This window comes from Mesorhizobium sp. B2-3-6 (assembly GCF_006442305.1).
In the GTDB taxonomy this organism is placed as follows: domain Bacteria; phylum Pseudomonadota; class Alphaproteobacteria; order Rhizobiales; family Rhizobiaceae; genus Mesorhizobium.
Map to the genome: position 1 here is coordinate 1 of NZ_VFVW01000009.1, position 227,109 is coordinate 227,109.

Annotated in this window: 216 protein-coding genes, 3 tRNA genes and 2 pseudogenes (1 of these 221 only partly in view); 111 read left to right on the forward strand and 110 right to left on the reverse strand. The window is 64.2% G+C overall.

The features are described from left to right. Positions 1-19 precede the first annotated feature (19 nt). The 5 genes from FJ953_RS23955 to FJ953_RS23980 all read right to left on the reverse strand — a co-directional run bounded on the left by FJ953_RS23955 (position 20) and on the right by FJ953_RS23980 (position 6,945). Positions 20-1,993, reverse strand: coding sequence for a DEAD/DEAH box helicase (locus FJ953_RS23955; RefSeq protein ID WP_140625184.1), 1,974 nt, complete (start codon positions 1,991-1,993; stop codon positions 20-22). Beyond that, a complete protein-coding gene (locus FJ953_RS23960) occupies positions 1,990-3,804 on the reverse strand; it encodes a site-specific DNA-methyltransferase (RefSeq protein WP_140625185.1) in 1,815 nt (604 codons plus the stop codon). Before FJ953_RS23960 ends, FJ953_RS23955 begins: the two co-directional genes overlap by 4 nt. A gap of 245 nt (positions 3,805-4,049) precedes the next feature. After that, positions 4,050-4,126: transfer RNA gene (locus tag FJ953_RS23965), tRNA-Arg, on the reverse strand. A gap of 257 nt (positions 4,127-4,383) precedes the next feature. Then, the gene (locus FJ953_RS23970) at positions 4,384-5,298 is read right to left on the reverse strand and encodes a DUF1003 domain-containing protein (RefSeq protein WP_140625186.1); all 915 of its coding nucleotides are present in this window, start codon (positions 5,296-5,298) and stop codon (positions 4,384-4,386) included. Positions 5,299-6,051: 753 nt separating this feature from the next. After that, on the reverse strand, positions 6,052-6,945 hold the full coding sequence (locus FJ953_RS23980) for a D-alanyl-D-alanine carboxypeptidase family protein (protein WP_140625187.1): 894 nt from the start codon (positions 6,943-6,945) through the stop codon (positions 6,052-6,054). 208 nt (positions 6,946-7,153) lie between these two features. Here FJ953_RS23980 and FJ953_RS23985 point away from each other — a divergent pair, with 208 nt between their 5' ends. The 3 genes from FJ953_RS23985 to FJ953_RS23995 all read left to right on the forward strand — a co-directional run bounded on the left by FJ953_RS23985 (position 7,154) and on the right by FJ953_RS23995 (position 9,411). Further along, positions 7,154-8,257 carry a hypothetical protein gene (locus FJ953_RS23985; protein ID WP_140625188.1) on the forward strand — a complete coding sequence of 368 codons (1,104 nt, stop codon included), beginning with the start codon at positions 7,154-7,156 and terminating at the stop codon, positions 8,255-8,257. Between the two features lie 131 nt (positions 8,258-8,388). Further along, entirely contained in the window at positions 8,389-9,000 is a 612-nt protein-coding gene (locus FJ953_RS23990; RefSeq protein WP_140491298.1) for a nucleoside triphosphate hydrolase, read from the forward strand. Positions 9,001-9,093: 93 nt separating this feature from the next. Next, positions 9,094-9,411 carry a hypothetical protein gene (locus tag FJ953_RS23995; RefSeq protein WP_140625189.1) on the forward strand — a complete coding sequence of 106 codons (318 nt, stop codon included), beginning with the start codon at positions 9,094-9,096 and terminating at the stop codon, positions 9,409-9,411. A 56-nt stretch (positions 9,412-9,467) separates the two neighbouring features. Here the strand turns inward: FJ953_RS23995 and FJ953_RS24000 are convergent, their stop codons facing one another. The 3 genes from FJ953_RS24000 to FJ953_RS24010 all read right to left on the reverse strand — a co-directional run bounded on the left by FJ953_RS24000 (position 9,468) and on the right by FJ953_RS24010 (position 11,832). Beyond that, positions 9,468-10,172, reverse strand: coding sequence for a glutathione binding-like protein (locus FJ953_RS24000; protein ID WP_140625190.1), 705 nt, complete (start codon positions 10,170-10,172; stop codon positions 9,468-9,470). 192 nt (positions 10,173-10,364) lie between these two features. After that, positions 10,365-11,573 (reverse strand): beta-ketoacyl-[acyl-carrier-protein] synthase family protein, encoded by a 1,209-nt coding sequence (locus FJ953_RS24005; protein WP_140625191.1) that lies wholly within the window; start codon positions 11,571-11,573, stop codon positions 10,365-10,367. A 4-nt stretch (positions 11,574-11,577) separates the two neighbouring features. Continuing rightward, on the reverse strand, positions 11,578-11,832 hold the full coding sequence (locus FJ953_RS24010; protein ID WP_140491308.1) for an acyl carrier protein: 255 nt from the start codon (positions 11,830-11,832) through the stop codon (positions 11,578-11,580). Between the two features lie 202 nt (positions 11,833-12,034). On the opposite strand from FJ953_RS24010, the gene FJ953_RS24015 reads away from it, so the two are divergent. The 5 genes from FJ953_RS24015 to FJ953_RS24035 are packed head-to-tail and all read left to right on the forward strand — an operon-like array spanning position 12,035 to position 14,430. Then, entirely contained in the window at positions 12,035-12,877 is an 843-nt protein-coding gene (locus tag FJ953_RS24015) for an urease accessory protein UreD (protein ID WP_140625192.1), read from the forward strand. A 28-nt stretch (positions 12,878-12,905) separates the two neighbouring features. Then, positions 12,906-13,208, forward strand: coding sequence for an urease subunit gamma (locus FJ953_RS24020; protein WP_140491311.1), 303 nt, complete (start codon positions 12,906-12,908; stop codon positions 13,206-13,208). A 10-nt stretch (positions 13,209-13,218) separates the two neighbouring features. Beyond that, complete coding sequence (locus FJ953_RS24025) at positions 13,219-13,473, forward strand: DUF1272 domain-containing protein (RefSeq protein ID WP_140554594.1); 255 nt, start codon at positions 13,219-13,221, stop codon at positions 13,471-13,473. A 51-nt stretch (positions 13,474-13,524) separates the two neighbouring features. Next, positions 13,525-14,118 (forward strand): HupE/UreJ family protein, encoded by a 594-nt coding sequence (locus FJ953_RS24030; RefSeq protein ID WP_140554595.1) that lies wholly within the window; start codon positions 13,525-13,527, stop codon positions 14,116-14,118. 6 nt (positions 14,119-14,124) lie between these two features. Further along, entirely contained in the window at positions 14,125-14,430 is a 306-nt protein-coding gene (locus FJ953_RS24035) for an urease subunit beta (protein ID WP_140554596.1), read from the forward strand. Between the two features lie 80 nt (positions 14,431-14,510). Here the strand turns inward: FJ953_RS24035 and FJ953_RS24040 are convergent, their stop codons facing one another. After that, positions 14,511-14,999 carry a hypothetical protein gene (locus FJ953_RS24040; RefSeq protein ID WP_140491319.1) on the reverse strand — a complete coding sequence of 163 codons (489 nt, stop codon included), beginning with the start codon at positions 14,997-14,999 and terminating at the stop codon, positions 14,511-14,513. 132 nt (positions 15,000-15,131) lie between these two features. Next, a complete protein-coding gene (locus FJ953_RS24045; protein ID WP_140514392.1) occupies positions 15,132-15,509 on the reverse strand; it encodes a hypothetical protein in 378 nt (125 codons plus the stop codon). Between the two features lie 164 nt (positions 15,510-15,673). Between FJ953_RS24045 and ureC the strand changes: the two genes are divergently transcribed. The 9 genes from ureC to FJ953_RS24090 all read left to right on the forward strand — a co-directional run bounded on the left by ureC (position 15,674) and on the right by FJ953_RS24090 (position 22,461). After that, the gene (ureC, locus tag FJ953_RS24050) at positions 15,674-17,389 is read left to right on the forward strand and encodes an urease subunit alpha (RefSeq protein ID WP_140554949.1); all 1,716 of its coding nucleotides are present in this window, start codon (positions 15,674-15,676) and stop codon (positions 17,387-17,389) included. Positions 17,390-17,515: 126 nt separating this feature from the next. Beyond that, positions 17,516-18,004, forward strand: coding sequence for a DUF29 domain-containing protein (locus tag FJ953_RS24055; RefSeq protein WP_140491324.1), 489 nt, complete (start codon positions 17,516-17,518; stop codon positions 18,002-18,004). Positions 18,005-18,054: 50 nt separating this feature from the next. Continuing rightward, positions 18,055-18,648, forward strand: coding sequence for a hypothetical protein (locus FJ953_RS24060; protein ID WP_140554597.1), 594 nt, complete (start codon positions 18,055-18,057; stop codon positions 18,646-18,648). Positions 18,649-18,693: 45 nt separating this feature from the next. Beyond that, the gene (locus tag FJ953_RS24065; protein WP_140514385.1) at positions 18,694-19,299 is read left to right on the forward strand and encodes a glutathione S-transferase family protein; all 606 of its coding nucleotides are present in this window, start codon (positions 18,694-18,696) and stop codon (positions 19,297-19,299) included. Next, the gene (ureE, locus tag FJ953_RS24070; protein ID WP_140625193.1) at positions 19,296-19,877 is read left to right on the forward strand and encodes an urease accessory protein UreE; all 582 of its coding nucleotides are present in this window, start codon (positions 19,296-19,298) and stop codon (positions 19,875-19,877) included. Before FJ953_RS24065 ends, ureE begins: the two co-directional genes overlap by 4 nt. Beyond that, positions 19,870-20,541, forward strand: coding sequence for an urease accessory protein UreF (locus tag FJ953_RS24075; protein WP_140625323.1), 672 nt, complete (start codon positions 19,870-19,872; stop codon positions 20,539-20,541). Before ureE ends, FJ953_RS24075 begins: the two co-directional genes overlap by 8 nt. Beyond that, positions 20,538-20,978, forward strand: a complete 441-nt coding sequence (locus FJ953_RS24080) for a DUF3995 domain-containing protein (protein WP_140491332.1) — start codon at positions 20,538-20,540, stop codon at positions 20,976-20,978. The genes FJ953_RS24075 and FJ953_RS24080 overlap by 4 nt, the downstream gene beginning before the upstream one ends. Next, on the forward strand, positions 20,975-21,616 hold the full coding sequence (gene ureG, locus FJ953_RS24085) for an urease accessory protein UreG (RefSeq protein ID WP_140491334.1): 642 nt from the start codon (positions 20,975-20,977) through the stop codon (positions 21,614-21,616). The genes FJ953_RS24080 and ureG overlap by 4 nt, the downstream gene beginning before the upstream one ends. Before the next feature lie 77 nt (positions 21,617-21,693). Continuing rightward, positions 21,694-22,461: a class II aldolase and adducin N-terminal domain-containing protein gene (locus FJ953_RS24090; RefSeq protein WP_140524180.1), complete on the forward strand. Its 768-nt coding sequence runs from the start codon at positions 21,694-21,696 to the stop codon at positions 22,459-22,461. 3 nt (positions 22,462-22,464) lie between these two features. Here the strand turns inward: FJ953_RS24090 and FJ953_RS24095 are convergent, their stop codons facing one another. Then, positions 22,465-23,097: an HAD family phosphatase gene (locus FJ953_RS24095; RefSeq protein WP_140524182.1), complete on the reverse strand. Its 633-nt coding sequence runs from the start codon at positions 23,095-23,097 to the stop codon at positions 22,465-22,467. A 254-nt stretch (positions 23,098-23,351) separates the two neighbouring features. Here FJ953_RS24095 and FJ953_RS24100 point away from each other — a divergent pair, with 254 nt between their 5' ends. Then, on the forward strand, positions 23,352-24,311 hold the full coding sequence (locus FJ953_RS24100) for a sugar-binding transcriptional regulator (RefSeq protein ID WP_140491340.1): 960 nt from the start codon (positions 23,352-23,354) through the stop codon (positions 24,309-24,311). Positions 24,312-24,358: 47 nt separating this feature from the next. Here the strand turns inward: FJ953_RS24100 and FJ953_RS24105 are convergent, their stop codons facing one another. Then, positions 24,359-24,544, reverse strand: a complete 186-nt coding sequence (locus FJ953_RS24105) for a hypothetical protein (RefSeq protein ID WP_140514372.1) — start codon at positions 24,542-24,544, stop codon at positions 24,359-24,361. A gap of 110 nt (positions 24,545-24,654) precedes the next feature. On the opposite strand from FJ953_RS24105, the gene gcvA reads away from it, so the two are divergent. From gcvA to FJ953_RS24150, 9 genes are all read left to right on the forward strand, one after another. After that, positions 24,655-25,560, forward strand: a complete 906-nt coding sequence (gene gcvA / locus FJ953_RS24110) for a transcriptional regulator GcvA (protein WP_140524183.1) — start codon at positions 24,655-24,657, stop codon at positions 25,558-25,560. Positions 25,561-25,772: 212 nt separating this feature from the next. Next, positions 25,773-27,083, forward strand: coding sequence for a sugar ABC transporter substrate-binding protein (locus FJ953_RS24115; RefSeq protein ID WP_140491344.1), 1,311 nt, complete (start codon positions 25,773-25,775; stop codon positions 27,081-27,083). A gap of 125 nt (positions 27,084-27,208) precedes the next feature. After that, a complete protein-coding gene (locus FJ953_RS24120) occupies positions 27,209-28,081 on the forward strand; it encodes a sugar ABC transporter permease (RefSeq protein WP_140491346.1) in 873 nt (290 codons plus the stop codon). Between the two features lie 11 nt (positions 28,082-28,092). Continuing rightward, positions 28,093-28,917 carry a carbohydrate ABC transporter permease gene (locus FJ953_RS24125; protein ID WP_140491348.1) on the forward strand — a complete coding sequence of 275 codons (825 nt, stop codon included), beginning with the start codon at positions 28,093-28,095 and terminating at the stop codon, positions 28,915-28,917. A 60-nt stretch (positions 28,918-28,977) separates the two neighbouring features. After that, positions 28,978-29,982, forward strand: coding sequence for an ABC transporter ATP-binding protein (locus tag FJ953_RS24130; RefSeq protein WP_140625194.1), 1,005 nt, complete (start codon positions 28,978-28,980; stop codon positions 29,980-29,982). Further along, positions 29,979-30,749 (forward strand): L-iditol 2-dehydrogenase, encoded by a 771-nt coding sequence (locus FJ953_RS24135; RefSeq protein WP_140625195.1) that lies wholly within the window; start codon positions 29,979-29,981, stop codon positions 30,747-30,749. The genes FJ953_RS24130 and FJ953_RS24135 overlap by 4 nt, the downstream gene beginning before the upstream one ends. Before the next feature lie 160 nt (positions 30,750-30,909). Then, positions 30,910-32,388 carry a mannitol dehydrogenase family protein gene (locus FJ953_RS24140; RefSeq protein ID WP_140625196.1) on the forward strand — a complete coding sequence of 493 codons (1,479 nt, stop codon included), beginning with the start codon at positions 30,910-30,912 and terminating at the stop codon, positions 32,386-32,388. A 9-nt stretch (positions 32,389-32,397) separates the two neighbouring features. After that, positions 32,398-33,081: an HAD family hydrolase gene (locus FJ953_RS24145; RefSeq protein WP_140491356.1), complete on the forward strand. Its 684-nt coding sequence runs from the start codon at positions 32,398-32,400 to the stop codon at positions 33,079-33,081. Beyond that, positions 33,078-34,664 carry an FGGY-family carbohydrate kinase gene (locus FJ953_RS24150; protein ID WP_140554608.1) on the forward strand — a complete coding sequence of 529 codons (1,587 nt, stop codon included), beginning with the start codon at positions 33,078-33,080 and terminating at the stop codon, positions 34,662-34,664. The genes FJ953_RS24145 and FJ953_RS24150 overlap by 4 nt, the downstream gene beginning before the upstream one ends. Positions 34,665-34,672: 8 nt before the next feature. On the opposite strand, the gene ugpC is transcribed toward FJ953_RS24150, so the two are convergent. From ugpC to FJ953_RS24180, 6 genes are all read right to left on the reverse strand, one after another. After that, positions 34,673-35,761: a sn-glycerol-3-phosphate ABC transporter ATP-binding protein UgpC gene (gene ugpC / locus FJ953_RS24155; protein ID WP_140625197.1), complete on the reverse strand. Its 1,089-nt coding sequence runs from the start codon at positions 35,759-35,761 to the stop codon at positions 34,673-34,675. Positions 35,762-35,763: 2 nt separating this feature from the next. Then, the gene (locus tag FJ953_RS24160; RefSeq protein ID WP_140514358.1) at positions 35,764-36,810 is read right to left on the reverse strand and encodes an NAD(P)-dependent alcohol dehydrogenase; all 1,047 of its coding nucleotides are present in this window, start codon (positions 36,808-36,810) and stop codon (positions 35,764-35,766) included. A gap of 15 nt (positions 36,811-36,825) precedes the next feature. After that, entirely contained in the window at positions 36,826-37,638 is an 813-nt protein-coding gene (locus tag FJ953_RS24165; protein ID WP_140491365.1) for a carbohydrate ABC transporter permease, read from the reverse strand. 11 nt (positions 37,639-37,649) lie between these two features. After that, positions 37,650-38,516 carry a sugar ABC transporter permease gene (locus tag FJ953_RS24170; RefSeq protein WP_140625198.1) on the reverse strand — a complete coding sequence of 289 codons (867 nt, stop codon included), beginning with the start codon at positions 38,514-38,516 and terminating at the stop codon, positions 37,650-37,652. A gap of 155 nt (positions 38,517-38,671) precedes the next feature. Then, positions 38,672-39,943 (reverse strand): extracellular solute-binding protein, encoded by a 1,272-nt coding sequence (locus FJ953_RS24175; RefSeq protein ID WP_140625199.1) that lies wholly within the window; start codon positions 39,941-39,943, stop codon positions 38,672-38,674. 241 nt (positions 39,944-40,184) lie between these two features. After that, complete coding sequence (locus FJ953_RS24180) at positions 40,185-41,102, reverse strand: AraC family transcriptional regulator (RefSeq protein ID WP_140514353.1); 918 nt, start codon at positions 41,100-41,102, stop codon at positions 40,185-40,187. 284 nt (positions 41,103-41,386) lie between these two features. Here FJ953_RS24180 and FJ953_RS24185 point away from each other — a divergent pair, with 284 nt between their 5' ends. Next, a complete protein-coding gene (locus FJ953_RS24185; protein ID WP_140524197.1) occupies positions 41,387-42,790 on the forward strand; it encodes an MATE family efflux transporter in 1,404 nt (467 codons plus the stop codon). Positions 42,791-42,838: 48 nt separating this feature from the next. Here the strand turns inward: FJ953_RS24185 and speB are convergent, their stop codons facing one another. Beyond that, on the reverse strand, positions 42,839-43,894 hold the full coding sequence (gene speB, locus FJ953_RS24190) for an agmatinase (protein WP_140491375.1): 1,056 nt from the start codon (positions 43,892-43,894) through the stop codon (positions 42,839-42,841). A gap of 194 nt (positions 43,895-44,088) precedes the next feature. On the opposite strand from speB, the gene pncB reads away from it, so the two are divergent. The 7 genes from pncB (at position 44,089) to FJ953_RS24230 (ending at position 51,958) form a co-directional block, all read left to right on the forward strand. Next, positions 44,089-45,393, forward strand: a complete 1,305-nt coding sequence (gene pncB, locus FJ953_RS24195; RefSeq protein ID WP_140625200.1) for a nicotinate phosphoribosyltransferase — start codon at positions 44,089-44,091, stop codon at positions 45,391-45,393. Between the two features lie 200 nt (positions 45,394-45,593). Beyond that, positions 45,594-47,033 (forward strand): hypothetical protein, encoded by a 1,440-nt coding sequence (locus FJ953_RS24205; protein WP_140625201.1) that lies wholly within the window; start codon positions 45,594-45,596, stop codon positions 47,031-47,033. 156 nt (positions 47,034-47,189) lie between these two features. Further along, positions 47,190-48,494 (forward strand): ABC transporter substrate-binding protein, encoded by a 1,305-nt coding sequence (locus tag FJ953_RS24210; protein WP_140554618.1) that lies wholly within the window; start codon positions 47,190-47,192, stop codon positions 48,492-48,494. Positions 48,495-48,676: 182 nt separating this feature from the next. Continuing rightward, a complete protein-coding gene (locus FJ953_RS24215) occupies positions 48,677-49,558 on the forward strand; it encodes a branched-chain amino acid ABC transporter permease (protein ID WP_140491384.1) in 882 nt (293 codons plus the stop codon). Continuing rightward, a complete protein-coding gene (locus FJ953_RS24220) occupies positions 49,555-50,517 on the forward strand; it encodes a branched-chain amino acid ABC transporter permease (RefSeq protein ID WP_140491386.1) in 963 nt (320 codons plus the stop codon). Before FJ953_RS24215 ends, FJ953_RS24220 begins: the two co-directional genes overlap by 4 nt. Next, positions 50,514-51,239 (forward strand): ABC transporter ATP-binding protein, encoded by a 726-nt coding sequence (locus tag FJ953_RS24225; protein WP_140625202.1) that lies wholly within the window; start codon positions 50,514-50,516, stop codon positions 51,237-51,239. The genes FJ953_RS24220 and FJ953_RS24225 overlap by 4 nt, the downstream gene beginning before the upstream one ends. Then, complete coding sequence (locus FJ953_RS24230; protein ID WP_140514341.1) at positions 51,236-51,958, forward strand: ABC transporter ATP-binding protein; 723 nt, start codon at positions 51,236-51,238, stop codon at positions 51,956-51,958. Before FJ953_RS24225 ends, FJ953_RS24230 begins: the two co-directional genes overlap by 4 nt. Before the next feature lie 54 nt (positions 51,959-52,012). Here the strand turns inward: FJ953_RS24230 and FJ953_RS24235 are convergent, their stop codons facing one another. After that, complete coding sequence (locus FJ953_RS24235) at positions 52,013-53,395, reverse strand: sodium:proton antiporter (protein WP_140625324.1); 1,383 nt, start codon at positions 53,393-53,395, stop codon at positions 52,013-52,015. Between the two features lie 73 nt (positions 53,396-53,468). Beyond that, complete coding sequence (gene pncA / locus FJ953_RS24240) at positions 53,469-54,083, reverse strand: bifunctional nicotinamidase/pyrazinamidase (protein ID WP_140625203.1); 615 nt, start codon at positions 54,081-54,083, stop codon at positions 53,469-53,471. Between the two features lie 331 nt (positions 54,084-54,414). On the opposite strand from pncA, the gene FJ953_RS24245 reads away from it, so the two are divergent. The 6 genes from FJ953_RS24245 to FJ953_RS24270 are packed head-to-tail and all read left to right on the forward strand — an operon-like array spanning position 54,415 to position 61,557. Continuing rightward, positions 54,415-55,278, forward strand: coding sequence for a xanthine dehydrogenase family protein subunit M (locus tag FJ953_RS24245; protein ID WP_140625204.1), 864 nt, complete (start codon positions 54,415-54,417; stop codon positions 55,276-55,278). Continuing rightward, a complete protein-coding gene (locus tag FJ953_RS24250; RefSeq protein WP_140625205.1) occupies positions 55,275-58,100 on the forward strand; it encodes a molybdopterin-dependent oxidoreductase in 2,826 nt (941 codons plus the stop codon). Before FJ953_RS24245 ends, FJ953_RS24250 begins: the two co-directional genes overlap by 4 nt. Next, positions 58,097-59,638 carry a 6-hydroxynicotinate reductase gene (locus FJ953_RS24255; protein WP_140582844.1) on the forward strand — a complete coding sequence of 514 codons (1,542 nt, stop codon included), beginning with the start codon at positions 58,097-58,099 and terminating at the stop codon, positions 59,636-59,638. Before FJ953_RS24250 ends, FJ953_RS24255 begins: the two co-directional genes overlap by 4 nt. Positions 59,639-59,640: 2 nt before the next feature. Then, on the forward strand, positions 59,641-60,522 hold the full coding sequence (locus FJ953_RS24260; RefSeq protein WP_140583053.1) for a UPF0280 family protein: 882 nt from the start codon (positions 59,641-59,643) through the stop codon (positions 60,520-60,522). Then, positions 60,515-61,099: an amino acid synthesis family protein gene (locus FJ953_RS24265; protein ID WP_140582841.1), complete on the forward strand. Its 585-nt coding sequence runs from the start codon at positions 60,515-60,517 to the stop codon at positions 61,097-61,099. The genes FJ953_RS24260 and FJ953_RS24265 overlap by 8 nt, the downstream gene beginning before the upstream one ends. Beyond that, positions 61,096-61,557, forward strand: coding sequence for a MarR family transcriptional regulator (locus tag FJ953_RS24270; protein WP_140493433.1), 462 nt, complete (start codon positions 61,096-61,098; stop codon positions 61,555-61,557). Before FJ953_RS24265 ends, FJ953_RS24270 begins: the two co-directional genes overlap by 4 nt. Positions 61,558-61,795: 238 nt before the next feature. Here the strand turns inward: FJ953_RS24270 and FJ953_RS24275 are convergent, their stop codons facing one another. Genes FJ953_RS24275 through FJ953_RS24285 form a run of 3 tightly spaced genes read right to left on the reverse strand, consistent with a single transcriptional unit; the run spans position 61,796 to position 65,651 of the window. Further along, complete coding sequence (locus tag FJ953_RS24275; protein ID WP_140491405.1) at positions 61,796-62,764, reverse strand: substrate-binding domain-containing protein; 969 nt, start codon at positions 62,762-62,764, stop codon at positions 61,796-61,798. Beyond that, positions 62,761-64,071: an ABC transporter permease gene (locus FJ953_RS24280; RefSeq protein ID WP_140582839.1), complete on the reverse strand. Its 1,311-nt coding sequence runs from the start codon at positions 64,069-64,071 to the stop codon at positions 62,761-62,763. Before FJ953_RS24280 ends, FJ953_RS24275 begins: the two co-directional genes overlap by 4 nt. Then, the gene (locus FJ953_RS24285; protein WP_140583050.1) at positions 64,068-65,651 is read right to left on the reverse strand and encodes a sugar ABC transporter ATP-binding protein; all 1,584 of its coding nucleotides are present in this window, start codon (positions 65,649-65,651) and stop codon (positions 64,068-64,070) included. Before FJ953_RS24285 ends, FJ953_RS24280 begins: the two co-directional genes overlap by 4 nt. Positions 65,652-65,871: 220 nt before the next feature. Here FJ953_RS24285 and FJ953_RS24290 point away from each other — a divergent pair, with 220 nt between their 5' ends. Further along, positions 65,872-66,891, forward strand: coding sequence for a LacI family DNA-binding transcriptional regulator (locus FJ953_RS24290; protein ID WP_140491411.1), 1,020 nt, complete (start codon positions 65,872-65,874; stop codon positions 66,889-66,891). A 48-nt stretch (positions 66,892-66,939) separates the two neighbouring features. On the opposite strand, the gene FJ953_RS24295 is transcribed toward FJ953_RS24290, so the two are convergent. From FJ953_RS24295 to FJ953_RS24310, 4 genes are all read right to left on the reverse strand, one after another. Then, on the reverse strand, positions 66,940-67,941 hold the full coding sequence (locus tag FJ953_RS24295) for an LLM class flavin-dependent oxidoreductase (RefSeq protein ID WP_140582836.1): 1,002 nt from the start codon (positions 67,939-67,941) through the stop codon (positions 66,940-66,942). A 23-nt stretch (positions 67,942-67,964) separates the two neighbouring features. Then, a complete protein-coding gene (locus FJ953_RS24300; RefSeq protein ID WP_140582833.1) occupies positions 67,965-68,213 on the reverse strand; it encodes a hypothetical protein in 249 nt (82 codons plus the stop codon). Between the two features lie 73 nt (positions 68,214-68,286). Next, positions 68,287-69,453 (reverse strand): AI-2E family transporter, encoded by a 1,167-nt coding sequence (locus FJ953_RS24305; protein WP_140625206.1) that lies wholly within the window; start codon positions 69,451-69,453, stop codon positions 68,287-68,289. A gap of 151 nt (positions 69,454-69,604) precedes the next feature. Further along, complete coding sequence (locus FJ953_RS24310; protein WP_140491419.1) at positions 69,605-70,663, reverse strand: LLM class flavin-dependent oxidoreductase; 1,059 nt, start codon at positions 70,661-70,663, stop codon at positions 69,605-69,607. A 220-nt stretch (positions 70,664-70,883) separates the two neighbouring features. Between FJ953_RS24310 and FJ953_RS24315 the strand changes: the two genes are divergently transcribed. After that, positions 70,884-71,312, forward strand: coding sequence for a DUF6481 family protein (locus FJ953_RS24315; RefSeq protein WP_140625207.1), 429 nt, complete (start codon positions 70,884-70,886; stop codon positions 71,310-71,312). 182 nt (positions 71,313-71,494) lie between these two features. On the opposite strand, the gene sugE is transcribed toward FJ953_RS24315, so the two are convergent. Continuing rightward, on the reverse strand, positions 71,495-71,809 hold the full coding sequence (gene sugE, locus FJ953_RS24320) for a quaternary ammonium compound efflux SMR transporter SugE (RefSeq protein WP_140524218.1): 315 nt from the start codon (positions 71,807-71,809) through the stop codon (positions 71,495-71,497). Between the two features lie 233 nt (positions 71,810-72,042). Further along, complete coding sequence (locus tag FJ953_RS31140; RefSeq protein WP_140491427.1) at positions 72,043-72,168, reverse strand: hypothetical protein; 126 nt, start codon at positions 72,166-72,168, stop codon at positions 72,043-72,045. 273 nt (positions 72,169-72,441) lie between these two features. On the opposite strand from FJ953_RS31140, the gene FJ953_RS24330 reads away from it, so the two are divergent. Both FJ953_RS24330 and FJ953_RS24335 read left to right on the forward strand, forming a co-directional pair. Beyond that, positions 72,442-73,395 (forward strand): cation diffusion facilitator family transporter, encoded by a 954-nt coding sequence (locus FJ953_RS24330; protein ID WP_140524219.1) that lies wholly within the window; start codon positions 72,442-72,444, stop codon positions 73,393-73,395. A 123-nt stretch (positions 73,396-73,518) separates the two neighbouring features. Further along, positions 73,519-73,923, forward strand: a complete 405-nt coding sequence (locus FJ953_RS24335; protein WP_140491431.1) for a GFA family protein — start codon at positions 73,519-73,521, stop codon at positions 73,921-73,923. 19 nt (positions 73,924-73,942) lie between these two features. On the opposite strand, the gene FJ953_RS24340 is transcribed toward FJ953_RS24335, so the two are convergent. Next, positions 73,943-75,229, reverse strand: a complete 1,287-nt coding sequence (locus FJ953_RS24340) for a DNA recombination protein RmuC (RefSeq protein WP_140491433.1) — start codon at positions 75,227-75,229, stop codon at positions 73,943-73,945. A gap of 103 nt (positions 75,230-75,332) precedes the next feature. On the opposite strand from FJ953_RS24340, the gene def reads away from it, so the two are divergent. The 4 genes from def to truA are packed head-to-tail and all read left to right on the forward strand — an operon-like array spanning position 75,333 to position 78,081. Beyond that, a complete protein-coding gene (def, locus tag FJ953_RS24345; RefSeq protein WP_056573548.1) occupies positions 75,333-75,863 on the forward strand; it encodes a peptide deformylase in 531 nt (176 codons plus the stop codon). A gap of 6 nt (positions 75,864-75,869) precedes the next feature. Continuing rightward, a complete protein-coding gene (fmt, locus tag FJ953_RS24350) occupies positions 75,870-76,805 on the forward strand; it encodes a methionyl-tRNA formyltransferase (RefSeq protein WP_140625208.1) in 936 nt (311 codons plus the stop codon). Next, the gene (locus FJ953_RS24355; RefSeq protein WP_140625209.1) at positions 76,802-77,308 is read left to right on the forward strand and encodes an N-acetyltransferase; all 507 of its coding nucleotides are present in this window, start codon (positions 76,802-76,804) and stop codon (positions 77,306-77,308) included. The genes fmt and FJ953_RS24355 overlap by 4 nt, the downstream gene beginning before the upstream one ends. A 23-nt stretch (positions 77,309-77,331) precedes the next feature. After that, complete coding sequence (gene truA, locus FJ953_RS24360) at positions 77,332-78,081, forward strand: tRNA pseudouridine(38-40) synthase TruA (protein WP_140625210.1); 750 nt, start codon at positions 77,332-77,334, stop codon at positions 78,079-78,081. Here the strand turns inward: truA and FJ953_RS24365 are convergent. After that, positions 78,069-78,698, reverse strand: coding sequence for a transporter (locus FJ953_RS24365; protein WP_140514320.1), 630 nt, complete (start codon positions 78,696-78,698; stop codon positions 78,069-78,071). The genes truA and FJ953_RS24365 overlap by 13 nt on opposite strands. Before the next feature lie 5 nt (positions 78,699-78,703). Beyond that, a complete protein-coding gene (gene dapE, locus FJ953_RS24370) occupies positions 78,704-79,897 on the reverse strand; it encodes a succinyl-diaminopimelate desuccinylase (RefSeq protein WP_140625211.1) in 1,194 nt (397 codons plus the stop codon). Between the two features lie 129 nt (positions 79,898-80,026). On the opposite strand from dapE, the gene FJ953_RS24375 reads away from it, so the two are divergent. Further along, positions 80,027-81,064 carry a 2-dehydropantoate 2-reductase gene (locus FJ953_RS24375; protein WP_140625212.1) on the forward strand — a complete coding sequence of 346 codons (1,038 nt, stop codon included), beginning with the start codon at positions 80,027-80,029 and terminating at the stop codon, positions 81,062-81,064. Positions 81,065-81,137: 73 nt separating this feature from the next. Here FJ953_RS24375 and FJ953_RS24380 read toward each other — a convergent pair whose 3' ends face one another. From FJ953_RS24380 to dapD, 3 genes are all read right to left on the reverse strand, one after another. Continuing rightward, the gene (locus tag FJ953_RS24380; RefSeq protein WP_246674885.1) at positions 81,138-81,515 is read right to left on the reverse strand and encodes a DUF805 domain-containing protein; all 378 of its coding nucleotides are present in this window, start codon (positions 81,513-81,515) and stop codon (positions 81,138-81,140) included. Then, positions 81,508-81,822 (reverse strand): DUF805 domain-containing protein, encoded by a 315-nt coding sequence (locus FJ953_RS24385; protein ID WP_140625214.1) that lies wholly within the window; start codon positions 81,820-81,822, stop codon positions 81,508-81,510. The genes FJ953_RS24380 and FJ953_RS24385 overlap by 8 nt, the downstream gene beginning before the upstream one ends. Positions 81,823-81,894: 72 nt before the next feature. After that, a complete protein-coding gene (gene dapD, locus FJ953_RS24390) occupies positions 81,895-82,749 on the reverse strand; it encodes a 2,3,4,5-tetrahydropyridine-2,6-dicarboxylate N-succinyltransferase (protein ID WP_140491451.1) in 855 nt (284 codons plus the stop codon). Between the two features lie 146 nt (positions 82,750-82,895). On the opposite strand from dapD, the gene FJ953_RS24395 reads away from it, so the two are divergent. Further along, positions 82,896-83,741, forward strand: a complete 846-nt coding sequence (locus tag FJ953_RS24395) for an LOG family protein (protein ID WP_140563657.1) — start codon at positions 82,896-82,898, stop codon at positions 83,739-83,741. Positions 83,742-83,825: 84 nt separating this feature from the next. Here the strand turns inward: FJ953_RS24395 and FJ953_RS24400 are convergent, their stop codons facing one another. After that, on the reverse strand, positions 83,826-84,536 hold the full coding sequence (locus FJ953_RS24400; protein WP_140491455.1) for a pyrimidine 5'-nucleotidase: 711 nt from the start codon (positions 84,534-84,536) through the stop codon (positions 83,826-83,828). A gap of 160 nt (positions 84,537-84,696) precedes the next feature. Here FJ953_RS24400 and FJ953_RS24405 point away from each other — a divergent pair, with 160 nt between their 5' ends. The 3 genes from FJ953_RS24405 to FJ953_RS24410 all read left to right on the forward strand — a co-directional run bounded on the left by FJ953_RS24405 (position 84,697) and on the right by FJ953_RS24410 (position 87,254). Beyond that, positions 84,697-85,458 carry a GGDEF domain-containing protein gene (locus FJ953_RS24405; RefSeq protein WP_140491457.1) on the forward strand — a complete coding sequence of 254 codons (762 nt, stop codon included), beginning with the start codon at positions 84,697-84,699 and terminating at the stop codon, positions 85,456-85,458. Between the two features lie 189 nt (positions 85,459-85,647). Then, on the forward strand, positions 85,648-85,818 hold the full coding sequence (locus FJ953_RS30610) for a hypothetical protein (protein ID WP_181165184.1): 171 nt from the start codon (positions 85,648-85,650) through the stop codon (positions 85,816-85,818). Then, on the forward strand, positions 85,815-87,254 hold the full coding sequence (locus FJ953_RS24410; RefSeq protein WP_140625215.1) for a GMC family oxidoreductase: 1,440 nt from the start codon (positions 85,815-85,817) through the stop codon (positions 87,252-87,254). The genes FJ953_RS30610 and FJ953_RS24410 overlap by 4 nt, the downstream gene beginning before the upstream one ends. Positions 87,255-87,466: 212 nt before the next feature. Here FJ953_RS24410 and FJ953_RS24415 read toward each other — a convergent pair whose 3' ends face one another. The 3 genes from FJ953_RS24415 to FJ953_RS24425 all read right to left on the reverse strand — a co-directional run bounded on the left by FJ953_RS24415 (position 87,467) and on the right by FJ953_RS24425 (position 90,688). Beyond that, positions 87,467-88,441, reverse strand: a complete 975-nt coding sequence (locus FJ953_RS24415; protein WP_140625216.1) for an amino acid ABC transporter permease — start codon at positions 88,439-88,441, stop codon at positions 87,467-87,469. Further along, on the reverse strand, positions 88,438-89,742 hold the full coding sequence (locus FJ953_RS24420) for an FAD-binding oxidoreductase (RefSeq protein ID WP_140625217.1): 1,305 nt from the start codon (positions 89,740-89,742) through the stop codon (positions 88,438-88,440). Before FJ953_RS24420 ends, FJ953_RS24415 begins: the two co-directional genes overlap by 4 nt. 181 nt (positions 89,743-89,923) lie before the next feature. Continuing rightward, positions 89,924-90,688: a transporter substrate-binding domain-containing protein gene (locus FJ953_RS24425; RefSeq protein ID WP_224519058.1), complete on the reverse strand. Its 765-nt coding sequence runs from the start codon at positions 90,686-90,688 to the stop codon at positions 89,924-89,926. Positions 90,689-91,173: 485 nt separating this feature from the next. Between FJ953_RS24425 and FJ953_RS24430 the strand changes: the two genes are divergently transcribed. Beyond that, the gene (locus FJ953_RS24430; protein ID WP_246674887.1) at positions 91,174-91,623 is read left to right on the forward strand and encodes an Lrp/AsnC family transcriptional regulator; all 450 of its coding nucleotides are present in this window, start codon (positions 91,174-91,176) and stop codon (positions 91,621-91,623) included. 41 nt (positions 91,624-91,664) lie between these two features. Here FJ953_RS24430 and phhA read toward each other — a convergent pair whose 3' ends face one another. Beyond that, positions 91,665-92,501: a phenylalanine 4-monooxygenase gene (gene phhA / locus FJ953_RS24435; RefSeq protein WP_140514307.1), complete on the reverse strand. Its 837-nt coding sequence runs from the start codon at positions 92,499-92,501 to the stop codon at positions 91,665-91,667. A gap of 137 nt (positions 92,502-92,638) precedes the next feature. On the opposite strand from phhA, the gene FJ953_RS24440 reads away from it, so the two are divergent. Next, a complete protein-coding gene (locus tag FJ953_RS24440) occupies positions 92,639-93,115 on the forward strand; it encodes an Lrp/AsnC family transcriptional regulator (protein WP_140491470.1) in 477 nt (158 codons plus the stop codon). A 319-nt stretch (positions 93,116-93,434) separates the two neighbouring features. Continuing rightward, on the forward strand, positions 93,435-93,893 hold the full coding sequence (locus FJ953_RS24445) for a RidA family protein (protein WP_140524234.1): 459 nt from the start codon (positions 93,435-93,437) through the stop codon (positions 93,891-93,893). Between the two features lie 25 nt (positions 93,894-93,918). Here the strand turns inward: FJ953_RS24445 and argB are convergent, their stop codons facing one another. Together argB and FJ953_RS24455 are read right to left on the reverse strand one after the other, a co-directional pair. Further along, positions 93,919-94,812: an acetylglutamate kinase gene (gene argB / locus FJ953_RS24450; RefSeq protein WP_140491474.1), complete on the reverse strand. Its 894-nt coding sequence runs from the start codon at positions 94,810-94,812 to the stop codon at positions 93,919-93,921. Positions 94,813-94,978: 166 nt separating this feature from the next. After that, complete coding sequence (locus tag FJ953_RS24455; protein WP_140625219.1) at positions 94,979-96,472, reverse strand: amidase; 1,494 nt, start codon at positions 96,470-96,472, stop codon at positions 94,979-94,981. Positions 96,473-96,618: 146 nt separating this feature from the next. On the opposite strand from FJ953_RS24455, the gene FJ953_RS24460 reads away from it, so the two are divergent. The 4 genes from FJ953_RS24460 to msrB all read left to right on the forward strand — a co-directional run bounded on the left by FJ953_RS24460 (position 96,619) and on the right by msrB (position 99,335). After that, positions 96,619-97,158, forward strand: a complete 540-nt coding sequence (locus FJ953_RS24460) for a sigma-70 family RNA polymerase sigma factor (protein WP_140491478.1) — start codon at positions 96,619-96,621, stop codon at positions 97,156-97,158. Further along, entirely contained in the window at positions 97,155-97,853 is a 699-nt protein-coding gene (locus FJ953_RS24465; RefSeq protein ID WP_140625220.1) for an anti-sigma factor, read from the forward strand. Before FJ953_RS24460 ends, FJ953_RS24465 begins: the two co-directional genes overlap by 4 nt. A gap of 222 nt (positions 97,854-98,075) precedes the next feature. After that, the gene (locus FJ953_RS24470) at positions 98,076-98,633 is read left to right on the forward strand and encodes a fasciclin domain-containing protein (RefSeq protein WP_140625221.1); all 558 of its coding nucleotides are present in this window, start codon (positions 98,076-98,078) and stop codon (positions 98,631-98,633) included. Positions 98,634-98,831: 198 nt separating this feature from the next. Beyond that, complete coding sequence (gene msrB / locus FJ953_RS24475) at positions 98,832-99,335, forward strand: peptide-methionine (R)-S-oxide reductase MsrB (protein ID WP_140491485.1); 504 nt, start codon at positions 98,832-98,834, stop codon at positions 99,333-99,335. Between the two features lie 167 nt (positions 99,336-99,502). Here msrB and FJ953_RS24480 read toward each other — a convergent pair whose 3' ends face one another. Continuing rightward, positions 99,503-101,095, reverse strand: a complete 1,593-nt coding sequence (locus FJ953_RS24480) for a DHA2 family efflux MFS transporter permease subunit (protein WP_140491487.1) — start codon at positions 101,093-101,095, stop codon at positions 99,503-99,505. A gap of 22 nt (positions 101,096-101,117) precedes the next feature. Next, on the reverse strand, positions 101,118-102,302 hold the full coding sequence (locus tag FJ953_RS24485; protein WP_140625222.1) for an HlyD family secretion protein: 1,185 nt from the start codon (positions 102,300-102,302) through the stop codon (positions 101,118-101,120). A 127-nt stretch (positions 102,303-102,429) separates the two neighbouring features. Between FJ953_RS24485 and FJ953_RS24490 the strand changes: the two genes are divergently transcribed. After that, positions 102,430-103,164 carry a TetR/AcrR family transcriptional regulator gene (locus FJ953_RS24490; protein ID WP_140514299.1) on the forward strand — a complete coding sequence of 245 codons (735 nt, stop codon included), beginning with the start codon at positions 102,430-102,432 and terminating at the stop codon, positions 103,162-103,164. Between the two features lie 17 nt (positions 103,165-103,181). On the opposite strand, the gene yihA is transcribed toward FJ953_RS24490, so the two are convergent. The 5 genes from yihA to rpmH all read right to left on the reverse strand — a co-directional run bounded on the left by yihA (position 103,182) and on the right by rpmH (position 107,062). Beyond that, positions 103,182-103,841, reverse strand: coding sequence for a ribosome biogenesis GTP-binding protein YihA/YsxC (yihA, locus tag FJ953_RS24495; protein ID WP_140491494.1), 660 nt, complete (start codon positions 103,839-103,841; stop codon positions 103,182-103,184). Next, positions 103,838-104,476: a CatB-related O-acetyltransferase gene (locus tag FJ953_RS24500; protein WP_140625223.1), complete on the reverse strand. Its 639-nt coding sequence runs from the start codon at positions 104,474-104,476 to the stop codon at positions 103,838-103,840. The genes yihA and FJ953_RS24500 overlap by 4 nt, the downstream gene beginning before the upstream one ends. Positions 104,477-104,724: 248 nt before the next feature. Next, positions 104,725-106,545: a membrane protein insertase YidC gene (gene yidC / locus FJ953_RS24505; RefSeq protein ID WP_140625224.1), complete on the reverse strand. Its 1,821-nt coding sequence runs from the start codon at positions 106,543-106,545 to the stop codon at positions 104,725-104,727. A gap of 14 nt (positions 106,546-106,559) precedes the next feature. Next, complete coding sequence (rnpA, locus tag FJ953_RS24510) at positions 106,560-106,913, reverse strand: ribonuclease P protein component (RefSeq protein WP_140491500.1); 354 nt, start codon at positions 106,911-106,913, stop codon at positions 106,560-106,562. 14 nt (positions 106,914-106,927) lie between these two features. Further along, the gene (gene rpmH / locus FJ953_RS24515; protein WP_008833937.1) at positions 106,928-107,062 is read right to left on the reverse strand and encodes a 50S ribosomal protein L34; all 135 of its coding nucleotides are present in this window, start codon (positions 107,060-107,062) and stop codon (positions 106,928-106,930) included. Between the two features lie 312 nt (positions 107,063-107,374). Between rpmH and FJ953_RS24525 the strand changes: the two genes are divergently transcribed. Both FJ953_RS24525 and FJ953_RS24530 read left to right on the forward strand, forming a co-directional pair. Beyond that, positions 107,375-108,862, forward strand: coding sequence for a HAMP domain-containing sensor histidine kinase (locus FJ953_RS24525; protein WP_140551653.1), 1,488 nt, complete (start codon positions 107,375-107,377; stop codon positions 108,860-108,862). Between the two features lie 225 nt (positions 108,863-109,087). Continuing rightward, positions 109,088-109,164 (forward strand) — tRNA-Arg (locus FJ953_RS24530). Between the two features lie 271 nt (positions 109,165-109,435). Here the strand turns inward: FJ953_RS24530 and FJ953_RS24535 are convergent. Both FJ953_RS24535 and FJ953_RS24540 read right to left on the reverse strand, forming a co-directional pair. Next, positions 109,436-111,019: an MDR family MFS transporter gene (locus tag FJ953_RS24535; RefSeq protein WP_140524439.1), complete on the reverse strand. Its 1,584-nt coding sequence runs from the start codon at positions 111,017-111,019 to the stop codon at positions 109,436-109,438. Positions 111,020-111,150: 131 nt separating this feature from the next. Next, the gene (locus FJ953_RS24540) at positions 111,151-112,305 is read right to left on the reverse strand and encodes an HlyD family secretion protein (protein WP_140625226.1); all 1,155 of its coding nucleotides are present in this window, start codon (positions 112,303-112,305) and stop codon (positions 111,151-111,153) included. A 121-nt stretch (positions 112,306-112,426) separates the two neighbouring features. On the opposite strand from FJ953_RS24540, the gene FJ953_RS24545 reads away from it, so the two are divergent. From FJ953_RS24545 to FJ953_RS24565, 4 genes are all read left to right on the forward strand, one after another. After that, positions 112,427-113,338 (forward strand): LysR family transcriptional regulator, encoded by a 912-nt coding sequence (locus FJ953_RS24545; protein ID WP_140625227.1) that lies wholly within the window; start codon positions 112,427-112,429, stop codon positions 113,336-113,338. Positions 113,339-113,628: 290 nt separating this feature from the next. After that, positions 113,629-113,868: a hypothetical protein gene (locus FJ953_RS24555; RefSeq protein WP_140582786.1), complete on the forward strand. Its 240-nt coding sequence runs from the start codon at positions 113,629-113,631 to the stop codon at positions 113,866-113,868. 94 nt (positions 113,869-113,962) lie between these two features. After that, positions 113,963-114,235, forward strand: coding sequence for a DUF1127 domain-containing protein (locus tag FJ953_RS24560; RefSeq protein ID WP_224680501.1), 273 nt, complete (start codon positions 113,963-113,965; stop codon positions 114,233-114,235). A gap of 73 nt (positions 114,236-114,308) precedes the next feature. Next, positions 114,309-114,602 (forward strand): muconolactone Delta-isomerase family protein, encoded by a 294-nt coding sequence (locus FJ953_RS24565; RefSeq protein ID WP_140625228.1) that lies wholly within the window; start codon positions 114,309-114,311, stop codon positions 114,600-114,602. A 65-nt stretch (positions 114,603-114,667) separates the two neighbouring features. On the opposite strand, the gene FJ953_RS24570 is transcribed toward FJ953_RS24565, so the two are convergent. From FJ953_RS24570 to FJ953_RS24610, 9 genes and pseudogenes are all read right to left on the reverse strand, one after another. Beyond that, positions 114,668-115,321, reverse strand: coding sequence for a hypothetical protein (locus FJ953_RS24570; protein ID WP_140625229.1), 654 nt, complete (start codon positions 115,319-115,321; stop codon positions 114,668-114,670). Positions 115,322-115,458: 137 nt separating this feature from the next. After that, the gene (locus FJ953_RS24575) at positions 115,459-115,833 is read right to left on the reverse strand and encodes an avidin/streptavidin family protein (protein WP_140625230.1); all 375 of its coding nucleotides are present in this window, start codon (positions 115,831-115,833) and stop codon (positions 115,459-115,461) included. A gap of 153 nt (positions 115,834-115,986) precedes the next feature. Next, a pseudogene (locus tag FJ953_RS24580) lies at positions 115,987-116,220 on the reverse strand (multicopper oxidase domain-containing protein); the annotation flags it as partial. A 48-nt stretch (positions 116,221-116,268) separates the two neighbouring features. Next, the gene (locus FJ953_RS24585; protein ID WP_140625231.1) at positions 116,269-116,859 is read right to left on the reverse strand and encodes a DUF308 domain-containing protein; all 591 of its coding nucleotides are present in this window, start codon (positions 116,857-116,859) and stop codon (positions 116,269-116,271) included. Between the two features lie 313 nt (positions 116,860-117,172). Beyond that, the gene (locus FJ953_RS24590) at positions 117,173-117,796 is read right to left on the reverse strand and encodes a hypothetical protein (protein ID WP_140625232.1); all 624 of its coding nucleotides are present in this window, start codon (positions 117,794-117,796) and stop codon (positions 117,173-117,175) included. 96 nt (positions 117,797-117,892) lie between these two features. Then, positions 117,893-118,474, reverse strand: a complete 582-nt coding sequence (locus FJ953_RS24595; protein ID WP_140524250.1) for a TetR/AcrR family transcriptional regulator — start codon at positions 118,472-118,474, stop codon at positions 117,893-117,895. Between the two features lie 143 nt (positions 118,475-118,617). Then, a complete protein-coding gene (gene arsB / locus FJ953_RS24600; protein WP_181175045.1) occupies positions 118,618-119,682 on the reverse strand; it encodes an ACR3 family arsenite efflux transporter in 1,065 nt (354 codons plus the stop codon). A 65-nt stretch (positions 119,683-119,747) separates the two neighbouring features. Then, positions 119,748-119,825 (reverse strand): annotated as a pseudogene (locus FJ953_RS31020) (arsenate reductase ArsC); the annotation flags it as partial. A 14-nt stretch (positions 119,826-119,839) separates the two neighbouring features. Continuing rightward, positions 119,840-120,172 (reverse strand): metalloregulator ArsR/SmtB family transcription factor, encoded by a 333-nt coding sequence (locus tag FJ953_RS24610; protein ID WP_140524254.1) that lies wholly within the window; start codon positions 120,170-120,172, stop codon positions 119,840-119,842. Positions 120,173-120,459: 287 nt separating this feature from the next. Between FJ953_RS24610 and FJ953_RS24615 the strand changes: the two genes are divergently transcribed. Beyond that, positions 120,460-121,437: an alpha/beta hydrolase gene (locus FJ953_RS24615; protein ID WP_140625234.1), complete on the forward strand. Its 978-nt coding sequence runs from the start codon at positions 120,460-120,462 to the stop codon at positions 121,435-121,437. Positions 121,438-121,464: 27 nt separating this feature from the next. Next, positions 121,465-121,896: a nuclear transport factor 2 family protein gene (locus tag FJ953_RS24620; protein WP_140491522.1), complete on the forward strand. Its 432-nt coding sequence runs from the start codon at positions 121,465-121,467 to the stop codon at positions 121,894-121,896. Positions 121,897-121,957: 61 nt separating this feature from the next. Here FJ953_RS24620 and FJ953_RS24625 read toward each other — a convergent pair whose 3' ends face one another. Continuing rightward, positions 121,958-122,851, reverse strand: a complete 894-nt coding sequence (locus FJ953_RS24625) for a LysR family transcriptional regulator (protein WP_140554653.1) — start codon at positions 122,849-122,851, stop codon at positions 121,958-121,960. Between the two features lie 167 nt (positions 122,852-123,018). Between FJ953_RS24625 and FJ953_RS24630 the strand changes: the two genes are divergently transcribed. The 5 genes from FJ953_RS24630 (at position 123,019) to FJ953_RS24650 (ending at position 127,025) form a co-directional block, all read left to right on the forward strand. Further along, complete coding sequence (locus FJ953_RS24630) at positions 123,019-124,209, forward strand: MFS transporter (protein ID WP_140625235.1); 1,191 nt, start codon at positions 123,019-123,021, stop codon at positions 124,207-124,209. Between the two features lie 113 nt (positions 124,210-124,322). Further along, positions 124,323-124,673, forward strand: a complete 351-nt coding sequence (locus tag FJ953_RS24635) for a cyclophilin-like fold protein (protein WP_318013799.1) — start codon at positions 124,323-124,325, stop codon at positions 124,671-124,673. 16 nt (positions 124,674-124,689) lie between these two features. Further along, entirely contained in the window at positions 124,690-125,706 is a 1,017-nt protein-coding gene (locus FJ953_RS24640) for a zinc-dependent alcohol dehydrogenase family protein (RefSeq protein WP_140514270.1), read from the forward strand. A 56-nt stretch (positions 125,707-125,762) separates the two neighbouring features. Further along, positions 125,763-126,221: a cupin domain-containing protein gene (locus FJ953_RS24645; RefSeq protein WP_140514268.1), complete on the forward strand. Its 459-nt coding sequence runs from the start codon at positions 125,763-125,765 to the stop codon at positions 126,219-126,221. 63 nt (positions 126,222-126,284) lie between these two features. Continuing rightward, positions 126,285-127,025, forward strand: a complete 741-nt coding sequence (locus tag FJ953_RS24650; protein WP_348640072.1) for a carboxymuconolactone decarboxylase family protein — start codon at positions 126,285-126,287, stop codon at positions 127,023-127,025. A gap of 158 nt (positions 127,026-127,183) precedes the next feature. On the opposite strand, the gene FJ953_RS24655 is transcribed toward FJ953_RS24650, so the two are convergent. Further along, the gene (locus tag FJ953_RS24655; protein WP_246670963.1) at positions 127,184-127,741 is read right to left on the reverse strand and encodes a TMEM175 family protein; all 558 of its coding nucleotides are present in this window, start codon (positions 127,739-127,741) and stop codon (positions 127,184-127,186) included. 141 nt (positions 127,742-127,882) lie between these two features. Next, positions 127,883-128,584, reverse strand: coding sequence for a GntR family transcriptional regulator (locus FJ953_RS24660; protein ID WP_181168309.1), 702 nt, complete (start codon positions 128,582-128,584; stop codon positions 127,883-127,885). Between the two features lie 263 nt (positions 128,585-128,847). On the opposite strand from FJ953_RS24660, the gene FJ953_RS24665 reads away from it, so the two are divergent. The 5 genes from FJ953_RS24665 (at position 128,848) to ggt (ending at position 134,353) form a co-directional block, all read left to right on the forward strand. Continuing rightward, entirely contained in the window at positions 128,848-129,843 is a 996-nt protein-coding gene (locus tag FJ953_RS24665; RefSeq protein WP_181175044.1) for an ABC transporter substrate-binding protein, read from the forward strand. A gap of 69 nt (positions 129,844-129,912) precedes the next feature. Next, positions 129,913-130,995 (forward strand): ABC transporter ATP-binding protein, encoded by a 1,083-nt coding sequence (locus FJ953_RS24670; RefSeq protein ID WP_140625236.1) that lies wholly within the window; start codon positions 129,913-129,915, stop codon positions 130,993-130,995. After that, a complete protein-coding gene (locus FJ953_RS24675) occupies positions 130,995-131,921 on the forward strand; it encodes an ABC transporter permease (protein ID WP_140625237.1) in 927 nt (308 codons plus the stop codon). Before FJ953_RS24670 ends, FJ953_RS24675 begins: the two co-directional genes overlap by 1 nt. After that, positions 131,918-132,718 (forward strand): ABC transporter permease, encoded by an 801-nt coding sequence (locus FJ953_RS24680; RefSeq protein WP_140491547.1) that lies wholly within the window; start codon positions 131,918-131,920, stop codon positions 132,716-132,718. Before FJ953_RS24675 ends, FJ953_RS24680 begins: the two co-directional genes overlap by 4 nt. A gap of 48 nt (positions 132,719-132,766) precedes the next feature. Further along, positions 132,767-134,353: a gamma-glutamyltransferase gene (gene ggt, locus FJ953_RS24685; protein ID WP_140625238.1), complete on the forward strand. Its 1,587-nt coding sequence runs from the start codon at positions 132,767-132,769 to the stop codon at positions 134,351-134,353. An 85-nt stretch (positions 134,354-134,438) separates the two neighbouring features. On the opposite strand, the gene FJ953_RS24690 is transcribed toward ggt, so the two are convergent. The 7 genes from FJ953_RS24690 to FJ953_RS24720 all read right to left on the reverse strand — a co-directional run bounded on the left by FJ953_RS24690 (position 134,439) and on the right by FJ953_RS24720 (position 142,501). Continuing rightward, positions 134,439-136,214 carry an ABC transporter ATP-binding protein gene (locus FJ953_RS24690; RefSeq protein ID WP_140491551.1) on the reverse strand — a complete coding sequence of 592 codons (1,776 nt, stop codon included), beginning with the start codon at positions 136,212-136,214 and terminating at the stop codon, positions 134,439-134,441. Positions 136,215-136,377: 163 nt separating this feature from the next. Beyond that, the gene (locus FJ953_RS24695; protein WP_140625239.1) at positions 136,378-137,322 is read right to left on the reverse strand and encodes an acetamidase/formamidase family protein; all 945 of its coding nucleotides are present in this window, start codon (positions 137,320-137,322) and stop codon (positions 136,378-136,380) included. Then, on the reverse strand, positions 137,312-138,955 hold the full coding sequence (locus tag FJ953_RS24700; RefSeq protein ID WP_140625240.1) for an ABC transporter substrate-binding protein: 1,644 nt from the start codon (positions 138,953-138,955) through the stop codon (positions 137,312-137,314). Before FJ953_RS24700 ends, FJ953_RS24695 begins: the two co-directional genes overlap by 11 nt. Positions 138,956-138,989: 34 nt before the next feature. Next, positions 138,990-139,910, reverse strand: coding sequence for an ABC transporter permease (locus tag FJ953_RS24705; RefSeq protein ID WP_140625241.1), 921 nt, complete (start codon positions 139,908-139,910; stop codon positions 138,990-138,992). Beyond that, the gene (locus tag FJ953_RS24710) at positions 139,907-140,773 is read right to left on the reverse strand and encodes an ABC transporter permease (RefSeq protein ID WP_210239460.1); all 867 of its coding nucleotides are present in this window, start codon (positions 140,771-140,773) and stop codon (positions 139,907-139,909) included. The genes FJ953_RS24705 and FJ953_RS24710 overlap by 4 nt, the downstream gene beginning before the upstream one ends. A 19-nt stretch (positions 140,774-140,792) precedes the next feature. Continuing rightward, positions 140,793-141,410 (reverse strand): ANTAR domain-containing protein, encoded by a 618-nt coding sequence (locus FJ953_RS24715; protein ID WP_140491561.1) that lies wholly within the window; start codon positions 141,408-141,410, stop codon positions 140,793-140,795. Beyond that, complete coding sequence (locus tag FJ953_RS24720; RefSeq protein WP_140491563.1) at positions 141,407-142,501, reverse strand: transporter substrate-binding protein; 1,095 nt, start codon at positions 142,499-142,501, stop codon at positions 141,407-141,409. The genes FJ953_RS24715 and FJ953_RS24720 overlap by 4 nt, the downstream gene beginning before the upstream one ends. A gap of 748 nt (positions 142,502-143,249) precedes the next feature. On the opposite strand from FJ953_RS24720, the gene FJ953_RS24725 reads away from it, so the two are divergent. The 3 genes from FJ953_RS24725 (at position 143,250) to FJ953_RS24735 (ending at position 145,903) form a co-directional block, all read left to right on the forward strand. Then, positions 143,250-144,104 carry a MetQ/NlpA family lipoprotein gene (locus FJ953_RS24725; RefSeq protein ID WP_140491565.1) on the forward strand — a complete coding sequence of 285 codons (855 nt, stop codon included), beginning with the start codon at positions 143,250-143,252 and terminating at the stop codon, positions 144,102-144,104. A 73-nt stretch (positions 144,105-144,177) separates the two neighbouring features. Next, the gene (locus tag FJ953_RS24730) at positions 144,178-145,266 is read left to right on the forward strand and encodes a methionine ABC transporter ATP-binding protein (protein ID WP_140625242.1); all 1,089 of its coding nucleotides are present in this window, start codon (positions 144,178-144,180) and stop codon (positions 145,264-145,266) included. Then, complete coding sequence (locus FJ953_RS24735; protein WP_140625243.1) at positions 145,247-145,903, forward strand: methionine ABC transporter permease; 657 nt, start codon at positions 145,247-145,249, stop codon at positions 145,901-145,903. The genes FJ953_RS24730 and FJ953_RS24735 overlap by 20 nt, the downstream gene beginning before the upstream one ends. A gap of 71 nt (positions 145,904-145,974) precedes the next feature. On the opposite strand, the gene FJ953_RS24740 is transcribed toward FJ953_RS24735, so the two are convergent. The 4 genes from FJ953_RS24740 to FJ953_RS24755 form a co-directional block, all read right to left on the reverse strand. Continuing rightward, positions 145,975-146,487, reverse strand: coding sequence for a Fic family protein (locus FJ953_RS24740; RefSeq protein ID WP_246674889.1), 513 nt, complete (start codon positions 146,485-146,487; stop codon positions 145,975-145,977). A gap of 4 nt (positions 146,488-146,491) precedes the next feature. Then, the gene (locus tag FJ953_RS24745) at positions 146,492-146,698 is read right to left on the reverse strand and encodes a hypothetical protein (RefSeq protein ID WP_140625244.1); all 207 of its coding nucleotides are present in this window, start codon (positions 146,696-146,698) and stop codon (positions 146,492-146,494) included. 105 nt (positions 146,699-146,803) lie between these two features. Further along, positions 146,804-148,489, reverse strand: coding sequence for a hydantoinase B/oxoprolinase family protein (locus FJ953_RS24750; protein WP_140625245.1), 1,686 nt, complete (start codon positions 148,487-148,489; stop codon positions 146,804-146,806). Between the two features lies 1 nt (position 148,490). Beyond that, complete coding sequence (locus tag FJ953_RS24755) at positions 148,491-150,575, reverse strand: hydantoinase/oxoprolinase family protein (protein WP_140625246.1); 2,085 nt, start codon at positions 150,573-150,575, stop codon at positions 148,491-148,493. 222 nt (positions 150,576-150,797) lie between these two features. Here FJ953_RS24755 and FJ953_RS24760 point away from each other — a divergent pair, with 222 nt between their 5' ends. The 5 genes from FJ953_RS24760 to FJ953_RS24780 all read left to right on the forward strand — a co-directional run bounded on the left by FJ953_RS24760 (position 150,798) and on the right by FJ953_RS24780 (position 157,395). Then, positions 150,798-151,625, forward strand: coding sequence for a ferredoxin--NADP reductase (locus tag FJ953_RS24760; RefSeq protein WP_140625247.1), 828 nt, complete (start codon positions 150,798-150,800; stop codon positions 151,623-151,625). 206 nt (positions 151,626-151,831) lie between these two features. Next, positions 151,832-152,872 carry a deoxyribose-phosphate aldolase gene (gene deoC / locus FJ953_RS24765; RefSeq protein WP_140625248.1) on the forward strand — a complete coding sequence of 347 codons (1,041 nt, stop codon included), beginning with the start codon at positions 151,832-151,834 and terminating at the stop codon, positions 152,870-152,872. A 223-nt stretch (positions 152,873-153,095) separates the two neighbouring features. Beyond that, entirely contained in the window at positions 153,096-155,468 is a 2,373-nt protein-coding gene (locus FJ953_RS24770; protein WP_140625249.1) for an aldehyde dehydrogenase family protein, read from the forward strand. 180 nt (positions 155,469-155,648) lie between these two features. Beyond that, the gene (locus tag FJ953_RS24775; protein WP_140625250.1) at positions 155,649-156,380 is read left to right on the forward strand and encodes an SDR family oxidoreductase; all 732 of its coding nucleotides are present in this window, start codon (positions 155,649-155,651) and stop codon (positions 156,378-156,380) included. Between the two features lie 169 nt (positions 156,381-156,549). Continuing rightward, positions 156,550-157,395 (forward strand): fumarylacetoacetate hydrolase family protein, encoded by an 846-nt coding sequence (locus FJ953_RS24780; RefSeq protein WP_140514225.1) that lies wholly within the window; start codon positions 156,550-156,552, stop codon positions 157,393-157,395. A 187-nt stretch (positions 157,396-157,582) separates the two neighbouring features. On the opposite strand, the gene FJ953_RS24785 is transcribed toward FJ953_RS24780, so the two are convergent. The 6 genes from FJ953_RS24785 to FJ953_RS24820 all read right to left on the reverse strand — a co-directional run bounded on the left by FJ953_RS24785 (position 157,583) and on the right by FJ953_RS24820 (position 164,438). Beyond that, the gene (locus FJ953_RS24785; RefSeq protein ID WP_140625251.1) at positions 157,583-158,581 is read right to left on the reverse strand and encodes an ABC transporter ATP-binding protein; all 999 of its coding nucleotides are present in this window, start codon (positions 158,579-158,581) and stop codon (positions 157,583-157,585) included. 226 nt (positions 158,582-158,807) lie between these two features. Continuing rightward, on the reverse strand, positions 158,808-159,869 hold the full coding sequence (locus FJ953_RS24795) for a Gfo/Idh/MocA family oxidoreductase (protein WP_140625253.1): 1,062 nt from the start codon (positions 159,867-159,869) through the stop codon (positions 158,808-158,810). Next, positions 159,866-160,705, reverse strand: a complete 840-nt coding sequence (locus FJ953_RS24800) for a carbohydrate ABC transporter permease (protein WP_140491597.1) — start codon at positions 160,703-160,705, stop codon at positions 159,866-159,868. The genes FJ953_RS24795 and FJ953_RS24800 overlap by 4 nt, the downstream gene beginning before the upstream one ends. 226 nt (positions 160,706-160,931) lie before the next feature. Further along, a complete protein-coding gene (locus tag FJ953_RS24810) occupies positions 160,932-161,861 on the reverse strand; it encodes a sugar ABC transporter permease (protein ID WP_140524307.1) in 930 nt (309 codons plus the stop codon). A gap of 249 nt (positions 161,862-162,110) precedes the next feature. After that, positions 162,111-163,370: an ABC transporter substrate-binding protein gene (locus FJ953_RS24815; protein WP_140491603.1), complete on the reverse strand. Its 1,260-nt coding sequence runs from the start codon at positions 163,368-163,370 to the stop codon at positions 162,111-162,113. Between the two features lie 117 nt (positions 163,371-163,487). Next, a complete protein-coding gene (locus FJ953_RS24820) occupies positions 163,488-164,438 on the reverse strand; it encodes an N-acetylmuramic acid 6-phosphate etherase (protein WP_140625255.1) in 951 nt (316 codons plus the stop codon). Between the two features lie 200 nt (positions 164,439-164,638). Between FJ953_RS24820 and FJ953_RS24825 the strand changes: the two genes are divergently transcribed. The 5 genes from FJ953_RS24825 to FJ953_RS24845 are packed head-to-tail and all read left to right on the forward strand — an operon-like array spanning position 164,639 to position 169,642. Continuing rightward, positions 164,639-165,517, forward strand: coding sequence for an N-acetylglucosamine kinase (locus FJ953_RS24825; protein ID WP_140625256.1), 879 nt, complete (start codon positions 164,639-164,641; stop codon positions 165,515-165,517). Then, positions 165,514-166,296 (forward strand): GntR family transcriptional regulator, encoded by a 783-nt coding sequence (locus FJ953_RS24830; RefSeq protein WP_140491609.1) that lies wholly within the window; start codon positions 165,514-165,516, stop codon positions 166,294-166,296. The genes FJ953_RS24825 and FJ953_RS24830 overlap by 4 nt, the downstream gene beginning before the upstream one ends. Next, positions 166,293-167,345 (forward strand): SIS domain-containing protein, encoded by a 1,053-nt coding sequence (locus FJ953_RS24835; RefSeq protein ID WP_140491611.1) that lies wholly within the window; start codon positions 166,293-166,295, stop codon positions 167,343-167,345. The genes FJ953_RS24830 and FJ953_RS24835 overlap by 4 nt, the downstream gene beginning before the upstream one ends. Beyond that, positions 167,342-168,520 carry an N-acetylglucosamine-6-phosphate deacetylase gene (nagA, locus tag FJ953_RS24840; RefSeq protein ID WP_140625257.1) on the forward strand — a complete coding sequence of 393 codons (1,179 nt, stop codon included), beginning with the start codon at positions 167,342-167,344 and terminating at the stop codon, positions 168,518-168,520. Before FJ953_RS24835 ends, nagA begins: the two co-directional genes overlap by 4 nt. Before the next feature lie 9 nt (positions 168,521-168,529). After that, entirely contained in the window at positions 168,530-169,642 is a 1,113-nt protein-coding gene (locus FJ953_RS24845; protein ID WP_140625258.1) for an NAD(P)/FAD-dependent oxidoreductase, read from the forward strand. Positions 169,643-169,721: 79 nt separating this feature from the next. Here the strand turns inward: FJ953_RS24845 and FJ953_RS24850 are convergent, their stop codons facing one another. The 5 genes from FJ953_RS24850 to FJ953_RS24870 all read right to left on the reverse strand — a co-directional run bounded on the left by FJ953_RS24850 (position 169,722) and on the right by FJ953_RS24870 (position 179,535). Further along, entirely contained in the window at positions 169,722-171,251 is a 1,530-nt protein-coding gene (locus tag FJ953_RS24850; protein ID WP_140625259.1) for a malonyl-CoA synthase, read from the reverse strand. Between the two features lie 240 nt (positions 171,252-171,491). After that, on the reverse strand, positions 171,492-172,238 hold the full coding sequence (locus FJ953_RS24855; RefSeq protein WP_140514205.1) for a GntR family transcriptional regulator: 747 nt from the start codon (positions 172,236-172,238) through the stop codon (positions 171,492-171,494). A 416-nt stretch (positions 172,239-172,654) separates the two neighbouring features. Beyond that, positions 172,655-173,332: a ribulose-phosphate 3-epimerase gene (rpe, locus tag FJ953_RS24860; RefSeq protein ID WP_140524315.1), complete on the reverse strand. Its 678-nt coding sequence runs from the start codon at positions 173,330-173,332 to the stop codon at positions 172,655-172,657. Positions 173,333-173,534: 202 nt separating this feature from the next. Further along, the gene (locus FJ953_RS24865; protein WP_140625260.1) at positions 173,535-177,296 is read right to left on the reverse strand and encodes a hypothetical protein; all 3,762 of its coding nucleotides are present in this window, start codon (positions 177,294-177,296) and stop codon (positions 173,535-173,537) included. Between the two features lie 10 nt (positions 177,297-177,306). Continuing rightward, positions 177,307-179,535 (reverse strand): hypothetical protein, encoded by a 2,229-nt coding sequence (locus FJ953_RS24870; protein ID WP_140625261.1) that lies wholly within the window; start codon positions 179,533-179,535, stop codon positions 177,307-177,309. A gap of 342 nt (positions 179,536-179,877) precedes the next feature. Between FJ953_RS24870 and dnaK the strand changes: the two genes are divergently transcribed. From dnaK to FJ953_RS24915, 9 genes are all read left to right on the forward strand, one after another. Further along, a complete protein-coding gene (gene dnaK / locus FJ953_RS24875; RefSeq protein ID WP_140514198.1) occupies positions 179,878-181,794 on the forward strand; it encodes a molecular chaperone DnaK in 1,917 nt (638 codons plus the stop codon). A 213-nt stretch (positions 181,795-182,007) separates the two neighbouring features. Next, on the forward strand, positions 182,008-183,138 hold the full coding sequence (gene dnaJ, locus FJ953_RS24880; RefSeq protein WP_140491627.1) for a molecular chaperone DnaJ: 1,131 nt from the start codon (positions 182,008-182,010) through the stop codon (positions 183,136-183,138). Between the two features lie 210 nt (positions 183,139-183,348). Beyond that, a complete protein-coding gene (gene pmtA / locus FJ953_RS24885) occupies positions 183,349-183,954 on the forward strand; it encodes a phospholipid N-methyltransferase PmtA (RefSeq protein WP_140625262.1) in 606 nt (201 codons plus the stop codon). Positions 183,955-184,176: 222 nt separating this feature from the next. Continuing rightward, entirely contained in the window at positions 184,177-184,773 is a 597-nt protein-coding gene (locus FJ953_RS24890; RefSeq protein ID WP_140625263.1) for an NADPH-dependent FMN reductase, read from the forward strand. Next, positions 184,770-185,483, forward strand: coding sequence for an orotidine-5'-phosphate decarboxylase (gene pyrF / locus FJ953_RS24895; RefSeq protein ID WP_181168315.1), 714 nt, complete (start codon positions 184,770-184,772; stop codon positions 185,481-185,483). The genes FJ953_RS24890 and pyrF overlap by 4 nt, the downstream gene beginning before the upstream one ends. Before the next feature lie 29 nt (positions 185,484-185,512). Further along, positions 185,513-185,800, forward strand: a complete 288-nt coding sequence (locus FJ953_RS24900; RefSeq protein ID WP_140582722.1) for a DUF1330 domain-containing protein — start codon at positions 185,513-185,515, stop codon at positions 185,798-185,800. Between the two features lie 276 nt (positions 185,801-186,076). After that, the gene (locus tag FJ953_RS24905; protein WP_140491640.1) at positions 186,077-186,397 is read left to right on the forward strand and encodes a helix-turn-helix domain-containing protein; all 321 of its coding nucleotides are present in this window, start codon (positions 186,077-186,079) and stop codon (positions 186,395-186,397) included. Further along, positions 186,394-186,858, forward strand: a complete 465-nt coding sequence (locus tag FJ953_RS24910) for an SRPBCC family protein (protein WP_140582720.1) — start codon at positions 186,394-186,396, stop codon at positions 186,856-186,858. Before FJ953_RS24905 ends, FJ953_RS24910 begins: the two co-directional genes overlap by 4 nt. Before the next feature lie 29 nt (positions 186,859-186,887). Next, positions 186,888-187,304: a GFA family protein gene (locus tag FJ953_RS24915; protein ID WP_140563752.1), complete on the forward strand. Its 417-nt coding sequence runs from the start codon at positions 186,888-186,890 to the stop codon at positions 187,302-187,304. A 26-nt stretch (positions 187,305-187,330) separates the two neighbouring features. Here FJ953_RS24915 and FJ953_RS24920 read toward each other — a convergent pair whose 3' ends face one another. From FJ953_RS24920 to FJ953_RS24950, 7 genes are all read right to left on the reverse strand, one after another. Continuing rightward, on the reverse strand, positions 187,331-188,383 hold the full coding sequence (locus tag FJ953_RS24920) for a D-alanine:D-lactate ligase-like protein (RefSeq protein ID WP_140625264.1): 1,053 nt from the start codon (positions 188,381-188,383) through the stop codon (positions 187,331-187,333). Between the two features lie 189 nt (positions 188,384-188,572). After that, positions 188,573-189,454: an SMP-30/gluconolactonase/LRE family protein gene (locus FJ953_RS24925; protein WP_140625265.1), complete on the reverse strand. Its 882-nt coding sequence runs from the start codon at positions 189,452-189,454 to the stop codon at positions 188,573-188,575. Then, on the reverse strand, positions 189,451-190,095 hold the full coding sequence (locus FJ953_RS24930; protein ID WP_140625266.1) for a 2-dehydro-3-deoxy-6-phosphogalactonate aldolase: 645 nt from the start codon (positions 190,093-190,095) through the stop codon (positions 189,451-189,453). Before FJ953_RS24930 ends, FJ953_RS24925 begins: the two co-directional genes overlap by 4 nt. Beyond that, the gene (locus tag FJ953_RS24935; RefSeq protein WP_140491651.1) at positions 190,095-191,066 is read right to left on the reverse strand and encodes a 2-dehydro-3-deoxygalactonokinase; all 972 of its coding nucleotides are present in this window, start codon (positions 191,064-191,066) and stop codon (positions 190,095-190,097) included. The genes FJ953_RS24930 and FJ953_RS24935 overlap by 1 nt, the downstream gene beginning before the upstream one ends. Further along, complete coding sequence (locus tag FJ953_RS24940; protein WP_140491653.1) at positions 191,063-191,830, reverse strand: SDR family oxidoreductase; 768 nt, start codon at positions 191,828-191,830, stop codon at positions 191,063-191,065. Before FJ953_RS24940 ends, FJ953_RS24935 begins: the two co-directional genes overlap by 4 nt. A gap of 157 nt (positions 191,831-191,987) precedes the next feature. Next, positions 191,988-193,337 (reverse strand): EAL domain-containing protein, encoded by a 1,350-nt coding sequence (locus FJ953_RS24945; RefSeq protein WP_140491655.1) that lies wholly within the window; start codon positions 193,335-193,337, stop codon positions 191,988-191,990. 153 nt (positions 193,338-193,490) lie between these two features. Then, the gene (locus FJ953_RS24950; RefSeq protein WP_140625267.1) at positions 193,491-195,287 is read right to left on the reverse strand and encodes a GtrA family protein; all 1,797 of its coding nucleotides are present in this window, start codon (positions 195,285-195,287) and stop codon (positions 193,491-193,493) included. A 164-nt stretch (positions 195,288-195,451) separates the two neighbouring features. Between FJ953_RS24950 and FJ953_RS24955 the strand changes: the two genes are divergently transcribed. The 4 genes from FJ953_RS24955 to FJ953_RS24970 all read left to right on the forward strand — a co-directional run bounded on the left by FJ953_RS24955 (position 195,452) and on the right by FJ953_RS24970 (position 199,574). Then, complete coding sequence (locus FJ953_RS24955) at positions 195,452-196,462, forward strand: glycosyltransferase (RefSeq protein WP_140625268.1); 1,011 nt, start codon at positions 195,452-195,454, stop codon at positions 196,460-196,462. Between the two features lie 4 nt (positions 196,463-196,466). Next, positions 196,467-196,841: a GtrA family protein gene (locus FJ953_RS24960; protein WP_140514183.1), complete on the forward strand. Its 375-nt coding sequence runs from the start codon at positions 196,467-196,469 to the stop codon at positions 196,839-196,841. A gap of 73 nt (positions 196,842-196,914) precedes the next feature. After that, complete coding sequence (gshB, locus tag FJ953_RS24965; RefSeq protein ID WP_140514181.1) at positions 196,915-197,856, forward strand: glutathione synthase; 942 nt, start codon at positions 196,915-196,917, stop codon at positions 197,854-197,856. A gap of 185 nt (positions 197,857-198,041) precedes the next feature. Beyond that, on the forward strand, positions 198,042-199,574 hold the full coding sequence (locus tag FJ953_RS24970; RefSeq protein WP_140625269.1) for a YifB family Mg chelatase-like AAA ATPase: 1,533 nt from the start codon (positions 198,042-198,044) through the stop codon (positions 199,572-199,574). Positions 199,575-199,629: 55 nt separating this feature from the next. Here the strand turns inward: FJ953_RS24970 and FJ953_RS24975 are convergent, their stop codons facing one another. The 7 genes from FJ953_RS24975 to FJ953_RS25005 all read right to left on the reverse strand — a co-directional run bounded on the left by FJ953_RS24975 (position 199,630) and on the right by FJ953_RS25005 (position 208,527). Next, positions 199,630-201,801 carry a malate synthase G gene (locus tag FJ953_RS24975; protein WP_140625270.1) on the reverse strand — a complete coding sequence of 724 codons (2,172 nt, stop codon included), beginning with the start codon at positions 201,799-201,801 and terminating at the stop codon, positions 199,630-199,632. Between the two features lie 327 nt (positions 201,802-202,128). Continuing rightward, entirely contained in the window at positions 202,129-204,168 is a 2,040-nt protein-coding gene (locus FJ953_RS24980) for a hydantoinase/oxoprolinase family protein (protein WP_140625271.1), read from the reverse strand. Between the two features lie 147 nt (positions 204,169-204,315). After that, a complete protein-coding gene (locus FJ953_RS24985) occupies positions 204,316-204,942 on the reverse strand; it encodes a CDGSH iron-sulfur domain-containing protein (RefSeq protein WP_140625272.1) in 627 nt (208 codons plus the stop codon). Between the two features lie 107 nt (positions 204,943-205,049). Further along, positions 205,050-205,421 (reverse strand): hypothetical protein, encoded by a 372-nt coding sequence (locus tag FJ953_RS24990; RefSeq protein WP_140491675.1) that lies wholly within the window; start codon positions 205,419-205,421, stop codon positions 205,050-205,052. Positions 205,422-205,536: 115 nt separating this feature from the next. Beyond that, positions 205,537-205,893: a hypothetical protein gene (locus tag FJ953_RS24995; protein ID WP_140524348.1), complete on the reverse strand. Its 357-nt coding sequence runs from the start codon at positions 205,891-205,893 to the stop codon at positions 205,537-205,539. Between the two features lie 48 nt (positions 205,894-205,941). After that, a complete protein-coding gene (locus tag FJ953_RS25000) occupies positions 205,942-207,426 on the reverse strand; it encodes an aspartate aminotransferase family protein (protein WP_140563772.1) in 1,485 nt (494 codons plus the stop codon). Positions 207,427-207,438: 12 nt separating this feature from the next. Then, positions 207,439-208,527, reverse strand: a complete 1,089-nt coding sequence (locus FJ953_RS25005; RefSeq protein ID WP_140563774.1) for a pyridoxal-phosphate dependent enzyme — start codon at positions 208,525-208,527, stop codon at positions 207,439-207,441. A 231-nt stretch (positions 208,528-208,758) separates the two neighbouring features. Here FJ953_RS25005 and FJ953_RS25010 point away from each other — a divergent pair, with 231 nt between their 5' ends. Together FJ953_RS25010 and FJ953_RS25015 are read left to right on the forward strand one after the other, a co-directional pair. Then, the gene (locus tag FJ953_RS25010; RefSeq protein WP_140625326.1) at positions 208,759-210,855 is read left to right on the forward strand and encodes a transcriptional regulator; all 2,097 of its coding nucleotides are present in this window, start codon (positions 208,759-208,761) and stop codon (positions 210,853-210,855) included. 97 nt (positions 210,856-210,952) lie between these two features. Then, on the forward strand, positions 210,953-211,129 hold the full coding sequence (locus FJ953_RS25015; RefSeq protein WP_181167591.1) for a hypothetical protein: 177 nt from the start codon (positions 210,953-210,955) through the stop codon (positions 211,127-211,129). 182 nt (positions 211,130-211,311) lie between these two features. Here FJ953_RS25015 and FJ953_RS25020 read toward each other — a convergent pair. The 10 genes from FJ953_RS25020 to FJ953_RS25070 form a co-directional block, all read right to left on the reverse strand. Continuing rightward, positions 211,312-211,396: transfer RNA gene (locus FJ953_RS25020), tRNA-Leu, on the reverse strand. Positions 211,397-211,680: 284 nt separating this feature from the next. After that, complete coding sequence (locus tag FJ953_RS25030; RefSeq protein WP_140514169.1) at positions 211,681-212,301, reverse strand: 2,3-bisphosphoglycerate-dependent phosphoglycerate mutase; 621 nt, start codon at positions 212,299-212,301, stop codon at positions 211,681-211,683. Positions 212,302-212,394: 93 nt separating this feature from the next. Further along, complete coding sequence (gene dapB, locus FJ953_RS25035; protein ID WP_140514168.1) at positions 212,395-213,237, reverse strand: 4-hydroxy-tetrahydrodipicolinate reductase; 843 nt, start codon at positions 213,235-213,237, stop codon at positions 212,395-212,397. Continuing rightward, entirely contained in the window at positions 213,234-215,156 is a 1,923-nt protein-coding gene (locus FJ953_RS25040; protein ID WP_140625273.1) for an ABC transporter ATP-binding protein, read from the reverse strand. Before FJ953_RS25040 ends, dapB begins: the two co-directional genes overlap by 4 nt. 108 nt (positions 215,157-215,264) lie before the next feature. Continuing rightward, positions 215,265-216,290: a glucokinase gene (locus FJ953_RS25045; RefSeq protein WP_140625274.1), complete on the reverse strand. Its 1,026-nt coding sequence runs from the start codon at positions 216,288-216,290 to the stop codon at positions 215,265-215,267. A 133-nt stretch (positions 216,291-216,423) separates the two neighbouring features. Continuing rightward, positions 216,424-217,014, reverse strand: coding sequence for a cation diffusion facilitator family transporter (locus FJ953_RS25050; RefSeq protein WP_140625275.1), 591 nt, complete (start codon positions 217,012-217,014; stop codon positions 216,424-216,426). Between the two features lie 68 nt (positions 217,015-217,082). Then, positions 217,083-218,168, reverse strand: a complete 1,086-nt coding sequence (gene mepA / locus FJ953_RS25055) for a penicillin-insensitive murein endopeptidase (protein WP_140625276.1) — start codon at positions 218,166-218,168, stop codon at positions 217,083-217,085. Positions 218,169-218,322: 154 nt separating this feature from the next. Continuing rightward, entirely contained in the window at positions 218,323-219,225 is a 903-nt protein-coding gene (locus FJ953_RS25060; protein ID WP_140625277.1) for an SDR family oxidoreductase, read from the reverse strand. After that, positions 219,222-220,376, reverse strand: coding sequence for a tRNA epoxyqueuosine(34) reductase QueG (queG, locus tag FJ953_RS25065; RefSeq protein WP_140625278.1), 1,155 nt, complete (start codon positions 220,374-220,376; stop codon positions 219,222-219,224). The genes FJ953_RS25060 and queG overlap by 4 nt, the downstream gene beginning before the upstream one ends. Beyond that, positions 220,357-221,049, reverse strand: a complete 693-nt coding sequence (locus FJ953_RS25070) for a glutathione S-transferase family protein (protein WP_140491712.1) — start codon at positions 221,047-221,049, stop codon at positions 220,357-220,359. Before FJ953_RS25070 ends, queG begins: the two co-directional genes overlap by 20 nt. 317 nt (positions 221,050-221,366) lie before the next feature. On the opposite strand from FJ953_RS25070, the gene FJ953_RS25075 reads away from it, so the two are divergent. From FJ953_RS25075 to FJ953_RS25090, 3 genes are all read left to right on the forward strand, one after another. Then, positions 221,367-222,173 (forward strand): undecaprenyl-diphosphate phosphatase, encoded by an 807-nt coding sequence (locus FJ953_RS25075; RefSeq protein WP_140524368.1) that lies wholly within the window; start codon positions 221,367-221,369, stop codon positions 222,171-222,173. Between the two features lie 244 nt (positions 222,174-222,417). After that, positions 222,418-224,058, forward strand: a complete 1,641-nt coding sequence (locus FJ953_RS25080; RefSeq protein ID WP_140625279.1) for an ABC transporter substrate-binding protein — start codon at positions 222,418-222,420, stop codon at positions 224,056-224,058. Positions 224,059-225,028: 970 nt separating this feature from the next. Next, positions 225,029-227,109 carry the 5' portion of an SIR2 family protein gene (locus FJ953_RS25090; RefSeq protein WP_140625281.1) on the forward strand. Its footprint extends 1,000 nt past the window's final position, so 2,081 of the gene's 3,081 nt are visible here — the first part of the coding sequence; the start codon lies at positions 225,029-225,031; its stop codon lies off the right edge, out of view.

Below are 227,109 nucleotides of genomic sequence, written 5' to 3' on the forward strand. Positions count from 1 at the left end.
ATCCAGCCAGCATCTTGAATCACAAACATCCGGTTTTGGGAATCCTACGATTCTCCCAAAATAGGAAATGCTCTAGTGCGCGCAGGATTGAGCGCTTTAGGTCACGCGGGTCAATTTGATCATTAAACTGAAACGCCGCCTGGGCCAGATCATCGACGCGAGCGGCGGAGATTGGCACGTTCAGTCGTTCCGAAAGTTCGCTGCGATTCTGGAACAGCTCGCGCAGTCGCAATTCGCCAGCTTTTCCGCGTGGCAGCAGGTAGTCGGCTACGGGGATACGTTTTACGAATTCACGGCCAACCATCTCAGCGAAGTCGGCGCCAGCGGCCTGGATGGCCGGCAGTTCTTCTCGTTTCATCGTTTCGGGCAGACCCAAGTCAGTGCGCAGTCGATACAGAGTCGCACGGCTTCGGGCCGGGCTACCTGCATCTGTTATTTGTGGCCGCTGAATCGGGAGATCACCGAACAAGTCACCGGTCGCGCCCGCGTCGACGGCTTTGAGCAGCCTATCTTGAAATTCAGGCGTTTCATCGCGAGCAGAGGGAAACAGCACACCTTGCTCCACCAGTTGTCCGATGCGCTGGGCTCGCTCCTCGATTGAGACAGGTCCTTCCCCTCGTATCGCCTGAATATCCTGTAACAATGGTGCGCCGCTGCCAAACTGCACGACATTCAGGTGATCGGTTATTGTGTCAATGGATTCTCGCACTGCCCTCAATTCGGCCACTGCCGCATCAAGACCGCCTTGCAATTCCGGGTCGGTCAGTACCACAAAGCCGTTGTCAAGCAGGGGAATTGTTTTGTGCAAATGTCGCACTGCAGGATGCACACGCATAATGCGCCCGACTATCTGGAGGCCGAATTGAACGCCGCGGTTTGGCCGCACAGAAACCAACGTCCAGGCGCGCGGCGCGTCAAAACCGGTCGCGATAGCCACCTTGAAAATCAACACCTCTACATCGGGATCATGGGCGAAGGCATGGAAGTCAGGATCCGACTTACCTGATGTGTGCGACTTGATAGCGGCGGCAGGAACGCCAAGCTGTACGAGCTTTTCGCGCGCCCGTCCCACGGGGTCCGCCTCGCCCGCCTTCTGGTCTTCGACCTGAACCAGCATCAGAGGCGTAACAGCAATGCCGCGATCGGCGAGTTCATTTCTGATCTTCTTGTGGCGCGCCCAGCAGGCCGCGAACGCAGCCTGCTCAGGGTCGACCAACTTGCTGTCTTCTTCACCAAATGTCACAATTCCCAACACAAGGCCGATTTTGTTCAGTCCCGCATCGACCACTGCCTGACGATCGACAACCACACGGCTTTCGACACGTATTCCGGCCTCTCTCTCGAAGGACTCTAGTTTTTCGTCACTCGGCGTCGCGGTGGCGAGAATCGTCGCGTCGGGTTTCAGCACATTTAGATAGAATTCGGCGGCGGCTTGGGCGGAGGTGCCGAAATTCACATGCGCCTCGTCAATGACCACGCCAATGGAAAAGCCCTTGTCGCGCAGTTCGCCAATTAAATCATCAATCGAGCCGGAAGCCTCGGCCCGTCGGCGCACTTTTCGTGCGTCGGCATTATTGGCTGCGACGGTCGCCCAGGTCTGCACAAAAACATCGCCGTCGCGGGTGCTTGCCGCTGTCCTGTCTTTCGCAACCTCACGCAAGCGCAGCGATGGACATTGCGCTGACAATGCGTCTTTGGTTTGCTCGACCAAGCCGACAAACGGGGTGAACCAAAACCAGGCGAATTTGCCGAGCACCGCGCCGCGCAAGCTTTCCAGGGTCCGACCAAGGATCAACGTCTTGCCGGCGGCAGTAGGCGCCTGCAGCAAGACGACGCCAAGCTCACGTGCGATCATCTCTCGCTGGACCGGATTTTCGACCTGCAACCCGGCGATGCGTCTGACCGTGTCGCGAAGCGCGTCGCGCGCCTTCGACTGGTAGCCCGCGAGCGTATGTAGCGCATCGCCAGCTTTTCTTGCAGGCTCAGCGTTCATTGCTGGAATCTCTGTTTTAGAACATCGCGCACTGCGCGCAGCTCAATCGTGTCGGGAAGGCCCCATTCGCGAATTGCGCCGGGCGTCCAAGCATAAACAAATACGGGCCGCCCCGCAGGCTGCATCTCAAGGAATACGCGTAAAGCCTGATCCGGCCTGTCGGCAAAAACCAACGTCGATTCGTCGCCTTCATGCACGTTGAACGGCGCGTCCACGTCAAACACGGTCAGCGGCAGGTCGTGCATGGCCTCCACCGCCGACCACACTTCCTGCGGTTCGACGTCGTAGTCAATGTCTTCGAAATCAACTTCGCGCATGCGCAAGTAGGCAAAGCCGGCTGAAAGCTCGGTATATTTGCCCTCCTCCAGTCGGTTCAAGCGACGGATACGCTCGGAGGTCACATCGCGGGCGAGGTTCTTGTCGGGTTCTTCCTCAGTCTTTTCGGTGGAGGAAACCAGGATGAAGCGCCGGTCGCCGCCATCCTCTGCATTCAGCTCCATCACAGCTTGGCCGGTGGTGGCCGAACCTGCAAAGAAATCTAGGACCAAATCGGCAGGGCCGGTTGACTGGCGTATCAACTCACGGATCAGCGATACGGGTTTCGTATATTCAAAGGTTTTCCGGCCGAATATGTCCTTAACAGTCTTCGCGCCCTCGCTATTAGTACCCACAATCAAATTAGTCAGTTCGTCAACCGCCGTTGCTTTTTCCTTCTGAGGCACAATCCAAGAAGAAATTGGCTGAGACGCTCGTTTTAGTTCGTTTTTATATCTCTTAAATGAAGGAACACCGAACCCAACCTTTCTCCCAATCCAGAATTCAAGATCAGGTAACCCAAGACGTAGCAGTGGAGATCGACCGCTCATCGGCACATCGCCAATCTCTATAGCTCTGTTAAGTTCCTCTATCGAATCCCACTGCTCGACCCGTTGATCATGCGGAAAGTATATTTGGTCTAGAGCAATCCATTCCTCCATGTATTTTGTTTTTACTCTTGATTTTGCAGTTGCCCGTTCACGAGAGGTAAAGGCCCATACGCGATTTGGATTGCAGGGATACCATATATCGGTATTCGGGTCCCTGATCGGATAGTAAGCTAGACCAGCCCTAGGGTTATCATACGACACGGTAAGATCACTCAAACGATAGAAATCATTCTTCTTTTCGTCGAAATACTTGTACATTGCATAGGTCTTCTCGGTTCCACCAAATTTGAAAGCCGAGTTCGCGTAAACTAAAATAGGTTCGTGGTTTGACGTGAAGAAATGCTCGCCGCCCTCATTCCCACCAATTCGGGTTCGCCAAGTAAAGCTCCCTACCCGCATCCCGGGCAACGCTTCGTCCATCAGCATTTCGAGCTTGGCGCGGTTATCGTCATTAATTGACACAAGCAGCACGCCATCTTCGGTGAGCAGGTCACGCGCCAAGGTAAGCCGGCGATAGAGGAATTCGAGCCAAGTTGAGTGCCGGTAGCGATCATTGGGGTCCACATAGTGGTCGTTATAGACCCAGTCTTTGTTCCCGGTATTGTATGGTGGGTCTATGTAGATGCACTTCACGCGGCCGGCATAGGCCATGCGAAGCCAGCGCAAGGCATCGTAATTGTCACCCTCGATGATCAGGTTTTCCCAGGGAGCTGGGCGTTCGCTCAGTTCTTTGTCCAAGGTCGCGACGACAAAGTTCTCATCGACGGCCAGATCGGCTTCGATGTCGTCGCGCTCCCAAACCAGACCGAACCGGCGCTCGCGATCACGTTTTTGCAGAATCCGAACCAGCTGCTCGCGAGTTAGGTCGTCATATTTTCCAGCCATTCGAATCGTCTTGTTGCTCTCTGCTCGGGTCCTGCCCGATCATCTCCCGCGTTACAATAAGACAATTCTCACTCTGACGCCGACCGCTTTGCAGCAATCAGCTCGGGTGAACATTGACCATGTTAGCGTCTCCCTAGAAGAACCTATCTGCCGTATTTGCTTTTGCAATGCGCAAAAAACGCAATTCACGGGTTAGAAACTTAATCCTTCAGTGGGATTAGCTCTTCAGTCGCGGACATTGACCTTGGCGCACCCGACAGGATTCGAACCTGTGACCTCTGCCTTCGGAGGGCAGCGCTCTATCCAGCTGAGCTACGGGTGCTTCCCGGCGGGCCGGAAAACGAACCGGGTGAACCGGCAAGTCACGGCTTCTTAGCGGAAGCGGGCGCGGGCTTCAACGGGCAATTGGAGATTGGCGCGGCGTCGCCTGGTGGGGTGGATTGGTCCTTTCACGGGTGCGGGCCTGTTGGATGTGGCGCTCCCCCTCTCCGTCTCGGCTTCGCCGAGCCACCTTGCCGGGGCGAGCCCAGGGTCTCGCCCGTCCTTCGAGCCCCCAGTTTGTGGGGCGAGGAACCTCCCTCATCCTCCCGCCTCGCCCCGCACCGCCCGCCTCCTCCGCACCGCCCGCTTGGCCTTCTTCGCGCCCGTCAGCTCATGCATGGCGTCGAGCTGCATCTGCTGCATTTCGGCCAGGCGGGTCCATTGGCGCGAGATGAGGTAGTCGAGTTTTTCGTGCAGATGGCGCACTTCGAGCTCGGCCTTGAGGTTGACGCGGTAGTCGTTGAAGGAGCGCAGGCGGTCTTTCACCTCCTGGCGCTTCTGGCTCATCATGATGATGGGCGCCTGGATGGCGGCGATGCAGGAGAGCAGCAGGTTGAGCAGGATGAAGGGGTAGGGATCGAAGGCGCGGTTCAAGCCCTCGAACAGGTTGATGGCGATCCACACCAGGAGCACGCCGGCGAACGAGATCAGGAACCACCAGCTGCCGCCGAAGGCCGCCATGTTGTCGGAGACGCGGTCGGCAAAGGAGCGGTGCTCCTCGAACTCCTCTTCCGAGTTTTCCGAAATCGTGTCCTGCCTGGCGATCGATTCCACCACCTGGCGGTCGAGCTCGGAGAATTCGCCGTGCTCCTGCTGGAGCAGCTCCTCCATGTAGCGCATGCGGTAGCGGCCGAGCTCCTCGCGGCTGATGCGGGCGCCATGCGGCAGGTCCGGATGGTCGGAGCGGATGCGGTCGGCCAGGCTCGGGCGCAGATCGTCGATGCGCACCAGGTCGCGCTTGCGGAATTTGCGGCCCGAGATCGCCGACGGTCTTTTCTTGGGCTTGGCCCGCGAAGCGCCGGGCAAGGCCGGCTCTGAGTCCGGCACCTCCGGCGTGTCGAAATGCTCGTCCGAAACCCCGTGCAGGTCCTCCCCCGTGGTCGGCGCCTCGAAATATTCGCCGCCGCTGTCATTGTCCGCCTGCTGCTCGGACGCCTTGGGAACGGTGCTCATGATGCGGGCTCCTGCTGTGGTGGAAGACGATAGACCGATGCGGCGATGCTTAGCCAGCATCGCGGCGATTTGGCATGCCTATGCCACGCCTTGCGGACGATTGCGTGACAGGAAGGGACAGCGGGCCGCCTTTCGGGGCTGGTAGAGAGACATTCGAGGTTGGCGGCGGCTCAATGAAATCGTTATCAACCCCTGGGGAAACCTAACGGGGGCGAAGCTCCGTCGCGGAGCCTGGATCCATTCCGTGGCATTGGCGGCGGTGGAGCAGAATTGCGAACCGTTGCGGCGCCTGCCGAGTCGCGGCATGGATCCTCGCGCCGCGTCGCTACGCTCCTTGCTCCGCCCGTGGATGACGAAGTGATTGGCCGGCGCCTGGGCGACGGCACAAAAAACCCGCCTTGCGGCGGGTGGCTGGCGCAAATCAGCACCATAGCGAGAATAGTAGCATAGTTGCCTTCACCCTGTCAAGAAAAAATTCCTATCGGGCCAGTCGACGCCATCGCCCGCTTTCGAGCGACTGCGCCGCCCCTCACTGTCCTGCCGGACATCTCTCCCCGTAGAACGGGGAGAGAGGGGCTGTTATCGCCGGTTTCGCCAATCACCAACGCTGCAAAAAGGGTGCCGAGGTTGCGGTCAGCCTCTTCTCCCCGTCACTATACGGGGAGAAGTGCCTGGCAGGGCGATGAGGGGCGGCACCGACTTCGATAGTTGAGCAAGCTGGTCCGAAGCGAGGCAGCCCCGCAGCTCGCCCGCTCACTGCTGTTCGGCGTACATCACCCTGGTCGGGGCGTCGGCAACCGCCGGCGATAGGTTGCGCTGGATCAGCGCCTCGACATGGTCGTTGCGCTGGCGGGCGCTGTCGGCGCCCATCACCACCACGATCAGCTGGCGGCCGTCGGCTTCGTAGGAGGTGACGATGTTGAAGCCGGAAGCCCTGATATAGCCGGTCTTGATGCCGTTCACGCCGCGCACGCGGCCGAGCATGTCGTTGTGGCCGCGCACCAGCCGGCCGCGGAACATGAAGTCGCTTTCGGAAAAATAGTGGAAATGCTGGGGGAAGCGCTGGTGCAGCGCCATGCCGAGCACCGCCATGTCGCGCGCGCTGGTGACCTGGCCGTCGTCGGGCAGGCCCGAGGCGTTGCGGAAAATGGTGCTGGTCATGCCAAGCTGGCGCGCCTTCGACGTCATCATGGCGGCGAACTCGTCCTCCGAGCCGCCGAGATATTCGCCCACCGCCACCGCCACGTCATTGGCCGACTTGACGACGATGGCGCGGATGGCGGAATCGACGTCGATCGTTTCCCCGCGCCGGAAGCGCATCTTGGTCGGCGGCTGCGAGGCGGCGTGGTCGGAGACCGGGATCTGCGTTTCCTTGGAGACGCGGCCGCTCTCCATCGCCTCGAACAGGAGGTAGAGCGTCATCATCTTGGTCAGCGAGGCCGGATAGCGCTGGGCCCTCGAATTGACCTCGAACAGCTGCTTTCCGCTTCTGATATCGACGACGATGGCCGCGTATTTCTGCGGCGGCGCCGGCACGGCGAGCACAGAGTCCGGCGGTGTCGTGGTCGAGCAGCCCGCAACCATCAGCAACAGGCCAAGGGCGACGAAAAGTCTCTGGACGAGCGGAAGGCGACGCTGGTTGGACAAGGGCAAGTCTGTTCGGGTCAGGCTGTTGCTGAGATGCGGCGAAGCTAACGTAACCCGCCAGCTGCGTCCATTTGGTTAATGGCGGTAGCCCCAGCTTTGTCTGCTTTCGCAAGCTTGCGTTCCAAGGTGATGCAAAATGCCGGTCGCGGCGCTTGCGCAACCGGTGGCGAACGGTTCTTGTTGCGCTTTCGGATTCGATGAGAGCGCTATGGATACGGTCAACCTCAATGCACGCGGCATTTCGGTTTCGCTGGACACCACGGTCGGCCATATCGCCGACATGGTGGTCGAGGATGGCGGGCGCCAATTGCGGCCGCTGCACCGCGCACCCTGGGTCGGCGCGCCACGCGAGACGCTGCCGGCCGACTTGCCCGAAGGCACGGTGCGGCTGTCCGGCGATTTCCTGTGCGCGCCGTTTTCGCGCAGCGACGTCGAGGAAGCGCCGCTGCATGGCTGGCCGGCCAACAGCGCCTGGGACGTCACCGAAAGCAGCGCCGTGGACGGCGGCTGGCGAGCCGTTTTCCGGCTGCGCCGCAAGGTCATGGGCGCGACCGTCGACAAGATCCTGACGCTGCGCGACGGCCATGCCTTCCTCTATCAGGAACATGTGTTTTCCGGCGGCCGCGGCGCGATCTCCGTCGCCCATCATCCGATGACGGCGATGACGGATGGCGGCCGGCTGGCCTTTTCGCCAAAACGCTTCGCGGCCTCGCCCGCCGATCCGCTGGAGCCCGATCCCGCGCGCGGCCGCTTCCTGCTCGCCTATCCCGGGCGCAGCAGCGATCTCGGCCATTTTCCCGCCGCCGGCGGCGGCACGCTCGACCTGACGGATTACCGCATGGACGACCGGCGCGAGGATTTTGTCACGCTGGTCGAGGCCGATCATGGCGGGCCGGGCTGGACGGCCCTGGCGCGCCGGGCCGAGGACGATCTGGTTCTGGTGCTGAAGAACCCGGCGGAGTTGCCGGTCACCATGCTGTGGTTCAGCAATGGCGGCCGCGACTACGCGCCGTGGAGCGGCCGGCATCTCGGCGTGCTCGGCATCGAGGACGGGCGCACAGCCGTCGGCCATGCCGCCTCGATCGGCGACAACTGGCTGACACGCGAAGGCGTGGCGACGGCGTTTACGGTCGGCGAAGGCGCCAGCGTCTCCTTCCGCCATGTCATCGGCGCCCTGCCGCTGGCGGGCGGCGAGCCGCCGCAAGAGGTCACCACGGCGGAGGGCCGCATGCGGCTCTTGGGCCGAGGCTCGGCGCGGGAGGTGCCGTTCGACAGCGATTTCCTGCGCATCGGGCAGGCCGCGGCTGGTTGAGCGGATTGGCTTCGAACGTCGGCGTTTCGACACTTGACCACCGCACCTTACCCAAAATGCCGGTTTGAAATTTCCGCCGAGTGCCGCCAGAATAACGGTCGCGCCAACCATCAGGGGCAAGCGAGGCCGCCATGTCCGAAATCGCCCATCTCGCCGCCACCATCTTCAAGCGCGCCGGCAAGGCAAAGCGCTTCATCGTCGCCATTGCCGGACCGCCGGGGGCCGGCAAGTCGACATTGTCGGCCAGCCTGCACGATCTCTTGCCGGAAGGCGCCGTGGAGGTCGTGCCGATGGACGGCTTCCACTATGACGACGTCGTTCTCAACCAGCGCGGGCTGCGCGCGCGAAAGGGCGCGCCGGATACGTTCGACTTCGGCGGCTTCGAGACGCTTCTGAAGCGCATCCGGGCGGGAGAGCCCGACATCGCCATCCCGGTGTTCGACCGCGGCATGGAACTGTCGCGCGCCGCGGCGGCGATCATCGGCGCGGAGACCAAATTCATCCTGGTCGAGGGCAATTACCTGCTGCTCGACGAGGAGCCGTGGTCGCGGCTGGCGCCGCTGTTCGATTTCTCGATCTTCGTCGAGGTGCCGCGCAACGAGCTCGAGCGCCGGCTGATGGAGCGCTGGCACGAACATGGCCGCTCCGAGGAGGATGCGCGCGCCTGGATCGCCTCCAACGACATGCCCAACATCGAACGCGTGCTGGCGCGGCGCCGGGCGGCCGACCTGGTGATTGGTTAACCTGCTAATTGTCGGTATTTTTCGACGGGAACCTTAAGGGGTTTCGTACCGTTATGGCCGGGAACCGATTGTCCTGCGTAAGGGGATTTTGCAATGGCAACCAAGGCAAGAAAACCCGCGACCGCCAAGACCAGGATGACGAAGACGACGCAGGCGAAAGCCGGCGCTGGTCCGGCGATCGCCGAACGTTCGAAGGACGCAAAGCCCAGCTTCGGCAAGGCCGCGCCTCGGAAGGTCGCGGCCGCGGCCGCAAAGCCGGCCAGCGCGCGCAAGCCGGCGCCAGAGAAATCCGGCGCCGTCCGCACCGTGGCAAGCGTCGCGGCCGGCGCGGTGGTGGCGACGGCACGCGGCGCCGCTTCGCTGGCGGCTTCCGTGATGGGCAAGGGCGGCCCGAAAGCCAAGGCGAAATAGCCCAGCCGGGCCGGCCAAGGCTACGATATCCCGCGCCCCAGGGCGGCCGGGCCGCTTCAGCCCTTTGCCGGGAGTGTCAGCCCCTTCTGCACCGCCGGCCGAGCCAGGCCGCGCTCCAGCCATGCCGCCACATGCGCGAAATCATCGAAGCCGACGAGGTCGCGCGCTTCATAGAAGCCGATCAGATTGCGCACCCAGCCGATGAGCGAGATGTCGGCGATGGTGTAGTCATTGTCCATGATCCATCGGCGGCCCTTCAGCCTGCCGTCGAGAACGCCGAGCAGGCGGCGCGATTCATCGCGGTAGCGCTCCAGCGGCCGCTTGTCGGCGATCTCGCGGCCGGCGAATTTGTGGAAAAAGCCGACCTGGCCGAAGATCGGGCCGACGGCCGCCATCTGGAAGAACACCCACTGGATCGTCTCGTAGCGCCGCGCCGCGTCCGCCGGGACGAGCAGGCCGGTCTTGTCGGCGAGGTAGAGCAGGATGGCGCCGGACTCGAACAGGCCGATCGGCTTGCCGTCGGGACCGTTCGGATCGATGATCGCCGGTATCTTGCCGTTGGGATTGAGCGACAGGAATTCCGGCGTCCAGCTTTCGTTTTTGCCGATGTCCACATAGTGCGGCTCGTAGGCCAGGCCGATCTCTTCCAGGGCGATCGATATCTTCACCCCATTCGGGGTCGTCGCCGAATAGAGCTGGATCCGGTCCGGGTGCCTGGCCGGCCAGCGGGCGGTGATTGGATAGGCGGACAGGTCGGCCATCGAGAACTCCTGGGCGGGGATTTCGCACCGAGCGGCGCGGTCTGGGTGAGGTCGGCAAAGAATTAGGCGCAGGCCCAGGGATGATCAATGCGGCGTCAGGCGTTTGGCCGTGCACGCACAGTCAACAAATCGAATGATGCCGGCATCGGGAGCCGGCAGATTGACCTGCCGGGCAGAACATGATCGCCGGGATCAGATCGCCTTGAAGGCCAGCACCGCATTGGTGCCGCCAAAGGCGAAGCCGTTGCTGATGGCGGCGCGCACCTTGCGCTCGCGCGCGACGTTCGGCGTCACGTCGAGATCGCAATCGGGGTCGGCCTCGCGGAAATTCGCCGTGGGCGGCACCACGCCCTCTCGGATCGCCATCACGCAGGCGATCATCTCCAGCCCGCCCGAGGCGCCAAGGCAATGGGCATGCATCGACTTGGTCGAGGAGACGGAAAGCGAGCGCGCGTGCTCGCCGAAGACGCGCTTGATCGCGGCGGTCTCGATCTGGTCGTTGGCCTTGGTGCCGGTGCCGTGCGCATTGAGGTAATCGATGTCCTCGGGATTCAACCCGGCGTCCGCCAGGCAGAAGCGCATCGCCGCTTCCGGCCCTTCTATGGTCGGCGCAACGATGTCGGAGGCATCGGCCGAGAGGCCGGCGCCGACGATTTCGGCGAGGATGTTTGCGCCGCGCGCCACCGCGTGATCGTAGCTTTCCAGAACCGCCATGCCGGCGCCTTCGCCGAGCACCAGACCCTGACGATCGGCCGAAAACGGCCGGCAGGTATCGGGCGACAGCACGCGCAGCGCCTCCCACCCCTTCAGCACGCCCCAGACCAGCGGTGCCTCGGTGCCGCCGGCGACCATGACGTCGGCGCGGCCGAGCCTGATCTGGTCAACCGCCGATGCGATGGCGTGGTTGGCCGACGAGCAGGCCGAAGTGACGCCGAAGACCGGTCCACGCAGGCCAAGATGCATGCTGACCTGACCGGCGGCGGCGCCCGGCATGACCTTCGGCACCGTGAAGATGCCGGCGCGATTCTTGCCCTCGATCAGGATGGCGCGGTAGTTCTCCTCGACCGTCTCGAAGCCGCAGACGCCGATGCCGATAACGGCACCCATGCGGTAGGTATTGTCCGCATGGGGGGCCAAGCCGGACTGCTGCAAGGCTTCGCGGGCGGCAATCACCGCCAACAGGCTGAAACGGTCCATCGAGACCAGCTGCTTGCGCTCGATGCCATGGTCGGGCAGCCCCTTGATCTCGCAGCCGATCTTGACCTTCAAATCGTGCAGGAACGGGTTGTCGATGGGGCCGATCGCCGAGCGGCCGGCGCGCATCTCGGTCCAGATCGCCGGCACGTCGGTGCCAAGCCCGCACAAACCGCCGATGCCGGTAATGACGACGCGCTTGTGCATCCGGTCAGGCTTTTTTCGCGATCAGCGCGCGAACGGCCTCGACCATGTCGCCAACATTCTTCAGGTTGCTCCAGGCATCGACCGTGTTCATCTCGATCTCGATGCCATACTGCTCCTCGAGATCGAAGATGATCTCGGTCAGTTCCAGCGAATGGATGCCGAGCGCCGTCAATTCGGTGCTGGTGGTGATCTCCTCGCCGCCCGGCTCGGCATGAGCCTTGATCTTTTCGATGATTTCGGTCGCCAGTTGGTCAGCCATTCGGTTTCTTCCCCACTTTGTCGTTTCCCGACGCCAACTGAACAGCGCCTTTTTGTCCTCGATATCAGGCCGCGACCGTCGCCTTGGACCCCCGCCAGGCGTCGCATGAGCGTACCAAGGTGGCTCCCTCTATAGAAACGGAAACGCCATCAAGCAACAAGCTATATATCGACAAAACCGCCGCGGTGCTTAACCTGACGGCGTGGATACGATCGAACATACCGGATTTTCGGCCCCGCCGGCGCAGCGGGCGGCCGGACTGGCGCAGCTCGTCTGCGCCAGTCAAGACGGCCGCACACGGCTGCGCCGCCTCTATCAGGACGGTTCCGCCAAGATAAGGATGCCGGCCGTTTCCGGCGGCCCGCTGGAAGCCGTGCTGATCAACACCGCGGGCGGGCTGACCGGAGGCGACCGCCTCGCCTGGGAGATCGACGTCGGCGCGCATGCCAGCGCCACGATAACGACGCAGGCCTGCGAGAAAATCTATCGCGCCGCTTCCGACCGGGCCGAAGTCAGCGTCCGGCTAACGGTCGGCGAAAACGGCCGCGTCGCCTGGCTGCCGCAGGAGACCATCGTTTTCGACCGATCGGCCTTTGCCCGCACGCTCGACCTTGATCTTGCCGCCGGCGCCGAGGCGCTGGTGCTGGAAGCCACCGTCTTCGGCCGGACGGCGATGGGCGAACGCGCGGTCCAGGGCGGCTTTCACGACCGCTGGCGCGTCCGCCGGGGCGGGGCTCTCATCCATGCCGAGGATTTCCGCATCGGACCCGACATCGCCGCGACCCTGGCGCGCCCACCGATTGCCGGCGGCGCCGTCGCCATGGCGACGGTGCTATTGATCTCGCCGCGGGCGGAAGCGCTTCTCGATCCGGTTCGGGAGATCATCGGCGGCCAGGGCGGCGCCAGCACCTGGAGCGTGCAGGAATCTGGCAAGCTTCTTGCGAGGCTGTATGCCGGCGACGGCTACCGGCTGCGCCAGCATCTGGTTCCGCTCGTCGGCTTGCTCAACGGAAAGGCGGGACTGCCCAAAATATGGTCACTGTGATCGTGTCCGCATCATTTCAGGGAAACGCATGAACCTGACGCCAAGGGAAAAGGACAAGCTGCTGATAGCCATGGCGGCGGTCGTGGCGCGCAAGCGTCTGGAGCGCGGGGTCAGGCTCAATCATCCGGAGGCGATCGCGCTGATCACCGACTTCGTCGTCGAAGGCGCCCGCGACGGCCGTCCCGTCGCCGAGCTGATGGAAGCCGGCGCCCACGTCGTCAGCCGCGCCCAGGTGATGGAAGGCATCGCCGAGATGATCCATGACGTGCAGGTGGAGGCGACATTCCCCGACGGCACCAAGCTGGTGACCGTGCATGAGCCGATACGGTGAGGAGACAGATATGCTTGAGCTGCGCCCGAACTGCGAATGCTGCGACAAGGACCTGCCGCCGGAAGCGGCGGATGCGTTGATCTGCACCTTCGAATGCACCTTTTGCGCCGATTGCGTCGAAGACGTGCTCGGCGGCGTCTGCCCCAATTGCGGCGGCAATTTTTCGGCACGGCCGATCCGTCCGGCGGCAATGCTGAAGAAATATCCCGCTTCGACCAAGCGCGTCCTCAAAGCCGAGGCCTGTGGCCCGCGCGAGGCCGCGTGAACGCCAGACGACCCTGATAGGAAAGACGATCCTGATAGGAAAGACGCACCGATGATCTCAGCACAGATGAAACGCACAGCCCTCTCGGCGATTCTGCTCATGGCAGCCGCAATGCCCGCCTACGCCCATGTCGGGGCCGGCACGACCTCCTCCTTCGCGGCCGGCTTCATGCATCCGCTCTCCGGCCTCGACCACATGACGGTGATGGTCGCGGTCGGCCTGTGGGCGGCACAGAAAGGCGGCAAGGCCATGTGGGCATGGCCGGCGGCCTTTGTGGGCGTCATGCTGGCCGGTGGCGCGCTCGGCATGCTGCATGTGCCGCTGCCCTTCGTCGAGCCGGGCATATTGGCGTCGGTGGTGGCGCTCGGATTATTCGTGGCGCTGGCCGTCGATCTTCCTGTCACGGCCGGCGTCGCCATCATCGGCGCGTACGCGCTGTTTCATGGCCACGCCCATGGCACCGAAGTGCCGGAAAATGCCGCAGGGCTTGAATATATGGCCGGCTTTGCCGTCGCCACGACGCTGCTGCACGCCGTCGGCATCGCCGCCGGGCTTGGCCTCGGCAGGCGATTTCGCGTGCTCGTGCGGGCCGCGGGTGCCGCCTGCACGGCGATAGGGCTCGGCCTCGTCTTCGGCGCCGTGTGACGAACGATGATCCCAGGTGAAATCATTCCCGCCGACGGCGACATCGACCTGAACAAAGGCCTGCCGGCGGTTACGCTCAAAGTGGCCAACAGCGGCGACCGGCCGATCCAGGTCGGCAGCCACTATCATTTCTTCGAGACCAATGAGGGCTTGAAATTCGACCGCGAACAGGCGCGCGGCATGCGCCTCGACATCGCCGCCGGCACCGCCATGCGCTTCGAGCCCGGACAGGAGCGCGACGTTACGCTGGTGCCGCTGGGCGGCAAGCGCGAGGTCTATGGCTTTCAGCAGAAGGTGATGGGCAGGCTGTGAGGCCGAGGGCGTCTCATGCGCGGCGTGCAAAGAGGGCAAAGGGCTTTCGGGCGAGCACGAAAGCGAGTTGTGCCCTCGGCTCAATCGGACGGCTTGGCCGCCGCATAGATGACGATTTTTCCGGGGTCGTCGAATTCCACGGCGAGAACGTCCTGCGCAAGCACGCGTCGCGAGTCGATGGCATTGAACAGCAGCGCGTTGGCCTCGATCTCCTTGCGCAGCTCCGCAATGTCGTCCTGATGCTGCTTGACCTTGGTTTCGATCGCCGGCGGCGGACCGCCTTCGGTGCGCGCGGCATCGGTCAGGAACACGATATCGACCTTGTCGAGCTTGGATGTCTTGCGCACCGTGCCGATGTTTTCACGCGTCCGATCAATCGCCCTGGCAACTTTGCCGGCTTCGGCATCGCTCCTGGTTTCTTCCTGCTTGACGTCCGAGCCGATGATCCGGTTGACGGTCTCAGGGCTTTCGAGCCCTTGTGCGTGAAGGGAGGCTCCGGGGCTGCCCACCGCCAGGAATGCCATGGAGGCGAAGGCATAGAGCCGTCTCTTGCCGGGATTGATCGCCATCGCTCGCTCCTGGACGGGTTCATTTCGCGGCGCCGTTCAGCGCCGATGAAACGAAACGGCTCCTGCCCGGCCAAGGTTCCCTTCCAGATAGCGCGGGCGGACCGGACGACGGCCCGCCGCGCAGGCGCGCCGTCAGCTCGCCTTCTTGGTGATCAGGGTCAGGGCGCCGTTGGGCTCCATGCTGGCCGCGACCACCTGCGCCGAGGTCATTCCCTTGGCCTCGAGGGCGGATTTGACCTTGGGCGTGGCATCGATCGAGCTGCGCAGCTTCTGCAGGCCGGCATCGCCGCGCTGGGCGATCACCTGGTTGACCTGCGTCTGGGTGTCCTTCGGCAGTTCGGTGATGTCGACGATGTTGACGCTCTGGATCGTCGGCGCGGCCTGCTGCCCGCCGGGGGCGGGCGCGGCCGGCGCTGCCGGAGCGGGCTGCTGCGCGGGCTGCTGCTGGGCACTGGCGGCACCCGCCAGCATCAGGGTGGCGGCAGCGGCGAGAACTATCGTTTTGCGCATGGATTTTCCTTCCATCGATTTGGCAAACGGTCGTTTTGGGGTGACCCTCCAACCTCAACCGCCAAATGGGATCAGAAGGTGTCGACCAGCGGGTCATTGCGTGACCATTGGATGGCAGCAATGTGCAGCCCGGTTTCACCAGCACCGCAATTCGGGAGCAATCACTGATGGCCAGAATAACCCGCGCCGCCTATGCGCAGATGTACGGGCCGACGGTCGGCGACAGGGTGAGGCTTGCCGATACCGAACTCTTCGTCGAGGTCGAGAGGGATTTCACCATTCATGGCGAGGAGGTGAAATTCGGCGGCGGCAAGGTCATCCGCGACGGCATGGGCCAGAGCCAGGTTTCCCGCGCTGAAGGAGCGGTCGACACCGTCATCACCAATGCGCTGGTGATCGACGCCAGCGCCGGCATCTTCAAGGCCGATATCGGCCTCAGGGACGGCCGCATCGCGGCAATCGGCAAGGCCGGCAACCCGGACACACAGGATGGCGTCACCATCATCATCGGCCCCGGCACCGAGATCATCGCCGGCGAAGGCAAGATCCTTACCGCAGGCGGCTTCGACGCGCATATCCATTTCATCTGTCCGCAGCAGATCGAGGAAGCGCTGATGTCGGGCATCACCACGATGCTCGGCGGCGGCACCGGCCCGGCGCACGGCACGCTCGCCACCACCTGCACGCCCGGGCCATGGCACATGGCGCGCATGATCCAGTCCTTCGACGCCTTCCCGATGAATATCGGCCTGTCGGGCAAGGGCAACGCTTCCCTGCCCGCGGCACTGGAGGAGATGGTGCTGGGCGGCGCCTGCTCGCTGAAGCTCCACGAGGACTGGGGCACGACGCCGGCCGCGATCGACTGCTGCCTGTCGGTGGCCGACGACCATGACGTGCAGGTGATGATCCACACCGACACGCTCAACGAGAGCGGCTTCGTCGAGAACACGGTGGCGGCGATCAAGGGCCGCACCATCCACGCCTTCCACACCGAAGGCGCGGGCGGCGGGCATGCGCCCGACATCATCAAGGTCTGCGGCCTGCCCAACGTCATCCCGTCCTCGACCAACCCGACGAGGCCCTACACGGTCAACACGCTGGCCGAGCATCTCGACATGCTGATGGTCTGCCACCATCTGTCGCCGTCGATCCCGGAAGACATCGCCTTCGCCGAAAGCCGCATCCGCAAGGAGACCATCGCGGCGGAAGACATTCTGCACGACATCGGTGCCTTCTCGATCATCTCCTCGGACTCACAAGCGATGGGCCGCGTCGGCGAGGTGGCGATCCGGACCTGGCAGACCGCCGACAAGATGAAGCGCCAGCGCGGTTCGCTGCCGCAGGAGACCGGCAACAACGACAATTTCCGCGTCCGCCGCTATATCGCCAAATACACGATCAACCCGGCCATCGCGCACGGGCTGTCGAAGGAGATTGGTTCGATCGCTGTCGGCAAGCGCGCCGACTTGGTGCTGTGGAACCCGGCCTTCTTCGGCGTCAAGCCTGATATGGTACTGATCGGCGGCATGATCGCGGCCGCTCCCATGGGCGACCCCAACGCCTCGATCCCGACGCCGCAGCCGATGCACTATCGGCCGATGTTCGGCGCCTATGGCAAGGCGCGCACCAACTCGTCGGTAACCTTCGTCTCGAAGGCGGCACTAGAGTCCGGTCTGCACGGCCGGCTCGGCGTCGACAAGCAGTTCGCCGCGGTCGAAAACACGCGTGGCGGCATCGGCAAGCACTCCATGGTGCTCAACGACGCCACGCCGCATATCGAAGTCGATCCCGAGACTTACGAGGTTCGTGCCGACGGCGAACTCTTGACCTGCGAACCAGCGACGGTGCTGCCGATGGCGCAGCGATATTTTCTGTTTTGATAAGATCGCCGCGAGCCATTGCCCTCGTTAAATGCGGCGGTGAGTGGGTTGTGCCGACTGCCCGAATGGGCCCACTCGTTCTCCGCAGGCTTGGAAATTGTGCACTTTGGGAGCAATATCTCCTCAATGAACAAGATATTTCGCAAACAGCAATTGACGCCCTACGAGGCCGACTATGCTCAGTGGTGCGCCGAGCAGGGCGCGTTGCTGCGCGAAGGTCGTCTTTCCGACCTCGATCGTGAGAATGTTGCCGAGGAGATCGAGAGCTTGGGGCGGAGCGACAAAAGGGAAATTGCGAGCAGGCTTGGCACTTTGGTCCTTCACTTGCTAAAATGGGAGTTTCAGTCTGAGCAGCGCAAAACGGGCTGGTTGCTGACAATTCGGGAGCAACGGCTTCGGATTGAGGGCCTGCTTGATGAAAGTCCGAGCCTCAAAAAATATCCTGCGCAGGTGCTCGATCGAGAGTTCAAGATAGCAAGATTAAAGGCCTTGGACGAAACAGGCCTGAGAGATCGGGATTTCCCTGTCCATTGCCCCTATGGGATCAAGGAAATCTTGGACGATGATTATTTCCCAGGATCACCGTGGTCTTCAGACAACCTTATGCGCGAATAGACTGATAGTGGTGTGTTGACGGACGTTCCATCACCTGGCGAGCATTCGGCATGGCCACCGAAATAGCTTCGCCCCACGACATCTTCCCGCATATCCGCATCGTCCTGGGCATGGTGATCGGGCTCGGCGTCGCGCGCCTGTTGTCGGGGGTGGCGCGCATCGTCCAGCATCCCGGCCAGTACCGGCTCTATACGGTGCATCTGGCCTGGGTCGCTTCGGTGCTGTTGATGCTGGTGCATTTCTGGTGGTGGGAGTTCGGCCTCTACGCCATCGAAACATGGACCTTCGGCAAGTACCTGTTCATCATCTTCTACGCCATCACCCTGTTCCTGCTCTGCGCGCTGCTGTTTCCGGATTCGATGCTCGACTACACCAGCTATGAGGATTTCTTCTATTCGCGCCGCGCCTGGTTCTTCGGCCTGCTGGCCGCGACCTACGTGCTCGACGTGATCGACACGCTGCTGAAGGGGCCGGAGCATTTCGCCCGCTTCGGCAACGAATATCTGTTCCGCACGCCGGTCTTCGTCGCGCTGTGCATCGCCGCGATCCTGGTGCGCGACCGCCGGTTTCACATCGCCTTCGTCGCGGCGGCGCTGATTTACCAGGTATCGTTCATCCTGCGGCTGTTCGACACGATCGTATGACGGCCGCGGATGCTCTAGGCTGACCGGGAAAGGCAGGGTTCAATCATGTACAAGGCCGTCGGATCGCGTGGATCCCGGGTTAGCCGTGTTCTGTGGATGCTCGAAGAACTCGGGCAGGCCTATGAATTCGTCGAAATTCCCCTGCGCTCGCCCGAAGCCTATGCGCTCAATCCCTCGGGCAAGGTGCCGATCTTGATCGACGGCGAGCTGACGCTGACGGATTCGGCGGCGATCTGCGTCTATCTCGCCGATAAGCACGCGGATAAGGGCATGGGCGCCAGTCCCGGCCTCGCAGGCCGCGCCGAAATGGATTCCTGGATGCATTTCGCCCAGTCCGAGCTGGAAGCGCCGTTGTGGAACAAATTGCGCCACCGTTTCCTGCTGCCCAGGGAAGTCCGGGTCGATGTCGGCCCCGCGGCCGCCTACGATTTCGCCTCGGAGGTCAAGGCGCTGGACCGCCGGCTTGGCGACAAGCCTTTCGCGCTCGGCGACCGGTTCTCGGCTGTCGACGTGCTGCTCGGCGACATGGGCGGCTGGGCCCGAGCCGGCCGCTTTCCAATAGAATCCGACCGCGTCAACGCCTATTTCGACCGCGTGCTTTCACGCCCTGCCCGTGCCCGGGCGCAAGCCAATGGCGGAGCCATGAAATGAAGCTCAACCTCAACACCGACTTCACGAAGTTCCCGCGCGCCATCTCGGTGCTGACCTCCGGCAATGCCGGCACCACGGCGCCATCCGGCCGCGCGGTTCTTGCCCATGACGAGCGGCATCTGCGCCGCCGGGCGATCGAATTGTCCGATGGCAGCAAGGTACTGGTCGACCTGCCGGAGCCCGTCACCCTCAACGACGGCGACAGGCTGGTGCTGGAAGACGGCCGCCACGTCGAGATCATCGCGGCGCCGGAGGAGGTCTATGATATCCGCGCCCGCGACGCCGTGCATCTGGCCGAGCTTGCCTGGCATATCGGCAACCGCCATCTCGCGGCGGCGATAGAGGCGGAGCGCATCCTCATCCTGCGCGATCATGTCATCAAGGCGATGCTGGAGGGGCTCGGGGCCACGGTGAGCGAGGTTTCCGAACCGTTCAAACCGGTGCGGGGCGCCTATTCCGGCGGCCATGACCACGGCCATGCGCACGCCCACAGCCACGCCGAAGCGCATTCGCACAGCCATTCGCATTCGCACGACCATCACGATCATCACGATGATCATCATGATCACCATGACTGACCAGCCATCCGGGGTCGCCCTGCTGCGATTGATGGCGTGGCTGTCGCCGGTCTTTCCGGTCGGCGGCTTTTCCTACAGCCATGGCCTCGAGCGCGCCGCGCATGATGGGCTGGTGACCGATGCGGCGAGCCTCGCCGCTTGGCTTGAAACGCTGGTCGAGATGGGCTCCGCCTGGAACGATGCCGTGCTGTTCGCGGAGAGCTGGCGCAACGCCCGCGACGGCGGCGATCCGGCCGAAGTCGCCACACTGGCGGAGGCGTTGGCCGGGTCGCGTGAGCGCCATGCCGAGACCATGCTGCAAGGTGCGGCTTTCCTCAAAGCGGCCGCCGCCTGGCCCACTCCCGTGCTGGAGCGCTTGCCCGCCGATTGTGCGTACTGCGTCGCCGTCGGCGCTGTTGCCGGCGGCAATGGTATCGCGCTTCAGGACGCGCTGTCCGCCTTCCTGCAGGCCTTCTTCTCCCATCTCGTCCAGGCCGCGATCCGGCTGGGCGTCATCGGACAAAGCGGCGCGACCAGTTTGCTCGCCGGCTTCGAGCAGCTGGCCCTTGCGACCGCCGCCCGCGCATCCCGCTCGACATTGGACGATCTCGGCGGTTGCGCCTTTGTCTCTGATATCGTGGCGATGCAGCACGAAACCCAGTATTCGCGATTGTTCCGCTCATGATCGTCCTTGCCTTCGTCCTCTCATTCGTCCTGCTGGTGATCACCGCGTTGCACGTTTATTGGGGCATTGGCGGGATATGGCCGGGCAAGGATGCGGCGTCCTGCGCGCATGCGGTCGTCGGCTTTCGCGGCGTCGACGAGATGCCGGCGCCGTTCGCCTGCTTTGCCGTCGCCGCCTGCCTGGCGCTGGCAACGCTCTGGCCGATGGCTCTGGAGGGTGTGTTTGCCTCGCCCTTTCCTGGGCAAGGCCTCGCCGCCACCGCGCTGCTGATCGGGCTGGTGTTTCTCGGACGCGGCATTGCCGGCTTCACGCCCCGGTGGCGCCGGCTGGCACCGGAACAGCCTTTCGCGCGGCTCGATAGGAGCCTTTATTCGCCGCTGTGCCTGCTGATCGGGCTCGGCTTCGCAGTTCTCGCCATCACGGAGTTCCCGACATGACGCAGCCCAACGGTCCCCTTCGCATCGGCATTGGCGGCCCCGTCGGTTCGGGCAAGACGACGCTCACCGAGAAACTGTGCAAGGCGCTGCGTGAGGAATTCTCCATCGCCGTCGTCACCAACGACATCTACACAAGGGAAGACGCCATGATGCTGGCGCGGCTGCAGGCGCTGCCGGAAGAGCGCATCGTCGGCGTCGAGACCGGCGGCTGCCCGCACACCGCCATCCGCGAGGACGCCTCGATCAATCTGCAGGCGATCGCGGAGCTCAACCGCAAATTCCCCGATCTCGACATCATCTTCATCGAATCCGGCGGCGACAACCTTGCCGCCACCTTCTCGCCGGATCTCGCCGATCTCACGCTCTATGTCATCTCCGTCTGCCAGGGCGAGGAGATCCCGCGGAAAGGCGGCCCGGCGATCACCCGTTCCGATTTCCTGATCATCAACAAGAGCGACCTGGCGCCCTATGTGAACGTCAATCTCGACGTGATGGAGAGCGACGCCACCCGCATGCGCGGCAAGCGGCCGTTCGGCTTCACCGACCTGTCGCGCGGCAAGGGGTTGCGGGAGGTGATCGATTTCATCGTCGAGCATGGCGGCTTGAGGCTCGGGACCGCCGCAAGCACGGCGGCGTGAGCCGGCTGCACCAACCGAAACCGGTTGCGGGCACAAGCAGGGCACGGCATTGTTCCTAAAACCCGGAGGATTTTTCGATGAGCATCGCCCGCCTGCAAAAGGAACCGCTGACCAACCTGCCCTTCTACGAGGAGCGCGTCGATCTTGCCTGCGCCTTCCGCTGGACGGCGCGGCTCAACATGCACGAGGCGGTGGCCAACCATTTCTCGCTGGCGGTCAACGAGGACGGCACAAAATTCCTGATGAACCCCAATCAGGTGCACTTCTCGCGCATCAAGGCGAGCGACCTTTTGATGATCGACGCCAACGATCCCGAGACGCTGTCCGGCCCGAATGCGCCCGACCCGACGGCGTGGGGCCTGCACGGCGCCATCCACCGCAACGTCCGCCATGCGCGCTGCGTCATGCATGTGCATTCCATCCACGCCACCGTGCTGGCCTCGCTCGCCGATTCTAGGCTGCCGCCGATCGACCAGAATTCGGCGATGTTCTTCAACCGCCACGTCGTCGACGCCCATTATGGCGGTCTGGCCTTCGAGGAAGAGGGCGAGCGCTGCTCGCAGCTCCTGACCGACCCCAAGGTCAAGGTAATGGTGATGGGCAATCACGGCGTGCTGGTCATCGGCGACACGGTGGCCGACGCCTTCAATCGCATGTTCTATTTCGAACGCGCCGCCGAGACCTACATCAAGGCGCTGTGGACAGGGCGGCCGCTACGCACGCTTTCCGACGCCATCGCCGAGAAGGCGGCAAGCGAAATGGACGACTATCCCGGCCAGGCCGAGCGGCATCTCAGCGAGCTGAAGGCGATCCTCGACGAGCAGGAGCCGGTCTACCGGAACTGAGGTTTAAAGCCCCAGTTCAGCCCGCAATTCCTCGGCGCTGTTGATGACCACCGCACCGGGCGGGCCGTCCATCGGTTTTTCCGGCCAGAAGATCGTCTTCATGCCTGCCGCCAGCCCCGCCATGGCGCCCGGCCAGCTGTCGTCGACCGCCACCGCGTGCGCGGGATCGACATCGGCCAGATAGGCGGCGCGCAGGAACGGCTCGGCTTGCGGCTTGCCTTCGCGCACGTCGTTGCGGCTGATGGTCTTCATGCCTGGATAGATCAGGCCGACCATGTGCAGATTGGCGTCGACGATCATGCGGTCGGAATTCGAGACCACGGCTTGCTGCACGCCAAGCGCGCGCAATTCGTTGAATATCTCGATCGCACCGGGGCGCGGCTTCAATGTCGCGACAAGCGGCAGATAATGCTCGTATTTATGGACGATCCACTCGTCGAAGGGCAGATCCAGGCCGAACTCGTCGCGCATCATCAGGTAGACCGGCCAGGCAGCGACCCCGAGAACGCGCTCATGCAGGTCGGGCGGAGGCTGAAGGCCGACATTGCGCATCGCCGCCACCAGGGCTGCTTCGTGCAGCGGTTCGCTGTCGACCAGCGTGCCGTCCATGTCCCAAAAAACCGCTTTCGGTGTCATGCAACGCTCCTTTTGGCGTTCCCTTAAAGGGTTTACCCCGCGAGATAAACCATCCGGACGGCAGAACGTGCCACCTGTCGGAACGGAAATCCCCCTTTTGCCTGCCGTGGAATCCCCAGGCCGACGATGATCCGGCCGATCCCTCGCCCGCAGAAGCAAGCAATTGCCCTGGCGATTGACAATTGCGCAGCGCGCTGTTCCCTGCGAAAGTAGGCGCGACCGCTTCCATGACCGGCGGTTTCGGGAGGCAGGACGTGAACAACCGGCAGGAGGGCGGCAGCAACAGGTTGGACGATGCCGCGCGCGCGGGCTGGCTCTATTACGTTGCCGGCAACACGCAGGACCAGATCGCCGCCACGCTCGGCATCTCCAGACAGACGGCGCAGCGGCTGGTGTCGCTGGCAGTGTCGGAAGGCCTGATCAAGGTGCGCGTCGACCATCCGATCGCCAACTGCCTCGACCTCGCCGCCCGCCTGAAATCGCGCTTCGCGCTCGACCTGGTGGAGGTGGTGCCGAGCGACCCGACCTCATCATCGACGACGATCGGCATCGCCGAGGCGGCGGCAGCGGAAATTGAGAGGCGACTGAGATCGCCGGCCCCGATCGTGCTGGCGATCGGCACCGGCCGTACGCTGAAGGCGGCGATCGAGCAACTGCCGCCGATGGAGTGCCCGCAGCACAAGGTGGTGTCCCTGACCGGCAATATCTCGCCGGACGGTTCGGCCGCTTTCTACAACGTCATCTTCACCATGGCCGACAGGGTCAAGGCGCGGTCGTTCCCGATGCCGTTGCCGGTCATCGCCTCCTCGCCGCAGGAGCGCGAGATGCTGCTCAGCCAGCCGATGATCCAGCCGACGCTGGCGCTGGCCGCGGAGGCCGACGTCACCTTCGTCGGCATCGGCGACCTCGGCCCGAAGGCGCCGCTCTATGAGGACGGCTTCATTTCCGACGCCGAGCTGAAGGCGCTACAGAAGGCCGGCGGCGTCGCCGAAATTGTCGGCTGGGTGTTCGATCGCGACGGCCGCATGATCGAGGGCATCACCAACGACCGGGTGTCGTCGGCGGCCCTGCCGTCACGCGAGAAGTCGCTGGTCATCGCGCTCGCCATGGGTGAACGCAAGCTGCCGGGCATCCTGGCGGCCGTGAACCGCCGGCTGGTCAACGGCCTTATCACCGACGAACGAACCGCCGCCGCCCTGCTGGCGAGCGGATGAGCCAAAAGCCTCGAGGCAACATCGATTTGCGATAAAATCCGGGCGGGCTATCCATGCCGTCCGAAGGGGTCGTTGCCGTCGAGGAAGCCAAGGTCCCGCCGCAAGTGCGGTGACAGGTCCCTGATGTCGAGATGCGCCTTTTTCCTGGTCGCGAACCAGCCGAATCCGTCCGCAAGCCATGAAATCCAGCGATGATCCGGAGCGGGAGTGCATTTTTGCTGCGCCATGGTCATGATCGTCAACCTTCGCTATCTTCAACCCGAGTGACGGGCTGAGGATGAATGTCGGTCTTGCCGGCCGCCTTTGCCAATCGAACGTCGATAAGGACCCATAAGGAGGCTTTATGCCGGATCTCAGCTCGCGACAGGTTGCGCAGCTTCCGCCGCTGCAGGCGATCCGGGTGTTCGAAGCGGTGGCGCGGCATCTGTCCTTCACCAAAGCGGCCGAGGAACTGGCGATGACGCAGGCAGCGGTCAGCTATCAGATCAAGGTGCTGGAGGAGCGGGTCGGCGCGCCGCTTTTCCTGCGCCGGCCGCGACAGATCGAGCTCACCGAAGCCGGACAGCGCCTGGCGCCGGCGGTCAGCGAGGCCTTCGCCATACTCGGCCAGGCCTATGCGGCGGCGCGCGGCGGGGCGGACGGTCTGCTGTGCGTCACCACGGTGCTGACCTTTGCCTCCAACTGGCTGGCGCATCATCTGGGTTCGTTCCAGATCGCGCATCCCGCCCTTGCCGTGCGGCTCGACACATCCAGCCGCCTGACCGATTTCGCCCGCGAGGATGTCGACCTTGCCATCCGCTCGGGCGGCGGCAAATGGCCGGGACTGGAGGCCTACAAGCTGCTCGACGCCGATTTCACGCCGATGCTGAGCCCCAAGCTCGCCGCGAGCATCGGCGGCGTCAAGGAACCGGCCGATCTGCTCAAGCTGCCTATCCTCGATCCCGGCGACATCTGGTGGACGCAATGGTTCGAGGCCGCGGGCGTGCAAAGCCATGACCTTGCCAAGCGCCCCGGCAGCAGCATGGGCGCGCAGGCCTATGAGGCCAATGCGGCCATCGCAGGCCATGGCGTGGCGGTCCTGACCAGGGCGCTGTTCAAGGCGGAACTCGCCGACGGCCGCCTGATCCAGCCCTTCGACCTGGTCGGCGACGACGGCCACGCCTACTGGCTGGTCTATCCGGAGGCGCGCCGCAACGTGCCGAAGATCCGCGCTTTCCGCGACTGGATCCTGGCCGAGATCGCCTGCTGACCGGCTAACTCCAGGATCAAAACCGCGCTCCATCCAGATCACCGTTGTCGCCCGCTCCGCACCTGCGGGACGGCCATTTGCAACGCGCCAGGTCGGCGCTCCTCCATCGAGTGTGCGCTGCACCATCGAATCTGGCTTGACATAATTCATTCTTAGTGAGTAATTGCTCACAGCCAAGGCAAATGCTCATCTTGGTCCATGGGAGGAATTTGATGAAACTTCGTACGCTCATCCTGGGCTTGTGCTCGGCCAGCGCGCTCGCGTTCGCGGCACATGCCGAATCCATCACCATCGCCACCGTCAACAATGGCGATATGGTCCGCATGCAGAAGCTGACCGACGACTTCACCAAGGCGAACCCCGACATCCAGCTCAACTGGGTGACGCTGGAAGAGAACGTGCTGCGCGAGCGCGTGACCACCGACATCGCCACCAAGGGCGGCCAGTATGACGTGATGACCATCGGCACCTACGAGGTCCCGATCTGGGCCAAGCAGAGCTGGCTGTTGCCGCTCGACAAGCTCGGCGACGACTACGACGCCAAGGACATCATCCCGGCGATCGCCGGCGGCCTCTCGGTCGACGGCAAGCTCTATGCCGCGCCCTTCTACGGCGAAAGCTCCTTCGTCATGTACCGCAAGGACCTGATGGAGAAGGCAGGGCTGAAGATGCCCGACGCGCCGACCTGGGACTTCATCAAGCAGGCCGCCGACAAGATGACCGACCGCGCCAATGGCGTGAACGGCGTTTGCCTGCGCGGCAAGGCCGGCTGGGGCGAGAACATGGCCTTCCTGACCGCCATGTCGAACTCCTTCGGCGCGCGCTGGTTCGACGAGAACTGGAAGCCGCAGTTCGACCAGCCCGAATGGAAGAACACCTTGCAGTTCTATGTCGACCTGATGAAGGCCGACGGCCCCGAGGGAGCGTCCTCCAACGGCTTCAACGAGAATTTGGCGCTGTTCCAGCAGGGCAAGTGCGGCATGTGGATCGACGCCACCGTCGCCGCCTCCTTCGTCTCCGATCCCAAGGCCTCGCAGGTCGCCGACAAGGTCGGTTACGCATTGGCGCCTGACAATGGGCTCGGCAAGCGCGGCAACTGGCTGTGGGCGTGGTCGCTGGCCATTCCCGCCGGCACGCAGAAGGCCGATGCCGCCGAGAAGTTCGTGTCATGGGCAACCAGCAAGCACTATGCAGAACTGGTCGCCTCGAAGGAAGGCTGGGCCAACGTTCCGCCGGGAACGCGCTCCTCGCTCTATGCCAATCCAGAGTACCAGAAGGCGGCTCCGTTCGCCAAGATGACGCTGGACTCCATCAATGCCGCCGACCCGACGCATCCGACCGTCAAGCCGGTGCCCTATGTCGGCGTGCAGTTCGTCGCCATCCCCGAATTCCAGGGCCTCGGCACGACCGTCGGCCAGCTGTTCTCGGCAGCCCTTGCCGGCCAGTCGAGCGTCGACGACGCGCTGAAGCAGGCCCAGGACGCCGCAACCGCGGCGATGACCGAGGGCGGCTACATCCAGTAAGGCTCCTCCCGGTGCCTAAGGCCGGTCGCCGACCATGGCCGGCAACGGCCGCCCGAAACCCAGTTCGGGCGGCCACTTCCCGACAGCTCGAGAAAATTCCGTCCGATCCTTGAAGGGTGACCGTCATGGCTACTCAGCAGACCCGTTCGCTTGCCCGTTTCATGATGGCGCCATCCGTCGTCCTGCTGCTCGTCTGGATGGTCGTTCCGCTGGCGCTCACGCTCTGGTTCTCCTTCCAGCAGTACAATCCGCTCAATCCGATCCGCGACGGCTTCGTCGGCTTCTCCAATTACGCGCTGTTCTATTCCAACCCGGCCTTCCTGCAATCGATCCTGAACACGCTGCTGATCGTCGTCAGCGTGCTTGTGATCACCGTGGTCGGCGGCATCCTGCTGGCGCTTTTGATCGACCAGCCGATGTGGGGCCAGGGTATCGTGCGCATCCTCGTCATCTCGCCGTTCTTCGTCATGCCGCCGGTGGCGGCCCTGGTCTGGAAGAACATGATCATGCATCCGCAATACGGCGTCTTCGCCGACATAGCGCGGTTCTTCGGCCTCCAGCCCATAGACTGGTTCGGACAATATCCGCTGACCGCCATCATCATCATCGTCGCCTGGCAGTGGCTGCCTTTCGCGACGCTCATTCTTTTGACTTCGCTTCAGTCGCTGGACGGCGAGCAGAAGGAGGCCGCCGAGATGGACGGCGCCGGCTTCATCAGCCGCTTCATCTACCTGACGCTGCCGCACATGTCGCGGGCGATCACCGTCGTCATCCTGATCCAGACGATCTTCCTGCTTTCGGTCTATGCCGAGATCCTCGTCACCACCAATGGCGGTCCGGGATACGCCTCCACCAACCTGCCCTTCCTGGTCTACCAGAAGGCACTGCTCGAATTCAAAATCGGCCAGGCCTCGGCCGGCGGCATCATCGCGGTCATTCTCGCCAACATCGTCGCCTTCTTCGCCATGCGCGCCGTCGGCAAGAACCTTGACAGGTAAGGGAGGAAAAGATGGCACGCGCAGTCACAACCCGGCACAAGACGATCGCGACGGCGGCCGCCTGGATCGTCGCCCTGCTGATCTTCTTCCCGATCCTCTACACGATCATCACTTCGTTCAAGTCGGAACAGGAGGCGATCCAGGGCTTCAACCTGATCCCGTCCGGGACCTTCGAGAGCTATTCCGAGGTCCAGGCGCAGAACGGCTATTTCAAGTTCTTCCTGAACTCGGTGCTGCTCTCGGTCGGCTCGACCATCCTGGCCCTGCTGGTCGCCATTCCGGCGGCCTGGTCGATGGCGTTCTCGCCGACCAAGCGGACCAAGGACATTTTGATGTGGATGCTGTCCACCAAGATGATGCCGGCCGTGGCCGTGCTGTTTCCGATCTACCTGATCTTCCGCGACACCGGCCTGCTCGACAGCCGCATCGGCCTGATGGTGATGCTGATGCTGATCAACCTGCCGATCGTGGTGTGGATGCTCTACACCTATTTCCGCGAAATCCCCGGCGAGATCCTGGAAGCGGCGCGCATGGACGGCGCCTCGCTGTGGAACGAGATCATCTATGTGCTCACACCCATGGCGGTGCCGGGCATCGCCTCGACCATGCTGCTCAACATCATCCTGGCCTGGAACGAAGCGTTCTGGACGATCCGGCTGACCACGACGGAAGCGGCACCCTTGACCGCCTTCATCAGCTCCTTCTCCAGCCCGCAAGGCCTGTTCTGGGCGAAGCTCTCGGCCGCCTCGACGCTGGCGATCGCGCCGATCCTGATCATGGGCTGGTTCAGCCAGAAGCAACTGGTGCGCGGCCTGACCTTCGGTGCGGTGAAGTAGGGGCGCCGTGAAGTAGCAGCGTGCGCCAGGCGGCGGACGGAAATCCACCGGGAGGAAAGCATGGGAAATATCACGCTCAAGAACGTCTCGAAATCCTTCGGCTCGACTTCGATCATTCCGAACATCGATCTCGTCATCGAGGACGGCGAGTTCGTCGTCTTCGTCGGCCCGTCGGGCTGCGGCAAGTCCACGCTGCTGCGCCTGATCGCCGGCCTGGAGGACACCAGCGGCGGCACCATCAACATTGACGGCCGCGACGTCACCGGCGAGGCGCCGGCCAAGCGCAAGCTCGCCATGGTGTTCCAGTCCTATGCGCTCTACCCGCACATGACGGTGGCCAAGAACATCGCCTTTCCGCTGAAGATGGCGGGCGAGGACCAGGCGACCATCGACAAGAAGGTGAAGGACGCCGCGCGCGTGCTCAACCTCACCAATTATCTCGAGCGCCGCCCCGGCCAGCTTTCCGGCGGCCAGCGCCAGCGTGTCGCCATCGGCCGCGCCATCGTGCGCCAGCCTTCGGCCTTCCTGTTCGATGAACCCTTGTCCAACCTCGACGCGGCACTGCGCGGCACGATGCGGCTGGAGATCAGCGAACTGCACCACCAGCTCAAGACGACGATGATCTACGTCACCCACGACCAGGTCGAGGCGATGACCATGGCCGACAAGATCGTCGTGCTGAATGCCGGAAATGTCGAGCAGGTCGGCTCGCCGATGGAGCTCTACAAGACGCCGAAGAACCTGTTCGTCGCCGGCTTCATCGGCTCGCCGAAAATGAACCTGATCGAAGGCGCCCCGGCGGCGAAGTACGGCGCCAAGACCATCGGCATCCGGCCCGAGCACATGGCGATCTCGACCACGGCGGGCGATTGGAAGGCAACAGTCGGCGTCGCCGAACACCTGGGATCCGACACCTTCCTGCATGTCCAGGCCGACGGTGTCGGCCCGCTGACGGTGCGCGCCGACGGCGAACTCAGCGTCCACCATGGCGACAGCATTTATCTCACGCCCGACAAGGCCAAGCTGCATCGCTTCGGCCCCGACGGCAAGGCATTGGCGCCGTGAGGCTGAAAGGCAAATCGGCGCTGATCACCGGGTCGGCGCGCGGCATCGGCAAGGCCTTCGCCGAAGCCTATGCCCGTGAGGGCGCCATCGTGGCGATTGCCGACATCGATCTCGAGGCGGCGCAAGAGACAGCCGCCGGGATCGGCGGCAAGGCCTATGCGGTGAAGCTCGACGTCACGGACCAGGCCTCCATCGATGCCGCGGTGCAGGCGGTGGAAACCAGGACCGGTGGCCTGGACATACTGATCAACAACGCCGCGATCTTCGACCTTGCGCCGATCGTCGATATCTCGCGGGCGAGCTATGAAAAACTGTTCTCGGTCAATGTCGCCGGCACGCTGTTCATGCTGCAGGCGGCCGCGCGCTCGATGATCGCGCAGGGAAAGGGCGGCAGGATCATCAACATGGCGAGCCAGGCCGGGCGGCGCGGCGAAGCGCTGGTCGCGGTCTACTGCGCCAGCAAGGCGGCGGTCATTTCACTGACCCAGTCGGCCGGGCTCGACCTGATCAAGCACGGCATCAACGTCAACGGCATCGCGCCTGGCGTCGTCGACAGCGACATGTGGGACCAGGTCGACGCGCTGTTCGCCAAATACGAAAACCGGCCCAAGGGCGAAAAGAAAAGACTGGTCGGCGAAGGCGTGCCTTACGGCCGCATGGGCAGACCGGAGGACCTCGCCGGCATGGCCGTGTTCCTGGCCAGCGACGAAGCCGAATATATCGTCGCCCAGACCTACAATGTCGATGGCGGCCAGTGGATGAGTTGAGGCGGGGGCGGCCTCTTCTCCCCGTGCCTCCGCGGGGAGAAGAGGCCAACATCAAGGTGGCGGCCGCATCGCCTCGGAAGGCATGTGCCGCTTCCTACCCTCTCCCGGTGAAGGGGAGAGAAGGGTAACGAAGGCCGCAACCCGGCCAAAGGGTAAACAGATGACCGTGAAACTCTCTTCCGCCAATCTCGCCAACCTGCCCGCCAGGGTCGCAGGTCCGAAATACGACCGCGCAGCGCTGAAGGCCGGCATCGTGCATTTCGGCGTCGGCAACTTCCATCGCTCGCACCAGGCCGTCTATCTCGACGAGCTGTTCAATTCGGGCGTCGGCCACGACTGGGCGCTGGTCGGCGCCGGCGTGTTCGAGGGCGAGAAGATCGGCCGCGGCAAACTGGAAGAGCAGGACTGGCTGACGACGGTGGTCGAGCAGGACGAGGGTCATATGAGCGCCCGCGTCACCGGCGCCATGATCGACTTCCTGACGCCGGGCGATGCCGCCGCCATCATCGAACGGCTGGCCGATCCGGCGATCAAGATCGTGTCGCTGACCATCACCGAAGGCGGCTATTTCATCGATCCTGCCTCCGGCGTGTTCAACCCGACGCATCCCGATATCGTCGCCGATGCGCAGCCGGGCGCGACGCCGAAGACCGTGTTCGGCATCATCCTCGCCGGCCTGGTGCGGCGGCGCGGCGATGGCATCGCACCGTTCACGGTGATGTCCTGCGACAACATTCCCCACAACGGCCATGTCACGTCGGATGGCGTCATCGGGTTGGCCCGCCTGATCGACGAGGATCTGGCGGCCTGGGTCGGCGGCAATGTCGCTTTCCCGAACGCGATGGTCGACCGCATCACGCCGGCCACGTCGGACCGCGAACGCGCGATCCTGGCCAAGGATTTCGGCGTCGAGGACAATTGGCCTGTCTTTTGCGAACCCTTCCGGCAATGGGTGCTGGAAGACCATTTCACCGACGGCCGGCCGCCGCTTGAAAAGGTCGGCGTGCAGTTCGTCAAAGACGTCGCGCCCTACGAGCTGATGAAGATCCGCATCCTCAATGGCGGCCATGCCACCATCGCCTATCCGGCCGGGCTGATGGACATCCATTTCGTGCATGAGGCGATGCAGGAGCCGCTGGTGCGCGGCTTTCTCGACAAGCTCGAGCATGACGAAATCATTCCGACCGTACCGCCGGTGCCAGACACGGTCCTGGAGGATTATTACCAGCTCATCGAAAAGCGCTTTTCCAACCCCAAGATCGGCGACACGGTGCGCCGGCTCTGTCTCGACGGTTCCAATCGCCAGCCGAAATTCATCATCCCGACCATCGCCGACCGCTTGAAGGCGGGAAAGAGCGTCGCCGGCCTGGCACTTGAATCGGCGCTGTGGTGCCGCTACTGCTTCGGCACGACGGACAGCGGCGCGGTCATCGAGCCCAACGATCCGAACTGGGACCGCTTGCAGGCGACGGCAAAGGCGGCAAAGGACGCGCCCGCCGCCTGGCTTGCGATGGAAGACATCTATGGCGATGTCGGGCGCGCCACCGCGTTCGTCGAGGCTTTCGCGCATGCATTGAACCTGCTGTGGACGGATGGCACGCGCGCCACGCTGACGCGCTACCTCGCCGGCAAGCTCTGAAACGGGATCATGGCGCCGGAACTGGTCATCTTCGACTGCGACGGCGTGCTGGTGGACAGCGAGGCGCTGTCGGTCTCGGCGCTGCTCGGCATGATTGCGCTTGCCGGCGGCAGCATTGGCGAAGACACGGCCTACGAGCATTTCCTCGGCAAGAGCATGAAGAGCGTGCGCGAGATCCTCGCCCGCGACTTCGGCCTTCCCATCACCGATCAGCACCTGACCACGATGCGCGTCGAATTAATGCGCAAATTCCGCGAGGAGCTGAAGCCGATCGCCGGCGTCAAGGAAGTGCTGCCGAGGCTTGGCTTGCCGTTCTGCGTCGCCTCCTCGGGCACGCTCGACCGCATCCGCTACGCGCTCGACGTCACCGGATTGCTCGGATTGATGGAGCCGCATCTGTTCAGTGCCGGCATGGTGGCCAGGGGCAAGCCGGCGCCCGACCTGTTCCTTCATGCCGCCGCCTCGATGCGGGCGCATCCGCGCAAATGCCTGGTGATCGAGGACAGCCCCGCCGGCGTCGCGGCGGCGCGGGCGGCTGATATGCGCGTGTTCGCCTTCACCGGCGGCGCGCATGCCGGCAACCCTGCCCTGAAAGCGCGGCTTGCGTCGAGTGAGCCGGACTTTATATTCGCTGACATGCTGCAATTGCCCGATCTGATTGCAGGCCTGGGAGCGAGAGACAGAGCATCTTGACGAAACAGTTCGTTTGCGCGGTCGATGTCGGCACCGGGAGCGCCCGCGCGGGCATTCTCGACACCAGTGGCACCTTGCTCGGCCGCGCCGAGCACCCGATCGCCATGCACCAGCCGAAAGCCGATCACGCCGAGCATGATTCGCGCGATATCTGGTCAGCCGTGTGCGCCGCGGTGCGTGCGGCCCGCGAAAAATCCGGTGTTGCCGCCGAGGACATTGCCGGCATTTCCTTCGATGCCACCTGCTCGCTGGTCGTGCGCGACAGGCAAGGCGGCCAGCTCAGCGTTTCGGTGACCGGAGAGGAGCGCTGGGACACCATCGTCTGGCTCGATCACCGCGCCATCGCCGAGGCCGACGAATGCACGGCGAGCGGCCATGAGGTGCTCAACTATATCGGCGGCGTCATGTCGCCGGAAATGGCGACGCCGAAGCTGATGTGGCTGAAGCGAAACCTGCCGAAGACCTGGAATGAAGCCGGCTATCTATTCGACCTTACCGACTTCCTGACCTGGCAGGCGACGGGGTCGCTGGCCCGCTCGCAGTGCACGCTGACCGCCAAATGGACCTATCTGGCGCACCGGGAACCCGCATGGCAGCGCGATTTCTTCGAACTCGTCGGCCTCGGCGACCTCTTCGAGCACGGCAATCTGCCCGAAAGAGCCAGTCCGGTCGGCGCTTACATCGGCTCTTTGAGCGCGCAAGCAGCGGCGGAGCTCGGCCTGACGGAGACATGCCGGGTCGGCGCCGGGGTGATCGATGCCTATGCCGGTGCGCTTGGCGTGCTCGGCGGGTTTGCCGGCGACGAGCGGAATATCGGCCGTCATTTGGCGCTGATCGCCGGCACATCCTCCTGCGTCATGGCGATGTCACCCGATCCGCAGCCCTTCGCCGGGGTCTGGGGGCCATACTACGGCGCCGCGCTGCCAAAGCTGTGGCTGTCGGAAGGCGGCCAGTCGGCCACCGGCGCCCTGCTCGACCACATCATCCGCTGGCACGGCGCGGGCGGCGAGCCGAACGCGGCCATGCATGCGAGGATTGCAAGCCGCGTCGCCGAGCTGCGCGCGGCGGAGGGCGATGCACTTGCCGGCCGGCTGCATGTGCTGCCCGACTTTCACGGCAACCGCTCGCCGCTCGCCGATCCACATGCGGTCGGCGTGGTCAGCGGCCTTACGCTGGATTCCTCCTTCGACAGCCTGTGCCGGCTTTACTGGCGCACCGCCGTCGGCATCGCGCTCGGCGTGCGCCATGTGCTGGAAGCGCTGAACGAGAATGGCTATCTGATCGACACGCTGCATGTCACCGGCGGCCACACCAAAAACCCGCTCTTGATGGAACTCTATGCCGACGCCACCGGCTGCACGGTGGTCGAGCCGCTGGCGGACGAAGCGGTGTTGCTTGGCACCGGCATGGTGGCGGCGACGGCCGCCGGGCTTTTCCCCGACCTCAATGCGGCCTGTCTGGCCATGCAGCAGGGCGGCAGGACGCGCGCCGCCAACCCGGCCGCCGGCGCCCGCTTCGATCGCGACTACCGGATTTTCCTGGAGATGCACCGGCAACGCCAGGCGCTCGACGCGATCCAGTAGAACGCGCCTTACCGTGTCAACAAGGATAGGCCGGACTTGGCATCGAACAGATGCATATCCGATTCGTCAAACGTATAGCGGACATCGCTGCGGATAGTTGGGCAGACGCGGCTGGGAACGAGTGCGCTGATCTCCTTGCCGCCAAGAGCGAATGTCACCAGTGCATCGTTGCCATGAAACTCGATGAGATCGGCCGTTCCCGCCAGGAAATTTCCGGCGCTGTCGGGGTTCGCGGGCTTGAGATCCGGGGGCCTGATGCCAAGCACCGCCTGCTCGCCATGTTGGAGCTTGAAGCGCGAGCCGTTGACGGTGAAGACAGTTCCGCCATTGGTCAGCGTCCAGCCATTTCCTTTCCGGGCCATCGTCACGTCGATGAAATTCATGTTCGGCGTGCCGATGAAGCCGGCAACGAACAGATTGCCCGGCCGCTCGTAGATCTCCGCCGGCGAGCCGACCTGCTCGATGACGCCGTCCTTGAGCAGCACGATGCGGTCGGCGAGCGTCATCGCTTCGAGCTGGTCATGGGTGACATAGACGGTGGTGGTCTTCAGCGACTGGTGCAGCCGCGCGATCTCGACGCGCATGTGGTTGCGCAGCTTGGCGTCGAGATTGGACAGCGGCTCGTCGAACAGGAAGACTTTCGGCGTCTTGATCATGGCGCGCGCGATCGCCACGCGCTGCTGCTGGCCGCCGGAAAGCTCGGCCGGCTTGCGGCCGAGATAGGGTTCCAGCCCGAGCGTCCTTGACACCGCTTCGACCCGCTTCTGGATCTCGGCCGCCGGCACTTTCTGGCGCCGCAGCCCGAAGGCGATGTTGTCGAAGATCGTCATGTGGGGGTAGAGTGCGTAGTTCTGGAACACCATGGCGATGCCGCGGTCGCCCGGATCGAGATCGTTGACCACCTTGCCGCCGATCGAGACCTCGCCGCCGCTGATGTCCTCCAGCCCCGCCAACATGCGCAGCAAGGTCGACTTGCCACAGCCGGACGGGCCAAGGAACACGACGAACTCGTGCTCCTCGATCGAGAGATTGAGGTCGCGGATGACCGTCGTGGTGCCATAGGCCTTGTCGACATGAGAACAGGTGATCGCGGACATGGTCAGCCCTTTTCGCCGCTGAGCAGGATCTGCAGCTTGACGTCCTGCGGATGCGCTGCCGCCGCCCGCTCGAAAGCCTCGATGCTGTCGGAGAAGGGATAGGTGCCGGTGATCAGCGGCTTGAGATCGACCTTGCCGGAAGCGATGAGCTGCAAGGCGCGGTCGAAGATGTTGGCATAGCGGAACACGGTTTCGATGCGGACTTCCTTCGATATGGCCGCCGGCACGTTGAGCGCTACCGGCTCCACCGGCAGCCCGACGAGCACCACCGCGCCGCCGGGGCGCACGACGTCGAACAAATCAGCGAAGGCCTTGGGGCTGCCGCTGGCCTCGAAGACGATGTCCGCACCCCAGCCGTCGGTGGCCGCGCGCACCGCATCGACCAGCGGCTGCTCGCCGATGTTGACCGGAACGACGCCGGGATAGCGCCCGGCAATTTCGAGCTTGGGTGCGGAGAAGTCGGAAATCAGCACTTTCGAGCAACCACCGGCCAGGGCGGCCAGCGCGATCATGATGCCGATCGGGCCACAGCCGACGACAGCCGCCACGTCACCCGGAACGATGCGCGCGCGCGCCGCCGCCTGCATGCCGATGGCGAAAGGTTCGACCATCGCGCCTTCGGCGAAGGAGACGTTGTCGGGCAGCCTGTAGGTGAACGCCGCCGGATGCACGGCTTGCGGCGCCAGAATGCCGTGCACCGGCGGCGTCGCCCAGAAGGTGACGTCCGGGTCGACATTGTAGATGCCGAGTTTTGTCGCCCGCGACGACAGGTTCGGTACGCCCGGTTCCATGCAGACGCGATCGCCGACCTTCAGCGTCCGGACATTGGCGCCGATCTCGACGATCGTTCCGGACGCTTCGTGGCCGAGCACCATCGGCGCGCGCACGACATAGCTGCCGATGGCGCCATGGGTGTAGTAGTGCACGTCGCTGCCGCAGACGCCGACCGTATGGATGGCGATCCTGACGTCGTCCGGGCCTACGTCGAGCGGCAACGCGATCTCGCGCAGGGCCAGCTCGCCCTTTTTCTCAAGCACCAGTGCCCGCATCGTGTCGTCCTCGCTTCAAGTCTTTTTTTGCCGGAAAACGGAATTCAGGAATCCGCTGAGCACGCCGAGAAACAAAAGCGGCGGCAGCGACAGAAGCACGACCGAGGCGTTCAGGATTCCCCATGGCACGTTCATGCCTTGCTGGGAGAGTTCCGAGGCGACGATCGGCAAGGTCTTGGCGTTGGAGCTCGACAGCATCAGCGCTATCAGGAACTCGTTCCAGACCAGCACGAAACTGAAAGCCACCGCGCCGATCAGCGAGCGCGCCGCGACCGGCAGCGCGATCCTCCAGAACACCGAATAGGCGCCGTAGCCATCGACGAAGGCGGCTTCCTCGACCTCCTTCGGCACGGCCTGGAAGGCGGGAATGGCGAGCCACATGATCACCGAGATGGTGAGCAGGCAATAGGTGACGATCAGCGCGGCGAGCGTGTCGTAAAGCCCGAGCTGCAGCCAGATCACCATCAGCGGAATGGCGACCGCCACCGGCGGCAGGAAGCGAAGCGACAAAACGAAGAACTGGATGTCGCCGGCCCAGCGGTTCGGGTAGCGCGCTACCGCGTAGGCCGCCGGCAGGCCGAGCACCACGCCGATCAGCACCGCGCAACCGCAGGCGACGACCGAATTGTAGAGGCCGGTCATGACGCTGTCGCGGCCGACGATATAGCTGATGTTGGCCAGCGTCGGCGTGAACACCAGGCGCGGGACGCGGGTGATGATGTCGACATTGTTCTTCAACGAATTGAGCGCCGTCCACAGCAACGGAAACACGGCCATGAAGCCGGCAAACGCCAGCACGGTCTTGCCGATCAGGCGGCCGGGTCTCATGCGATATGGTCTCATGCCTGCACCCGCCTCCACAGCATGGTGAAGGTGATGACGATGGCGATCATCATCAGCACCGCCATCGCCGAGGCGTAGGAGACCTTGCCGGACTCGATGAAACCTTGCGAGAAGGCGTACATGTCGAGCGTTTCGGTCGCCACGCCCGGACCGCCGCGGGTCATCACATAGATCAGGTCGAAGGAGCGCAGCGACTCGATCATCTTGACGAACATCAGGCTGATCAGCGGCGCCTTGAGCATCGGCAAGGTCACATAGGCGTGGATCTGCCAGCGTTTGGCATGGTCGAGCCGGGCCGCCTCGATCGGCTGCGGCGGCAGCGTTTCCAGGAGCTTCAGCACGATGACGGCGAAGAACAGGCCCCATTGCCAGACGTCGACCGAAGCGACGGCGAACAGCGCCGTCGACGGCTTGGACAGCGGATCGAAGATCAGCCCACCGGTCAGCAGCCGGTAGGGGTAAGTGGCGATGCCGTAGAGCGGATGGTAGGCGAACTTCCAGACGAAGGCCGCCGAGACGCGCGGCAGCAGGACCGGGATGATGAACAGCAGGCAATAGACGTTGCGCAGGCGCGGCGACGCGACCTCGAACATCAGGACGCCCAGTCCGATGGCGACCGTCATTGTCGCGATGACCGTGACGAATTCCCATTTCACCGACACCCAGACGGCATTGAGAAAGCGGCGGTCGACGAACAGGTCGGCGAAGTTCGAGAGCCAGACATAGGAATAGGCTGTCGAGCTGAGTTCACGGTTCTGCAGGGCGATGACGACCGCGTAGAGCGTCGGCACCATCGACAGCACCAGAAGGATGGCGAGTGTCGGCACGACGAAGGTGACCGGCAGGGATGAGCGTCGCGGCATCTGTCTAACCTCTGCTGCGTCTCGAATGATTGAGCATGACTGACCTTTCGCGCGAAGGCTGGCTCAAACCGCAATGATGAAACCAAGACCTGCGGCGCACAGGTTCCGGCGCTCCACCGAATGCCGTGGACCGCGCGCCGCAGGGGGAGGATGGCTTATTTCTTCACCAGCTCGTTGGCATAGGCCTCGAGTTCGTTGAGGCCGCCCTTGATGTCGGTGCGGGTACCGGTGACCAATTCCTCGAGGATGATACCCCAGCGGTCGCCGAGATCGGGCCAACGCGGGTCCTGCCAGAAATTGACCGCCGTGACCTTGCCGGTTTCGGCCAGTGCCTGGCCGAGATCGGCGCCGTAAATATCGGCGAATTCCTTGCTGGCCAGAATGCTGGTGCGGTTCAGCTCGCCGAACTGGTGGGCGTCGAGCCGGCGCTTCTCGTTTTCCTTCGATGTTGCCCAGGCGATGAACAGGCCGGCGCATTTCTTCGAGGCGTCGTCGGCATTGGCCTTCGCTGCGATGGCGAGGCCATGGCCGTAACCGCCGCCGGGCAGTGGCGACGGGGGCGGCAGGAAACCTATGTTGCCGACGACCTGCGAGGTCTTCGGGTCGACCGCCATGCCCGACAGCGGCGTCGATTCGACCAGGATCGCGACCTGGCCCGACAGGAAGGCGCCGGTCGATTCATCCCAGCTGCCGGTCTGCGTGCCGGGCGCCGAATCCTTGAACAGTTTCAGGTAGGTCTCGGTCGCCTTGACCGCGGCATCCGAATTGAAGGCCGGCTTGTCACCGTCGAACCACTGGCCGCCATAGGCCTTGAAGAAGGGCATCCAGCGCCAGACATTGGCGCCCGAACCGCGCGCGCCGCGCAGCGCGATGCCATACATGCCCTTGTCCGGATTGGTCAGCTTCGGCACGTCGGCGATCAGCTCGTCGAGCGTCTTCGGCGGCTGGATGCCGGCGGCCTCCAGCACGTCCTTGCGGTAGACCATCAGGTCGCCGCCGCCGGTCAGCGGCGCGAACCAGACCTTGCCATCATAGGTGGCGACCTTCTGGCGGCCCGGATCGAAATCGGCATAGTCGTAGTCGGCCGGATAATAATCGCTCAGCGGCACGATCCATTTCGAGGACGCGAACAGCGCGACATTGGCTTCGTCGACATAGTAGACGTTGTAGTTGCCGACCGTGGACGCATCGGCGCGCGATTTTGCGCGGCGGTCGTTCTCGTTGAGGTAATCGATCTGGAAGCCGGCGCCGGCAAGCTTCTCGAACTCGGCCTTGGAGTCCTCCAGAAGCGTCAGGCCGTCACGTGGTTGCGCCAGCACCTTGACCGGCGCCGAGCAGACCGGCGCCTGCGCTAAAGCGATGGTTGAAACGGTAGCGGAAAGCATGAAAGCTGCACCAAGGCTGGCAGCGAGCCGAATTGGTTTCATTATTTTCTCCTCCAGGAACACGTCGCAGGAAGCGGACGTCCTCGGGTTGCGCGATCCTCACCATCGCCCGAGCGACTTGCCACCCATCGCCAAAATGCGGAGTTGCAGCGGCTCGCGCTAGAAGCCCCGTTGCAGAAGACCTGTACTTTTATGCATTGTGCGGCGCAAAAACCGGCATCCGGTTGCGGCCAATCTCACATGAGTATCGATCGGACTCTGGGACAGTGATTTCAGGGCGTGCTTACGCGCGCATCGCCAACCGCTGCCGCGACAGCTTGCGATAGGATGACGGCGTCATCTTGTGCTTGCGCATGAAGGCGCGGTTGAAATTGGAGATGTTCATGTAGCCGACCTGGAAACAGATGTCGGTGATCGGAATATCGGTATCGGCCAGCAGCTTGCAGGCCTGCCACAGCCTCAGCTTGGCAAGGTGGTCACTGAAGGAATTGCCGGTGTTCTTCTGGAAGAAGCGCGAGAATGTGCTCTCGGTCATTCCCGCGAGCGCCGCCACATCAGGCAGCTTCAGATCCTCGGCGAAATGCTGGAACAGATAGGTCAGCGTGCGCTGGATGATGTCGAGCGAGGTGGCATCCAGAACAGGGGAGAAATCCGGCGAAGACAACAGCTCGTATTCGTCGGTCCTGGCGAGGAGATCGACGAGGTTCAGGAACAGGCAGAACCTGGTTAGCCCGCTGACCTCCCCCATCCGTTCCATTGTCTCGGCGCCTTCCAGTGCCGTGCGGCCATGAAAAACCATGCCGCGCAGCGACCGCTCCAGGAACGGCTCCAGTTCGCGCAGTTCGGGCAACAGGCCAGCCGAGCCGCGCAGCCTCTCGGCATCGAACTGGAGGACGATGTCGCGGCCTTCGATCAGCTCGCCCGGCTGCACCGCCGTCACCCAATCATGCGGCAGCCCGCCGCCGACGATGGTCAGGTAACCCGGCCCGAACTCGCCGATGTGGTCGCCGACCAGCACCACACCGGAGGATTTTCGCAAGAGGTGGATTTCGTACTCCGGATGGAAATTCCAGACATTGCGCTCCCAGGGATAGTCGTCCAGCCGCCACAGGAAACTGTCGCTCGCCTCGGTGACGATATGTTCGAAGGCCGGCGCCGTGCGAAGCGTCGCAACCGGATTCCTTTTGCGCCTGAACTGCATCCTGCCTCCTGCAAATTTGGGTTCCGTGGCACCTCGCTCGTCCTTGCAATGCGTAGCAGCCTTGGGGCCATGTGTGAAATGGGCCATCGGAGAGCGTCGGTCACGAGGCTTCAGCGTCATCGGCGATCCGACTGGATCAATCCGTTCCCGCCCCTCCTCCCTTGCCTTCATGTCGCGTTTCGTACAAAAGCTGACGTAAACGCCGCGAAACCGAAGGTCTCGCCGTTTGCAATGCGGCTTCCGGCTTTTTTGCCGATGCGCCGCAACCTTGAAAGAGCGGAATAATGTCTGCGATCGAAGCCGGCGCTCGCGCGCCGGAAAATCTTTGGCGTCAGGAAATCAGGGCGACTTTGGCGCTCGCCTGGCCCATGGTGCTGACCAATCTCGGCCAGACCGCCATGACGGCCACCGACGTCATGATGATGGGCAGGCTGGGGGCGGACACGCTGGCCAGCGGCGCGCTTGGCGCCAATCTCTATTTCATGCCGCTGATCTTCGGCCTGGGCCTGATGCTGGCGACCTCGCCGATGATGGCGACCGAGCTCGGCCGCCGCCGTCATTCGGTGCGCGACCTGCGCCGCACCGTGCGCCAGGGGCTGTGGCTGGCGATCCTCATCTGCATTCCGATCTGGATCTTTCTCTGGCACGGCGAGAACGTGCTGCTCGCCATGGGCCAGGAGCCCGCTCTGGCGCATAGCGCCGGCATCTACCTGCGCTGGCTGGAATGGGCGGTGCTGCCCTTCTACGGCTATATTGTGCTGCGTTCCTTCATATCGGCGCTGGAGCGGCCGGGCTGGGCATTGATAATCGTCTTTGTCGCCGTCGCCTGCAACGCGCTCTTCAACTGGGTGTTCATGTTCGGCAATCTCGGTGTTCCGGCCATGGGCATATCAGGCTCGGGCCTTGCCACCTCGCTGTCCTCAACGCTGATGTTCGTCGGCATGGCCGCCGTGGTGATGTGGGAGAAGAAATTCAGGCGCTATCATCTGTTCGGCCGCTTCTGGCGGTCCGACTGGCCGCGCTTCAAGGGCCTGCTGCGGCTCGGCCTGCCGATCGCGGGCATCCTCGCTTTCGAGGTGACGATCTTCAACGCTGCGGCGCTGCTGATGGGCCTGATCGACGCGGATTCGCTTGCCGCGCACGCCATCGCCATCCAGATCGCGTCGATCTCCTTCATGGTGCCGCTCGGCCTCAACCAAGCGGTGACGGTGCGCGTCGGGCTTGCGCATGGCGCCGGCAATCCGGAAGGCGTCTCGCGCGCCGGCTGGACCGCCTTCGTCATCGGCGTCTCGTTCATGGCCCTGATGGGCCTGATAATGATCCTGTGGCCGCATCTCCTGATCAGCGCCTTCATCGACCTGGCCAATCCGGCCAATGCCAGGGTGATCACGCTTGCCGTATCGTTCCTGGTCTTCGCGGCCCTGTTCCAGGTCTTCGATGGCGCGCAAGCGGTTGCCGCCGGCATGCTGCGCGGCCTGCACGACACCAAGGTGCCGATGATCTATGCCGCGATCGGCTATTGGGGCGTCGGCCTGCCGCTGGGCGTGCTGCTCGCCTTCCCTTTCGGCTTCCATGGCGTCGGCATCTGGATCGGGCTGTCCAGCGGACTGGCGGTGGTGGCGGCGTTGCTTCTGGCGCGCTGGCTACGGCGGGATCGCCTCGCGCCGCCGCTGGTGTTCGAACACTGATGCAGAGGGCCGCCGGGTTGTCCGGTGGCCTTTCCGTCATTGTCGGCGTCAGCTGTTTTTGAGCGCCGGGCTGAACACCATCAGGCTCAGTATTTCGAACAGCACCTGGGCGCCGGCATGCGCGGTGTTGGTGGTCGCATCATATTGCGGCGCCACCTCGACCACGTCGCCGCCGACGATGTTGAGGCCTTTGAGGCCGCGCAGCAGTTCGAGCACTTCCCGAGTCGTCAGGCCGCCGACTTCCGGCGTGCCGGTGCCCGGCGCGAAGGCCGGATCGACGCTGTCGATGTCGAAGGAGACATAGGTCGGTCCGTCGCCGACTATTCTGCGCGCCTTCTCGATAATGGCGGGGATACCGAGGCCGGTCACCTCCTCGGCATGGATCACGGTCATGCCGGATTCGTAGGTGAACTCCCACAGATATTCGGCCGAGCCACGGATGCCGATCTGGATGGTGCGCGTCGGGTCGAGCACGCCATCGAGCACCGCGTTGCGGAACGGGCCACCATGGTGAAACTTGGTCATGTCGAACAAGCCGCTTGTATCGCAATGGGCGTCGATGTGGATGAGGCCGACCGGGGCCTTCTTGCCGACGGCCTTCAGGATCGGATGGCTGATCGAATGGTCGCCGCCGACCGACAATGGAATGACGCCGGCATCGACGATCTGGTTGGTGCGGCGCTCGATGTCCTCATGGCAGGTCTCGAGCCGGTAGCGACTCTGGAACGGCACGTCGCCGATGTCGGCGACCCTGAGCTCATGCGTGGGAGCGCATTCCAGCACGTGATTGTAGGGGCCGATGCGCTCGATGGCGCGCAGCGCCCGCGGCCCGAAGCGGGAGCCCGGCCGGTTGGTGACGCCGAGATCCATCGGCACGCCTGTTATCGCCACCTGCAAATCGCCGAAATCCGGGTTGTCGGCCGATATTTCGCGATAGGGCGCGGCGAGGAAGGTGGGGATACCGGAATAGGGCGCCAGCCGCGTGCCCGACTTGGAAAATATCTTGTCGGCGACCTTGCGGAACTTCGGGTCGAACATCTCGCCGCCATGGCTCTCGCCATATTTGCGGCGCAACGCGTCGAGCTTGCCGCTGTCATAACCCATGTCGGTTTTCTCCTGTCTGTCTCTCCGGAGTGTCCGGTAGCGCTTTGGAAAAATCAATTGCGTTCGGACGGGTTGGCTGCCGCAGGTCTTTCTTTTTGTCGGGCCAGCCTGAAACCGGGCAGCGCTTTTGCCAATTCGATGCTATGAGGCCTGTCGCGATCATGGGCGGCAGGCAGCGAAGGCGGTAACGAGACATGGCCAGGACCGATATTGCGCGGCGCGTCTACAACCATACCTGGAAGCTCGACCCGATCGTGCGCAGCCTGCTGGACACGGATTTCTACAAGCTTCTGATGCTGCAGATGATCTGGGGCATGTACCCCAAGGTCGACGCCACCTTTTCGCTGATCAACCGCACCACTTCGGTGCGGCTGGCCGAGGAGATTGACGAGGGCGAGTTGCGCGAACAGCTTGACCACGCCCGCACCTTGCGCTTCTCCAAGAAGGAGATGATCTGGCTGGGGGGCAACAATTTCTATGGCCGCAAGCAGATCTTCGAGCCGGAATTCCTGGCCTGGCTGGAGAATTTCCGGTTGCCCGACTACGAGCTTTCCAGGCGCGGCGGGCAGTATGAGCTCTCCTTCAGCGGCCCGTGGATGTACACCACGCTGTGGGAGATTCCCGCGCTCGCCATCATCAACGAATTGCGCTCGCGCGCCGCCTTGCGGTCGTTCGGGCCTTTCACGCTCGACGTGCTCTACGCCCGCGCAAAAGCCAAGATGTGGGCCAAGACCGAACGGCTGAAGGCGCTGCCCGGCATCCGTATTTCCGACTTCGGCACGCGCCGGCGCCATTCCTTCCTGTGGCAGCGCTGGTGCGTGGAAGCGCTGAAGGAAGGCATCGGCGAAGCTTTCACCGGCACCTCCAACGTGCTTCTGGCCATGGACAACGACCTCGAGGCGCTGGGCACCAACGCGCATGAACTGCCGATGGTGTTCGGAGCGCTGGCCAATTCGGAAAAGGAATTGAAACAGGCGCCCTACAAGGTGCTGCAGGATTGGCAGCGCTACTATGGCGGCAATTTGCTGATCGTGCTGCCCGACGCCTTCGGCACGGCTTCCTTCCTGCGCGACGCGCCGGATTGGGTGGCCGACTGGACCGGCTTTCGCCCCGACAGCGCGCCGCCGATCGAGGGCGGCGAGAAGATCCTGTCCTGGTGGCGCGAGAAGGGCAAGGACCCCAGGCAGAAGCTGCTGATCTTCTCCGACGGGCTCGAGGTCGAGACCATCGAGGAGACCTACCGCCACTTCAAGGGCAAGGTGCGCATGTCCTTCGGCTGGGGCACGAACCTGACCAATGATTTCGAGGGCTGCGCGCCTACGGCAACCGACAGCCTCGACGCCATATCGCTGGTCTGCAAGGTGACCGAGGCCAACGGCCGGCCGGCCGTGAAGCTCTCGGATAATCCAGCCAAGGCGACGGGTGACCTCAAGGAGATCGAGCGGTATCTGCGCATCTTCGGTGAAAAGGACCGGGTGGAGCAGTTGGTCAAGGTGTGAGGGCACGACCGGTGCTTCCGGCATCGCCATACGAGACGGCAAAGTCGGATAGGCTGAGTTCCTTGGCGCCCCCCTCTGTCCTGCCGGACATCTCCCCCTCAAGGGGGGAGATCATGCTGTCATCTTCGTCTTCGCGAACCTCCGGCGTTGCAAGGGAAGCGCCGACAGAGAAACCGCCAATCTCCCCCCTTGAGGGGGAGATGTCCGGCAGGACAGAGGGGGGCGCCGTAGAGTGCCGTCGTCGGTCATTAGCATTTTTGCCTATCGCTCTATTGCTCCTCTCACCCACCCCAGCCTTCGCCCACGCCTCGGACCGCGGCCACGTCCTGCTCCTGCCGACCGGCTATTACCTGATCGGCGGCGCTTTCGCCGTGGCCGCAAGCTTCCTCGTGCTGGCGCTGCTGCCGGCGCATCGGCTCGATCGTTTCTGGCGGCGGCGCCTGCCACTGTTCACACTGGGTGATGATGCCCGCACCGCTGCGAGCCTGATATCCTTTGCCGGCTTTGCATGTCTCATTGCCGCGGGTTTTCTCGGCAGCCGCGATCCGCTCTCCAACCCGCTGCCCTTGGTGATCTGGACACTGCTGTGGGCCGGCTTCACGCTGCTGCAAGGTTTCCTTGGCGATCTCTGGTCCTGGCTCAATCCCTGGTACGGGCCGGTGCGTCTCCTGTTGCGTCTGACCGGCAGAGGCGATGAAGCGGCCAGGCGCCTTCCGCCATGGCTCGGCTGCTGGCTGGCTGTCGTCCTGTTCTTCGCTTTTGCCTGGTTCGAACTCATCGATCCAGCGCCCGACGATCCGACACGGCTGGCCCGGGCCGCCGGCCTCTACTGGTTGTTCACCTTGCTGGCGATGCTGTCGTTCGGTTATGGGGCGTGGGCCCGCAGCGGCGAGTTCCTTACCGTCTTCTTCTCAATGGTGGCACGCTTCGCGCCGCTCGTGCGCGACGAGCGCGGCCGGCTTGCGCTATGCTGGCCGGGCGCCAAGCTGCTGACCGCCGCGCCTTTGCCGGCAAGCGGCGTGGCCTTCCTGCTGCTCGCCCTGTCCTCGGTTTCCTATGACGGCCTGTCGAAGACCTTCTTCTGGCTGGGCCTGTTCGGCATCAATCCGCTTGAATTCCCCGGCCGCACGGCGGTGATCGGCAGCGGCAGTTTTGGCCTCGTCCTGACATTCATGCTGCTTGCGGCGGTCTTCCTGCTTGCCGTGGTCGTCGGCCAGAAGCTCGCCGGCGACGGCCACAGGCTTGGCGAGGCGACGGGGCTGCTGGTCTGGTCGATCGTGCCGATCGCGCTCGCCTACCACATCGCGCATTACCTGACGGCGCTGCTGGTCGACGGCCAGTATGCGCTTGCGGCACTGTCCGATCCGTTTGCGCTCGGCTGGAACCTTTTAGGCACCGCCGACATGCAGATCGAAGCCGGCATCGTCGCCGGCGCGGGCTCGGCATGGTGGCTGTGGAACATCCAGGCCGGTGCCATCATTCTCGGTCATCTGCTTGCCGTGCTCGTCGCCCACGGCTTCGCCGCACGCCTGCATCCGGTTCCCGCCCGCGCCGCGCTCAGCCAGTTTCCGCTCACCTTGCTGATGATCGCCTACACCGTCTTCGGCCTCTGGCTGCTCGCCACGCCGACCGTTGGCTAGACGCGGTGGAAATAAACCGGGATCCCCCTGGGGAAACGGCATTGCCGTGTCCGGACTTTGGTGATTTAGTTTGTACACATGCAATTTCGGCCGTCCGCAGGACGCGGTCTGCTACGTTCCAGCCATTGGTCAAAACTCAAAAACAGGGGAACTGCCGTGACTGACAAGAATGGGTTTTTCGATCTCTCCAAGGCCGGTCTCACCCGCCGCACCGCGCTGAAGGGTCTGGCCGCCGGCGCCGGCCTGGCGGTCGCGCCCGGTTTCGTCCGCTACTCCCAGGCGCAAAGCTCCGCCCCGATCAAGATTGGCTTCCAGTCGCACCGAACCGGCATCGGCGCCGCCTATGGCCGCTGGTACGAGAAGACCACGGCCGCGGCGGTCAAGGCGATCAACGCGGCCGGCGGCATCAATGGCCGGCCGGTCGAGGTCATCATCGAGGATGACGGCACCGATCCCGGCCGCGGTGCCGAGGTGGTCGGCAAGTTCGCCACCCAGCACAAGACCGACATCGTCTTCGGCACCTTGTTCTCGCATGTCGTCATCGGCTCGGCACCCGCCGCCGGCGAAGCCAAGATGCCCTATTTCGTCGTCAGCGAAGGCCACCATGTCGCCTCGACCAAGCTCAACCGCTATGTCTTCCAGCCCGGCATCACCGACGTAAAGAGCCAGATCCAGTCGATGGCGCCGTGGATCGCGGCCAATGCCGGCAAGAAGGTGACGCAGATCTTCCCCGATTTTGCTTTCGGCTACGACCACCGCGACTACCTCCCGCCGGCGTTGAAGGCGCAGGGCGCAGAGGTCATCGCGCAAATCGCCATTCCACCGACGGAGAGCTCCTTCACCAAATACTTCCCGCAGATCCCTGCCGAGACCGAGGTGATCTACCACGTCATGGTCGGCCCGGCGGTGCTCACCTTCGTCAAGGAGCTTGGCGAGTTCTACGGCTCCAACCGGCCGCAGCTGTTCGGCTTCATCGATTCGCTCGAAGCCGTCGACATCAACAGCCCCGGGCTCGAATTCCTGGACGGCAGTCATTTCTGGGAAGGCTCGCCGCGTTATGCCCAGGCGGACGATTCCGAGGCGCAGAAGACCTATCGCGCCGCCGTCGGCATCGACGACAATGGCGCGGCCGTCGGCGACCCCAAGGACGTCTCCACCGCCGCGCACATGTTCGGCTGCTGGGAGACGCTCTACGTCGTCAAGAAAGCGATGGAAGACGCCGGCTACAAGGGCCCGGAAGACCGCGCCAAGCTGGTCGAGGCGACCGAGGCGCTGACCGAATTCGCCGAAGGTCCGGAGCATCCGCAGGGGCCAAAAACCTTCAACGGCAAGATCCACCAGTGCTTCGGCATCCAGAACATCTCCAAGGTCGAAGGCGGCAAGCTCAAGGTGGTGCACAAGACCAAGATCGAGGACGGGCTTTACGAGGCCGAGGGGGATTATACGACGCAGGCGTTGTAGGCCGGCTCAACAGCAAGCGTGAGCGCCAAGCCACCCCCTCTGTCCTGCCGGACCCGGCCCTTCGCTGTCGCTCCGGGCGTTCGTCGTTCGGAAAGCCAAGCAATTGGCTTTCCGTCCGCTGCGCGGACCACTTCTCACCCCCCTCAAGGGGCGTGATTGCGCTATCGGTGAGTGCCTAACCCATGCATTTCGGACCCCACCTCCTCCTTGCCGCCCTCGAAGGGCTCGTCACATCCGCCGTGCTGGCGCTGACCGCGCTCGGCCTGTCGCTGGTGTTCGGCGTGATGCGCGTGGTCAACGTCGCGCATGGCGAGTTCTTCATGCTGGGAGCCGTGCTCGCCTGGGCGATCACGACTGCGATCGGAGGCCATCCGGCGCTCGGGTTCCTGGCGGCACTTATCATCGCACCGCTGGTCGTCGGCGCCCTTGCACTGGTGGCCGAGCGGCTGGTGCTGCGCCGGCTGAACTACAATCCGGAAGCCACCATCGTCGCCACCATCGGCATGCTCTACATTATCCAGCAGCTGGCGCTGACCTTCTATGGTCCGGAAGCGCGCCCGGTAGAGCCGCCCTTCAGCTATCGCATCCTTCTGCCGTGGTTCGGCTATTCGGGCTACAAGCTGTCGATCATCGCGGCATCCGTCCTTCTGCTCGTGGTGACATGGCTGGTGCTGACGCGCACCAGGGTCGGCCTCGTCATGCGTGCCACGCAGTATGACAGCGAGACGGCGCAGGCCTTCGGCATCCCTGTCGATCGAGTCTATGGCGGCGTCTTCGCGCTCGGCGCCATGCTCGCGGCCATCGCCGCGGTGCTGATCGTGCCGATCAGCCAGGCGCATTACCTGATGGGGCAGGATCCGCTGCTGCTGTCCTTCATCGTCGTCATCATCGGCGGCCTCGGCTCGTTGCGCGGAACCGTCATCGCCGCCGTGCTGATCGGGCTGTCGGACGGCATCATCTCGATGTTCTTCTCGCCGACGCTGGCCAAGATCATCGCCACGCTGCTGGTCGCCATGGTGCTGGTGTTCCGGCCGCAGGGCCTGTTCGGGACGGCGACGCGATGAGCGAGACCTCGCCGGCAAAAGCCTATGGCTTGCATCTCGGCGTCATCGCGCTGCTTTTTGTCCTGAGCTTCGTGCTGCCGGATTATCATCACGGCCTCGTCGCCCGCATCATGGTGCTGGCGGTCTTCGCCATGGGCTACAACATGCTGTTCGGCTATGTCGGCCTGCTCAGTCTCGGTCATGCCATGTTCTTTGGCGCCGGCCTCTACGGCGCCGGCCTTGCCGTCATCCAGCTTGGCTGGAGCGTGCCGGCGGCTTTGTTGAGCGGTATCGCCTGCGGCGCGGTGCTGGCACTGGTGATCGGGCTGCTGGCGCTGCGCACTACGGGTGTCGCCTTCATGATCGTCACCATGATGTTCGCGCAGGTCTTTTACCTCCTCATCCTCTATTTTGCCGCGTGGACCGGCGGCGACCAGGGCATGGTGGTGCCGCAGCCGGCACGCGTCCTGAATTTCGGCGCGACGTCGCTCGATCTCACCAATCCGACGGTGCGCTACATGAGCGCGCTGGCTCTGTTCTCGCTCGTGCTTCTGGTCACGCTGGCCGTCGTCCGCTCCCGATACGGCCGCGTGCTGGTCGCCATCCGCGAGAACGAGGAACGGACCAAAATGCTGGGGTACGACACCTTCTCCAACAAGCTCGCCGCCGTGGTCGTCTCCGGCGCCATCTGCGCGGCGTCGGGCGCTGCCTATGCGCTGCTGTTCGGCTATGTCGGCTCGAGCTTCGCCTCGGTACAGTACTCGATCCTGCCGCTGCTGTGGGTGCTGCTCGGCGGCGCCGCCACCACGCTCGGACCGCTGATCGGCACGCTGTTCATGTACTATGTCATCGACGTCACCAGCGGCTTCACCTCCGCCTACCTGTTGATCGTCGGCGTCGCGTTGATCCTGCTGGTGCTGTTCTTCCCGAAAGGCATTCTGGGCAGCATCCGGCAGCGCTGGCTCGGATGGCTGCCATGACGCCGCTTCTGACCACCAAAGGCCTGTCGCGCAATTTCGGCGGCCTGCGCGCCGTCGACAGCGTCGATTTCACCTTGGTGCCGGGCGAAATCTGCGCCGTCATCGGCCCCAACGGTGCCGGGAAGACCACTTTCGTCAGCCTGATCAGCGGCCGTATCCCGCCCTCGTCCGGATCGATCGTTTTCGACGGCTCCGACATCACCGGCCTGCCGGCCTATGTCAGGGTCCGCCAAGGCATTGCCTACACGTTCCAGATCACCAGCATCTATGCCAACCTGTCCGTTTACGCCAACGTCGCGCTGCCCGTGCAACTGACGCTACGGCATGGCCATTCCAAGAGCGCGATACAGGCCGCTGTCATGTCGGCGCTCGCACGCACTGGGCTGGCCGACCGCGCCCATATGCCGGCCGGTCAATTGTCCTATGGCCACCAGCGCCTGCTGGAGGTGGCGATGGGCTTGGCGCTGAAGCCGCGCCTGCTGATCCTCGACGAGCCGACGCAGGGGCTCGCCGACAGCGAGATCGACAATTTCATCGCCCTGGTGCGCGAGATCGCCAGCGACGCCACCGTGCTCCTGATCGAGCACAACATGCCTGTCGTCATGCAGCTTGCCGACCGCATCACCGTTTTCAACGCCGGCAAGATCCTGGCAGAGGGCACGCCGGAGGCGATCCGCGAAAATGCGGCGGTGCAGGAAGCCTATCTGGGGACCGCCCCATGACCGAGACGAGCAAGACGCAAGCGTTGCGGATCGCGGGACTGGACTGCTTCTATGGCGAGATCCAGGTGCTCTATGGGCTCGACCTGGTGCTGAACAAGGGCGAGGTGCTGTGCCTGTTCGGCCGCAACGGCGCCGGCAAGACGACGACGCTGAAAGCCATCATGGGACTGGTCCGGGCGAGTGCCGGTTCGATCAGCCTCGCAGGCCAGGAATTGACCGGCCTGGCCGCCCACGAGGTGCCCAAAGCCGGCATTGCCTATGTGCCGCAAGGCAGGCGGCTGTTCGCCGAAATGACGGTGGCGGAGAACATCGAGATCGGGCTGATGGCGCGCGGCAAGGGGAAGGCCGTGCGCGAAAACGTGCTCAACCTGTTCCCGCTGCTGCGCCAGCGGCTCAGGCAGCGCTCGGGCACCTTGTCGGGCGGCGAGCAGCAGATGCTGGCCATGGCACGCGCGCTCTGCCTGGAACCGCAGGTGCTACTGCTCGACGAGCCGACCGAAGGGCTGATGCCGTCGATGATCGCAAAAATCCGCGAAACGGTGGCGAAGCTGCGCGAACTGGGCGTTTCCACCATCCTGGTGGAGCAGCGGGTCGACGCCGTGCTGTCGGTAGCCGACCGCGTCGCCTTCATCGAGAACGGCCGCAACCGCGAGACGGTCGATGTCGAGGCGTTGCGCGCCGACCCGTCGGCGGTCAGGCGCTATGTCGGCGTAGGCTGAGCACTATCTCCCCTAGTAGCCGTTCCGCGTCAACCGCTTGGCGCCATCGTGGGCTTATCCAAAGAACAAAAACCCGGCGATCAAAAACGTCGGGATCAGCACCGCGCCCGACCATGCCATGTAGCCGAAAAAACCCGGCATGTTCACGCCGCGGTGCCGGGCAATGGCGTAGACCATGAAGTTCGGCGCGTTGCCGATATAGGTGTTGGCGCCCATGAACACCGCACCCGCCGAGATCGCCGCCAAGGTCGAAGCGAGCTCCGTCATCAGATGCCGGGGAGCGCCGCCGGCCAGCTCGAAGAACACCAGGTAGGTCGGAGCGTTATCCAGGAAGGACGACAGCGCTCCGGTCAGCCAGAAATAGGCGAGATCGTTGGGCATGCCCTGCGCTGACGTGACGAGCGCGACCAGCGGCGCAAGCGCGCCTTCGTGGCCGGCCCTCAGGATGGCGACCACGGGCACGATGCAGACGAAGATGCCGGCGAACAGTTTCGCCACTTCCGCGATCGGCCCCCAGTTGAAACCGTTCGCCTGCCGATACTCCTTGCGCGAGACGGCCAGCGAAACGAAGGCAAGCGCCAGGATGACGACATCGCGCACAAGGTTCTGCAACTCGAGGTCCACCCCCTGAATGGAAAGACTGATGCCGGGCTTCCATGTGGCCGAAAGCAGGATCGCACCGATCACGCCGGCCAGCAGCGGCAGGTTGGGCAGGCCGCGGATGCGCACTTTCGTGTCCGGCGTCGGGTCCTTGATCTTTGGCGCGCCCATTTCGCGGCGATGCAGCGTGGTGTCGATCGCCAGGAAGACGGCGAGCACGACGACGCTGACGAACAGGGTCTCGCGCCAGAGGTTGGCGGTGGTCCAGAAGAAATCGACGCCGCGCAGGAAGCCGACGAACAGCGGCGGGTCGCCGAGCGGCGTCAGCGAACCGCCGATGTTGGACACCAGGAAGATGAAGAAGATGATGACATGGGCGTTGAACGCCCGGTTGTCATTGGCGCGGATGAGCGGCCGGATCAGGATCATCGAGGCGCCGGTGGTGCCGATGACGGAAGCGAGCAGGGCGCCGATGAGCAGCAGCCCGGCATTGACCAATGGCGTGCCGTGGATGTTGCCGGCCACGAGAATGCCGCCCGAAATGGTGAACAGCGCGAACAGGAGAATGATGAACGACATGTATTCGGTGAGCAGCGCATGCAGCACCGCTTCCGTTGCCACCGTCGTGCCGAAAGCCGATGCGAGCGGCACCACCACGAGAGCCGCCCAAAATGCAGCAATCTTGCCGTAATGATGCTCCCAGACATGGTTGAAAAGCAGCGGTCCCGTGGCGATCGAAAGCAACAGCCCGGCAAAGGGCAGCGCCCACCACAGCGACATCGTCCGGCCTGGCAGGCCGTGCTCTTCCGCGGCGAAGGCCGTTCCCGGTAACAGCATCGCGACAGCCACCACGGCACTTGCCGTCAAAGCCGTCGCCCCTATCGACCCCTTCTCTTCTCCCACGATGAGGTCAGTCCGCCGCGTGGTCTTCGAGCGTCACGCCTGCTTGGCGCATCCTTGCCAACATCGTCTCGACCGAACCGTTGAGGTCGATCCCGCGGCAGGCATCGAGCCTGACAGTGGTCCTGAACCCCTGCTTGACCGCGTCGAGCGCCGAGAAGGCGACGCAGAAATCGGTCGCCAGGCCGACCAGGGTCAGAGTGTCGATGCCGCGCTCCCTGAGATAGCCGGCAAGGCCGATCGGCGTCGTGTGGTCGTTCTCGAAGAAGGCCGAATAGCTGTCGATATCAGGCCGAAATCCCTTGCGGATGACGAGCTCGGCCTTGGTCCAGGCAAGACCCGAGTGAAAATCCGAGCCGAGGCTGCCCTGGATACAATGGTCCGGCCACAATGTCTGCTGGCCGTAGGGCATCTCGATGGTTTCAAAAGGCTGGGCGCCTGGATGGCTTGAGGCAAAGCTCGAATGGCCGGCTGGATGCCAGTCCTGCGTCAGCACGACATGATCGGTTCGCCGGATCAGGTCGTTGACCAGCGGCACGATCTCGTCGCCGCCGGTCACAGCCAACGCGCCGCCAGGGCAAAAGTCGTTCTGCAGGTCGATGACGACAAGCGCTTCTTCGGCCATGGGGTTCCTTCCTGTCGATATCGGGCGCGGGCTCCCAGGGGATCCCGGCGAAAGAAAGCCGCTGGCGCGACCGGAGGGAGAAACTTGACCAGATGGCGGGCCGCGTCAACCATTAGAGCGCCGGGCGCAACCCCGAACGCGCAAAGGGCGCCCCAGCACCTAGATTTTGCGGAGAACAAATGCGTGGCGGCGGCAGCCGTGCGGGTGCTGCGCAAACTCCGGCTTTGACAATTTCCGCCGACTTGATATCATTTGCATACGAATGAATTTAAGCCGGGCCCGGACGCCGGCAAGTTCCCTCGGAAAGGCCCTTTTTCTGGGAAGGCAAAGCGTGATCCGTTACGCGAAACCCACCACGGTCGACGAGGCGCTCGCCCTGCTTGGCGAAGCTTCGTGGCGCATCCTTGCCGGCGGCACCGACTTCTACCCGGCGCAAGGCAACAAGCCTTTCCGCGACAATGTGCTCGACATCAACGGGCTGGCCGCGCTGCGCGGCATTGCGGAAACGGAAACGCACTGGCAGATCGGGGCGCGCACCAGCTGGACCGATATCGTTCGCCATCCCTTGCCGCCGGCCTTCGATGCGCTGAAAGCGGCCGCGCGGGAGGTCGGGTCCGTTCAGATCCAGAATGTCGCCTCGATCGCCGGCAATCTCTGCAACGCTTCGCCGGCCGCGGATGGCGTGCCGGCGCTGCTGGTGCTCGACGCCGAGATAGAACTGCGCTTGGCGCAAGCGGTGCGCCACCTGCCGCTCCGGGAATTCATCCTCGGCAATCGCCGCACGGACCTGCGGCCCGGCGAGATGGTAACCGCCATCCGCGTGCCGAAAGCGGCCGGCGCGGGTATGTCGGCTTTCGTCAAGCTCGGCGCGCGGCGCTATCTCGTCATCTCGATCGCCATGGTGGGGGCACGCCTGGTCGTGCAGGACGGCATCGTCGAGCAAGCGGCGGTCGCCGTCGGTTCCTGCTCGGCTGTTGCAAAGCGGCTCGGCGGGGTCGAGGCGGCCCTGCGCGGACTGGCGGCGGATCATGGGCTGGCCACAGCGGTCCTCGCCGCGCCGATGGAAGAGCTGTCGCCGATCGGCGACGTGCGCGGCAGCGCCGAATACCGGCAGGACGCGGCGCGCGAAATCGTTGTCCGCGCCGTGCTTGCGGCGGCGGGGCCGGTGAATGGTGACAGGACGGCGGCGGCATGAACAAAGCACAGCCTGACATCAGCCAAGGTCGACCCGGCGGAGCCCTTTCCGACAGTGACGCAGGTCAGCCCGGCCTCGCACGCGCCGAGATTACCTTCGCGGTCAATGGCGCCGCCGTCTCGGTCAACGTGCCGCCGCTGCGCCGGCTGTCCTCGGTGCTGCGCGACGAATTGCTGCTGACCGGGACCAAGGTCGGCTGCGACGCCGGCGACTGCGGCGCCTGCACGGTGCTGGTCGATGGCGATCCGGTCTGCGCCTGCCTGATGCCGGCGGCGTCGGCCGCCGGAGCGTCGGTAACGACGGTCGAAGGGCTCGCCAATGGCCGGCTGTCGGCACTACAGGCCTCCTTCCTGGCGCATGGTGCGGCGCAGTGCGGCATTTGCACGCCGGGCCTGCTGGTGGCGGCGACGGCCCTGCTGGACAAGAAAGCCAGGCCGAGCGAGATCGAAGTGCAGGACGCGCTTGGTGGTGTCCTCTGCCGTTGCACCGGGTACCGGAAGATCGTCGCTGCTGTGATGGATGCCTCCGCCCAGGCTGCAAGCCTGGATTTCCGTCTGCCTCGGTCCGGTCACGCCATTGGCTCCTCCCCGATCCGGCTCGATGGCGTGCCGAAGGTGACCGGCGGTGAGAAATTCGGCGGCGATTCGTTCCCGGCCGATGCGCTGGCGGTGCTGGTAATCCGCTCGCCGCACTACCATGCCAGCTTCGCCTTCGGCGACCTCGACGGCTGGGCAAAAGCTCGTCCCGGCATCGCCGGTATCTTCACGGCGGCCGATATCCCGGGAAAGAACTGTTTCGGCGTCATCGGTCCGTTCGCCGACCAGCCGGCTCTCGCCGAAGGCTTGGCGCGGTTTCGCGGCGAGGCGGTGGCGCTTGTTGCCGGCGAGCGCGAGGCGATGCTCGATCTCGACCTGTCGGATTTCCCGATCCGCTGGACCGAATTGCCACATCTGTTGCAGCCTTGCGAGGCACAGGCCGAAGGAGCGGCGCTGATCCATGCGAACCGCCCGGCCAACCTTCTGACCAAGGGCTTCGTCGAACGCGGCGATCCCGAGACGGCGCTTGCCGATGCCGCTGTCACCGTGACCGGTGCGATCGAGACGGCCTATGTCGAGCATGCCTATATCGAGCCGGAAGCCGGCCATGCCTATATGGATGGCGACATGCTGGTCGTCGTCGCCTGCACGCAGGCGCCCTATATGGACCGCGACGACACGGCGAAGGTGCTGGGCCTGCCCGTCGACAAGGTGCGCATCGTGCCGACCGCGACCGGCGGCGGTTTTGGTTCCAAACTCGACGTGTCCCTGCAACCGCTGGTCGGCCTGGTGGCGATGAGGACCGGGCGGCCGGCGGCGCTTGCCTACACGCGCAATGAATCGATGATGTCGACCACCAAGCGCCACCCGGCGCAGATGCAAGCGACCATTGGCGCCGACGCCGAGGGCCATGTCACCGGCATGATTTTCTCAGGCGATTTCAACACCGGGGCGTACGCGAGCTGGGGACCGACCGTCGCCAACCGTGTGCCGGTGCATGCCTCGGGTCCCTATGCGACCCCGAACTACCGCGCCGAAGGCCGCGCCGTCCATACGCATGGGCCGATTTCCGGCGCTTTCCGGGGCTTCGGCGTGCCGCAGGCGACGATCATGCAGGAGACCTTGTACGACGAGCTGGCCGGCAAGCTCGGCATCGACCGGCTCGACTTCCGCTTGAGAAACTGCCTTCGTAACGGATCCGAAACAGTCACCGGACAGAGACTGGAATCGGGCGTCGGCATTGCCGAATGCCTCGATGCCCTGCGGCCGCATTGGGCGCGTGCAGTGGCTGACGCGGATGCCTTCAACAGTGCCAACGTGGATAAAAAGCGCGGCGTCGGCATCGCCTCCTGCTGGTATGGCTGCGGCAACACCTCGCTGCCCAATCCATCGACCATCCGGGTCGGCATCGCGGCGTCAGGCGAGATCATCCTGCACCAGGGCGCGGTCGACATCGGCCAGGGCTCCAACACCGTCATCACGCAAATCTGCGCCGACGCGCTCGGCCTGCCCTTGGAAAGGTTCCGGCTGAAAAACGCCGACACCGCGATCACTCCCGATGCCGGCAAGACCTCGGCCTCGCGCCAGACCTTCGTCACCGGCAAGGCGGCCGAGAAGGCCGGCCGCGCCTTGCGCGAAAAAATCCTGCGCTTTGCCAATGTCTCGGAAAAAGCGTCGCTTCAGCTCGAAGGTCCGGCGATCGTCATCCGTGAGGGCGAGGCGGTCCGCCGTGTCGATCTTGGCACACTCGAAGCGGATATCCACGGCTTCGTCTTCCGCGCCGAGGAGACCTACGACCCGCCGACGCTGCCGCTCGACGCCAAGGGCCAGGGCAAGCCCTATGCGGTCTATGGTTACGGCGCGCAGATCGCCGAGCTCGAGGTCGACCTCAAGCTCGGCACGGTCAAGCTGGTCAAGATCACAGCCGCGCACGATGTCGGCAAGGCGATCAACCCGCTGCTGGTCGAGGGTCAGATCGAGGGCGGCATCGCGCAAGGCATCGGCATGGCGCTGATGGAAGAGTATATTCCCGGCCGCACCGAGAATTTGCACGATTATCTCATTCCGACCATCGGCGACGTGCCGCCGATCGAGACGATATTGATCGAGGTGCCAGACCCGGAAGGGCCATTCGGCGCCAAGGGCCTGGGCGAACATGTGCTGATCCCGACGGCGCCGGCGATCCTCAACGCCATCCGCCATGCGACCGGCATTACGATCACAAAAGTTCCGGCAACGCCGACGCGCATCCGCGCCGCCATCCGCGAGAAGGAGGCATGCCAATGAGCGAGCTTGCCGAACGCTTCGAAACCCATGATCCCGGCGAGAAGCTGGTGGCGGAGAAGATCCGCTGCGATGCCTGCCCTGTGATGTGCTACATATCAGATGGCCGCACCGGCGCTTGCGACCGCTACGGCAATGCCGGCGGCCGGATCGTGCGCATGGACCCGCTGACCATTCTCGATCATACCGCCGAGATCGGCGGCGCTGTCGTGCCCTTCGTCGCCGAGGGCGAGGCCTGGGACGGCGAACTGGTCAACACCGGCCGCCGCTTCGTCACGGCGATCGGGGCAGGAACCACCTATCCCGACTACAAGCCGGCGCCCTTCATCGTCAGCCAGCAGGTCGAGGGCGTCGATCTCGTCACCGTCGTCACGGAGGGCATCTTCTCCTATTGCGGCGTCAAGGTGAAGATCGACACCGACCGTCATATCGGACCCGAAACGGCTGTCGTGCGGTCGCAACGCGAGGCGATCGGTCATGTCACGACGGGCGAATATGGCTCGCAGATGCTGTCGCTGGGCGGCGTGCATCATCTGACCGGCGGCTCCAAGGCCGAAGGCCGCGCCACCTGCGATGCGCTGCTCGATCTGTGCAACCGCAAGTCGGTGGAACTGACCATCGATGGCGGAGCCACCATAACAGTCGAAGCCGGCAAACCGCCCGTCATCGACGGCAAGCAGGAGCACCGCATGCGGGTCGGCTGCGGGTCGGCGACCATCGGCATGTTCGCCACCCAATGGCGCGGGCTGGTTGACGAGGTGGTGGTGGTCGACGACCACATAACCGGCGTCGTCTCGGAGCATCAGGCCGGCAAGGTGCTGGGCTGGCAGGACACGGGGATAAAGATCATCGGCCGCCGCTCGACGCCTGGGCGCTATTTCAAGGTCTCCGAGCCCGGTCTCGGCTGGGGCGGCACCAGCATATCCGACCCGCTGTCGATCCTGGGCGAATGGAACGCCAAGAAGGGCGCGCGGCCCGGCCTGTCGCTGCTGATGGTTTCGACCACCGGCGAGCAGTTCGCCTATTACGAACTCGACGACCAGTTGAAGCCAGTCGAAAAGCCATTCCCCGAACGATTGCAGAAATCCGTGGGGCTGATCGAGGATAATTGCGAACCGGCGCTGTGCACCGTGCTGTTCATCGGCGGCGCCGGCGGTTCGCTGCGCGCCGGCGTCACCGAGAATCCCGTCAACCTGACGCGTTCCGTGCAGGGCCTGACCACCTATGTGACGGTCGGCGGCGCGCCGGTCTATGTCTGGCCGGGCGGCGGCATCACGCTGATGGTGGATGTGACGCGCGTGCCGGAAGGCGCCTTCGGTTATGTGCCGACGCCGGCGCTGGTGGCGCCGATCGAATTCACGCTGCGCCGCGACGACTATATCAGGCTCGGCGGCTACGAAGCCGAGATCCGCAGCGTCGAGGATGTCGTCGCCAAGGGCGGCGAGTATCTGAACGCGCGCCGGGGCGACGGTGCGCCGGCCGGCAACCCGTGGCCACCGCTGGCGCAGTTGCGGCGCGCGCCCGCGAACGGGGCCGGATGACGATGAACGGCCCGCAAGCGCATTGGCTCGGGGATGGCAGGCGGCTGCACCTCAATCACGGGCCGATCGACCTGATCGTCGAGGCCTTTGGGACGCCAGGCGAATGCCGGCGAGCTTATGAGCAGGCCGTGGCGCGATTCCAGACCATCCTGCCGGAACTGGTGGAGGAATTGCCCGAGTTGCGCCGGCCGGCCACGTTGCGCCCCCGCGCCTTCGCCGGATCGACGGCGCGGCGCATGGAAGCGGCAGTTACCCCATTGGCGGACGACTTCATCACGCCGATGGCAGCCGTCGCCGGTTCGGTAGCCGACGAAATACTTGCCGCACTGATTACCGGGCGAAAACTCGATCGCGCCTATGTCAACAATGGCGGCGACAGCGCGCTTCATCTCGGTACCGGCCAATCGATCACCCTTGCCATTGCCGGCACCGGCCATGGCCTTGCCGACCGCATCGTCATCCGCGCCGAGGACGGCGTGCAAGGCGTTGCCACCAGCGGCTGGCGCGGGCGCTCGTTTTCCTTGGGCATCGCCGACGCCGTCACCGTGCTGGCGAGGACCGGCGCAGAGGCCGATGCCGCGGCGACGCTGATCGCCAATGCCGTCGACTTGGCCAACCATCCCGCTATTCGGCGTGTGCCCGCGCATGATCTGGCGCCGGACAACGACCTTGGAGACAGGCTGGTGACGCAAGAGGTCGGTCCGCTTTCTGCCAAAGAGATTGCCACGGCGCTGGACAGGGGACTTGCCGTCGCCGAAGATTTCCACCGCAGGGGACTGGTCGCCGCATCGGCGCTGTTCCTCGCCGGCCAGACCCGCATCGAGGGCTCAATGGCGCTTGCCGCGCCCGACAAAAGTCCAGGGAAGGAAGTTGCCCATGCCTGAGTTTCCGCTCCGCAAGATCGTGGTGCTGACCGAAGAGATCTTTCATGAGGGCGGGCCGGCGCCCAAGGTGCCGCGCCGCCGTGCCGCCGCCATGGCGCTGGTAAAGAACCCGTTCGCCGGGCGCTATGCCGAGGAGTTGCAGAGCGCCATGGACGATCTGAAGCCGCTTGGCCTGCTGCTCGCCGACCGGCTGATCGCGGCATTGGGTGGCGACGTGAAGCAGATCGACGGCTATGGCAAAGGCGCCATCGTCGGCATCTCGGGCGAACTCGAGCATGGCGCGCTTTGGCATGTGCCGGGCGGCTACGCCATGCGCGAGCGGCTCGGCGACGCCAAGGCGATCGTGCCGTCGGCCAAGAAGGTCGGCGCCTTCGGCTCGCGGCTGGATGTGCCTCTCGGCCACATCAACGCCGCCTATGTGCGCAGCCATTTCGATGCGATGGAAGTCGGCGTCAGCGACGGACCGCGTCCCGACGAGATCCTGTTCTGCCTCGCCATGACCTGCGGTCCGCGCGTGCACAATCGCATGGGCGGCCTGGCCGCCGACGACATCAAGGCATGGGACGGGCTGCGGTGAGCGGCGAAGACAATCTGCTGAAGCTGGTCGAGGTCGAGGAGGCGGACGATCAGGACTACCACCTGCAGGAGCAGGTCGGCTTCATCCTGCGCAAGGCGCATCAGCGCCACGTCTCGATCTTCGCTGCCCATATCGGCGACCTGACGCCACCGCAATTCGCGGCATTGGCCAAGCTGCGCGATGTCGGCGAGACTTCGCAGAACCAGCTCGGCACGCTGATCGCCATGGATGCGGCGACGGTGAAGGGCGTGATCGACAGGCTGAAGGCGCGCGGCCTTGTCGAGCTCTCCAAGCACGAGGGCGATAAGCGGCGGCTGCTGGTCAATTTGACCGCCGAAGGGCGCGAGGCGATCGAACGCCTGATCCCGCTGGCGCGCGAGATTACCGAGGAAACCTTGGCACCGCTCACGGCCAGGGAGATCGCCACCTTCATGAAGCTGCTGGCGAAATTGGCGTAGGCCGGCGACGAGGTCCTTTCCTCTCCCTCCGGACGGGAACCACCTGGCCACCGCCGCCGACGGATATTGAAAGGGGACCAGGGCGCAAGAACCTTCCTGCACCGCGCTAAGGGTCGACTCCCACTCCGTCGAGCTTCGCTCGACACCTCTCCCCCGATCGACGGGGGAGAGGTGGGCGCCAAGCTGTCCTGGGACGAAGAACCTGGACCTTGGGCCGGCGCTTATCTCCGGCGAAATCTCAGAGGCCGTTGTCCTTCAGCACCTGGGCGGCGTTTTCCTTGGTGATCTTCTGCGTCGGCAAGGTGATGGTCTTCTCCACCTTCTCGCCATTGAGGAACTTGATCGCCTGCCGAAGGCCCTCGGCGCCCGGGGTGACATAGGTGAAGGTCGCCGTCAGCTCGCCCTTGTTCACCATCTGCACGCCTTCGTTGGGCAGGCCGTCAATGCCGATGAACTTGATGTCCTTCTCGCGGCCGACATCCTTGGCGGCAAGATAGGCGCCATAGGCCATCGGGTCGTTGTGGCCGTAGACGAGATCGATCTTCTCGTTGCTCTTCAGCGCGTTGGCCATCAGATTATAGGCCTGGTCCTGCTTCCAGTCGCCCGACTGCTGGTCGAGCAGGTACTTGATGCCCGGCTCCTTGTCGGTGAACTCATGGAAGCCGTCATGGCGGTCATGCGCCGGCTGGGTGCCCATGCCGCCCCAGATCTCGACGACATTGCCCGATGCCTTGCCCTTGCCGCCGAGCAGCTCGACGGCATATTCGCCGGCCGCGCGGCCGATCAGCTTGTTGTCGCCGCCGACGAACTGGGTGTAGTCCTTGGTGTCGACATTGCGGTCGAGCACGAAGACCGGGATCTTGGCGTCGATCGCCTGCTGCACGACGCCGGTCAGGCCGGCCGATTCCTTCGGCGACACGAGCAACGCATCGACCTCCTGGCGGATCAGGTTCTCGACATCGGCAACCTGCTTCTCGGTCTTGTCCTCGCCGTCGGTGATGATCAGCTCGACCTCGGGATGCTTTGCGGCCTCGGCCAGGATGTCCTTGTTGAACTGCGCGCGCCAAGGCTCGATGGTCGTCACCTGCGAGAAGCCGATCTTCCACTTCTTGTCCTGGGCCATGGCGTGGCCGGTGGAGAGCAGCGCGGTGGTGGTCAGCAATGCCGCGCCAAGGGCGGCAAGCTTCAGCGTGTCACGTCGTTTCATTTCTTGTTTCCTCCGAGATTGAGAGACCGGGTCTCTTGCGACGGCCGTTTTGCCGCGGCCGTTTCCTTGTGCGCCGCTCCGGGCAGGCGCAGATAGGCTAGGAGATCACCGGCATTGCGCTCCTGCACGAGCACTGTGCCGATGATGATCATCCCCTTCAGCACCAGCTGAAGGTTCGAATTGATGTTGTGGAGCTGCAATATGTTGGACAGCAGCCCGAAGATCAGCACGCCGCAGAATGTTCCGGTGAGGCTGCCGCGCCCACCCATCAGGCTGGTGCCGCCGATGACCACGGCGGCGATGGCGTCGAGCTCCAGGCCGGCGCCGGCATCGGGCTTGCCTTGCCGGTACTGCGCGACATAGAGCACCGCGGCAATGCCGGCGAGCAGGCCCGAAACGGCGTAGGTGACGATCTTGACCCGGCCGGCGGCGATGCCGGAAAGCCTGGCCGCCTCCTCATTGCCGCCGATGGCGTAGACATAGCGGCCGAACGGCGTGAAGCGCAGCACCGCGCCATAGATCAGGATGGCGCCGAGGAAGAACAGGCCGGGCATCGGGACGACGCCGAACACCATCGAGCGCAGCAGCTCGAAATCCTCCGTGGCGTTCGAGCCGGTATAGACCGGCAGCACGGCATTGTTCTGGCCGGCGGTCAGCCGGGCGATGCCCAACGCCGTCACCATCATCGCCAGGGTGACGATGAAGGGCTGCAGCCGCCCGGCAACGATGATGAAGCCGTTGAGCGCACCGAACAGCAGGCCCACGCATGGCGCGACCAGCAGCACGCCGAGGACGCCGAATTTTGGTTCGACCTGCGGCAGCAGGTACCACAGGGAAAGACAGCACAGGACCACGCCGACGATTGCCGGCGTGACCAGGCCGCGGGCGCGGCCCAGCCTTGCGTCGCGCGAGGCATCGGCGCCGGCGCGCGACTTTTCGAGATTGAGGAAGATGAAGCGGGTGACGATGAAGCCGAGGCAGAGCGCCACCACGGCGACGGTGGGCACGCCAAGCACCACTCCCGGCGTCACGCCCGGAACCGTCAGCAGCATGGCGCAGACCACCGAACAGATTGCCATCAGCGAACCGACCGAAAGATCGATGCCGCCGGTGATGATCACCGCCGTCATGCCGGTGGCGATCAGGCCGGTGGTCGACACCTGGCGCAGCACGTCGAGCAGATTGCCGTAGGACAGGAAGATGTTGTTGCCCTTGGAGCTGACCGGCGAGCCCAGCACGCCGATCAGGAAGATGGCGATCAGGCCCCAATAGAGCTTGGTGCGGGACAGGAGTTTCAAGGCGGTCATGCGGCAGGTCTCGAAATCGTGCGGCGCGGCGCGGCGAGACGCATGATGGCCTCCTCGCTCGCCGCATCGCGGGAAAGGATGCCGGTCTGGCGGCCATCGGCCATCACCAGAATGCGGTCGGAGAGGTGCAGCAGTTCCGGCAATTCGGAGCTGATGACGGCAATGGCCAGCCCGTCGCGCGCAAGCTTGAAGATGAGATCGTAGATCTCGCGCTTGGCGCCGACGTCGATGCCGCGCGTCGGCTCGTCGAGAAGAAGCACGCGCGGCCGTGTCGCCAGCCATTTGCCGATGACGACCTTCTGCTGGTTGCCGCCCGACAGCGTGCCGGCTGGCTGGTCGATGTCCTCGCAGCGTATGCCGAGCGCCCGGACCGCGTGGCGCGCCAGCTCCTGTTCGCCGGCCAGCGAACGGATGCCGAAGCGCGCCAGCGATCCGACCAGCGGCAATGCGACGTTGTCTGTAATGGAAGCCTGGAGATGCAGGCCTTGCGTCTTGCGGTCCTCGGCCACCAGCGCAATGCCGAGGCGCCTGGCATCGCGCGGCGAGCGTATCTCGACCGGCGCACCGTCGAGCCGGATCTCGCCGCCGGTGCGGCCATCGCTCGAACCGAAGATCGCCTCCAGGATCTCGGTGCGCCCTGAACCCAGCAGCCCGCCAATGCCAAGGATTTCGCCTTCGGCGAGTTCGAAGTTGACGCCGTCGATCACGGTGCGCCAGCCATGGGCGTCGGGTTTCGTCAGCGACAGGTTCTCGACGGAAAGCACGACTTCGCCGACGGAACGGCGCTCCTCTTCCGAGGAGGCCAGCAGGTCTCGCCCGACCATTGCCGAAATGATGGCGTTCTCGTCGAGCTCGCCCATGGGCCGCGTCAGCACGTGGCGTCCGTCGCGAAACACCGTGACCCTGCCCGCCAGGTGCATGACCTCGTCGATGCGGTGCGAGATGTAGACGATGGCGACGCCGCTGTCGGCAAGCTGGCGGATGATGCGGAACAGCCTCTGGCATTCGGCTGGAGAAAGCGCCGAGGTCGGCTCGTCCATGATCAGGATGCGCGCCGACATCGACAGCGCCTTGGCGATCTCGACCAGTTGCTGTTCGCCGACGCGCAAGGCGCCGACGCGGGCTTCCGGGTCGAGCTCGATGCCCAGCCGCTGCAGAAGAGCGCTGGCGGCGCGGCTGCTCGCCTTGCGGTCGACGATCAGCCCGGCGATCAGCTTCTCGCGCCCGAGAAAGATGTTGTCGGCGACGCTGAGTTCGGGGACCAGGTTAAGCTCCTGGTGGATGATGGCAATGCCGGCGGCCTCGGCGTCGCGCACGCCGGCGAAATTCGCGGCTACGCCGTCGACGCGAACCGTGCCTTCATAACCCGTGTAGACACCGGAAAGGATTTTCATCAGCGTCGACTTGCCGGCGCCGTTCTCGCCCATCAAGGCGTGGACCTCGCCGCGCCGCAGCTCGAAACCGACGTCGACCAAGGCGGCAATGCCGCCGAAGCTCTTGGATACGTGCTCAGCGCTTAGGACGACATCCGAACGATCCGCCGCAACATCCCGACGCGCGATGGAATTTCCGTGCTCCATGACAAAGGCGGCCTCCCTTCCGTCGTCGTCTGACCTCATGAACGCTATTCTAAACGTTTCGATCCTGTCAAGCTTCTATCTGGTCACGTGAGATTGGCTCATTTCAATTCTTGCGAAAAACCGCGATATTCCGTAGGTATGATGCATAGAGAGGCGGCGAAACGTTTCGAAAATGGCAAGGTCAAGGCAGACAAGTCAGCGAAAATCGACGGCGCCGACCATGCTTCACGTGGCCGAAGCGGCGCGCGTGTCGGTCGCCACGGTTTCGGCGCTGATCAACGGCACGGCGACCGTCAGCCCGGAGCTCAGCCAGCGCATCGAGCAGGCGATCCGCGATATCGGCTACAAGCGCAATGCGATCGCCCGCAGCCTGAAAATGGGCACCACGCGCACCATTGGATTGACTGTCCCGCACATCACCAATCCGTTCTTCACCGATGTCGTGTCAGTCATCCAGCAGGCCTTCGACCGCGCCGGCTATGCGGTCATGCTGTGCTGCACGGACGAGGACCTCAACACCCAGGACGACCAGATCAGGCTGCTGCTCGACCGCATGGTCGACGGGCTGATCGTGGCGCGCGTCGGCGATGGGACGATCCTCAAGCGCATCGTCGACGACGCCAACGTGCCGGTCGTCCTGCTTGACCGCATCTGCGACGGTGTCGACACGGATGCCGTGGTGCTCGACAACCAGCGCGCCGTGTTCGACGCCATCACCTACCTGATACATCTCGGGCACCGGCGCATCGGCTACATCACCGGAACGTCGGATATCTCACCGATGCATGATCGCATGGCCGGATATCGCGAAGCGCTTCAGGCAGCCGGCCTGCCGGTCGCCGAGGAGCTGGTACGTTCCGGCAATTTTCACGAGATCGACGGCTATAACGCGGCCATGCAGCTGTTGTCGCTGCACGACAGGCCGAGCGCGATCTTCTCCGCCAACAATCCGATGGTGATCGGCACCATGAAGGCAATCCGCGATATCGGCCTGTCCTGCCCGGAAGATGTTTCAATCGCCTGTTTCGACGATTTTCCGTGGTCGGACGTGTTTGTCCCGCAACTGACCACGGTGGCACAGCCGGTGCAGGCGATCGGCGAACAGGCGGCCAATTTGCTGCTCGACCGCCTTGCCGGAAATCGCGACGCGCCGCCGCGCAAGCTGGTGCTCAAGGGCCGGCTGATGATCCGCAATTCATGCCGACCGCTGGGAGCGGTGGCGCAGAGTGTGAGTGCGTAGAGCGGTTCAGTGGTTGAATCGCTATCGGCAAGCGCCGAGCTGGAAATCTCACGCCGCTTGCGACAGCGATTTGTGGGCGTCGGCCAGGATTTCGAAGGACCTCACCCGAGCCGCATGATCGAATATCTGCGCGGTGACCATCAATTCGTCGGCGCCGGTGCGGCGAACGAAGGCGTCGATGCCTTGCCGCACCGTTTCCGGCGAGCCGACGACGGCGCAGGACAGCGCCTGGCCGAGCATGGACTTGGCCATCGGATCGAGGTCGCGGTCATAATTCTCGACCGGTGGCGGCAATTTTCCGGGGCGGCCGGTGCGCAGATTGACGAAAGCCTGCTGCAGCGAGGTGAACAGCAGCCGCGCCTCAGTGTCGGTCGGCGCGGCAAAGACGTTGAGGCCGAGCATGACATAGGGCTTGTCGAGCTGTTCCGACGGCTGGAAGCGCGAGCGGTAGATTTCCAGCGCCTGGTCTAGCTCGGCCGGCGCGAAATGCGAAGCGAAGGCGTAGGGCAGGCCGAGCATGGCGGCAAGCTGCGCGCCATACAGGCTGGAGCCGAGGATCCAGACCGGCACGGTCTGGCCTTCGCCCGGCACGGCCCGCAGCCGCTGGCCCTCTTCCGCCGGCAGGAAATAGCCCATCAGCTCGACGACGTCCTGCGGAAAATTGTCGGCACCGGCCTCGAGATTGCGGCGCAAGGCGCGCGCCGTGTTCATGTCCGTGCCGGGCGCCCTGCCGAGGCCGAGATCGATGCGGCCGGGGAACAAGGCGGCCAGCGTGCCGAACTGCTCGGCGATGACCAGCGGCGAGTGATTGGGCAACATGATGCCGCCGGCGCCGACGCGAATGGTCTTGGTGCCGCCCGCGACATGGGCAATGACGACCGAGGTGGCGGCACTTGCGATGCCCGGCATGTTATGATGCTCGGCCAGCCAATAGCGCTTGTAGCCCAGCCGCTCGGCATGGCGGGCAAGATCGAGCGAATTGGCCAGCGACTGCGAGGCATCGCTGCCTTCGACGATCGGCGACAGGTCGAGGACGGAAAGGGCTGCCATGTCAGGTCTCCACGAGATTTATCTCAAGCACCCTGCCTCGAAGGCCGTGCGGTCGGGAATGAGGATGCCAAGCCGCCCCCGAGCGCATCGTCAAATCCGCTGGCCGCGGCCATGCGTTTCTGCTCGGCGGGGCTGCCGCGATGATGGACAGGAAATGCAATCCCGGATCTGTCGACGCCAAATGTTGGCGACGCGCCCAGCCGCGCATCGCGCAAGCCGGCATGGCCGATGCGAGCGAAACAGTCGTCGAGGTCGAAGGAAGCATCGCTCATGGGAAGGGCACCGGCCATTGGACCGGCCGGATATAGGCATTCGAGCCAGGCGCCGCAAACCAGACGCGCGGCTTTATGCCGGAGCCTTACCTTCCTCGGTGGCCTCATCTTCCACCGCCGAGAGATGTTGTGCCGCCAGGAAGTTGCCGACATGGCTCAGACCATCGAAGTGATCGCAGAACACCTTGATGAGGACCAGCAGCGGCACCGCCATCAGCGCGCCGACAAAGCCCCATAGCCATGACCAGAAGGCAATGGCGATGAAGATCGCCACGGCGTTGATCTCGAGCCGCCGGCCGACAACCATCGGCGTTACGAATTGGCCTTCGACGATGTCGCACAAAAGCAGGAAGGCAGGCGCCAACAACGCATAGGAGATCGTGTCGAAGCTGATCAGCGCGATGATCGTGACCACGATGAGCGTGATCATGGCGCCGACATAGGGCAGGAAATTAAGCAGAGCGGCCGTGGCGCCCCAGACGAGCGGGTTGGGCATGCCGAGTGCCCACAGACCAAGGCCAATGATCGTGCCGAGGCCGATATTGATGATGGTGACGGTGAGCAGATAGTGCGAGATTTCCCGTTCCACGTCGTAAACGACCCGCAGCGCCCGCTTCTTCTCGGTGAGGCTGGCGAAGGACTGGATGATCTTTTCATAGAACATCGTGCCTGAAGCGAGCAGGAACAGCGACAGCACGAAGATGATGGTCAGGCTTGTTCCCGCCGAAAGAATGTTCGAGGCCGCCGACGACAGGAAGCCAGACTGGGCTACCGCGACTTTCTGTATGCCCGGCTCCTGCGACGTCTCGGTGAGGCCTTCGATCTGATGTGTAACCTCCATGATCCTCTCGAGCGGAGGTCGCAAATGCGCCAGCCGCTCGGTCAGCCGCTGGCCGATCGACGAAGTGTTGTTGATGAGATCGATCACCGGGCCGCTCAGCAGGTAGCCGGCGCTGGCGAAGAGGCAGAGGGACAGAAGCACCAGAAGCGTCGCCGAAATCACCTCGGGTATGCCGCGCTTGCGCAGAAGCCTGACGATCGGCGTCAGCGTCAATGCCAGCAGAAAGGCCAGTATGACCGGCATGAAGAAGGCACGGGCGAAATAGAGCGCGTAGATGGCCATGAAGATGAAGATGCCGACGAGCAGCGAGCGTATCAGATGCGTGTCGGCGCGGGCGGCGATGCGCGCCTCTTCTGCTTCGGAAACGCCCGCGACCGAAGCGGTGGGGTCAGCTTTCATCACGGTCCCTCGGCGGCGCACCGCAATTGGCGCAACCGCTGAGAAAACGCCCCTGCCGGTCCAAGGTTCCGTGAGCCGGCGTTGACGGCGAGCCCACGAGGCCCGCCGTCGCGGTTATTGTTCCGGCGCAATTTTTCGCGGAAGTGCAACACTACGCGGCAGGCGCCGGGGCCGGGACGGCGTCAGCCGTTTCCTTGCGCACGATCGGCGCCACCCTGGTGCCGTAGAGTTCAATCGCCTTCATGACCTTGGCATGCGGCATGATGCCGATCGCCATCTGCAGCAGGAAGCGGTCGTTGCCGAAGATCTTGTGCTGGGCGACGATCTTCTCGGCCACCTGCTCGGGATTGCCGACGAACAAGGCGCCGCCCGGGCCGCGTGACTGGTCGAAATGCGCCCGCGAGGTCGGACCCCAGCCGCGCTCGCGGCCGATGCGGTTCATCACCTCGGCCTGTGGGCCATAGAAATCGTCGGCCGCCTTCTCGGTCGTGTCGGCGATGAAGCCGTGGACGTTGATGCTGGTGGCAAGACCCTTCGGATCGGCGCCCGCGCGCCTGGCGGCCTCGCGATAGAGGTCAAACAGCGGCGCGAACCGCGCCGGCTCGCCGCCGATGATGGCGAGCGCCAGCGGCAGGCCGAGCGCGCCCGCGCGGGCGGCGGACTGCGGCGTGCCGCCGATGGCGATCCAGATCGGCAGTTTTTCCTGCAAGGGGCGTGGGTAGACGCCGCGATCGTTGATCGGCGCGCGCAGATTGCCGGACCAGGTGATCTTCACCTGATCGCGGATGGCGAGCAGCAGGTCGAGCTTTTCGGCGAACAGCTCGTCATAATCCTCAAGATTGTAGCCGAACAGCGGAAAGGATTCGATGAACGAGCCGCGCCCGGCCATGATCTCGGCCCGGCCGCCGGAAAGAAGGTCGAGCGTGGCGAATTGCTGGAAGACGCGGACCGGATCGTCCGAAGACAGGACAGTGACGGCGCTGGTCAGTTTTATGCGTTTGGTTTGCTCGGCCGCCGCGGCCAGAGCCACGACAGGCGCGGACGCGGCATAGTCCGGCCGGTGATGCTCGCCAAGGCCGAAAACGTCAAGGCCGACCTGATCGGCCAGTTCGATCTCCTCGATCAGGTTGCGCAGCCGCTCGTGCGGGCCGATTGCGCCGGGGCCCGGCTGCGGGCTGACGTCGGCGAAAGTGTAGAGACCGAGTTCCATCTGGTGTCATCCTGGCGTTTGATTTTCGCGCTAGAGGTAGCGATCAGCCCGTATCACCACCAGAGGGTCTGACTGCGAACAGTGCGTGTCCGTTTCGGCCGCGAAGGCGTCTCCCGGCTGCAACAGCACGGAATTTCATGGCTGGCATACCGTTTTGGCGCTTGAACTCCCGGTTTTCGCGCGTATGTAAGCGTCGCGAATTGACTTCAGGGAAGTGGACTTGGCTATCTACAGGGAAAAAGACATTTTCGAGCGGCGCAACGCCGCGAACGAGGCAAAGAAGGCGCTTCTGGAGCGCTTCAAGTCGAAGCCGGCGGCGGACGATCCCGCGGTGCTGGCGCGACAGGCCGAACGCAAGGCTATCCTTGCGACGCGTGAGATACGCGAGGCCGAGAAGGCGAGGCTGAAGCAGGAAAGGCTGGCACGCGAGGCAATCGAGAAGGCCGAGCGCGAGGCCGCAGCCGAAGCCGCACGGGTCGCGGCCGAAGAGGCGGCGCAGGCGGAAGCCAGGATTCGGGAAGCCGAAGAGGCCGAGCGTATCGCGCGTCTGCTGGCCGACGAGGCCGAGCGCAAGGCGAAGCGCGACGCGCGCTATGCGGCGCGCAAGGCGCGCACCGGCAGGACACCGCCAGGCTTTACCGGCCGCTAGCCTCAGACCGCCGGAGCAACCTGCTTCGAGGATCAGGGTCGCTGCGAAGCGGCCCTGCATGCGTTTGTCCGCGCGCCAATTCGTGCGATTGCCGACGCCGTTCGTGATGCGACTTTCGCAAAATTGCTCTGTTTGCTTCGACGCAATTTCGGATGGAAAACCGCTTCGCTTCCTGGATTGCTTTATGCCGCGAATTTCAGCCCCATAATGCCGCAGACGATGAGCGCGATGCAGGCGAGCCTGATGACGGTCGCCGGCTCGCCGAGCAGCCAGATACCGAGCAGCGCCGTGCCGACCGTGCCGATGCCGGTCCACACCGCATAGGCGGTGCCGACGGGCAGCGCTTTCAGCGCCAGTCCAAGCAGCGAGAGACTGACGATCATCGAGGCGACCGTGAGCACGGTCGGGACGAGGCGGGTGAATCCGTCGGTGTATTTGAGGCCGATTGCCCAGCCGATCTCGAACAGGCCGGCGAAAAACAGAAAAATCCATGACATGGGGAACGCTCCATCCAAGCATCGCACCAATGTCCGTTCAGGACGATGCAATGCGCGATCGACCGAGCACCGCGACAGCCGATGCCCTATCAGACAGTGGGCGGGTCGTCCCGACCGGATTTCAGGAGATGTGGGGTCGTCCCCGCACCAGATATAGGGTGTCTTAACGCCCGATCAACAAACTGCCGGCGGTGTTCCGAACGCCGCCGGCGAACTCCATCCGAGGCACGCGACTATTTTTCCTTGAGCCTCGTTGCCTTGACCGGCGGCGCCTTGAGCGTGGGAGCAGCGGCCGGCTTCTTGGCGTCCTTCTTTGGCTTGCGGGCCTCCTTGCCTGCCTTCATCGCACCTTTTGCCATGATTCGTTCCTCCAGTTGCGGGAAGTGAAGTGAAACAAGAGAAATGCCTCTAGGCAAGGGCCGTTCGCGGTCACGGCCGCGAAAACCGGCAACCTGTTTCGGCGGCCTTATGAATCCGAACCGGCGCGCAGCGACTTGAACGGACGGGGTGTTGGTGCGTCGCGATGGCCGCGGAATTTCGGCGGGCCCGCAGCATGATCTCAAGGAAATCGGCTCCCATTTTTCCTGCAATTGCTCTAGACTTTGCGTGTCGGACAGGACGACAGGGAAGCAATGGCGGGGCATGGCGGCTCTCGAACGGTCATCTACGCGGCGCTCGCCGGCAATCTCGCGATCGCGCTGACCAAATTCGTCGCAGCCTTCTTCACCGGCAGTTCGGCGATGTTTTCGGAAGGCGTGCATTCGCTGGTCGATACCGGCAATGGTAGCCTGCTGCTTTATGGCATGCATCGCGCCGCACGCCCGGCCACCCGCGCGCATCCGCTCGGCCATGGCCGCGAGCTCTACTTCTGGAGCTTCATCGTGGCGCTTCTCGTTTTCGCGCTCGGCGCCGGCGTATCGTTCTACGAAGGCGTGACGCACATCATTGCGCCCGAACCGGCCGCCAATGTCAGGGTCAATTACATCGTGCTCGGCCTGTCGTTTCTGTTCGAGGGCAGCTCATGGCTGGTGGCGCTGAGGGAATTCCGCCGGCAGAAGGGCCAGCAGGGCTGGCTGCAGGCCGTGCAATCGAGCAAGGATCCAAGCGTCTACACAGTGCTGTTCGAGGACAGTGCCGCGCTTCTCGGCCTGATCGTCGCCTTTGCCGGCATATTGGCGGCGGAGATTTTCGAGATGCCGGAACTGGACGGCGCCGCCTCGATCGGCATTGCGCTGATCCTGGGTGCGACCGCGGCCTTCCTGGCGCGCGAGAGCAAGGGGCTGCTCATCGGCGAGCCTGCTTCGCCCGCGGTGCAGAAAGAAGTGCTGGCGATCGCGCAGCAGGATCCGGCGGTGCAGCGGGCGAACGGCGTCCTGACGGTCCACCTGGGGCCGGAAGAAATCGTTGCCGGCCTGAGCATCGAATTCGAGGACCATCTGTCCGCGCCGGAAATCGAAGCCTGCGTCGAGCGCCTCGAAGCGCGGCTAAGGAAGGAAATGCCCGAGATCACCCGGCTGTTCGTCAAGCCGCAGACGACAGGCACCTGGGAACAGCGGCGCAAGCTGATCGAATCGGCATCCGAGTAGAGTTTTGAGCAGGTCTCGAAACCACATTCCACTCCTCGGGATTATGTCTTGGACCAGCGTCGCGTCGTTGCCTTGCGACGCTGCGCCGCTAAAATCAGCCGATCGAGTTTTGGAGGACTGATTATGAAGATCGACGGCGGCTGTCATTGTGGTGCCATCACCTATGAGGCGGAGGTCGAACCGGAAAAGACCTCGATCTGCCATTGTACCGATTGCCAACAGTTGACCGGTACGGCCTTTCGCGTCACCGTTCCGGCGCCTGAAGATCACTACCGGATCACAAAGGGTACACCGAAGGTCTACATCAAGACCGTGGCAAGCGGCGCCAAGCGCGTCCAGGCCTTTTGCGCCGACTGCGGTTCGCACCTTTACGCCACGTCGGTCGGAGATGGCCCAAAGGTCTACGGCATTCGAGTGGGAACCGCGCGGCAACGCCAGGATTTGATTCCGACACTGCAAAAATGGCACCGCTCGGCGCTTCACTGGCTACCTGAATTTCACGGCATGACCACAGTGGAGGAGCAGTAGCGCCGTCCGGTGCGGCGCCTCATTCGTCGCCTTCGACGACCCTCAGCCTGAGCTGGCCGGTCTTTGAATCGGCAACGCGTGGGGAATCGACAACGCGCGGGCCGGGTTCCGGCTTCGCAGGGGCTGGTGACGCCATGTCAGGGTCGGCATCGCCTCCGGGCTGCGCCCCAAACTCCAGAGCTTCGATCTTCTGGCCGCGTTTGGTCACCTTCGACGTCGAGACGAGGATGTCGTCTATATCCTTGGCCGACTGGGCAAAATGGCCCTGCAATTTGCGCACCCGCTCGTCGACGCGCGAAACATCCTCCATCAGCCGGATCACCTCGCCCTGGATCAGGTGTGCCTGCTCGCGCATACGGGCATCCTTCAGGATCGCCTGGATGACCTGGATCGACAGCATCAGGAGCGACGGCGAGACGATGACGACGCGGGCGCGGTGCGCCTTCTGCACCACCGCCTCGAAATTTTCGTGGATCTCGGCAAACACCGATTCCGACGGCACGAACATGAAGGCGGTATCCTGCGTCTCGCCCTGGATCAGATATTTATCCGCGATATCGCGGACATGCACCTCGATGTCGCGGCGGAAGGCCTGCGACGCGACCTTCTGCTGTTCGGCGCCTTCGGCGGCGCGGATGGCGTTCCAGGCTTCCAGCGGAAACTTGGCGTCGACGGCAAGCGCCGGCGCGCCGTTGGGCATCTTCACCAGGCAATCGGGACGGCTGCCGTTGGACAAGGTCGCCTGGAACTCGTAGGCGCCGTGCGGCAGACCGTCGGCGACGATCGCTTCCATGCGCGACTGGCCGAAGGCGCCGCGCGTCTGCTTGTTGGAGAGGATCGCCTGCAATTGCACGACCTGGCCGGCGAGCGACTGGATGTTGCCTTGCGCGGTGTCGATGACGGCCAGCCGCTCCTGCAATTTGGCCAGGCTCTCATGAGTGGATTTGGTTTGCTCGGTCATGGTCTGGCCGAGGCGGCCGGTCATGGCATCGAGGCGCTGGCCGATCGATTGCGTCAGTTCCGCCTGCCGCGCGCCGAAGACTTCCGCGATGGCGCCCATGCGGCCCTGCATCTCGGCTTGGCTTTGCAATATGCCGGCCATCCGCGCCTCGGCGTCGCGGGCATGGTCGGCGGCTTCGGCAGCGGCCACGGCGCGCGCCTTGGCCGAGCGCCACAGCGCGACGACAAGCGCCACGAACAGGCCAAGAAACACAAATGCCCCGAACGCCAGCGCATGGCCGAGCGTGATCGTGGTCGCGCCAAGCCGGGCGACAGGTTCCGAAAGGATGGATGTCAGGTCGTTCATGCACCCAGCATAGACGATTCGGCCGGCCAGCACAGATCAAAACGTGAACGATCCCCCGGCGTACCGGTTGACGCCCTTTATTCAAGGTCTTAGGTGAGACGCCATGCCGATCAAGCCGCTCATCATTCTTCCCGACCCCATCCTGCGCCAGGTTTCCAAGCCGGTGGAGCGCGTCGACGCGCCCTTGCGCAAACTGGCCGACGACATGCTGGCGACCATGTATGACGCGCCCGGCATCGGGCTGGCCGCGATCCAGATCGGCGAGCCGCTGCGCATGCTGGTGATCGACCTCGCCAAGGAGGACGAGACGCCGGCGCCGCATGTCTTCATCAATCCCGAAATCCTGGAAAGCGCCGACCAGCGCTCCGTCTACGAGGAAGGTTGCCTGTCGATTCCCGACTATTATGCCGAGGTCGAACGCCCGGCTTCCGTGCGGGTCAAGTATCTCGACCGCGATGGCAAGCTGCAGGAAATGGAGGCCGAGGGGCTGATGGCAACCTGCCTGCAGCATGAGATCGACCATCTCAACGGCGTGCTGTTCATCGACCACATTTCGAAGCTGAAGCGCGACATGGTGGTGAAGAAGTTCAAGAAGCTGGCCAAGGACAAGGCTCCGGGCAAGCTGGTGGGATAGGGGACAATGCCCCTTCGCGTCATTTTCATGGGGACGCCGGAGTTTTCGGTGCCGACATTGCGCGCGATTGCCGATGCCGGACATGAGGTCGCGGCCGTCTACACGCAGCCGCCGCGAGCCGCCGGCCGGCGCGGCCTTGAGCTGACGCCGTCGCCGGTACAGCGCGAGGCGGAACGGCTGGGCATCGAGACGCGCACGCCGACGTCGCTCAAGGGCGAGGCCGAACAGGCAGCTTTTCGCGCGCTGCAAGCCGATATCGGCGTGATCGTGGCTTATGGCCTGCTGCTGCCCAGGGCGGTTCTTGAGGCGCCGCGACTGGGCTGCATCAACGGCCATGCCTCGCTGTTGCCGCGGTGGCGCGGTGCGGCGCCCATCCAACGGGCGATCATGGCGGGCGACAGCGAAACCGGCATGATGGTCATGCGCATGGAAGAAGGCCTCGACACCGGCCCGGTGGGGCTGGTTGAAAAATGCGTCATCGAACCCGATATGACCGCCGGCGATCTGCATGATCGATTGATGAGCGTCAGCGCCTCACTGATCGTGGAAGCGCTGGCGCGGCTGGAAAGGAATAGCCTGGCGTTCACCGCCCAAGCGGTTGAGGGGGTGACCTATGCCAAAAAGATCGATAAATCCGATACGCACGTGGATTGGACGCGACCCGCGGCCGAAGTTCACAATAATATTCGCGGCCTGTCGCCGTTCCCCGGCGCCTGGTGCGAGGTTGAAATTGGTGGCCGGGTGGAACGGCTGAAACTGCTTCGCTCGACGCTTGCGCAAGGTGTGGGCGAGCCGGGAGGAATTCTCGACGACCGCCTGACGGTCGCCTGCGGAGCGGGCGCGATCCGGCTGGTCGAAGTTCAACGGGCTGGCGGAAGGCCCGCCGCCGCGCAAGAATTCCTGCGCGGGACCAAGATCGAAAAAGGAATGAAACTGTCATGAGCATGATGTCGATACGCGCGGCGACGCCGCGGGATCGCGAGGCCATCCGCCTCGTCGAGGAACACGCTTTCGGCCAGCAGGCGGAGGCCGGACTGGTTGACGCGCTGGTTTCCGGCGGCGACGCCGTTGTCGAACTGGTCGCGGAAGAAGACGGGCAAGCGGTTGGCCACATCCTGTTTTCGCGTCTTTTCGTCCGCACCGGCGGCAAGGATTTCCCGGCGGTGGCACTGGCGCCGCTCGCGGTGGAGCCGTCCTTTCACGGCACCGGCATTGGCGGCGCGCTGATCCGCGAGGCTCACATCCGCCTGCGCGACGCCGGCGAGATGCTGGCCGTGGTGCTGGGCGATCCCACCTACTACAGCCGTTTCGGCTACAGCCACGCGCGCGCCGAAGGATTCGAGAGCGAATACCAGGGCGAGGCGCTGCAGGCGCTGGCCTGGGGCGACGCTCCCGAAACCGGCCGGCTGGTCTACGCCTCGGCCTTCACCGCACTCGCCGCCTAGGCGAGTGCGTATAGCCGCCCGACATGCCGCGTTTTCGCCTCGACATCGAATATGACGGCAGCCTGTTTGCCGGCTGGCAGCACCAGGCGGACCAGCCTTCGGTGCAGCAGGCGATCGAGCAGGCGATCGAAAAATTCTGCGGCCAACAGGTCCGCTTGCGCGCTGCCGGCCGTACCGATGCGGGCGTGCATGCGACGGCCCAGGTGGCGCATGTCGACCTGGCCAAGGCCTGGCCGGACGACAAGGTGCGCGATGCCGTCAACGCGCATCTGCAGGGCGCGGGCAATCGCATCGCGATCTTGAAAGCAACGACCGTCGTCGACGGCTTCGATGCCCGCTTCTCGGCTATCGGCCGTCACTACCTCTACCGCATCCTCAACCGGCGCGCGCCCTCGGCGCTGGAAAAGGGCAAGGTATGGTGGGTGCCGAAGCAGCTTGACGCCGCTGCCATGCACGAAGCAGCCAAAGTGCTGCTCGGGCGGCATGATTTCACCACCTTCCGTTCCACGCAATGCCAGGCCGAGAGCCCGGTGCGCACGCTCGACCGTCTTGACGTCAGCCGTTCGGGCGACATGATCGAAGTCAGAGCCTCGGCGCGTTCCTTCCTGCACAACCAGGTGCGCTCGATGGTCGGCTCGCTCAAGCGCGTCGGCGAAGGCGCATGGACGGCCGGCGATCTCAAGGCGGCGCTCGAGGCGCACGACCGCGCCGCCTGCGGCCAGGTGGCGCCGCCCGACGGGCTTTTTCTGATCGGCGTCGATTATCCCGGATAGAGTCCCGAAAGGCTCTGAGCTCCGGTGTCCGGAACCGTGATGCCAAGCAGCGCCTGCAGCCCGAACAGCACGATCAGCGAAGCGATGAACATGCCAACGAAGACAGCGGTCCCGATTGCGGCCCCCCTGCCGATGGTCGCGTTGGTCATGCGCCAGGTCAGCACCATCGACAGCGCGAACAACAGCAGCGACACAAGGCTGGAGATCTGGCTCGCCGAGGTCAGGAAAAGCCTGATCAGCGCGGACGGCAGCATCAGCCAGGCGGTGATGGCCGAAGCCCAGTTCGAGGCCACGACATAGTGCACGAAGCGGCCGCCGATGCCGGCGCGCGGCGCGACCAGAGCGAGTGCGACCAGAGGCAGCACCCAGGAACCGATATCGACTGTCGCCAGCCGCAACAGCATGCTGAAGCGGCCCGCGAAGGCATCGGGATCGCCGATCTCGTTGGCGATGCCGACCCAGCCGACGATCAATGCCGGCGCCGCGACGACGATGGCGAAAAAGGAATTCCAGAAACCATCGGCAGACAGGTCGAGCAGACGCAGGCCATCGGCCCTGCCGAGCATCAGTCGCCAGGCGCCGGTCAGCGAAACTTGGGTCTCGTCCGCCGAAAGCATGCTGCTCAGTCCTGTCCGAACCAGTCTTCGATGAAGCGCTGATAGATTTGCGTCAGCGTCTCGAGATCGGCAAGGGCGACGCGCTCGTCGACCATGTGCATGGTCTTGCCGACCAGGCCGAATTCGACCACCGGGCAATAGTCCTTGATGAAGCGCGCATCCGACGTGCCGCCGGAGGTGGACAGCGCCGGCGCTCTGCCGACTACCGTCTTGACCGAGCCGCTCAATGTCTCGATCAGCCTGTCGTCGCGGGTCAGGAAGACATGGCTCGGTCTGTCGCGCCAGACGAGTTCGTAGTCGACCGACATCTCCTTGCCGGGCCGGTATTTCTTGCGGCCTGCCGCCTGGTCGAGACGGTTGTGAATTTCGGCCTGTATGGTCTCGGCGGTCCAGTTGTCATTGAAGCGGATGTTGAAGGTGGCGGTCGCCTTGGCTGGAATGACGTTGGTGGCCGGGTTGCCTACGTCGATGGATGTCACCTCCAGATTGGTCGGCTGGAAATCCTTCGTGCCCTCATCGAAGACGGGATGCAGCAAAGCATCGACCAGGCTCATCAGCCCGCGTACCGGATTGTCGGCAAGCAAGGGATAAGCGACATGGCCCTGGCGGCCATTGACGATGACGTCGCCCGACAGCGAGCCGCGCCGGCCGATTTTTATCATGTCGCCGAGCGCAGCCGGGTTGGTCGGCTCGCCGACGATCGATGCATCCCATTTCTCGCCCCTGGAAGCCGCCCATTCGAGCAGCTTCGTGGTACCGTTGATGGCCGGGCCTTCCTCGTCGCCGGTGATCAGCAGCGAGACCGAGCCCTTCGGGCCGCCATTCGTCTCGACATGGCGCGCTATCGCGGCGATGAAACAGGCGATGCCGCCCTTCATGTCGACCGCACCCCGGCCATACATCTCGCCATTGGCGATCTCGGCGCCGAAGGGCGGATGCGTCCAGGCGGCTTCGTCGCCGACCGGCACCACGTCGGTGTGTCCGGCGAACATCAGATGCGGGCCATTGCCGGAGCGCCTGGCATAAAGGTTCTCGATATCGGGCGTGCCCTCTTCCGAAAACACCGGGCGATCGACGAGGAAGCCGAGCGGTTCCAGCATCGTCTGCAATGCTGTCAGCGCACCGCCTTCGGCCGGCGTCACGGAGGCGCAACGGATGAGGGCGGCGAGGTTTGCGGCGGGATCGGTCGGCAGCGTCATGGCAAAAGCGATAGTCGAAAGCTGAAGGCCTGTCACGGCCAGACGTAGGGGCCAGTCCTATGACCGGCGATACCGCCGACATTATGGTTTTCATGTCGTATAGTCGTGGGCCCGGTGCGGAGCGACAGGATGGCAAACGGGGGCAAGAGAATCGTCATTGCCGGCGCCGGCAGCATCGGCTGCTATGCCGGCGGCTGTCTGGCGCTCGCCGGGCGCAAGGTCATCTTGCTGGCCCGGCCGCGCGTCGAGGCGGCTCTGCGGCAAGGCGGATTGCGGATCAGCGACCTTGAGGGCCGCGATCGAGGCCTCGAGCCGCAAGCGCTTGCCGTCACCACCGAACCAGCCGCTGCCTTGCCGCAGGCGGACGTGATCCTGGTCACCGTCAAGAGCGGCGCGACGCGGGAGATGGCTGCGCTCATCGCCGCCCACGCCCCGCCGGGCGCCGTGGTGGTGAGCCTGCAGAACGGCATCGACAATGCCGACAGGCTGCGCGCCGGTGTCGACGGGCGAACAGTGCTGGCGGGCATGGTGCCGTTCAACGTCGTGCAATCGGCCGACGGCGAATTGCCGCTTCGTGTCCACCGCGCCAGCGACGGCAAGGTCATGATCGAGGACAGCGATGCCGGTCTGATCAGCCTTCTCGGCGTCGAAGGGTTCCGGGTTGAAGCCCATGCCGACATGAAAGCCGTGCTGTGGGGCAAGCTTTTGATGAATTTGAACAATGCGCTGGTGGCGCTTTCGGGCCTGCCGCTGGCGAGCGAGCTTGCCGACCGGCGCTGGCGGCTGATCCTGGCAAGACAGATCGACGAGGCGCTCCAGGCCATGAAGGCGTCGGGCATCGAGCCGGCGCGGATCGCCGGCTTGCGGCCGGCGCTGTTGCCGATAGTGCTCCGCCTCCCCGATTGGCTGTTCAGGCTGCTGGCGAGGCGGATGCTGGCCATCGACCCGGAGGCGCGTTCCTCCATGTGGGACGATCTGCAGCGCGACCGGCCGACGGAGATCGGCGATTTGCAAGGCGCCGTTCTTCGCCTGGCGCAAGAAGCGGGCACGCCGGCGCCGACGGTCCGACGGATCATCGCCCTGGTGCGTGAGGCGGAAGCGGCCGGCTGCGGATCGCCCGGTTTCAGCGCGGATCAGGTCGCCGCGCCTGAAGCGCGTCGCGTCTGAATGAATTCAGGCGACGCGCTTCGGGCCTTCATTTTCATGCATACCGTCAGTAGCGCATCGCGACGATGGGCGCTCAGGGTTCGGCCGGTGCATTGGTGCGCTTGCCATAGCGGTTGGGTCCGGACTGGCCCGGAAACAGGCAAAGCACGACGAAGGCGACGATCGAAACGACCGGCACGAACAGGATCAACGCCGCGATGCCGGGCTTGTCGAGGTCGTGCAGCCGCTTCACCGCCAGTGCGATGTTCGACCACAGCGAGGCGATGAAGGCGATGAAGAAGACGAACGACCACATGTTGCTCTCGGGCGAGCCTTCCGGCACCAGCGTGAAACGATAGAGCGGGAAGGCCTGGATGATGGCCACGAGCAGCCCGCCAAGAAAATAGGCCGCGCGGCTGACGCGGCCCGATGTCTTGAAGAAAAGCCAAGTAAGGTTGGATCTGTCAGGCAAGCGGGTCCCGTCCATATTGATTGACACCCCGGGTGCCTTCGAGAACGCCGAGACCGATCAGCGTCCACCAGCCCGACTTGTCGCGGTCGTGCCAGCGTTTTGCATAGAGAGCAATCGCGAAATAGATCGATGCCAGCGCGACGAGCATGCCTATCCCGCCGCCGCCTGCGGTCGTGAAGCGCGTGCCGAGGATCGCATCGAGAATGAAGGCAACAATGCCGATGACGATGAATATACCGATGCCGGCCCAGAACTTGGCGTGATCGATGCGGCCGTCGAAGCTCGTCAGCAGATACTTCCAGTCCATGTCACCCCTCCATGTTGAACCGGCGCGACCGATCGTCGCGCCGGCGGAAGGTGCGCCCGCTTTCCAAAAAGATCAATCGCGCAGCAATTCGTTGATCGACGTTTTAGACCGGGTCCTGGCATCGACCCGCTTGACGATGACCGCGCAATAGAGACTTGGACCCGGCTCATTGTTAGGAAACGGCTTGCCAGGCAGCGAACCGGCTACGACGACGGAATTCGGCGGCACTTCGCCGTAGAAAATCTCGCCGGTGGCGCGGTCGACGATCTTGGTCGATTGGCCAATGAAGACGCCCATGCCGAGCACAGAGCCCTCGCGCACGATGCAGCCTTCGACCACTTCCGAGCGCGCGCCGATGAAGCAATTGTCCTCGATGATGGTGGGACCGGCCTGCATCGGCTCCAGCACGCCGCCGATGCCGACGCCGCCCGACAGGTGCACATTCTTGCCGATCTGGGCGCAGGAGCCCACCGAAGCCCAGGTATCGACCATGGTGCCCGAATCGACATAGGCGCCGACATTGACGAAGGACGGCATCAGCACGGCGCCCGGCGCGACATAGGCCGAGCGGCGCACGATCGACGACGGCACGGCGCGGAAACCGGCCTTCTCGAAATCGACGGCGCTCCAGCCGTCGAACTTCGACGGCACCTTGTCCCACCACACGGCCTGGCCGGGACCGCCCTTGATGATCTCCATCGGGTTCAGCCGGAAGGACAAAAGGACGGCTTTCTTCAGCCATTGGTTGACATGCCACTGGCCATCGGCCTGGCGCTCGGCAACGCGGGCGGTGCCGCGGTCGAGCAGATCGAGCGCCGACTGGATGGCGTCGCGTGTCTCGCCTCTGGTCGCCGTCGAAATCGCGTCACGTTCCTCGAAGGCCTTGTCGATGGTCTTTTCGAGGCTCGCCAGATCCGGCTTCGACATGAATTCGCTCCATTACCAGGCTGTTAAGGGGCTGAGCCTTAACCTGTTTTGAAAATCGCGCGGACCCTATGTGAAGGCAGAGTAGGGGTCAATCGCGACTGCGCCATGGGACGGCGCAAGTGAATGAAATGGACGGACCTGACATCATGACACCCATGGAAAAGGCGGGCTGGACGCCGCTGCCGCATTCGGACGAGGATCTGGAGCGGGCCAGGAGCGTGCCGGACACGCCGCAGACGCGCGCCGAGACCTACCGCCTGGCGTGGAACGATCCCGACTTCATGACGCGGCGCGAACTGCGCGCGGTCAGGCTGCAGCTCGAACTCCTGAAGCCGGAGATGATCCTGGCCGAGCGCGGTATCCGCTCGACCGTGGTCCTGTTCGGGGGCGCGCGGCTGCCGGAACCCGGCGGCGAGGCCTGGGCGGCCAAAAACGAGACGCAGAAGAAGAACCTCGAGGAAAACAGCAAATATTACGAGGAAGCGCGCAAATTCGCCCGCCTCTGCTCGCAGCAATCGGCCAGTTCATACTACCGCGAATATGTCGTGGTGACCGGCGGCGGGCCCGGCGTGATGGAAGCGGGCAATCGCGGCGCCGACGATGTCGGCGCGCCCTCTATCGGCCTTAACATCGTTCTGCCGCACGAGCAGGCGCCCAATGTCTATGTGACGCCGGAACTCTGTTTCAACTTCCACTATTTCGCCATCCGCAAGATGCATTTCGTCATGCGCGCGAAGGCCGTCGCGGTGTTTCCCGGCGGCTTCGGCACGATGGACGAATTCTTCGAGACGCTGACGCTGATCCAGACCGGGCGCATGGAGCGCGTGCCGGTGATCCTGTTCGGCAAATCCTTCTGGAAACGGGCGATCGATCTCGACTTCCTCGCCGAGCAAGGCACGATCAGTCCCGGCGACCAGGACATCATCGATTTCGTCGACACCGCCGACGAGGCCTGGGGCATCGTCAGCCGGTTCTATAAGTTAGGGGAGTAAGGGAGTAGGGCAGTAAGGCAGTATATCTAGAATCAAGGGCTGAGAGCGCCCCTCATCTTCCTACTGCCCTACTGCCCTACTGCCCTACTGCCTTATCCCCACGACTATCTCCGTCAGAAACCCGGCCAAATCGTCGGTGACGAAGTCGACATCATCTTCCTGCGCCGGATCGCGCTCCCAGATTTCGGAGAATGTCGGCTCGAAATTGCGCGGCACCACCAGGACCGTCGTCATGCCCAGTGACTTCGGCACGGAGAGGTTGCGCGCGAGATCCTCGAACATCACCGCATTGTGGCCGGTGACGGCGTGAAGTTCGGCGAATTTCTCGTAGGTCTGGCGCGCCGGCTTGGGGTTGAGCCCGGCGGCGACGATATCGAAGATGTCGTCGAAATGATCAAGGATGCCAAGCTGGCGCGCAGTGCGCTCGGCATGCCTGCGGTCGCCGTTGGTGAAGATGAACTTGCGGCCGGGAAGCTGGCGAATGGCGGTGCCGAGGACGGGATCCGGCACCAGCCAGGAATAGTCGATGTCGTGGACCTTCTCGAGGAAATCGTCGGGGTCTATGCCATGGCGCGTCATCAGCCCGTTCAGTGTCGTGCCATATTCCCGATAAAGTTCCTTTTGCAGCTTGCGCGCGTCCTCGCGCGGCAGCGACAGCAGTTCCCCGACATAGGCGGTCATCTTGACGTCGATCTGCGAGAACAGATTCGAATGATGCGGATAGAGCGTGTTGTCCAGGTCGAACACCCAGTCGGTGACATGGGCGAAGCGAGCGGGGTCGGGGTGTGTAGCCATGCGCCCCTTATGGCACGAAACGGACGATCTTGAAGGGGCTTTATCCACAACTTCTACGCGCCGAAAGTGGCAGAACAGTCTCACCGTTCAAATTTTAGGCATCCTGGAAAGGTGGCCTTCAGGGCTTGCTGGCACAGAGGCGGTCCAGTGGGAGCCAGCGATGAGCAGTATAATTCTGAAGTCCGCCACCATTGCTTTCGTCTCCGTCGCGGTTTCGCTCCTTCTGACCCTGATCATCGTCCCCGCCATGGGATTCCCGGTCAACCGCATGATCTGGCTGACCTCGACATTGTGTCCGCTGGTCCTTGCATGGGCGGCCTGCGCAAGCACGTTCTGGCACAGCGACAGGCTGAAGTCGGCGCATCGCGACCTTGCCCGCACCCATGCCCAGCTTGCCGCAGCACATCGCCGGCTGGCGGAAAAGGCCAGCCGCGACGACATGACGGGCATGCTCAACCGGGAAAGCTTCTTTGCCGTGCTCAACGGCTCCCGGCACAAGCCCGATCGCGGCGCCTTGCTGATCATCGATGCCGACCATTTCAAGATGATCAATGACAGCTTCGGCCATCTGACCGGCGACGACGCGCTGCTCCTGATCGCCAGCGCCATCAAGCGCGGGGTGCGCGACGGCGACGTCCTCGGCCGCATCGGCGGCGAGGAGTTCGGCGCATTGCTGGTCGGAGCCACGGAACGGGAAGCCAAGCGCGTCGCCGAGCACATCCGCCGCGAGGTCGAGCTGATCCGCTTCCGGCCCGTGGACGAGCGGACCATTCCGCTGACCGTCAGCATCGGCGGAACCCTCTGCGACGAAAGCGCCAGCGTGTCGGAGCTGATGCGGGCCGCCGACCGGCGCCTCTACCAGGCCAAACATCGGGGACGCAACCTGGTGATCCTCGACACCGACATCTCCGAGGCGGCCTGAACGGGCTGATCCAGCATATCGGCTTGTTAAGGAGTCTCTAACCCTGTTTGCACTCGGCTGCGCATTGTTCCGGCTTGCAACCAGTTTTGGCACGCTTCTGGCTTCGACGATGAAGCATGTGCCGTTCAGGGAACATGCCTGGATGTTCAGAGAACATGCCTGGATAGAGACCCCGTCGAGAGACCTGTCATGAGTTTCCTTATCAAGAAGATATCGCGCCGAATGATCATGCAGACGCTGATCGCGGTGCCTGCCCTGTCGCTGTTCCGCAAATTGCCCGATGCGGGTTCTTCCGAAGCCGCCCCCGATGAGATCGTCGAGGTCAATGGCTGGATCCTGAAGCGGAGCGACCTGGCATGATCTTCGACAGTTATGAGGCGTTTGGCGCCGCGAATTTCACGCCCAGGGTCTGCGTTCTCGGCTCCGGCCCGGCCGGCACCACGATCGCCAGAAAGCTCGGCGCCGCCGGCATATCGGTCGTGGTGCTGGAGGCCGGCGGCAGGGAGTTCAGCGACACCTCGCAGGATTTCTACCGCGGCACCACGGTCGGCGATTTCTATTTCGATCTCGATATCACCCGGCTGCGGTTCATGGGCGGCAGCTCGAACCACTGGGCCGGCTGGTGCCGCGTGCTCGACAAACAGGATTTCGAGCCGAAGGCGTGGGTGCCGGACACGGGCTGGCCGATCCGGCGCAGTGACATCGAACCCTATCTGCGCGAAGTGCGCGAAATCCTGGAACTGCCGGATTTCCGGCCGGACGCGCCGATCTCGGACGACATCCGCTGGGTGCAGCTGATCAAGAGCGGTGCGGTGCGCTTCGCTGAAAAGTACGCCGACGAGCTCGACAAGAGCAGGAACATCGCTGTCGTGCTCAACACTTGTGCCACCGAGCTTGCCGGCGACGGCAGACGCGTGACCGGCGCCAGGCTGCGGTCGCAGGGGCAGGATGCCGGCTTCTTCAGCGCCGACTACTTCATCGTCTGTACCGGCGGGCTGGAGAATTCGCGGCTGCTTTTGTGGTCGAACCAGCGCTCCAATGGCGGCGTCGTGCCGAACGCGACGGCACTTGGCCGCTACTGGATGGAACACCCGACCTTCCAGGGCGGCAACGCCATCCTGGCCGACTATGGCGCATTCGAGGTCGATGCGGTGAACGAGGCCTTCTTCTCGCCGATGCCGGCCGCGATGGAGCGGCTGCGGATCATGAATTTCGGTATCAGGCTGATCGAGACGCCCTATCCCGGCGTCAAGGACCTGATCGCGGATCTCGCCTGTACGGCGCCCAACATGGCGGAGTGGCTATCGGGCAGGCTCAACCAGAACCTGCGCTGCGCGGCCCAACTCTATGTCGCCTGGGAGCAGGCGCCGCTGGCCTCGAACCAGGTCGAGCTGTCGAAGACCGTGGTCGACCACGCCGGCGTGCCGCGCATCGAGCTGCACTGGAAGAAATCGGACCTGGAACGCCGCACGCTGCTCGAAGGGCTGAGGCTTTTCGGGACGACGCTAGCCCAGAAGAATCTGGGCCGGGTGCGTATAGCCGACTGGATTTCGGACGGCGGCGACTACCCGACGGACGAAGAGACGGCCGGCCACCACCACATGGGAGGCACGCGCATGGGCACCGATGTCGCCACGAGCGTCGTGGATGCCAATTGCAAGGTGCACGGGATGGACAATCTCTATGTCGGCGGCTCCTCGGTGTTCTGCACCTCGGGCCAATGCAACCCGACGACGACGATCACGGCGTTGGCCTGCCGGCTCGGCGAGCATCTCGGCAAGGTGGTCGCCGCCTGATCGTTCCGCAGCCCCGCGAAATCACCTCATCCCGGCAAGGCCGCGTCACATGATGGCGCCGGAGCGGCTTAAAAGCCGTTTATGGCGATGCGCACCAGCACCACGGCGGCAGCCAGCGAGCGCTTCAGCGCTTGAGGGATCGCCGAGCTCCCAGCTCTTTGCCTCACGCTATTCTGGACGGAAAACCGTGAGCAGTTTTCCTGGTATTGCTCCTACGCCCGCCGCTCCGACCGGCCGAAACGCCGTTCGAGATAGGCCTGGCCGAACTCCAGCGTGATCGACAGGATCCAGTAGATCATCGAGGCGGTGATCAGCATCTCGATATGGCGGAACTCCGTCTGGCCCATGGTGCGGGCGAGATACATGATCTCCCAGACGCCGACGACCGACACGAGGGACGAGTCCTTCAGCATGGCGATGAACTGGTTGCCGGTCGGCGGGATGATGACGCGCATGGCCTGCGGCAGGATGACCAGCGCCATGGTCTGGCCGGGGCTCAGTCCAAGCGCAGTGGCGCCTTCGCTCTGTCCGCGCGGAATGCTTTCGATGCCGGCGCGGAAGATCTCGGTCATGTAGGCGCCATAACACAGCGACAACGCCAGAATGCCGGCCGGCACCGCGCCGATCACGTAACCGACCTGCGGCAGGCCGAGATAGATGATGTAGATCTGCATCAGCAAAGGAAGGCCGCGGAACAACGAGGTGTAGAAAGTGGCCAGCCCGTACACAATGCCGTTTCCGGTCAGTTTGGCGATGGCGCCGACAAGTGCGATGGCTGTCGCGATCAGGATCGAGATCGCCGAAATGTAGAGCGTGGTGGTGACGCCCTGGGTGATCAGGAAGCCGATCTTCCTGGCGATGAAGGCAAGCGACAGGTCGAAGGAATAGAAGAACAGCATCAGGAGCACGAACAGTTCGATCCAGACGCCGACGATCTGCTGCCGCCGGGGCAAAAGCAGCAGCAGCTTGCAATTCACCAGCACAATGAGCGCGATCAGCACTGCGGAAACGGCGCGCGACAGGGCAGGGTTGGCCTGCAGCCAGCCGGATGCAACTGGAATCACCGAGCCGATCCAGCTTGACTTGATGCCCATCGCGTAAAGGCCGGCGGCCAACAGCGCCAGCACGAGCGCCCCCACTGCGCGGCGGGTGATCCCCGGATAGAAGAGCATCAGCCTGCCGATCATGCCGTCACCTTGTCTTTCGTGGCGGCATGACGTTCTCGCCACCAGTCCTGCGCCTGCAATTTCCAGTAGGTGAGCTGCGCGGCCGCCAAGCCGGCGGCGCCGCCGGCCCAGCTCAATCCGAATGGCGCGAACTGCCGGTACCGGTCCGAAACGCCCAGAATGCCTTCCGCAACGACTTTTCCGGCGATGGCCGTGGTGTTGAGACCATGGCCGCCGAAAGCCGTGCAATACCAGACGCCCGGCTGCAATTCGCCGATCTGGGGCATCAGGTGACGGGCATAGGACATCAATCCGGACCAGGCCAGTTCGGTCTTGAGGTCCGCAAGCTGCGGATAGGTACCGACCATCTCGCGGCGCAATTCGCGCGCTAGCGCGTAGGCAGAAGCGGCGCGCGTGGTGATGCGCCCGCCCCACAAAAGGCGATTGCCGCCATCGACCAGCCGATAATAGTCGCCGGCCCGCCGGTTGTCGCCGACCGCGTCCGTGGTCGCAACGGCTTGCGCGATCAGGCGCGGCGCCGGCTCGGAAACCATCACATAGGTCGCGATGGGCAGGAAGGCGCGGTGGAGCTGGGTGAATACCGGGCCGGTGTAGCCGCCGGTAGCCAGCACGACGCGAGTTGCCCGAAGCGTGCCCTCTCGCGTGCGCAGCATCTTTTGCGGCCCCGACAGATCACATTGCACGACTTCGGAGCTCTCATGGATGCTGCCGCCAAGCCGCTCGATCTCATCGGCCACGGAACGCAGATAATTAAGCGGATGGATGTGAAAGGCTTTCGGGTCGCGCAGGCCCTGATAGTAGCGAGCCGATTTAAGCACCGAACGGACGTCTTCTCTGCGCAGATATTGAAGCTCGTATCCGTGGTCGCGCGCCGTCTGGTCGGCATAGGCCTTGAGCGCGTCGCCATCGTCGTAGCGCAGGACGCTGACCAGCCCCTCGCGCGGCATGGCGGCCGATATGTCGAGAGCCTCGATGGTATGACGCACGAATTCGACGCCCTCGATCGACAGCCGGTGCAGTTGCCGCGCGGCCTCCTTGCCGACGCGCGCGGCAATGGTGTCGCCGCCGGTGGCGAAGCCAGGCGTGACGAAGCCGCCATTGCGGCCGGAGGCGCCGAAACCGACGACCTGGGCCTCCAGCACGGCGACGCGCAGCCCGGAACGCGACAGCTGCAGCGCCGTGGTCAGGCCGGCCAGTCCCCCGCCGACGACGGCCACGTCACAGTGCGCCTCGCCGCGGAGCGGGGGCCTGATCTTCCGGTCGGTCATGGTGCGGGCGTAATAGGTGTCCGGATAGGCCATCGGCGACTTTCAACTGCATCCCGCTCAGAGTCAGGAAAAGCGCGTAGCGCTTTTCCCTGGGGAATTGCGCAAGAACAAAGGTGTAGAGAGGGGTGGCGATTGTTTCAAACGCTGAACCGCTCCAGCATCTGACGCGTGTTGCCCGCCGGCAGCCGAGCGGCAGCCGGCGAGCAATCCAACGTCATTTGGCGCTGTAGTCCTTGCCGTACCATTTCGTGGTCAGCGCGGCGAGCGTGCCGTCCTTCTTCAGTTCGGCGATGATGCCCGAAACCTTTGCGGTCCACTCGGGATCGTTCTTCTCGGCGATGACCACGAGCGGTTCCCGGAAGGCATATTCCCCCTCGAGGATCTTCACGGGATAGCCGTTCTTGATGGCGTTCTGCGCCGTCTGCTCCGGCGCGATCACGGCATTCAGGCGAACACCGTCGCCAAGCCGCAGATCGTCGAAGGGAAGCATGGAATCGGCGAAGGTGCGGATCTCGCCGGGCTCCAGCTTGTATTCGACGGGAGGCAGGCCGGGCGCGTCGATCTCAAGCTTGCGGCGGATGAAATCCTCCGAGGTGGTGGCCGTCTCGACGCCGATCACCTTGCCGTTGAGATCGGCGACCGACTTCGCGGTGCTGTCCTTGTGCACGACGTAGACATAGGGGCTGTAGTAATAGATGCCGACAAAATCGATCACCTTGGAACGAGCCTTGGTCGGTGTGACCGAGCCGACGCCGAGGTCGTAGCGCCCTTGCCAGCGACCGCCGGTCAGCGTCGCCCAGTCAGGCGTCTCGAACGAGACCTCGACCCCCAGCCGTTTGCCGATCTCGCGCGAGACGTCGATGTCGAAGCCGGCGAGCTCGTTGCTGTCATTGAGAAAGCTTTGCGGCGGCCAGGCGGCGTTGGTGGCGACGACCATCGCCTTCTTCGACGTGACGCGATCCAAAGTTTCTCCGGCCATGGCCGCCGTCGTGATCGCGAATGTCGCGGCGGCAAGAATGGCGAAACCGAGCAGTTTTTTCAAGGTTATCCTCCCTTATGGATGCAGCTGAAATGACGGTGCCTGCGTCGGGCACCAGTGGTTGTTGCGATCGGCCTCGTCCGCGACCTCTCCGCCGCGTGCCGTGGCGTTCGGCTTGCGGATGCAAGTTCAACGCGGCTCGGTGTCGATTTGCGTCCATCGCAGCCGAAGCTGTTCCCCCTCGTGGACTGGCGTTTGTGACAGTTGACAGTCAGGTCGCGAAAAGCAGGGTTCCACCCGGCGAAATGCCGGATAATGGCAGCCATGCAGTCATTACGTGCCGCGAGGCGGCAAAATGCCGGATATTTACGCCTTGCGCAGCCTGCACCGGCGGTTCCTGAGGATTGTCGCGGCGGTGGTTCAGCCGATAGGATCGCGCCGAGCGATTTGACGGTTCCAGGGCGGATCGAAGGAGAGGATTGATTGTGGAATTGACCGAAAAAGATCGCCAGTTGCTCGCGCTGATGCAGAAGAACGCGCGTGAGCCGGTCGCATCACTGGCGCGACAGCTCGGCGTATCCCGGACTGCCTTGCAGGAGCGCATACAAAAGCTCGAGGCGGGCGGCGTCATCGAAGGCTACGCGGTGCGGCTGACCAAGGAGGCGGCTCAGAATTCCGTCCACTGTTTCACCTTCGCCGCCCTGAACAACAAGAGCTACCCGGACGTCTCCAGGAAGATCAAGGCGATGCCTTCGATCCAGGCGGTCTATGCCATAACCGGCGAGTGGGACCTGATCATCCATGTCGCGGCCGAGACGCTCGAGAAGCTGAACCGGGAAGTGAATGCGCTGAATGAAATCAGCGGCATCGTCAAAACCGCATCGCATGTGGTGATGGAGACGAAGTTCAATCGCAACATCTATGCCGCACTGTAGGAAGGGCGAGGTTTCGCTCGCCCCTGCCCATCCAAATCCGGCTACACAGTCGCCGGGTCGAGTGCGGGCTCGCCCATGCGGCGAGCGACGATCGCCGCGAAATCGGCGGTCTGGAATGTGTCGCGCAGCGCGTCGAAGGACGGCAGCACGAAATAGACGCGCTGGAACTTGTCGATTTCGTAGCCCGTGCGCATCACCGTTTCCAGGTCGAAAGGCGCATGGTGCGCATCCTTGCTTTCGACCGCGAACTGCAACTCCGTGAAGGATGACATCAGGCCGGCGCCGAAGGCCTTCAGCGGCTGACCACTCTCCTGCATGAGGCCGTATTCGGCCGTGTACCAGTAGAGCCGGCTGATCATTTCGTCGCCGCCCAGCGCGATGATGTCGCCGGCCTTCTGGCCATACATCTGCATGAAGTCGGCGAAGACCGGCTGCGACAGCACAGGCACATGTCCGAAGAAATCATGGAACATGTCGGGTTCGACGATGTAGTCGAGCTCCTGCTGCGTCCGCAGCCAGTTGGTGACGGGGAAACGGCGGCTGGCGAGATGGTCGAAGAAGGGCGCGGCCGGGATGAGCCCTGGCACGGCGACGATCTCCCAGCCAGTCAGCTTACGCAACTTGGCACTGACTTCGTCGAAGTCCGGGATGCGGTCGAGCAGGCCGAGCTTGTCGACGCCGTCGAGATAGGAATGGTGGGCGAGCTTGCGCGTCAGTTTCGTCTGGCGGTCGCACAGTGTGCGCCAGACCGCCTGTTCCTCGGCGCTGTAGTCATAGCCTTGCGCCACGGTGAAATCGGCACGGCAGACCGAGTAGTCGCCGCGCAACCCTTGAGCCGCGCAGTCGCGGGCATATTCGGCAACGCTCATTGTCGTCATGGTTTTCTCCTCGCCAATCTTGAATTCCGGATGTGCCCGAAGTTAACCGGACTTGCGGAGGCAAATCGGTTTTGGTGATGGCCGGAATGAGGATTTTTGGATAACATCCACTCGGAATATGCCATAGCGGAGTGAAAATGCCTCAATTCGACGATTTCGAGATCAAGATGCTCGATATCCTCCAGCGCGACGGACGCAAGCCGGTCTCCGAACTGGCGCAGGAGATCGGCCTGTCGACGACACCTTGCGCGCGGCGCTTCGAGGCGCTGCAGGAGGCCGGCATCATCAAGGGCTTTGCCGCCGTGCTCAGCCGCCGTGCCGTCGGCCTGACGGTCGAGGTGTTCATCCAGGTGCGGCTGGTCAGCCACAGCGACGGTTCGCCCGAGAGTTTCATCGCCGCGGTCCAACGCATGGACGAGGTATCATCCTGCTGGACGATGACCGGCGACCACGACTTCCTGCTGCATGTCATGGTGCCGTCGGTCGACGAACTCAACGCCTTCGTCATGCACCGGCTGATGCGGCTCGACGGTGTGCGCGACGTCCACACGCAGCTCGTGCTGCAGAACATCAAGGGACCCGGCCACGTGCCGCTCGGACATCTGCGGCGGTGATGGCGCCGGCCAGCATGGGCGGATCACCCATGAAGAGGTCCCGCCATGAAACTCGTTCTCCATGCGCTGGTATACGGAGATGGACGGCGGCTCTGGTCCGCGAGTCTGGGGATTTCTGACGCGCGATGGCCGGATGAAAGATGGCCGATTTCCGGAGCGCGCCACAGACGCGGAAGAGCAATCGATGGTTCGAACGGACGGCATGGAAACCTGCCGTGCTCGCGGCCATGCATTCGCACCGCGCCTGACTTTTTAACGCTGGCCGTTATCAGGCTGCGCGCTACTTCCTGGAAGCAGAGGTGTCCGGCAGGAGGAAGAGATGCAGCTTGTCACCCATAAAAAGACGAAAGAGGGCCGGCTGATGCCTTGGGGAAAAGGCACCGTCGTCAGCGGCGCCAGGGGCTATGTCTTTCTCGCCGGCAATACGGGCACGGCCGAAAATTACGACCCGTCGACGGGCAAAGGTGGCGCCGTCGGGGACGCGGCGACGCAATGGCGCTCCATTTTGACGACCATCAAATCGGACCTGGAGGAGCTTGGCAGCTCGCTCGAGCATCTCGTCAAGATCACCCAATATATCAAAGGACCATTTCCGGACGGCGGCGTTCTGAGTTCCCCCAATTTCCGGCTGGACGTCATGGACGAATTCTTCGCCGCGCACTGCCCGAAGCACTGCAGCTACAACAATCCGCCGCCCTCGGAGGTAATCGGGGTTGCCGCACTTGCGCATCCCGATCTCGTCATCGAGATCGTGGCGGTCGCCGCTCTGCCGGATTAGCGCCGGGCGCGACAGCCCACAAATATCAGGGCACGATCAGCGTGCCGGCGCCGTGCTCGGTGAACAGTTCAAGCAGCACCGAATGCGGCGTCTTGCCGTTGAGGATGACGACGCCTTCGACGCCGCGCTCGATCGCCTCGATGCAGGTCTCGACCTTCGGGATCATGCCGCCCGACACCGTGCCGTCCTTGATCAGCGCCTTGGCCTCGGCGACCGTCAGCTCGTCGATCAGCTTCTTGTCCTTGTCGAGCACGCCCGGCACATCGGTGAGGAACAGAAGACGCGAGGCCTTGCAGGCGCCGGCGATGGCGCCGGCAAAGGTATCGGCATTGATGTTGTAGGTGTGACCATCGCGGCCGGGCGCCACAGGTGCCAGCACCGGGATCATCTCGGAGCGCGCCAGAAGGTCGAGCAGCGTGCGGTCGACCTCGACCGGCTCGCCGACGAAGCCGAGATCGAGCACGCGCTCGATGTTGGAGTCCGGGTCGATCATGGTCTTGCGCGCCTTTTCGGCGAACACCATGTTGCCGTCCTTGCCGCACAGGCCGATCGCCCATTCGCCCTCGGCGTTGATGAGCGCGACGATCTCCTTGTTGATAGAGCCCGCCAGCACCATCTCGACGATCTCGACCGTCTTCTGGTCGGTGACGCGCAGGCCGCCCTCGAATTTGGATTCAATGCCCATCTTGTTGAGCATGGCGCCGATCTGCGGCCCGCCGCCATGGACGACGATCGGGTTGACGCCGGACTGTTTCAACAGCGCGATGTCGCGCGCGAAGGCTTTGCCGAGTTCGCTGTCGCCCATGGCGTGGCCGCCATATTTCACCACCACCGTCTTGTTCTCGTAGCGCTGCATGTAGGGCAGCGCCCGCGACAGCAGGGCGGCCTGCATTTCGGCGGTGGCGGCGATGTCCGTCATCGGCGTGGTTCCCTGGCTTTTGATTTCATGCCTGTCGTTGCCCCAAAACCGCTGCGCATTTTTGGCGACATGCATCAGGTAAAGACGGCGGCGTCTTAGCGGGAATTGACGCGGGCCGCAAACGGCTTTGCTGTCATATTCGGGCGGCTCACGACCTCGTCATCACTTAAGGCACCATAAGCGGCGCCCTGCGGCCAAGCCAACCGGAGATCTTCTCCATCTGCGCGGCCAGGGACAAAAGCGTCTCCTCGTCACCGGGGCGGCCCGCGGCCTGGACGCCGAGCGGCAGGCCGGCTTCGGTGACGTAAACAGGGAGCGCGATGGAAGGCTGGCCGCTGACATTCTGGATCGCCGGCCAGTGAGTGAACCACAGGCTCTTGTCCATCAACTGGCCGAACAGCGGTTCGATCCTGAGCAGCGCCGTGAGGCGAAGCTTGTCGAGCATATTCTCGATGAGCTCGTCGGCACCCTTCGGGTCCATCGCGCCGCAAGCGAGCGGCGGGTGGGCGATAACAGGCATCAGCACGGCGTCGTAACGCGCCGTCTCCGCAATCAGTTGCCGCGAGGCGGCATGCAGCCGCTGCAAGCCGGCATAGGTCTCGCCGGCCGAGACCATTTCGCCCAGTCGGCCGAGCACCCGCGTCGCGCGCTCGATGTCGCCGGTGACGGTGCGGCCGACGCGCACCGCCTCGGCCCGCAACATGCCTGCGACAGCCGAGGCAACCGTTCTGCAGAAATCGGCGAAGAAGTCGCGACCGATGGAGGGCAAATCGATTTCCTCGACGCTGTGGCCGCCCTCGCGGGCGAGCGCCACCGCGGTATCGAGCGCTTTCAGCGTCTCGGCCGAAATCGGCAGGCCAAGCGGAGAGTTCCGGTACATTGCGAGCTTGAGCTTGCCGGGATCGCGGGCGGCAGCCGCGGCGAACGCACCCTTCGGCGGCGGCGCGACATAGGGTGCGAGCGGGTCGGGGCCATGGGTGAGGTCAAGCAGCAGGGCGCAATCGCGCACCGAGCGGGTGACGGCATGGTCGACCACCATGCCGTACCAGCTTTCGCTCACCAATGGCGACAGCGGGACGCGGCCGCGCGAGGTCTTGAGACCGACCAGCCCGGTGCAGGCAGAAGGCACGCGGATCGAGCCGCCGCCATCTGAGGCATGCGCCACCGGCACGACGCCGGCGGCGACCAGTGCCGCAGCGCCGCCGGACGAGCCGCCGCTGGTGTGGCCGGTGTTCCAGGGATTGCGGGTGATGCCGAAGGCTTTTGATTCGGTCATCAGCCGCAGCCCGTGTTCGGGCGATAACGAGGTGACGATGGGTGTCAGTCCGGCGGCGAGATAGCGTTCGGTCAGCACCGAACTGACCTCGGGCATCCAGGCGGGGATGCGGCTGCCGCCATGCGACGGCACGCCCTTGATGGCGATGCCGAGATCCTTGATGGCGAAGGGCACGCCGGCCAGCGGTAGGGAACGATCGATGCCCTTCGCCCGGCTGCGCGCCGCATCGTAGAGTGTCTCGGCCGTGGCATTGATTTCAGGCCGGCTGGCCTCGGCGCGCGCGATCGCCGCGTCGACCAGTTCGACCGGCGAAACCTCGCCCTTGCGCACCAACGTGGCAAGGCCGGTGGCGTCTTCTTCCCACAGCACTCGTTCGACCGACATGCGCGCTCCCCCGATCCAGGCAAGGTAACCAGCGGCCAATCCGTTGGCAATCGAGCGATGGAACGAGTGCGGCGCGGTGCGGAAAGCTTTGGGTGTACGGAAATTTGCGCCGTTGCAAATACATCGCAATCCCCTAATTTGCCGACATGACGCCACAGGAGATCAGCAATCTGATTGTCCGGACTTCGATGAAGGACCGGGCTTCGTTCGATCTGTTGTACCGGCAGACCAGCGCGAAACTTTTCGGTGTTTGCCTTCGTGTATTGAAGGACCGGGGAGATGCCGAAGAGGCGCTTCAGGAGGTCTTCGTCAAGATATGGACGAAGGCGGACCGTTTCGCCGTCTCGGATCTAAGCCCGATTTCCTGGCTGGTGGCCATCGCGCGCAACCATGCGATCGATCGTATCAGGGCGCGGCGGGAACCTGCCGCCTATATCGATGCCGCGCTCGATGTGGCCGATCCGGCGCCGGGACCGGAGGCCATGACCGTGGCAGGTGGCGAGTCCGAGCGCATCTACCATTGTCTCGAGGAATTGGAGAAGGGCCGGGCAGCGGCTGTCCGGGGCGCCTATCTGAACGGCGAGAGCTATGCCGAACTGGCGGAGCGCCATGGCGTGCCGCTGAACACGATGCGAACCTGGCTGCGGCGCAGCCTGCTGAAGCTCAGAGAGTGTCTGGAAAGATGACGCTGGTAGACGACGACGGACCGGAACGTGGAGGCGACGACCTGTTCGCCGCCGAATATGTTCTTGGCGTCCTGACAGCGGAAGAACGCCAGATCGCGTCCCGCCGCATCGATGGCGACGCCGCATTCGCTCGGCTTGTCAATGCCTGGGAGGCCCATTTTTCGCCCTTGGCCGTCGCCTATCCCGGGACAGAACCTCCGATCAGGGTCAAGGAGGCGATCGATCGCCGGCTGTTCGCCTCGCAGCCTCGCGCCGGCCTATGGTCGAGCCTTGCCTTCTGGCGCGGCCTTGCCGCCGCCGCCATCGCGGCGCTGGCGATCTACATCGCCTTGCCTTTCATCAACCCGCCGCTCCAACAACCACAGCTTGTCGCCTCGCTGGCCGCCGAAGGCAGCGACGTCAGATACCTCGTCGTCTATGACGCGGCGCATCATGAAGTCGGCCTGTCGCACGTTTCCGGTGAGCGGGCCTCCGGCAAGGACTTCGAACTGTGGGTGATCGTGGGCAAGAACGCGCCGGTTTCGATGGGCGTCATCCCGGCCGGGAAGGCTGCGCATGTGGCGGTTTCGCCGGCCGTGCAGCAGAAACTTGCGCAGGGCGCCGTGGTGGCGGTCAGCCTCGAGCCTTCAGGCGGTTCGCCGACCGGCCAGCCGACGGGACCGGTGGTCGCGGCAGGCGACCTGAAGGGCATCTGATGGCTCCCCGCCCGGACCGTCGCCTTACAAAATAGTGAAGTCTATTTTTGCAGGGATAACCGCGGACCAAATTCCCGCGGTTGGATCAGCCTATCCACCGAAATCACTGGACCTCATTCGGAAGAAAAGAATTCTTTCATAGAAAGCGAAACTAAGTTCTTCATGGCCCGTATCTCCTCGCGTTCCCAATGATGGGGAAAACAACCCGAGGAGACTTACATCATGCGTAAACTTGCCATCCTTTTGCTCGCCGGTACGATCGGCCTCTCAGCGCTCGGCACCATCGCCTACGCCGCCAATCCGATGGTCGGGGGCGCACCCATGTACGCCAAGAAGAACATCATCGAGAACGCCGTCAATTCGAAGGACCACACGACGCTGGTCGCTGCCGTCAAGGCAGCGGGCCTGGTCGACACGCTGCAGGGTGCCGGGCCCTTCACCGTCTTCGCTCCCACCAACGAGGCCTTTGCAGCACTTCCGGCCGGCACGGTCGAAACGCTGCTCAAGCCCGAGAACAAGGACAAGCTGACCAAGGTCCTGACGTGCCATGTGATCGCGGCGAAAGCGATGGCCGCCGACGTCGCCAAGATGGCCAGGGCCGATGGGGGCGCGCATGTGGTCAAGACCGCCGGCGGCTGCGAGCTGACGCTCAAGGCCGACAAGGGCAAGGTCACCGTCACGGACGAGAACGGCAATGTCGCCCATGTGACGATTGCCGACGTCAGGCAGTCCAATGGCGTCATCCACGTCATCGACAAGGTTCTTTTGCCGAAGATGTAACAAACGGCTCGCTGCCGGCGAACAGGCAGCAGGGCTCTCCTGCCGGTGCGCGGCTTCGTACACGCGTTGCGCCGGCAGGCGTCCGCTACGCACTGTGGCTCCATCCAGGAGGCTGGTGCGGGTAACGTTCGGCCCTCAACGGCTTTTGATTTTCAGCCGAGCGTCGAATGTGGCAAACAGACAGCAGGAGGATAGGCCATGAACCGTCGCGACTTTCTCTTGAGCGGCGCCGCCGCCATCGGCGTAGTCGCCGGCACGGCATCTCTGCTGCGCATGGGCGGATCGCAGGATGCACGTGCGGCGGAGACCTTCGAAGTCACCAAAACCGATGCCGAATGGCGCGCGATCCTGTCTCCCGCGGCCTTCGACGTGCTGCGCAAGGAAGGCACCGAATATCCCGGCACCAGCCCATTGCTCAACGAGCACCGCAAGGGCGTCTTCGCCTGCGCCGGCTGCGACCTGCCGGTTTACTCCTCCGAGACGAAGTTCGATTCCGGCACCGGCTGGCCGAGTTTCTGGCAGGAGATCGCCAACGCCGTCGGCAAGACGCAGGACCGGTCGCTCGGCATGACTCGCACCGAAGTCCACTGCCGCCGCTGCGGCGGCCATCTGGGCCATGTCTTCGACGACGGCCCGCCGCCGACCGGGCTGCGTCACTGCATCAACGGCGTGGCGCTGAGCTTCAAGCCCGCCACAGCCTGAGACCATGCGGCCGCGATATGAAAAAACTCCGGGCTTGCGACCCGGAGTTTTTTAGCGGTCAGTCATTTCGGGCGTGGACTGGAGGAGCTTCCCGAAACGGCTGCCCGTGTTTCCTTGCTTCCAGCGCGATTCAGGACGCAAATCGTTTCTCCGGTATTGCCCTGGTGTCAGTGCCCGCCGCCACCACCGCCGGCGGCCGCCGGTTTGCGGATCATCATGGTGAACAGGCCAAGCGTCGCGAACAGCACCGTCAGCATGTAGAACACGTCCATGAAGGACAGCAGCGCCGCCTGCTGCTGGACCATGCCCGACAATTTCGAGATCGCCGCGCTGGCCGCATCCAGGCCGGCGGTCTGCTCGAAATTGAGCGTCATGTTCTGAAGCTTCTGCTGCGCGGCCGCACTTCCCCACTGCACGTGCTCGGAGAGCCTTGCATAGTGGAAGGCGTTGCGGTCGATCAGCACCGTGTTGATCAGGGCGAGGCCGACGGCACCGCCGAGATTGCGGGTCAGGTTGAACAGGCCCGATGCATTCTTCAGCCGCTCGGGCGGCAGCGTGCCGAGCGCGATGTTGTTGATCGGCACCATGCACAGCATCATCGAACAGCCGCGCAGGATCTGCGGGATGAGCAGCTCGTAGAAATCCCAGTCGGCGGTCAAATGCGTCATCCACCATGTTCCGGTGGCAAAGCCGAAGAAGCCGATCATCATCATCAGGCGCGGGTCCATCTTGTTCGACAGGATGCCCGAGACCGGTGCGGTGAAGAACATCGCCAGGCCGCTGACGAACAGCGCCTCGCCGATCATCATGGAATCGTAGCCGCGGATGCGTCCGAGGAACACGGGGTAGAGATAGGTGAGACCGTAAAGCCCGATGCCGATGACGAAGGAGAACAGCGAGCCGAAGGCGAAGTTGATATTGCTGAACGCCTTGAGATCGACGATCGGCTCCTCGGCGGTGAACACCCGCCAGAAGAACAGCACCGCGCCGAAGGTCATGACGACGGCGCAGATGAACACCGCCTGATCCTGCAGCCAATCATTGTTCGGGCCTTCCTCGAGCACATATTCCATGCAGCCGAGGAACGCCGCCATGCCGGCAAGGCCCCACCAGTCGAACTTCGAGAACAGCTTGAGGTTGGGCTTGTCGAAGTCGATCAGCGACCAGGCCGCCGTCGTCACCAGAATGCCGGGCACGACATTGACGAGGAACAGCCAGTGCCAGGACATTGCGTGGCTGATATAGCCGCCGACGGTCGGGCCGATTGTCGGCGCCAGGGTGGCCACCAGGCCGATCATCGGCGACACGACGGCACGGCGCGACGGCGGGAAGATGGTGAAGGCGGCCGCGAAGACGCTGGGGATCATGCCGCCGCCGATAAAGCCCTGGATGGCGCGATAGACGATCATCTGGTCGATGTTGGTAGCGGTCGCAGCGAGCGCGCTGGCGGCGGTAAAACCCGCCGCCGAAATTGTGAACAGAACGCGCGTCGACAGCATCCGGCTGAGAAAGCCGGACAGGGGGATCATGACCACCTCGGCAATCAGATAGGCCGTCTGCACCCAAGGGATCTCGTCGGAACTGGCGCTCAGGCCAGCCTGGATCTCGGCCAGCGAGGCCGAGACGATCTGGATGTCCAGGATGGCCATGAACATGCCGAACACCATCGCCAGGAAGGCTATGACGCGCCGCGTCGAGATGGTGTCAGGCACAGCCGGCCTCGCCGGCGGCGCTCCTGCGGTCAGGGTTGCGGTAGCCATGGCGTTGCTCCCCGGAGCGCGCTCAGTTGGTCGCGGCCGGCGCGGTGCGGCTGTCGACGGCGACAACGACGCTCAAGCCGGCGCGCAGCCTGCCGCTCTTCAGGGCATCGGCCGGCACGTCGATGCGGACCGGGACGCGCTGCACCACTTTGGTGAAGTTGCCGGTGGCGTTTTCCGGCGGCAGCAGCGAGAACACGGCACCCGAGGCCGGCGCCAGCGAGGAGACAGTGCCCTCGATGGGCTCGCCGTCGATGGCATCGACCGAAATCCTGACCTTTTCGCCGGGCACCAGCCGGGCAAGCTGGGTCTCCTTGAAGTTGGCGACGATGTAGAGCTTGTTCATCGGCACGATGACGGCGAGCTTCTGGCCGGGGCTCACGAGGTCGCCCTGCTCGACGGAACGGTTGCCGACGACACCGTCATAGGGCGCCTTGAGCACCGTGAAGGAAAGGTCGCGCGCGGCCTTGTCGCGGCTGAGCTGCAAGGATGCCAGCGTGCTTGCCGATTCAGCACGCTGCGCCTCCAGCACGCCGATATTGGCCTGTGCTGCGGCGATCTGTGCGTCGGCGCCGACGAGAGCGGCGTTGGCCTGGTCGAGCGCCGTCTGGGCGTCGTCGAGTTGCGCCTGCGTACCGACATGGGTCTTGAGCAGTTGCGCGGCGCGCTGCTGGGCGCGCGCGGCATTGGCCGCCGCGGCCTGGTCGGCGGTCTTGGCGGCCTGCGCCTGCTGCAAGGAGGCCTGCGCCGCCTTGGTCTGCGCATCGATGCGATCGAGCATCCTGGCCAGCGTGGCGATCTGCGCCTCGGCCTGGGCGACCGCTATTTTGTAATCACCGTCATCGACCGTCAGCAGCGGATCGCCGGCCTTGACCTGCTGGTTCTCGCTGACCTTGACCTGATCGACATAGCCGGAGATCTTGGGCGAAATGAAAGCCGTGTCGGCCTGGACATAGGCGTCGTCGGTCGAAATCATGAAACGGCCGGTGGTCCAGTAATCATAGCCGTACCAGGCGCCGGCGCCGAGCAGGGCGACGCCGATGATCGGCAGCAGGAAGGAGCGCACGGAACGCTTCTTCTTCGGCGGAGTTTCCGCCAGAGGCGGCGCGGCGACTGGCTGGACGGGAACTTCCGGTGCTTCCGTCGCCGGAGCAACCTTAGCGTTGGGGAAAGGACGGACTTCGGCGGTGGACGGCGCGTTCGAGGACATGACATCTCTCTAAGTTATAATACTGAACCGTTCGGTTCGATCCGGCCGTTGACATAGCGCCTAAAGAGGACCATATCAAGAGGCAATCGAACCGCTTGGTTCGAATTATTTTCGAGGTGTGACTTTAATGGCCGACACAACGCCCGACGTCGAAAACGACAATTGCGGCGACCTGCTGGACGGCTTGCGCCGCGGCCGCCCGGCAGCCGGACAGGATCCGGTCAAGCGCAGCCAGATCATCGATGGCGCCCGCCGGGTCTTTATCGACAAGGGCTTTGAGGCGGCCTCGATGAACGACATCACGCGGGAAGCCGGCGTGTCGAAAGGCACCATCTATGTCTACTTCGCCAACAAGGAAGAGCTGTTCGAGGCGCTGATCGAGGAAGAGCGCGGCACGATCTTCAAGAACATGTATGACGTGCTCGACCGTGCCGACGACCTGCGCGAGACGCTGGTGAAATTCGGCAAGGTCCTGTCCATGAAGATCACCTCGGCCAAGGTCATCCAGGCCCAGCGCACGGTGATCGGCGCCTCCGACAGGATACCCGACATGGGCGCGCGGTTTTACGAACGCGGCCCCAAACGCGGCCACGACAAGGTCGTGACCTTCCTCAATGCCGCCATCGACCGTGGCCTGCTCAAGATCGACGATGTCGACCTTGCCGCCTATCAGTTCACAGAACTCTGCCTGGCCGGTCTTTTCCGGCAGTGCATCTTCGCCTATCGCGCCAAGGCTCCGAACCAGGACGAAATCGACCATATCGTCAGGTCGGGCGTCGACATGTTCCTGAAGGCCTATGGCACCGAAATGCTTGCCGCGGAGGAAAGCCACAAGATGATCGCCCTGGAGGCGAAGGCTTAACCCGGCTTTTTGTGCCGCTAGCCGCCATTGGCCGCGAGCACGATCGCGGCGCGCAGCTCCTCCAGGCCCTCGGCCTTTTCCGATGACGTCGCCAGCACGAAAGGAAACGCCGCCGGTCGCTTCTTGATCTTGGCAAGCGTCTCCTCAATCAGCCGCGGCACGCCGGCGGCCTTGATCTTGTCGGTCTTGGTCAGCACGACCTGGTACGAAACCGCCGCCTTGTCGAGCAGCGACAGCACCTCGTCGTCCTTGGCCTTGATGCCGTGGCGGGCGTCGATCAGCACATAAACCCGCTTCAGCGTGACACGGCCCTTGAGATAGTCGAAGACCAGCTTCGTCCAATCGTCGACCTTTTCCTTGGGCGCGGTGGCATAGCCGTAGCCCGGCATGTCGACCAATGCCATTGGCGGCAGGTCGGCGCCCTCCCCCGAAAATCCGTCCGGCACGAAATAATTGAGTTCCTGCGTGCGCCCCGGCGTGTTGGAGGTGCGCGCCAGGCCCTTCTGGTTGACCAGAGCGTTGATCAGCGACGACTTGCCGACGTTGGAGCGGCCGGCAAAGGCGATTTCCGGCGGCCCTTCCGGCGGCAGGAACTTCATGGCGGGCACACCGCGGATGAAGATCCACCCGCGGGTAAACAGGTCCGTGCCGATCGTGGTGCTGTATTGAGCGTTCAAGCTGCTGTCTCCAGAAGAGAAATATCGGCGCCCCTGATGGCATCGAGGTTGCGGCTGATCTTGTCCACCGGCCAATCCCACCAAGCCACCGCCAGCAGCCGCCGGATCGTCCTGTCGTCGAAACGCATCTTGACGACCTTGGCCGCGTTGCCGGCGACGATGGCATAGGGACGCACGTCGTGCGTGACCACGGACTTCGCCGCGACGATGGCGCCATGGCCGATTTGCACCCCCGGCAGGATCACTGCCTCCATGCCGATCCAGACATCGTTGCCGACCACCGTGTCGCCGCGCACCTCCTTCGACCATGTGGCGGGGTCGAAACCCTTTTCCCAGCCATGGCCGAAAATGTTGAACGGATAGGTCGAAAAACCGGACATGGCGTGGTTGGCGCCGTTCATGATGAAGCGGGCACCTTCGGCGATGGCGCAGAACTTGCCGATGATCAGCCTGTCGCCGATGAAGGGATAGTGGTGCAGCACGCATTTCTCGGCGAATTTATCCGGCCCTTCCGGATCGTCATAATAGGTGAAGTCGCCGATCTCGATGTTGGGCGCGCTCACCAGCGCCTTGAGGAAGCCGACGCGCGTGTGCATCGGGATCGGGTGCTTGATGTCGGGATTGGGTCCGGTCATGGCGGTTCGTCCGGGAATTGGCTGGCGGACGCGTCCCGCGTCGGCGCACACCTCGTCAAAGTAGCGTAATCCGCCGTATAGCACCAATCGCCCCGGGAGCGAGTCTTCGATGGTGGACAAGCGCATTTGCCGGATCGGACGGTGCCGCGCGTTTGCAGTTTCGCCCATCGCGGGCGGACGTGGACCGATGCCGGCGCACAAGAAAAAACCCGGACGAGCCGGGTTTTTTGAATCGTGAGCCGGCGCCTCTATTCCGCTGGCGACGGTTTCTTGCGGAACAGCGCCAGCAGATTGTCCCACAGTTCGATCTTGGCGCCCTGGCGCTTCATGATCACGCCTTGCTGGAGGATCGACAGCGTGTTGTTCCAGGCCCAGTAGATGACCAGGCCTGCCGGGAACCCAGCCATCATGAAGGTGAAGATGACGGGCATCCAGGTGAAGATGGCTGCCTGCGTCGGATCCGGCGGCGTCGGGTTCATGCGCATCTGCAGGAACATGGTGACGCCCATGATCAGCGGCCAGACGCCGATCATCAGCATGTGGGGAAGCGTGATCGGGATCAGCCCGAACAGGTTGAAGATCGAGGTCGGATCGGGCGCGGCCAGATCCTGGATCCAGCCGAAGAACGGCGCATGGCGCATCTCGATGGTGATGTAGAGCACCTTGTAGAGCGAGAAGAAGACCGGGATCTGCAGCGCCACCGGCCAGCAGCCGGCGAGCGGATTGATCTTCTCGGTCTTGTACAGCTCCATCATCGCCTGCTGCTGCTTCATCTTGTCGTCCGCGTATTTCTCGCGGATCTCGAGCATCTTGGGCTGCACCTTCTTCATGTTCGCCATTGACGCGTAAGACTTGTTGGCGAGCGGGAAGAAGATGGCCTTGACGATGACGGTGGTGGCGAGGATCGCCAGGCCGAAATTGCCGAGGAATTTGTAGAGCGTGTCGATAAGCCAGAACATCGGCTTGGTGATGAAGTGGAACCAGCCCCAGTCGATCAGCAGGTCGAACCGCTTGATATGGCGGTCTTCGGCATAGGCATTGATCTTGGCGACTTCCTTGGCGCCGGCGAAGACCTCGGTCTCGACGGTTGCCGACTGGCCGGCCTCGACATTGATCGGGTCGGTGAGGAAGTCGGACTGGTAGCGGTGGCGGCCGTCCACGAAATAGCCGAAGCGCGGCTGAAACGGCTGCTTCTCGCTCGGAACCACCGTCACCGCCCAATATTTGTCGGTAATGCCAAGCCAGCCGTCCGTCGACTTGCCCGGCTTGACTTCCTTGTCCTTCTCGATGGACGCGTATTTGTGTTCCTGCAGGCCTTCCGCACCGGTGAAGCCGATCAGGCCTTCATGCAGCACGTAGGTGCTGGCGACTGCCGGCTTGTCGTAGCGCGTGACGCGGCCGTAATTCGACAGCGTAACCGGGGCCGAACCCGAATTGCGCACCTCGTCGGAAACGGTGAACATGTAGTCGCTGTCCACAGAGAAGGTGCGCTTGAAGGTCAGCCCCTTGTCACTGGTGTAAGTCAGCGTCACCGGCGTCGACGGGGTCAGCGTCGGATTGCCTTCGACGTTCCACACCGTATCCGCGCCCGGTAGCGTACCCGTCTTGTCGTTGCCGACGAAGCCGATCTCGGCGAAGTAGCCGCTGGGCAACTCCGAAGGGTTGAGCAGTTCGATCTCGGGCGAATTCTTGTCGACGGTTTCGGTGTAGTGCTTGAGCTTGAGGTCGTCGAGACGGGCGCCGGTCAGGTTGATCGAGCCTTCGAGGCTCGGCGTATCGATCTTGACGCGCTTCGAAGCCGCCAGCGCCTGGTCGCGGCTGGCCGCGGTGACGGTGTCTCCGCCGGGCGCGTTGGGGATGGCACCGGGAGCGGTGCCGGCCGGTGCCGGCGTTGCCGCGCCCGGATTGGCTGTCTCTGCCGCCTTCTTCTGCTCTTCCACGCGCTGCTGCTCGACGCGCGCCGCCTCGCGCTGCTGTTCGACGCGCGGGTTCATGTAGAAGACCTGCCACAGGGTCAGGATCAGCACCGACAGCGCGATGGTGATGAAGAAGTTTCGGTTGTTTTCCATCGAGAGCCCTTGGCCTATCGTGTTCCGCGAAGTCGGCGGGAGAGTTCGACCTTCAACTGGCCGAACGGGGCGCGGAGCGCATCATCGCGCCCGACGATGACATAATCATTGCCGGGCATCATGTCATCGGCCGCATGGGTGCGCACGGCCTCTTTCAGCCGCCGCCTGACGCGGTTGCGCACGACCGCGTTGCCGACCTTCTTGGTGACGGTGTAGCCGACGCGCGGCGCGCCGCCGTCGCCGCGGTCGAGGACCTCGACGAGGAAAAACCGCCCGCGACGTTTTTCACCACGGCGGACGGCCAGGAATTCCGCGCGTTTCAGAAGCCGCTTGGGATTTTGTCCCACTGGCTTGCCGGTTGCGGGCAACGATCTTGTCTCGCTCAGGCGCTGAGCCGCTTGCGGCCGCGGTTGCGGCGAGCTGCGACGACGCCGCGACCACCCTTGGTGGCCATGCGGGCACGGAAACCGTGCCGGCGTTTGCGGACGAGTTTTGACGGTTGGTAGGTACGCTTCATTTGTTTTAATACCGCGGGGTGCGGCCCTTCTTGATTCTGTCACTCTGTAACAGGAGCTTTGCCGGGCCGGCTTTGGCGCGATCGAAACCGCGCCGGGACGAATGGCCCGAGCGTGAGCGGGCTTATAGAAAGAAGGGTTTTGGAAGTCAATCCGGTGCCGGGCCGGTGCCGGGCCGGTGCCGGGCCGGTGTCGCTGGGCCCGGGATGCGCACTTTCGGCGGCAATTATATCTCTCCGACCAAGGGGGAAATTGGCAAAAAAGCCGCAATCGCCTAATCTGGGCTGATCAAGCGATTGTGAAGACAGGACCGCATGAGCGAAACCACGCACGCCGAGGAAGGGACAGGACCAGCGCCAGCCGCCGTCCGCAGCGTACCCTTGTCGCGCGGCCTGTCGACAAAACTGCTGCTGTTGACCATCGTCTTCGTGCTTTTGGCCGAGGTGCTCATCTTCCTGCCCTGGATCGCCAGCTACCGGCTGGCCTGGCTCAAGGAGCGGCTGAGTACCGCCGCGGCCGTATCGATCGTGCTGGTGCAGGGCGAACCGACCTCGCTGTCGCGCACGGCGCAGAACGACGTGCTTATGGCGATCGGCGCCAAGGCGATCGCGGTGCGCGACGGCGGCGTGTCGCGGCTGCTTGTGGTGGCCGATATGCCGCCGCAGGTCGACGAGCACATCGACCTCGCCAGCGTCGGCATGGTCAAGGGCATGACCGGCGCGCTCGACACGCTGTTTTTCGGCGGCAACCGGATGCTGCGCGTCTTCGGGCCGGTCGGCGACAGCGACAAGGAGTTCGAGCTGATCATGCCAGACTACAGCCTGCGCAAGGCGATGCTTATCTATTCGCGCAACGTCGCCTTCGTCTCGCTGCTGATCTCGCTGTTCACGGCCATGCTGGTCTATGCCGCGATCGACCTGATCATGATCGGACCGATCCGCAACATGACGCGCTCCATGCTGTCCTTCTCGCAGGCCCCCGACGACCCCAGCCGGATCATTCATCCCGCCGCCCGCGCCGATGAGATCGGGGTGGCCGAGCGCGAGCTGTCGCAGATGCAGGAGCGGCTGCAGAAGATGCTGACCGAGCAGAAGCACCTGGCCGACCTCGGCCTCGCCGTGTCGAAGATCAACCACGATATGCGCAACATCCTGGCCTCGGCGCAGCTCATTTCGGACCGCCTGCGCCAGGTCAAGGATCCGACCGTGCAGGCCTTCGCGCCGAAGCTCCTGCGTGCGCTCGACCGTGCGGTCTCCTACTCGGAAGGCGTACTTCATTACGGCCGTACGCAGGAGCCGCCGCCTTCGCGCCGGCGCGTGCGGCTGCGCCAGCTGGTCGAGGACGTGCACGGCCTGCTCGACATCGAGGAAGGCATCGAGTTCATCAACGCGGTCGAAAAGGCGTTCGAGGTGGACGCCGATTCCGACCAGTTGTTCCGCGTGCTCACCAATCTGTGCCGCAACGCCGTGCAGGCGATGGCGGCGGACACGGAGAGCGCCGTGGTGCGCCGGCTGGCGGTTTCGGCCGAGCGCATGGGCAGCGTCAGCCGCATCGTCGTGACCGACACCGGTCCCGGCCTGCCGCCGAAGGCGCGCGAGAACCTGTTCGCGGCGTTCCGCGGCTCTGCGCGCAGCGGCGGCACCGGGCTTGGCCTGGCGATCGCGCATGAACTGATCCGCGCGCATGGCGGCACGGTGGAGCTGGTCGAATCGATCGGCGGGCGCACCACCTTCGCCGTCACCATTCCCGACCAGCCGGTGCGGCTCGACCAGGCCCGCAACGGGCTGCGCCGCCCGGCCTGACAGGCTTGGGCGCTGTTTCGCCCGCAAACCGGTCCGGCCCCCTTCGCCCTGAATGCCGCTTCGAACAACCCGATTTCCGGCCGGATCCAGCGGATGACGCATCGACGACAAAACTTTTGCCGGATCGGCTTGCTTTTCGCGAATTCAGTCGCTAGGGAACTGCACACATTCGCGGCCGGTCCTCGAGGATCGGATCGCGGGGTCATGGAAAGCATGACCTGATGCGCGCCCGTAGCTCAGCTGGATAGAGCACCAGACTACGAATCTGGGGGTCAGGAGTTCGAATCTCTTCGGGCGCGCCATTTAATCCTATTGAAATCAATAGACTTCCAGGCGTTTCCAGCGCGACGCCACTGGCTCGATTTTCGGAATTCAGCCGGTTTTGGCAAGACGGCGGCAGCCGGTGCCAAAATCGCACTATGGGCTAAAGTGCCCTACTTGGAACGGCACAGTCTCTGCCAAACATTCGAAATTTGCTGAGTCTCCTGGCGGTGCACCGTGACAGACTCACATTCCGGGGCCGCGCAGGCGTAGTCGGGATTTGAAATCATTATGGTTCTCCTTTCCGATGGTTCAGTGCGCGCCACCTGCATCGACATGGCCCGGGTTGCGCAACAGCAGCGTGGCGAAGAACGCGACGACAAGGGCTGCTCCGAGCAGATAGAACGCGTCGCTGAAAGCCATGATGAAAGCCTGCTTGCGTACCATCTGTCCGATGGCGATGACGGCCTTGTGCATCGCGGCTGCGCGATCGCCGGCGCAATGCGCCAGGAAGTACCGGGTCAGATGCTCGATGCGCGCGCGAGTGCTCTCTTCGAACAGCGACACCGACCGCACCAGCACGTTGGAGTGGAACTGCTCGCGCTTGGTCAGAAAAGTCTGCAGCATGGCGATGCCGACGGCGCCGCCGAGATTGCGGATCATGTTGAACAGTGCGGAGGCGGAGCCGGCGTTCTCCTGCTCGATGCCGGCCGTAGCGACCGCAGCCAGGGGTACCATGACCAGGGCCTGACCGACGGCACGGACGACATTCGGCCAAAAGAACTGCTCCGACGCGTAGGTCGCCGTCATTTCGATGTTCATGAAATTGCTCGCCGCGAACAGCGCAAAGCCGAAGGCGACGATAATGCGCATGTCGAAACGCTTCATCAACTGCGGCACCAGCGGGATCAGCACCAGTTGCGGCAGGCCTGTCCAGGCCAGCACCATGCCGATCTGCTGGGCGTTGTAGCCCTGGATGCGCGCGAGATAGACGGGCAGGATGAACACCGCCCCGTAGAGCGCAATTCCGAGCAGGAAGCTGGCCAGGATGGAGAAACCGAAATTCCAGCGGGCGAACAGTCTGAGGTTAAGCAAGGGCCTTTCGCTTCTCAACTCGATCCACAGGAAAAGCGAGAGGCTGACGAGGGCGATCAAGGACAGCCGCACGATGAACGGCGAGCCGAACCAATCGTCCTTGTTGCCCTCCTCGAGCACGGTCTGCAAGGCGCCGAGCCCGATCGCCATGCTGATGATCCCGGCCCAGTCGCCCTGGCGCAGCAGCGAGAGCTGCATCGGCGCCCTTTCGAGCGACATCCACAGCATGCCCACCATCAGCGCGCCGGGGACCAAGTTGACATAGAAGATGAACTGCCAACCCCAGTTCTCGGTGAGATAGCCACCGATTGTCGGCCCGATGGCTGGTGCGAAGGTCGCCGACAGCGCGAACAGGGCGAATCCGATCGGCTGCTTCGCCTTCGGCAGGAGGGTTATGGTGATGGTGAAGGCGACCGGAATCAGCACGCCGCCGCAAAAGCCCTGCAAAGCACGCAGAACAATCATCTGCTGAAGGTTTTGCGCGAAGGCGCAGGCAACCGAGAAGGCGAGAAACAGGATTGCATTGGCCAGAAGATAGACGCGGATGGAAAAGACCCGCGACAGCCAGCCGGTGAGCGGAATGACGACGATCTCGGCCACCAGGTAGGCGGTCGATATCCAGCCGCCGTCATCGATGCCCGCGCCGATGGCGCCCTGAATGTCGGCTAGCGATGCGTTGACGATCTGGATGTTGAGGACCGCCATGAAGGCGCCGAGCGTCGAGCCAATGACGGCGATCCAGGTCTTGAGCGGGGCGGAAGAGGCATCGGTCGGCGCCAGGCTCGATGCTTTGGCTGCCATCGGCGCAGGCGTGGGGTTGGTGGTGAGGGTTGCGGGCACGGCTGAATTCCTTGTTTGACGAAGCGCGCGTGAGACACTGGCGTGGCGGCCACCATGCGAGGTCTCGGAGAACCTCGCGCAGCCGCTACGAGTTACCAGCCGGCGATGATCCGGCGGCCGCTGTCCGGTTCACCCCGTTCGGCCAGGATGGTTGCCTTCGTGTCGATCGTCGGTTCGGCCGACATGCCGGCGCGCAGCTTGCCGGCGAGCCTGCCGTCGTTGATCGCGATCTTCACCGGGATGCGCTGCACGATCTTGGTGAAATTGCCGGTGGCGTTATCCGGGGGCAGCAGCGCGAACTCGAGACCGCTCGCCGGCGACACACTGTCGACACGGCCCTTGAGTGCCACGCCGGGAAAGCCGTCGACCGCGATCTCGACCGGCTGTCCGCTCTGCACATGGGTAAGCTGTGTCTCCTTGAAATTGGCCACGACATAGACCGCATTCAGCGGCACCACCGCCATGAGCAGCGTGCCGGCCTGCACATACTGGCCGACGCGAAGCGAACGGGCCCCGACGGTGCCGTCGACGGGTGCTGTGATCGTGGTGTAGGAGAGATTGAGTTCCGCCTGACGCAGGGCGGCCTGGCTGCTGTCGCGCTCGGCCTCCGCCTTGCCGCGCTCAGTCGTGAGCACGTCGATTGCTTTGCGGGCAGCAACCAGTGTGGCGCGATCCCGCTGGAGTTGGGCTTCGTTTTCGCCAAGGGAGGCTTCGGCCTGCTGGGCGCGTTGGCTGGTGCCGTAGCCGCTTTTCAGCAAGGTTTTATAGCGATCACCCTCCTGCTGCGCGAATTTGAGCTTCGCCTCGGTTGCGGCGACGTTGGCCTTTTGCTGTTCGACCACCGAATGCTGCAGGCCGATCTGGGCGTCGAGGTTATGCAGCGTCGCTTCGGCTGCTTCGACATTGGCTTGCGCTTGGTCTAGCGCGGTCCTGAAATCGCGATCGTCGATGCGGGCCAGAACCTGGCCCGCCTTGACGTGAGTGTTGTCCTCGACCAGCACCTCGGCGATGTGGCCCGAGATCTTCGGCGCGACAGCCGTATAGTCGGCCTTGACATAGGCATCGTCGGTCGATTGCAGATACTGCCCGACCGTCCAATAGTCATAGCCGTAGAGCGCAGCCGCGGTCAGGCCGGCCACCAGACCCAACCCGATAACGGTGCGTTTGATCATCGTCTTGCGGGACCGCCGCGCGGGTTTTACCTCAACCGGGTATTCCAAGGTGGCGGGGTTGACGCTTACGGTCATCGTAATCTCCTCTCACGGTCGGGCCGAGTGGCCGATTGGTGCAAGGACGATGCAACGGCAATCTTGATGTGATAATCGAGAAAAGAACGGAAGGATCATCCATTAAGAGCGGATAATCGAAATGGACAGGCTCACGAGCTTGACGGTGTTTGGCCGCGTTGTGGAATGCGGAGGCTTTTCCGCGGCGGCCCGACGCCTCAACATGTCGACGACGATGGTCAGCAACCACGTCCAGGCGCTGGAGGAAAGGCTCGGCGTTCGGCTTCTCAATCGCACCACCCGCAAGGTGAGCCTGACCGAGATCGGCCAGGCTTACTATCAGCGTTCCTCGCAGATCCTCGCCGATCTGGAGGAGGCGGACCGCGTCGCGGGAGCACTTCAGGCGACGCCGCAAGGCACGCTTCGCCTTCATTCCAGCATGAGCGTCATCCGTTTTCTGGCGCCGATCGTTTCCGAATTCGTCAACCTTTATCCGGCTGTTTCGGTCGATCTCACCGTCGGCGAAAGAATGGTCGACATGGTGGAGGAGGGCTTCGACCTTGACGTGCGTTCGCTGCCGCTTCCCGATTCAAGCCTGATCGTCCGGCGGCTGACCTCATGGCGCAACATCGTCTGCGGTTCGCCCGGCTATTTCGAACGCCATGGAACACCGCGTCGGCCCGATGACCTCGCACGCCACAATTGCATGCGCCATGCGTCATATCCTTTCGGTAACGAGTGGCGTTTCGAGGACCCCGACGGCGAGCCCGTTTCCGTCCGCGTCGATGGCAACTTATTGACCAACAGCCAGGAGACGCTCAGACGCCTTGCTCTCGACGGCCGCGGTCTGTTCATACCGCCGCCCTTCCTCGTGGCCGACGACCTGAGGGCCGGGCGCCTTGTCCGGGTGCTGGAGGAATATTCAGGAGTCGAGTTCGCGATCAACGCGTTCTATCCGCATCGTCACCATGTCTCGGCCAAGGTCAGGACTTTCATCGATCTGTTGGCCGAGCGCTTTGCCGAACACCGCAGATGGATGGAATTGAAGTACTGAACAGCAGTCCACCGTCCGCGCCGGAAAGTCGGGCTGATACGCCGTCTATGGCCGGCCCACATGCCGGCAAGGGCCGGAGCGATTGCCAGCACCGACATGGCAAAACCCTCGATCCGGGAGGGCCAGCGCTGAGGCCGCGCGCCCGCTCATGATCCTATTATCCGCTCTTGGCGGATGATCCTTTCCAATATTCGAAGATTATCATGAGTGGGTCCAAGATGCATCTTCTTGGCGAACGGGCAAGGACCTGTTCTTGAACCAAGTCCAGAACTCAACCTTAGGAGATTTCCATGAAAAAGATCGCTCTTGCCGCCGCCGCGTTCCTGGCCATCACTGACGCCGCACTCGCCGAGAACCCGAAGGTCGGCGGCTCCGACATCAATGCGATTGCCCGGGAACAGCTCGACAGCACCCACACGTCCTCGATCGCGCATAGTGCAGTCTACGAACTGCTCAATGCGGGCTCCAATGCGGCCATCGCGCGGGATCAGGCGGTCGAGCGTCGCCGGGACCTTTTCGGCAACCGTTAGACACCGGCTCCGGCCGCCGAACCCCCAAAGCAGCGGGCTCATTCGCCGCCTTCGCCTCGGGGTTCGACCGGTCGCGAAAAAAAGGAGAAATGCGATGGACGCAGTCGTCAACGGCGCCGCCTTGGAGCGGGCCGAAACAAGGAGTGCACCGCAGCGGCGTGGAGTCGAGGCTCTACAGATTCTGATGGCGCGCGTCGCGGCGGTCTTGGTCTGGGTCGAAGCCGGTATGGAAAGGCGCCGGAGCCGCCGCATGCTGATGGAACTCACGGACTCGCAATTGCAAGACATCGGTCTTTCTCGCGCCGACGTTGCCGGCCGAGACTGGAAAACCGATCCTTTCCGCCCTGTTCCAGCCGATGGTCGCTAAATAACCATGACAGGCATCAAGCACCCACCGGGACAAACCGGAAAGCCTTACCTTCATCAACAGGAGAAAGAACATGCAGTTCATCGTCTTGACACGTCGGCGGACGGAAAGCTTCAACGACGCGGACTACACGCCCGAGAGACTGGAAGCCGAAGCCGAAGGCGTTCGCCGACTCTTCATGGCAAGCACCGTGCGACAAATCTGGAATCGCGGCGACATGGGCGGCGCTTGTCTTCTCATGGAGGCCGAAGCGGAGGAAGAGGTTCGCTCGGTGCTCAATGCCCTTCCGCTGTTCAAAAGCGGCATGCAGGAAACGGTCTCCATTGTTCCGCTACGGCCATATAGAGGCTTTGGGCCGCGGCAATAGAAGATGTCACAAGGCATGCTTGGCATATCGCGCCTCGGCCAAGCGATCCCTGGCTCCGCAGAGCTTCATTCCCCGCGCGTGCCTGGGAAAAGAACCGTCAGTCGTTGCTCGGCCGCCGCCCAAGCCCGCAGGTGGTAGCTGCGCAGCGCGAACACGCTTGCAGCGAAGGCGAGCATCCCGGCTGCCACACCGAGAGCCATTCCGGCGCCGGCTGCCGCTGTGGCGGCTATGCCTGTAAAGACACCTGCGATGGCGCTGCTGATCACGCTCACCATTCCGGCCGTGGTCATGAAATACTGCAACGGCGATGGGCTGAGCCCCTTGTCCACGAGCACCGCCGAGCGATCGTCATGCGTGGAATGAACGAGGTAGCTTTGCATGGCGGGCGCGACTTCGACGTAGTAGTGCCGGATCCGCGCCATTCCACGGGCGTGCACCATGTCCTCGATGGCGACCTGCACGGCGCGGACGAAGGTGACCAGGCCTATGAAGAAAACGCAGGGCAGCAGGATCAGACTGAACAGCACGAACGGCGTGCCCATTTTCGTGACTTGCGCGACGAATGACAGAGCGATCGCTACGCTTGAGACTGACGTGAGGAACAGATTGGCGCGCTGATTCGCCTCCTGAATCGTGGCTGCGCGGGCGGTCTGCAACACGAAGTGCTCGGTCGTCATGCACTGCAGAGTTACCTGCGCGTCGTTGCCTTCTTCCGCCATCCCATCGTCCTCCGGTCGGCTCGACCACAGCGCCGCCGAAATCGCTCAGGATCGGCAAGCCGCCTTCAGTCGCGCATATGCGGGCCTGGCGGCCTTCCATAGCCGCCCATGGAGCCACGCCGGCCCGAGAGGCTGGGTCATTCCACGCGCTCGAACACATCCAGGCTGGTCCCGAAGGCGCGCCATGCCCCAACTCTGACCATCCTGGCAGGCGCCCCTTCCGCCGATGCGGTAAGGGTCTGCCCTGCAACGGTATGCCAAAGCATCTCGAGCTTACTTTCCCTCAGAATACCGGTGTAGCTGACGGCCGCAGGCCCGGCCTTGCCCTGTCCCGCAGCCGTGAAGCCGATTACGTCGCCACTAGCAGCGCCATGGATCGGAAGTTCCTGACCAAAGAAACTGCTGTCTTCCAACGCGGTCCTGAACGTGCCGCGGATGACGCCTTCCGCGTCGTGCTCGATGATGACGGTCGAGCCGTATTGGTTTCGCCAAGTCCCGATCCAATCTGGCATGGTGCACTCCACGAGCGGTTCGGGATCAACGTGCAGGGCCCGCACGTGTTCCGAGGCTGCCTGCGCCGCTCGGCGTCTAGGCAAACCTCTGGGCAACCGTCGCCGGGCCAAGTGCGGCGCTGATGCCGCAACAGCGCCAATTCCGGCTCCGCGTCAGTTGACGTCGATGACGACCATCAGCCCGCCGCCACCCTTTTGCTCGACATTGTTGTTCGTCGTGTGGTGCGGAATGTGGCAGTGGATGAGCCATTTGCCGGGTCGCCGCGCCGTCCAGACGACATCATAGCGCTGGCCCGGACCGACATTGATGGTGTCGGCGAGGAAGCGGGCCGAAGGGGGAATGGTCTCGCCGTCGCGCGCGACGACCTCGAATGGTCCGCCATGAATGTCGATCGCCGGACCACGATGGGATACGCAGTAGACCGACAATGTGGATCATACTTGAACGGATGCCACTTTCCGGCGCCGCGATTGCGAGACGGTGAGCCAAAGGGCTGAGACGAGGAAATAGAAGGCGCCGAAGCCAGCGTAGCCTGCGATGTTGGCGATCGAGGGCGGTGCGGACATCTGCGCTTGCGCGATGAAGAATGCGCCGGCGACAGCCGATTGGCCTCCGCTCAAGATCATGGCCCATTGGCCTCCGGCGGTTTTCAAGCGCCGGATTGCGGTTCCGAGCTGCAGCAGACCGGAGAAGATTGCCCACGCGCCGAAAACGCCGAGAACCCAATTCATGTTCATCGCCAGCGCCATGATGACTGCAAGGGCGACCACCGAACTGACTGCGATGTTGAATGCTTGCGTAGGATTGACGGCAAGCCCGCCGTTGCGGGAAGCATCGACATAATTGGCGGCTGCATCCCAGGCAGGATAGGCAATAAGCAAGACAGCCGCGATGGACGCCGACTGCCGGCCGACCGTCAAAGCGACCACGACCCAGACCACAGAAAAGGCCGCACGGGCGAGGTAATACAGCTTGAGCCACTTGTGCTGGTCATTTGAAGCAACCTCAACGCGATCGCGTCTCATTGGATATCCTTCGGGTATGGTTCAATGTTTGTCCGATGCACCTCGGCGACCACAGGTGGCCGAGGCGCTTGTCAAAGAGGGCTGTTTCACCCTCATAGCCTTCACTATCCGCCCGCCTTCCTCCGAGAGGCGGCGCCAGGTGTAGGCCACAGCCGTCGGCGAATGCGCCGCTCCCGGTGCATGGGAAATGCTCCGGCATTTCGGACGAGCGGTAGGCCTTCACTGTCGCGTTCGTCCGCGCCGAACCGCTCAGCGTATCTTTCGCCAGCGCCGCCGTGACGATCGACAGCCTGCGAACGAGCGGCGACCTGGCTCACATGGGCGGGACCACGCCATTTTTGCCAACGACGACCTGATGACCGATCGTTCCGCTTGCGGCCTTCTCGCCCGCTATGAAGACGACGGCACCCGGGACCAGATCATCCTGGGTTGCCGGAGCGAGGGTCACGACGGGGGTGCCATCCGGGATCGCGATCTTCTTTTCCTTGCCTTGGTAGGAAACGGTCACGGTGCGCCCGTCGACGTCCTTGACGGCATCGGCGACTGTTGCATTGGTCATGCTGCTGTCAGGCTTCAGATCCCACCCGTAGCTTCCCTCACCTGCGCCTTTCAGCGCGGGCGGGAAGATCAGGACTTCCAGAGCGCCGTCACCGCCCTTGTCCTTCGGCAGCGAGGCAATTCCGACGAAGTCGCCTGGCTTGATATCGGCCACCTTCGCAGCAGCGACGCCGGAGATCTTCCAGCCATCAGCCAGGACAACGTCAACAGTCTCGCCTTCCCGCGTGTTGACCCTCAGCGTCGAAGCGCTGAAGCTCACCACGCTGCCCCTGATGTGGATCTGCTCGGCCTCCCGGCTTTGAGCCTGAGCGGGCGCCGTGATGGCGTAGGTCGCCGGGATACCGATGACCAAGAGAGCCGAGAGGAGTTTGTGAAACATAGGGAATTCCTTTACCTACTAGTTGGTAGTTTACCGCGGCGCATTTGTCGATGCTCTTGCCGGGGCGACCCGTCGCTTAGCCGCCCGGCACTGATATCATTCGGGCTTCAGCCTCCGCAGGGTCGGGTCGAGAATTGAAGCGAAGACGCCAGGCTTTCCGTATGCCCGAGCCGATAGCATCGCGCCATGAACGGTGGCCATGAGCGCCTCTGCCTCCACCCGCGCCGGACCAGAGATTTTCAGGGAGCCTTGCTGTTCGCCGCGTTCGATGACCGACGTCAGCCACGCCGAGAGAAACTGAAAATACGCCCGTACCTCCGAGACGACCTCGTTCGGAAGCGCTGGAAGTTCGCTTGCCAGCAGCGCACATACGCAGAACGGGATGCTTGCATCCTCGATGCATCTGGCCCAATAACCCGCGTAGGCCTGAACGAGTTCGAGCGGTTCAGGCACGCTGCGCTCGAGATCGGCCATGCCGGCTTCGGCGTTCTCGCGGTAACGCGACACAAGCGTACGCACCAGATCGACCTTGCTGGGGAAGTGGTGGTGGATGCTGGCCTTGCGTATGCCGACCACGGCCGCGATGTCTGCGTAGCTGAATCCATTATAACCGCCGGCGATGATCAGCTTTTGTGCGGAGGCCAAAATCTCGTCAGATGTCGTTGAAAAGTTGCTCATGCACCCTGTCTACCTTCTAGTAGGCAGACTGTCAAGCGGACGGATACCCGCGCAATTAACGGGAGTGCGTCGCGCGGCCATCCCGAGCTTTTCCTGCAAAGCAGTCCACCAGCAGGCTGCCCGGCCGGCTGAGGATTTTTCGATCAGGGTCGAGCATTAATGTTTTCGGCACCACGGGACACTGCCCGGCCGCCCTCGTACCAGTCTTTGGAGCGGTTCACGATCCAGACCACGGTGAGCATGACCGGCACTTCGATCAGCACGCCGACGACGGTGGCGAGCGCCGCCCCCGACTGAAAGCCGAACAGGCTGATGGCGGCGGCGACCGCCAGTTCGAAGAAATTCGAAGCGCCGATCAGGGCCGAGGGGCCGGCGACGCAATGCTGTTCGCCCGAGACACGGTTGAGTAGGTAAGCGAGCCCTGAATTGAAATAGACCTGGATCAGGATCGGCACGGCCAGCAGCGCGATGATCAGCGGCTGCGCCAGGATCTGCACGCCCTGAAATCCGAACAGCAGCACGAGCGTGGCAAGCAGGGCTATGAGCGAGAGCGGCTGAAGCCGCTCGAGAAATCGCTTCAAGGCGGCTTCGCGGCCCGCGGCGAGCAGCCGCCGACGCAGGAACTGGGCGCCGATGACCGGCACGACGATGTAGAGCGCGACGGAGAGGACGAGGGTATTCCAGGGTACGGTGATGGCCGAGAGGCCGAGCAGCAAGCCGACGATCGGCGCGAAGGCGAAGATCATGATGGTGTCGTTAAGCGCGACCTGGCTCAGCGTGAAATGCGGTTCGCCTTTCGTTAGGTTCGACCACACGAAGACCATCGCCGTGCAGGGCGCGGCCGCCAAGATGATAAGGCCGGCGATATAGCTGTCGATCTGGTCGGCCGGCAGATAAGGCCGAAAGAGATACCCTATGAACAGCCAGCCGAGCGCCGCCATCGAGAACGGCTTCACCGCCCAATTGACGAACAGTGTCACACCGATTCCGCGCCAATGCTCCTTCACGTGGCCGAGCGCGGCGAAGTCGATCTTGACCAGCATCGGCACGATCATCAGCCAGATCAGTGCCGCGACCGGCAGGTTGACCTTGGCAATCTCGGCCTCGCCGACGGCGTGGAAGACGCCTGGCATGAGATGGCCGAGAGCGATGCCGGCGACGATGCACAGCGCCACCCACACGGTCAGGTATTTCTCGACGAAACCAATGCCGCCGCCCGCGCTCAAAGCGTGATCGTTCATGATACTTTCCTTGCTCAGCCGGCTTTCGGAAGGTTGAGTATCGCCTCGGCGATGATCGACCTTGCCGAATTGCCCGTGCAGAGGAAAAGAACGTTGCATGGCTCGCTCATGGCGGATGCCTCTTCTAACACTTGCAGGTGACCGCCTGGATCACGGGCCGACAGAGTTCTGGCGCGCCATTGCAGCAGTCTTCCATGAGGTAGGCGAGCAGATCGCGGAATCCCGTCATGTCGGCAACATAGCGGATTGTGCGACCATCGCGCTCGGCGCGGACGAGGCCGGCATGGTCAAGAACCTTGAGGTGCGCCGACATCGTGTTCTGCACGATGTCGAGGCGGGAAGCGATCTCGCCGGCGGGGGTCCCCCCGGCGCCCGCCTGGACAAGCAGGCGAAAGACCTCGAGCCTTGTATCCTGGCCGAGTGCCGCCAAAGCGAGGAGAGCTGATTTTTTATCCACGTATCCATAAATCCAGAACTAAGGCTTCGTAGTGCCGACATATGACAGCCGGGTGACAATAGGCAAGCGCGCTCATCGCGTTTGAAGCTGGGGCAGAAGTTCGGGAACCGCAAAGCGGGCGCCGACCAAATCTCGGATATTCATTGCCGCGATCACTCCTGAGACTGGCGACAAAAGATGCGTGACCTTCGGGACAGGCATTCGGTTCGCTCAACCCACTCGTTGCGGCGTCCGCCGCCAGCCGTTAAACTTAAACAGAGACTGACACACGAGCGTGAGAAGCAGCCGTGAGCGAGCCGACGCAGCGAATGGTCGAGACCAACGGCATCCGCCTCAACGTCGCGGAGCAGGGCGATGGCCCTTTGGTGCTCTTGTGCCACGGCTTTCCCGAATCCTGGTATTCCTGGCGCCATCAATTGAGTGCGCTCGCGGCGGCGGGCTTTCACGCCGTCGCCCCCGACATGCGGGGCTATGGCAGGAGCGATCGGCCGGAGGCGGTCGAACAGTATACGCTCTTCCATCTGGTCGGCGACATGGTGGGCCTTCTCGACGCCCTCGAAGCGCAGACCGCCATCATCGCCGGCCACGACTGGGGCGCCGTCGTCGCCTGGCACGCGGCGCTGATGCGCCCGGACCGATTCCAAGCCGTCATCGGCCTCAGCGTGCCGTTCCGGCCGCGGGCCAAGGTGCGCCCAACCAGCGTGATGCCGCGAACGACGGACTCGCAATTCTACCAGCTCTATTTCCAGCAACCCGGCATTGCAGAAGCCGAGCTGGAGCGGGACCCCCGGACCACGGTGCGGGCCATGCTTTACGCCGCATCGGGGGATGCCTCGGGCACGAGCGCGGGTGGAATCGGCATGGTTCCACATGATGGAGGTTTCCTGCAAGCCGTCGAGGCACCGCCGGGCCTACCGCCCTGGCTCAGCCAAGGCGACCTCGATTTCTACGCCGGCGAGTTCCAGCGCACCGGTTTCGCGGGAGGTCTCAACTGGTACCGCAACATCGACCGGAACTGGGAGCTGATGGCGCCCTTTGCGGGCGCGCGGATCAAGGTCCCCGCCCTCTATATAGCAGGCGACCGCGATCTGGTTGTCGCCTTCCCCGGAATGGATCAGCTGCTGGCCAATCTCGGAAATTTCGTCCCGCAACTCCGCGACAAGTTGATGCTGCCCGGCTGCGGGCACTGGACCCAGCAGGAACGCCCGGACGAGGTCAACGCCGCGATGATCCATTTCCTCCGGAGCGTGCGGGAACAGCGCTGATCCGAGGACACGACCGGAGCGGAAATCATGGAGATGAGCGTAAAGAGATTTTTTGAACGCTATCAGCGGTTTTTCAAGGAGTCGCTTGGCGGCGGCATGGATATGGATGAGGCCGCGTCGCTCTACACGTCGGAGTTCATAGCCGCCTCGCCTGCCGGCGTCGTGACCGGAAAGAACGACGATCAACTCAAGCAAGTCATGGCTCAGGGCTATGCCCACTACCGGGCAATCGGAACGAAAGAGATGCGGATACGCGACATCGGCATCTCGCCGATCGACGAGCATCATTGCGTTGCCCATGTTGCGTGGACCGCGACCTATGCCCGCAAGGGTCAAGCGGACGTCGAGATAGATTTCGACGTTCACTACCTTGTCCGGAAACTCGACGGCGAGCCGAAGATATTCGGATGGGTGTCGGGCGATGAGCAGGCGCTGCTGAAGAAGCACGGCATCATCTGAGGTCCGCCGCTCCCATTCCCGGTTGTGCTCAGCCCCGTCCTCGGCTTCTGTGTGGTGGCCATCATTGGCTGTGTTTTCGAAGCGCGTCGACAATGACCTTGAAGGCCGGCGAGTTCTGGCGACTGCTTGGATAGTATAGGTAATAGCCGGCGAATTTCGGCGACCAATCGTCGAGCACGAGTTGCAGCCGTCCGGCGGCAACATGCGCCGTGACCAGATCCTCGGGCACATAGGCAAGCCCGTAGCCGGCAATGGCGGCGTCGACCATCGGCAGGGTCGAGTTGAACACGAGCTGGCCATCGACGCGGACGCGCAGAGCCTGGCCGGCCTTCTGGAATTCCCAGGCATAGAGGCCACCGGCGCTGGTCATGCGCAGGTTGATGCAATTGTGGCCGATCAGGTCCTGCGGCGCCTTCGGCACACCACGTCCGGCGATGTAGGCCGGCGAGCCTACGGCAACAAGCCGCCAGTCCGGCCCGATGCGCACGGCGATCATGTCCTTCTCCACGCTTTCGCCAAGCCGCACGCCAGCATCGAAACCATCCTCGACAATGTTGCGCAATCCGTTGTCCCGGCTGAATTCGAGCTTGATGTCGGGATAGTCGGCAAGGACAGGCCGCAGTTTCGGCCAGACCAGCTGCTCGAGCGCATGATCGGAGACGGTGATGCGCACGGTCCCCGAGGGTTTGTCGCGATAGGCCGTCAGCGCCGCGATGTCGGTTTCGATATCGACGATGCGCGGCGCCAGGGATTGACGTAACCGCTCCCCCGCCTCGGTCGTCGAGACACTGCGCGTCGTTCGCGCCAGCAGCCGCAGGCCCAGGCGCGTTTCGAGCCGCTTGATGGTGTGGCTGAGGGTCGATTGGGTAATGCCGATCTTGGCGGCGGCCTTGGTGAAACTGCGCTCCTCGGCCACCATCAGGAACCACAGAAGATCGTTGAAGTTTTCGCGCATGGCCTTCTGCCCCGCTGAATACGGCCCGACGTTATTTATGGCCTGCATCGATAAGTTCAAGCGACTTTCAGCCGCTAATCATTCCAATAGTCCGGCGCTATCTCCTGTCGCGAACAGGCCGCTGATGCGTTTTCCGGCGGCCGGCTTTTTGTGCGTGGTGACGGCTGATGGAAACGACTTACGACGACAGGCTGGTGAAGCCTCGGGCAGCATGGGGTGCGGTGTTCTCGATGACGCTTTGCGTCGCCGTCCTCATCGCTTCCGAGTTCATGCCGGTCAGCTTGCTGACGCCGATCGCCGACGGGCTCGGCATCACCGAAGGCCGGGCGGGACAGGCGATCTCGGTCTCCGGCATCTTCGCGGTCCTCACCAGCCTGTTCATCGCCGGCCTGACGCGGCATATCGACCGCAAGCTGGTGCTGACGTCGTTCTCGCTGCTGCTCGCCGTGTCCGGCTTGGTGGTGACCTTTGCGCCCAACTATGCCGTGCTGATGATCGGCCGCGTCTTGCTCGGCATTGCCATCGGCGGTTTCTGGTCGATGTCCACCGCGATCGTGATGCGCCTCGTGCCGGAGGACTCCGTGCCCGAGGGCCTGGCGATGATCAACGCCGGCAACGCCGTCGCGGCAACCATATCGGCGCCGCTCGGAAGCCTGCTCGGCGATTATGTCGGCTGGCGCGGCGCGTTCTTCCTCGTGGTGCCGTTGGCCCTCTTTGCCCTTGCCTGGCAAAGCTTCAGCCTGCCTGCGCTGCCGCCACGCGGCCGCAAGGCGTCGGGCAATGTCCTCCGGTTGCTGCTGCGCCGTCAGGTCGCGCTCGGCATGACCTCGATCCTGTTGCTCTTCATGGGCCAGTTCGCGCTCTTCACCTATCTCAGGCCTTTCCTGGAAACCGTGACCGGTGTCGGCGTTTCGGCGCTCTCGGCGATCCTGCTCGTGATGGGACTAGCAGGCGTCGCCGGCACCTGGATCATAGGCCGGCTGCTCAAGACGCGGCTCTACAGCATCGTCATCATCATTCCGCTGGCCATGGCGCTGTTGGCGGTCGCATTGATCGTGCTTGGATCGATGCCGGTGGCCGTCACCGCGTTGCTCGTCGGCTGGGGCTTTTTCGGAACCGCGGCGCCGGTCGGCTGGGGCACCTGGCTGAGCCGCGCGCCGCGCGACGATGCCGAAGCCGGCGGCGGCTTGCAGGTCGCCGTCATCCAGTTCGCCATCACGCTCGGCGCGGCGGGCGGCGGCCTGCTACTGGACACGCTCGGCTGGCGAAGCCCCTTCGCACTCGGCGCGGTGCTGCTTGTGGGATCCGCGCTGGCCGCGGCGGCAGCCGCCCATGATCATGGCAAGGACGCGCCATGACACGCAGCCACATGACGCGCCGCACCGCAGTTGCCGCCGCACTGGCAGCCGCGTTCGCGCCCTCCGCCGCGCCAGGCCAAGCCGGCGGAACGGACGGACAGGAGAGACCGTTGATGAGGATTGCTATTGAAGTGGACGCAATGCGCCTGACGGCCTCCCTGTTCGACAATCTGAGCGCGCAGGATTTCGCCGCGATGCTGCCGCTCGACCTGACACTGGAAGACTACGCATCCGTCGAGAAGATCGGCTACCTGCCGCGCAAATTGCGGATCGAGGGCAGCGGCCCGTTCGACAGTGAGGCCATCGGCGACATCGCCTACTACGCGCCCTGGGGCAATCTCATCTTCTTTTATGGCCCCTACCGGTATTCGCGCGGCCTGATCCGGCTCGGCCGGCTCGACAGCGGTATCGCACCGCTGCTGCGCGGCGGACGCTTCAACATACGCATAGAACGCCTGACATAGGCTCAAGGAGAAAACCATGCTCGGAACAGTTCTTTACGGTGCCGGCGACATCCGCTGCGAGGAAGTGGCGGAGCCCGAAATCCTTCATCCCACCGACGCCATCCTCAAGCTCTCGGCCACCTGCATCTGCGGCTCCGACCTGTGGCCCTATCGCGGGCTCCAGCCGCTGAACGAACCGATGCATATGGGCCACGAATATTGCGGCGTGGTGGTGGAAGTGGGCAGCGCGGTGAGAACGGTGAAGCCCGGCCAGTTCGTCGTCGGCTCGTTCTGCACCTCCGACAACACCTGCCCGCATTGCCGCTTCGGCTTCCCCTCGTCCTGCGAGCAGCGCGAGTTCATGAGCCGGGCGCAGGCGCCGATGCTGCGCGTGCCGCTTGCCGACGGCACGCTGGTCGCCACCCCCGGCATGCCCGAGGACGATCTGATCCCGAGCCTGCTGGCGGCATCGGATGTGCTTGGCACCGGCTGGTATGCCGCCGACGCCGCGCGCGTCGAGCCCGGCGCGACGGCGGTCGTCGTGGGTGACGGCGCGGTCGGGCTGATGGGCGTGCTCGCGGCCAAGCAGATGGGCGCGGAGCGCATCATCGCCATGAGCCGTCACAAGACGCGCCAGGATCTCGCGCTCGAATTCGGCGCCACCGATATCATTTCGGAGCGCGGCGATGACGGCGTGGCGCGGATCAAGGATCTGACCCGCGGCGTCGGCGCGGAATCCGTGCTGGAATGCGTCGGCACGCAGGAATCCATGATGCAGGCGATCAACTGTGCCCGCCCCGGCGGCTCGATCGGCTTCGTCGGCGTGCCGCATGGCGTCCAGCTCGACGGCCAGGGCCTCTTCTTCGCCCAGAAGAGCCTGCTCGGCGGCCCCGCGCCCGTGCGCCGTTTTCTTCCGCATCTGATGGATCTGGTGCTGGAGCGCAAGATCAATCCCGGCAAGGTCTTCGACCTGACCCTGCCGCTGGCCGATGTCGCCGAGGGCTACCGCGCCATGGATGAGAGGCGGGCGATCAAGACGCTGCTTCGTCTGTAAGCGCCGCACTGCGTTCAGCCCACAAATGCAGGGGAGCGAACCTTAAGGAGACCAAAATGAAGAAAATCCTGACAGCAACGGCCGCGAGTGTGGCGGGAGGTATGCCCGTGCAAGCGCAGGGCATCGAAATCCGGACAAACGGCAGCACGCCGGCGATGATCGGAGCGGCAGAAAACTTTACCGGGCAAGCGGTCATCACTGCGCTGTTTCCCGCCACCGAGATAACGCGCGCAAGCACAGGGCTGGTGAACTTTGCTCCCGGAGCGCGCACCGTCTGGCACACCCATCCTGCCGGTCAGTTGCTGATCGTCACATCAGGCCAAGGCTGGATTCGCGAAGACGGCAAGGAGGCCCTCGTCATCAATCCAGGCGACGTCGTCTGGATTCCCGCCGGGGTGAAGCACTGGCATGGCGCGACCGCCACCAGCCCGATGGCCCATATCGCGTTGAGCTACATGCATGACGGCAAGAATGTCGACTGGCTGGAGCCTGTCTCCGACGAGCAATACCGCTGACCGTACGCAGGAACGAAAGGCATCATTATGAAACCTTCAACCATTCTCGCACTCGCTTTGTCGATGGGGGCTGCCGACGCTGCGGCGCAGACGGGATCGCAGACCGGCAGCCTGCCTCCAGAGGATGTGCAGGCCGTCTCGCCCGCCCTTGCGCGCTATGCGACGGACAAGCTTGCCAATGACGTTTGGAAGCGCCCCGGCCTGTCGCGGCGCGATCGCAGCATCGTCACCATCGCGGCGGTGGTCACCCGCAACCAGGGCATACTCCTGCCGGAGCAGTTGAGCCTCGCCCTCGACAGTGGCGTGAAGCCGGCCGAGATCTCGGAGATGATCACGCATCTTGCCTTCTATGCCGGGTGGGGCAACGCGATGGCAGCCACGGCGATCGCCAAAGCGGTGTTCGAGGCACGCGGCATCGGGTCGGACCAGCTCCCCAAGGCTGTCGTCGATTTGCTGCCGCTCGACGAAAAGGCGGAGGCCGATCGTGCCGCACGGGTCGAGCAAGGCACGGGACCGGCGTCGCCGGGCCTGGTGCGCGACACGACGGAAGTGCTGTTTCGCGACCTGTGGCTGCGTCCCGACCTCGCGCCGCGCGACCGCAGCCTGGTGACGGTCAGCGCGCTGGTCGCCGCCGGTCAGGTGGAGCAGATTCCCTATCATCTCAACAGGGCCATGGATAATGGACTGACGCGCGCCGAGGCCTCGGAGGTGATCAGTCATCTCGCCTATTACGCGGGATGGCCAAACGCTTTCTCGGCAGCCCCGGTCGCACGCTCCGTATTCGAGAAGCGCTCCGCCGACTGATCATTTTCGACCGTAACGACCCTGCCGTTCGAGCCGCGCGGCCTGACGCGGCCAAGTGGCGATGCGGCGAGCATCTGGAGACTGCCCAGCGCAAATTCAGGGCGGTCTGGCGGATCGAGGCCGAAAGCCGACGCGGGCGGCATGACCTGACATTGTGCTCAGCCGGCGCGCGATCCCGGCGCTTCCGGCCGGAGATAGACCGTCAGGCAGCAGCAACAGATCGCCAGTCCGGCGATCGGGTATTTCAGGGCGACGACCGCCGCCAAGCCGAAAAGGCACAGCGTCACCATCGAGCGGATGCGCATGACCTTGCGCACCTTGAGCGGAACGGTGTCGGCCGGCATCGGGTCGATGAGTTCCCGGATCAGGAGAATGTAGGTCAGGTTCACCAGGAAGAAGACGACCGCGTAGAACGCCACCGGCTGCGGGGCCAGCTCGCTGACCGCCATCCACGCGGTTGCCAACGGCAGCAGCGACACCGAAAACAGGTGCGCGAAATTGTACCACATCAGGCTGGTCGTCGCCGCCGTGGCGTGGCGCAGGAGATGATGGTGATTCGCCCAGACGATGGCGATGAAGAGATAGCTCACGCCGTAGCTCAGCCATGTCGGCCACAAGGCCAGCAACGCGGTGAAGGTCGGCACCTCCGGTGGACGCAGGTCAAGCACGAGCACGGTGATAAGGACGGCGAACACGCCATCCGAAAATGCGCTCAATCGCTCAAGCCCTGTCGAGGGAAGCACCTGGAGTGTCCTTGTCGAGGTTCGTCCGGCCTATGGTAGCATCGCCACCCGCAATATCCATGGCTGCCCAGTCGAGATCGCTAACGCGTTGCTTCGCGCCAAGTCCAACCCCGCTCACGACGCCTTGGCCAGAAAGCTCTGGTAATCCGATTTGGCCTGCAGCAGGCGCAGCACGTTCTCGCGCGAGCCGCGCACATGAGCGCGCGCCAGGGCGCCGGCGCGCTTGGCGTCGCCGGCGCAGATCGCCTCGACGATCTCGGCATGCTCGTCGCGGGCGATCTTCCATTCGTCGAGCCACAGCAGTTCCGTCCAGACATAGTGCTGGCACCTGTCGAGGATGCCGCACAGCATGCCGTGCAGCATGGCATTGCCGCTGATTTCGGCGATGACGCGGTGCAGATCGATGCCGACTTCAAGCTCCTGGAATTTTTCCCTTGTGGTTCGATCCGCAATGGCGGCCAGCCTCTCGCATTCGGCCAGCATGGCGCGCAGCCGCGCCTTGTCTTTCTCGGTGGCCGCAGCCGCCGCCAGTTCGGTGGCGTGGCCGTCGAGCAGTTCGCGGATGTCGAAGGCCTCGCGGAACATGTTTATGTCGAACTCGGTGACGGCGTAGCCCTGCCGCGGCCGGCCGGTGACCAACCCGTCGCGCTCGAGGCGGTTGAAGGCCTCGCGCACGGGCGTGCGGCTGACATTCAGCTTTGCCGCAATGTCGCTCTCGGTGACGCGCGCGCCCGGCGGGATCTGGCCGGTCACGATCATTGCCTTGAGCGCGGAATAGACCGAGTCGCGCAGCGTGTTTTTTGTTTCCTTGGCCAAGTTCCGTATCCAGTCTCCGGTCCGTGCCGGAAATCGATGTGTTTCGCGCGTAGCTGTATTCAAAATCGGCGCGTTTTGCCATTCCCCGGCCCCGGGTCGGTGGCCCCAAGGCCCCGCCGAGCGGTGTTGACTTCGCTGATCCCCGAGCTACACTCAAAATTGTATACAAAATCGCATGCGAAATCAAAAACAATGGGAACACCGGTTGGAGAACCGAAATAAACAGCACCAAAGGCATTAGCGTCGTTGCCATAGCGGGCCTCATGGCCACGGTCACGGCGCCCGCCGCGGCAGGCGACACCATTACCGTCGCCTCATGGGGCGGCACCTATCAGGAGGCGCAGGCCAAGGCCTTCTTCAAGCCGACCGCCGATGCGCTCGGCATCACCATCAAGGAAGACACCACCAACGGTCTCGATGACGTGCGCCTGCAGGTGACAGGCAACGCGGTGAAGTGGGACATCACCGAGCTCGGCGCCGACGAATGCGCGCGCGGCTCGAAGGAAGGGCTTTTCGAAAAGCTCGACTACAACCTCATCGACAAGAGCGGCATCAATCCCAAGCTCGTGCATGACGACTGGGTCGGCATCTCCTACACCTCCGTGGTACTCGTCTACCGGACCGACGTATTCGGTGACAAAGGCCCCAAGACCTGGGCCGACTTCTGGAATGTGGAGAAGTTTCCCGGACGGCGCGCACTGAGCAGCAGCCAGGCGACGGAGACGCTTAGCGTTGCAGCCCTCGCCGAAGGCATTCCGATCGACAAGGTCTATCCTGTCGACATCGACGGCGCGCTGAAATCGGTCGACAAGATCCGTGGCCATGTCGATGCCTGGTGGACTTCCGGCGCGCAGGCCATGCAACTGGTGAAGGACGGCGAGGTCGACATGGCAAGCATCTGGAACGGCCGCGCCGGCACCTTGAAGAAGGAAGGCGCGCCGGTCAGCTTCTCCTTCGACCAGGGCGTACTCACGGCCGACTGCATGGTCATTCCCAAGGGCGCCAAGAACAAGGAGGTCGCGATGAAGGCGCTGGCGATGTTCGTCAGTCCGCAATTACAGGCCAATCTGCCGCTTTATGTCGACAACGGACCGGTCAACGAGAAGGCGTTCGAGACCGGGAAGATCCCGCCGGAGCGGATCAAGGACATCAACTCGTCGCCTGAGAACGTCAAGAAGCAGGTGCTGCAGGACGCCGAGTTCTGGCGCGACAACCTCGTCGAGGCGACGGAGAAGTTCAACAATCTGATCCAGCAATAGACCGGAAACCCTGACATTGCGGGGCCGCCTGGCCCTGCTTCTTGGAGTCCTGCCTAGGAGAAAACAATCTTGTCCATTGCGCCATCCGCGCTGCCGATCGGCATGCGCGCGATAGAGAAACGTTTTGGCTCCGTATCGGTGCTGCGCGACCTCAATCTCGACGTCGCGGCCGGCGAATTCCTGACGTTGCTCGGCCCTTCCGGCTCCGGAAAGACGACGCTGCTGATGATCCTGGCGGGATTCGTCAGGGCCACTGCCGGCTCAATCAAGGTCGGCGACGAGGAGATCATCACCACGCCGCCGCACAGGCGCAATATCGGCATGGTGTTCCAGAACTATGCCCTGTTCCCGCATATGAACGTCTTCCACAACATCGCCTTTCCGCTGAAGCAGCGCCGCGTTCCGGCCGCCGAGACGGTGGAACGCGTCGAGAAAGCGCTGGAGTTGGTGAAGTTGCAGGGCCTCGGCGAACGGCGCGTCGACCAGCTCTCCGGTGGCCAGCGCCAGCGCGTGGCGCTGGCGCGCGCCCTCGTGTTCGAGCCGCCCATCGTGCTGATGGACGAGCCGCTGTCGGCGTTGGACAAGGGCCTGCGCGAGCACATGCAGATCGTACTGCGCGCCCTGCATCGGCGGCTTGGCATGACGACTGTCTATGTCACGCACGACCAGCGCGAGGCGATCACCATGTCGGATCGTATCGCCGTCATGAATGCCGGGCGCATCGAGCAGCTCGACAAGCCCGAAATTCTCTACGCCGCGCCGCGCACCCGGTTCGTCGCCGGCTTCATCGGGGAATCGAATTTCATTCCCGTCGAATGCCGCTCCGGTTCGGTCTGGTACGAGGACAGGCAAATCCACACCGCGGCGCCGGCGCCGGCATCGGGCCAGCAGCTGATGGTGGTGCGGCCGGAAAAGCTGCGGCTGCTGTCAAATGCAGAGCCGGCCAAGGGCGTCAACGTGCTCAGCGCGACGCTCAGTGACGTGATTTATCAGGGCGACAGCTTCGTCTGCTACGCCGTGCTGCGCGACGGCAGGCAGCTGACATTGCGCGACTATTGCCGCAGCGACGTGCTGGCCAGGTTGCCGGCCGCCGGGCAGCCGATCGCGCTTGGCCTCGATGCGCAGGATACGATCCTGGTGGCGGCGGACTGATGAGCGTGCAAACCGCCACGATGGACGAGGCAATTGGCGCCATGACCCAGGACCTGAACGCGCATGCGTTGCGCGCCGATGCGCGGCGCGAGCAGTTTCGGCTGCTGGCGCTGCTGTCGCCAAGCCTGTTCCTCGTCTTTGCCATCATCATCGTGCCGATCGGCTGGCTGTTCTGGCTGTCGCTGTTCGACGAGGTCGGCGTCTTGAGCGCCGCCAACTATGCGCGCTTCTTCGAGCAGGCCTCCTATATCAAGACCTTCCTCACCACCTTCAAGGTCGCCTTCATCGTCACCGCCGCCTGCGTGCTGCTGGGCTATCCCTTGGCTTATATGCTGTCGCAACTGCCGCGCCGGGCGGCGTCGATCTGCCTGATCTTCGTCATCCTGCCGTTCTGGACATCGGTGCTGGTGCGCACCTATGCCTGGCTGGTGATCCTGCAGCGCAAGGGGCTGATCAACAGCTGGCTGATCGACCTCGGCGTCATCAGCCAGCCGCTGCCGCTGGCCAACAATTTTTCCGGCGTCGTCATCGGCATGACGCATATATTGCTGCCGTTCCTGGTGCTGCCGCTCTACGCCTCGATGAAGACCATCGACACCGACTGCCTGCGCGCCGGGATGAACCTGGGCGCCGGCCCGGTCGCCACCTTCCGCCAGATCTTCTTTCCGCTGTCGCTGCCTGGCCTCGCCTCCGGCGTGGTCATCGTTTTCGTGCTGTGTCTCGGCTTTTTCGTCACCCCGGCGCTGATGGGCGGCGGCAAGGTCGTCATGTGGGCGATGCGCATGGAACAGACCACCAGCCTCTATTCCAACTGGGGCGCCGGCGCGGCGCTCGGCGTCGTGCTGCTCGTGGTCACGCTGGCGCTGCTCGGCCTGTTCCAGTGGCTGCTCGGCGCGCGCGCCACAGGTGTGTGGAGTTCGCGATGAGCGGAGATGTCGGCCTGCCGATCTCGCACCGGCAACGTCTGTGGCTCTATGCGCTGGGCGGCCTCGTGCTGCTGTTCCTGATCGCGCCGTCGGTCATCATCGTCATCATGTCGTTTTCGGATTCGACGCTGCTGCAGTTTCCGCCGCAGCAATGGTCGCTGCGTTGGTACCAGACCTACTTCCAGTCGCTGGAGTGGCGCGACGCGACGGTGGTCTCGGTCAAGGTGGCCGTTATGACCGCGCTGGTGGCGACGCCGCTCGGCACGGCCGCCGCCTATGCCATCAACCGGGGCACGCTGCGCTTCAACGGCACCATCAACGCGCTGATGACCGCGTCGCTGATCGTGCCGGTGATCTTGATCGGCATCGGCACCTTCTTCCTCTATGCGCGCATCGGGCTCAACAACACGCTGACCGGCCTGGTCATCGCGCATACGGTGCAGGCGCTGCCGCTGGTGGTGCTGACGGTGCTGTCCGGCTTGCGCTCCTATGACATGAACCAGGAGCGCGTGGCGCGCAGCCTCGGCGCCGGACGCGTCGCCGCCTTCTGGCAGGTGACCATGCCGCAGATCCGCTTCTCGATCGTTTCGGGCGCGCTGTTTGCCTTCATCACCTCCTTCGACGAAGTGGTGGTTTCGCTGTTCATATCGGGCGGCGAGACGACGACCTTGACGCGCCGCATGTTCAACGCCCTGCGCGACCAGATCGACCCGACGATCGCTGCCATCTCGACCTGCCTGATCGTGCTGTCGGTCGTGCTCTTGTCGGTGGCGCAGATCTTCGGCAGGCGGCATTGATTTCACCGGACCAATTGGCTTCAAGTGACCAGGAGATATTCGGACAGAATGCGTGATTTCCAGTTTCCCGGCCGCTCGCCGGTCCGCGCCACCGAAGCGATCGCCGCGACCTCGCATCCGCTTTCGACGCTTGCAGCCATCGACATGCTGCGCGCCGGCGGCAATGCCATGGACGCCGCTGTCTGCGCCGCCGCCGTGCAGGGCGTGGTCGAGCCGCAATCGACCGGTATAGGCGGCGACTGCTTTGTCCTCTATTGCCCCGCGGGGCAGGGAAACGTGCTGGCCTTCAATGGCTCCGGCCGGGCGCCCGCCAAGGCGACCGTGGACTGGTATCGCGACAAAGGCTTCAGCGAACTTCCCAAACAGGGACCGCATGCCGTGACCGTGCCCGGCGCGATCGACGCCTGGTGCAGGCTGCTGGAAGACCATGGCAGCAAGGACCTTGCAGAGGTGTTGGCGCCGGCGATCAACTATGCCGAGAACGGCTATGTCGTGCATGACCGCGTCGCCTTCGACTGGGCCGAACCGGAGACCGACCTGTCGGCCGACGAGCACGCCGCGCGCATTTTCCTGCCGGGCGGCGAGGCGCCCAGGGCCGGCGACGTGCACCGGCAGCCGGAGCTTGCCGCCACCTTACGCATCATTGCCAGGCATGGCCGCGCCGGGTTCTATGAAGGCGCCGTGGCCGACGACATTGTGAGCCGGCTCAAGGCGTTGGGCGGACTGCATTCGCTTGAGGATTTCGCTTCGACCAAGGGCGATTATGTAGCGCCGGTCAGCGTCTCTTATGACGGCCACGAGATCCACCAGATGCCGCCGAACAACCAGGGGCTGACGGCGCTCGTGATGCTGAATGTGCTGTCGGGGTTCAAGCTCGGCGGCCTCGACCCCAACGGCGCCGAGCGCCTGCACTTGGAGATCGAAGCGGGGCGGTTGGCCTACCGCGACCGCGACCGTTTCCTCGGAGACCAGGACCATGTGCCGGTGCCGGTAAAAGAGCTTCTGTCGGCCGCCTATGCCGAGCGGTTGCGTGCCGAGATCGACCGCCAGCGTGCCATGACGCACCTGCCGGATGTGCAGCTGCCCGGCAGCGACACGGTCTATATCTCCATCGTCGACCGCGACCGCAACGCGGTCTCCTTCATCAACTCCACCTATTATTCCTTCGGCAGCGGCGTCGTCGGCCCTAAGACCGGCGTGGTGCTGCAGAACCGCGGCTCGAGCTTCCGCCTCGACCCGGCGCATCCGAACGCGATCGCGCCCGGCAAGCGGCCGATGCACACGATCATGCCCGGCATGGCGACGCGGAACGGCCGCGTGGTGATGCCGTTCGGCGTCATGGGCGGCGGCTACCAGCCGTTCGGCCACGTCCATCTTTTGACCAACGTGCTCGACTTCGGCATGGATCCGCAGCAGGCGCTCGATGCGCCGCGAGTGTTCTACAATGACGGCATGGTGGAGGCCGAGCGCGGTGTTCCCGCTGATGCGATCGAAGGCCTGCGCCGCCGCGGCCATGCCATCACCCAGCCGCACCATCCGCTCGGCGGCGGCCAGGCGGTGCTGATCGACTGGGAAAAGGGAACGCTGACCGGGGCGTCGGATCCACGCAAGGACGGAATGGCGCTTGGGTATTGATGGGATCGGGACAGCCGTCGCGGCCCGGATTTGGCTGCAGTTGCCGCAGCAAGCGTCGGCGCCGCCCCACATGAGCAGCATACCCTCACCCCGCCACCAGGTGACCGCCTCCGACATCGCTCAGCGCCAGCCTCTGCGGGCTCTCGCCCAGCCTTCGCGTCGCACTCGGAATCTCCTGGTCCAGCCTTGCGAACCGGCTCCTGCGCTTCGCCGGATCGGGCACCGGCACAGCTTCGATCAGCCGCCTGGTGTAAGGGTGGCGCGGGTTGGAGAAAACCTGGTCGCGCGTGCCCATCTCGACGATCTGGCCGAGATACATGACGGCGACGCGGTCGGAGATGTTTTCGACTACGGCCATATCATGGGAGATGAAGAGGTAGGCGACGCCGAATTCGCGCTGCAATTCCTTCAACAGGTCGAGCACGCGCGCCTGCACGGAAACGTCGAGGGCCGAAACGCTTTCGTCGGCGATGATCAGCTTCGGCCTTAGCGCCAGGGCGCGGGCGATGCAGACACGCTGGCGCTGGCCGCCGGAGAATTCGTGGGGATAGAGCTCCATCTGGCCGGCCGACAGGCCGACACGCTCGAATAATGCCGCCACCCGCTCCCTGCGCTCTTCCTTCGAAGCGACGCCATGGATGACCAGCGGCTCGGCGACGAGATCGCCGACGCGCATGCGCGGGTCGAGCGAAGCGTAGGGGTCCTGGAAGATCATCTGCACGTCGCGGCGCACCGCCTTGCGCTCGTCGCGGCCGAGGCCCGACAGGTTGCGTCCGCCGATGACGATGTCGCCGGTATAAGGCACCAGTCCGGCCAGCGCCTTGGCGGTGGTCGACTTGCCGCAGCCGGATTCGCCCACCAGCGCCAGCGTTTCGTTGGGCGCGATCGAAAAGCTGACGCCTTCGACGGCATGGACGCGCCGGTTGACCCGGCCGAAGAAGCCGCCACGCAGGTCGAACCGGACATGCAGATCGGTGACATCGGCGACGTTCGCCGGCGCAACCGGCTCGGCAATCTCTTTCGATTTCTGGCGGCCGGCGCCAGTGCCGATGCGCGGCACGGCGGCGAGCAGCTCGCGTGTGTACTCGGCTTGCGGCCTGGCGAAAATGTCCGATGTCTTGCCTTCCTCGACCATGCGGCCATGCCGCATGATGATGACGCGGTCGGCCATTTCGGCGACCACGCCCATGTCGTGGGTGATGAGGATGACGCTGGTGCCGTGCTGGCGCTGCAGGTCGCGCAGCAGTTCCAGAACCTCGCCCTGCACGGTGACGTCGAGCGCAGTCGTCGGCTCGTCGGCGATCAGCACGTCGGGTTCCAGCGCCAGCGCCATGGCGATCATCACCCGCTGGCGCATACCGCCGGACAGCTCATGCGGAAACTGTTTCAGCCGGCTTTCGGCTTCCGAAATGCGCACTGCCTTCAACGCCTCGCTGGCGCGGCTTCGGGCCTCGGCGGGCGAGAGGCTGGTATGCGCCTCGATGGATTCGGTGAGCTGGCGGCCGATCGACAGCACCGGGTTCAGCGAGGTCATCGGCTCCTGGAAGATCATGGCGATGCGGTCGCCGCGGATGCGGCGCATCCGGCGCTCGTCGAGCGCTGTGAGATCGGTGTCGCCCGCATCCCCGCCAAGAAGGCGGATCGTGCCCGAAGATATGCGCGCGGCGGGCCGCGGCAGTAGTTGCATGATCGCCAGCGCGGTCATCGATTTGCCGGAGCCGGATTCGCCGGCGATGCAGAGCGTCTCGCCGCGTGAAAGCGTCAGAGAGAGGTTGGAGACGACGTCGCGCTCGCCGTCCTCGCCACGCACGGAGACGGAGAGATTGGCGATGTCGAGAATGGTTTCGGTGGCTGATGTCATTGCAGACGCAAACCTGCAAGGGATTTATTCTGTGGCGCCCCCCACCCGGACCTTCGGTCCGACCTCCCCACAAGGGGGAGGTAGGGCGCCGGTTTTTTACTCTCCCCCTTGTGGGGAGGGTCGCTGCGAAGCAGCGGGGTGGGGGTGCAGCGCCGACCGAACATCATTCGAACACGCAGCGCGGGAAGTAGAACGACACCACCCAGTTCGGCATGTCGACGATCTCGCTGATCCTGAGATCGCCACAGACCGAGGCCAGCATATAGGCCTCGACCGGATCGATCTGGTAACGGCCGGCGAGCAGGTCGATCATCTGGGCGACCGCCTCTTTCGCGCCGGTCATCAGGTCCGGGCCGATGCCCGTGGTCACCTCGTAACCCTTGGTGTCGAGGTGGCGCGTCACCGGGCCGGGCGTGGTGAAGCGCGGCATCTTCAGCCTGGCGTCCTTGACAAGGTCGAGCTTGAGCACGACGTCCATCGGGCTTTCGATCGCCGTGCCGCAGACCTCGCCATCGCCCTGCGCGGCATGCGTGTCGCCGACCGAAAACAGCGCGCCGGCCACCTCCACCGGCAGATAGAGCGTTGTGCCGGCGGCGAGGTCGCGAATGTCCAGATTGCCGCCGACGCGGCGGGGCGGCACCACCGAGTGATGGCCCATCTCGCCCGGCGCGTTGCCGATGGTGCCGGCGAAGGGTTTCAGCGGCACGCGGCCGTTCTTGCCGAACAAGGCCGGCTCCAGCGAGGCGGCATCGTATTTCCAGATGTTGAGCGCCGGCTGCTTGAAGTCGTCGGCCAGCAGGCCGAAACCTGGAATGTTCGCCGTCCAGCCGAAGCCGGACGGTTTGAACATCTCGATCGTCACCTTCAGCGCGTCGCCCGGCTCGGCGCCCTCGACGAAGATCGGCCCGGTGACAGGGTTGATCCCGGCGAAGTCGAGCTTGGCGATGTCGGCGACGGTGCTGTCGGGCTTGAGCTGGCCACCGGAGGAATCGAGGCACTGAAACTCGATGATCGAGCCGGGCGCCACGCGCTGCGCCGGGGCAAAGGAATTGTCCCAGCCGAAATGGTGATGGCGTCCGTGGATGGTGTAGTCGCAGTTATTGCACATCTTTTACATACACATTGTCGTAGTTGATCGGGATATGGACCGGGTCGACATAGAGGTTGTCGGCGCCGCCCATGCGCGCGGACTTCATGGTAAAGCGCTGCTCGTTGAAGACCGGCGCCCAGGGCGCGTCCTCCATCACCTTGTCGTAGATGGCGCTCCACATCTTGTCGCGCTCGCCTGATTTGGCTGGGTCGACCACCGAGTCGGCCTCGGCCGCCTTGGCGTCGAGGTCCTTGTTGCAATACCACGACCAGTTCCAGCCGCCAGGCACCGCGCCGGCGCAGCCGAGGATCGGACCGTAGAAGTTCGATGGGTCCGGGAAGTCGGCGATCCAGGCCATGCCGCCGGACCAGATCATCGGCGCGCCGGCCTTATCGCCGCCGGCGGCGATGACGTTTGCCTGGGCGAGCGACTGGATGCTGGCCTTGATGCCGATCGCCGCCAAATCCTGCTGGATCGCCTGCGCGATGCGCGGATTGGGATCGGTGTTCATGGCGAAAAGCTGCGTCTCGAAGCCGTCGGGATGGCCGGCTTCGGCCAGCAGCGCCTTGGCCTTGGCGACGTCATAGGGATAGCCCTTGTACGCCTTGTCGTAGCCCGGCATCGACGGCGGCAGCGGCTGGTTGGCCGGCACGGCGCGGTTGTTGATGATCTGCACGACGCGCGCCTTGTTGATCGCCATGTTGACCGCCTGGCGCACCTTCACATTGTCGAACGGCGCCATGGTGGTGTTCATGGTGACGTAGCCGGTGTGCAGTTGCCCGCCCTCCACGACGCGCGCCTTCTGCTCGGGATCGGCCATCACCTCCTGGAACTTGGCCGGCGGAATGCCGTCGCCGGGCACGTCGATCTCGCCCTTCTGAAGGCGCAGCAGCGCCACGATCGGCTCCTGGCCGATCTCGAAGGTGATCTTGTCCAGATGCGGCAGTCCCTTATGCCAGTAGTCCGCGTTGCGCTCGAAGACGATGCGCTGGCCGAGCGTCCACTCCGCGAGCTTGAAGGCGCCGGTGCCGACCGGATGCTTGCCGAAATCGGCGCCATATTTCTCAACCTCTTCCTTCGGCACGACATGCGAGAAGTTGATGGCCATGACATGCAGGAAGGTGGCGTCGGGCCGGGTCAGCTCGAACTTGACGGTATAGGGGTCGACCACGGTGACACCCGATAGTGTCTCCGCCTTGCCGGCGGCGACATCGTCATAGCCCTTGATCGAGCCGAAGAAGCCGGCGCCGGGGCTCTGCGTCTTCGGGTTGGTGACGCGGTCGAGCGAGTATTTCACGTCCTCGGCGGTCATTTCGCGGCCATTGTGGAATTTCACACCATGGCGCAGCTTGAAGGTGAAGGTCTTGCCGTCGGGCGAGATCTCGTAGCTTTCGGCGAGATCGGGCTTGAGGTTCGTGGTACCCGGCTCGTAGTCCATCAGCCCGTCGAACAGGCTCTTGATCATCGACCAGTTCTGCCAGTCATAGCCGATCGCCGGGTCGAGGGTCGCGACATCGTCCTTGTAGGTGATGGTGATGGCGCCGCCCTGCTTGGCGTTGGGATCGACGGCGTCCTCGGCGCGGACGCTCGTCATGCCGAGCATCAGCGCCAGCGCCGATACGGCCACGGTGGATGCGAGAAGCTTTTTCATTGTTATGTTCCCTTTCTCTGTTGGTTTTCTGGTTTCATCTGAGCTTGATGCGGGGATCGATGAACGGGGCGATGATGTCGGCCAAGAGATTGCCGAGCACGATGGCGAAGGCCGACACCAGGGTGACGCCCATGATGATCGGAATGTCGACGCGCTGGATCGCCTGCCAGGCGAGTTGGCCGATGCCTGGCCAGCCGAACACGCTTTCGACCACCACGATGCCGCCCATGAAGATGCCGATATCGATGCCGATCATGGCGATGACCGGCAGGATGGCGTTGGGGAGCGCATGGCGGAACAGGATGGCGCGGCGGGCCAGGCCCTTGGCGCGGGCGGTGCGCACATAATCCTGGCGCAGCACGTCGATCATCGAGGAGCGCATCATGCGCGCGTACCAGCCGGCGCCGAGAATGCCCATGGTTAGCGAGGGCAGCACCAGATGGCGCCAGGTGCCGTAGCCGCCGATCGGGAACCAGCCCAGCCGCACGGCGAACACGTAGAGCAAAAGCAGGCCGACGACGAATTGCGGCGCCGAGACGCCGACGAAGGAGGCGACCATCAGCGTCTGGTCGGTGGCGGTGCCGCGCTTGACGGCGGCGATCAGGCCCATGCTGAGCCCGATCAGCAATTCGCACAGGATGGCGCCGACCATCAGGAGCAGGCTCGCCGGCAGCCGCGAGACGATAAGCTCGGTGACCTCGGAGCGCTGGATGTAGGAGCGGCCGAGATCGCCGCTGGCGAGCTTCGTGAGATAGTGCCAGTACTGGACGACGAAGGGCTGGTCGAGGCCGAGCTGCTGGCGGATGTTCTCGACCGTCTGCGGCGTGGCGCTGCGGCCGGCGATCTGGCGCACCGGGTCGGCAGGCAGCAAATAAAGCAGCGCGAAGGTGATCAGCGAGACGCCGAGCAGGATGAGCAGCGACTGGATCAGGCGGCGGCCGAGATAGGAGATCATGCCCGGCCCCTTTGCGTCGGATCGAGGATATCGCGCAGCGCGTCGCCGATCAGGTTGAAGGCCAGCGCCAGCGCCAGGATCGCCGCACCCGGGAAGAACACCAGCCAGGGTGCCGCCTGGAAGTAGGTCTGGTTCTCGAAGATGATGTTGCCCCAGGAGGCCGTCGGCGGCTGCACGCCGATGCCGAGGAAGGAGAGCGTCGCTTCCAGCAGCACCGTGGTGGAGATGCCGAGCGTGCCCCAGACGATGATGGTGGGCAGAAGATGCGGCAGGATGTGGCGAAACAGGATGCGCGGCGCGCTCGCCCCGATGGTGCGTTCGGCATCGATGAACTCGCGTTCGGCGAGCGAAGAGGTTTCGGTGTAGATGACGCGCGCGGTCTGCACCCAGTTGACCAGCGCGATGACCAGAGCGACGATCCAGAGACTTGGCTCGAACACTGCCGCCAGGCAAATGGCGAGCAGCAGCGCCGGAAACGCCATCATCAGATCGGTGAAGCGCATGAGAGCGCTGCCGATCCAGCCGCGGAAATAACCCGCCGTGACGCCGACTAGCGTGCCGATCAACAGCGCCACGCCATTGGCGGCGATGCCGATGATCAGCGAGGTGCGGGCGCCGTAGAGAATGCGGGTCAACAGGTCGCGGCCGAGCAGATCGGTGCCCAGCCAGAATTTTGCGTCAGGCGGCAAGGGCGAGCCTTCCAGCGTCAGCCCGTCGAACATCTGCTCATTCGGGTCATAGCCGGTCAGCCATGGCGCGAGGATCGCGCCGGCAAGGACGATGGCGACGATGAACAGACCGAGCAGCGCCAGGCGGCGTTTGACCAGCCGGCGCCAGACGCCGGCGCGCGACTTGACCGGCATGCGTGCGGCCGCCGGGAGGTCAGGCGCGATAGGAGTGGTCATCGCCGCCTTCCTCACCCGTTACTTCCTCATTGGTCATTGCCACGATGCGGCGCGCCGCATCCTCGACACTGATCTGCCAGCTCATCGCCAGCGAGCGCAGCTGCGCGTAGGCGCGATCGTCGTCGGCGCCTTTCGAAAGTGCCGCGACGGCGCGCACGATGGTCTGGCGCTCGGCGACACGCTGACGCAGCGAGGCGATCTCGCCGGCCAAATGTTTTCGCGCCTCGAAACTCTGCCTTGCGATCAGCAGCGCGCTGTAGACGCCGGCGGTGCCGACCGGCTTCAGGAGCTGCGCATCGGCCTTGTGCGAGAGAGCCCATTCGATGCGGCCGGGCGCCTCCGAACCGATCAGCGCCACCAGCGGCATCGGCGCCTCGCCGGCCTTCCACGGGAATTGCTCGTCGAAACCGAGATCGGCGTCGAAGAACACGAAATCGGCGGCCAGCGCTTCAGGCGGCAGTTCGGGCCAGCAGTCGACGGTGACCAGGCCGATGGCGGACAACTGCCTGGTGATGGCCTGCACGGTCGGGTGCGGGCGATGCAGGATGAATGCCCTGGCGCCGCCGAGATTCGGGATGCGCGATGGCCTGGTCACGACACCACCCTCAGGCGCGGCCGGCCGAATGTCGTGGCGGGGTCGTAGCGTGACAGGTACGGATCGGGCGCGACCTCGTGCTGCCGGCTGACGACCTCGAAGAAGCCGTCGGCGATCCGGCCGATGATTACCGGCAGCGTTGCGTGCTGGGAATGAGCGTCGATAGCAATCGGGCCGAGCCGGGTGGAGAAGCGCCGTTCGGCGAAGGCCTTGGAAAATTCCGCCGGACCGGCGTCGGGATCACGCGAGAGCACGTCGGCCATCACTTGCACGGAGGCATAGGCGGAGGCCTCGAAAGACGAGGCGAAGGCCGCCGGGCGAGGCGCGAAATACGGCCCGACCGACAAATGCCCCTTGCCGGTTTCGCCGATCGCCGGCAGCTCACCCTCGGTGAGGTTGCAGGAGATGATCGGGCACACCTCGGGGCTGAAGGCCGGGTCCTCAACGCCCAGGTCGCGGTAGGCCGCCAGGAAGGCGTAGGAGGAGGTGCCGATCAGGTTGTTGAGGACGAAGTTCGGCCGCGTCGCCCGGATCTCGGCGATCAGCCGCGACACGTCGGTCTCGCCTATGCGCAGATAGCGCTCGCCCAGAACCTTGCCGCCGGCATCCGCGATCAGGTCGCGCGCCACGCGGTTCATCTCCCAGCCCCAGATGTAGTTCGAGCCGAGCAGGAAGCCGTTGGCGCCGAAGCGGGGCACGACATGGGCCATCAGCGGCACCAGATGCTGGTTTGGGCAAGCGTGCATGTAGACGACGTGCTCGTTGGCCTCGAAGCCTTCATAGGGGCAGGCGTACCAGAGCATGCCGCCGGCTTTTTCCAGCACCGGAATGGTCTCCTTGCGACTCCAGGAAGTGACGCAGCCGACGACATGGCGGGCGCTGCTGGTCTTGAAGATGTCCTCGCAGAGCGTCGCATAGCGATCGGCATTGCTTTGCGGGTCACGCTCGACGGGCATCAGTTCGATACCCGAGCCGCGGTCGGCATTGGTGTCGGCGATGGCGCGCATGGCGCCCATCCGGCACGCATCGGAGACGAGCTGGTAGCTTCCCGAGCGGGAATAGAGGATGCCGATCTCGATACGCCGTTTCAAACAGATCCCCAAAATAACAATGCCCCGCAGCCACCGCCGGAGGGCGAGGCATACGAGGCATTCTTGCCGCCCGGCGATCAGGGCCGGTATTTTCAGCCTAAACTATTCCGTGCCACCACGCAGTCAAGCGGGAAAGTGGGTAGTGTCTCAGTTTGAAATTAGACGCCGCGCTTGTCGCGATCCTAGCCAAACTCCTATGGAAAAGCGGCGCGATTGAAAAGAACATGTGACCTTTTGGACCGGTCGGAATCAGGCCGCCTTGCGCCGTATGAGAGATGCTAGGACGGTACGCATTCCTGAGTATGCCGGGCCGCCGATTGTCACTTCCCAGTCAGTGCCGCGTTTACGGGGAAACTTAGCACTGCGTAGCGCTTCACGGAATGCTGTCGGCTCAACGCCTACGGTTTGAGCCATTTCTTCAGCGGTTGTGTATTTGGCTATCATGAAATCTCCTGTGCTTTCCTCTAGGCATATAGGGATTCAGAGCGGAATGCGCCAGCAGACCGGCCAGATCGCAACCGGGACACTACGGGAAAGTGCGTTCGTCAGCTCAACCGCGGCGCTGCGGCCCGTTTGGCGCGGCGGCTAGGCTACCGTGCTCGCCGTTCAGAAAATTTTGAGAGAATATTCCGGGCTTCCGGGCGAACCGGGAACGCGGTTCTTTGATAATATCCCTAGAGTTTCTGATGATCTGGACAAGGCTTGGCGTTCCGCCCGGCTTGTGACTTCGCAACCGCAGAGATCCATCATGTCCGATTTCAGGAACACCTTGTCGTCTTCCCTCTCGTCATATTTCAACCGCCGCGCGGGTCTTGGCTTGCTTTTCGCTTCGGCGGTCGCGGTCGCCGGGCTGATTGCGCCCAGCGCTTCGTTCGCCGAGGACAAGAAGGCGATCAAGGTCGGCATCATCAGCGGCGAGGACGAGGATGTCTGGCGCGTCGTCGTCGCCCAGGCGGCGCAAAAGGGCCTCAGCATCGAAACCGTGGTCTTCAACGATTACACCCAGCCCAATGAGGCGCTGGAACGCGGCGAGATCGACGCCAATGCCTTCCAGCACCAGCCCTATCTCGACAACCAGATCAAGACACAGGGCTACCACATCGTGCGCGTCGGCTATACCGGCGTCTGGCCGATCGGCCTCTACTCCAAGAAATATACGAAGATCGCCGACCTGCCCGAGGGCGCGGTGATCGGCGTGCCGAACGATCCCTCCAATGAAGGCCGGGCGCTGCGCGTGCTGCAGAACGAGGGCGTGATTAAACTGAAGGACGGCACCGGCATTCTCGCCACCACCGCCGACATCGCGGAAAACCCGAAGAAGGTCGAGATCAAGGAGCTTGACGCCGGCATTGTCGGCCGCTCCGTCGAGGATCTCGATGCCGCCGTGGTCAACACCGACTGGGCGCTGAAGAGCGGCCTGACACCGGAAAACCGTATCGCGCAGGAGCCTATCGCCGACAACCCCTACCGCAACTTCATCGCGGTCAAGGTTGGCAATGAGAACGAGCCCTGGGTGAAGACGCTGGTCGCCTCCTACCAGAACGAGGCGGTGAAAGCCGAGTTCGACAAGGTCTACAAGGGCACCGGCCTCAGCGCCTATTGAGGCTGTTAGTGCATTTGATATGAAAAGGCGGTCCGCGCGGTGCGCGGGCCGCGATCGTATTCGGGATCCGCGCATGAACCAGCATTTCTCAGCAACCGCAGAAGCCATGGAGGGCACAGGCCCACCGCCGCAAGACGTGGTGCGGCTCGTCGACCTGAAGCGCCGCTTCGGCGCGACGGCGGCACTCGACGGCATTTCGCTGACGGCGCGCAAGGGGGAGATCCTCGGCATCATCGGACGCAGCGGCGCCGGCAAATCGACGCTGATCCGCTGCCTGAACGGACTGGAGCGGCCGGATTCCGGTGAAGTCTTCATCGAAGGCCGCGAGATCAGCCGGCTCGGCGAGCGCGACCTGCAGCCGCTGCGGCGGCGCATCGGCATGATCTTCCAGCATTTCAACCTTTTGTCGGCCAAGACCGTCGAGGACAATGTGGCGCTGCCGCTCAAGATCGAGGGCCGCCCGAAGGCGGAGCGGCTGCGCCGCGCCGCCGAACTGCTTGAACTGGTCGGCCTGTCGGAGAAGGCAAAGGCGTATCCGGCATCGCTGTCGGGTGGGCAGAAGCAGCGCGTCGGCATCGCCAGGGCGCTGGCCGCGCGGCCGGCGCTGCTGTTGTCGGATGAAGCCACCTCCGCGCTTGACCCGGAGACGACGCGGTCCATCCTCGCCTTGCTGAGGGACATCAACCGGCAGCTTGGCCTGACCATCCTTTTGATCACCCATGAGATGGAGGTGATCCGCTCGATCGGCGACCGCGTGGCGGTGATCGACGCCGGGCGCTTCGTCGAGCAAGGCCCGGTCTGGTCGGTGTTTGCCGAGCCGCGGTCGCCGATCACGAAAAGCCTGCTTGGCGCCATCCGGCCGCAACTGCCGGCCGAGCTCTCGGCCCGGCTGCTGCCCGCGACCGGCGCGGAGACGATCCTGCGCGTGGATGTGGCCGGGGAGGCCGCGCAAAGCCCGCTCTTGTCCGATCTCGCGACGCTCGTGCCTGGCACGTTCCGCCTCGTCCATGGCGGCATCGACCATGTCCAGCAGCAGCCGGTGGGCACACTGTTCCTGTCTGTCCCCGGCAGCGATGCAAGCCATCTCGCGCGAGTGATCGCATTCCTGAAGTCCCGCCAGGCGCGGGTGGAGGTGCTTGGCCATGTCGCCGATCCTGTTTGAGCTTCTGCTGCGGTCGATCTGGGAGACGGTGCTGATGACGGCCGCTTCGGGCCTCATCTCGCTGGTTTTCGGCCTGCCGCTTGGTCTCGCCTTGATCGCCACCGAACGCGGCGGCATCTCCGAGAGTCTTTGGGTCAACCGAGTGCTGGGCGCCGTCATCAACGGCTTCCGCTCGGTGCCGTTCATCATCCTTTTGGTGGCGCTGATCCCGGTAACGCGGCTGATCGTCGGCACCTCGATCGGCACCTGGGCGGCGATCGTGCCGCTGTCGATCGCCGCCACGCCGTATTATGCGCGTATCGCCGAAGTGTCGCTGCGCGAGGTCGACCACGACCTGATCGAGGCGGCGCGCGCCATGGGCGGCAACCGCTGGACGATCATCCGCGAGGTTCTGGTGCCGGAAGCGCTGCCCGGCATCGTCGCCGGCTTCACCGTGACACTGGTGATGCTGGTCGGCGCCTCCGCCATGGCCGGCGCGATCGGCGCCGGCGGCCTCGGCGACCTTGCCATCCGCTACGGCTATCAGCGCTTCGAGACCTCAGTGATGGTCGCCGTGGTGATCGTGCTGATCATCCTGGTCTGCGGCATCCAGTGGGTGGGCGACCGGCTGGTGGCGAAGCTGGACCGGAGGGGGTGAGCGGCTGAGCTACGCGATGATGTCTTCGATAAGCGTTTGAAGCGGCGCCTCGGAACCACCGAAGCTGTCAATCATCGCCTGTATAACGCGATCTCGCTCCAGGAGTCGGCATTGAATGTGAAGCTCGCATGTTCAGCAAGCATCGCAAGGAAGGTGAGTTGGGTACGGCCGTTGCCTTCGCGAAAAGGATGAACGGCATTGACCTCCGCAACGACGTGGGCCACGTGCCTCGCAAAGCCGAGGCTGTCTAGGTCTGCCAAGGGGTCGGGGTCGCCAAGTTCACGGAACACCCGAACCATCTCGCTGGCGATGTGCTCGGGATAGCAAAACCAGCTGCCACCCTTGCCGATCCGGATGGTGCGCGGCTGACCGGCCCAAGCATACACGTCTTGGAACAGGTGCCGATGCAGGTGGAGATAGTGACGGTAGTCGAGTTCGCCTGCCGGAAGGGGCTCGTCCGCGCGAGTCAGGAACAAGGCGAGCTCGACCTCATCGAGCTCTGCCTGCTCGCGGATATCAAGCAGATTTATAAGCACGGTCGTGCCGGGGTAGCAGAGTGGATCGAACTCGGCAGCGTAGACCAACGGCCTATTTCTTTTTGCGGATTTCTTCTTTGATCAGCGAGCGCCGCTCGTCACCGGACAACCCTTGCCGCACACCATGGTTGAGTATTTTCGCCATGCGGGACGACAACTTCATACCTTCGACAGCGCTGATTTTATCGCCATGCGCTCTCGTCAGCACGAAATGACCCGTCTTGGCTGAGCGGCCGGTTCTTGAATTAAGATACTTCATTCGCAAATCATATCATGGACCCGCAGGAGAGGCCAAAACGATTTCCGAGCAAGCCGGACCAGGCCGCGGCCTTACTCCTCCGGGTCGAACAAGGCGCCAGCGAGTTCATGCGGCGCCGAACAAATCCCTGGCCTGTTCAGCCGTATAATAACCAAGCCTGATGTCCTGAGCCACCAGTTCCGGATCGCGCTCACGCGGATTGCCGTAGCCGCCGCCGCCCGGCGTACCGACGCGGACGCGGTCACCGGCCTTGAGCGCGATGTCCTGCTCCTTAGAGAGGTGCGGCGGCACATGTTCCTTCCCGTCGCGGATGACGGCCACCGTGTTGGGCTCGCCATCCCGGCCGCCGAGCGCGCCTTGCGGGCCGAAGCGGCCATGGTCCATGACAAAGGAGGCGCGGGCTTCTCCACGCAGGATCTCGACCTCGTAGGCAAGGCCAAAGCCGCCGCGATGTTTGCCGGCGCCGCCCGAGCCCTCGCGCAACGCATAGTGACGGTAAAGCACCGGAAAGGCCTGCTCCATGATCTCGACCGGCGGCGACTTGGAGATGCCGATGGTCGAGCAGCCATTGGTCAGCCCGTCATGGCCGGCATTGCCGCCATAGCCGCCGCCAGAGATCTGGTACATGACATAGTCGCGGCCGCGCGCCGGATCGTTGCCGCCGAGCGCGAAATTGCCGCTGGAGCCGGCGGGCGCCGCCGTTACCTTGTCGGGCAGCGCCTGCACCATGGCCGCAAACACCGCCTCGGCGATGCGCTGCGACACTTCCGCGGCGCAGCCCGAGACCGGGCGCGGATATCTGGCATCCAGGAAGGTACCCTCCGGCCGCTTGACCTCGAGCGGCTCGAAGGCGCCGGCGCTGATCGGCACATCGGGGAAGATGTGGCGCATGGCGAGATAAACCGAGGACAAGGTGGTCGCCAGCACGCTGTTCATCGGCCCGGCGCAGGGCTTTGACGAGCCGGCGAAATCGAAAATCAGGGTGTCGCTCTTCTTCTCGACGGCGAGCGCGATGGTCAGCGGCTCGTTGACCACGCCGTCGGAATCGACGAAGGCCTTCGAGCGGTAGGTCCCGTCGGGAATGGCCGCTATGTTGGCGCGCATCTGCTCGGCGGCGCGGCGGCGCAGTTCTGCGATCGCCTCGACAACAGTTTCGTCTCCGTAACGATCCAGAATTCCATTGAGCCGATCCTGGCCGATCAGCAGTGCGGCAGCCTGCGCCCTGATGTCGCCGATGCGCTGGTCGGCGACGCGGATGTTCGAACAGATGATGGCGTAGATCTCCGGGTCGAGTACGCCTTTCTTGAACAGTTTGACCGGCGGCAGCCGCAAGCCTTCCTGCTCGACCGCCGTCGCCGAAGCCGAGAAGCCGCCGGGCACCGAACCGCCAATGTCGGGCCAATGACCGGTGTTGGACAGCCAGCAGAAAATCTTGCCGTGGCGGTAGACCGGCATGACGAAGCGCACGTCCATCAGATGCGTGCCGCCGAGATACGGGTCGTTGACGATGTAGATATCGCCCGGCTCCGGAGCCAGGCAGCGGCCGTCGGCAATCATCTCGATCACCGTCCTGGTCGAATATTGCATGACGCCGACGAATACCGGCAGGCCCTGGCTGCCTTGCGCGATCAGCGAGCCGTCGACGGCCGAATAGATGCCGTCGGAGCGGTCATTGGCCTCGGCGATGACAGGTGAGAAGGCGGCGCGGGAAAAGGTCAGGTCCATCTCATCGCAGACCTGCTGCAGGGCTGCCTGGAGAACCGAGAGCGTGATGGCGTCGAGCTTTTGCATCTCAGGCCTCGCCAATGTCGATGATGATGTTGCCGTCGGCGTCCGAGCGGGCACGGTCGCCGGGTTCGAGCACCGTGGTAGCGTCCATCTGTTCGAGGATCGCCGGCCCTTCGATGATCACATCGAGCGGCAGTTCTTCGCGTGCGTATACGGGCGTGTCATGCCAGCGCCCGCTGTACCAGACCGGCCGGATCTCGCGCCGGGCCTCGTCGAGCGTCTTTGCCCGCCCGGCGGGGTCGATCAGCCGCGACAGATCGATCGCCGGCCTGACACCCGTCACCGAGGTGTTCAAGTTGACCAGATTGGCGCGGATTTCCGGCAGCTCGACCTTGAAGCGCGCGAAATAGGCCTTTTCGAACAGCGCCTGCAGCTCCTGCCGGGTCACCGACGAGGACGGCAGCGGCACGTTGATGATGTGGGTCTGGCCGACGAACTGCATGTCGGCGGAATGGGTGACGCGGATGGTCTGCGGTTTCACCGCCTCCTTGGCGATCAGCTCCTCGCCTTCGTTTCGATGCCGTTCCAAAACCCGATGGAGCTGGCTTTCATCAAGAACGCCTACCGGCCGGTTGATGGTGTTGACGAAATCGTGGCGCAGATCGGCGACGACGCAGCCCAGCGCGTTGGTGATGCCGGGCCGAGCCGGCACCAGCACCCGGGGCAGTCCGAGTTCGCGCGCCAGGGCGGTGGCGTGCAGCGGGCCGGCGCCGCCGAAGGCGAACAGCGCGAAATCGCGCGGATCGTGACCGCGCGACACCGACACCATGCGGATGGCGCCGGCCATCTTCATATTGCCGAGCCTGAGCACCGCGCCGGCTGCTTCGACGCCGGACAAGCCCGTCGCCTTGCCGATCCTGTCGGCGAAAATGCCGGTGACACGCTCTGATGTGACCGGATTGTCAACGGCAAGCAGCTTCTTCGACGCCAGCCGGCCGAGCACCAGATTGGCGTCGGTGATGGTCGGCTCCAGGCCGCCGCGGCCGTAGCAGATCGGGCCTGGATTGGCGCCGGCACTTTCCGGGCCGATCTGGATCAGGCCTGCCGCGTCGACGCGCGCGATCGAGCCGCCGCCGGCCCCGACCGTGTGCACCGCCACCATCGGCACATGGATGGGCATAGCGTATTCGATCTCGATCTCGTTCGAAACCGCCGGTTCGGCGTTGCGGATCAGCGCCACGTCGGTCGAGGTGCCGCCCATGTCGTAGGTGACGAGATTTTCGAAGCCGGCGCGCTTGCCCGTGTAGGCGGCGGCGATGACGCCCGAGGCCGGGCCGGACATCACGGTCTTGGCCGATTCACGTGTGACGAAGCGGGCCGAGATCATACCGCCATTGCCGTTCATGATCAGGAAGTCGCGGGCGTAGCCTTTGTCGGCGAGTTCCTTGCGCAGCCGCTCGACATAGCGCTCGAGGATCGGCTGCACCGAAGCGTTGACCGAGGCGGTGACGCCGCGCTCGAATTCGCGCGCTTCCGACAGCAGCGCATGACCCGCGGTGATGTAGTCGTTCGGCCAGAGTTCGGCGGCGATCTCGGCGGCGCGCCGCTCGTGCGAAGGGTTAGCGTAGGAATGCAGGAAGTGGATGACCAGGGATTCGCAGCCGGCATCGATCAGCGCCTTCACCGCCTCGCGCATTTCGGCTTCGTCGAGTGGCATGCGTACCGCTCCCGACGCCTCGACGCGCTCGGACACTTCGAGCCGCAGGTTGCGCGGGATGACCGGAACAAAGGTGCCGGTCATGCCATAGGGCTGCGGCCGCGTGCGCCGGCCGAGCTCGATCACGTCGCGAAAGCCGCGCGTGGTGATCATGCCGGTCTTCGCCAGCCGGCGTTCGAGCACCGCGTTGGTGGTTGTCGTCGTGCCATGCACGATAAGATCGATGCCGTCGATCGGAAAGCCGGTGGTATCGAGCGCCGAAACGACGCCGAAGGCCTGGTTGTCGACGGTCGTGGGCGTCTTGGCGATATGTACCCGCCCGCCATCCCTGCCATCAATCAGAAGCAGATCGGTGAAGGTTCCGCCGACGTCGATGCCGGCGACGACACTGCCCAGGGAATCCGGCGGCTGCACCGAAAAATTCTCTTTCATTGTCGAAACCCGAAATGCTGGGACTACGGATATGTCACAGTTTGGAAAGGTGTTTTACGGCGGCATCTTGACGCAAATATCGTTTGTATACTAATAAATTCCGGACACAAGAGCTTACCGCTTTGGAGTGTGCGAGCAGCACGCCGGGACCTGAACGGTTTGGGCGCGCAGGAACAAGGTTTGGCGCCCGCGTCCGTGAGTTGGGCCAGAAGGTTGGATTTGATGAACACCACATCCGCGTTCAACACCGCCGGCGCCCGCCCGCTGCAATTTCCGATTCCGGCCAATGTCTATGCCGAAACCGTGGTCTCGGTGAAGCACTACACCGACCGGCTGTTCTCGTTCCGCATCACCCGTCCGCAGTCGCTGCGCTTCCGTTCCGGCGAATTCGTCATGATCGGCCTGCCCAATGCCGAGAAGCCGGTGTTCCGCGCCTATTCGGTGGCCAGCCCGGCCTGGGACGAAGAGCTGGAATTCTTTTCCATCAAGGTACCGGACGGCCCCCTGACCTCGGAGTTGCAGAAGATCCAGGTCGGCGACACCGTCATCATGCGCCAGAAGTCGACCGGCACGCTGGTAGTCGACGCGCTGACGCCGGCCAAGCGGCTGTTCATGATCTCCACCGGCACCGGCATCGCGCCCTTCGCCAGCCTGCTGCGTGACCCCGACACTTATGAAAAATTCGAACAGCTGGTCCTGACCCACACCTGCCGCGACAATGCCGAGCTGACCTACGGCCAGGAACTGGTGGCGGCGCTCGAAAGCGACCCGCTGATCGGCGAACTGACCGGCGGCCGTGTCACGCTTTACAACTCCACGACCCGCGAGGAGTCGGCGCGCATGGGCCGTATCACCGCGCTCATCGGCTCCGGCAAGTTCTACAGCGATCTCGGCATCGAGAAGCTCAATCCCGACACCGACCGCATCATGATCTGCGGCTCGATGCATATGCTGAAGGACGTCAAGGAAATGGCCGAGAGCCTCGGTTTCCAGGAAGGCTCGCTCAGCCATCCCTCGACTTTTGTCGTCGAGCGCGCCTTCGTCGGCTGAGGCCTGCTCTTACCGGCGATCGACCTTTTGACCTTCTGGTCAAAAATTAGCTGCTTTCGCGGCCTTTTTCAGCTATCCCTCGCTTGAGGACTCGTGAAGCGCGGCTTCGCGGGCTATCTTCGTGCGTGTCGCCCAAAGTGCCGAGCGGTTTGGGAAGACGATACACACCAAGACATAGGCGCAGTCGCTGAGTGAAAGGGCAGGAGATGAGCAGCACAATCCGCGAGGCCGAGGCCAAGGTGATGCCGCTGCCGGCGCGCGCCGCCGCCAACACCGCCCTCCCGCTGGATCATCGCATCGCGCGCAATCCCGGCATGAAGCTCGACCTCGGCTTCCTGGAGTCGGTGCGCAGCGTCAACCGCTCGGCGCTGGAACGGCGCGTCGCCAGCCTGACCAAGCGGCGCTCGATCAAGGCCGACAACCAGGCGGCCTGGCTGCTGCGGGCGATAGCCTGCATGGACCTGACGACGCTCAACTCGAACGACACGGAAGAGCGCGTGCGCCGGCTTTGCGCCAAAGCGATCTATCCGCTGCGCCGCGACATCGCCGAGGGCTTGGGCATTGCGGGCGAACCCATCCGCCCGGCCGCCGTCTGCGTGTATCATCCGTTCGTCGCCACCGCGGTCGACGCCGTGCGCGGCACCGGCATCCATGTCGCCGCCGTCTCCACCGCCTTCCCGCATGGTCTTGCGCCACTGTCGACCCGCCTCCAGGAGATCGAGGCCTCGGTGCGCGACGGCGCCGACGAGATCGACGTCGTCATCCCGCGCGGCCTGGTGTTCGGGGCCAAATGGCGCGAGCTCTACAACGAGATCGTCTCGATGCGCGCTGCCTGCGGCGATGCGCATCTGAAGGTCATTCTCGGCACCGGCGACCTCGCCACGCTGCGCAATGTGATGCTGGCCTCTATGGTGGCAATGATGGCGGGCGCCGATTTCATCAAGACCTCGACCGGCAAGGAAAGCGTCAACGCCACGCTGCCCGTCGGCCTTGCCATGGTGCGCGCCATCAGGGCCTATTTCGAGGAAACCGGCTATCTCATCGGCTTCAAGCCGGCCGGCGGCATTTCTACCGCCAAGGTGTCGCTCGACTGGCTGGTGCTGATGAAGGAAGAACTCGGCCGGCCGTGGCTGGAACCGGATCTGTTCCGCTTCGGCGCCTCGAGCCTGCTGACAGACATCGAGCGGCAACTCGAACATCACCTGACCGGGCACTATTCGGCCAATCACCGCCACGCGATGGCTTGAGTCAGGGCTCGAACGTGGAGCCCTACGGCGCCCCCCCTCTGTCCTACCGGACATCTCCCCCACACGGGGGAGATCACGCGCTTCCTTGTTTTCGTCCATTTTCAACGTCGCAAGGGCAGCGACACGCTGAAACTGCCAATCTCCCCCCTTGTGGGGGAGATGTCCGGCAGGACAGAGGGGGGCGCGACAGAGCGCTTGCCGAGGCAATTATCTGGAGGGCCCCATGAACATTCTCGAACGCTATCACGCCATGGAATACGGTCCGGCGCCGGAAGCCCGCAACGAGGCCGACACCTGGCTTGCCGCGCGCGATTTTTCCAAGGCGCTGTTCATCGACGGTACCTGGAAGGCGGCTGGCGGTGGCAAGACCTTCGAAACCAGCGAACCGTCTTCCGGCAAGCTGCTGGCCAAGGTCTCGGATGCCGGAGCCGTCGATATCGACGCGGCTGTCGCGGCGGCCGCGAAAGCGCTGCCGAAATGGTCGGCCTCCTCGGGCTATACCAGGGCCAAAGTGCTCTATGCCATCGGCCGCGCCATGCAGCGCCACCAGCGCCTGTTCGCGGTGCTTGAGACGATCGACAATGGCAAGCCGATCCGTGAGAGCCGCGACATCGATGTGCCATTGGCGATCCGCCACTTCATCCATCACGCCGGCTGGGCGCAGGCGCTGGACAAGGATTTCCCCGGCTACAAGGGCGTCGGCGTCGTCGGCCAGATCATCCCTTGGAACTTTCCGCTGCTGATGCTGGCCTGGAAGATCGCGCCCGCACTTGCCGCCGGCTGCACGGTGGTGCTGAAGCCGGCCGAGTTCACGCCGCTGACAGCCATCCTGTTCGCCGAAATCTGCGAACGCGCCGGCGTGCCGAAAGGCGTCGTCAACATCGTGCAGGGCGGCCCGGAAGCGGGTGCGGCCATCGTCAAACACCCCGGCATCCAGAAGATCGCCTTCACCGGGTCTTCCGAAGTCGGCAAGATCATCCGCAAGGCTACCGCCGGCTCGGGCAAGAAGCTGTCGCTGGAGCTTGGCGGCAAGTCGGCCTTCATCGTGTTCGAGGATGCCGATCTCGACAGCGCCGTCGAAGGCCTGGTCGACGGCATCTGGTTCAACCAGGGACAGGTGTGCTGCGCCGGTTCGCGGCTACTGGTGCAGGAAGGCATCGCCGACGCCTTCATCGCCAAGGTCAAGGTCAGGATGAGCCGGCTGCGCGTCGGCAGCCCGCTGGACAAGAACACCGATATCGGCCCGCTGGTCGATCTGACGCAGCTCGATCGCGTCAAGGGCCTGGTCGCCGAGGGCGCAAAACAGGGGGCGGTCTGCTGGCAGCCGGATGCGGCGCTGCCCTCATCCGGCTATTACCATCTGCCGACCCTCGCTACCGGCGTTTCGCCGGCTAATATTCTCGCCCAGGAAGAAGTATTCGGCCCCGTTCTGGCGACCATGACGTTCCGCAACACCGAGGAAGCGATCGAGCTCGCCAACAACACCCGCTATGGCCTTGCCGCTTCGGTGTGGAGCGAAAACGTCAACCTCGCCTTGCACGTCGCACCGCAATTGAAGGCCGGCGTGATCTGGGTCAACGGCACCAATATGTTCGACGCCGCCTGCGGCTTCGGCGGCTACCGCGAGAGCGGTTTCGGCCGCGAGGGCGGGCGCGAAGGCATGTTCGAATATCTCACGGCAAAGCTGCCGCTCGGCCCGGTCATCAAGCCGGCGACAGTCTCGGCACAACCGGTCGAGCAGGCCGATGGCGCGGCAATCGACCGGACGGCAAAACTGTTCATCGGCGGCAAGCAGGTCCGGCCCGATGGCAATTACTCGCTGGCGGTCGTCACCGCCAAGGGCAAGCTTGCCGGCGAAGTCGGCTTCGGCAACCGCAAGGATATACGCGATGCCGTTTCAGCCGCGCGAGCCTGCAAGGCCTGGCCGGAGGCGACCGCCTACAACCGCTCCCAGGTGCTCTATTATCTCGCCGAAAACCTTTCGGGCCGCGCCGATGAATTCGCCGCCCGCCTCACTGAATTGACCGGTGCCAGTGCCAAGGCAGCGCGGGAAGAGGTAGAACAGTCGATCGAGCGGCTGTTCCTCTATGCCGGACTTGCCGACAAGTTCGAGGGGCGCGTGCACCAGCCACCGGCACGGGCCGTGACGCTGGCGCTGCATGAGCCGGTTGGCGTCGTCGGCATCGTCGCGCCCGACAGTCAGCCGCTGCTCGGGTTCATCTCGCTGGTCGCGCCGGCGCTGGCGATGGGCAACACGGTGGTCGCGGTGCCTTCGGAGCGCTATCCGCTGCTCGCCACCGACTTGTATCAGGTCATCGAATATTCCGACGTGCCTGCCGGCGCCATCAACATCGTCACCGGCCGCACGGCCGAACTTGCCGGCGTGCTGGCCAAGCATGACGATGTCGATGGGCTCTGGCTGTTCGCGGATGCCGACACCTGCGCCAAGGCGGAGGTCGAGTCCGTCGGCAACCTCAAACGCATCTGGAGCGGCAATGGCCGTAGCCTCGACTGGGCCTCGGAAGAAGCCGCTGGCGATGCTTTGCTGCACCGCGCCGTCGAGGTGAAGAATGTCTGGGTGCCCTACGGCGACTGACGTTCCATGCTGTCACAATGGAGATCGGGTTCGGGCTTGACGCCCGGACTTATGTTCTTTAACGAGAAAAAACATCTTTATCTGTGAACTGAAAGTGCAGGCCGCATCATGGGGTTGTGACTGGCACATGACGCCTTCGCAGGCCGCCGATAAAGGCAGTTGACCCAGGAGAAGAACAGCATGGCGGATCTGGCAGGCAAGGTCGTCGTCATCACGGCAGCGGCGCAAGGCATCGGCAAGGCAAGCGCGCTGGCCTTCGCCAAGGCAGGTGCCGTGGTCCACGCCACCGACATCAACGAGACGCTGCTGGCGGAACTCGCCAAGACCGCAGGAATCAAGACCCGCAAGGTCGACGTGCTCAATGACGAGGCGGTCAACACCGCCTTCGCCGGGATCGGCCGCGTCGACGTGCTGTTCAACTGCGCCGGTTTCGTCCACTCCGGCTCGATCCTGGAGATGAAGGACAGCGATCTCGATTTCGCTCTCAACCTCAACGTCCGCGCCATGATCCGCACCATCCGCGCCGTGCTGCCCGGCATGCTGGAGCGCGCAGACGGGTCGATCATCAACATGGCCTCGCTGGCGAGCTCGCAGAAGGGCGTGCCGAACCGTTTCGCCTATGGCGTCACCAAGGCTGCGGTGATCGGCCTGACCAAGGCAGTCGCGGCCGACTATGTCGGCAAGGGCATACGCTGCAACGCCATCTGCCCCGGTACGGTCGAGAGCCCGTCGCTGCAGGATCGCATGCACGCGCAGGGCGATTATGAAGCCGCGCGCGCCGCCTTCATCGCGCGCCAGCCGATGGGCCGGCTCGGCACGCCGGAGGAAATCGCCGATCTGGCCGTCTATCTGGCCGGCGCCACCTACACATCCGGGCAGGCCTACAATATCGATGGTGGCTGGTCGATCTGACCGGATCGAGGAGTCTGAAAATCCCGCTCACCGGCGATCACTATATGGTGTCCGCGCTTGCCCTGGATCAGGCCGGTGGTACGGTCCGCCGGCTTCCCAAACGGGAGCCATTCGTTTCGGTGAAGAGTTTGCAAAAGGCCGCGAGGCCGCAACCAGGAGAAGGGTCTAAATGAAACTGCTGCGCTATGGCGAGGTGGGGAGCGAACGTCCCGGCCTGCTCGATGCGGATGGGACGATCCGCGACCTCTCCGCCCATGTCGCCGACATTGCCGGCACCACGCTTCACCCGGCCTCGCTGGAGATGCTGTCCAAGCTCGACGCAAAGTCGCTGCCGGCGGTTTCCGGCAAGCCGCGGCTCGGCGCCTGCGTTGCCGGCACCGGCAAGTTCATCTGCATCGGCCTCAACTATTCCGACCACGCCGCCGAGACCGGCGCCACCGTGCCGCCGGAGCCGATCATCTTCATGAAGGCCAGCTCGGCCATCGTCGGACCGGACGATGACGTGCTGATCCCGCGCGGCTCGGAAAAGACCGACTGGGAGGTCGAGCTCGGCGTGGTCATCGGCAAAACGGCAAAATATGTCAGCCAAGCCGATGCGCTCGATTATGTCGCCGGCTACTGCGTCGCGCACGATGTCTCCGAGCGCGCCTTCCAGGCCGAGCGCCAGGGCCAATGGACCAAGGGCAAGAGCTGCGACACGTTCGGCCCGACCGGCCCATGGCTGGTGACCAAGGACGAGGTCTCGGATCCGCAGAACCTGAAGATGTGGCTGACCGTCAACGGCAAGACCATGCAGAACGGCTCGACGAAGACCATGGTCTACGGCGTCGCCTATCTTGTGTCCTATCTCAGCCAGTTCATGTCGCTGCATCCTGGCGACATCATTTCGACAGGCACGCCGCCCGGCGTTGGATTGGGCATGAAGCCGCCGGTGTTCTTGAAGGCCGGCGACGTGGTGGAGCTGGGCATCGAAGGGTTGGGCCAGCAGAAGCAGACGTTCAGGGCTGACGCATAACTTTCACGAGTCGCGCCGCCCCTCATCTGGCTGCCGCCATCTTCTCCCCGTAAAACGGGGAGAAGGACGCTGTCGTTGCTGCTTTCGCCAATCGCCGGCGCTGGAGCTATCTTCCTTCTCCCCGTGACTATACGGGGAGAAGGTGCCGGCAGGCGGATGAGGGGCAGCGCCAACCTGTGTTGCGCTACTACTTCAGCACCTTCCCATCTGCGTCAAACCGATAGGTCTTCGCGGGATCCGGCGTTGCATAAAGTGTCGCCCCCGGCTCGGCGTCATAAACACCGAAAATGCGCACGGTGATCAGCCCGGCCTTCTCGCAGTCGAGATAGAGATTGGTGTCGGCGCCGAGGTGCTCGGCATGCACGACCGTGCCTTTCCAGGCGCCGGATTTCGGGTCGACAGTCAGATGCTCCGGCCGCACGCCGATGCTCTTGGCGGTTTCCCCAAGCCTGGCGCCGTCGATGAAGTTCATCTTCGGCGAGCCGATGAAGCCCGCGACAAATTCGTTCGCCGGCGAATTGTAGAGTTCCATCGGTCCGCCGATCTGCTCGATTTTCCCGGCATTGAGCACCACGATCTTGTCTGCCAGCGTCATCGCCTCGACCTGGTCGTGGGTGACGTAGATCATCGTCGCCTTGAGGCGGCGATGCAGCTGCGCGATTTCCAACCGCGTATTGACGCGCAGTGCCGCGTCGAGATTGGACAACGGCTCGTCGAACAGGAACAGCTTTGGCTCGCGCACCACGGCGCGGCCGATGGCGACGCGCTGACGCTGGCCGCCGGAGAGTTCGGCGGGACGCCTTTCCAGATAAGGCTCAAGCGACAGCATGGACGAAGCGATGCCGATGCGGCGGTCGATCTCGGACGCCGGCGTGCCGGCCTGCTTGAGGCCAAGGCCCATATTGTTCTTGACCGTCAGGTGCGGATAGAGCGCATAGGTCTGGAACACCATGGCGATGCCGCGCTTGGCCGGCGGCGTGGCCGAGACATCCGCGCCATCGATGACCACCCGGCCCGAGGTCGAATCCTCCAGCCCGGCGATCACCCTCAGCAAAGTCGACTTGCCGCAGCCCGAGGGGCCGACGAAGACGACGAATTCGCCATCCGTCACTTCGAGATCGATGCCCTTCAGCACCTCGACCGGGCCGAAAGCCTTCTTCACGTTTTCGATCTTCAGCGAGCCCACGGCAGTCCTCCAAATTGATAAGTGGGCGCCAGGGCACCCCCCTCTGTCCTGCCGGACATCTCCCCCTCAAGGGGGAAGATTGGCAGCTTTGACGCTGACACACTCTTTTTGACGTTTGTGATTGGCGAAGGCCATGCCGACAGCTGATCTCCCTCCTTGAGGGGGAGATGGCCGGCAGGCCAGAGGGGGGCGCCGTAGACCGCAACCCCTGCCGCTAGCTCCCTTTTCACAATCGCACCGCCTTCCCGCTGCGCACGCTCTCGTCGGCGGCAAGGCAGACGGCGAGCGATTTCACTGCGTCCTCCATATGGCGGGTGAGATCGATATCCTCGCGGATCGCCTTGAGGACAAAAGCTTGTTCGAGATCGCAGAGATCCTGGTGGCCGGGTTCGCCCTCCATCGACAGCATCTCGTCCGGCTTGGCGAACTTGCCGTCCGCGCCGGTTTCCGCACTGTGCAGGCGGATGGTCGACGTCTTGGTGTGGGTGTCGATGTCGTCGGACTTAACGCCTTCCTTCATGACGATCGACACGCAGCCCTTCGGCGAGATGACATCTTTGACGAAGAAAGCGGTCTCCGAAATCATCGGTCCCCAGCCGGCCTCGTACCAGCCGACCGAGCCGTCATCGAACAGCACCTGGAGGTGGCCGTAATTGTACATCGTGGGCGCGACCTCGTCGGTCAGCCGCACGCCCATGCCGCGCACCTCGACCGGCCTGGCGTCGGTGATCTGCAGCATGACGTCGAGATAATGCACGCCGCAGTCAACGATCGGCGAGGTCGTGCGCATCAATTGCTTGTGCGTCTCCCAGGTGTGGCCGGAGGATTGCTGGTTGAGGTTCATGCGGAAGACATAAGGGCCGCCGAGCTTGCGCGCCTCGGCGATCAGCCTGATCCAGGACGGGTGGTGGCGCAGGATATAGCCGATCACCAGTTTCCTGCCGTTGGCCTTGGCGGCTGCGACGACGCGCCTGGCGTCGGCCACCGTCGTCGCCAGGGGCTTTTCGACGAAGACATGGCAGCCGGCCTCGAACGCCCTCACCGCATAGTCGGCGTGGCTGTCGGAATAAGTGGCTATGCAGGCGACATCGGGCTTTTCGTCGCGCAGCGCATCGTCGAAGGAGCGCCTGATGCCGTAGCCCGACAGCCCATCCGGCAGCGGCACGTCGGAGCGGTTGATCAACGCGGCGATCTCGAAGCCCGGATTGGTGTGATAGGCGAGCGCATGGCTGCGGCCCATATTGCCGAGGCCGGCGACGACGACGCGAAGGGGCGATTGCGAATTCACTTGACGGCTCCTGACGTAATGCCGCGGATCAGCTGCCGCGAGAAGATGACGTAGAGGATCAGCACCGGCATGATCGCCAGCGAGAGCGCGGCCAGGATGGCGTTCCAGTTGGTGACGAACTGGCCGAGGAAGAGCTGCGCGCCGAGCGTCACCGTCTTGGTCTCTTCCGACGGCGCCAGGATCAGCGGGAACCACAGGTCGTTCCAGATCGGGATCATGGTGAAGACGGCGACTGTCGCCATCGATGGCCGCACCAGCGGCAGTACCAGCCGGAAGAAGATGGTGTATTCCGACAGGCCGTCGATGCGGCCGGCGTTCTTCAGGTCGTCGGACACCTGTTTCATGAATTCCGAAAGGATGAAGACGGCCAGCGGCAGGCCTTGCGCGGTGTAGACCAGGATCAGCGCCGTCAGAGTGTTGACCAGCCCGCTCGCCACCATCAATTGCAGGATGGCGACGGTGGCCAGCCGGATCGGGATCATGATGCCCAGCGCCAGATAGAGGCCCATCAGCGTATTGCCGCGAAAACGGTATTCCGACAGGGCGAATGCCGCCATGGCGCCGAACAGCAGCACGAAGAACAGCGAGGCGACGGTGACGACGAGGCTGTTCTGGAAATAGTGGATGAAATCGCCCTGGCCGATCACCGTGGTGTAGCCGATCAGGTCGAAGGTCTTTGGCGTCGGCGGTGTCAGCGGCGCGCCGAATATGCCGGCGCGGGATTTGAACGAATTCATGATGACCAGGATCACCGGGAACAGCGCAATCGCCGTGTAGGTCAGCAGGATCGCATGGGCGCCGATCGTGCGGGGCAGCGAACGGGTGGCGGTGCTCATTGGATGGTCTCCTGAGGAGCTACTTTGCCGAGGAACAGCGCCCAGCCACCCCCCTCTGGCCTGTCGGCCATCTCCCCCGCAAGGGGGGAGATTGGCAGCTTTGGCGCCGACACATCTCCTGCATCGCTGGTGGCTGGCGAAGGCCGTGACAACAGCTGATCTCCCCCCTTGCGGGGGAGATGTCCGGCAGGACAGAGGGGGGTGCTCAAGCTCGACATATCGCCCCCTAAAACTGATATCGACGCAGGCGCGTCTGGATGAGGAAGAGGTAGACGCAGACACCGCCGAGGATGATCAGGAACATGATCGTGGCGATGGTCGCGCCCATGTTGGGGTCGCCGACCTGCAGCTGGAAGCCGAAGAATGCGCGGTAGAGGAAGGTGCCGAGAATGTCGGTCGAATAATTCGGCCCGGCGAGCGCGCCCTGCGCGGTGTAGATCAGGTCGAAGGCGTTGAAATTGCCGACGAAGGTCAGGATCGAGATGATGCCGATCGAGGGCAGGATCAGCGGCAGCTTGATCTTCCAGAACTGCGACAGGCCGGTGATGCCATCGCATTCCGCCGCCTCTATGACCTCATTGGGGATCGACAGCAGCGCGGCGTAGATCAGCATCATGGGGATGCCGACGAACTGCCACACCGAGACCAGGCTAAGCGCGGTCAGCGCATACTGCTCCTTGCCGAGCCATGGCGTGAACAGGCTTTTAAGGCCGACCAGGTCCATCATGTGCGGTGCCACGCCCCATAGCGGCGACAGGATGAGCTTCCAGGCGAAGCCGACGATGACGAAGGACAGGATGGTCGGCACGAAGATCGCCGTGCGGTAGAAGGCCGAAAAGCGCAGCCTGGGGCTGGACAGAAGTGCGGCCAGCAGTACGCCGATCGGGTTCTGCACCAGCATGTGGATGATGAAGAACCAGACATTGTTGCGCAGCGCGTTCCAGAAATTCACCGACCAGTTTGGATCGCCGAACAGGGTGCGGAAGTTTGCCAGCCCGACGAAGACTTGGGATTGCTCGATGTTGCGGAACAGCGACAGCTGCAAAGTGCCGGCGAGCGGCAGGATCATGATCGCCGTATAGACGAGCACCGCCGGCGCCAGGAAGACGGCGATATGCCAGCGGATCGGTCTTTTCGGTCGTGCTTGTGCGGCCATGAGTTCGGTCCCCACCGATCAGGTCTGGGAAAATGCTTTCGACAACAGCGGTGCCCCTCATCCTTACCCTCTCCCGGTGAAGAACGGAGAGAGGAGGTCGCCAGCGTTGCGGCAACTCCCTTTCTCACCGTCACTGTACGGGGAGAAGGTGCCGGCAGGCGGATAAGGGGCGGCGCCGTCCTTCGCAGTCGATGCTATCGAAAAACGCTGGGCCGTCCACTTGGAACGGCCCAGCTCATTGCCCGAGCCTTACTTGGCGGGCTTGTACCAACTGTCGAGGCCGTCCTGCAGCTTCTTGGCAGCGGCTTCCGGCGTATCGGTGCCGTTGATGACATTGGCCGATTCGACCCAGGTCTCGTTCTCGAGGTTCGGCGTGCCGCGCGACAGGATCTGGTAGGTCGAGCGGATCGTCGACTTGCACTTGCCGCGCCAGGAGACGAATTCCTGCGCCAGCGGGTCTTCCATCTTCACCGGCGAGGAGTTCAGGCTGAAGAAGCCCGGCAGCGCGTTGGCGTAGATGGTGGCGAAATCCGGCGAGGCCACCCAGGACAAGAAGGTCTTGGCCGCATCCGCATGCTTGGAGCCCGCATTCAGGCCCATGCCGATATCGGTATGGTCGGAGATGTAGCAGGTATCGCCGGCCTTCTCGACCGGCGGCGGGAAGGCACCCATCTTGAACTGGGCCTGAGTGTTGAACAGGCCGATTTCCCACGAGCCGGCCGGGTAAATGGCGGCGCGGCCGAGCGTGAACAGGTTCTGGCTGTCCGGATAGGTCTGCGCCTCGAAGCCGTCGCCGAGATAGGGCTTCCACTTGGCCAGTTCCTCATAGGGCGCGACCCAGTCCTTGTCGGTCAGCTTCTGCTCGCCCTTGATGAGGGCCGCGCGGCCTTCCTCGCCCTTCCAGTAGTTGGGGCCGATGTTCTGGTAGCCCATGGTCGCGGCTTCCCAGAGATCCTTGGTGCCCATCGCCATCGGGATGTAAGTGCCGTCGGCCTTGATCTTGTCGAGCGCGGCGAAGAACTCGTCACGGGTCTCCGGCACCTTGATGCCGAGCTTGTCGAAGGCGTCCTTGTTGTAGATGAAGCCATGGATGACCGACGCCATCGGCACGCAGAAGGTCGCCTTGCCGTCGTCGGTCTGCCAGGCGGACTTGGCCACCGGCGAGAAGTTGTCCATGCCCGGCAGCGAGGAGAGGTCCGCGAGATTGCCCTTCTTGAACAGCTCGAGCGACTTGTCGAACGGGCGGCAGGTGATCAGGTCGCCCGCCGAACCGGCGGCGAGCTTGGCGCCGAGAGCCGCGTCATATTCGGTCGGCGCCGAGGGCGCGAACACCACCTTGATGCCGGGGTTCTTGGCTTCGAAAGCCGGGATCAGCTTGTCCTTCCAGATGGCAAGGTCGTCGCCGCGCCAGCTTTCGATGTTGAGCGTTACGTCCTCGGCGTAAGCCACCCCGGCGGAGCCGAGAATGCTGGTGCCCAGAAGCAGTGCCGTCAGTAGTTTCGTTGTCATGCTCAGTCTCCCTGTTGACCTTTTTCAGGTTCGGTTTTGATGAGAACAGAGGCGTTGCGCCCCTTGCTCCCCTCGCAAGCCTGTTTCACCCCGATGGACACCGGGATGAAACAGGCTCTATTTCTTTGTTCGAGCACGATCTTTTCCGAAAAGCGGTCTCCACTTTTCGGGATCATGCCCCAGCGCGGAAAGGGCCGGCCGCAGCTTCTGGCCGGCCTCTTCCAGTATCTTCTGCGCCGTGTCGGCGCTGTCGGCGCCGGCGGCAAGCAGAATGGCGGTCTTGACCGCACCGCCGCTCTTTTCGAGCAGGCGGGCCGCGTCGTCGCGGCTGCCGCCGCTGATGGCCGCGACGATCCGCGCCGCGCGGTCGCGCAGCTTGCTGTTGTCGGCCATGAGATTGACCATGTAGCCGTCATGGACATGGCCGAGATGGATGGCGGCGAGCGTCGACAGCATATTGAGGGCGATCTTCTGGGCCGTGCCGGCGCCCATGCGCGTCGAGCCGGCGATCACTTCCGGCGGCGTTTCGAGCAGGATGGCGGTTCCAGACAGACGCAGCAGAGCCGAGTCCCGGTTGTTGGCGATGCCGATGGTGGCCGCACCGCGACGGGCGGCTTCCTCGATCGCCCGCAGTGCATAGGGCGTCGTACCACTGGCCGAGATTGCGATCAGGCAGTCGCCCTTGCCAATGCCGGCGTTGGCGACCGCTGTCGCGGCCTCCTCTTTATCGTCTTCGGGGCCGCCGGCCAGCGTTCTGAAGGCCTCATCGCCGCCGGCGATCAGGATGGCGATGCGGTCGCGACGGATGCCGAAGGTGCCAGGCAGTTCCAGCGCATCGGCAAGCGCCATCAGGCCGGAGCTGCCGGCCGCGGCATAGGCGAGCTTGCCGCCGCCCTTCAGGCTACCGGTGATGATCTCGGCCGCTTCGGCGATGGAGGGAATGGCGTTGCGCACAATCTTCGCCGCCTCGACCTGCGCATCGGCCAGCGAAGCAAGGATCGCTTCGGGAGCCTGGATATCCAGCCCCTCAGCATTCCTGTGCAGCGCTTCGGTGCGCGTTTCGGCCATCCCAATTCCTCCAATTCGGAAAACAATACCAAAAAAATACCACTTGTCCACACGCATTAACGAATTCGCCGCATTGAAATCGCTGGCGCAGGTAAATGGCCAAGTTTTTCAGTGAAATACGCTCTAATCTTTTTTGCAGCGGAAATTAACCCTTGGCTATTGGTATTTTATTGGTATTATCGGCCTGGAGGAGAAATCACGTGAAATTCGTGCTTGGCATCGATGGCGGCGGCACCAGTTGCAGGGCGGCCCTGGCAATGGCGGACGGCACGGTGCTCGGCCGCGCCAAAAGCGGCGCCGCCAACATCCGCACCGACCTGACCGGCGCCCGGTCGAACATCGTCGAGGCGGCGCGGCAAGCCTTTGTCGCGGCTGGCCAGGATCCGGACCTGATCCCGCAAACACCGGCCATTCTCGGCCTCGCCGGCGCCAATGTCGGCACCTACCGGCAGCAGCTCGAGGCGATCCTGCCGTTCAGCACCAGCCGCGTCGAAACCGATGCCGAAATCGCGCTGGAGGGCGCGGTCGGTTCCGGCGACGGCGCCATGGCGATCCTCGGCACCGGCACCGCCTACATGGCGCGCAAGAACGGCAAGTCGCGTGCCATCGGCGGCTGGGGCTTCCAGGTCGGCGACCAGGGCAGCGGCGCCCGCATCGGCCGCGACCTGCTCGAACAGACCCTGCTTGCCCATGATGGCGTGCGCGCGCGTTCGGCGCTGACCGATAGCATGATGGCCGTGTTCCGCGACAATCCGGAGGATGTGGTCGAATTCACCACCAATGCCAAGCCCGGCGATTTCGGCGGCTTCGCCCCCAAAGTGTTCGAACATGCCGAAAAAGGCGACGCGGTCGCCAACTGGATCCTCGACAAGGCCGTCGCCGATGTCGAGGCCTCGCTTGGCGCGCTGGAGTTGGCGGATGACGCGCCGCTCTGCCTGCTCGGCGGGCTGGCGCCGCTCTACGCGCCGCGCCTGTCGGCACGCTACCGGGCGCTGCTTCGGGAGCCGCTCGACGATGCGCTCGGCGGCGCCGTGCAGATGGCGGTCCGCCTGTTCGCGCCGAGGGGAGCGGCTCGATGAGCGACGCCGCCGACCAGATCTTCGCCGCGCTGAAACAGTCCTCGCAAAGCGGTGCGCCGCTCTACCTGCAACTGCGCAAAAGCATTGAGGATGCCGTCAATCGCGGTCTGATCGGGCCCGGCGACGCGCTTCCTTCCGAGCGCGACATCGCCATCAAGGCCGATATTTCGCGTGTCACCGTGCGTAAGGCGGTGCAGGACCTCGTCAAGGGCGGCATCCTGGTCCAGCGCCACGGCTCCGGCACCTTCGTGGCGCCGCGCATGGAGCGGGTCGAGCAGTCGCTGTCGCGGCTGACCTCCTTCACCGAGGACATGGCGCGGCGCGGCATGGTTGTGCGCTCGGCCTGGCTCGACCGCGGCCTTTACGCGCCCTCGCCCGACGAGATGATGGTGCTTGGCCTGTCGTCGAACGAATTGGTGGCGCGCGTGGCGCGCCTGCGCATAGCCAACGACACGCCGCTGGCGATCGAGCGCGCCTCGCTGTCGGCCAGCGTGCTGCCGGACCCCGCTGGAATTGGCTCCTCGCTCTACGCAGCCCTGGAATTGACCGGCAACAGGCCGGTGCGCGCGGTGCAGCGCATCTCGGCCGCCAATCTCGGCGACGGCGACGCGCGCCTGCTCGAAGTGCCGCCGGGCATTGCCGGCCTGCACATCGAGCGTATTTCCTATCTGGCGAGCGGCAAGGTGATCGAGTTCACCCGCTCCATCTACAGGGGCGACGCTTATGATTTCGTCGCCGAACTGCGGCTGACAGGGCCGAGCGAAGAGGGCCGACCATGACGACCGAGCCGAACAAATCGACGGAGCCGACCCATATGCGGCGCGAGATCGAGGAGATCCCGCAAGCCGTCGCCCGCCTGCTCGACGGTTCCGGTGCCGTACTTTCCGAAGCCGGCCGCGGCATTCGCGAGCGCGATCCGCATTTCGTCGTCACCGTGGCGCGCGGCTCGTCCGATCATGCCGCTACTTTCATGAAGTACGCGGTCGAACTCACCGCCGGTCTTGCGGTGGCTTCGGTCGGCCCTTCCATCGCTTCGATCTATGGCCGCAAGCTCAGGCTCGGCGGCTCCGCGTGCCTGGCCATCTCGCAGTCGGGCAAGAGCCCCGACATCGTCGCCATGGCCGAAACCGCACGGGCAGGTGGCGCGCTGACCATCGCCGTCACCAACACCGCCGATTCACCGCTGGCGCGCGCCTCGGACCATGCGATCGACATCCTGGCCGGGCCCGAGCGCAGCGTCGCGGCGACCAAGACCTTCGTCAATTCCGCTGTCGCCGGCCTTGCTCTGATGGCGCATTCCACCGGCGACGAAGCGCTTCTCAAGGCGCTTGCCCGCTTGCCCGAGCATTTCGGCAAGGCGATCGCCTGCGACTGGATGAGCGTGCTCGTCGAAACGATCGAAAAGCAGAAGTCGCTGTTCATCCTCGGCCGCGGCCCATCCGCGGCGATGGCTAACGAAGCGGCGCTGAAATTCAAGGAAACCTGCGGCATGCATGCCGAGGCCTACAGTGCTGCCGAAGTCATGCATGGCCCGCTGGCGCTGATCGGCCCCGATTTTCCGGTGCTGGCCCTGGCCGCGCGCGACGCATCCGAACCGTCCGTAGCCGAAGCCGCCGACAGCCTGGCGGCCAAGGGGGCGCCGGTCTTCGTCACCTCGATGCTGGCGAACAAGGCCACACGCCTGCCGCATGTCGCCACCGGCCATCCACTGACCGATCCGCTGACGCTGATCGTCTCCTTCTACGTGTTCGTCGAGGCCCTTGCGCGCCACCGCGGCCTCGATCCGGATACGCCGCGCAACCTTCGCAAGGTGACGGAGACCGTATGAGCGACCGTTTCGCCCTGACTGGCGCCCGTATCTTCGACGGCGACGACTGGCATGACGGTCATGCCCTCGTCGTGCGCGACGGTCTGATCGAGGCCATCCTGCCCACCGGCGCGCTTGCCGCGGATATGCGCCGCGTCGACACCGGCGGCGGCATGCTGGCGCCGGGCTTCGTCGACATCCAGGTCAATGGCGGCGGCGGCGTCATGCTCAACGATCATCCCGATGTCGCCTCGATCGAGACCATCTGCCGGGCGCATGCGCCGTTTGGCACCACCGCACTGCTGCCGACGCTGATCACCGATACAGCGGATATCACCGCCGCGGCGATCGCCGCCGGCGAGGCGTCGGCACTGCGGAAAGTGCCGGGGTTTCTCGGGCTGCATCTGGAAGGTCCGCATCTGTCGATCGCCCGCAAGGGTGCGCATGACCCGGCGCTGATCCGGCCGATGACGGACAAGGACGAGGCGATGCTGATCGCGGCGCGAGGCAAGCTCCCGGTGCTGCTCACCACGATCGCGCCTGAATCCGTCGAGGCGACCCGTGTGGCCGCCTTGGCCAAGGCCGGCATCATCGTCAGCCTCGGCCATTCCGACACCGGCTACGCCACGGCCAAAGCCTTCGCCGAGGCCGGCGCCAGCGTGGTCACGCATCTGTTCAACGCCATGAGCCAGATCGGCAATCGGGAGCCGGGACTGGCGGGCGCCGCCATCGACGTCGGCAGCCTGTCCGCGGGACTGATCGCCGACGGCATCCATGTCGATCCCGCCACCATTGCAATAGCGCTGCGGGCCAAACAGGGGCCGGGCAGGATCGTGCTGGTCACCGACGCCATGGCGACGATCGGCACCGACATGACCTCCTTCACGCTCAACGGCCGCACCATCTACCGCAAGGACGGCAGCCTGCGGCTTGCCGATGGAACGCTGGCCGGTGCGGATCTCGACATGATCTCGGCCGTGCGTTTCACCCATCGCAGCGTGGGCGTGGAGCTTTCCGAGGCCTTGCGCATGGCGTCTCTCTATCCGGCGCAGGCGGTCGGCCAGTCGCACCGGCTCGGGCGCTTCGCCAAGGGCACCGCCGCCGACATCGTTTCGCTTTCGGACGATCTCGACATCAAAAGCGTCTGGATCGGCGGCGACAGTGTTTTTTCGACCAGCGCCGGCGGGCAACGGTGAAAGCCGGCAATGGCTGACGTCGATTGCGTCGTCGCCGGAGCCGGCGTCGTCGGGCTCGCCATCGCCAGGGCGCTCGCCCTGTCGGGCCGCGAAGTGCTGGTGGTCGAAAAGGCCGCTTCGATCGGCACCGTCACCAGTTCGCGCAATTCGGAAGTCGTTCATGCCGGGCTCTATTACGCGCCCGGAAGCCTGAAGGCGCGTTTCTGCGTCGAAGGACGCGAACGGCTCTATGCCTATTGCCGCGAGCGCGGCATCGGCCATCGACGCACCGGCAAGCTGATCGTCGCCGTCGAACCGGGCCAGCTGCCTCGGCTCAATGCAATCCGGGCCAATGCGGAACAATGCGGCGTCGACGACCTCGATTTGCTGACCGCCGCGCAAGCAGAAAGCCTCGAACCGGCGCTGAGCTGCGCCGGGGCGCTGCTGTCGCCGTCGACGGGCATCGTCGACAGCCAGGGGCTGATGCTGTCGCTGCGCGGCGACGCGGAGGCGGCCGGTGCGTCGTTCGCCTTCCTGACCGCCGTCGCAGCGGCGACGGTCGAGGCCGACGGGATTCGTATCACCACGCGCGATGGCGACGGCGAGACGTTCGCGTTGAAAGCCGGCGCTTTCGTAAATGCCGCAGGGCTCGACGCGCAGGCGCTGGCCGGTAGCATCGAAGGGTTCCCGCCAGAGCTCGTGCCGCCGCTCTGGCTGGCGCGCGGCAACTACTTTTCGCTTTCGGGCCGCTCGCCATTCTCGCGGCTGATCTATCCAGTGCCGGTCAATGGCGGCCTGGGCGTGCACCTGACACTCGACCTCGGCGGCAGCGCCCGCTTCGGCCCCGACGTCGAATGGATCGACCAGGCGGCCTATGCGGTCGATCCCGGCCGCGGCGCGGTCTTCTATGACGAGATCCGGCGCTATTGGCCGGATCTGAGGGACGGCGCCCTGCTGCCGGCCTATGCCGGGATCAGGCCGAAACTGTCGGGCCCGAACCAGCCGGCGGCCGACTTCATGGTGCAGGGTCCGGCCGACCACGGCGCGGGCCGGATCGTCAACCTGTTCGGCATAGAGAGCCCGGGCCTGACGGCAAGCCTGGCGCTGGCCGAGCATGTCGTCGGTCTCTTGTTCCCCCGATAGTGCCCAGGCGATCGCACGAAACTGTTCGCGATGCTCCCCGTCCAAACAAGCGGGATGAGGTATCCTTGCCTCGATCGACTTAGCTGGCGGGACTGCTTATGGAAAAAAGATCCTTGTAGGTATCGCGCAGCAGATTCTTTTGCACCTTGCCCATGGTGTTGCGCGGCAATTCGTCGACGAAGACCACGCGCTTGGGATGCTTGTATTTCGCCACGCGCGCGGCAATGGCATTGAGTATCTCGGCAGCGGTGACGGTCGAAGCCGGCAAGCGAACCACGACGGCCGTTACGCCTTCGCCGAAATCGGGATGGGCAACGCCGATGACGGCACTTTCCAGGACGCCGTCAAGCGCGTCGATCTCGCTCTCGAGCTCCTTGGGATAGATGTTGTAGCCGCCCGAGATGATCAGGTCCTTGCCGCGGCCGACGATGTGGACATAACCGTCGGGGTCGATCATGCCGAGATCGCCTGTGATGAAGAAGCCGTCGTCGCGGAATTCCGCTTTGGTCTTTTCCGGCATGCGCCAGTAGCCGGAGAAGACATTCGGCCCCTTGACCTCGATCATGCCGACCTCGCTTTGGGCAAGCGGCCTGCCAGTGTCGGGGTCGGCGATGCGCAACGACACGCCGGGCAAGGGAAAGCCGACGGTGCCGGCGCGGCGCTCGCCATCATAGGGGTTCGAGGTGTTCATGTTGGTCTCGGTCATGCCGTAGCGCTCGAGAATGGCGTGGCCTGTGCGCTCGCGCCAGGCCCTGTGCGTCTCGGCCAGCAGCGGCGCCGAGCCGGAAACGAACAGGCGGATGTTTCTTGCCGCCTCGCGGGTCAGCCCGTCCTGCTGCAAGAGCCGGACATAGAAGGTCGGCACGCCCATCAGCGCCGTGGCGTCCGGCAAGAGCGCGACGACGCGCCCTGCGTCGAATTTCTGCTCGAACAGCATCGAGGCGCCGGCCATCAGGATGACGTTGGTGGCGACGAACAGCCCATGGGTGTGGAAGATGGGCAGTGCGTGGATCAGCACATCGTCCGATGTGAAGCGCCAATAGTCGACCAGCACGCGCGCATTCGAGGCGAGGTTCTCGTGGCTGAGCATGGCCCCTTTCGAGCGGCCGGTCGTTCCCGACGTGTAGAGGATCGCCGCAAGATCGTCGGGACCGCGCGCGACGTCGTGGAAGTCGGGCGATTGCCGCGACGCCTGGTCCGCCAGCGATCCTTCGCCCTTGCCGTCGAGGGTGACGGCAAGAGCTCCGCATTTTTGCGCCAGGGCGTCGATGCCGGCTACCCGTGCCGGATCGCAGACGACCAGCCGGGGCTCGGCGTCGCCGAAGAAATAGGCGAGTTCGGCCAGCGTATAGGCGGTGTTGAGCGGCAGGAAGACGGCGCCGGCACGCAGGCAGGCGAGGTACAGCAGCATAGCTTCCGGGCTCTTCTCGACCTGCACCGCGACCCGGTCGCCGGGCTCGACGCCAAGTTGCAAAAGCGCGTGAGCCAGTTGCGCCGAGCGCGCCAGCATGTCGCCATAGGTCAGCACGCGGCCGTCATCCGTCCGCATCAACAGGCGTCCGGGCTTCGGCATCCGGGACCGGAAAATGTCGAACAGATGATTGCTCATGAGGTCTTCCTGCGTCTGGCGGCGAAAGGCATGCATCGGACGGAGCCGGGCCTGTCTTCCGGTTCGGCCGCTTTGCACGGCGCCAGACTGTTGGTGGTTCTTGCCGACCCGTCAAGCCCGCAAGGGCGGCTCCACGCGGCGGCCATGATCATGTCGCCGGGCGAAAGCGGAAGGCTTTGGCGGTAAAAGGCTGGGGCGGTAGAAGGCTGGGGCGGCAAAGGCTTGGGGCGCGATGCGGCGCTACCGTGGGGTGCGCTCGGCCCTGGCGCTGGCCGGCTCTGATGCTTCGACCTGCTTGAAGCGCTCCATGCACATCGCTGCCGTCAGGCGATAGTGATTGAGCAGGGCTTCGACCGCGGCGTCGGCATTACCGTCCAGCGCATTTTCCGCGATCAGGCGGTGCTCCGCAAAATCGTCGCGCTGGATGCCTTCGCCGTTACTGGCCATTCGGCGGTAGCGGTAGGCGTGATCGGAAAGCTGGTCGCAAAACCCCACCAGCCATCGCGACCGGCAGGCCGAGATCAGCGCACGGTGGAAAGTGCGGTGCAGTCTCTCCCAGTCCGGATTGAGCGACGACAGATCCGTTGGCATGAGACGTGAGGTGCGCCCCAACCGATGCAACGCCAGAACCAGCTGTTCTTCCCATTCGGCGGTGCGGTGGGCGATGGATTCGCGAAGCGCCCGTTCCTCGAGCCAGCAACGGGTACGCGTCAATTCCTCGAGCTCTGCCGCGCTGACCGGCATGATGAAGAAGCCTCGCTGGTCATGCCGACCGAGAAGCCCTTCCGAGGCCAGGCGATTGAGAGCCTCACGAACCGGGGAAGCGCCGGCGCCATATTTGGAAACAACCCACTCAACCCGCAGCTTGCTCTCGGTTTCAAAGGCGCCCCGCAGAAGATCGGCACGGAGTTGATGATAGACAGTGCTGGCGAGCGTACTCTTCGAGCCTGTGCCGTCGTCATTCAGATTGGCAGCTGCGTATGTCAAAATCGGCTCCTTGTCCCCAAATCTGGTCCTGGGCAATTCGAGTCCGAGAAACAGTTCCCTTTCCGTACACGTACCCTACCGCGCGCGCCTCGACGCGCTCAAGCGGGAGATCGCGTCATTGTACTTTAGAACAAAGAAATATGCACGATCCTATATCTGGTCGAACGAAATCGTGTTCGGCTACAACCGGCGGAAATTTAACGTGTTTATATGCAGGATCACCTGTTCTTCCGTGCCTCCGCGCGAACCTCTTTTCCGTCGCGCGCAAAAGACACCGAACAGTGGGACCGAATCAGGCCTTTTATCCTGCCCATGGCTTTTGTCGCGGGGCCAGCCGCAGCGAAGCGCGCAGTGCAGGCCCCCGGGGTTGACCACGTGGGGAGATCCTGGCCTCCATCGGTTCTTGTGCGGTGCTTTTAGCCGGCTGCCTTGTCGGCCGCCGTCCTGATCGCCTCTATATTTGCCCGGTACGCTTCCACGCTGCCGCCCTTGAAGATGGCGGCGCCGGCCACCAGCACATCGGCGCCGGCGGCGGTCACCAGCGGCGCGGTTTCGGGCGACACGCCGCCGTCGATCTCGATGCGGATCGGCCGGCCGCCGATCAGCGCCTTGACCCGCCTCACCTTGTCGACGATTGCCGGAATGAAGGCCTGGCCCCCGAAACCCGGGTTGACGGTCATGATCAGGATCAGGTCGAGCCTGTCGAGCACGTATTCGATCGCACTTTCCGGCGTTGCCGGATTGAGCGAAACGCCGGCCTTCTTGCCGAGATTCCTGATCGTCTGCAGCGAGCGGTCGAGATGCGGCCCGGCCTCGGCATGCACGGTCATGCCGTCGCACCCGGCCTCGGCGAAGGCTGCCAGATAGGGATCGGCCGGCGCAATCATCAAATGGCAGTCGAAGAAAGCCTTGGTGCGATTGCGGATCGCCTTGATCACCGGCGGACCGAAGGTGATGTTGGGGACGAAATGGCCGTCCATCACATCGAGATGGATCCAGTCGGCGCCGGCTGCCGCGACGGCCTCGACCTCGTCGCCCAGCTTCGAAAAGTCCGAAGCCAGCACCGAAGGTGCGATCAAGGTTTTTTTCGTCATGATGACGGGGCCTTTCCGAGCGCCTTTTTCATCTGATCACTGCCTAAAGCGCAGCCGCTGACTTGTCGAGGGTGCGAGCTTGGCGGTTCCACAGCTGGGGTAGTGCGGCGTCCTCTTCGTGTTGCAGCTTCAGCCTGCCCGGCCACGAAGAACCCCGCCGGGATTCCTCCGGCGGGGTTTCCGATGTGCCTTCAGGCGATGGTTACTGCTGCTGGAGATTCAGGATTCTGTTTGGAGCCGTATCCTGCTGCTGTTCGGACTGCGGCCTGCGCCGTGGCAGAACCTGCTGCAGCAGCATGCCCGGGTTGAGTTCCAGCGAGGGCTGCCCGCGCACCGGCCTGCAGTTTGGATAACGGCCGATCATGCCTTCCGGGCAACGCCGCCTGAAGATCGGCTGGCACTGGCCGTTGACCATTTGCGAGCCCGGCGCGCATTCGCTCTCTTGCCTGGACCGGCGGCATGCGCCGTCGATCACCCGGGTTCCACGCGGACAGACACACTCGCCGCGCTTGTTGTGGATCTGGCCGCGAATGTCGCACTGCTCCACATCGGGCTGCTTGCGCCGGCACACTCCATTGCGCAGCTCGGTCCCCCTCGGGCAGACGCAGTCGCCATTGGCGTCGTGGACCTGGCCGCGGATGGTGCATTGCTCAGGCTCCGGCTGGAGAGCCCGGCAGGCTCCCTTGCGCAGTTCGGTCCCTCGTGGGCAGACGCATTCGCCTTCCGCGCCGTGGACCTGGCCACGGATGGTGCATTGCTCGGGCTTCGGCCTGTCGCGCACGCAGGCGTTGGCATCCCGGTCGAGATGCGTGCCCTTGGGGCAGGTGCAGCCATCGCCGTCCGATGTCGGCACCGATCCCGGTATCGCGCAGCCCGGCCTGGATGTCTTGACGCAGGCGCCATTCTCCAGCTCGGTCCCGCGCGGACAGACGCAGCGTCCATCCTCTGTGCGGACCTGGCCCTCGAGCAGCACGCAACGCTTTGGCTCCTTCGGCGGGATGATGACGCCGCCGGACGAGCACTGGCCGTTGCGATAGGTGGTGCCCTGCGGGCAGACGCACCGGCCGGCGTCGTTCATGACGAAGTCTGCCGAGCATTCCTTCTTCGTCTCATGCCTGATGGTGAAGGGATGGCAGGCATAGGCCTTGCCGCGATCGGCTTGGGTGTTGGCCTGGTCGCGGGAAAGCACATCGCCGCCGCCCTGCACCCGCGTATCGGGAGAAAGCACGCCGACGCAGTTCTGGCCGTTGACGCTGCCTTGCAGATTGGCCAGGCGGCCGTCGTCGGGGATGACCAAGGTGACGTGGTGGACGCGGCTTTCGCCGGCGCCAAGTGTCAGGTCTGCGATGCAGGACGCAGGCAAGGCCGCCGGTTCCGGCGAGCAGCCGAAGGCCGGCTCGATCGAGGTGATCGCGACGCCTTCCAGCCGGCCGAGGCCTTCGACGCCGATCGCATCGCCGATGCGGACAGGGCCGGAAAATTCCGCCGGGCCGTCGTTGGTGATGGTGATCTCGAACGAGCAGGGTTCTCCGGGCCGGCACTCGCGGTCGCCGGTCTTCTCGACGCGGATGGACGAGACCCCGCCGCCCTTGGCGCAGGCCCGGCCGACCGGATGGACGACGTCCTCGCCCTGCGCCGGGCCGTAGGAGCCCCGCGCGCAATTCTCGAACTCGCCGTTGGCCGAAACCGTCACGTCGAAGTGCCTGCTGGTTCCGGGTGTCATGACGGCGCCTGGAATCTGGCACGCCAGCGTGTCGGCCGGAACCGGCCCGCATGCCCATTCCGCGCCGTCTGATGTGACGGTCTGGATCTGGACGGGCGCGCCGCCCGACACCAAAGCGGCGGCATCGTTGACCCGCACCGGACCGGTGGGGGCAGCCGTGCCGGCATTGCTGACGGTGATGCGGCAGGAGACGAAAGCGGCACCCGCCAGCGAACCGCCGCATGTCTTGGTGATACGCAGGACAGGCTGGCCGCCATTGGGACGAGGAATGCGTTGCTTGGCGCAGGCCCGGTTGTTGGTGAGGTCGGTTTCGCCGGGGATCGGTTTCACCTCGGCGCAATTCTCGACCGTGTCCGACCGGTAGCCGGCCGGCACCACCGCCTTGACGACGATCGCCGTCAAAGCGCCCGGCGGCAGCGAGATGCCGGCATTGTCGCAACGGAACTGGCCGGGCCCGTTCGGACCGCATGTCCAGGGTGGGCTCGGGCCAAAGGTCGAGGAGGCCGGCGCGCCGCTGGGATAGGTGTCGACCACGGTCAGCGGCCCGTTATAGGTCGAGGTGCCGTTGTTGATGATGTCGATGACGAAGCTGCACACGCCATCGGCGGTGCAGGCTTCCGCGCGGGTACGCTTTTTCAGGATCAGGTCGGCCTTCTTCTCGACCGGCGGCCGGCAGTCGCGATCGCGATCGCCACGCCGGCAGATCGGGATCGAGGCGCAGCCACGGTCGTTGGCCTGGCTGCCGAACAGCGGCTTGCCGCTGGCGGCATAGTTATAGGCGGCACAGTTGCGCAAGCTGCTGCCTTGCCAGCCGCCAGCCGGCTTGAAGCCGAACTCCAGGTCGATGAAAGCCCCCGGATTGAGCGTGGTCACCGGATGGGTGCACGTCATCGGGGTGGCGCCGGGCACACAGATCCAGGGCGGATTGGGTCCCGAATCGAGCGTCGAGCCCGCCGGCAGCGTCACCTCGTCGAGCACGATCTTGCCGTTATAGGGCGCGTCGCCGACATTGGTGACCCGGATGCTGAAGTCGCAGCCGCCGCCCATGGTGCAGCGCGTGACATCGGCGCGTTTCTCGACCTTCAGGTCCGGTTCCCTGTCCTTGGGCGGACATCTCTGGTCGCGCGGGATGACGATGTCGATGGTCTGTGTGCAGCAGAGCCCCCAACCCTCTTTCGGCCCGGCATAGGTCTCGATGCCGGTGACGACGAGGTGGATGACGTCGCCGGGCGAGGCGCCGACGATCTTCCAGTTCAGCACACCGCCGCCGGCCGGCACCTTCTGTGTGTCGGGGACGATCGTGATGCCTGGCGTGGCCGTCGAAAGCTGCACCCACTTGCCGCCCATCTCGGGACCGACAGGCATATGGTAGATGAACGCGCCGCCGCCGGGCACGCAGTCGACCGTGCCGCGCTCCACCTTGAAGCATTCCTTGCCCGGTGGCGGCGGTGGCGGCGGATTGCACTTGGTCAGGTCGATCCGCATCGAGGTCTTTTCGCCGGTGAGAAAATTGCCGTCGTCCGGCTTGCCCGGATCCTGTGAGGGAATGATGGTTCCCGTGCCGGTGCCGACGGTGACTTTGACCAGGCCCTGATTGTCGACCGTCGCCGGCGCGGGGAACGCCGCGTGGTCGATCCTGGCGGTGATGCGGAACGTGATGACGCGTTCGCCCGGTGCGCCCGAGCCGTCGAGGTCGGAAGCGGAAATCCGGAAATCCGAAACCGTTGCCATGTCGTTGGGGCCGGCCGAATTGCTGATGACGGCGCCAGGCAGAGGTCCGCCGGACGCATCGGTGCCGTCACCGGAGACCTGCATGTTGACGATCTGCAAGCCATGCGGGAGCTGGTCCTTGAAGTCGAGCCGGACCGTCTGCAGCGAAGCCGCAAACCCCGGGCTGGCGAAGCCTTGCGGTGCGCCGCGCAGGCCGAAGCTCAAAGTGTAGAAGACATAGTCGCAGCTTCGCTGGCCGCCGGTCTTGGTGAAGAACGGCACGGCTCGTCCGGGCTCCGGATTGATGATGCGCGGATTGTCGAGCTTGAATTCCTTATCCGGGCTGGCGGCCTGGACGGTCTTGGCCGGAGCCGTGCCTTCGGCAAGTGCCGGCAGCGCCGGCAGCATGGCGACCGCGATACCGGCCGCCACCAGCCAGCGCGCAGCGCGCCTGGCAAAAGACAGGCGCCTCGTGTTCATGACGGTTGATTTGTCGGCGACGCCCAGCGGGGAGAGTGCGAGATTGTTCATCGTCCCCTCCTCAACGGTCGCAGCTGACGGCTGGCGTTCTGAGCGGCAAGGTCATCTTGCAGCAAGGGTAGTAGCCGCCCTTGTCCTTGTCGGACTTCCTGTAGAAGCAGAGCCCGACATCGACCGTGTCGCCCGGATCGTGGCCGGTGATGCCGATCGTGTATGGCTTGCCAGGCACATGCGACATGGGCGAGGTCACCCCGACGCCTGGCGTCCTGGATTGGGCTTTGATCGAATCGCCGCCGAAGCCGGCATGGTCATGAAGGTAGAGGTCCGCCTCGAGCCCGTGCGGCGTGCAGAAATACCTGACATCGTCGACATCGAGACAGGAGGGCAGGTTGCCGGGCGGCGGGAAGTCCGGCGGATAGAACGGTGGCAGATAGCCGCCCGGGATTTCCTCATAGTAGCCGGCGCGGCCCTCGCAGGGATGCCAGACGGCGACGTCGCCGACATGGCCTTCCACTTCCGGGTCCTCGAAATAGCCGTCGAAGTCGACGAACCAGGAGCCGAAAGGCGGCACATTGGCCGGCTTGACCAGCTCCCTGGGCGTGATCTGCACGCCATGCACGGCGAGCGGCCCGCCAGCGGCGAGCCGTTCGGCAAGGGCCGGATTGTCGCGCAATTTGTCGCCGGTGTTGACCAGCGTCTGGGCACAGGCCGAGGTGTCGAGATCGCCTTCGGCGTCATAGCCATATTGCAGGTCCAGCCCGCCGGCCGACTGCCTGAAGCCTTGCGGGAAGCCGACGGCATATTCCTGCGGCGCTTTCACCCAGACCGATTCCGTTGCCGGATCGTTCGGGTTTTCTCTGAAGTAGCGGATGACCTCGCCCCTGCCGGCATCGGCGAACTGGCTGTAGTCGTAGCGGTTCTCGACCGGGCCGCGCTGGGCCAGGTACATGAAGCCGCTATTGTCGAAGGCGATGTCGGTGACGGCATAGTCCTTGTCGGCCTTGACCGTCAGCTCCCAACGGGGATCGCCGGCGAAGCGGCCGTCGCGGGCAATGCCCACGGACCAGATCTCGGCCTTCTCGCCGACGGAATAATAGAGCCGGCCGCCATGATAGGCGACTGCCCAGACACGGCGCTCGTCCTGGGTGTAGCCCCAGGTCTCGGGGTCTTCCGTGTCGAAGGCCGCTCCCTGTATGTCCATGACGGCGCCATCGTCGGCGACCGGAGCCAGGCCATGCGCCGGGCGCCCGGCGACGCCATGGTCGAACGTGTCGACCAGCGCGCCATTGGCGTCGATGCGATGGATCAGACCGGTATCGAGGTCGGAGGCGAAGACCTGGCGGTGGATGGGGTCGAAGGTGAGATTGCCGATGCCGGGCCCGCTGTTGGTGTCGATGTCTGCGAATTTGGCGACCTGGCCGCTGATGCCGTCGACCTTCCAGATGGTGCCCGGCCCGCCGCCGTTCTCGGTGCCGAACTGGCCCTCCATGAAGGCAGCGCCTGCCATGCCGCGGCGCTGCCGCTCCGGACGGCCGTCATCGTCGGCGTCAGGCGTGACGATGCGGATGCCGTGCAGCGAGGTGGCGCCGGCATAGAGATTGGGAATGCCTGACGGGACGCCACCGCGCATGCCGTCATCATAGGTGAGGCCGAACACCTGGCCGATCTGGCCTGATGTCACCTCGAAAGGCGGCGGCGTGTAGACGAGCTGGCCGGAGGCCGGCCCGCCCAGGCTTGAAACGTCGAAAACGCGCAAGGTGGCGCGCGCCGTGTCGATGAAGGTTTCGTCGACCGGATCGACGCCGGGCGGCAGGCCCCCCTTTTCGGAATCTGAAGAGTCGAAATCGGGAATGACGGTGCCGGAAAATCCGGTGACCGCCATCGAGCCGGGATAGAGGATCCGGGTTTCCTGCGCCCGCGCGGGGCCGCCAAGCCATAGGCCGGCGGTCAGCGCCAGGACAAGAAAGGCGCTGGCGGCCTTCGCCACGCCGCCCAAACGGCCGGCACGAGAGGGCGCGAACCGGCGGTGATCGCGAGACATGGAACTCCCCCCGAAGTCTAACGGAGAACCAACCGATCCTGCCGCGCAAACCAGCGCAAGGCGCGGCGTTCCAGCACGTTCGTCCCCGATCGAATTGTCTGCTTTCCTCATAATTACGATACGCCTGCTCCTGTGCAGGGTCAACGGAACCAGCGGAAAGCCAAGCGCATCGACCCTGTCGCGAAGACGATGGTCGCGCCGAGCTCCTGTTGGTCGGGGAGGCCATGGCGTCCCTGGGGTGCTGGTCATGGTGGCTCCCTTTCCCGTGGCCGCATCATGCGGCGCCTGAGCGTCAGTCGCACGCGGAGGCGGAAAGGTTCACTGTGGGGCCCGGCTATTCTTTCAGACGCCGCGAAGCGGGCGGACGCGATGCCTCGGGCGCAGGCGTAATCGGGCCGTTTCGCCATCCGCTGTCGAGGATGGTGGAAGCCTTGCGCAGAATGCTTGCGCCCGATGCCGCCTGTTCTTATATACGCGCCAAGCCGTCCAGCGCCGCAACAGCGGTTGCCGAACGGGATTTCTTGTGAACAGGGGCTTTCGTCGGAACGCCTTACGGGTCCTGAGAGCCTGCTTAGCGGAGAGACTAGAAAAATGGCAAAAGTAATCGGTATCGATCTCGGCACCACCAACTCCTGCATCGCCATCATGGACGGCAAGGAGCCGAAGGTGATCGAGAATGCGGAAGGCGCGCGCACGACGCCTTCCATCGTCGCCATCTCGGGCGACGGCGAACGTCTCGTCGGCCAGCCGGCCAAGCGCCAGGCGGTCACCAATCCTGAAAACACCATCTTCGCGGTCAAGCGCCTGATCGGCCGCCGCTATGACGATCCGGTGACGGAAAAGGACAAGAAGCTTGTCCCCTACAAGATCGTCAAGGGCGACAATGGCGATGCCTGGGTCGAGGCCGGCGGCAAGAAGCAGTCGCCCAGCCAGATCTCGGCCATGATCCTGCAGAAGATGAAGGAAACGGCGGAAGCCTATCTCGGCGAGAAGGTCGAGAAGGCGGTCATCACCGTTCCCGCCTATTTCAATGACGCCCAGCGCCAGGCGACCAAGGACGCCGGCAAGATCGCCGGCCTCGAAGTGCTGCGCATCATCAACGAGCCGACCGCGGCTGCCCTCGCCTACGGCCTCGACAAGAAGGACGGCAAGACCATCGCCGTCTATGACCTTGGCGGCGGCACGTTCGACATTTCGGTGCTCGAGATCGGTGACGGCGTGTTCGAGGTGAAGTCGACCAATGGCGACACCTTCCTCGGCGGCGAGGATTTCGACATGCGCCTCGTCGAGTATCTGGCGGCCGAGTTCAAGAAGGAACAGGGCATCGACCTGAAGAACGACAAGCTTGCCTTGCAGCGCCTCAAGGAGGCTGCCGAGAAGGCCAAGATCGAGCTGTCGTCGACGACGCAGACCGAGATCAACCTGCCCTTCATCACCGCCGACGCTACCGGGCCCAAGCACCTGACGCTGAAGCTGACGCGCGCCAAGTTCGAAAGCCTGGTCGAAGACCTCGTCCAGCGCACCATCGATCCGTGCAAGGCGGCGCTCAAGGATGCCGGCCTGAAGGCTGGCGAGATCGACGAAGTGGTGCTGGTCGGCGGCATGACCCGCATGCCCAAGATCCAGGAGATCGTGAAGCAGTTCTTCGGCAAGGAGCCGCACAAGGGCGTCAACCCCGATGAGGTCGTCGCACTCGGCGCCGCCATCCAGGCCGGCGTGCTGCAGGGCGATGTCAAGGACGTGCTGCTGCTCGACGTGACCCCGCTGTCGCTCGGCATCGAGACGCTGGGCGGCGTGTTCACCCGGCTGATCGAGCGCAACACGACGATCCCGACCAAGAAGAGCCAGGTGTTCTCGACGGCCGAGGATTCGCAGTCGGCCGTGACCATCCGGGTCTTCCAGGGCGAGCGCGAAATGGCCGCCGACAACAAGGCGCTCGGCCAGTTCGACCTGGTCGGCATTCCGCCGGCCCCGCGCGGCGTGCCGCAGATCGAGGTCACCTTCGACATCGACGCCAACGGCATCGTCAATGTTTCGGCCAAGGACAAGGGCACCGGCAAGGAGCACCAGATCCGCATCCAGGCCTCGGGTGGCCTTTCGGACGCCGACATCGAGAAGATGGTGAAGGATGCCGAAGCCAATGCCGACGCCGACAAGAAGCGGCGCGCGCTGGTCGAGGCCCGCAACCAGGCCGAGGCGCTGGTGCATTCCTCGGAGAAGTCGCTGAAGGAATATGGCGACAAGGTCTCGGAAGCCGACCGCACGGCGATATCGGACGCGATCGCGGCGCTGAAGACCGCTACCGAGGGTGACGACGCAGCGGAAATCGAAGCCAAGAGCCAAGCGCTCGCGGAGGCTTCGATGAAGCTCGGCCAGGCCATGTACGAGGCCTCGCAGAAGGAAGCGGCGGAAGCCGATGCCAAGGCGGACGCCGCCAAGGACTCGGATGTGGTCGATGCCGATTTCGAGGAAATCGACGAGGACGACGACAAGAAGAAGTCGGCCTGAACCGGCTGACGGCAAGATAAAGCGGAAAGCCCGGCGCAAAGCCGGGCTTTTTTGCAACCCTGGCAGAAAAAGTGCGGAAAAAATCGTCGAAAAACACGAACAGCTCCGCACCGGCCCTAGCATCCGGGCTGCGCCGATCCTAAATCGTGGCAACGTGCCGGCAAACGACGCAACACTGCATGAAGACGTTGAGCATCCGGACAGCGGGAAAAAATGAAAGCTGATTTCTACGAAACGCTGGGCGTGCACAAGGGTGCCGACGACAAGGAACTGAAGAGCGCTTTCCGCAAGCTCGCCATGCAGTTCCACCCCGACCGCAATCCGGGCGACCATGCCTGCGAGCACAAGTTCAAGGAAATCAACGAAGCCTACGAGACGCTGAAGGATCCGCAGAAGCGCGCGGCCTATGACCGTTTTGGTCACGCGGCCTTCGAGCAGGGCGGCATGAACGGCGGCGCACACGGCTTCGGCGCCGGCGGCTTCGCCGACATTTTCGAGGACATTTTCGGCGACATGATGGGTGGCCGCCAGCGCCGCTCTTCCGGCGGCCGCGAGCGCGGCGCCGACCTGCGCTACAACATGGAAATCTCACTGGAAGAGGCCTTTGCCGGCAAGACCGCGCAGATCCGCGTGCCGGCCTCGATCTCCTGTTCGGAATGCTCGGGAACCGGCGCCAAGCCCGGAACCCAGCCGGTCACGTGCTCGATGTGCAACGGCCACGGCAAGGTGCGCGCCACGCAAGGCTTCTTCTCCATCGAGCGCACCTGCCCGCAATGCCAGGGCCGCGGCCAGACGATCAAGGATCCGTGCCCGAAATGCGCCGGCCAGGGCCGCGTCACCGAGGAGCGGTCGCTGTCGGTCAACATCCCAGCCGGCATCGAGGACGGCACCCGCATCCGGCTTGCCAATGAGGGCGAAGCCGGCTTGCGCGGCGGGCCGTCGGGCGACCTCTACATCTTCCTCGCGGTCAAGCCGCACGAATTCTTCCAGCGCGACGGCGCCGATCTCTACTGCAAGGTGCCGATCTCGATGACGACGGCCGCCCTTGGCGGCTCGTTCGAGGTGACGACGCTGGACGGAACGCAGACCAAGGTGAAGGTGCCGGAGGGCACCCAGAACGGCCGCCAGTTCCGCCTCAAGGGCAAGGGCATGCCGGTGCTGCGCCAGCCCAATGTCGGCGACCTCTACATCCAGACGGCGGTCGAGACGCCGCAGAACCTGTCGCGCCGCCAACGCGAGCTGCTGGAGGAATTCGAACAGCTCTCCTCACAGGACAATTCCCCCCAGTCGAGCGGCTTTTTCGCCCGCATGAAGGACTTTTTCGAGTCGTTCGGCGAGCGTTGATCGACGGCCTGTGCGCGTGTGGCTTGCCTTGCCGGTGTCGGCGCTGCGCCTCACCTGCCGGGCGGCCGACACGCGCCGTGAAAACCGCAGTAGGCGCGCATTTTTAGACGCGACGAAAACTATCTTATCCACGACATTGGCATGACCCTGCCTTGCCTTGGGCGGCTTAGGTGTTAAGTAGCTCTCAGGGGAGCGCTGAGGAGAGCTTGCATGACACGTGGTCCGGGACTGCGGAAGGCGCTTGCCGAAAAGTTCGACGACGAGCTGAAGTTCTTCAAGGGCTGGATCGACAAGCCGAAGACGGTCGGCTCGATCGTGCCGACCAGCTCCATCACCGCCCGCAAGATGGCTTCGATCGTCGACCCGAAGTCCGGTCTGCCGGTGCTCGAGGTCGGGCCCGGCACCGGCGTCATCACCCGCGCCATCCTGGCCCAGGGCGTGAGGCCTGAAAACCTTTACGCGGTCGAATATTCCACCGACTTCGTGCGCCATCTGCGCCGGCTCTACCCCGGCGTCAACGTCATCGAGGGCGACGCCTTCAATCTCAACGCCACGCTTGGCGACAAGAGCGGGATGATGTTCGATTCGGTGGTCTCGGGCGTGCCGCTGCTCAACTTCCCGGTCGCCCAGCGCATCGCCTATATCGAAAGCCTGCTTGACCGCATTCCGGCCGGCCGGCCGATCGTGCAGCTGACCTACGGCCCGATGTCGCCGATCCCGCCCGGCCGCGGCGACTATACGGTCAAGCATTTCGACTTCATCATCCGCAACATCCCGCCGACGCAGCTGTGGATCTACCGGCGCGAGGCGCATTAGGGATTGCGAAGCCGGCCGCGAATGTCTTCGAAAGTCGTCATCCTGCGGCTTGTCCCGAGGATCTGCCGCATAGCGGTATCAGATGCGGTGGGCATTGGGACGAAAATGTCTGACTTGGATGCGTTGGCAGATTCTCGGGGCAAGCCCGCGGATGACGCTTTGCCTGATCTGCATTGATTTGAGCGGGCTCTGGCTGTACCTGTCCGGGAACAAGGTTGGCCAATGGCAGTGATCCCAAAAATCCTCGTCTTTGCCGGCTCGGTCCGGGCCGGGACCTTCAGTGGCAGGACCGCCGACGTGGCGCAGAAGGAACTTGCGGTACAAGGCGCCGAGGTCACTCGCATCTCGCTCGGCGACTACCCCTTGCCGATCATGGATGAGGATCTGGATAAGGAAAAAGGCGTCCCCGAAAACGCCCTGAAACTTGCCCGGATGATCATTGCCCATGACGGGCTGCTGATCGCCACGCCCGAATATAACGGCTCCATTCCGCCGCTGCTCAAGAACACGATCGACTGGGTGAGCCGGGTGCGCAAGGATGGCGGCCGTGCGGTGAGGCCGTTTGCCGGCAAGGTCGCCGGCCTCAGTTCGTCTTCCAGCGGACACTTCGCCGGGATACGCTGCATCAACCATCTGCGCGCCGTGCTGGTGCATTGCCAGATGGAGGTGGTGACGCCGGAATGCTCGGTGCCGGAAGGCGGCAACGCCTTCGACGAGGACGGGCGTTTCAAGGACGAACGACTGCACCGAACCATGGAGCACCTATGCCGCACGCTGATCGAAACCTCGCGCATGCTGTCGACCCGGGTCGAGCCGTGATCGCCAACGCCATGCAGACCGACACAATGCGCGAAAGACTGATCGTCGGCCTCGACGTGCCGAGCTTGAAAGAGGCCGAGAAGGCGGTACGCGAACTCGATGGCGTCGTCTCCTTCTACAAGATCGGCTACCAGCTCGCCTTCGCCGGCGGTCTCGATTTCGCCAGGGAGCTCGCCAGCGGGGGCAAGAAGATCTTCCTCGACATGAAGCTGCTCGACATCGACAACACGGTGGCCAAGGGGGTCGAGAACATCGTCAAGATGGGCATGACCATGCTGACGCTGCATGCCTACCCGAAGACCATGCGGGCGGCGGTCGAGGCGGCGAGAGGCAGCGAGCTTTGCCTGCTTGCCGTCACCGTGCTGACCTCGATGGACGAACAGGACGTGATCGACGCGGGCTACGAATACGACCCGCACACGCTGGTGCTGCGGCGCGCGGAACAGGCGCTGCATGCCGGCATGGGCGGCATCGTCTGCTCGGCCGCGGAAACAGAGGCGGTGCGCCGCATCGTCGGGCCCGACATGGCGGTGGTAACGCCAGGCATACGCCCCGCCGGCAGCGACCATGGCGACCAGAAGCGCGTGATGACGCCGGCGGATGCCATCCGCAGCGGCTCCAGCCATCTGGTCGTCGGGCGCCCGATCGTCGCCGCGGCGGACAGACGCGCGGCGGCTGAAGCCATCCTCGACGAAATGCGCTCGGCATAATTTGCAACGAACGGCTTCGGAGAAGAAGGATGCCCAAGGGATACTGGATCGCCCGCGTCGATGTGCGCGACGCGGAAGGCTACAAGGATTATGTCGCCGCCGCCAAGCCGGCCTTCGAGCGCTTCGGCGCGAAATTCCTGGCGCGCGGCGGCGAGCATGAGAAGGCAGAAGGGGCCGGCCGCGCGCGCAACGTCGTCATCGAGTTCGAGACGCTTGCCGCCGCGCATGACTGCTACCATTCACCTGAATACCAGCGCGCCGCCGCCATTCGCCAGAAGGTCGCCGACGGCGAGATCGTGCTGGTCAAGGGCGTCTGAGGCTATCCCGGCCGGCATCAGTGCCGGCCGCGGCCTTTGCACGAGTCCTGAGGTTCACATCCCGCAGCCTGGCCCAGCAGGCGGCGCCCCGACCGGTTGTCTTTGAGTGACAACCGGCACAGTCGTTCGACAACGGCCACGACATGGCTGACGCATAATCCCTTTAGCAATCGCGTCCGAACAGCCCTTACACGGGGTAATTTTGATGCCGGCCGATCGCGGGTTGACATGCAGGTATTTACCTGCATATTATGGCTTCACATCAGAGTGAACCCGATGGACGCGGACAAGGTTTTCAAGGCGCTGGGCGACCCGACGCGCAGAAGGCTGCTTGATCTTCTGTGCGAGAAGAACGGGCAGACGCTGGGCCAGCTTTGCGAACATCTCGATATGGCCAGGCAATCCGCCACCCAACACATCGACCTGCTGGAGGCGGCCAATCTGGTGAGCACGGTCAAACGCGGCCGCGAGAAGCTGCATTTCATCAATCCCGTGCCGCTGCACGAGGTCTACGAGCGCTGGGTGCGCAAATTCGAACGCCAGCGGCTCAGCCTGCTGCATGACCTGAAACAGGAACTCGAAGGAGAAGACAAATGACCGCAGAGACGACCAGCTTTGTCTACGTGACCTACATCCGCTCGACGCCGCAAAAAGTGTTCGAGGCCATAACCAGGCCCGACATCGCACGGCGTTACTGGGGCCACGAGAACGTCTCGGACTGGAAGGCGGGATCGAAATGGGAACATATCCGCGCCAATGACGAGCGCACCGTCGAACTGGTCGGCAAGGTCGTCGAGATCTCGCCGCCGACCCGTCTCGTGATGACCTGGGCAAACGCTTCGCAGGCCGACGATGCGTCGAAATACAGCCGGGTGACGTTCGCCATCGAGGAATACGACACGATGGTGCGGCTGACCGTCAGCCATGACGAGCTCGAAGCCGGCAGCGGCATGGCGAAGGGCGTCAGCCAGGGATGGCCGGCGGTGCTGTCCAGCATGAAATCCTTCCTGGAGACCGGCAGTGGCATCGACATTTTCGCCAAGCCGAAATCGGCCTGACCAGCAAATCCGACTGTGGGAAAACGATAATGACCAAACGCTACACCGGCGGATGCGCCTGCGGTGCGATCCGCTATGAAACGAGCAGCGAACCCATCTTCGAGAACCACTGCCAATGCCACGAATGCCAGAAGCGAAGCGGCACGGGTCACAGCTCCTATCTGACCTTCCCCCGGCGAGCCGATGTGACGATAACGGGCGAAGCGAACACCTGGCGGGTGGCTGGCGACAGCGGCAACGAAAAGATCCACGCCTTCTGCCCGACCTGTGGAACGCCGGTCTACCTGACGCAAGTCGCGATGCCGGACCTGATAGCGGTCCACGCGACCAGCCTTGATGATCCCGGCCAGTTCAATCCGCAGGTGGTCACATATGCCATCCGCGGCCATGCCTGGGACATGATCGACCCATCGTTGCAGACCTTCGAGCGAATGCCGCAGGGATAGCGTACGGCAGGCAATCTTGCCGCGCTTTAACGGGTCATCCGGTTCGCGGCGGTTTCGGCCATGGCGTCGGCAAGCCCCAAGCCCCATTGAGACCGGCAATAGGCGCGGAAATCGAAGCAAGGCAGGCCGGGGCAGACCTCGAACTCGATGAGGTGAACCGTGTCGTCGGGCTCGATCCGGAGATCGATGGAAAACACGTCGCGCAGGCCGATCCCGCTCATCAGCCGCTCGGCGATGGCGCGGACTTTTGCATCGGCGACCGGCTGGCTTTCGGCGACCGGAAGCAGAAGCGGCTCGGCGTAGTTGCCCGCCGCCTTCGCCGCCTCGCCGGTCTCGCCGTAAAGCGCCAGGCTGTCTTCCATGGTCTGGAAATCGCCGCCGGACTCGACGAAAGCGACGCCGAGCGCTTCGACGCCGGTGTCCGGCCTCAGGCCCAGGAAACTGGCGCGCGCGTTGCGGCCGGCGACATAGGGCTGGACGACGACGTCGTCGCGATAGGCGGCGAAAACACGCCGGCTAAGCTCCAGCGCGTGGCCGAGATCGCCGCAGCGCGACTCCGGCCAGATGCCGATCTTGGCGCCGAGCCGGTTCGGCTTGACGAACCAGCCGGCGGCGGAAACCGGCGGCTCGACCAGCCATTGTCCGTTGCGCGCCAGGCCGGCCCGCGGCACAGGCAGGCCGAGCGCGCCGAGCACGGCGCCGGAGCGAAACTTGTCCTGGCAGAGCGCGAACAGCGAATCCTCGGCGCCGATCGCCTTCAGGCCGTTCAGCCTGGCAAGCGCAGGCGCCGCGCCGCCCCGGAAATAGGCGATGCCGTCGGTCAGCGTCCAGACCAGCGTGGCCGCCGGGTCGGCCTTGGCGAGCATATCGGCGGCATCGTCCAGCTCCACCGCCGCGAAGCCGAGATCGCGTCGTTTGAAGGCAGAAGCGAGGGCGTCGAACTCATGCGCGAGATCGGTCGATTGCGCCAGGTAAGAAGCGATTTCGGCGGCACGCTCCGGCGGGTGGCCATCGGCGAGGAGCCGCTCGAGGCAGGCCTTTTCCGGCTCGTGGACGAGGATCAGCCTTAGGCTGGACATGACATGATTCCCAATGGTGCAATTCCACACCATCGCATGGCGAAGACGCCAGGCTTTCGCGAAACCGACGCGGGCCGGACGCCTGCGTGACAGCCGGCTGAATGATCCCGTCAGACGCGGTGCATCGGGTACCGAGACTCAAGTCGGGCCGAGCCGAAAAGGCCGGCGTCACCTGAATATAGAGATGCCCTAGGCGATCAGCACGCGCGGCTCGAACCGGCCATTGACCTCGATGTCGAGGAGGAAGGTCATGCCTGCCTGCGGGTCAAGCTGACGCTGCTTCTCGTCCTTGCCGTGCCAGGCCGAGGTGACCGCCAGCCGGCTGGCGTTCTTGCCGACAAAGGCCGGGCAGGAAGGCTGCGTCACCGGCATGGCGATCGTGCGCACCAGCTTGCCGTCGGGCGCATAGCCCTTGACCACCTTGCCGCCCCAGACGGCATTCCACAGGATGCCGTCGCGGTCGAGCACGGAGCCGTCGACGAAGCCCTTGGCCGACCGGTGATCAACGAACACTTTCGGCTCGCCCTCCGGCAGGCCGGTCGCCGGATCGCAGGCAACACGCATCAACAGGCCGGTCGAGGTGTCGGTGTAATAAGCGAGCGCGCCGTCCGCGGAAAAACAGATCGAGTTCGACACGGTGATGTCGGAGAACAGCTTGCGCAATTCGCCCTTGAAGAACCAGTAGATCGCGCCGGCGCCCTTCTCCTCGCCCTTGCCCATCGTGCCGGTCCAAAGGGCGCCGCAGGGATGGACGCGGGAATCGTTGGAACGGGTGACCGGATTGTCGGCCTCGACAGGTGTGTGCAGCGTCATCCTGCCGGTGGCGACGTCGCGGACAAAAAGCCCGGTTTCGGTGGCGATCAGCTGGCGCTTGTCGTCGATGATGGCGATAGCGCTGGCCATCCGGCCAAGCTCGTGCACCTGGGCCGCGCCGCCGGACAGGCGCTTTTCCAGGAGATGGCCCTTGACGATGTCGAACCAGTAGAGCGTGTCTGTGGCGGGGTCGTAGCTCGGCCCCTCGCCGAGCTGGCAGACATGGTCGGAAAAAACCGAAACGATCGCTTCGCTCATCCTGCGTCTCCGCCGAACACCGCGTCCCAGGCCGTCACCGCCGCCTGGGCCCGCGCGGCCACGTCTTCGACGCTCATGCCCGGCTTGAACAGGCTGGAACCAAGCCCGAAAACCGTGACGCCGGCCGCCTTGTAGCCGGCAAAGTCCTTCTCCGAGACGCCGCCGACCGCGCCGACCAATGTCGAAGCCGGCAGCACCGCGCGGATGGCGGAAATACCGGATGCGCCGAGCACGCTTGCCGGGAAGAATTTCAGCGCCGAGGCGCCGAACCGGATCGCCAGGAAGGCCTCCGTGGGCGTGAACACGCCGGGCATGGTGACCATGCCGTATTGCATGGCGCGTTCCATCACCTCGGCATCGATATTGGGACTGACCAGCAGCCGGCCGCCGACTTCGTGCAAGCCATCGACATCGGCCGGCGTCAGCACCGTGCCGGCGCCGACCAGCGCGGCCGGCGGCAGCGCCTTGAGGATGGCGGCGATGGACGCGAACGGATCGGGTGAATTGAGCGGCACCTCGATCGCCTCGATGCCGGCATCGAAGACCGCCTGGCCGATCGCCACCGCCTCGGCAGGCTTGAGGCCGCGCAGGATGGCGACCAGCCCGCGCTTGAGCTTCGGGAACGCAGCGGTCTGGTTCATCAGGCAACTCCGGTTCTGGCGATCATGCCGTTTTCGCGCGCCGCCTCGACCAGGCCGGCACGCACCGCCTCATCCGCGTCGACGGTCCGCACGCCAAGCCCGGCAAGGCCGAGCGCCTGCCGATAAAGCGCCGCAAGCGCGCCGGAGGCAATCAGCACCACCGATGTGGCGCCCGCGGCCTGGCGGCGCCTCGCCGAGGCGATCTCGCCGCCGATCAGCAGGCCCGACAGGCAGGCCGCGGCATCGTCGGCCTTCATGTCCTGGAGCAGACCGGCGGCGCGGATCGAGAACAGTTTTGCGGTGACGTCGCCACCTTCGGTCAACGCCGCACCACACCAGCGGCGGAAGAAAGGGTTCTGCGGGTCGACCGGCTTGGGATGCTCGCCGAGCGAATGGCGCAGGATCGAATGCGCGGCCAGCACCGAGAACAGCTCGCCGGTCGGCCATGTGCCGAAGCCGGCAACGGCGCCGTCCTCAACCAGAACCCATTTCGAATGGGTGCCCGGCATGCAGACGATTTCACGCCCCTTTGCCGGCAAACCGGCGCCGGCAAGCTGTGTCTCCTCGCCGCGCATGACGTCTGGCGCATCGGCCAGGCGTTGGGCAAGGCCGGGCACGATACGAATGTCGCGGCTCTCCCCCGGGATGCGGGCCGCGCCGGCCAGGATGGCGCCGATCGGCGCCGGCACGGTGACATAGGGCGCTTCGAGCCAGCCCTGGCGCGAGCCTGCCATGCCGCAGATGATGACGGGCAGCGTTTCCGGCGCGCCCATGGCGGCGAGATGACCCTCGAGAACCCGGGAAAAGCCCTTCTCGCGCGCGGTGATCAGTCCGTCGTCGCCGCGACGCTCGGCAAGCACCTTGCCGCCGCCGTCGATCAGCCAGGCACGAAGCCGGGTCGTGCCCCAATCGAGCGCCGCGACCGCCGGCACATTGCCGACAAATCGGGGGCCGGCAAACCCGGGGCTCACAGGAAACCTCCGTCGACGATCAGCATTTGCGCGGTCAGCATGCGCGAGGCGTCCGAGGCCAGGAACAGCACGGTGCCGACCAAATCGTCCGGCCGCATGACGTCCTTGATGCACTGCTTGGCGACATGAGAGGCAAGCGCCTGCTCCGTCACCCAGCGTTCCTGCTGCCGTTCCGTGATGACCCAGCCGGGCGCGACGGCGTTGACGCGGATACGGTCGGGCCCGAGCTTGCCGGCCAAACCCTTGGTGAGGCCGAGTATGCCCGCCTTGGCGGCGGTGTAGGCCGGCATGTCGGGGTGGTTGATCAGGTAGGAGGTCGAGGTGAAATTGATGATCGAGCCGCCGCCGGCCCGCTTCATGCCCGGCGCCACCGCCTGCGCGGTGAAGAAATGCGGTCTGAGGTTGATCGCCTGGTTGTTGTCCCAAAACTCCACCGTCACGTCTTCGACGGCGTGGCGTTCGTCCCAGGCGGCATTGTTGACCAGCACGGTGACGTCGCCATGCGCTTCGGCCGCCTTCGCGGCAGACGCCCGGAGCGCTTCGATGTCGCGCAGATCGGACTTGAGGTAGAGCGGCCGGCGGCCGAGCTCTTTCTCGATGCGGTCGGCAAGCGCGGTGCTGGGCTTGTCGGCGATGTCGATGAAGGCGACCTTGGCGCCCTGGCGCATGAAACCCTCGGTCAATGCCGCGCCAATGCCGGAGCCGCCGCCGGTGATCAGCACCGAAGCGCCTTCGAGGTCGGCAAAACGTGCCGATGGCATCATGGTTTTCGTCTCCCGGGTTGACCGGCGCGCATCCTAGCCAGACCGATCCGGCGGGCAAGGGCGAAAAGACGGATTTTGAGGCTTATGTCTGACAAAAAGCCTGGAGACCACGCACAGGCACGGCCGGTCCTCGATCGAGGACCGGTCAATCGCCCGGTCAGATTGCCTTGGCGCGCAAGGCGCCGCGGAAGGAATCGCGGAGATAGCCGAGCGTGGCGTCGGCATCGGCCGGCTTGCCGAACAGATAGCCCTGCCCACCGGCGCAGCCGAACTGGACGAGGCGGTCGGCCTGCGCCTCTTCCTCGATGCCTTCGGCGACGACATCCATGCCGAGCCCTTCGCACATTGCGAGAATGGCGCGGATGATGTGCTCCGACGGGCGGTCATCGAGAATGGAGGAGACGAAGGCGCGGTCGATCTTCAACTTGTCGAAATGGAATTCGCGCAGCCGCCCGAGCGAGGACTGGCCGGTGCCGAAATCGTCGAGCGAGACGCGGATGCCGACGCGGCGCAGGTCCTCGACGATCTGCGCGGCCGAGGCCGGATCGTTCATCAGGCCGGTCTCGGTAATCTCGATCTCCAGCCGGCGCGGATCGAAGCCCGTACGGTCGAGGATCGCCAATATGTGCAGGCCGGTGTTCTGGTCGACGAGCTGCGAGGGCGACAGGTTGAACGACAGGAACAGGTCCTTCGGCCAGCTTCTCGCCGCCTCGGTCGCCTTGCGCAGCACTAGCTGCGACAGCGGGCCGATGATGCCGCGCTCCTCGGCGATCGGAATGAAGACGGTCGGCGGCACCGAGCCGAGATCGCGGTCGGTCCAGCGCGCCAGCGTCTCGAAGCCGATGGTGCGGCGCGTGGTGAGGTCGACGATCGGCTGGAAATGCGGCTCCACCTCGCCGGCCGAGACCGCGCGGCGCAGCGCCTGCTCGATGCGGGTGACGCGCTTGGCCGCCTCTTCCATTTCGCGGGTATAGACGACGACCCGGCCGCGGCCGGATCGCTTGGCATGGTAAAGCGCCGTTTCGGCCTTGTTGATGAGGATCTCGGTGGTCTCGTCGCCGGAATAGAACAGCGAACAGCCGACGGAGGCCGACAGCCTCGCCGTGCGTTCGCCGACATCATACGGGGCCGACAGGATTTCGATCAGCATGCGCGACTTTTCGGCCGCCGCCTCCTCGCTGAACACCAGCGGGTAGAGGAAGGCGAATTCGTCGGCGCCGATGCGGCAGACGGTGGAATGACCGTCCATCGAGGCGCGCAGCCGCATCGCCACCTGGATCAGGATGTCGTCGCCGGCCTTGTGGCCGAACAGATCGTTGATCGGCTTGAAGCCATCAAGGTCGAGAATGCCGACGGTGAAGGGCGCGGGATCGTCGGCACGGTCGCTGATCAGGCGATCGACCTTGTCGAAGAAGCGGCGATGGTTGCCAAGCCCGGTCAACGGATCGGTGAATGCCAGATCCGTGCTCTCCCTGTTTGCCTGACCGGTGCCAAACGAAGTTTGCATCGGTGTCCCTGTTTCTCGAAGTCGGAATTTATTTCCGAGACTGGCAGCAAACCCTTTAGGAAACGTATCGGAAAAATCGATTTTTCGCCGCTGGAGTGCGTTGCCCTCCGCAAAGCCGTCCGGGCTCAACGGCGTCGTCGCTCACGCGGATTCTCAGCCGGCGGGGCGAACGCGATAGAGCTCCAGCGGCGCGCCCTGGGTCTCCGCCACCGGTTCCAGCCAATCCGGCACGCTGCCATGCATCAACCCGGCCAGAAAGCCGTCAGGCGCCTTGGTTGCGAGAAGCCTGGTTTCGGGATTGCCGCGGCAGAGCGCGACAATCCCGACGCGATGGTTTGCCACGACGGCTTTCGCGTCAGTGGCCGAGCCCAGCAAGGCATCGAATACGAGCAGGTTTCCGGCGACGTTGCGGTGGTAGGGCCCAGCGAGCGCGCGATGACCGGTAAAGGCCAGGATCGGCGAGCCGAGATTGGAGATGGCCAGCACCGTGGTGTGAGGCATGCGGGCGAGCGCGGCGAACGAGGCCTTGCTGTTGCAAGGTGCATCGATGCCGGCGTCGGTGACGGCCGCACCGGTCTGGAAGGCGCTCGATGCCGCCTCGGCAGCGCTGGACCAAACCGCATTGACCGAGATCAGCCAGGCTGCGGCCATACGGAGCACGGAGCCACCGGACGGACTGTTTTCGGCGCGCTGCCGCCATTTGGCGATCCAGGCGCAAAGCGGGATCACCGCGAAGGCGATGGAGAAGGTCGAGCCGCGGACCTCCCAGGCGCTGACCAGGAAAGCCACCACCAGCAGCGCGCCGACGAGACTGTCCTGCCGCCGCCAGCCGCCCTTGCCGAGACGCAGCGCCATCAGGACGATCGCCACCAGCGGCGTCGCGAAGCGCGCCACCGCTCTGGCCGGATCGGCCGCGACGAGCTGGAATATCGACTGCGCTTCGTCGATATGACCGAGCCACATCTGCTGGAGGCGCGGGTCGAGGCCGGCATAGGGGGCAGCCAGGCATTGCGGGAACAGAAACATCACGACAAGGATAAGCACGAACGCCAGCAGGCCGAGCGAGACCAGGCGACGGCCGTACGTCGCATTGGCGGCGCCCCATGAGGCGATGACCGCAAGGCCGGCGCCGGCAAGCGCGGCAACCACGAAGTGCACGGTCGAGAAGGTGTCGCACTGCGTCTGCCCCCATGCCAACGCCGGTATGGTAGTGATGAAAACAAGGGCCGAGACGGCGGTGACGCCCAAGCCAAAATCCCTGGCGATCAGCCTTTCGCCGCCACCGCTGACGAGGAACAGCAGGGCGACGATGGCGCCCAGGGTTCCAGCATAGGGGGCGCTTTCCATGCCGATCGCCAATGCCAGGGTGGCGCACGCGCCGGCAAACAGGGCGGCGGTCCGGTGGCGAGGGGCTTCAAGCAGCAAAGCCAGGCCGGCCAGGGTCAGCATCAGCTGGACATTGTGGTGATCGAGCGCGCCGGGCGAGAAGATTCCGAGATAATACAAGGCCGCTCCGCCGACCACCGCGGCGGGCAGGACCGCGTGCTCGCCGGCGAAAGCGCGCGCGGCGCGCATGATGGAGAACAGCGCGAGCCAGAATTGCAGGAGGGGCCAAAGCACCTGCACGACCTGCTCGCCCAAAGCGGCACTGCCCGTCAGGGCCGACAGGGCAAGCATGCCGAGCGCCAGCGGGGCGTCGAGCAGCCGCGACCAGTGCATGACGAAGCCACCCTCCAGCCCCATCCTGTACTGGTGCAGGTCGAACCAGCCCTGGCCGGCCAGGAGGTCGCGAACCTCCACCAGTTGCAGCAGGCTGTCATTGTCGCCGGCCGGGTTGGCCAGTTGCGGGAATCCGGCATAAAGATCAAGCGCCAGCAGCAGCAAGGCGGCAAGCAACGCAAACGCTATGTCGGACTTCCAGGTGGAAGCGCCGTTGCTGGCTGTGCTCATCCCCATCGCCTCTGGCAGGAATGCCGGGCCTTTCCGGCCAATCGACACTCGTACGGTCCGGCCTTAAACCTAGCCTTAACGGCTTCAATAAATAGTAAAACCGCCTGAATGCGCCTGACTTTCGGCGCGAACCGCGCGTGGCGGCGAGGCACCCGGAGAGGAAAATGCCGCAAGAGCTTCGCTACGAACCCTCTATCGCCGTGCTGCTGCCTTGCTACAATGAGGAATTGACGATCGCCGAGGTGGTGCGGCGCTTCCGCGAGACGCTGCCTTTGGCGACGGTCTATGTCTACGACAACAATTCGCGCGACCTGACCGCGCTCAGGGCCCGCGCGGCCGGCGCCATCGTGGTGCGCGAACCGCGCCAGGGCAAGGGCAATGTGGTGCGGCGCATGTTCGCCGACATCGACGCCGACATTTACCTGATGGCCGACGGCGACGGCACCTATGCGCCGGAAGACGCGCCGCAATTGATCAACACGCTTCTGACCGAGCGCTCCGACATGGTGGTGGGCACCCGGCGCGGCGTCACCAACGATGCCGGCAGGACCGGCCATGCCTTCGGCAACCGCGTCTTCAACAGCCTCTATAAAGGGCTGTTCGGCAGCGATTTCACCGACATATTCTCGGGCTACCGGGTCTTCACCCGGCGCTTCGTCAAAAGCTTCCCGGCCGTCTCCGGCGGCTTCGAGATCGAGACCGAAATGTCTGTTCATGCCTCGCAGCTCAAATTGCCCGTCAGCGAGATCGCGCTCGATTACGGCAAGCGGCCGGACGGCTCGTCGTCGAAGCTTTCGACCTTTCGCGACGGCGCCAGGATCCTTTGGATGTTCGCCATGCTGATGAAGGAAACGCAGCCGCTGCGCTTCTTCGGCGCCTTCGCCCTGGTCTTCCTGGCGTCGAGCCTGTTCCTGATGGCGCCGGTGCTGGTCGAATTCGCCGAGACCGGGCTGGTGCCGCGCATGCCGACATGGGTGCTGTCGGTAGGCCTGCTCTTGCTTTCTATGCTGGCCGGTGTGACCGGGGTGATCCTCGATTCGGTGTCGCGCGGCCGCGCCGAACAGAAGCGCATCTTCTACCTGTCGATGCCTTCGGGCCGCATAGAGCGGCGCGAGCGCGCCAGCGAGCCGACTGCCGCGAAGGCCGGCCCAGGCAAGACGCCTCGCGCCGCATGAAGCGGTGAGCCGTCTTATCCGCTTCCTCTTTGCCGGCGGCATCGGCTTCGTCGCCGACGCGGCCGCCCTCTGGCTGCTGCTTGCCGTCACGCCGCTCGGCCCTTTCAGCGCCCGCATGCTGTCCATCGGCTTTGCACTCTGCGTCACCTGGCAGATAAACCGGCATCTGACCTTCTCGCCGTCGAGCCGCGGCTTGGTGCGGGAAGGTGCCCGCTATGGCAGCATCGGCATAGCCACCAGCATCGCCAACTATCTGGTCTACTGCGCCATCCTTGTCGTCCTGCCGACAACCCCGCCATTGGCCGCCCTTGCTTTCGCTTCGCTGGCCGCCATGGCGCTGTCCTTTCTCGGCTATTCCAGGCTGGTCTTCGACCGCTAGAGGCGTGGCCCGATTGGCAGAAGGCGCCGGGACCCTTATATCGCTCTCTCATCGACCGTGCTGGGGACCTGCCATGAAGCTGAAAATCGCCGTCCAGATGGACCACATCTCCACCGTGTCGATCGCCGGAGACACTTCGTTCGCGCTGTCGCTGGAGGCGCAGCGGCGCGGCCATCAGCTCTACCACTACACGCCCGACCGGCTGTCGCTGCGCGACGGCAAGGTGTTCGCCCGCATCGAGGAGATGCAGGTACGCGACGAGAAGGGCAGCCACTATTCGCTGGGGGAGAAGGTGCGAACCGACCTGTCGGAGATGGACGTGATCCTGCTGAGACAGGATCCGCCCTTCGACATGAACTACATCACCACCACGCACATACTGGAGCGCATCCACCCCAGGACGCTGGTGGTCAACGACCCGGCCTGGGTGCGCAACAGCCCGGAAAAGATCTTCGTCACCGAGTTTTCCGACCTGATGCCGGAAACGCTGATCACCAAGGATCCCCAGGAGGTCGCCGCCTTCCGCAAGGAATTCGGCGACATCATCGTCAAGCCGCTCTACGGCAATGGCGGCGCGGGCATCTTCCACCTGCTGGAGGCCGACCGCAACCTCGCCTCGCTGCTCGAAATGTTCGGCCAGTTGTTCCGTGAGCCCTACATCGTGCAGCGCTACCTGAAGGACGTGCGCAAGGGCGACAAGCGCATCATCCTGATCGACGGCGAACCGGTCGGGGCCATCAACCGGGTGCCGGCCGAGCACGATTCCCGCTCCAACATGCATGTCGGCGGCCGCGCCGAGAAGACCGAGCTGACCGAGCGCGAGCGCGAGATCTGCGCCCGCATCGGGCCGGCACTGAGGGAACGCGGCTTCATCCTCGTCGGCATCGACGTCATCGGCGACTACATGACCGAGATCAACGTGACCTCGCCGACCGGCGTGCGCGAAGTCAAACGCTTCGGCGGCGCCGACATCGCCAGCCTGTTCTGGGACGCGGTGGAGGCCAAGCGGAAATAGCCGTTTTCATTTTGTATTAACCATGTTCCGTTTTTGCAACCGGAGACAATCGCGCCGCAACTCAAGCGATTGCGTGTTCCTGTAATGTTCTTGATTTAGCCGAGGAACTGTGATTGTCTCCGGCCCAGGCCCTTCGCGGCCTGATTGCAAAAGGCTTGGGGCAAGCCCAGATCCGGGGGCAAGACATGGTGGCGCGGGTTCGCACGGTTGCTTTCCAGGGCATCGAGGCCGTGCCGGTCGACGTGCAGGTGATGATCGCGCCCGGCAAGGTCAACATGCACATCGTTGGCCTGGCCGACAAAGCGGTGGCCGAAAGCCGCGAACGGGTGCAGGCGGCACTGCATGCTTCCGGCCTGTCGATGCCGTCCAAGAAGGTCACTGTCAACCTAGCGCCCGCCGACCTGCCCAAGGAGGGCAGCCACTACGATTTGCCGATCGCGCTCGGCCTGATGGCGGCGCTTGGCGCCATTCCGGGCGACATGCTGGCCGGCTATGTCGTGCTTGGCGAACTATCGCTCGACGGCACTATCGCCGCCGTCGCCGGCGCCTTGCCGGCCGCGATTGGGGCCAATTCTGAAGGCAAGGGCCTGATCTGCCTCTTCGCCTGCGGCCCGGAAGCCGCCTGGGCCGGCAAGGACTTTGACATACTCGCGCCGCGCAGCCTGATTGCCATCGCCAATCATTTCCGCGGCACGCAGGTGCTGTCCCGGCCGGAGGCCGGCATCCATGCCGCGGCGCGCGACCTGCCCGATCTTGCCGATATCAAGGGCCAGGAAACCGCCAAACGAGCGCTGGAGGTGGCGGCGGCCGGTGGGCACAACCTGCTGATGGTCGGCCCGCCCGGATCGGGAAAATCGATGCTGGCGCAGCGGCTGCCGTCGATCCTACCGCCGCTGGCGCCGAAGGAATTGCTCGAAGTGTCGATGATCGCCTCCGTCGCCGGCGAGCTCGGCGAAGGCAAGCTGACCGACCGGCGGCCGTTCCGCGCGCCGCACCATTCGGCCTCGATGGCGGCGATGGTCGGCGGCGGCATCCGGGCGCGGCCGGGCGAAGTGTCGCTTGCGCACCACGGCGTGCTGTTCCTCGACGAATTTCCCGAATTCACGCCGCAGACGCTCGACGCGTTGCGCCAGCCATTGGAGACCGGCGACTGCATGATCGCGCGGGCCAATCACCGCGTCACCTATCCGGCGCGCATCCAGCTTGTGGCGGCGATGAACCCGTGCCGCTGCGGCATGGCCGGCGAGCCCGGCTATCGCTGCCTGCGCGGCGAACGCTGCCGCACCGATTACCAGGCGCGCATCTCGGGACCGCTGCTCGACCGCATCGATCTCAGGATCGAGGTGCCGGCGGTCTCGGCCAGCGACCTGATCCGGCCCGACCGGGCGGAGAAGAGCGCCGACGTGGCGCTGCGCGTGGCGCGTGCCCGCACCCTCCAGCGCGAGCGCTTCGAACGGCTCGGCGTCACCAGCGCCACCACAAACGCGCATTGCGCGCCGGCGGTCATCGAGGAGATCGCCATGCCCGACGCATCGGGCCTGTCGCTGCTCAAGGACGCCAGCGAAAAGCTCGGCTTCTCGGCGCGGGCCTATCACCGCGTGCTGAAGGTCGCGAGAACACTGGCCGACCTCGACGCCAGCGAGACCGTCGGCCGCATTCACTTGGCCGAAGCGATCTCCTACCGGATGAGTTCGGAGCGGGTGGCACAGGCGGCGTAGCGCGCTCTCGCTCGAGAGGAGGGGAACGGAACGCCGGCGGCTCCAAATCTCCGGTTCAGGCCGCTCCCTTCGCCTTCAGTTCCAGCCTCCGCGCGTGCAGCACCGGCTCGGTGTAGCCGTTGGGCTGGATGCGGCCCTTGAAGACGAGGTCGCAGGCGGCCTGGAAGGCGACGGAGGCGTCGAAATCGGCGCCCATCGGCCGGTAGAGCGGGTCGCCTTGGTTCTGCTGGTCGACGATATCAGCCATGCGCTTCATCGTTTCCATCACCTGGTCGGCCGTGCAGACGCCATGATGCAGCCAGTTGGCGATGTGTTGCGAGGAGATGCGCAGCGTGGCGCGGTCCTCCATCAGGCCGACATCGTTGATATCTGGCACTTTCGAGCAGCCGACGCCCTGGTCGATCCAGCGCACGACATAGCCCAGAATGCCTTGCGCATTGTTGTCGAGCTCCGCCTGGATGTCGGCCGGCGACCAGTTGGGCCGCACCGCGACCGGCACCGACAGGATGTCGTCGAGCTTGGCCTTCGGCCGGCTCTTCAGCGCCGCCTGGACGGCGTGGACATCGACCTTGTGATAATGGGTGGCGTGCAGCGTCGCCGCGGTCGGCGAAGGCACCCATGCGGTGTTGGCGCCGGCCTTGGGGTGGGCGATCTTCTCGGTGAGCATCGCCGCCATCAAATCGGGCATCGCCCACATGCCCTTGCCGATCTGGGCATGGCCGGCAAGCCCGCATTCTAGCCCAATGTCGACATTCCAAGCCTCGTAGGCGGAAATCCAGGCGGCCTGCTTCATGTCGCCCTTGCGGATCATCGGGCCGGCTTCCATCGAGGTGTGGATCTCGTCGCCGGTGCGGTCGAGGAAGCCTGTGTTGATGAACACGACGCGCTCCCTGGCGGCGCGGATCGCCTCCTTGAGGTTGACGGTGGTGCGCCGCTCCTCGTCCATGATGCCCATCTTGATGGTATTCTGGTCCATACCGAGCACGGCCTCGACGCGATCGAAAATCTCGACGGCGAAGGCGACTTCCTCGGGCCCATGCATCTTGGGTTTCACGACATACATCGAGCCGGCGCGGGAGTTGGCGCGGCGGCCGTTCGGCCCGACATCGTGCAGCGCGATCAGCGCGGTCATCGCGGTGTCCATGATGCCTTCCGGCACCTCGTTGCCGTCTCGGTCCGTTATCGCCGGATTGGTCATGAGGTGGCCGACATTCCTGACCAGCATCAGCGAGCGGCCGGGCAGCGTCACCGTGCCGCCATTTGGCGAGGTGTAGGACCGATCGGGGTTGAGCTTGCGGACGAAGGTCCGGCCGCCCTTGGTGATCTCTTCGGCCAGGTCGCCCTTCATCAGGCCGAGCCAGTTGCGGTAGACGACGACCTTGTCCTGCGCATCCACCGCCGCGACCGAATCCTCGCAGTCTTGGATGGTGGTCAGCGCCGATTCCAGGATGATGTCGGCGATGCCGGCCGGATCGGTGCGGCCGATCTGGTTGTCGCGGTCGATCAGGATCTCGATATGCAGGCCGTTGCTGACCAGCAGCACGGCTTGCGGGTTGGCGGCATCGCCGCGATAGGCGACGAACTGCCTGACATCGGCAAGCGTGGTCGAGCCAGCCCCGGCGCTGAGCCGCAGCGCGCCATTGGCCAGCGAAAGGCCGTTGACGCCGGCCCATTTGCCCGATGTGAGCGACACCGACTGGTCGAGGAAGTCCTTCGCCCAGGCGACGACTTTCCCACCACGCGCGGGGTTGAAGCCCTTGCCCTTCCCGGCGCCGTCTGTCTCGGGAATCGCGTCGGTGCCGTAAAGCGCATCATAGAGCGAGCCCCAGCGGGCATTGGCGGCGTTGAGCGCATAGCGCGCATTCATCACCGGCACCACAAGCTGCGGCCCGGCGACGACGGCGATCTCGGGATCGACCTTTTCGGTCGTCACCGAGAAGGACGGGCCTTCGGGGACGAGATAGCCGATCTCCTTCAGGAAGGTTTTGTAGGCTTCCATGTCGACCGGCGCGCCATTGGCGCGATACCAGTCATCGAGCTTTTCCTGGATAGCGTCGCGCTTTGCCAGCAGTGCCCGGTTCTTCGGCGCGAGGTCGTGGACGATGGCCGAAAAGCCGTTCCAGAATTTGTCCGGATCGATGCCGGTGCCCGGAGCGGCCTCGTTGACAACGAAGTCATGAAGTTCGCGGGCGATCCGCAATCCGGCGATTTCGACGCGATCGGTCATCAGGCTGCTCCAGATGAAAGGCTTTCGCGGGCCTTTGGCATGTTGGGAGTGCAGGGTCAATTCAGCTTAGGGTGAAGGCAAGGCAGGTAGGGGCGGTTTTTAGGCTTGGTGCCCGCGGCGACGCTGCCAATCTCCCCCCAAGTGGGGGAGATGCCCGGCAGGGCAGAGGGGGGGCGCGAAGGAATGCCGACCTCGGCAAGTTTCGGTATTTCGTGCAGTCGGTCGACGTCGAGTATGAGCGGGCGCTGCTCCGAGACGCTGGCGGGACAGCGCCCCCCTCTGGCCTGCCGGCCATCTCCCCCACAAGGGGGGAGATTACACCCTCCATCACACCGCGATCCGTGGCCTGCCCGAAGCCACCGCCACCACATGTGCCTCGATGAACATACGCTGGGCTTCGACGGTGGAGACGCGGAATTCGGTCGCGACATCGATCTCGGCGCTATCAGTGCCGGCATCCCTGGCGCGCTGCGCAGCGATGCTGCGCACATCGGCCTCGGCGGCCGCGATCGCCGTCGCCTCGTCGAGGAAATCGCGCACGGTTTCGCCCGAGGCAAGACGGAACAGACCTTCCTTGGGCTGGCTGACGCGCGCCTCCGCCGATACCCGGACCTGGCCGACAACGGCGCCGAGCGCGTTGGCGACGTCGGTGTCATCAGGCACCACGCAGTCATTGCCGACCAATGGCGGCAGTCCGGCATAGTGCAGCGGCGCGGAGGCACCGAGGCCGATCACCGGCCGGTCGAGCGCGACGCTCAGGCGCGCAATGCCGGGATGCGCGTCGACGGCGCGCTGCACCAGCGCATGCGCAACGGTGGCCGCGCCGTCGAGCCCGTCCTCGGCGAAGGCGGTTTGAAGGATATATTCGGCCGACCAGCGCGTCAGCGCGGCCAGCACGCGCTCCGAGATCGCCTCGGGAGAGGCCGCGATCGCCTGGCCGCGGCCGTCGCGCTTGCGGGCAAACAGCTCTGCGCCGAGGCGGGCGGCCGCGGCATCCCAGTTCGCCTGCTTGCCAAGCACATGCGCCGCATCCGACGGGGTGAAACCTGAAATGTGCACCAGCCCGCGCGACACCAGGCGGTTCAGGGTAGCGTTCTGGGCATTCGAGGTCAAAAGCCTGTCGAGGGGCAAGGGCATTGCGCCGATCGCTTCATAGAGCCTTGCTTCCGGAGCAGTCAGCCCGGCGGCAAGACGGTCGGGCACGCCGGTGCGCACCGCGAAACGGCCGTCCATGCGGCCGGTGTTCGGCGCGCGCAGCTGGCGCTCGAGTTCCGCCAGAACGGCCTCGCGATGCACCATGCCGGCCAGCGCCAGTGGCACCAGCCGGCGCGGTCCAAGCAGGAGCCTGGGGTTGAGAGCGCCGTCTTCCAACGCCACTTCGGAATCGCCGCCGAGGCCGAAGGTGCGCATGGCGACGGCCTCGACCATGGTGCGAAAGCCGCCGACGGTGGCGCCTTCCGGATCGAGCCGCGGCCGTCCCTTGTCGAGCACGGCAACATCGGTGGTGGTGCCGCCGATGTCGGAAACCACCGCGTTTTCCAATCCGGTCATGTGGTGCGCGCCGACCAGGCTGGCGGCCGGGCCGGAGAGAATGGTCTCGATCGGCCGCTGGCGGGCGAACGCCGCCGACACCAGCGCACCGTCGCCGCGCACCACCATCAGGGGCGCGGCGATGCCGCGCGCCTCGAGAAAGCCTTCGGTCGCCGCCACCAGCCGGTCGATCATCGAGATCAGCCGGGCGTTGAGCAGCGTCGTCAGCGCCCGGCGCGGGCCGCCGAGCTTGGCCGACAATTCATGGCTCGCGGTGACCGGCAGGCCGGTTTTCTCCCGGATCAGCTCGCGGGCGGCGATCTCGTGCGCCGGGTTGCGGGTGGCGAAATAGGCGCAGACGGCAAAGCCCGAGACCGAGCCGCCGAGTCCGGGCAGCGCCGCCTCGAGGCCGGACAGATCGAGCTTGGCGGTATTGCCATGCACATCGTGGCCGCCGGGGCAGAACACGACCGGATCGGTGCCCAATGCCGCCTTCAGCCCATCGCGGGCAAGGTCCGCCTCGGAAAAGCCGATCATCACCAGCGCGACGCGGCCACCCTGGCCCTCGACCAGCGCGTTGGTGGCAAGCGTCGTCGACATGGAGACAAGCTTGATGGCGGCCGGATCGGTGACCGCTTTTTCCAGAACCGCGTCGACGGCGCCGGAAATGCCAACGGCGAGATCGTGCCTGGTGGTCAGAGCCTTGGCCTTGGCCAGCACCTTTCCCTTGTTCGGCCCGCTCTGCGGGCCTTCGGTTTCGGACCACAGCACGGCATCGGTGTAGGTGCCGCCGGTGTCGATGCCGAGGAAAAGAGGTTTTGGCTTGGTCTTGGTCATGTCTGATGATGGCCCGAGCAGATAGGAAAATGCTTCTCGCCCTTAACCTATAGCGGCCGGACGATAAAGCTGAGAGCGCTGGGCCACGGGAGGAGTTCGATCTCCCCCACGAGGGGGGAGATTGGCAGCTTCAATGGCAGGGTCAACCTACCCCACGAACCCAACCTTTTTATGCGACCCATCGCAATACGGCTTGTTCGCCGAATGGCCGCAGCGGCATAGGAAGGCGCGTTGCGTGCGGTCGACCGTGTGGCCGGTGCCGGTGACGATTTCGACATTGCCTTCGAGCTTGAGCGGCCCGTCTTTCGTCGGCGTAATCTTGAGTGGCCCGTCGCGCGCGTCCAGCGCCGGCGTGTCCTTCAGCGCCGGCTCGCCGGTGGCGGCAAAACCTGATTTGTTGTGGCTGCCGTCGCAGAACGGCTTGTTCTGCGACGCGCCGCAGCGGCAGAGCGTGGCGCGGTGTAACGTCTCGCCGTCGAGCATAATCTCGGCGTGGACGGCCAGCGGGCCATTTTCCCTGATGCGCACGGTGTTGACCACCGGCGGCCTTTCCTGCGGCCCGCCATCCTTCCTGACATAGGTAATGGCGCCTGACGGGCAGCTTTCGGCAATGGCGACGATCTTCTCGACGCTGGCCGCGTCGGGATGGATCCACTCTCCCGGCGCGTTCGGCACGAAGACATGCGGATCGCCCAGCACGCAATTGCGCGAATGGATGCAGCGCCGGCCGGCAAAGCCGACGTCTATCTTCTCGCCCTCGACCGGACCTGCCATCGCCTTGCTCCTGTTGCCTGACGCACGCCGCCTGGATGCGGCGTGCTTTGGGTGCTGTTCTTGCAGGCTATGCCCCAGGCAGGAAAAGCGTCAAGCTGGCAAGCCGGTCAGGGAACCAGTTCGATCTCCTCGGTCTCGCCGCCGCTGCAGGTATAGCAGCAATCGTCGCATTTTTCCTTGTCGCCGGGGCCGACGCCCCAATAGGTGCCTTCGTCGCCGTCGACCCAGGCGCCGTAGCAGATCGATTCGCCCTCGTCGCAGGAGACCGGCAATTGCCTGGTCTCGCCGTCATCGAGGTAGAAATCCTTGCCGTTGCCCGGCCACACATAGTCGCGGTCCTGGCTGTAGAGCTCGAGGCGCATGGCATTGGGATGGCTGTTCTTGATGGCGAAGGTGACGTCGCCGGCATGGGCCGACGGCACCAGCAGCATGGCAAGAGACAGCGCGGCCAGCGAGCGGCGCGCATAGGCGTAGAACATGATATCCCCCAAAAATAAACGGCCCACCCGGCCGCCTTGCGGGCATTGCACGGGGCGAGCGATCGCTAAAGGGGGCGACCGCGACAATCCCGGACTAATTTTGGGGAGATTGGCGCTACTCCACCAGGTCGACGGTCTCGGTCGAATGGTGCACGCAGATGAAACAGCAATCGTCGCAGGGCCGGTCGTTGTCCGGGCCGACGCCGGCCGAGATGGCGTCATTGCCGTTGACCCACGCGCCGTAGCAGATGCGTTCACCCTCATTGCACGAAATCGGCACCGATTTGCGTGAGCCGGGATCGATCAGGAACACCTTGTCGTCGCCCGGCCAGACCGTTTCGCGGTCGCGGCTGAATAGTTCGACCGCAACGGCCTGCCCGCGCTGGTTCTTGACGAAGAAAGCCATGTCGGCAGCCCCAGCCGAGGTGGTGAAAACCAATGCCGCGAGTGTGGCCGCGCGAAAGAGCGTCACGATTGGACCTTTCGAATCATGCCAGCAGACTCGCATGGCCGCCGCGAACTAGGAAGCCGCCTCCGCCGCGATCTGGCGTCCCAGCCGCAGCGTTTCCCGCACCAGCAGGTGAAGATCGTCGCGCCGGGTCCGGTGGTTGGTGATCGCCACGCGCAGGCAATGCTGGCCTTGCACCGTCGTGTCCGACAGTGCCGCAATGCCTTGTTCCTGCAAACGCAGCATGATCTCCGTGTTGAACCGCTTAAGCTCCTCGCCGGACGCCCCGGCAAGCCGATGCCGGAAGCAGACGATGTTGATCGTGGTCGGCGCCATCAGCACCAGCGACGGCTCGTCCTCGATCAGTCCGGCGAGATAGGCCGCTTGCGCGATGTTCTGGTCGATCAGGCGGCCGAATTTGTCGATGCCATGCTCCTTCAGCGCCATCCATACTTTGAGCGCGCGAAAGCCGCGCGACGTCTGCAAACCATAGTCGTGCAGCCATTCGCCGGAGGCGAGACCACGCGGCGTCGATTCCAGATATTCGGGCGTCACGGCGAAGGTACGGCGATGCGCGAGGGCGTCCCTGACCAGGGCGCAGCCGGCCTCGAACGGCGCGTGCAGCCATTTGTGCGGATCGAGCGCGATCGAATCGGCCCATTCGATGCCGGCGACGCGATGGGCGTTCTGCGGAGCGATGGCGACCAGGGCGCCGATGCAGCCATCGACATGGAACCAGAGCTCTTCCTCATGCGCCAGCTTGGCAAGCGCCCGCAGGTCGTCGATCGCTCCGGTGTTGACGGTGCCGGCATTGCCGATGACGCAGGCCGGTTTGAAGCCCGCCTGGCGGTCCTCGGCAATTGCCGCCCGCAAGGCGGCGATGTCGATGCGCAGCCCGGCACCGGTCGGTATTCGCCGCAAGGCCCGGTTGCCGAGGCCGAGCGCCTCCATGGCTTTGCGGTGACAGGAATGGAGTTGGTCCGAGCCATAATAGCGCAGGGGCTTCTCGATGGCGGCAACGCCGTGCTCGCGCACGTCGATGCCGGCCTTGACGTTGCGCGCCACCGTCAGCCCGATCATGTTTGCCATCGAACCGCCGCTGACCAGCGTGCCGCTGGCCGAGACGGGAAACCCCAGCATTTGCTTGCACCAGTTGACGACCTGGCAGTCCATCAGCCCGGCGGCATGGTTGCCGCCGCCGAGGTTGGAACCCTGGATCGCCGCCAGGAAATCGCCGAGCGCGCCGGTGAAGTTGCTCGAGCCCATGTACCAGGCCCAGAAGCGAGGATGGATGTTGCCCATCGGGTATGACATCACGGTGCGGGAGACCTCGCCATAGACGGCGGCCAGCCGCGCCGGCGTTCGCGGCAGGGGTGCGGCGAAGACCTCCCTCACGTCAGCCGGCACCTCCCGCCAGACCGGGCGGTCGCGCACGGCGCGCAGATAGTCGACGGCATCGTCGATGACCCGGTGCGACAGGGCCTGCACATCGGCCCAGTCCAGGGGGTCAAGCGTCTCCTCGGCCACAGTGCCAAGGGTTTCCTGCGCGACGTCCATGACAGCCTCCCGTCAAGTCGCCGGGAACTGGCAGCCGGGCGTCGAGCGCGACAGCGCCGTCTCGTCGGCGTCCATCTCGGCATCGATGCCGTCGAACAGCGGCGTCGTCATGTAGCGTTCGCCGGTGTCGGGCAGCATGCACAGGACCACCGATCCGGCCGGCGCTTTCTCGGCGACCTGCCGCGCCACGGCGAAGGTGGCGCCGCCGGAAATGCCGGTGAAGATGCCTTCCTTCCGCGCCAGCGCCTTGGCCCATTTGATGCCTTCGGGCCCGGCGATCGGCATCACCTCGTCATAGAGGCCGGCATCGACCGCTTCCTGCAGCACGTTGGGGATGAAATCAGGCGTCCAGCCCTGGATCGGATGCGGCTCGAAGGCCGGGTGGCTGGCGGCGGGCGCCCCGTCGGCACCGCGCTGCTGCACCTTGCCACTGCCGATGAGCTGGGCGTTGGCCGGCTCGGACAGGATGATGCGCACATCCGGCCGCTCACGGCGCAGCACGCGCGCCACGCCGACGACGGTGCCGCCTGTGCCGTAGCCGGTGACGAAGCAATCGAGCCGCGAGCCGGCGAAATCATTGATGATCTCGCGCGCCGTCGTCGCCTCGTGGATGGCGGCGTTGGCCCTGGTTTCGAACTGTCGCGCCAGGAACCAGCCATTGGCCTCGGCCAGCTCCACGGCCTTCTTGTACATGCCGAACCCCTTTTCGGCGCGCGGCGTCAGCACCACCTTGGCACCCAGCATGCGCATCAGCTTGCGGCGCTCGACGGAAAAGCTGTCGGCCATGGTGACGACCAGCGGATAGGCTTTCTGCGCGCAGACCATGGCGAGCCCGATGCCGGTGTTGCCGCTGGTCGCCTCGACGATGGTCTGGCCCGGCTTCAACGCGCCGCTGCGCTCGCCCTCCTCGATGATGTTGAGCGCCAGCCGGTCCTTCACCGAGGCAGCCGGGTTGAAGAACTCGGCCTTGACGTAGATCGTCGCGTGGGCCGGGCCAAGATTGTTGATGCGGATGACCGGCGTGTCGCCGACCGTGTCCAAAATGCTGTCGAACAGGCGGCCGCGGCCGGCCGTGGTTCTGATTCTTGCTTGCTGCAACATATCTGTCTCCTCGTCTGTGTTGGTACCTTGCGGTCACGGGCCGGTTACAAACCGGCGGCTTGGGCGGCGAGGTTTCGAGACCTTGCCGCGCTAGGGTCGCTCGACGTGCCGGCAATGCGGCTGCCCGCATCCCGGCGCGCAACTCGCAACCGGGTGCGTTCATGCCGTGTTCGGTGATAAAACGAGGGCCGACCGGCCAACGTGGGAGGAAGCGTGGGAGCAAGCGTGGAAATGCACGTGGAATCCGCTCGACCGAGCCTGGATCGCGGCAAGCCCGCTCTTGCCGTGCGCCTGCTCGGGCCGTTCGCGGTCGTACGCGATGGCGTGCGGGCCGAATTGCCGGCATCGCGCAAGCTGCGCGCGCTGCTTGCCTATCTGGCGCTGGCGCCGCATCCGGTCGGACGCGCTCGGCTGTGCGAGCTCTTGTGGGATGTTCCGAACGACCCCAGGGGCGAGTTGCGTTGGTGCCTCAGCAAGCTTCGCGCCGTCCTCGACGAGCCGGGGCACCGTCGGGTCGAGACACAGGACGACACGGTCGCATTGCGCCTCGACGGCTGTTTCGTCGACGCGCTGGAGGTTAGCGCCGCCGCCGCGCAAGGGATCGCCTCCCTCGACGCGGAGCGCCTGCGATCGCTGTCGGAGCTGTTCGCCGGCGACTTTCTCGACGGTCTGGAGCTCGACCGCAGTCCGTTTTTCGAGAGTTGGCTGATCGCGCAGCGCCGCCGCTTCCAGTCGTCTCACGCCGCCGTGCTGGAGCACCTTGTCGCGGCGGTTCCGCCCGGTTCGGAGGCGGCAGCAGCCGGTCTTGACCGGTGGGTGGAGCTGGCGCCGTTCGACGGCCGCGCGCATCTGGCGCTGCTCACGCATCTGGCCGGGCGCGGCGCCATCGGCGCGGCCGAGCAGCACCTGACGGCGACGGCGCAATTGTTCCAATCGGAAGGGCTCGACTTCGGACCGGTGCGCGCGGCTTGGCAGGCGCTGCGCGACAAGCCAGCGGAAGATCGGCCAGCGGAAGATCGGCCAGCGGAAGATCGGCCGTCGGATCGGCCGTCGGTAGATCGGCCGGCGGTAGATCGGCTTGCGGCGCAGCCCGCCGGCATCGCGGCATCGCCGCCGTCGCCCGCTCCGGCGGGCGTGGAGCCCAGCCACGCCTCGCTGGCGGTGATGCCGTTCGTCGAGACTGCCGGCCCTTGCGGCACGCGCGGCGGGATCGCCGACGGCCTGACCCATGACATCATCACGCGTCTGGCCAAGCTCAGGGATTTCTTCGTCATCGCGCGCGGCTCGGTCTTCGCGCTCGCCGAGAAAAACATCGCGCCGCAGGAAGCGGGGCGGCAGCTGAATGTGGACTATGTCGCCACCGGCACGGTGGGCACCCTGGCCGGCCGCGTCATCATCGCCGTCGAGCTCATCGAGGTTCGCACGGCCAGGATCGTCTGGGCCGAGAGCTTCGAGCGCCGGGCCGACGACCTCTTCGGCGTGCTCGACGATATCGGCAACGCGATCGTCTCGTCGATCTCGGCCGAGATCGAGACGGTCGAGCGCAACCGCGCGATGCTGAAGGCGCCCAACTCGCTCAACGCCTGGGAAGCCTATCACCGCGGCCTCTGGCATATGTACCGCTTCACCCAGCCGGAAAACGAGTTGGCGCAGCACTTCTTCGGCGTGGCGACGGCGCTCGACCCGACCTTCGCCCGCGCCCATGCCGGCCTGTCCTTCACCCATTGGCAAAGCGCTTTCCAGCGCTGGGGCGACCGCGACCACGAAAGCGCGCTGGCCTACGAGACAGCGGGGCACAGTCTCCTGGTCGACGAACAGAACCCTGCCGCGCACTGGGCGATGGGCCGGGCGCTGTGGCTGCGCGGCGAACAGGACGGGTCGCTCTTCGAATTGGAACGGGCAGTGGAGCTCAGCCCCAATTTCGCGCTCGGCCACTATGCGCTGTCCTTCGTCCACTCGCAGTCGGGCGATCCGCAGTCGGCGATCGGCTCCTCCGACCATTCGCGCCATCTCAGCCCTTTCGACCCGCTGCTGTTCGGCATGCTGGGCGCGCGCGCCATGTCGCATGTGCGGCTCGGCCAGTTCGAGGAAGCGGCAGAATGGGCGCTGAAGGCGGCGGCGCGGCCCAATGCCCACGCCATCATCCTGGCGATAGCAGCACACTGCCTGGCGCTGGCCGGGCGGCTCGACGAGGCACGCAATTTCGCCGCCGCCCTCCGCAAGGCGCTGCCGGACTACCGCGCCGACGATTTCATCGGCACGTTCCGTTTCGAGGCGGACGCGGAGGCATTGTTCCGGCAAGGCGCAAAGCGGATCGGATTGAACTGAGCCCGCGCAATTCCCGCCGATTAACGATTTCGGAAGGGGTTGTTTAACCGTTCGTCGCTATGTCAGCGCCCGGGAGGGGCATGACAGAGAGTGTATGATGAGCGACAGCCCTGACAAGCGCAATGAATGGCGCGCCATTCTTTACGTACAAGCCCGCGTGGCGGTCCTGTTCGTCCCGGTCGTCGCCAGCCTGCTGATCATAGCCGCACTTGCCGGCAACGACCGCAAATCCGTTCCCGCCATCGACCGGACGGTGACAGGCTCCGTGCGATAAGGGCACGGCCATCGACAGCGCACGTTCCCCGGCAGGCGTGCGCATGATGTCGGGCAAATCCCCGCGGCTTTCTGTTGGCGGGAATGACGATGCGATCGGTCGCACAGGCAACAAAAAAGCCCGGACGAGCCGGGCTTTTTCTGCGAGTCTCTGAACCGTCGAACGGTTCAGAGACGGGAATTTGGTGCCCAGAAGAGGACTCGAACCTCCACTCCTTGCGGAACACGGACCTGAACCGTGCGCGTCTACCAATTCCGCCATCTGGGCTGGTGCGGGCTCAATAAGCGGGCAAGCGGTGCGTGTCAACGCGGTTTTTTTCGAGGGCTGCCGCGCGCCGGCTCAGTTTCGGGCGTTGGCGCCGCCCCTCACCTGCCTGCCGGCATCCTCTCCCCGTATAGTGACGGGGAGAGGGGCGCTTTCATCAACGGTTTCGCCAATCACCAGCGTTGCGGCCAGCCCTTTCTCCCCGTCACTATACGGGGAGAAATGTCCGGCAGGACAATGAGGGGCGGCGCCGACTTTGACAATTTGGTGACCGGGACGCTTGCCGGTCAGCCCTCCAGCACTTCCTTCGACGCCACGGTGGAATCGGCGTTGAGCGTGTAGATGACCGGCACGCCGGTGCCGAGCTCCAGCTTGACGATCTCCTCGCCCGACTTGCCGTCCAGCGCCATGATCAGCGCACGCAGCGAATTTCCGTGGGCGGCGACCAGGACCGTGCCGCCGCGCAGCACATGCGGCTGGAGGTCGTGCAGGTAATAAGGCCAGACGCGGGCGCCGGTGTCCTTCAGGCTTTCGCCACCGGGGGGCGGCACGTCGTAGGAGCGGCGCCAGACATGCACCTGTTCCTCGCCCCATTTCTTGCGCGCGTCGTCCTTGTTGAGGCCGGAGAGGTCGCCATAGTCGCGCTCGTTCAGCGCCTGGTCGCGGACGGTTTTCAGGTCGCTCTGGCCGACGGCGTCAAGAATGTGCTGGCAGGTTTTTTGCGCCCGGACCAGCGCCGAGGTGAAGGCGATGTCGAACTTCAGGCCGCGTGCCTTGAGCTTCTGCCCGGCTGCCTTGGCCTCGGCGTGGCCCTGTTCGGTCAGGTCGACGTCACGCCAGCCGGTGAACAGGTTCTTCAGGTTCCATTCGCTCTGGCCGTGGCGCACGAGCACGAGGGTTCTCGACATTTTTGCTCCTCTGGGATCTGAGCAATTCCAGCAGAAGTGGGAAGCGGTTTTCTGTCTGGAATTGCATGGGGATGAAGATGGTCCGGGGTCGTTTCAGGCAAGCCCGAGCACGTCCCGCATCGAGTAAAGGCCGGGCTTCCTGCCATGCGCCCACAGGGCTGCCTTGACGGCGCCGCGGGCGAAGATGGTGCGGTCCTCGGCATGGTGGGCCAGCGTGATGCGTTCGCCGGTGCCGGCCAGGATGACGCTGTGGTCGCCGACCACCGAGCCGCCGCGCAGGGTTGCGAAGCCGATCGAACCCGGCTTGCGCACGCCGGTGTGGCCGTCGCGGACGCGCACATCGTTGCCGGCAAGCGGCACGCCACGCCCCGCGGCGGCGGCTTCGCCCAGCAGCAGAGCGGTGCCGGACGGCGCGTCGACCTTGTGCCTGTGATGCATTTCGAGGATCTCGATGTCGAAATCCCCGGCGTCGAGGGCGCGCGCGGCCTGTTCGACCAGCACCGCCAGGAGATTGACGCCGAGGCTCATATTGCCCGACTTGACGATCGTCGCATGGCGCGCCGCGGCGGCGATCCTGGCATCGTCGTCGGCCGAGCAGCCGGTCGTGCCGATGACATGGACGATGCGCGCCTGCGCCGCATAGCCGGCGAATTCGACGGTCGCAGCCGGGGCGGTGAAATCGAGCACGCCGTCCGCCCCGGCAAAGGCCGGCAGCGGATCGTCCGATATCGGCACATTGATGATGCCGATGCCGGCAAGCTCGCCTGCATCCTTGCCGAGATAGGGCGATCCCTGCCGCTCGATCGCGCCGGCGACGCGTGCGCCCGGCATTGTGTGGATGGCGCGGATCAGCGTCTGGCCCATGCGGCCGGCGGCGCCCACCACCACCAGGCCCATATCGCCCGCGGGTCTGTCGGCTGTCGGCGTTTCACTCATCTCGCGCTCCCGGCGATGCCCTGCGTCTCGATAGGTTGCGTCGGCCCTGGCGCCGGAGTTTGGATCGGCGCGCCGTCATCGACAAGCCCCAGGCCCTTCCTGCCCTGCACCCGGTGGAAGCGGGAATAGACGCTGTGCGGGTCGGCCATCAGCGAGGCATGGGTGCCCTGTTCGACCAGATGACCCTGTTCCAGCACGATGATGTGGTCGGCATTGACCACCGTCGACAGCCGGTGGGCGATGACGATGGTGGTGCGCCCCTCCATGACGTGGGTCAGCGCTTCCTGGACCTTGGCTTCCGCCTCATTGTCAAGCGCCGAGGTCGCCTCGTCGAGCAGCAGGATCGGCGCCTGACGGACGATGGCGCGGGCGATCGACACACGCTGGCGCTGGCCGCCCGACAGCGACGCGCCGTTTTCGCCGACGGGCGTGTCGTAGCCCAGCGGCTGCTGGCGGATGAAGCCGTCGGCCTGGGCCAGTCGCGCGGCCTGCTCGATCTCGGCGTCGGTGGCGGAGAGCCGGCCATAGCGGATGTTGTCGCGTATGGTGCCTTCGAACAGATAGGGCTGCTGCGAAACATAGGCGATGGAGCTGCGCAGCGACTGCTTGGTGATCTTCGAAATGTCTTGGCCGTCGATCTCGATCGTACCCGACCCGACGTCGTAGAAGCGCTGCAGCAGCGCCACCAGCGTCGTCTTGCCGGCGCCGGAGGCGCCGACGATGGCGGTCATCTTGCCGGCGGCGGCGACGAAGCTGAGGTCCTGCAGGACCGGTGCCTCCTCGACATAGCGGAAGCTCACATTGTTGAACCGCACTTCGCCCGTGGTGAAATTGGCCTCGGCGGCTCCCGGCGCATCGCCCTGCTGCGGCTCGAGATCGAGGATTTCGTAGATCATGCGCGCATTGACCAACGCGCGCTCCATGCCGACCTGCATGCGCGCCAGCCGCCTTGCCGGGTCGTAGGCCAGCATCAGCGCGGTGATGAAGGAGAAGACGGCGCCCGGCGGCTGCCCGAGGACGAGCGCACGATAGCCGGAATAGGCGATGACGCCGGTGACGGCGAGACCGGCCAGCATGTCGGAAATCGGCGACAGCCGTTCCGAAACCCGGGCGATCTTGTTGCCGCGGTGCTCGGCGCTGTTGGCGAGCTGGCTGATGCGTCGCGACAGCTCGTCCTCCATGGTGAAGGCCTTGACGATGGCGATGCCTTGCGTGGCTTCCTGCATGGCGCCGATCAGCCGGGAGTTGATCTGCACCGATTCGCGGGTGATGCGGCGCACCCGGCGCATCAGGTAGACAACGGTGTAGATGAGCGGCGGCCCGATCACCAGCGAGCTGAGCGACAGGACCGGATCCTGGTAGATCATGACGCCGAGCAACCCGAACAGCGTCACCCCGTCGCGCGCGATCGACGTCAGCGTCATCGACAGCAGGTCGCGAATGCCGTTGACGTTCTCGTTGACCTGCGCCGCCAGCCGGCCCGATCTCGTGTCGTTGAAGAAACCGACGCCGAGCTTCATCAGGTGATCGAAGATGCGGCGCTGGTAGCGCGCAACCAGATTGTTGCCGACGGTCGCCAGCGTCACCGCCTGGCCGTAGCCGGCGAAACCGCGCACGAGAAAGGCGCCCATGACGCCGGCGCAAATCCACACGATCAGATCGCCGCGCCGCTCATAGAAGATCTGGTTGACGACCGGGCTCATGATCCAGGCGGTGAAAGCGGTCGTGGCGGACACCGCCAGCAGGCAGGCCCCGGCAAAGATGTAGGACCACAAATAGTCGCGGCCGTTCTCGGCGATGATACGGCGCAGCACCGCCCAGACCTCGCCAGGGGTGGCTTTCTGCTTATGTGGAGCTTGGAGTGTCAAATCGGGAGCGCTTCGTGGTTTCCGCTTGGTGGGACGGGCTGCACACGGCATCCCTTCTGGCGCCCCTCTTAGCGCCAAGCGGCCGGCTTGCCTATGCCTGCGGCTGATTAACTTCGTCGCGGGGACCGGACGGACGCCTGGTCCGTCATGCGACCCAGCCTAGGCCTGCCAGCGGCGGCCCGCGGTCTGCACGCCGAACAGCGAAGGGTTCCTGGCGTAGGCGGCGAGGCCCAGAAGGGCCGCCAGCGGATGGGTGATGACATAGACGGGCATGGTGCGCATCAGTTCGCTGTGCGGGGCCTTGTCCTCGAAGGCGGCGCGGAAATTGCCCTGTTTCAGCGCCGGCACGATCTTCTGCGCGATGCCGCCGGTGAGAAAGACGCCGCCGCGGCTCATGAACACCAAGGCGAGATCGCCGGCGGTGCGCCCAAGACAGGTGACGAAGATCTCCAGCGCTTCCTGCGCGACCGGATCGGTCCTGGCAAGTGCCGCTGCGGTGATCTCGGCCGGCGTGGTGAAGGGCGACGGTTTGCCGTCCGCCTTGGCCACCGCCCGGTAGACGTTGACCAGGCCGCGTCCGCACAGGATCTGCTCGCCCGAAATGCGGCCCTCGATCTTCTCGATATGCGGGAAGACCTCGAAATCCCTGCTAGAACGCGGGCCGATGTCCATATGGCCGCCCTCGCCGGGCACCGGGATCCAGTGGCGCAGCGCGTGCACCAGCCCGGCGACGCCGAGCCCGGTTCCGGGACCGAGCACCACGCGGCCTGCATTGGGCTCCGGCGTGCCGCCGCCGATCTTTTCCATGTGCTCTTCGCCGAGCGCCACGACGGCCAGCGCCTGCGCCTCGAAATCGTTGAGCACGACGATGTCGCTGAGGCCGAGGCTGGCGAACATCTGCCGGGGCTTGACGATCCACGGGCAATTGGTGAGCTCGATCTCGTCGCCATCGACCGGGCCGGCCACCGCCAGCACCGCCGAATTGGGGCGGACCGAGGAGCGGTCGAGCACCGCCGCTTGGATCGCCTCGTCGATTGTGTTGTAGCTGGCGGTCTGGACGATCGCCGGCTCGCCGGCTTCCGAATTGGCGTCGAGCACGACCGAGAAGCGCGCATTGGTGCCGCCGATGTCGCCGATCAGGATCGGGAACCGCAGCGCCGTGTCGTCGTCGCCTGTGTTTGGCATGCTTTCTCGTCCGTCCCCGGCGCCCGACGGCTCATTGCCGTTCTCCCGTTGACTAGCGCATGAGTTTGAAAAGGGAAACGGTTTTCGAAACCGATGGTGCGCACGACCGATTTATGAAGTCGAACGGCCGCGACTAGGCTGCCGCTTTGTGCTCCTCGCGGGCAGCGGACCAGACCTCGCGGGCCGCATCGGCGTTCATGGCGGCAATTCCCAGGCCGACAATCAGGTCGGGCCACGCGGAATGCCAGATCACGGCGGTGAGAAGGCCCGCGGCGATTATGGCGACGTTGGCAAAGGCGTCGTTCCGCGCGGAGAGGAACGCGGCCTTTGTCAGGCTGCCGCTGTGATGGCGGAAGCGCGCCAGCATGAACGCGCAAGACAGGTTCACGGCCAAAGCCCCGGCGCCCGCAAGCGACAGCGGCAGCGGCGACGGCGCGACCGGCAGGTTGAACTTGACCCAAGCCGTCCAGAGCGTTGCCAAGGCAGGCACCAGAAGAATCGCCGCCAGAGCCATGCCGCCCCTTGCGCGGCTGCGTGCGCCCCAGCCCAGGGCAACGAGAATAAGCAAATTGACCGAGGCATCTTCCAGGAAATCGACGCTGTCCGCGAACAGCGACACGGAGCCGATCGCAGATGCCACGGCGAACTCGACGATGAAGTAGCCCAGGTTCAGAAGGGCCACCCACCGGACGACGCGGCGAAGGCCTATATCCTGCGTTTGCAATGCCGGCCCTCCTGCTCGCGGGGTAACGAATGAACGGCGGCGAAGCGCCGGGGCGTCAAATCACGCGGTCAGTTTCCCGGCCGTGGCCGCGGCACCGGCACGCCGATCTCGGGCGTCGCGGTGAAGGCGTTCACCATGCCCGGCAGGCCGGCCGTGCCGCTGGCCGCGGTGGCGGGCAGCGACGGCGCTTCGGGTTCGGGCGCGGCGACCGCGACCGGCACGGCGCCGCCATGATAGGTGGCGGCCTCGACCGAGGCCGGCCCGGGCGCGTCGAGCACGGCGCGGCATTCTCTCGGCAGGTTCGCCATCGTCATCAGATCGCGCGCCTTGGGCGCATCCGGGTTCTTGTTGGGCCGCCACGGTTCCTGCGTGAACCACCAGGCCAGCGGCTTGCCGCAGCCGTCGTCGGCCGGGGTCGCTTCCTGCGCCTTGCAGTTGGGCGAGCCCGGCTGGCAGCCGATGCGCATGTGGAAGTGATAGTCGTGGCCCCAGAACGGCCTGATCTTGCGCAGCCAGGAGCGGTCGCCCCTGACGGTGTCGCAGAGCTTCTTCTTGATGCCGGGATTGACCAGGATGCGCTCGACCTCGGGATAGCTCGCCGCGCGCTTCAAAAGCCGCGTATGCGCCGACGTCCACAGCGCGTCCTTCACCAGATGCGTCTTTTCGTCGACCATCAAGGTCGCGCTCATCGTCTCGCGCCGCGCCATCGACAGCGGCCGGCGGGGCATCGGCGTCAGCCAGATGTCGGCATCGAGCCCGATCTGATGCGAGGCATGGCCCGTCAGCATCGGGCCGCCGCGCGGCTGCGCGATGTCGCCGATCAAAAGGCCCGGCCAGCCGTCGGCGACGGCATCGCGCGACAGTTTCTCGACCAGCGCGATCATCGCCGGATGGCCCCAGCGGCGATTGCGCGACGGCCGCATCACCTGCCAGGTCGGGCCGTCCATGGGGATGGCGACGCCGCCGGCAAAGCAGCCCTTGGAGTAGAAGCCGAAGGATTGCGGGGCGGTCGCAGCCGGCAGTTTCATCGCGCCGAACAGGTCCTTTGCCCGTTCCTCGGCCATTGCCGGCCGCACGGCGAGACTTGTGAGGGCGAGCAGGCCAAAAGCCGCCGCCAGCTCTGAACGCTTGCCGAGCCGCATCGCTGTCTCCATGAACCCCCGCCGCAAACCCAAGCCCGAATCATAGCACGCAATGGACGTTGCTTCGATCGCCGGAGCGGTTCCGTTTTTCACAAACCGGTCAACCGCCCTGTTTTCTTTTCCGAGGCATTCCGACCGAACCGTGTCACGTGCTTCCCGGCATGCGTCAGCGCTTCATCGGGCTGCGCGGCGCGCCGTCGCGCCAGTCGCCGCTTGCCCACATATGGTCGAAGGCGGCGCGGTAGCCCGGGAAGCGGAACCGGTAGCCCGCCGCCTTGAGCGCCGCGTTGGCGACGCGCTTGTTCTCGCCATAGAAGGACCGCGCCATGGGCGAAAGTTGGGCGGCCTCGAAGGGAATTTCGGGCGGCGGCGTGATGCCCATCAGCGCGGCGGCGTAGCCCACGACGTCCTGCGGCGGCGCGGGCTCATCGTCGGTGACGTTGAAGATGCCGCCTGTATTATCCCCGATGAGATGCCACAGCGCGCCGGCTATGTCGTCGCAATGGATGCGGTTGAACACCTGGCCGGGCTTGACCAGCCGCCGCGCGGTGGCGTTTTCCAGATTGACCAGGGCGTTGCGGCCGGGGCCGTAGATGCCGGAGAGCCGCAGCACCGCCACCGGCCGGCCGATCTCGCGGCCAAGCCGCAGCCAGTCCTGCTCGGCCGCCACGCGCATCGCCGAGCGTTTCGACACCGGCCGGCATTGCGCCGTCTCGTCGACCCAGGCGCCGCCATGGTCGCCATAGACACCGACGGTGGAGAGATAGCCGACCCATTCGAGCGCGGGCATCCGCACGATCGCCTCGCGGGCGGCATTCAGCACGGGATCGCCGGCCTCCTCGGGCGCGATCGAGATCACCAGATGGGTTGTTGTCGCCAGCGCATCGCTGATTTCGCCGGTCAGCGCGCCATCGAACAGCAGCGGCGCGATGCCGGCCTGGCGGAGCGCCTCGAATTTCTCCGCGGAGCGCGTCGTGCCGCGGACCGTCGTGGCGGAATCCCGGTTGGCGCGCGCAAAAGCCTGACCCGAATAGCCGGCGCCGAAGATGAATATCCGCTTTTCACTCATGCAGGCGCCCTGGCTGGAATCGGCCGCGCCCATTCCTCGCGCACGGCCGCGTCGCTCTCGGTTTCCAGGCCGGTCGCGGCGCGTTCGGCATATTCGGCCTCGGGCACCAGCCGCGCCAGCGCCCATATTGCCGCGCCCCGCACCAGCGGCGAGGCGTCGGCTAGCAAGGCGCGCACGGCGCCGGCAAGCGCGGCATCGCGGGAATTGCCGGCGGCGATCAGCACGTTGCGGACAAAGCGGTCGCGGCCGATGCGCTTGATCGGCGAACCGGAAAAGAACGCGCGAAAGGCCGCGTCGTCCAGCCGCAGAAGATCGGCCAGCGCCGGCTCGCGTAGATCGTCGCGCGCGGCGAGCTTGGCCTCGGACGCCACCTTGGCGAACTTGTTCCATGGGCAGGCGGCGAGACAGTCGTCGCAGCCATAGATGCGGTTGCCGATCGCCTCGCGGAATTCATGCGGGATCGGCTCCTTGTTCTCGATGGTGAGATAGGAGATGCAGCGCCGCGCATCGAGCCGGTAGGGCGCCGGGAAGGCATCGGTCGGGCAGGCGTCGAGGCAGGCGCGGCAGGAGCCGCAATGGTCCTCCTCCGGCATGTCGGGGACCAGTTCGGCGGTTGTGAAAATGGTGCCGAGGAACAGCCAGGAACCGTGCTGCCGGCTGACCAGATTGGTGTGCTTGCCTTGCCAGCCGAGCCCGGCGGCCTCGGCCAGCGGCTTTTCCATGACGGGTGCGGTGTCGACGAAGACTTTGACGTCGCCTCCCGCCCGCGCCACGATCTTGCCGGCGATTTCCTTCAGCCGGCCCTTCATCACGTCATGATAGTCGCGGTTTTGCGCGTAGACCGAGATCGCGCCCCGGTCGCGCCTGGCCAACAGGTCGCGCGGATCGTGGTCCGGCCCGTAATTCATCGCCAGCACGACGATCGAACGCACCTGCGGCCACAGGCTTGACGGCTCGCTGCGGCGTTGCAGCGTCTCGGCGATCCAGCCCATGGAGCCGTGGAACCCGTCCGCGACGAAGGCAGCGAGCCGGGCCGGCGCCAGCGGGATCGCATCGGGGGTGGTGACGGCGACCGCCTCGAAACCGGCGCGTCGCGCCTGCGCGTCGATCAGCGCGCGCAGTTTTGCGGCGTCAGAAGTCGAGGTCCGCATAATGCGACACCGGCGACAGGCCGCGCACCCGGTCGGTCAAGAGCGGCCGGAACGAAGGCCGCGACTTGACCCGCGTGTACCATTCGCGCGCGGCAGTGTGCTCGCGCCAGTCGATCTCGCCGAGATAGTCGAGCACCGAAAGGGTGGCGGCGGCGGCAAGGTCGGCATAGGTGACCCTCGAGCCGGCCAGCCAGTGGCGGGTGCCGGCCAGCCAGTTGGTATATTTCATGTGCTGGCGGATGTTGGCCCGCGCCGCGCGGATGGCGGCCGAATCGGGCGAGCCGCCGCCGGCGGTTTCCGGCATGACCGGCTTCAGCACGCGCTCGCGCACCAGATGCCGGGTGACCTCGCTCTCGGCCTTGTGGAGATACCAGTCGGTCAGCCGGCGGATCTCGGCGCGCTGCATCGGGTCCTCGGCGAACAGGCGCTTGTCGCGCTTCAGGACGCCGCGCGTCTCGTCGAGATATTCCGAGATGACCGTGGCGCCGACGATCGGCACGTCGCCCTCGGCCAAAAGGATCGGCAGCGTGCCGGCCGGGTTCAGCGCCAAGAACTCCTTGCGCCGCGTCCACGGCTTCTCCTCGATCAGCGCCAGCTCCTCGCCATACTCGCCGAAAGCGAGGCGCACGAACCGGCAGGAGGCGAACATGGGATGATGGAAAAGCGTCAGCATGGTTCCGCGATGATAAAGCGCACTGGTGGTTTGGATTTGAAGTTCCTGTCCCCTCAACGGCATCCGCGTTCAGGAACTTCAAATCCAAACCACACCAGAACTAAAGTTGGCAGTGTGGCTCAGAATCCGGAATTCGCGCATCGCGCTCCTCCCGGGTGTGGCGAATTCCGGATTGCCACACTGGCGAATCGCCGGGCGCACCGGTAAGTCTTGGCCGCCCGGTAAGCGGGCCGTCAGGGTGTTGCGACCTATAGGGGGAGTTCGGCGCCATGACAAGCAAGCCCTGTCAGCCCATCCAGCGAATGCCGAGGTAGCCAATGGAAAGCCAGACAATCGTCGAAGCCCTGCTGCTCGGTCTCTTGGAGGGATTGACCGAGTTCATTCCGGTGTCCTCGACCGGCCATATCCTGCTCGCCGGCCATTTTCTCGGCTTCCACTCGACCGGCAAGGCCTTCGAGATCCTGATCCAGCTCGGCGCCATCCTGGCCATTCTGAGCGTCTATTTCCGGCGCTTGTGGCAGATGCTGCTCGACCTGCCGCATGACCGGCTGACGCGGCATTTCGTCATCGGCATCCTCATCGCCTTCCTGCCGGCGGCCATCATCGGTGCGCTGGCGCATGATTTCATCAAGACCATCCTGTTCGAATCGCCGCGGCTGATCTGCATCATGCTGATCATCGGCGGCGTGGTGCTGCTCGCCGTCGACCGCATGAAGCTCAAGCCGATGTACCGCGACGTCGAACGCTTCCCGACCCGGCTTTACCTGCAGATCGGGCTGTTCCAGTGCCTGTCGCTGATCCCCGGCACCTCGCGCTCGGGCTCGACCATCGTCGGCGCGCTGCTGCTTGGCGTCGACAAGCGGGCGGCGGCGGAATTTTCCTTCTTCCTCGCCATCCCCACCATGGTCGGCGCCTTCGCCTTCGACCTGTTCAAGAACCGCAACGTGCTGACGTCGGCCGACCTGCCGATCATCGCCGTCGGCTTCGTCGCCGCCTTCGTCACCGCGCTGCTCGTGGTGCGCCTGCTGCTCGATTACGTCTCGCGCAAGGGCTATGCGCTGTTCGGCTGGTGGCGGCTGGTGGTCGGCATCGTCGGGCTCGCCGCGCTGATGATCTGGGGGTGACCTCGTCATCCACGGGCGAAGCAAGGAGCGCAGCGACGCCGCGCAGGCCCGTGGATGACGAAGGTGAAGGCCTTCGCGCGCCCCCTTCATGCGAACCTCCTGCGGAGCAGCGCACAAGTCCTGCGGATTCCAGAACACTCCGCTGCGTAAGCTCGCCCTATCATCCCTCAGGCAATGGCGTCCGGCGAGCCGCATCCGCCCCCGCGCAGGCGGTCGGCCGGGCGCCCAATGAGAGGGAACGACGATGAAATTCATGCTGACCGGCAGGAAACTGCACCCGAAAGCCAAACCCGTCGCCGAGGATTTCAGGAGCGGCGCCATCAACCGGCGCGAATATTTTGCGCTGATGGCCGGGCTCGGCGTCAGCGCCGCCGGCGCTTTTGCCCTGGGCGGGCTGGCGCCCACGCCCGCCCGCGCGGCGGAGCCCAAGAAGGGCGGCGTGCTGCGCGTGGCCATGAACGTCAAGGGTTTCAAGGATCCGCGCACCTTCGACGGCGTCGAAATGTCCAACGTCGCGCGGCACTGCAACGAATATCTCGTGCGCTGGAACACCGATTTCTCCTTCGAGCCCTGGCTGCTCGAAAAATGGGAGATGAGCGACGACGCCAAGACGCTCACGCTTCATGTGCGCAAGGGCATCTCCTGGTCGAACGGCGACGCCTTCGACGCCGACGATGTCGTCCACAACCTCACCCGCTGGTGCGAGGCCGGCGTTGCCGGCAATTCGGTCGCCGCGCGCATGGGCGCGCTGGTCAATGCCGACACCAAGAAGGTGGTCGATGGCGGCATCGAGAAGGTCGACGACCACACCATCAAGCTCAACCTGCCCAAGCCGGACATTTCGCTGATCGCCGGCATGGCCGACTATCCCGCTTTGATCATGCACCGCTCCTATGATGGCGACGGCGATCCGCTGAAGGCACTTTCGATCACCACCGGCCCTTGCGAGCTGGTGAAGTGGGATGCCGAGACGGGAGCCGAGGTGAAGCGCAAGGACAAGCCGTGGTGGAAGGGCGAATTCCACCTGGATGGGATCCAGTGGATCGACTACGGCTCCGACCCCAACGCCATGCTGTCGGCGTTCGAATCCGGCGAGATCGACACCGACCACGAGACCGCCTCCGATGCCGTCTCGCAGACCGAGCAAATGGGCCTGAAGAATTCCGAGATCGCCACCGGCTCCACCATCGTCGCCCGCTTCAATGTCGCCAACGCGCCCTATGACGACGTCAAGGTGCGCCGCGCCGCCCAGCTCGCCGTCGACAATTCGGCCGTGCTGGCGCTCGGCCTCGGCGGCCGCGGCAAGCCCGCCGACAACCACCATGTCGGCCCCATGCACCCAGAATATGCCGATATCGGCCCGGCCAAGCGCGACGTGGACGCCTCGAAGAAGCTGCTGGCCGAGTCCGGCAAGGCCGACCATGAATATGACCTCATCTCGGTCGACGTCGAATGGCAGAAGAGCACCGGCGACGCCATAGCGGCGCAGATGCGCGAGGCCGGCCTCAAGATCAAGCGCACCGTGCTGCCCGCCGCCACCTTCTGGAACGACTGGAGCAAATATCCCTTCTCCTGTACCGAATGGCTCGGCCGCCCGCTCGGCGTCCAGGTGCTGGCGCTGGCGTACAAATCCGGCGCCGCCTGGAACGAAAGCGCCTACGCCAACAAGGAGTTCGACGAACTGCTCGACAAGGCGCTCGCCACCCCCGACGCCGCCCAGCGCAAGGAGATCATGGCCGGCATCGAGAAGAATTTGCGCGATTCCGGCATCATCATCCAACCCTACTGGCGCTCGGTCTACCGGACCTATCGCAAAGGGGTGGAAGGGTGCGAGCAGCACCAGGCGCTGGAGCAGCATTTCGAGAAGGTTTGGTTGGAGGGGTGAGAGGCGGTCCGCGTCAGCGGACGAAAAGCCAATTGCTTGGCTTTTCGAGCCTCGAACGCCCTGAGCCTGCGAAGGGCTGGGGACGCCGACGCTGGTCTTCCCTTCTCCCCTTGTGGGGTCCGAAGGACGGGGCGAGACCCGTGGCTCGCCCCAGGGCGGTGGCCTCGCGAAGCGAGGTCGGATGAGGGGTGCTCCAGCTTGGCGCCACGTCAACAGCGAACCGAACCAGAAAATCCCAACGCCTCACTCCGCTGGAACACCCCTCAACCGTCTCGGCGCTGCGCGCCGATCCACCTTCTCCCACAAGGGGAGAAGGCAAGCTGGCCGCAACGCCGGCTTTATCCCTGCAACGCCGGCGATTGGCGAAAGCGGCGAAGACAGCATCCTTCGCCCCGTTTACGGGGAGAAGATGGCGGCAGCCAGATGAGGGGCAGCGCCGACGCCTGAAATTGAAGCGCGCCCTCAACGCGGTGAGCTGCATCCAGAGCACAAAATTGCTGGCACCGCTCACCACGCGAGCGCCGCCGCCTACACCGTGATGGCGCCGGCATCGGAGGGCACGCTGGTCTCCAGCCCCGCCGCATTGTCGGCCAGCAGCAGTGTCTCGCCCGCGAAGGGGCCAGGAACTCGGCCGCGACGCAGTCATTGTCCAGCGGCTGGTATTTCATCGTCAACAGCGCGGTTGCCATCGCGAATGCCACGTCCTCGATCGTCCAGAGCGTTTCGCGCAGCGGCGCGGTGGAGCGGAATATACGTGATGTCTTCCCAGATCGTGCGGAAAATACTCCAGGGTGAGTGCTCTCACAGAGCACTCATTTCGTATCCCAAGTTACCTCGGGATGAGCGAGTCAACTGAAACCCGATGACCAGGCAAGCGCTGCAAATGATCCTACCGCCGATACAGTTTAAAAAGCTGTTACAAGATTCAAGAATTCGGGATGTTGTTGACGTTTTCTGATATCGACGAGGAATGATGCTCGTATCCCCATATGACGCCTTGGTTGAACGCCTAACGGACGGAATACTCGCCACACCGCAACGAGTGACGATGGTCCTCGGTTCAGCAGTCAGCGCTCCAATGTATCCTGGCGGGCCCGGTGTGTATAATACCAGCGGGATTGTACGACACATCGAAGAAACGTACTTCTCAGCTAAAAGATCGGAATTTTCTAGCTACATTTCTGCTAGTGACAATAGCTATATTTCCGCTTTTGAATTTCTTATCCCTCGTCGCGGGCAAAATGCTGCAAATTCAGTTGTTAGATCTGCCGTCTGGAATTCCCGTGCGCCACATCGGATGCTAGATGATATCACGAACTATAAGCCTGACGAAAACACTGCCGCCCAATCATTCCTATCTCTCGAGGCAGATTGGGATTCATGGTATTTGACACCAGCTCTAACCGCGATTGGGACGTTAGCGAGCACATACTCAGACTTCTTCGGGCATACCATTATAACGACAAACTTCGACCCCCTGATTGAAATAGGAATACGCCGAAGCGGTGGCCATTGCTTCCGAAGCATCTTCCACCGAGACGGCAATCTGGGGCAAGCTGCAGGCGAGGGAACTAACATAGCTCACCTGCATGGGTATTGGTGGGGCTCTGACACGCTCCACACTCAACACCAATTGATGCAGAACCGCCCGCGTTTAAAAGCTTCGCTCGGCGCCGTGATACGAAACGATCCAATACTTGTTTGCGGGTATGGGGGGTGGGATGACGTGTTTAATTCTTCACTAGCAGACATCGTGAATGACGATGGAGCATATCCAGAAGTCCTATGGGCCCTTCACGGCTCTGTTCCGAGCCATTTGGAGAAGGCGCTGGGGCCGCTAATAGATCGAGGGCGTGTTACGGTTTACTCAAACGTAGATTGTAATCGTCTTTTCCCTGACATTGTCGCTCGGCTCTCGCAGGAGTCACCAAGGCCGGCAGCTGCGACCCACAAAGGACCTATCTTCATTCCATCTCAACGGCTGCAGCAGGAGTATAATGAGCGGCCTCCGATCGAGCAGGTGAATAGGCGGTTCGCCCTGCTTGGCCCTTCCGAAGATGATCGCCCGCCGACCGTGGATTTCTATGTTGGTAGGGATGACCAGCTGGCACAGTTAGTGCGCCAGCAGTATGATGTGTGTTATATCACCGGAATTGGTGGCCAGGGAAAGTCTGCTCTTGCAGCTACATTTTTCAACGACAGTCTCTCTAACAGCAAGTTTGAACATTGTGTTTGGCGCGACTGCAAAGAAGAGGCCGAACGCTTCGAGACGCAAGTAGTTCGGATTGTTGTTGCTTTAAGTGGCAATACGTTCACGTTTTCGACTTTGTCGAAATTGTCTTCCGACGAGCTCTTTACGCTCTTTATTAAGACATTGTCAGACAGACATATCTTGTTCGTCTTCGATAATGTGGATCACTACGTCGATATGGAACATGAGAGGTTAGTTGGAAGTCCAGCTTGTTTTGTCGAAAAAATTATAGCTTCCAGGGTACAATCGAAATTTCTATTTACCTGTCGCGGCAATATACGGGACACGCGACACGGCACGCAAAGTATCCGTCTTGTGGGATTGGATCTTAACTCCACAATAGCGCTGTTTGGTAAGAGATCGGCAAATTCGGATCTCACGGATATAGAATTTGCTCATGGCGTTACAGAGGGGCACGCCCTCTGGCTGGACCTTCTTGCGGCTCAAGTCGCCACTCACTCGGAAGCTCCGTTGAGACAAATTCTAAGCTCCTCATCTGAAGGTAGTCGTGGGATTCCGATGGAAACACTTCAATCTATATGGAATATGCTTCGGGAACGTGAGCAAACTGTGTTACGAACGTTAGCGGAGTGTGTTCGTCCTACTACGGAGGTGGAGCTTGCGAGTTTTTTAGAGGGTCAGCTAAATTTCAACAAAGTAGGACGAGCACTTTCTACCTTGAGAAGTCTGAATTTAATTGTTGTCAAATCTTCAGGTAGCATCAGAGACCATATTGAACTCCATCCGGTTGTTAAAGAATTCATAAAGAAGACGTTCTCGCTTGCTGACAGGCGAAGTGT

Coding starts and splice junctions, on each gene's coding strand:
- gcvA (WP_140524183.1), top strand. CDS start 24,655: ATGCCGGATCTCAGCTCGCGACAGGTTGCGCAGCTTCCGCCGCTGCAG.
- FJ953_RS24265 (WP_140582841.1), top strand. CDS start 60,515: ATGCCTGAGTTTCCGCTCCGCAAGATCGTGGTGCTGACCGAAGAGATC.
- FJ953_RS24205 (WP_140625201.1), top strand. CDS start 45,594: ATGTCCGGCAGGACAGAGGGGGGCGCCGTAGAGTGCCGTCGTCGGTCA.
- FJ953_RS24635 (WP_318013799.1), top strand. CDS start 124,323: ATGAGGATTGCTATTGAAGTGGACGCAATGCGCCTGACGGCCTCCCTG.
- FJ953_RS24915 (WP_140563752.1), top strand. CDS start 186,888: ATGACCAAACGCTACACCGGCGGATGCGCCTGCGGTGCGATCCGCTAT.
- FJ953_RS24460 (WP_140491478.1), top strand. CDS start 96,619: ATGACGCCACAGGAGATCAGCAATCTGATTGTCCGGACTTCGATGAAG.
- FJ953_RS24970 (WP_140625269.1), top strand. CDS start 198,042: ATGGTGGCGCGGGTTCGCACGGTTGCTTTCCAGGGCATCGAGGCCGTG.
- FJ953_RS24160 (WP_140514358.1), bottom strand. CDS start 36,810: ATGCGGGCACTGGTGCTTGAGAAAAAGGGCGAGCTGGCCCTGCGCGAG.
- FJ953_RS24220 (WP_140491386.1), top strand. CDS start 49,555: ATGAGCGAGACCTCGCCGGCAAAAGCCTATGGCTTGCATCTCGGCGTC.
- FJ953_RS25030 (WP_140514169.1), bottom strand. CDS start 212,301: ATGTCGAGAACCCTCGTGCTCGTGCGCCACGGCCAGAGCGAATGGAAC.
- FJ953_RS24745 (WP_140625244.1), bottom strand. CDS start 146,698: ATGAAGTATCTTAATTCAAGAACCGGCCGCTCAGCCAAGACGGGTCAT.
- FJ953_RS25040 (WP_140625273.1), bottom strand. CDS start 215,156: ATGCCGTGTGCAGCCCGTCCCACCAAGCGGAAACCACGAAGCGCTCCC.
- FJ953_RS24175 (WP_140625199.1), bottom strand. CDS start 39,943: ATGAAACCAATTCGGCTCGCTGCCAGCCTTGGTGCAGCTTTCATGCTT.
- FJ953_RS24025 (WP_140554594.1), top strand. CDS start 13,219: ATGCTTGAGCTGCGCCCGAACTGCGAATGCTGCGACAAGGACCTGCCG.
- FJ953_RS24625 (WP_140554653.1), bottom strand. CDS start 122,851: ATGCGCGAAAACTTCAACGATCTTCTGTGGTTCCTGATGGTGGCCGAG.
- FJ953_RS24560 (WP_224680501.1), top strand. CDS start 113,963: ATGGACGCAGTCGTCAACGGCGCCGCCTTGGAGCGGGCCGAAACAAGG.
- FJ953_RS24850 (WP_140625259.1), bottom strand. CDS start 171,251: ATGAGCAATCATCTGTTCGACATTTTCCGGTCCCGGATGCCGAAGCCC.
- ureE (WP_140625193.1), top strand. CDS start 19,296: ATGAAGCTCAACCTCAACACCGACTTCACGAAGTTCCCGCGCGCCATC.
- FJ953_RS24040 (WP_140491319.1), bottom strand. CDS start 14,999: ATGGCGATCAATCCCGGCAAGAGACGGCTCTATGCCTTCGCCTCCATG.
- FJ953_RS25080 (WP_140625279.1), top strand. CDS start 222,418: ATGAAATTCATGCTGACCGGCAGGAAACTGCACCCGAAAGCCAAACCC.
- FJ953_RS24900 (WP_140582722.1), top strand. CDS start 185,513: ATGCCCAAGGGATACTGGATCGCCCGCGTCGATGTGCGCGACGCGGAA.
- FJ953_RS24385 (WP_140625214.1), bottom strand. CDS start 81,822: ATGGACTGGAAGTATCTGCTGACGAGCTTCGACGGCCGCATCGATCAC.
- FJ953_RS24395 (WP_140563657.1), top strand. CDS start 82,896: ATGACACCCATGGAAAAGGCGGGCTGGACGCCGCTGCCGCATTCGGAC.
- queG (WP_140625278.1), bottom strand. CDS start 220,376: ATGCGGACCTCGACTTCTGACGCCGCAAAACTGCGCGCGCTGATCGAC.
- FJ953_RS24780 (WP_140514225.1), top strand. CDS start 156,550: ATGAAACTGCTGCGCTATGGCGAGGTGGGGAGCGAACGTCCCGGCCTG.
- FJ953_RS24215 (WP_140491384.1), top strand. CDS start 48,677: ATGCATTTCGGACCCCACCTCCTCCTTGCCGCCCTCGAAGGGCTCGTC.
- FJ953_RS24305 (WP_140625206.1), bottom strand. CDS start 69,453: ATGAAAGCTGACCCCACCGCTTCGGTCGCGGGCGTTTCCGAAGCAGAA.
- def (WP_056573548.1), top strand. CDS start 75,333: ATGCCGATCAAGCCGCTCATCATTCTTCCCGACCCCATCCTGCGCCAG.
- FJ953_RS24330 (WP_140524219.1), top strand. CDS start 72,442: ATGGCGGGGCATGGCGGCTCTCGAACGGTCATCTACGCGGCGCTCGCC.
- FJ953_RS24440 (WP_140491470.1), top strand. CDS start 92,639: ATGCCTCAATTCGACGATTTCGAGATCAAGATGCTCGATATCCTCCAG.
- speB (WP_140491375.1), bottom strand. CDS start 43,894: ATGGGTTATGACAGCGGCAAGCTCGACGCGTTGCGCCGCAAATATGGC.
- FJ953_RS24820 (WP_140625255.1), bottom strand. CDS start 164,438: ATGGCCGAAACGCGCACCGAAGCGCTGCACAGGAATGCTGAGGGGCTG.
- FJ953_RS24930 (WP_140625266.1), bottom strand. CDS start 190,095: ATGAACCAGACCGCTGCGTTCCCGAAGCTCAAGCGCGGGCTGGTCGCC.
- FJ953_RS24225 (WP_140625202.1), top strand. CDS start 50,514: ATGACGCCGCTTCTGACCACCAAAGGCCTGTCGCGCAATTTCGGCGGC.
- FJ953_RS24810 (WP_140524307.1), bottom strand. CDS start 161,861: ATGGCCGCACAAGCACGACCGAAAAGACCGATCCGCTGGCATATCGCC.
- msrB (WP_140491485.1), top strand. CDS start 98,832: ATGAACCGTCGCGACTTTCTCTTGAGCGGCGCCGCCGCCATCGGCGTA.
- FJ953_RS24555 (WP_140582786.1), top strand. CDS start 113,629: ATGAAAAAGATCGCTCTTGCCGCCGCCGCGTTCCTGGCCATCACTGAC.
- FJ953_RS24645 (WP_140514268.1), top strand. CDS start 125,763: ATGAAGAAAATCCTGACAGCAACGGCCGCGAGTGTGGCGGGAGGTATG.
- FJ953_RS24230 (WP_140514341.1), top strand. CDS start 51,236: ATGACCGAGACGAGCAAGACGCAAGCGTTGCGGATCGCGGGACTGGAC.
- FJ953_RS24105 (WP_140514372.1), bottom strand. CDS start 24,544: ATGACCATGGCGCAGCAAAAATGCACTCCCGCTCCGGATCATCGCTGG.
- FJ953_RS24815 (WP_140491603.1), bottom strand. CDS start 163,370: ATGACAACGAAACTACTGACGGCACTGCTTCTGGGCACCAGCATTCTC.
- FJ953_RS24705 (WP_140625241.1), bottom strand. CDS start 139,910: ATGATCTCCTATCTCGGCCGCCGCCTGATCCAGTCGCTGCTCATCCTG.
- dapD (WP_140491451.1), bottom strand. CDS start 82,749: ATGTCGAAGCCGGATCTGGCGAGCCTCGAAAAGACCATCGACAAGGCC.
- FJ953_RS24140 (WP_140625196.1), top strand. CDS start 30,910: ATGACCGTGAAACTCTCTTCCGCCAATCTCGCCAACCTGCCCGCCAGG.
- FJ953_RS24760 (WP_140625247.1), top strand. CDS start 150,798: ATGAACACCACATCCGCGTTCAACACCGCCGGCGCCCGCCCGCTGCAA.
- FJ953_RS25005 (WP_140563774.1), bottom strand. CDS start 208,527: ATGTTGCAGCAAGCAAGAATCAGAACCACGGCCGGCCGCGGCCGCCTG.
- FJ953_RS24730 (WP_140625242.1), top strand. CDS start 144,178: ATGAACCAGCATTTCTCAGCAACCGCAGAAGCCATGGAGGGCACAGGC.
- rpmH (WP_008833937.1), bottom strand. CDS start 107,062: ATGAAGCGTACCTACCAACCGTCAAAACTCGTCCGCAAACGCCGGCAC.
- FJ953_RS23955 (WP_140625184.1), bottom strand. CDS start 1,993: ATGAACGCTGAGCCTGCAAGAAAAGCTGGCGATGCGCTACATACGCTC.
- FJ953_RS25070 (WP_140491712.1), bottom strand. CDS start 221,049: ATGCTGACGCTTTTCCATCATCCCATGTTCGCCTCCTGCCGGTTCGTG.
- FJ953_RS24680 (WP_140491547.1), top strand. CDS start 131,918: ATGAGCGGAGATGTCGGCCTGCCGATCTCGCACCGGCAACGTCTGTGG.
- FJ953_RS24005 (WP_140625191.1), bottom strand. CDS start 11,573: ATGCACAAGCGCGTCGTCATTACCGGCATCGGCGGTTTGTGCGGGCTT.
- FJ953_RS24400 (WP_140491455.1), bottom strand. CDS start 84,536: ATGGCTACACACCCCGACCCCGCTCGCTTCGCCCATGTCACCGACTGG.
- FJ953_RS24865 (WP_140625260.1), bottom strand. CDS start 177,296: ATGAACAATCTCGCACTCTCCCCGCTGGGCGTCGCCGACAAATCAACC.
- FJ953_RS25045 (WP_140625274.1), bottom strand. CDS start 216,290: ATGCCAAACACAGGCGACGACGACACGGCGCTGCGGTTCCCGATCCTG.
- FJ953_RS24470 (WP_140625221.1), top strand. CDS start 98,076: ATGCGTAAACTTGCCATCCTTTTGCTCGCCGGTACGATCGGCCTCTCA.
- sugE (WP_140524218.1), bottom strand. CDS start 71,809: ATGTCATGGATTTTTCTGTTTTTCGCCGGCCTGTTCGAGATCGGCTGG.
- FJ953_RS24525 (WP_140551653.1), top strand. CDS start 107,375: ATGAGCGAAACCACGCACGCCGAGGAAGGGACAGGACCAGCGCCAGCC.
- FJ953_RS24055 (WP_140491324.1), top strand. CDS start 17,516: ATGAACAAGATATTTCGCAAACAGCAATTGACGCCCTACGAGGCCGAC.
- FJ953_RS24165 (WP_140491365.1), bottom strand. CDS start 37,638: ATGAGACCCGGCCGCCTGATCGGCAAGACCGTGCTGGCGTTTGCCGGC.
- pncA (WP_140625203.1), bottom strand. CDS start 54,083: ATGGCCGAAGAAGCGCTTGTCGTCATCGACCTGCAGAACGACTTTTGC.
- FJ953_RS24295 (WP_140582836.1), bottom strand. CDS start 67,941: ATGGCAGCCCTTTCCGTCCTCGACCTGTCGCCGATCGTCGAAGGCAGC.
- FJ953_RS24620 (WP_140491522.1), top strand. CDS start 121,465: ATGGAGATGAGCGTAAAGAGATTTTTTGAACGCTATCAGCGGTTTTTC.
- FJ953_RS24115 (WP_140491344.1), top strand. CDS start 25,773: ATGAAACTTCGTACGCTCATCCTGGGCTTGTGCTCGGCCAGCGCGCTC.
- mepA (WP_140625276.1), bottom strand. CDS start 218,168: ATGGAGACAGCGATGCGGCTCGGCAAGCGTTCAGAGCTGGCGGCGGCT.
- fmt (WP_140625208.1), top strand. CDS start 75,870: ATGCCCCTTCGCGTCATTTTCATGGGGACGCCGGAGTTTTCGGTGCCG.
- FJ953_RS25060 (WP_140625277.1), bottom strand. CDS start 219,225: ATGAGTGAAAAGCGGATATTCATCTTCGGCGCCGGCTATTCGGGTCAG.
- FJ953_RS24275 (WP_140491405.1), bottom strand. CDS start 62,764: ATGAAACGACGTGACACGCTGAAGCTTGCCGCCCTTGGCGCGGCATTG.
- FJ953_RS25075 (WP_140524368.1), top strand. CDS start 221,367: ATGGAAAGCCAGACAATCGTCGAAGCCCTGCTGCTCGGTCTCTTGGAG.
- FJ953_RS24690 (WP_140491551.1), bottom strand. CDS start 136,214: ATGACATCAGCCACCGAAACCATTCTCGACATCGCCAATCTCTCCGTC.
- FJ953_RS25000 (WP_140563772.1), bottom strand. CDS start 207,426: ATGGACGTCGCGCAGGAAACCCTTGGCACTGTGGCCGAGGAGACGCTT.
- FJ953_RS24290 (WP_140491411.1), top strand. CDS start 65,872: ATGCTTCACGTGGCCGAAGCGGCGCGCGTGTCGGTCGCCACGGTTTCG.
- FJ953_RS24950 (WP_140625267.1), bottom strand. CDS start 195,287: ATGAGCACAGCCAGCAACGGCGCTTCCACCTGGAAGTCCGACATAGCG.
- FJ953_RS24030 (WP_140554595.1), top strand. CDS start 13,525: ATGATCTCAGCACAGATGAAACGCACAGCCCTCTCGGCGATTCTGCTC.
- FJ953_RS24835 (WP_140491611.1), top strand. CDS start 166,293: ATGACGACCGAGCCGAACAAATCGACGGAGCCGACCCATATGCGGCGC.
- FJ953_RS24035 (WP_140554596.1), top strand. CDS start 14,125: ATGATCCCAGGTGAAATCATTCCCGCCGACGGCGACATCGACCTGAAC.
- pmtA (WP_140625262.1), top strand. CDS start 183,349: ATGACACGTGGTCCGGGACTGCGGAAGGCGCTTGCCGAAAAGTTCGAC.
- FJ953_RS24455 (WP_140625219.1), bottom strand. CDS start 96,472: ATGTCGGTCGAACGAGTGCTGTGGGAAGAAGACGCCACCGGCCTTGCC.
- FJ953_RS24585 (WP_140625231.1), bottom strand. CDS start 116,859: ATGAGACGCGATCGCGTTGAGGTTGCTTCAAATGACCAGCACAAGTGG.
- FJ953_RS24410 (WP_140625215.1), top strand. CDS start 85,815: ATGATCTTCGACAGTTATGAGGCGTTTGGCGCCGCGAATTTCACGCCC.
- FJ953_RS24650 (WP_348640072.1), top strand. CDS start 126,285: ATGGGGGCTGCCGACGCTGCGGCGCAGACGGGATCGCAGACCGGCAGC.
- FJ953_RS24180 (WP_140514353.1), bottom strand. CDS start 41,102: ATGCAGTTCAGGCGCAAAAGGAATCCGGTTGCGACGCTTCGCACGGCG.
- FJ953_RS30610 (WP_181165184.1), top strand. CDS start 85,648: ATGAGTTTCCTTATCAAGAAGATATCGCGCCGAATGATCATGCAGACG.
- FJ953_RS23985 (WP_140625188.1), top strand. CDS start 7,154: ATGGATACGGTCAACCTCAATGCACGCGGCATTTCGGTTTCGCTGGAC.
- FJ953_RS24125 (WP_140491348.1), top strand. CDS start 28,093: ATGGCACGCGCAGTCACAACCCGGCACAAGACGATCGCGACGGCGGCC.
- ugpC (WP_140625197.1), bottom strand. CDS start 35,761: ATGTCCGCGATCACCTGTTCTCATGTCGACAAGGCCTATGGCACCACG.
- dnaK (WP_140514198.1), top strand. CDS start 179,878: ATGGCAAAAGTAATCGGTATCGATCTCGGCACCACCAACTCCTGCATC.
- FJ953_RS24925 (WP_140625265.1), bottom strand. CDS start 189,454: ATGAGCGAAGCGATCGTTTCGGTTTTTTCCGACCATGTCTGCCAGCTC.
- FJ953_RS24340 (WP_140491433.1), bottom strand. CDS start 75,229: ATGAACGACCTGACATCCATCCTTTCGGAACCTGTCGCCCGGCTTGGC.
- FJ953_RS24170 (WP_140625198.1), bottom strand. CDS start 38,516: ATGCCGCGACGCTCATCCCTGCCGGTCACCTTCGTCGTGCCGACACTC.
- FJ953_RS24770 (WP_140625249.1), top strand. CDS start 153,096: ATGAACATTCTCGAACGCTATCACGCCATGGAATACGGTCCGGCGCCG.
- FJ953_RS24990 (WP_140491675.1), bottom strand. CDS start 205,421: ATGTTCTACGCCTATGCGCGCCGCTCGCTGGCCGCGCTGTCTCTTGCC.
- FJ953_RS24285 (WP_140583050.1), bottom strand. CDS start 65,651: ATGGAGCACGGAAATTCCATCGCGCGTCGGGATGTTGCGGCGGATCGT.
- FJ953_RS24565 (WP_140625228.1), top strand. CDS start 114,309: ATGCAGTTCATCGTCTTGACACGTCGGCGGACGGAAAGCTTCAACGAC.
- FJ953_RS24280 (WP_140582839.1), bottom strand. CDS start 64,071: ATGACCGCCTTGAAACTCCTGTCCCGCACCAAGCTCTATTGGGGCCTG.
- FJ953_RS24490 (WP_140514299.1), top strand. CDS start 102,430: ATGGCCGACACAACGCCCGACGTCGAAAACGACAATTGCGGCGACCTG.
- deoC (WP_140625248.1), top strand. CDS start 151,832: ATGAGCAGCACAATCCGCGAGGCCGAGGCCAAGGTGATGCCGCTGCCG.
- nagA (WP_140625257.1), top strand. CDS start 167,342: ATGAGCGACCGTTTCGCCCTGACTGGCGCCCGTATCTTCGACGGCGAC.
- argB (WP_140491474.1), bottom strand. CDS start 94,812: ATGACGGACATCGCCGCCACCGCCGAAATGCAGGCCGCCCTGCTGTCG.
- dapE (WP_140625211.1), bottom strand. CDS start 79,897: ATGACGCTGCCGACCGATCCCGCCGCAAACCTCGCCGCCCTCATCCGT.
- FJ953_RS24630 (WP_140625235.1), top strand. CDS start 123,019: ATGGAAACGACTTACGACGACAGGCTGGTGAAGCCTCGGGCAGCATGG.
- FJ953_RS24735 (WP_140625243.1), top strand. CDS start 145,247: ATGTCGCCGATCCTGTTTGAGCTTCTGCTGCGGTCGATCTGGGAGACG.
- FJ953_RS24375 (WP_140625212.1), top strand. CDS start 80,027: ATGGCAAACGGGGGCAAGAGAATCGTCATTGCCGGCGCCGGCAGCATC.
- FJ953_RS24045 (WP_140514392.1), bottom strand. CDS start 15,509: ATGCGCAAAACGATAGTTCTCGCCGCTGCCGCCACCCTGATGCTGGCG.
- FJ953_RS24020 (WP_140491311.1), top strand. CDS start 12,906: ATGAACCTGACGCCAAGGGAAAAGGACAAGCTGCTGATAGCCATGGCG.
- FJ953_RS24255 (WP_140582844.1), top strand. CDS start 58,097: ATGAGCGAGCTTGCCGAACGCTTCGAAACCCATGATCCCGGCGAGAAG.
- ureG (WP_140491334.1), top strand. CDS start 20,975: ATGACGCAGCCCAACGGTCCCCTTCGCATCGGCATTGGCGGCCCCGTC.
- FJ953_RS24145 (WP_140491356.1), top strand. CDS start 32,398: ATGGCGCCGGAACTGGTCATCTTCGACTGCGACGGCGTGCTGGTGGAC.
- FJ953_RS24365 (WP_140514320.1), bottom strand. CDS start 78,698: ATGCTTTCGGCGGACGAGACCCAAGTTTCGCTGACCGGCGCCTGGCGA.
- FJ953_RS24975 (WP_140625270.1), bottom strand. CDS start 201,801: ATGACCGATCGCGTCGAAATCGCCGGATTGCGGATCGCCCGCGAACTT.
- FJ953_RS25010 (WP_140625326.1), top strand. CDS start 208,759: ATGCACGTGGAATCCGCTCGACCGAGCCTGGATCGCGGCAAGCCCGCT.
- FJ953_RS24640 (WP_140514270.1), top strand. CDS start 124,690: ATGCTCGGAACAGTTCTTTACGGTGCCGGCGACATCCGCTGCGAGGAA.
- FJ953_RS24010 (WP_140491308.1), bottom strand. CDS start 11,832: ATGGCTGACCAACTGGCGACCGAAATCATCGAAAAGATCAAGGCTCAT.
- pncB (WP_140625200.1), top strand. CDS start 44,089: ATGGCCAGGACCGATATTGCGCGGCGCGTCTACAACCATACCTGGAAG.
- FJ953_RS24405 (WP_140491457.1), top strand. CDS start 84,697: ATGAGCAGTATAATTCTGAAGTCCGCCACCATTGCTTTCGTCTCCGTC.
- FJ953_RS24575 (WP_140625230.1), bottom strand. CDS start 115,833: ATGCCAGATTGGATCGGGACTTGGCGAAACCAATACGGCTCGACCGTC.
- truA (WP_140625210.1), top strand. CDS start 77,332: ATGCCGCGTTTTCGCCTCGACATCGAATATGACGGCAGCCTGTTTGCC.
- FJ953_RS24750 (WP_140625245.1), bottom strand. CDS start 148,489: ATGCAAAAGCTCGACGCCATCACGCTCTCGGTTCTCCAGGCAGCCCTG.
- dapB (WP_140514168.1), bottom strand. CDS start 213,237: ATGAGTGAAACGCCGACAGCCGACAGACCCGCGGGCGATATGGGCCTG.
- FJ953_RS24095 (WP_140524182.1), bottom strand. CDS start 23,097: ATGACACCGAAAGCGGTTTTTTGGGACATGGACGGCACGCTGGTCGAC.
- FJ953_RS24425 (WP_224519058.1), bottom strand. CDS start 90,688: ATGGCCGGAGAAACTTTGGATCGCGTCACGTCGAAGAAGGCGATGGTC.
- FJ953_RS24300 (WP_140582833.1), bottom strand. CDS start 68,213: ATGAGCGATGCTTCCTTCGACCTCGACGACTGTTTCGCTCGCATCGGC.
- FJ953_RS24355 (WP_140625209.1), top strand. CDS start 76,802: ATGAGCATGATGTCGATACGCGCGGCGACGCCGCGGGATCGCGAGGCC.
- FJ953_RS24465 (WP_140625220.1), top strand. CDS start 97,155: ATGACGCTGGTAGACGACGACGGACCGGAACGTGGAGGCGACGACCTG.
- rpe (WP_140524315.1), bottom strand. CDS start 173,332: ATGACGAAAAAAACCTTGATCGCACCTTCGGTGCTGGCTTCGGACTTT.
- FJ953_RS31140 (WP_140491427.1), bottom strand. CDS start 72,168: ATGGCAAAAGGTGCGATGAAGGCAGGCAAGGAGGCCCGCAAGCCAAAG.
- FJ953_RS24830 (WP_140491609.1), top strand. CDS start 165,514: ATGAGCGACGCCGCCGACCAGATCTTCGCCGCGCTGAAACAGTCCTCG.
- FJ953_RS24985 (WP_140625272.1), bottom strand. CDS start 204,942: ATGGCAGGTCCGGTCGAGGGCGAGAAGATAGACGTCGGCTTTGCCGGC.
- FJ953_RS24590 (WP_140625232.1), bottom strand. CDS start 117,796: ATGTTTCACAAACTCCTCTCGGCTCTCTTGGTCATCGGTATCCCGGCG.
- FJ953_RS24945 (WP_140491655.1), bottom strand. CDS start 193,337: ATGCAAACTTCGTTTGGCACCGGTCAGGCAAACAGGGAGAGCACGGAT.
- FJ953_RS24080 (WP_140491332.1), top strand. CDS start 20,538: ATGATCGTCCTTGCCTTCGTCCTCTCATTCGTCCTGCTGGTGATCACC.
- FJ953_RS24415 (WP_140625216.1), bottom strand. CDS start 88,441: ATGATCGGCAGGCTGATGCTCTTCTATCCGGGGATCACCCGCCGCGCA.
- gshB (WP_140514181.1), top strand. CDS start 196,915: ATGAAGCTGAAAATCGCCGTCCAGATGGACCACATCTCCACCGTGTCG.
- FJ953_RS24130 (WP_140625194.1), top strand. CDS start 28,978: ATGGGAAATATCACGCTCAAGAACGTCTCGAAATCCTTCGGCTCGACT.
- FJ953_RS24755 (WP_140625246.1), bottom strand. CDS start 150,575: ATGAAAGAGAATTTTTCGGTGCAGCCGCCGGATTCCCTGGGCAGTGTC.
- FJ953_RS23970 (WP_140625186.1), bottom strand. CDS start 5,298: ATGAGCACCGTTCCCAAGGCGTCCGAGCAGCAGGCGGACAATGACAGC.
- FJ953_RS24695 (WP_140625239.1), bottom strand. CDS start 137,322: ATGTGCAATAACTGCGACTACACCATCCACGGACGCCATCACCATTTC.
- FJ953_RS24185 (WP_140524197.1), top strand. CDS start 41,387: ATGTCTGCGATCGAAGCCGGCGCTCGCGCGCCGGAAAATCTTTGGCGT.
- FJ953_RS24075 (WP_140625323.1), top strand. CDS start 19,870: ATGACTGACCAGCCATCCGGGGTCGCCCTGCTGCGATTGATGGCGTGG.
- FJ953_RS24675 (WP_140625237.1), top strand. CDS start 130,995: ATGAGCGTGCAAACCGCCACGATGGACGAGGCAATTGGCGCCATGACC.
- FJ953_RS25015 (WP_181167591.1), top strand. CDS start 210,953: ATGAGCGACAGCCCTGACAAGCGCAATGAATGGCGCGCCATTCTTTAC.
- FJ953_RS24090 (WP_140524180.1), top strand. CDS start 21,694: ATGAGCATCGCCCGCCTGCAAAAGGAACCGCTGACCAACCTGCCCTTC.
- FJ953_RS23995 (WP_140625189.1), top strand. CDS start 9,094: ATGGCAACCAAGGCAAGAAAACCCGCGACCGCCAAGACCAGGATGACG.
- FJ953_RS24710 (WP_210239460.1), bottom strand. CDS start 140,773: ATGCCGGTCAAGTCGCGCGCCGGCGTCTGGCGCCGGCTGGTCAAACGC.
- FJ953_RS24000 (WP_140625190.1), bottom strand. CDS start 10,172: ATGGCCGACCTGTCCGCCTATCCAATCACCGCCCGCTGGCCGGCCAGG.
- FJ953_RS24700 (WP_140625240.1), bottom strand. CDS start 138,955: ATGAAAAAGCTTCTCGCATCCACCGTGGCCGTATCGGCGCTGGCGCTG.
- FJ953_RS24310 (WP_140491419.1), bottom strand. CDS start 70,663: ATGGAACTCGGTCTCTACACTTTCGCCGACGTCAGCCCGCAGCCGGGC.
- FJ953_RS24940 (WP_140491653.1), bottom strand. CDS start 191,830: ATGATGCCATCGGCACGTTTTGCCGACCTCGAAGGCGCTTCGGTGCTG.
- FJ953_RS24500 (WP_140625223.1), bottom strand. CDS start 104,476: ATGACCGGACCCAATCCCGACATCAAGCACCCGATCCCGATGCACACG.
- FJ953_RS24540 (WP_140625226.1), bottom strand. CDS start 112,305: ATGACCGTAAGCGTCAACCCCGCCACCTTGGAATACCCGGTTGAGGTA.
- FJ953_RS24910 (WP_140582720.1), top strand. CDS start 186,394: ATGACCGCAGAGACGACCAGCTTTGTCTACGTGACCTACATCCGCTCG.
- FJ953_RS24725 (WP_140491565.1), top strand. CDS start 143,250: ATGTCCGATTTCAGGAACACCTTGTCGTCTTCCCTCTCGTCATATTTC.
- FJ953_RS24800 (WP_140491597.1), bottom strand. CDS start 160,705: ATGAGCACCGCCACCCGTTCGCTGCCCCGCACGATCGGCGCCCATGCG.
- ggt (WP_140625238.1), top strand. CDS start 132,767: ATGCGTGATTTCCAGTTTCCCGGCCGCTCGCCGGTCCGCGCCACCGAA.
- FJ953_RS24485 (WP_140625222.1), bottom strand. CDS start 102,302: ATGTCCTCGAACGCGCCGTCCACCGCCGAAGTCCGTCCTTTCCCCAAC.
- FJ953_RS24250 (WP_140625205.1), top strand. CDS start 55,275: ATGAACAAAGCACAGCCTGACATCAGCCAAGGTCGACCCGGCGGAGCC.
- FJ953_RS24920 (WP_140625264.1), bottom strand. CDS start 188,383: ATGTCCAGCCTAAGGCTGATCCTCGTCCACGAGCCGGAAAAGGCCTGC.
- FJ953_RS24955 (WP_140625268.1), top strand. CDS start 195,452: ATGCCGCAAGAGCTTCGCTACGAACCCTCTATCGCCGTGCTGCTGCCT.
- FJ953_RS24060 (WP_140554597.1), top strand. CDS start 18,055: ATGGCCACCGAAATAGCTTCGCCCCACGACATCTTCCCGCATATCCGC.
- FJ953_RS24480 (WP_140491487.1), bottom strand. CDS start 101,095: ATGGCTACCGCAACCCTGACCGCAGGAGCGCCGCCGGCGAGGCCGGCT.
- FJ953_RS23990 (WP_140491298.1), top strand. CDS start 8,389: ATGTCCGAAATCGCCCATCTCGCCGCCACCATCTTCAAGCGCGCCGGC.
- FJ953_RS23960 (WP_140625185.1), bottom strand. CDS start 3,804: ATGGCTGGAAAATATGACGACCTAACTCGCGAGCAGCTGGTTCGGATT.
- FJ953_RS24845 (WP_140625258.1), top strand. CDS start 168,530: ATGGCTGACGTCGATTGCGTCGTCGCCGGAGCCGGCGTCGTCGGGCTC.
- FJ953_RS24890 (WP_140625263.1), top strand. CDS start 184,177: ATGGCAGTGATCCCAAAAATCCTCGTCTTTGCCGGCTCGGTCCGGGCC.
- FJ953_RS24420 (WP_140625217.1), bottom strand. CDS start 89,742: ATGGCCTATCCGGACACCTATTACGCCCGCACCATGACCGACCGGAAG.
- FJ953_RS24665 (WP_181175044.1), top strand. CDS start 128,848: ATGGCCACGGTCACGGCGCCCGCCGCGGCAGGCGACACCATTACCGTC.
- FJ953_RS24065 (WP_140514385.1), top strand. CDS start 18,694: ATGTACAAGGCCGTCGGATCGCGTGGATCCCGGGTTAGCCGTGTTCTG.
- FJ953_RS24335 (WP_140491431.1), top strand. CDS start 73,519: ATGAAGATCGACGGCGGCTGTCATTGTGGTGCCATCACCTATGAGGCG.
- FJ953_RS24980 (WP_140625271.1), bottom strand. CDS start 204,168: ATGACCAAGACCAAGCCAAAACCTCTTTTCCTCGGCATCGACACCGGC.
- FJ953_RS24260 (WP_140583053.1), top strand. CDS start 59,641: ATGAACGGCCCGCAAGCGCATTGGCTCGGGGATGGCAGGCGGCTGCAC.
- phhA (WP_140514307.1), bottom strand. CDS start 92,501: ATGACGACAATGAGCGTTGCCGAATATGCCCGCGACTGCGCGGCTCAA.
- FJ953_RS24120 (WP_140491346.1), top strand. CDS start 27,209: ATGGCTACTCAGCAGACCCGTTCGCTTGCCCGTTTCATGATGGCGCCA.
- FJ953_RS24905 (WP_140491640.1), top strand. CDS start 186,077: ATGGACGCGGACAAGGTTTTCAAGGCGCTGGGCGACCCGACGCGCAGA.
- FJ953_RS24445 (WP_140524234.1), top strand. CDS start 93,435: ATGCAGCTTGTCACCCATAAAAAGACGAAAGAGGGCCGGCTGATGCCT.
- yidC (WP_140625224.1), bottom strand. CDS start 106,545: ATGGAAAACAACCGAAACTTCTTCATCACCATCGCGCTGTCGGTGCTG.
- FJ953_RS24870 (WP_140625261.1), bottom strand. CDS start 179,535: ATGACCAGCACCCCAGGGACGCCATGGCCTCCCCGACCAACAGGAGCT.
- dnaJ (WP_140491627.1), top strand. CDS start 182,008: ATGAAAGCTGATTTCTACGAAACGCTGGGCGTGCACAAGGGTGCCGAC.
- FJ953_RS24570 (WP_140625229.1), bottom strand. CDS start 115,321: ATGGCGGAAGAAGGCAACGACGCGCAGGTAACTCTGCAGTGCATGACG.
- FJ953_RS24235 (WP_140625324.1), bottom strand. CDS start 53,395: ATGCTGTTACCGGGAACGGCCTTCGCCGCGGAAGAGCACGGCCTGCCA.
- FJ953_RS24545 (WP_140625227.1), top strand. CDS start 112,427: ATGGACAGGCTCACGAGCTTGACGGTGTTTGGCCGCGTTGTGGAATGC.
- FJ953_RS24595 (WP_140524250.1), bottom strand. CDS start 118,474: ATGAGCAACTTTTCAACGACATCTGACGAGATTTTGGCCTCCGCACAA.
- FJ953_RS24775 (WP_140625250.1), top strand. CDS start 155,649: ATGGCGGATCTGGCAGGCAAGGTCGTCGTCATCACGGCAGCGGCGCAA.
- FJ953_RS24535 (WP_140524439.1), bottom strand. CDS start 111,019: ATGGCAGCCAAAGCATCGAGCCTGGCGCCGACCGATGCCTCTTCCGCC.